The organism is Micromonospora humi, assembly GCF_900090105.1.
GTDB classification, from domain to species: domain Bacteria; phylum Actinomycetota; class Actinomycetes; order Mycobacteriales; family Micromonosporaceae; genus Micromonospora; species Micromonospora humi.
In genome coordinates this window covers 55,616-261,367 of sequence record NZ_FMDM01000010.1, presented here as the reverse complement: position 1 = coordinate 261,367, position 205,752 = coordinate 55,616, and the positions used below count along the sequence as shown (strand labels likewise).

The following is a 205,752-nucleotide window of genomic DNA, read 5'->3' as shown; positions in this document are numbered from 1 at the left end:
TCAGTTGAAGCAGTCCTCGACGGTGTTGGCGCAGTTGGTGGGGTCGTTGTCGCTGATGAGGGAGTCGTCGTCGAGTTTGACGTGGCCCTCGTTGTTGAGGACGCCGCCGGCGACGCGGTGGAGTTTGGCGGCGTCGGTGGCGGTGTTCTTGGTGACGTGGGTCTTGGTCAGGGTGATCTTTGCCTTGTTGTTGAAGATGCCGCCGCCGTTGAGGGCGGTGTTGCCCTTGATCAGGGTGTCGCGCAGGGTGAGGGCGGCGTTGTCGTCCTCGTCGTGGTCGCGGGTGAGGAAGCCGTCTTCGATCTTGACGAGCCACTCGCCGTTGTAGATGCCGCCGCCGAAGCGGTTGGCGGTGTTGTCGACGATGACGCTGTCGGAGATGGTGGCGCTGGCGTCGTCCTTGGTGTTGGGGTAGCCCCAGTGCTTGCCGCCGGTGGTGACGACGCCGCCGCCGTCGCCGTCGGCGTGGTTGCCGGCGACGACGACCTTGTCGAGGTCGAGGTCGGTGTTCTCGGCGTAGATGCCGCCGCCGTTCTCGCAGGCGGTGTTGCCGGTGATGTGGGTGAAGGAGACGGTGACGTAGCCGCCGCTGCTGAACAGGCCGCCGCCGTTCTTCCCGGCCCGGTTGTCCGACAGCGTGCTCCATGAGGCGTCCTTGCCGTCCCAGCCGCCGGTGATCTCCACGGTGCCGGCGTCGTGCCTGCCGTGGTCGCCCTTGCCGGCGTCGGCGGTGGTGAGATCGACCGGACCGCCCTCGCCGCGCCGCTCGTCGCTGCCGTTGGCGATGCCGCCGCCGCTGCCCGCGGCCGTGTTGTCGTCGACGTGGGACTCCTCGATCTTGAGGATGCCGCGGTTGAAGATGCCGCCGCCGTCGCCCCGCGCGTGGTTGTCGACGACAGTGCTCTCCTCCAGCCACACGCGGCCGAAGTTGGCCACCGCCCCGCCGTCGTGCTCGGCGTTGTTGCCGGCGAGCGTGACCTTCGAGAGGTGGGCCTTGCCGCCGCGCTCGACCAGCAGCGCGCCGCCGTCGCCCGCGCCGCGGTCGCCGTCCCGGAGCGCCCGGCCCGACGCCGCCGGGCCAGGGTGCCGCACCTCGGCGGCGTTCCCGCCGGTGACCGTGAGGTCGTCGAGGGTGAGGTGGCCGCCGCCGGCCACGCGGAAGATGCGGAAGGTGTCTTCGGCGTCGCGCTTGATGGTGGAGCCGTTGCCCTTGATGGTGACGTCCTGCTTGATCCCGGGCAGGGCGCCGCCGACCTTGCGGTCCTTGACGCCGAGTTCGTAGGTGCAGTTCTCGGCGAGCTTCAGGGTGCCGCCGTGGTCGCGGGTGGCCAGTTCGAGCGCGTCGACGAGGGCGTCGTCGTCGCAGGGGATCTCGCGGGCCTTGCCGTGGTCCTCCTCGCCACCCCACTCGCCCCGGTCACGGCCCTTCCCGCCGTCCTGGTGGGTGTCGCCACCGGCGTTCTGCGGCGCGACGGCTCGATTGTCCGCCACCCGCTCCGGACCCCCGGCCCGGTCGTCGCGGGCGGCGAGACCGCCCAGCGCCGCCAGGCCGACGACGCCGGTCAGCCCGGCCACGCCGGTGGCGACCCAGAGCGTCCGCCGCCTGCTCGTCGGCGGGGGTGCCGTCGGCGCACCGCCGTCGGGTGTCGTTGCCTCGTCGGCCATGAGAGCCTTCCCGCCCTTTCGGTTCTCCCCAAACGGATCGCATCGCCCCAGGCGGGGCGAGCAGCTACAAACGGGTTGTAGCCCCTGATCGACACCGTAGGAGAAGGATCCTCGCGAGAAGGTCTTATACGAATAAAGCGCGCATAAGTGGACGTAAGGCAGCGGGCCCTCACCGGCGTCGGTGCGGGCCCGCTGTCGTGGACCGGGCGGGTCGGGAGGCTCAGCCGGGCAGGCGCGGGCCCGCCTCGCGCTGCTCGGCCAGCCAGGTCTCCACCTCGTCGGAGCCCCGCGGCAGCCCGGCCGAGAGGTTCACCGGGCCGTCGACGGTGACCAGGATGTCGTCCTCGATCCGGACGCCGATGCCGCGCAGCTCCTCGGGGACCAACTCGTCCTCCGGCTGGAAGTAGAGGCCCGGCTCGACGGTCAGCACGTAGCCCGCACCGAGCGGCCCGTCCCGGTAGGTCTCCTTGCGGGCGTTCGCGCAGTCGTGCACGTCGATGCCGAGCATGTGGCTGGTGCCGTGCAGCGTCCATCGGCGGTAGACCGTGGAGGCCGGGTCCATCGCCTCGTCCACGCTCACCGGCAGCAGCCCGAGATCCTTCAGCGCCTCGGCCAGCACCCGCATCGAGGCCAGGTGGACGTCGCGGAAGCCCACCCCCGGCCGGCACATGTCGATGCCGGCCTGCTGCGCGGCGTGGACCGCGTCGTAGACCTGCCGCTGAAGCGGCGTGAACCGGCCGTCGACCGGCAGCACCCGGGTGACGTCGGCGGTGTAGAGGTTGCGGTTCTCCACGCCCATGTCCATCAGCAGCAGGTCGCCCGGGCGGGTGGCGCCGTGGTTGTGCACCCAGTGCAGGATCGTGGCGTGCTCGCCGGACCCGACGATCGAGCCGTAGCCGACGTCGTTGCCGTCGTGCCGGGCCCGCAGCGCGAACAGCCCCTCCAGCAGGCGCTCGGAGATCGCCCGGTCGGCCGGCAGCGCCCGGGCCACGTCCTCGAAGCCGCGCACCGTGGCGTCGCACGCCTCCTGGAGCTGCGCGATCTCCCACTCGTCCTTGACCAGCTTCAGCTCGGAGATCGCGATGGCCAGCTCCCGGTCCCGACCCGGCTGGCCCTCCGCTCGCGGCCCGTCGTAGCGGCGCACCGCGGCGTCCACCCGGGCGTCGAAGCCGCGCAGCACCCGGGTCCGCCCCGGGGCCAGGTCGGCCAGCGCCGCGTCCAGCTCGCTCAGGTCGGCCGTCGGCAGGCCGAGCTCGGTCGACTTCTCGCGCAACGTGGGCCGGCGGCCCACCCACAGTTCGCCGTGGCGACTGCGGAAGAACTCGTCGGTCGCCCGCGACGACCGGGGGCGCATGTAGAGCGTCGCCTCGCCGCCCGGGCGCAGCACGAGGACGCTGTCGGGCTCCAGGTCGCCGGTCAGGTACGCGAAGTCGCTGCCCGGCCGGAACCGGTGCTCGGTGTCGTTGGCGCGGACCTTCTCGGTGCCGGTGGGGATGACGAGCGTCTCGCCCGGGAAGGCCTCGGTCAGCGCGGCCCGCCGCTTCGCGTGGTTGGGCACCTCCGGGCGCGGCGTGACCGGCAGCTCGGTGTCCCGCCAGCCCTGCCGCATGAACGACAGGAACGCCTCCGGGAAGTCCGGGTCGTGTGATTCCGTGCCGTCCGCCGGCTTGCCCTGCTGCGTCCGCTCCTCGGCCATGATCCGCCCCTCCCTGAGCCTCGTCGCTGGTCCCGACGGTACCGCGCGCACGACAGCGGGGAGTGCCTGCGGTGCCGCGACGGCGGCTTCCGGCGCGTGGAAAGATGGCCGTCATGTGCGGACTCCTGGCCTTCTTCAGCGCGCGCGGCGACGCCGCCGCCCACCGCGACCACATCGCCGGCGCACTGGAGTGCCTGCACCACCGGGGCCCGGACGAGACCGGGGTCGAGGTGGTCGGCGACGCCTCCGGCCGGTACGCGGACGGCGTGTTCGCGCACAAGCGGCTGGCGATCATCGACGTGGCGCTCAGCCACGAGCCCCTGCCCTACGCGGGCGGGCGCTACCTGCTCACCTTCAACGGCGAGATCTACAACTACATCGAGTTGCGCGACGAGCTGATCCGCGACTACGGCGCCCAGTTCGCCACGAACGGTGACGGCGAGGTGATCGTCGCCGGCTACCACTACTGGGGTGAGCAGGTGCTCACCAAGCTGCGCGGCATGTTCGCGTTCGTGATCTGGGACCGGCAGGAGCGGCGGGCGTTCGGCGCCCGCGACTACTTCGGCATCAAGCCGTTGCACTACCTGCAGACCCAGGACGGGCTCTACCTCGCCTCGGAGAAGAAGGCGCTGCTGCCGTTCGCGCACTCCGCCTACCAGGGCGACGCGGGGATCGACACCGCGAACCTGAGCCACTACCTGACCCTGCAGTACGTCCCGGAGCCGGGCACCCTGCACAAGGGGATCAGCCGGATCGGCTCGGGGGAGTACCTGACCTGGAGCCCGGACGGCCGGATCGACGTGCGCCGCTGGTACCGGCCGGTGTTCCGGCCCGCCCCGGTCCCCGACGAGCAGCGGCTCTACCACGACATCCGGGAGACGCTGCGGGAGAGCGTCCGGATGCACATGCGCTCGGACGTGCCGGTCGGCTCGTTCCTGTCCAGCGGCATCGACTCGACCGCCGTGGTGGCGCTGGCCCGCGAGTTCAACCCGAACATCCTCACCTTCACCGTCGGCTACGACGTGCCCGGCTACTCCGAGATCGACGTGGCCCAGGAGTCGGCCCGGCACCTCGACGTGACCACGATCCCGACCAAGATCGGGCCGCAGGACATGATCGACGCGCTGCCGAAGATCGTCTGGCACCTGGACGACCCGGTGGCCGACCCGGCCCTGGTGCCGCTCTACTTCGTGGCGAAAAAGGCCGCCGAGCACGTCACCGTGGTGCTCTCCGGCGAGGGCGCGGACGAGTTCTTCGGCGGCTACACGATCTATCGCGAGCCGCTGTCGCTGAGCGGCGTCAACGGCCTGCCGGACGGCGTGCAGAAGGGCCTGCGGGCGGTCTCCAAGGCGATCCCGCAGGGGGTCAAGGGCAAGAGCTTCCTGGAGCGCGGCACCACCCCGATCGAGCAGCGCTACTACGGCAACGCCCGGATGTTCACCGAGGAGGAGAAGCAGCACCTGCTGCGCCGCTACGACCCCTCGGTGCGCTACACCGACGTCACCGCGCCGATCTACGCCGAGTGCACCGAGCTGGACGACGTCACCAAGATGCAGTACGTCGACCTCTACACCTGGCTGCGCGGCGACATCCTGGTCAAGGCGGACCGGATCTCGATGGCGCACTCGCTGGAGGTCCGGGTGCCGTTCCTGGACCGCGAGGTGTTCAACGTCGCCGCCGGCATCCCGGTCGACCTGAAGCTGCCGCCGCGCTCCGAGGCCACCAAGTACGCCATGCGCCAGGCGTTGCAGGGCGTGGTGCCGCCGGCCATCGTCAACCGCAAGAAGCTGGGCTTCCCGACCCCGACCCGGGTCTGGCTGCGCGGCGAGATGTACGAGTGGGCCCGGCACGTGCTGTCCACCTCGGGTGCGGGCGACCTGATCGACCTGTCGTACGCGATGCGGCTGCTGGAGGAGCACAAGCGGGAGGAGGCCGACCATTCCCGCAAGGTGTGGACCGTGCTGATCTTCTGCATCTGGCACGCCATCTTCGTGGCGAAGACGCTCGACCCGGGTATCCAGCGCAACCAGTCCGCGCTGCTCACCAAGCCGGTCGTGGGCAGCATGGTCCGCTGACCCGAGCGTGACGATGGGCCCCCGGGTACGCCCCGGGGGCCCATTCTCAGGTCGGGGTCACCTGCCGGTGCAGGTGACCGTGGGTAGCGTGTTCTGGCCGGAGACGTTCGCGGTGAAGCCGAACGTGGTGGTGCCCTCCGGTGCGACGCTGCCGTTGTAGGCGGCGTTGGTGACCGTCACCGACGATCCGCTGCCGCTCAACGTGCCGTTCCACACCTGGTTGATGGTCTGGCCGCTCGGCCAGGTCCAGCTCGCGGTCCACCCGGAGTACGTCCGGGTGCTGTGGTTCATGATCATGACCTCGCCCTGGAAGCCACCGCCCCAGGCGCTGACCACCTTGTAGACCGCCATGCAGTTGCCGCCGGCCGGCGGCGGCGTGGTCGGCGACGAGGTGGGCGTGGGCGTCGGGGTGGTGGGCGTCGGCGTGGGGTTGGTCGGCGTGGGACCCGGGTTCGTCGGCGTCGGCGTGGGGTTGCCACCCGAGCCGATGCCGGTCACCTCACCGTTGCCGCCGTCGAACGTCACGTCGGAGCAGCCGAAGAAGTTCTCCTGGCTGTCCGAGCGCACCCAGCGCGAGTAGATGATGTGCCGGCCGCTCTTGTTGCTCGGCAGGTTGCCGGTGAAGTAGTAGTGGCCGTCGTTGGTGCCCACCGCGCCGCTCTGCGGCGGGTTGGTCACCTGCAGGAACGGCTGCGTCTCCAGGTCGCTCCAGGCCAGCGGCCGGGTCGGGCTCCAGCTGTCCTTGGTCACGTAGAAGTAGAACGTGCCCGGGTGGTGGGCCCAGTTGCTGTAGCGGAACTCCATCGACCGCCCGGCGGTCAGGTGCGTGACCGGCCAGTCGTTGCGGGCCGCGTCGTAGCCGCTGAAGCCGGGGTTGCCGCCGCTGCACAGCTTGCCGTCGGGGATGAAGCCGGTGGTCCGGCCGCCCGCGTCGGAACGCAGCACGCTGAACCAGTTGTAGAGCGAGTTCGCTCCGTTCTCCGCGACCGCCGACGCGCAGGCGGGGTTGTTGGGCCGGATCTCACCGGTGCCGGAGAGGCCGTCCTTCCAACACAGGTAGGTGCGGGCGCCCGGCGTCATGGCCGCGCCGTGCGCGGCGGCCGGGTCGGGCCCGGAGGCCAGGGCGAACGCGCCCACGGCCAGGGTGAGGGCCGCGGTGACGAGCGCGGCCGTACGGGATCGGTGCACGGGAATCTCCTGACTCGCGGAGCGTGGCCCGCTTCGGCCCGCCCCGCTGCGACGAGCGGATGCGATCATCGCGGTGCCCGCGCCCGGCGGTCGGCCGGGGCCTTCGGGGACGCGCACCGCCTGCGGTCCGTGCCACGGACCGTGGATGCCCTCGCGTCGGCTCGACCCGGCGACGCGGCAGCCCCCCGCGCCCTCCCGGTAGCGCCATCCCATCACGTCCGGCCACCGCACGCAATAGCCGCCTGTCGATGCCATGGGTCCCGTCGCGTCGCCGGTCGCCATGCGCCAGGATCGGAGGAGGACAACGAGGGGAGCCAGGATGGGGTACGCGGTGGTGCTCGGCGAGGCGCTGGTCGACCTGCTCGACGCCGAGCACGACGGAGAACCCGTCTACCGGCAGGCGGTCGGCGGCGGGCCGCTCAACGTGTCGGTGGCGATCGCCCGCCTCGGCAGTGCCGTGCAGTTCGTCGGCTCGCTCGGCGACGACGCGCTCGCCGGCCGGATCCGCGCCTTCCTCACCGCCGCCGGGGTGGGCGTGGCCGGGGCGGTGACCGTGCCGGCCCCGACCGCGTTGGCCGTGGCCACCTTCGCCGGCCCGGAGCCGGAGTTCCGCTTCTACGGCGAGCCGCGCTCGTACGCCCTGCTCGGGCCGGACGACCTGGACGTGGCGCTGGTCGAGGGCGCGGACGTGCTCTACTGCGGCTCGATCGTGCTGCTCGACCCGCCGGTGCTGGCCGCCGCGCGCCGGGCCTGGTCGATCGCGGGCGGGCTGCGGGTGTTCGACCCGAACGTGCGGCCCAGCCTGCTCACCGCGCCCGGCGCGCTCGACGCGCTGCGGGGCGTGGTCGCCGAGTTCGCCGCCGCCGCGCACCTGGTGAAGCTGAGCGCCGCGGACGCCCGGGTGCTCTACCCCGACGAGCCGGTCGAGGGCGTCGCCGCGTACCTGCGGGAACTGGGCGCCACCACGGTGGTGGTCACGCTCGGCGCGGACGGCGCGCTGGTCGCGGCCGGCGACGACGTGGTGCGGGTGCCGGCGCCGACTGTCGACGCGGTGGACGCCACCGGTGCGGGCGACTCGGTGATGGGCGCGTTGGTGGCCGAACTGCTCGTCGCCGGCGAGCCGGCCGACGCGGCCGGCTGGCGGGAACGGGTGGCGTTCGCGCTGCGGGTGGCCGGGCTGGTCTGCGAGTCACCGGGCGGGGCCACCGCGATGCCCACCCGCGCCGCCGTCACCGCCCGCTTCGCGTGAAAGGCCGGGCCCCCTTTTAACGCTTTCGGTAGAGGCGGGGGCCCCTTTTAACACCGCGCGCACCGCGCGGGGCGCCCGGCGGTCAGCGCCGGCGGGCGAGGGTGAGGACGGCGGTCAGGGAGAGCGCGGCGGCGCCGGCCAGGACGGCGGCCATCGGCAGCGCGCTCCCCTCGCCGCCCAGCCCGACCAGCGGCGCGGCCAGCGCGCCGACCACCGACTGGATGCCGCCCATCAGCGCGGCGGCGGTGCCGGCGTGCCGGGCGTGCGCGTCCAGCGCCAGCGCGGTGCTGTTCGGCATCACCATGCCCAGCGAGCCGACGAACGCGAACAGCGCCACCGCCGTGACGGCGAGGCTGCCGGCGAGCGCGCCGGTCAGCACGCCGCCGGCGGTGACCAGGCCGACCACCAGCGTGGTGACGAGCAGCCGGCGCGGGCTGAACCGGTCGAGCAGCCGGGCGTTGAGCTGCCCGGTGGCGACCAGCGCGAGCGCGTTCACCCCGAAGAGCACGCTGAACACGGCCGCCGAGACGCCGAAGACGTCCTGGAACACGAACGACGACCCCGAGATGTACGCGAACAGCCCGGCGAACGCGAAGCCCTGCGTCAGCGCGTACCCGAGGTAGACCCGGTCGGCGGCCAGCGACCGCATGGTCCGGGCGGTGCTGGCCAGCCCGCCGGTGCTGCGCCGTTCCGCCGGCAGCGTCTCCGGCAGGCGCAGCGCGACCGCGACGGCGAGCGCCACCCCGATGACGGCCAGGGTGACGAAGACCGCCCGCCAGGAGCCGAACCGGAGCACCAGGCTGCCGACGCTCGGCGCGGCCACCGGCGCGACCCCGAACACCAGGGTGAGCCGGGAGAAGTACTTCGCCGCGTCCCGGCCGGAGTAGAGGTCGCGGACCACCGCGCGGGCGACCACCACGCCCATGCCGCCGGCCAGGCCCTGGGCGAATCGCGCGGCGGCCAGCAGCGGGGCGGTGGGCGCCGCGGCGCAGGCCAGCGCGAGGACGGCGTACGCGACGACGCCGACCAGCACCGGACGGCGACGCCCGAAGCGGTCGCTGAGCGGGCCGGTGACCAGTTGGCCCAGCGCCAGGCCGATCAGGCAGGTGGTCAGCGAGAGCTGGATGCCGGCCTGGTCGGCGCCGAGTTCGCGGGCCATCGCCGGGAACGCCGGCAGGTACATGTCCAGCGAGAGCGGACCGATCGCGGTGAGCGTGCCGAGCAGTACCAGCAGGGTCACGCCGCCGCCGGGCGTGCCTGGTCGGTCGACGTGCGGGCGCGCGGCGGTCCGCACGGTCTGGCTCACGACGGCTACCTTATCTCTGTAGTCAGAACTATTGCGATGTGAAGTAGGTGACCCGGTGGCGACCGACGAGGAGATCGCCCGGTTCGGCGCGAGCCTGGGGGAGCTGCACCGGCTGCTGCGCCGACGGACCCACGCCCGCGCCGACCGGGAGCCGCTGCCCGAGGCGCAGGTGGAGGTGCTGCTGCTGGTCCGGGCCGCACCGGAGATCAGCGGCAAGGAGGTGGCCGCGCGGCTCGGCACCGCCGCCAACACGGTGAGCACGCTGGTGCGCGACCTCACCGACGCCGGGCTGCTGGTGCGCGACCGCGACCCGGCCGACCGGCGGGTGGTCCGGCTGCGCCTGACCGAGGCCGCCCACCGGCGGATGGCCGACTACGAGGTGCACCGCGCCGCGCTGCTCACCGAGGCCCTCGCCGCCCTCGACCCGCCGGCCCGCGCGGCCGTGCTCGCCGCCGCCCCGCACCTGGACGCGCTGCTCACCGCGCTGCGCGCCCGACCCTGACCGGTGCGGTCGCGGAAATCGGTGGCCGCGGCCCGTCCCGGGCACCATGATCCCTGCGTGACGTTGCACCAGGACGAGGTGCCGGTGGACGAGTCGGTGGTCCGCTCGCTCCTGACCGAGCAGTGCCCCCGATGGGCCGCGCTGCCGATCCGGCCCGCCGGGGCCGGCACCGACAACACCATGTACCGGCTCGGCGACGACCTGCTCGTCCGCCTGCCCCGCACCGCCGAGAAGGCCGACTCGCTGCGCAAGGAGCAGCGGTGGCTGCCGCGCCTGGCGGCGCGACTGTCGTACCCGGTGCCGGAGCCGCTGCACGCCGGCGTGCCGTCCACCGTGTTCGGGCTGCCCTGGTCGGTCTACCGCTGGATCGACGGCGCCGAGGTCCGGCCGGACACCGTCTCCGACTGGGCCGCGTTCGGCGCCGACCTGGCCACCGCGGTCCGGGAGCTGCACGCGCTCGACCTGGCCGGCGCGACCCGCGACGGGGAGCTGAGCGGATATCGCGGCGGCAGCCTGCACCCCTGCGACGAGTGGATCAGTGGGGCGCTCGACGACTGCCGGCGCACCATCGGCGCGGAGATCGACGTCGACCTGCTGGAACGGCGGTGGCGGGACGGCCTCGCCCGGCCCGAGCCCTCCGGGCCGCACGTCTGGCTGCACAGCGACCTGAAGCCCACCAACCTGCTGGTCCGCGACGGCCGGCTGCACGCGGTCATCGACTTCGGGGGCCTGACCGTCGGGCACCCCGACGCGGAACACGCCCCCACCTGGGACCTGCCGCCCGAGGCGCGGCACGCCTACCGGGAGACACTCGGCGTGGACGACGGGACGTGGACGCGGGCCCGTGCCTGGGCGATCGCCGCGGCGGCCGGCGGCGTCGCGTACTACTGGCACACCTTCCCGGCGTTCGTCGCCGAGTGCCGTGACCGGCTGCGGGCGATCGTGGCCGACGTCGACTGAACCGGCCGACCGCTCACGCCGTGCCGTCGAGTTCGGCGTAGCCCCGACGCGCCGCGATCAGGCCGGGCCGGGCCCCGAACGGCGACTCGGCGGCCACCCGCTCCGGCGGGGCGCTGCCGGTGTGGCCGGCGCGGATCAGCCAGGCCTGGCGCGCGAGAAGCTCGTGCTGCGCGCGGACGAACGCCGGGTCGACGGGTTCGCCGTGGCCCGGCACCACCACCGTGGCCGGCGTGGTCAACCGCAGCAGGTCGGCCACCGCGTCCGGCCACTGCAACGGGTACGACTCCTCGAACGCCGGCGGCCCGCTCTGCTCCACCAGGTCGCCCGCCACCAGCACGTCCGCATCCGGCACGTGCACCACCAGGTCGGCGTCGGTGTGCCCGTGCCCGGGATGGCGCAGCACCACCCGCCGGCCGCCGACGTCGAGCACCGTCTCGGAGTGCACCTCGTGCGTCGGCGCCCGCAGCTCGGTCCGCGCCAGCTCCTCGGCCAGCGCCGGCTGCTCGGCGCGCATCTCCTCGTACGCCGCCCGGCGCAGCTCGTCGGCGCGGTCGCGCAGCACGGCCACGGCCTGGGCCTGGGCGTACACCGCCGTGTCCGGCCCGGCCAGCGTGGCGTTGCCGAAGCAGTGGTCGAAGTGGTGGTGGGTGTTGACGATCGCCCACGGGTGCGGCGTGACCGCCCGGGCCGCCGCCGCCAGCTCCCGGGCCTGCCCGGCGGTGGAGAGCGTGTCGACCAGCAGGGCCGCGCCGTCGCCCACCACCAGCACCACGTTGACGTGCAGCAGCGGCTCGCGCAGCAGGTGCACGCCGGCGGCGATCTCGGAGAAGCCGGCGGTCGTCACGCGCGTGCGGCCCGCTCGACGAAGCGCTGCCGGTCGACGAGCGCCCGCTCGACGCGCCCCTGCGCGGCCACCGCGCCGCCGTCGGTGACGGTCACCTCGAAGACCAGCCGGCGACCGTCGACCTTCACCAGCTCGGCGTGCGCGGACACCGTCCGCCCGACCGGGGTGGCCGTTCGGTGCTCCAGCTCGACCCGCACGCCGACGCTGGTCGACCCGGCCGGCATCCCGGGGGCGACGGCCGCCACGGTCGCCGCCTCGGCCAACGCCACCACCCGGGGGGTGCCGAGCACCGGCACGTCGCCCGAGCCCAGCGCCAGGGCGGTGTCCGCGTCGGTCACGGTCAGCTCGACCCGGGCGGTCAGGCCCGGCGCGAGGGGCGACTCCGGCTGCTCCTGCATGCGGCCGAGCCTAGTGCAGCGACCGCCGGGCCGTCCGGTGTCCGGGTCCGCCCCACAGGCCGCGGCGCGCCCGCCTCCCGACGGTCGGCGTCGGCCCTCCCGTAGCGCGCCGTTAACCTTGTCCGCGATGGCCGTGCTGACAGATCCCCCGCCCCCCGCCCCCGCCGGACCGACCGCGTCCCCCGACGGCGGGCGTCGCCGTGTGATCGCGATGACCGTCTGGGGCGTCGCGTTCGTGGCCGCCTGGTTCGCCATCGGCCTGCCCACCGACCCGGCGTACGCGTTCCTGTGGATCTGGGCCGGCACCGTCGCCTGGAACTCGAACCGGCCGTGGCGCAGCCACCTGCGCTTCGCCCGGGACTGGATCCCGGTCGTGCTGCTCCTCGCCGCGTACAACCTCTCCCGCGGGTTCGCCGACAACGGCGCCACCCCGCACGCGATGGAGCTGATCGTCGCCGACCGGTTCCTCACCGGGTGGGCCACCGGTGGCGAGGTGCCGACCGTCTGGCTCCAGCAGCACCTCTACGACCCCGACCAGGTGCGCTGGTGGGACGTGCTGGTGAGCTGGATCTACTTCTCGCACTTCGTGGCGACGCTGGCCGCCGCCGCGGTGCTCTGGATGCGCAACCGGGAGCGCTGGATCGGCTACATGGCCCGGTGGGGTTTCCTCTGCGCGGCCGGGCTGGTCACCTACTTCGCCTACCCGGCCGCCCCGCCGTGGTGGGCGGCGCAGAACGGCCTGCTCACCGAGGTGGCCCGCATCTCCACCCGGGGATGGAAGGAGATCGGCATGCACGGCGCGGGCAACCTGCTCAACGCCGGGCAGATCGCCTCCAACCCGGTGGCCGCCATGCCGTCGCTGCACACCGCCTTCGCGTTGTTCGTGGTGCTGTTCTTCCTGCGCTCGGTGCGCAAGCGGTGGTGGCCGCTGCTGCTGGCCTACCCGCTGGCCATGACGTTCACGCTGATGTACAGCGGCGAGCACTACCTGATCGACGTGCTGGTCGGCTGGGCGTACGTGGGGATGACGTTCCTGGTGGTCGGCCTGGCCGAGCGCTGGTGGCGGGCCCGCCGCGCCCGCCGGGACGGGACGCCGGCCGCCGTGACCGGCGTCACCGCGCCGGCCGCCGGCCCGGACACCGCGCTCGACTCCGACCGCGACGCGGTCCCCGCCGACCGCCGCTGACCGGCCCGGCCGGCGCGCGGCGGTGGTTAAGAAGGGGCCCCGCCTCTACCGGATGCGTTAAGAGGGGGCCCCTCCTTACGCGGGACGGTCGGCGCGCCGGGCGGCCCGTGCGCGGGCGGTCAGCTCCGCGGCCAGCGCCCACGCGTCGCCCAGGTCCCGGTCGACCGCCGCCGCGCCGGCGCCACCGGCGGTGTCCGCGTGCACGGTGGCCAGCCGCAGCCGCCGCTGGGCCGGCCCCTGGGTGACCCGCACGCTCTGGATCCGGGCGTACGGCACCAGCGTCAACCGGCGGGTCAGCAACCCGGAGCGGGCCACGAAGACCCGCTCGTCGAGGCCGGCGCCGACCGCCGCCCGGCTCAGCGGGCGCAGCCAGCGGGCCCGCGCCGGCGGTGGCGTGCCGGGCAGCGCGTCCAGCCGGACGCCGGGCAGCACCTCCGCCACCACCAGCTCACCGGTGCCGGCGTCGCCGACCGGCAGCAGCCGGTCCGGGCGGTTCCGGTCGTCCGGCTCGCCCGCCGAGTAGCCGGCCACCTCCAACCGCAGGCGCAGCCAGCCCTTCATCCGCCAGAGCAGCGGCCAGGTCACCCCGACCGTCTGCACCCGGTGCAGCGGAACCGTCTGCACCCGCGTCTCCAGCAGGCCGTTGTGCACCCGCAGCGTGTCGCCCTCGGCGTCGAGCCGGAAGCTCCAGTCGTCGAGTACCCGGCGGATCGGTTGCAACAGCACACCGGCCATCGCGGTGAGCGTGCTGGCCACCGCGATGAACGACCACGAGCCCTCGGACAGGAACTGCGCCACCACGAAGGCCAGGCCGAGCGGCAGCAGGAACGCCTGCGGCGTGAGCAACTGGCTGACCAGCAGGTCCTGGTTGCGGACGGCGTGCAGCCGGCGCCCGGCCGCGGCCGGCGGGGCCGGCACGCCGGGGGCGGCCGTGGGCGCGGGCGCCGGGGCGCGACCGGCGACGGCGAGCAGGCGCTGCCGCAGCGCGGAGGCCTCGGCCACACCGAGGTACGCCAGCGGCGCCTCGGTCTTACCCCCGCCGACCACCTCCAGCCGCAGCTCGGCCAGGCCGGTGAGCTGGGCCAACAGCGGCCGGACCACCTCCACCGCCTGCAACCGCTCCAGCGGGATGGCCCGGGTACGCCGCCACAGCAGCCCCTCGTGCACCCGCAGTTCGCGCCCGACCACGTGGTAGCCGGTGTTCCACCAACTGATCACCGACAGCACGGTGGCGCCGAGGACGAAGACCGCGACCAGCACGGCGAACCAGCCGAACCCGACCCGGGACAGCGTCGACCAGGACAGGCCGGCGATCACCACGACCAGCGACTTCGCGCCGTGCAGCGCGGGGCTCAGCGGGTGCAGCCGCTGCCGGGGCTCCTCGCCGCCCGGCGGCCCCCACGGTGCCGGATTCCACGCGCCGGGCGGCACCGGCCCGGGCGGCACCGGCCCGGGCCACGGCTGAGCCTGCGGGCCGGCCGGCGTGCCGTAGCCGGGCGGCGGCGTCTGGTCGGGCGGAGGGCCGTAGCCCGGCGGCGCGGCATGGTCGGGTGAGACGTCGCCGGGCGTGGGCGGGGCGTACCCCGGCGGCGGCCACGGCTGCCCGTTCGTCACCGGCCCCGGGGCGGCCGCCGGGCCGGGCCGTTCGTCCGGCGGAGGCGTGCTCACCGGATCGCCGTCGTTCGCGACTGCGGGGCTCGCAACCCCGGCTCACTCCTCGCGCTCACAGGCCTTCCGCCCGGTCCTCGCCCAGGGCGGTGAGCCGGTCGCGCAGGCGGGACGCCTCGGCCGGCCGCAGGCCCGGCACCCGGGCGTCGCTGGCCGCGGCGGCCGTGTGCAACTGCACGGTGGCCAGGTCGAAGGCGCGCTCCAACGGGCCGGCGCTCACGTCCACGAACTGCATCCGCGAGTACGGGACGATGGAGAGCCGCCGCACCAGCAGCCCGTGACGCACCAGCAGGTCGTCGTCGCGCTCGGCGTACCCCCAGGCGCGGACCGCGCGCACGATGGTGACCGTCCGCCAGGCGGACAGCAGCAGGCTCACGCCGATCGCGGCGCCCAGCAGCCAGTGCCCGGAGAACGCCCACGCGGCGCCGAGCACCACCAGCGCCACCGCGAGGCCGATGCCGAGCCGGATCAGTTCCACCCAGATCAGGTCACGGGAGATCGGCTGCCAGCGGACCGTCTCCGGCCAGGGCTCCAACGGGCCGGGCGGGGTGGTCGGCGGGCCGGCGAGGTCGTCAGCGTTCACCGGGTGGGACCGCCGCGTCCGCCGGCGGGGTGGGGCCTGATCGTCTGCTCGCTCACGATTCGAGCGTAGGCGATCCGGGCAGCGGCACCACCTCGCGCAGGAAGCCGCGCGCGTCGAGGAAGTCCCCCAGCGACGTGCGGTGCGCCGGGCAGGCCAGCCACGTCTTGCGCCGGTCCGGCGTGTGGAGGCGGGGGTTCTGCCAGCGCAACTGGTAGGTCGCGGGGGCACGGCACCCCCGCGCCGAGCAGATCAGCGCGTCGTCCGGGGTGGGAGTGGTCACCGGGGCGAGTCTAGGGCCGCACGCCGGGAGTTTTAGCGCCGGGCGGCCACGGGGGGAGCCGCCCGGCGACGGGGTGAATCGTACACGCGCCGGACCCCCAGTTGTCCACCCGTGTTCAGCGTTTTCCGTGCGGCCGGTCACGGCGCGGCGAAAATCGTGCCTCTCCCACCTCCGGCTCTCAGCAAGGCATGACAGTCTTGACACGCATCACGCCGCGACGACGACCCAGCTGTGGAGGACCGGTGGCCCAGCCGACCACGCCCGACGTGCCGAACCCGACCGAGGCGCCGCCGGACGCGCCGCCACCGGCCACCACCACCCCGGCGCAGGACGCCACGCTGCTGGAGCGGGCGCTGTTCGAGATCAAGCGGGTGATCGTCGGTCAGGACCGGATGGTCGAGCGGATGTTCGTCGCGTTGCTGGCGAGGGGACACTGCCTGCTGGAGGGGGTGCCCGGGGTCGCCAAGACGCTCGCCGTGGAGACGCTCGCCCAGGTCGTCGGTGGTTCCTTCGCCCGCGTGCAGTTCACCCCGGACCTGGTGCCCGCCGACATCATGGGCACCCGCATCTACCGGCAGTCCAGCGAGAAGTTCGACGTCGAGCTGGGCCCGGTGTTCGTCAACTTCCTGCTCGCCGACGAGATCAACCGCGCGCCGGCCAAGGTGCAGTCGGCGCTGCTCGAGGTGATGAGCGAGCGGCAGGTCTCCATCGGCGGCGAGTCCCACCGGGTGCCGGACCCGTTCCTGGTGATGGCCACCCAGAACCCGATCGAGCAGGAGGGCGTCTATCCGCTGCCCGAGGCGCAGCGCGACCGGTTCCTGATGAAGATCGTGGTGGGCTATCCGACCGACGCCGAGGAGCGCGAGATCGTCTACCGGATGGGTGTGGCGCCGCCCGAGCCGGCCCCGGTGTTCGACACCCCCGACCTGATCGCCCTCCAGCGCAAGGCCGACCAGGTCTTCGTGCACAACGCGTTGGTCGACTACGCGGTCCGGCTGGTGCTCGCCACCCGCGCCCCCGCCGAGCACGGCATGCCCGACGTGGCCCAGCTCATCCAGTACGGCGCCAGTCCGCGCGCCTCGCTCGGCCTGGTCCGGGCCACCCGCGCGCTGGCGCTGCTGCGGGGCCGGGACTACGCGCTGCCGCAGGACGTGCAGGACATCGCGCCGGACATCCTGCGCCACCGGCTGGTGCTCAGCTACGACGCGCTCGCCGACGACGTGCCGGCCGACCACATCGTGCACCGGGTGATGTCGACCATCCCGTTGCCCGCGGTGGCACCCCGCCAGCAGGCCACGCCACCGCCGCCGGCCGTCGGCCCCAACGGGTGGCCCGGGCAGCGACCGTGACCCCGCCCACCCGGCTGCCGACCACCGGCGACCGCTCGGGCGCCGTGCTGGCCCGGTTGCAGCTGATGGTCACCCGGAAGCTGGACGGGTTGCTCCAGGGCGACTACGCCGGCCTGCTGCCCGGCCCGGGCAGCGAGGCGGGGGAGTCCCGCGAATACCGCCCCGGTGACGACGTACGCCGGATGGACTGGCCGGTCACCGCCCGCACCACCATGCCGCACGTACGGCGGACGGTGGCCGACCGCGAGCTGGAGACGTGGTTGGCGGTCGACCTGTCGGCCAGCCTGGACTTCGGCACCGGGCGGTGGCTCAAGCGTGACGTGGCGGTCGCCGCCGTGGCCGCGCTGGCCCACCTCACCGTGCGCGGCGGTAACCGGATCGGCGCGGTCGTCGGCGCCGGCGCGACGGCCGGCGGGCCGGGGACGCTGCTGCGGCTGCCCGCCCGGGCCGGCCGCAAGGAGGCGCAGGGGCTGCTGCGTGCCGTCGCCGGCACCGAGGTACGGCCCGGGCGCGGCGATCTCGGCGCGCTGGTCGAGATGCTCAACCGGCCGCCGCGACGGCGCGGGGTGGCGGTGGTGATCTCCGACTTCCTCTCGCCACCGCAGCAGTGGGGCCGGCCGCTGCGTAAGCTGCGGGTCCGTCACGACGTGTTGGCCGTCGAGGTGGTCGACCCGCGTGAACTGGAACTGCCCGACGTGGGGGTGCTGCCGGTGGTCGATCCGGAGAGCGGCGAGCTGCACGAGGTGCAGACCGCCGACCCCGGCCTGCGCCGCCGGTACGCCGAGGCGGCGGCCGCCCAACGCGGGGCCATCGCCGCCGAGCTGCGCGCCGCCGGCGCGGCTCACCTGCGCCTGCGTACCGACCGAGACTGGCTGCTGGACATGGTGCGTTTCGTCGCCGCGCAACGGCACGCCCGTACCCGAGGGACGACCCGATGATCCGTTTTCTGCAACCGTGGTGGCTGCTGGCCGTGCTGCCGGTGCTCGCCCTCGCCGCCGCGTACGTCTGGCGGCAGTTGCACCGCCGGCAGTACGCCCTGCGGTTCACCAACGTCGACCTGCTGCGCACCGTCGCGCCGAAGGGGCTGGGCTGGCGCCGGCACGCGGCGGCGACGGTGTTCCTGCTCTGCCTGCTGGTGCTGGCCACCGGGCTGGCCCGGCCGGCGATCGACACCCGGGAGCCGCTGGAGCGGGCCACCGTGATGCTCGCCATCGACGTGTCGCTGTCCATGCAGGCCGACGACGTGGCGCCGAACCGGTTGGAGGCGGCGCAGGAGGCGGCGAAGCAGTTCGTCGGCGAGCTGCCGGAGAGCTACAACCTGGGGCTGGTCTCGTTCGCCAAGTCGGCGAACGTGCTGGTGGCGCCGACCAAGGACCGGGGCGCGGTGACCACCGCCATCGACGGGCTGGTGCTGGCCGAGGCGACCGCCACCGGCGAGGCGGTGTTCACCTGCCTGGAGGCGATCCGGTCGGTGCCGGCCGACGGCGCCGCCGGCATCCCGCCGGCCCGGATCGTGCTGCTCTCCGACGGCTACCGCACGTCGGGGCGTTCGGTGGAGGAGGCGGCAGCGGCGGCGCAGGCGGCGAACGTGCCGGTCTCCACCATCGCGTTCGGCACCGACTCGGGCCAGGTGGACATCGGCGGCCAGCTCCAGCGGGTGCCGGTGGACCGCACCGCGTTGTCCCAGCTCGCGGAGACCACCCAGGGCTTCTTCTACGAGGCCGCGTCGGTGAGCGAGCTGAAGCAGGTCTACCAGGACATGGGCAGTTCGATCGGCTACCGCACGGAGCCACGCGAGATCACCCAGTGGTACGCGGGCGTCGCGTTGCTCCTGGCGCTCTGCGCCGGCGGGTTGAGTCTGCTCTGGACGTCCCGCCTGGTCTGAGCCGGGCCGGGCCGGCGGCGGTCAGTGACCGCCGCCGGCCAGGACGAACAGGACCGCCACCCAGACGGCGGCGAGGGTGAAGCCCAGCGGTGCGGCGTAACGGCTCATGGTTGTGCTCCGTGGCGACGGTCGGCCCGGTGACGCGGGCCGCGAGGGGGACCAGGAAAGACGCACACGAAGTCGTGACCGGGTGCTCCGCCGCGCGGCAGGGCCACCCCCGGCGACGCGGGCCGGGGAGTGGATGCGGTGCGGAGGGCGGGAAGCGGGTCAGCCGCGTCGACCGAGCCGTGGCTCAGCGGGGCTGACGGTGGGCCCGGCCACGACTGGGAGGATCGCTATCTCGCACAGCGATCACCTCCTGCGGTCGGCGGGGCCCGGAACGCGGGCGCACATCGGCCCGCAGACAGCGATCAGCGTACACCGGGAGCGCTCGTGCCGCGCGTCCGGGCGGGCCGTCCGGCGCGGTCCGCGCACCGGTCACCAACGCCAGGACCGCGGCCAGCACCGGCAGCCAGCACAGCCGGGCGAACAGCCAGCCCGGCCCGGTCGGCGCGGTGTGCAGCCCGGGCAGGAGCGCCAGGTGGGCGAGCAGGGCGGTCACGCCGACCAGTACCGGCTGGTGCCACAGGTAGATCCGCACCGCGCGCCGGTTGACCGCGGTCACCGCGCCGGCCACCGCCGGCCGGCTCAGCAGTCCGGCCAGCGCCGGGCGCAGCAGCACCGCGAACCCGACCTGCGCCACCGCCAGGGCCACCGCGAACAGCGACGGCGGGTGCAGGTTGGACGTCGCCGCGCCGGGTACCCCCACCGCGCTCACCGGGTAGCCGGCCGCGATCGCCGCGGCGATCCCCACCGCGCCGGTCACCGCCAGCGCCGCGCCGGCCCGGCGGCCGGTCAGCCGCCCGTCGGCGTGCGCGACGCCGAGCAGCCACGGCACCGACCAGGCCGCCAGCACCGCGGCCGGGAGCCGACCGGGCAGCGCGCCGCCGGCGAGATCCAGGGCAGCCACCACGGCCGCCGCCGTGCCGGCGCAGCGCAGCGGACCCCAGCGGCGTACGGCGGAGCGCAGCGGGCCGGCCGAGACGGAGAACGCCAGCAGCGGCAGCAGGAACCACAGCGGACTGACCGCGAGCGTCAGCGCCACCGACAGGGTCGCGTCCGGCACGCCGAGGACGATCGCGCTGAGCAGCAGAGTGGCGCCCACCCCGAGCAGCGCCAGCGTCGGCCGCAGCAGCCGGCCCAGTCGTCGGGCCGTGCCGTGCCGGTCCGACGAGCGGGTGGACGCGTAACCGGCGGCGAAGAAGAACAGGCCGAGCGTCTGCAACACCCAGCTCGCCGGCGCCAGCGCCGGCATGGTGGCCAGTGGGCTGGCCGTGGCGAGCGTGCCGTCCTGGCCGACCACGAGCGCGGTGACCAGCCAGTGCCCGAGCACGACCCCGCCGATCGCGACGGCGCGCAGCGCGTCGACGACCGGGTCGCGGCTCACCGGGTCACCTCCGGGTCGCCGCCGAGCACCACGGACGCCACCGCCGCCGTGGTGCCGCCGCCCTCGGACAGGTAGCCGTCGTGCCCGGCCACCCCGCCGGTGGGCAGTCGCCGGGCGCCGAACGCCGGGTCACCGGGGCGGATCCCGTGCCCCAGCCCGGGCAGGCGCACCGCGGGCACGCGGTGGATCCAGTCGGTGGTGGCCTCCGCCGCCCACACCCGCACCGGAACCAGGTCGGTGGCCCGGTCCACGCCGAGCCCCACCCCGCCGAGCGTCACCACGTCCGTGACGGTGGGCGGCGCCGCGCGGGCGGCGAGACCGACCACTACCGCGCCGTAGCTGTGCCCGACGAGGGTGACCCGGGCGGTCGGCCGGCGGTCGGCCAACGTCCGCAGGTGGGCCGCGAGGGCGCGGGCGCCCCGGCGCGCGGGGGCCGTGCCGGCCGCTGCCGCCACCGAGTCGGGCGGGGGGTAGCCGAGCCAGACCAGCACGGCGACCCGCGCCGTGGGGGCGGTGGTCCGCAACGCGTGGTACAGGGCGCGTCCCTGCCGGGCCGGCGCGCGCCCGGCCACCCCGCCCAGCCCCCTGTCGAAGTCGGACAGCCGGGTGCGCGCGCCGGGCACCAGCACCACGATCCGCTCCGCGCCGGCCAGGTCGCCGAGCACCTCCACGGCGAGGCCGCCGCCCCGGTCGAAGGCCAGGAACCGCCGGCCGGCGGCGGCCCACCCGGCGTACGGGGCCCCGGCCGCCCGCATCCGCGCCGCCGTCACCGGGTACGCCTCGACGTAACTCGGCGCGGCGACGGCCACCTGTCGGTCCGGCACCAGCAGCCCGAGGCCGAGCAGCACGGCCGCGGCCGTCCGGCCGATGCGAATCCACCTCATCGTCGTCTCCCCTCGAAGCGGTCACGAGGGAGAGTGCGCGGGCGGCCACCGCGCCGTCGTCACTCCGGGGAGCCGTTCCCGGCGTCCCACCGGGGAGCTACTCGCCGGCCGCCACCAACCCCGTCTCGTACGCGACCACGACGGCCTGCGCCCGGTCGCGCAGCCGCAGCTTGGCCAGGATCCGCCCGACGTGGGTCTTGACGGTCTGCTCGGCGACCACCAGGTCGGCGGCGATCTCCGCGTTCGAGCGACCGCGGGCGATGAGGCGGAGCACGTCGACCTCCCGGGGCGTCAACCCGGCCAGGTCGGTGGGGCGGGGCCGGCGGTGGTCGGGGCGGGCGGCGAAGTCGGCGATGAGCCGTCGGGTGACCGCCGGGGCGAGGAGCGCGTCGCCGGCCGCCACGACCCGCACGGCGTGCACGAGATCCGCGGCGGGCGCGTCCTTGAGCAGGAAGCCGCTCGCCCCGGCGCGCAGCGCCTCGTAGACGTAGTCGTCGAGGTCGAAGGTGGTCAGGACGAGTACCCGGGGCCGCTCGGCCCGGGCGTCGCCGAGCAGCCGGCGGGTCGCCGCGAGCCCGTCGAGCACGGGCATCCGCACGTCCATCAGCACCACGTCCGGGTCCAGCCGGCGGGCCTCGGTCACCGCCTCCGCGCCGTCGGCGGCGTCGCCGACCACGAGGAGGTCCGGCTGGGCGCTCAGCAGCGCGCCGAACCCCTGCCGCACCATCGCCTGGTCGTCGGCGATCAGCACCCGGATCATCGCGTCGCACCCTCTTCCTCGTACGGCAGCCGCGCGTCGACGGCGTACCCCCCGTCGTCGAGCGGCCCGGCGGTGAAGGCGCCACCGAGCGCCCGCGCCCGCTCGCGCATGCCGGTGACGCCGTGGCCGCTGCCCCGCTCGCCGGCCGGCGAACCCGGCGAACCGGCGGTGTTGACGATCCGTACCGTCAGCGCGCCGGCGGTCGCGCGGACGACGACCCGGACCTCCCCGCCGGGGGCGTGCCGGGCCGCGTTCGCCAGCCCCTCCTGCACGATCCGGTACGCCGCCAGCCCGACCGGCCCGGGAACCGCCGCGAGCGGCTCGTCCACCTCCAGCCGGACCGGCAGGCCGGCGCGGCGGGCCCCGTCCACCATGCCGTCGAGGTCGGCGAGCCCGGGCTGCGGGGCGGTCTGCGGGCCGGTGGGCTCGCTGCGCAGCACCCCCAGCAGCCGTCGCATGTCGGTCAGGGCCTCGCGGGCGGCGTCGGCGATGGCGACGAACTCCTGCCGGGCCGGTTCCCGCACGTCGGCGAGGCGGTAGGGCGCGGTCTCGGCCTGCACGGCGATCATCGACATGTGGTGGGCGACCACGTCGTGCATCTCCCGGGCGATCCGAGCGCGCTCCTCCAGCACGGCCCGGCGCTCGGCCTCCCGTTCGCTGAGCGCGGTCTGCGCGGCCAGCGCGCGTCGCGACGTCCGGTTGCCCCGGACCAGGTCGCCGAGGACCAGCAGGGTCAAAAGCAGGGCGAGGACGCCGACCTGGTTGTTGCGGTCGACCAGCGTGAGGACCGGTACCGAGGTGATCAGGCCCACCCACACCAGCACCGGTCGGTCGACGCGCGCGGCCACCACCGCGACCACCAGCAGCGAGCCGAGCACCAGCACCGGGTTCCACGGCCAGGGCGCGCCGGCCGGCGGGTTGAAGGTGCAGACGCTGAGCGCCACCACGGTGAGCCGCCAGGCCAGCAGCGGACGGCGCGGCAGGGCGAGCAGCGGCGCCACGGTCAACGCCGCGAAGACGATGGTGACGAGCCCGGGCAGATGTCTCTCGTTCTCGCTGGCCAGGGTCGCGGCGAACAACCCGACCACGGCGAGGAGGCCGATCGGCCCGAGGTACGGCGCCAGCGCCGGCCAGCGTGTCGACGCCGGCCGGGCGGGCGGCGGGTCCGCGGCCCAGACGGCGCGACGCAGCGCCCGCCACGCGACACGGGCCGGGTGTTCCTCCATCATCGGCAGCGTACGGACCGGTGGCGTCGACGTCGTCGGTCCACGGGACCACGTTCCTCGTCATACCCGGGGGTGAGCTGGGCGGGTTAGCGCTTACCTGCCGGTAACCCCTAGGCTCCGACCGACCGGGAGATCAGTTGAGCAGAGGGGGACCCGTGGCCCGTACCGTGCTGGTGACCGGCGGAAACCGGGGAATCGGGCTGGCCATCGCGCAGGCCTTCGCCAAGCAGGGCGACCGGGTGGCGGTGACCCATCGCAGCGGCGAGGCACCCGAGGGCTTCTTCGGGGTGCGGTGCGACGTGACCGACGCCGAGTCGGTGGACGCCGCGTTCGCCGCCGTCGAGGCCGAGCTGGGCCCGGTCGAGGTGCTGGTGGCCAACGCCGGCATCACCGACGACACGCTGATCATGCGGATGTCCGACGAGCAGTTCACCCGGGTGGTCGACACCAACCTGGCCGGCTCGTTCCGGGTCGCCAAGCGTGCCTCGACCAAGATGCTCCGGGCCAGGTGGGGCCGGATGATCTTCATCTCCTCGGTGGTCGGCCTCTACGGCGGCCCCGGCCAGGTCAACTACGCCGCGAGCAAGGCCGGCCTGGTCGGCGTGGCCCGTTCGATCACCCGCGAGCTGGGCGGCCGCAACATCACCGCGAACGTGGTGGCCCCCGGCTTCATCGACACCGACATGACCGCGGCGCTGCCCGAGGAGCGCCGCACCGAATACCGCAAGGCCATCCCGGCCGGCCGCTTCGCCGAGCCGGAGGAGGTGGCCGCCGTGGTCACCTGGCTCGCCTCGGACGCGGCCGGCTACATCTCCGGCGCCGTCATCCCGGTCGACGGCGGCCTCGGCATGGGTCACTGAGAGAGAGCACGGAGGAACTGCGCAATGTCCGGACTCCTGGCCGGTAAGCGGCTGCTGGTCACCGGTGTCATCACCGAGGCCTCCATCGCGTTCTCCGTGGCGAAACTCGCCCAGGAGAACGGCGCCCAGGTCGTGCTCACCGGCTACGGCCGACTCTCCCTGGTGGAGCGGATCGCCAAGCGGCTGCCCGAGCCGGCGCCGGTGATCGAGGTGGACGTCACCAACGACGAGCACCTGGCCGGCCTGGCCGACCGGGTACGCGAGCACGTCGACGGCCTGGACGGGGTGGTGCACTCGATCGGGTTCGCCCCGCAGAGCTGCCTCGGCGGCGGCTTCCTCGACGCGCCCTGGGCGGACGTGGCGACCGCGCTCCAGGTCTCCACGTTCTCCTACAAGTCGCTCGCCATGGCGGCGCTGCCGTTGATGTCGCCGGGCGGCGCGGTGGTGGGCCTCACCTTCGACGCCACCAAGGCGTGGCCGGTCTACGACTGGATGGGCGTGGCGAAGGCCGGGCTGGAGTCCGCCTCCCGCTACCTGGCGCTGCACCTGGGCAAGCAGGGCATCCGCAGCAACCTGGTCGCGGCCGGCCCGCTGCGCACCATCGCGGCCAAGTCCATCCCCGGCTTCGACCAGTTCGAGGACGCCTGGACCGAGCGGGCCCCGCTGGGCTGGAACCTCACCGACTCCGAGCCGGCCGCGCGGGCCTGCCTGGCGCTGCTGTCCGACTGGTTCCCGGCCACCACCGGCGAGATCGTCCACGTCGACGGCGGCTACCACGCCATCGGCGCCTGAGCTGAACGGCGCCCCCACCGCCAGCGGTTAGGAGGGGCCCCTTCTTATGCAGAATGCGATAAGAAGGGGCCCCTCCTAACCGGCCGGCGCCGAGGCGTAACCGCGCTGAGCAGGGGGCGTCGCACGAACGTCACGGCGGTCGAGGAAGAATGGGGCCATGGCGTACGACGCGTTGGTGCTGGTCTCCTTCGGTGGCCCGGAACGGCCCGAGGACGTTCTTCCCTTCCTCCAGAACGTGACCCGGGGGCGCGGGGTGCCGCCGGAGCGGCTGGCCGAGGTCGCGGAGCACTACCTGCACTTCGGCGGCGTGTCCCCGATCAACCAGCAGTGTCGCGACCTGCTCGCGGCGATCCGGGCGGACTTCGCCGCCAACGGCGTCGACCTGCCGGTCTACTGGGGCAACCGCAACTGGGACCCGATGCTCGCCGACACGGTGGCGCAGATGCGCGACGACGGGATCACCCGGGCGCTGGCGTTCGTCACCAGCGCCTACGGCGGCTACTCGTCCTGCCGGCAGTACCAGGAGGACATCGCGACGGCCCGGGCCGCGGTCGGCCCGGACGCCCCGCTGATCGAGAAGCTCCGCCAGTTCTGGGACCACCCCGGTTTCGTCGAGCCGCACGCCGACGCGGTGCGCTCCGCGTTGGCCCAGCTCGACCCGGCCAGGCGGGACAGCACCCGGCTGGTCTTCACCGCCCACTCGATCCCGGTCTCGGCGGCGGCCACGGCCGGCCCGCACGGCGGCCGCTACACCGCGCAGCTCGAGGAGACCGCCCGCCTGGTGCACGCCGCGGCCGCGCCCGACCTGCCGTACGAGCTGGTGTGGCAGAGCCGGTCCGGCCCGCCGCAGGTGCCGTGGCTGGAACCGGACATCAACGACCACCTGACCGGCCTCGCCGAGCAGGGGGTGACGAGCGTGGTGGTCAGCCCGATCGGCTTCGTCTCCGATCACCTGGAGGTGGTCTGGGACCTGGACACCGAGGCCCTGGAGACGGCGAAGCAGCTCGGCCTGGACTTCGTCCGTGCCGGCACCCCGGGCACCGATCCGCGGTTCGTGGCGATGGTCCGGGAGCTGGTGCGGGAGCGCACCGCGGCGGACGAGGAGCGCCGCCGCCTCGGCGAGCTGCCGGCCTGGGACACCTGCCCGGCGCTGTGCTGCGTACCCCCGGCCCGCCGGCCCTGATCCCGACCGACAACCGACACCCTGGGGACGACACGATGCATGACCGCAAGCCGGTGCAGAGCTGGCTCACCGACATGGACGGCGTGCTGGTGCACGAGGGCCAGCCGGTGCCCGGCGCCCCGGAGTTCGTCAAGAAGCTGCGCGCCTCCGGCAAGCCGTTCCTGGTGCTGACCAACAACTCCATCTACACCCCGCGCGACCTGCAGGCCCGCCTGGCCCGGATGGGGCTGGACGTGCCGGAGGAGGCGATCTGGTCGTCCGCGCTGGCCACCGCCCAGTTCCTGGCCGACCAGCGGCCGGGCGGGACCGCGTACGTCATCGGTGAGGCCGGTCTGACCACGGCCCTGCACGCGGTGGGGTACGTGCTCAGCGACTTCGCCCCGGACTACGTGGTGCTGGGGGAGACCCGCACCTACAGCTTCGAGGCGATCACCAAGGCGATCCGGCTGATCGACGACGGCGCCCGGTTCATCTGCACCAACCCGGACGCCACCGGCCCGTCGGTCGAGGGCGCGCTGCCGGCGGCCGGCTCGGTGGCCGCGATGATCTCCAAGGCGACCGGGGTGGAGCCCTATTTCGTCGGCAAGCCCAACCCGATGATGATGCGGTCGGCGTTGAACACCATCGACGCGCACTCGGAGTCCACCGCCATGATCGGCGACCGGATGGACACCGACATCCTGTGCGGTCTGGAGGCCGGGCTGGAGACGATCCTGGTGCTCACCGGCATCAGCAGTCGGGCCGAGGCCGAGCGGTACCCGTACCGGCCGTCCCGGATCGTCGACTCGGTGGCCGACCTGATCGACGAGGTCTGAGTCGACGGGCTACAGGCGCAGCGGGGCGTTGCAGGCGGCGACCAGGGCCTGCCGGCAGGCGGTGGTCAGCGGTCGCAGCGCCGCGTCCCGCTGCTGCGCCTCGTGGTTGTTCACCGCGCCGCCCGGGGCGCTCTCCCCGGCCAGGGCGAGCACCCGGTCGAGCACGGCCGCGCGGGCGAACAGCCGGCGGGACCGTGGGTCGAAGCCGGGCGGCAGGTCGGTGCCGCCGTCGGGGCGGCGCAGCGCGGCGAGCGCGCCGGCCAGCTCGGGCCGCCACTGGGCGACGTCCAGCCGGGTCAGCGCCGCGGTCGTCTCGGCGAGCGCGGCGGCCAACTCGGCCTCGGCCTCCGCCGCGCCGGGTGTGATCAGGGACGCCTTCGGCGCGTCCGCGGGCAGCGGGTGGACCCGCCAGAGCACTGTCTCCCAGGTCATCCCGGAGCCGGAGGTGTGCGTGCGGACCTCGGGCACCAGCCCGAGCCCGCTGGCCACCACCGCCTCGCCGGCCAGCAGCGCGGCCCCGGCGAACGCGCCGGGGCCGGGCAGCCCGCGCGGGTCGCCGGGTGCGGGCAGCACCAGGCGGATCTCGTCCGGGGAGTGCTTGGCCAGGCTGGGCAGCGCCTCGCGCAGGGACACGTCGGTCCAGGTGCCGGGGGCGTCGGCGACGAGGTGCTCCTCGTCGCCGGCGATGGCGTCGGCGACCTCGTCGAACGGCACGAGCCCGGCGCGCCAGGCGCGCACCCAGGCGACGAACCGGCTCGACCGGCGCGGGGCCAGCGTGGCCGCGCCCGTTGCGGGGGAGGACATGCGGAAAGGGTACGTGGTAGCCGCCGCCGCTGTCTCGGCTGCCGCTCCGCTGGCGTGGCCTGCCCCCAACTACCCCCTTCGCACCGGTTCGTGCCGCAGGACGGGGGCCCGCCCGGCGCGTCGGCGGGCGACACGCCGGCCGCGGTGGTTAGCGTGATCCGCATGGCAGGGCGATACGACGGGGACGTGCTGGCGGGTGACTGGCGACGGCGGAAGGTGACTCCCGAGGTCGACGCCGAGCCCGACCTGGTGGTGGAGGACGCCGACTCCGGGTTCTGCGGCGCGGTGGTCGGCTTCGACTCCGGCGCCGTGGTGCTGGAGGACCGGCACGGGCGCCGGCGCAACTTCCCGCTGCTGCCGGCCGCGTTCCTGCTCGACGGTCGCCCGGTCACCCTGCGCCGTCCGGTCCGCGCCCCGGTCCCCGCCGCCCGGCGGCGCACCGCGTCCGGCTCGATCGCCGTGGACGACGTGCGGGCGCAGGTCGCCAAGGCCAGCCGGATCTGGGTGGAGGGCGTGCACGACGCCGCGCTGGTCGAGCGGATCTGGGGCGACGACCTGCGGATCGAGGGCGTGGTGGTGGAGCCGCTCGACGGCATCGACGACTTGGCGGCCGAGGTGCGCGCGTTCGCGCCCGGCCCGGACCGGCGGCTCGGCGTGCTGGTCGACCACCTCGTCCCCGGCTCCAAGGAGAGCCGGATCGTGGCCCGGGTGACGTCGCCGCACGTGCTGGTCACCGGGCACCCCTATGTGGACGTGTGGCAGGCGGTGCGACCGGCGGCGCTGGGCATCGCGGCCTGGCCGGTGGTGCCGCCCGGCCGTCCCTGGAAGGAGGGCGTCTGCGCGGCGCTCGGGGTGGCCGAGCCGGCGGACATGTGGCGGCACATCCTGTCCCGGGTGGACAGTTTCGCGGACGTCGAGACGCCGTTGATCAACGCGATGGAGCGGTTGATCGATTTCGTCACCTCGCCTTAGTGGTTGCGGTTGGGGGCCGGGGGCGACCGTGCCCGGCTCCGGGCGGTCAGGCTTGATCCCTGCGCCGGGCACGGTCGCCCCCGGCCCCGTCGGGTGCCGGGTTCGCGGCTCGGTGCCGGCGGCGGTGGGGTGGAGCTGTCGGGGTGCCACGAGTTCGCTGGTGTGGGCCGGTCAGCGGGGTGAGTCATCGGTGTCATCACGTCTGTAGGCGCCTGAGGGGGTTCCCGGTGCCGGCGCGGCACGTGGTGCCGATCCGTGGCCCGGCGGATGTTCCGGCGGGTGGGCGGCGCTTGGTGGCGGGTCGGCGCGTGGGGCTCAGGGGGCCTGGTCGGGGGATCGGGTGAGGACGAAGGTGGCGATGTCCAGCGCGACCGCGGCGCCGGTCTGGTCGCGGACGACGGTGAGGATCTCGCCGTCCTGCGGGCCGGAACGGCCCCGCCAGCGGTCCGGGCCCTCCGGGGTGAACCGGAGCAGCGGTTTGCCGACCAGGCCGCCCACCAGGTCACCGGCCGGGTCGACGCGGAACTCGTACTCGACGCCCATCCACCACCAGCGGCCGGTCAGCTCGACCAGCTCCGCGGCGGGCGGCGTGGCGGCCGGGCGCCACGGGTCGGGCGCGGTCGGCTCGGTGTCCAGCACCCGGGTGAGCACGTCGCGGGCGAGCCCGGAGATGTGGTGGCCGCGACGCATCCCGTACGAGTTGGCGAAGTCCACCACGGCGGTCCGGGTGGGGCGGTGCACGACCAGGCCGGCGACGTACCCGGGCATGGAACCGCCGTGGCCGACGTAGACCCGTTCGCCGACCCGGTAGAACTCCACGCCGAGGCCGTGGCCGCCGGTCCACGAGTCGGGGTCGCTGATCGCCACCGGAACGCACATCTCGGCCAGCGTCGCCGGGTCGAGCAGCGCCGGGTCCGGGTCGGCGAGGAACGCCGCCCAGCGGGCCAGGTCCTCGACGGTCGACCAGAGCTGCCCGGCCGGCGCCATCGCTCCGCTGTCGGTCAGCGGCTCCTCCCGCAGCGTCTCGTGCCAGGGGTGGACGACGAACCCCCGGGCGTACGGCTCGGTCGGGGGCACGGTGGTGCGGCGCATGCCCAGCGGCGCGAGCAGCCGGTCGGTCAGCAGCTCGGCCCACGGTGCGCCGGCGATCCGCTCCAGCGCGGCGCCGAGCAGCCCGTACGCCAGGTTGGAGTAGTGGTAGGTGAGGTGCGGCGGGTGGGCGATCTTGCCCGGGGTCAGCCCGGCGAGCAGCGTGTCCAGGTCCCGGCCCGGCGCGCGTTCCCACCACTCGCCGCCGTCCGGTTCGCGTTGCAGGCCGCTGGCGTGCCCGAGCAGTTGGCGGACGGTGAGCGCGCCGACCGGGGTGCCGGGCAGGTGCGTGTCGAGCGGGTCGTCCAGGGCGAGGCGCCCGGCGTCACGCTGCTGCATCACCAGCACCGCGGTCATGGTCTTGGTGATCGAGCCGATCCGGTACTGCAGGTCCGCGTCGGGGCGGGGGTGCTCGCCGGCGACCGCCAGGTGCGCCAGCTCACCGTCGCGGACCACGCCCAGCGCGAGCGACGGGGCGTGTCCCTCGGCCTGGGCGCGGGCCACCAGCAGGTCCACCTGGCGTGCGGTCTCGGGCAGCAGTGCCATCTCGTCCTCCTCGTCGCCGTGCGGTGGACCGAGCCTAGCGATCATGACAGTTCGATGACACGTGCGTTCACGTGTCACGATTGGTCTCGTGGACGCCGTGTTCTGGATCGTTCTGGGTGTGGTATTGGCGGTCGCCGAGATCTTCACGACGACGCTGTTCCTGATCATGTTCGGCGTCGGGGCGTTCGCCGCCGCCGGTGCGGCGGCCCTCGGTGCGCCGGTGGCGCTCCAGGCGGTGATCTTCGCGGTGGTGTCGGCGCTGTCCCTGGCGCTGGCCCGGCCGGTGATCCGCCGCAACGCCCGTTCGGCGCTGGAAACCGGCGACCAGCCGTTCGGCGTGGAGGCGATCGAGGGAGCCACCGCGGTGGTGCTGGAGGCGGTGGACGCCGACCGCGGCATGGTGAAGATCGATGGTGAGCTGTGGACGGCCCGGTCGTTCGACGCGACGCAGCGCTACGCGGCGGGCGAGCGGGTGCAGGTGATAAAGGTCCGGGGCGCTACCGCTCTGGTCTGGCAGGACGACATTTCCGCCCCGGGTGAGCTGCCCGAAGCGAGAGGGTGAACCATATGGAGTTTGCAGCGTACCTGTTGATCGCCGTGGCGGTGATCGTCGTGGTGACACTGGCCAAGGCGGTGCGGATCGTGCCGCAGCAGCGCCAGGACGTGGTGGAGCGGCTCGGCAAGTACAAGCGCACGCTGAACCCGGGTCTCAACCTGCTGGTGCCGTTCGTGGACGCAGTGCGCACCAAGGTCGACCTGCGCGAGCAGGTGGTCAGCTTCCCGCCGCAGCCGGTGATCACCTCCGACAACCTGGTCGTGTCGATCGACACCGTCCTCTACTTCAAGGTCGTCGACTCGGTCCGCGCCACCTACGAGATCTCGAACTTCCTCCAGGCGATCGAGCAGCTCACCGTCACCACGCTGCGGAACGTGATCGGCTCGCTGGACCTGGAGCGCGCGCTGACCAGCCGCGAGGAGATCAACAGGCACCTCTCCGGCGTGCTGGACGAGACCACCGGCCGGTGGGGCATCAAGGTCACCCGGGTCGAGATCAAGGCGATCGAGCCGCCGCCGAGCATCCGCGACTCGATGGAGAAGCAGATGCGCGCCGAGCGGGACCGCCGCGCCGCGATCCTCAACGCCGAGGGGCACAAGCAGTCGCAGATCCTCACCGCCGAGGGTGAGAAGCAGGCCGCGGTGCTGCGCGCCGACGGTGACCGGCAGGCCCGGATCCTCCAGGCCGAGGGTCAGGCCAAGGCCATCCGCACCGTCTTCGACGCGATCCACACCGCCAACCCGAGCCAGAAGGTGCTGGCCTACCAATACCTCCAGGCGCTCCCGCAGATCGCCAACGGCACCGCCAACAAGGTCTGGATCGTGCCGACCGAGCTGACCAAGGCCCTGGAGGGCATGGGCGGCGCGCTGGGCGGCCTGGCCAACATGGCGGGCGACGCCCCGGCGCCGGGGGCCAGCCAGACCGCCGGCGAGGTCGAGCGGGAGGCCGCCGAGGCGGCCCAGGCCGCGGCCGTCGCGGCCCAGGAGATCCACGACGAGGTACGCGTGGCGGAGGCGCAGGCCACCGGTGGCAACACGGCGAAGGGCCTGCCGGCGCCGGAGCCGGTGTCCCCGGAGACGCTGCTCACCGACCCGGCCGACCAGCGCGAGCGGGGCTGACCGGCAAATCCGAGAATCGCTCATCCGGCGCCCCGGCGGCTGCCACCATCGGTCTTGAGGACGGGTGGTGAGCAGGGCCGGGGCGCCGTCGTGCGTCCCAGGCCACCCCTGACGCGAGCGAGGTGGCGCATGACGGAACCGGCGAACCGGCTCTTCTCCCGTACCCCGGTCCCCGGCGCGCACGACCCCGGCGGACCGCTCGGCTCCCGGCGGACCGGGGGCGGGTTCGGGGTGCTGCCGTTCGTCTCCGAGCCCGGGCCCGGCGCGCCGGCCACGGACGCGACCTGGGCCTGGTCGGTCCGCCGGTTCGCCCGGGCGGCGGTCTGGCTGCTGCCGGCCTACGCGGTCCTCTACGGCGTGGTGGCGATGGCCAGCGACGGCGGCGTCGGCAACGACCCCTACCCGGCCGACGGCCAGCCGCTCTACCTGGTCGGCTGGGTGGCGTCGGTCTGGCTCGGCCTGCTCGCCCTGCTCGCGCTCACCGGGCTGCTCGCGGCCACCCGCTGTCGTCGGATCGCGCTGGCCGGGCTGCTCGCCAGCATCGGCGGGATGGTGCTGATGCTGCCGTTCGCCGGGCTCGCCGAGCAGACGCCGGTGTTCGGGCTGACCGCGCGCGGCATCGTGCTGTTCGGTGCGACCTGCTACAGCGTGGGGTGGTTCCTCACCGGTTGGTCGGTGGCCCGGTCCGGGATGTTCTCCTACGGCGACGGGACGATGCTGATGATCGCCGCCCCGCTGCTCGGCCTCGGCGGCGCGTTGATCGGCTCGTTGCAGACCTTCGGCGCGATCTTCGTGCTGGTCGCCGGCATCGGCATCGGCTACCGCAGCGGTCGCCTGGTGCCCGAGACGATCGCCCGCGACGCGGCCAGCGCCAGCGTCGCCGCCGCCCCCGCCCCACCCGCGTCACCGGACGGCCCACTTGCCGCCGGTTGACCGGTTTCCCGGCGGGCGCCGAGGCTGGACAGTTGCCGTGAGGTAACTGACAGTTGCCTGGCGAACTGGCCGGTAGGTGGCTTTCGCGGCAATCCTGGAGTCCATGCCGTCTCCCCGGTCGCCGTTGTCGCGCCTGTTCACCGTGCTGCTCGCGGGCCTGCTCGCCGGGCTCGTCCTCGCGCTCGCCGCGCTCCCGACCGGCCTGCTCGGCGGGTTCGTCGCCAAGGCGAGCCTCGGGGCCTACGAGGAACTGCCCGACGCGCTGCGCACCCCCGTGCAGCCGCAGCGCTCCTACCTCTACGCCAACGACGGCAAGACGCTGATCACCACGTTCTACGACGTGAACCGCACCGACGTGCCGCTTGCCGAGATCGCCCCGGTGATGCGCCAGGCGATCATCTCGGCCGAGGACCGGCGGTTCTACTCGCACGGCGGCGCCGACCTGCGGGGCATCGCCCGCGCGCTGGTCGCCAACGTCAAGGGCGGCGGCACCGAGCAGGGCGGCTCCACGCTCACCATGCAGTACGTCCGCAACGTGCTCAAGACCGACCCGAACCGCACCGCCGAGGAGCGGCAGGCCGCCACCGAGCAGACCGTCGGGCGCAAGCTCCAGGAGATCCGGTACGCGAACGCGCTGGAGCGGTCGCTGTCCAAGGACGAGATCCTCAACCGCTACCTGAACATCGCGTACTTCGGCTCCGGCGCGTACGGGGTCGCCGCCGCCGCCCAGCGCTACTTCGGCAAGGCGCCGGCCGACCTGACCCTCGGCGAGGCGGCGCTGCTCGCCGGCCTGGTCCAGTCGCCCGACGAGTACAGCCCGATCGACGGCGACAAGAACCAGGCGCTCGACCGCCGTGGGTACGTGCTCGACTCGATGGTCGAGACCGGCGCGATCACCGCCGCGCAGGCCGCGGCGGCCAAGGCCGCGCCGCTCACGCTGCGCCCGACCGCCCAGCCCAACGGCTGCACCGCGACCGCGCAGGGCCACGACGACTGGGGCTTCTTCTGCGACTACCTGCGCCAGTGGTGGCTCACCCAGCCGGCCTTCGGCGACACCGCCGAGGAGCGCGAGCAGGCGCTGCGCCGGGGCGGCTACCGGGTGGTCACCACGCTCGACGCGAAGATCCAGCAGACCGCGCAGACGCAGGCCACCAAGGTCTACGGTTACGACGACAAGCGCGCGCTGCCGATCGCGGCGGTCGAGCCCGGCACCGGCCGGGTGCTCGCCATGGCGGTCAACCGGCACTACAGCCTGGCCGACAACCCGGACGGGCAGGCCAACCACCCGAACACGGTGAACCCGTTGATCTCCGGCGGCGCCAGCGTCGACGGCTACCAGGCCGGCTCCACCTTCAAGATGTTCACCATGCTGGCCGCGCTGGAGGCCGGCAAGCCGCTCGCCACAGGCTTCGACGCGCCGGCCAAGCTGCCCACCCGCTACGCCTCGGACGCCGAGGGCAACTGCGACGGCACGTGGTGCCCGGGCAACGCCAACCCGGAGTGGATGGACGGCTACCGGATGATGTGGGACGGCTTCGGCCGCTCCGTGAACACCTACTTCGTCTGGCTGGCCGAGCAGGTCGGCGAGGACAAGGTGGTCGAGATGGCGCAGCGCCTCGGCATCACCTTCCGGGCCGACTCGGACGCCGCCTTCGCCCGCGACAACGCCGCGAACTGGGGCGCGTTCACGCTCGGCGTGGCCGCCACCACCCCGCTCGACCTGGCCAACGCGTACGCGACGGTGGCCGCCGAGGGCACCTACTGCTCGCCGCTGCCGGTGGTCTCGGTCACCGCGCCGGACGGCGGCAGGGTCGACGTGGGGCAGCCGAACTGCAAGCGGGTGCTGGAACCCGACGTGGCCCGGGCGGCCACCGACGCGGCCCGCTGCCCGGTGGGTCAGCAGTCCGCGTACGGGCAGTGCAACGGCGGCACCGCCACCGGCGTCGACGGGATCGTCGACCGGCCGGTGGCGGGCAAGACGGGCAGCTCGGAGAAGAACGCCACCGAGACGTTCGTCGGGTACACCCCGCAGGTGGCCGTCGCCGGCATCGCCGCCAACCCGGACGACTCGACCGACCTGGTCGGCTCCGCCGTGCAGGCCAAGGTGATCGACGCGGTGGCCCGGACGATCCGGACGGCGGTCGCCGGCAAGCCGGTGCGCGACTTCACCGCGCCCAGCCGCGAGCTGGCCGGCAACCCGCAGCGCCCGCAGCCCCGCCCGCAGCCCCAACCTCAGCCGCGTGAGGACAACCGCAACCTCCCGTCGGACCTGCTCCGCTGGCTCCAGGGCCGGGGTTAGTGCAAGGAGGGGCCCCTTCTTAACGCATTCTGCATAAGAAGGGGCCCCTCCAAACACCCCACCGGAGACCCGGCGCGCGATGTCGGATCCGGCGCGGCGGCTCCGACCCACTGGCGAGCGCGCCCGACGATGGGCGCGCCGGTGAGCGGAGGAACGTGCCATGAGCGAGGTCATCTACTGGGTGCACCAGTCGGTCGACGGCTTCATCGAGGGGCCGAACGGTGAGTTCGACTGGCCGGCCATGGGCGACGAGCTGTCCGCGTACTCCATCGGGTTGACCGAGCGGGCCGGCGCGTTCGTCTACGGGCGGCGGGTGTGGGAGATGATGTCCTCCTACTGGCCGCAGGTCGAGTCGATCTCCGACCACCCGCACGACCTGGCGTTCGCGCCGATCTGGCGGCGTACCCCGAAGGTGGTCGTCTCCCGCACGCTCGCCGCGGCCGACCACGGTGCCCGGGTGATCGGTGGCGGCGACCTGGCGGCGGAGCTGACCGAGCTGCGCGAGCGGTTCGACGGGGATCTGCTGGTCACCGGCGGGACGGGCGCGGCGACGGCACTGGCCGCGCGCGGGCTGGTCGACGAGTACCAGGTGGTCGTGCACCCGGTGCTGCTCGGCGGCGGCCGGCAGGTGCTGCCCCACCTCGCCCGCCAGGACCTGCGGCTGGTCTCCACGCGCGGCTTCGACGGCCGTTCGGTGCTGCTGCGCTACCGGCGCGCGTGACCGGCGACGCCCCGCGCGGCCCCACACGCGGGGCCCGGCGGGGCGTGCGGGGCCGGCCGGGCCGCGCACGGCCGCGCGGCGGCCCGGTCGGTCAGCGACCGCGGCGGCGGGGCCGGTAGGTGGCGAGCGCGGCGGGCACGCCGCGGCGGAGGATGCCGGCCCGGTCGCTGTCCCCGCGCAGCACCGCGGCGGCCGTCTTGCGGGCCTGCTCGGCGGTGAAGTGCGGCGGCAGCATCAGCTCCGCCGGGTCGACCACGGCGTTGACCACGGTCGGCCGGTCGGCGTCGAGCACCCGCCGCCACAGGTCGGGCACCTGCCCGGGGGCGTCGACCAGTTCGCCGCGCAGCCCCAGCACCTCCGCCCACCTGTGGTACGCCACGTCCGGCAGGTCCTGGCTGTCCGGGAACATCGGCGCCCCCTCGCCGGAGCGCTGTTCCCAGCTGACGAACGCCAGCTCCCGGTTGTTGAGCACCAGCACGGCGAACCGGGGGTCGGCCCACTCCCGCCAGTACTTCGCCACCGTGATCAGCTCGTTGACGCCGTTCATCTGCATCGCCCCGTCGCCGAGCAGCGCGATCACCGGGCGGTCCGGGTGGGCGAACTTCGCCGCCAGCGCGTACGGCATGCCGCCGCCCATGGACAGCAGCGTGCCCGACAGGCTGGCCAGCATGCCGGGGCGGACCCGCAGGTGCCGGGCGTACCAGGCGGTGGCGGTGCCGCAGTCCACGGCGAGCATGGCGTCGTCGGGCAGCGCGTCGTCGAGCGCGGCGAACAGCGACTGCGGGTTGACCGGATCGGCCGGCTGCCCGGCCAGCTCGCGCTGGGCGGCCCGCCACTTGCCGGTGGCGTCGGCGATGGTGGCCCGCCAGGCGGTCGGGGCCGGGCCGGGGCCCAGCTCGTCGAGGAGGGCCCGCAGCGTGGGTCCGGCGTCGCCGGTCAGGTTGACCTCGGTGGGGTAGCGCAACCCCATCCGGCTGCCGTCCACGTCGATCTGCACCGCGCGGGCCTGACCCTCCGGCGGGTAGAACTCCGAGTACGGCATCTGGCTGCCGACGATGAGCAGCCGGTCGCACCCGCGCATGAGTTCCGAGCTGGGACGGGTGCCGAGCAGGCCGATCGCGCCGGTCACCCAGGGCTGCCGGTGGTCGACGGCGGCGAAACCGAGCAGGGCGGTGGCCACCCCGGCGCCGAGCCGGTCGGCGATCCGGCGTACCTCGTCCTCGGCGCCGAGCGCGCCCTGCCCGACCAGCATCGCCACCCGCTCGCCGCCGCGCAGCACCTCGGCGGCCCGGCGGACGTCCGCCGCCGGCGGCGCGGCCGGCGGGCTGCTCGGCACCGCGCTGGTGTGGTAGTAGCCGTGCGCGTGCGGCGGGTCCGGCACCGCCGGTTCGTCCTGCACGTCTGCGGGGAGGACCAGGGCGGTCACGGTACGCCGGGCCAGTGCGGTGCGGCAGGCCCGGTCCACCAGGTGCCGGGTCTGCGACGGGTCGTCGAGCTGGGCCAGGAAGTCGCCGGCCACGTCCTTGTAGAGCGCGAGCAGGTCCACCTCCTGGTAGTAGCCGCCGCCCTCGGCGGGCAGCGCGGTGTGCCCGAGCAGGGCGACCACCGGCTGGTGGTCGAGCTTGGCGTCGTAGAGGCCGTTGAGCGCGTGGATGGCGCCCGGGCCGCTGGTCACCACCACGCAGCCGAGCGGGCCGCCGCCGTACTTGACGTGCGCGCCGGCCGCGAAGCCGGCGGTCTCCTCGTGGCGGACCTGGATGAACCGGGCGTGCTCCTTCGCCCGTTGCAGCGCCGAGGTCATCCCGTTGATCCCGTCGCCGGGGTAGCCGTAGTAGCGGTGCACGCCCCACTCGGCGAGCCGGGCCACGATCTGGTCGGCGACGGTGGCGTCGCGGGGCAGCGCGCCGTCGTCGGGGTGGTCCGCGCCCATCGTGGTGGTCCCTTCGTCGGTGTCCGCTTCTCCGCTCCGTTCCCCGCGTCGGGCGGCGGAAACCCGGCCCGCGCCGGGGCGGCCCGGGGCACCGGGGGAGAATCGGCCGGTGCCCGTCCACGAGATCACCGACCCCGACGACGACCGGATCGCCGACTACCGCGCGCTCACCGACGTGGAGCTGCGGACCCGCTGGGAGCCCCCGCACGGCCTGTTCATCGCCGAGGGGGAGCTGGTGCTGCGGCGGGCGCTGCGGGCCGGCTACCCGGCCCGGTCGTACCTGGTCGAGTCGAAGCGGGCGGACCAGCTCGCCGACCTCGACGCCGGTGACGTCCCGGTGTACGCGGCCACCGCCGAGGTGCTCCAGCGGACCACCGGTTTCCACGTGCACCGGGGCGTGCTCGCGTCGTTCCACCGCCGGCCGTTGCCGCCGGCCGCCGAGGTGCTGGCCGCCGCCCGGCGGGTGGTGATCCTGGAGGACGTCAACAACCACACCAACCTGGGCGCGATCTTCCGGGCCGTGGCGGCGCTCGGGGTGGACGCCGTGCTGCTGTCGCCGACCTGCGCCGACCCGCTCTACCGGCGCAGCGTCCGGGTCAGCATGGGCGAGGTGTTCGCGGTGCCGTACGCGAAGCTGGAGCGCTGGCCGGCCGGCCTGGAGGAGGTGCGGGCGGCGGGTTTCACCGTGCTCGCCCTGACGCCGGCGCCGGACGCCGTGCCGATCCAGCGGCTCACCGACGGCCAGCGGGCCCGGGCGGCGCTGCTGCTGGGCGCGGAGGGCGCCGGGCTGACCCGGGCGGCGATGGCGGCGAGCGACGTGCGGGTGGTGATCCCGATGCGCCGGGGCGTGGACTCGCTGAACGTCGCCGCGGCCACGGCGGTGGCCTGCTGGGAACTGGGACGCGACGATCCGCTTGCATGATCATGCGCCGTGGTGCATAATCTTCCTGTGTCCAAGGTTCTCACCTCCCTGCCCACCGGCGAACGTGTCGGCATCGCCTTCTCCGGCGGCCTCGACACCTCCGTCGCGGTCGCGTGGATGCGCGACAAGGGCGCCGTGCCCTGCGCCTACACCGCCGACATCGGCCAGTACGACGAGCCCGACATCGGCTCCGTGCCGGGCCGCGCGCTCAGCTACGGCGCCGAGGTGGCCCGGCTGGTCGACTGCCGAGCCGCCCTGGTCGAGGAGGGGCTGGCGGCGCTGACCTGCGGCGCCTTCCACATCCGCTCGGGCGGCCGGGCCTACTTCAACACCACGCCGCTGGGCCGGGCCGTCACCGGCACCCTGCTGGTGCGGGCGATGGTCGCCGACGACGTGCAGATCTGGGGCGACGGCTCGACGTTCAAGGGCAACGACATCGAGCGCTTCTACCGCTACGGCCTGCTGGCCAACCCGCAGCTGCGCATCTACAAGCCGTGGCTGGACACCGCCTTCGTCACCGAGCTGGGCGGGCGCAAGGAGATGTCGGAGTGGCTGCTCGACCGGGGCCTGCCCTATCGCGACAGCACCGAGAAGGCCTACTCCACCGACGCCAACATCTGGGGCGCGACCCACGAGGCGAAGACCCTCGAACACCTCGACACCGGCATCGAGACTGTCGATCCGATCATGGGCGTCCGGTTCTGGGACCCGGCGGTGGAGATCCCCACCGAGGACGTCACGATCGGCTTCGACCAGGGTCGCCCGGTCACGATCAACGGCAAGGAGTTCGGCAGCGCGGTCGACCTGGTGCTGGAGGCCAACGCCATCGGCGGCCGGCACGGCCTGGGCATGTCCGACCAGATCGAGAACCGGATCATCGAGGCCAAGAGCCGGGGCATCTACGAGGCGCCGGGCATGGCGCTGCTGCACGCCGCGTACGAGCGGCTGGTCAACGCCATCCACAACGAGGACACCCTGGCGAACTACCACACCGAGGGCCGCCGCCTCGGCCGGCTGATGTACGAGGGCCGCTGGCTCGACCCGCAGGCGCTGATGCTGCGCGAGTCGTTGCAGCGCTGGGTCGGCACCGCGGTCACCGGTGAGGTGACGCTGCGGCTGCGCCGGGGCGAGGACTACTCGATCCTGGACACCACCGGGCCGGCGTTCAGCTACCACCCGGACAAGCTGTCCATGGAGCGCACCGAGGACTCGGCGTTCGGCCCGTCCGACCGGATCGGCCAGCTCACCATGCGCAACCTGGACATCGCCGACTCGCGGGCCAAGCTGGAGCAGTACGCGTCGCTCGGCATGGTCGGCGGCACCGCGCCGCAGCGGATGGTTGGCGCGGCGCAGGCCGCCTCGACCGGTCTGATCGGCGCGATGCCGCAGGGCGGCGCGGAGGCCATCGCCTCCCGCGGCGTGCCCTCGGCCGAGGACGAGTGGCTCGACCGGGCCGCGATGGAGTTCGGCGTCGACTGAGCGGAACCTCCGCCCGGGGCGGGCCTTCGGCAGCGGCGGTGACGCAGGGTAGCGTGTCGCCCGTGTTCCCTACCGTGCGTGAGGTGCTCGCCCTGGTGCCGGTGCGCCACGGCGCGCCCCGCCTGGTCGCCGGCGAGGCCGGTCTGGACCGCCCGGTGCGCTGGGTGCACGTGGCCGAGGTGCCCGACATCGCCACCCTGCTCGGCGGCGGCGAGCTGGTGCTCACCACCGGCATCGGGCTGCCCGCCGACGACGCCGGGCTGCGCGCGTTCATCGGCGACCTGGCCGACGTCGGCGTCTCCGGGCTGGTCGTCGAGCTGGGCCGCCGCTACGTCAGCGGTGTGCCGCGGGTGATGTCGGCCGCCGCCGAACGGCGCGGACTGCCGCTGGTCGAGCTGCGCCGGGCCACCCCGTTCGTCCGCATCACCGAGGCGGTGCACGCGCTGATCGTGGACGCCCAGCTCACCGAGCTGCGCGCCACCGAGGAGATCCACCAGCGGTTCACCGAGCTGTCCGTGGAGGGCGCCGAACCGGCCGAGGTGCTGCGGCAGGCCGCCGAGTTGGCCGGCTGCCCGGTGGTGCTGGAGAACCTGTCCCGGCAGGTGCTCGCGTACGACCCGGCGGGGGAGAGCGCGGAGCTGCTGCTGGACGGCTGGGAACAGCACTCCCGGCGGATCCGCCCGACCGGCCGCACCGCGTACGACCCGGACAGCGGCTGGCTGGTCACCACCGTCGGCGCGCGGGGGCAGGACTGGGGTCGGCTGCTGCTGCGCTGGCCGGCGGCGGAGGCCGCCCCGCCGACCCGGCTGACCATCCTGATCGAGCGGGCCGCGTCCACGCTGGCCCTGGGCCGGCTGATCCGCCGCGACGCGGAGGGCCTGGAACGGCAGATCCACCGCACCCTGCTGACCGCGCTGATCGACCACTCCCGCCCGGTCGACGAGGTGGCGCTGCGCGCCAAGGCGCTCGGCGTCACCCTGGACCGCCGGCACCTGGTGGGCGTGGTGGTCCGGCACCGCAGCGACGATCCCGCCGCGCCCGGGGCCGACACCGGCCCGGAGGCCGGCCCGGCCCGGCTGCGCGACCTCGCCGAGGCGGTCGGCCAGGCGGTCCGCGAGGCCAAGCTCACCGCGTTGACCAGCGCCGTCGACGACCACGCGGTGGGCGCGCTGCTGGCGCTGCCCGACCCGGCCGACGAGGAGAAGGCACTCGCCGCGTTCGCCGCGGCGTTGCATCGGGTACGCCTCGACGCCGCCCCCGTCCGCCCCGCTCGCCCGGTCGACGGCGCCGGCCGTGGTGCGCCGGCCGGTGGCGGGCGTTCGGGTGACGGCGCCGGCCGTGGTGCGCCGGCCGGTGGCGGGCGTTCGGGTGACGGGGCCGGCCGTGGTGGGCCGGCCGGTGGCGGGCGCTCGGGTGACGGGGCCGGCCGTGGTGGGCCGGCCGGTGGCGGGCGCTCGGGTGACGGTCCGACCCGTCCGGCGGTCGTGGTCGCGGCCGGGTCCGGGGTGGGCAGCCTGCGCGAGGCGCGCCGGTCCCTCGTCGAGGCGCGACAGATCGCCGAGGCGGCTCGCCGGGACCCGCGGGACCTGCCCTGCTTCCGGCTGCCGCACGTCGGGCTGGCCGGCCTGCTGCACCTGCTGCGCGACGAGCCCCGGCTGCAGACGTTCGTCGAGCGGGAACTGGGCGCCCTGCTGGCCTACGACGCGCAGCATCCACGGGAGCAGCTGCTCGGCACCCTGCGCGCCTACCTGGAGCAGGGGCGGAACAAGTCGGCGGCGGCGGTGGCCGCGCACCTGTCCCGGCCGGCGTTCTACGAGCGGCTGGCCCGCATCGGCCGTATCCTCGGCGCCGACCTCGACTCGGTCGAGCAGTGCCTCTCCCTGCACGTGGCGCTGCTGGCCCTGGACGCCGTCCGCACCCCCTGACGCCGCCCGCGCGGCTCCGGCGCCGCCCGCGCGGCTCCGGCGCCGCCCGCGCCGCTCCGGCACCGCCCCGGCTTCCCGCCGTCTCCCCGCCGTCCCGCCTCGGGATGCGGGGAGTTGCCGCGAGCGTCTCGCGGGTGCTAGTCACGGAGCGTGACTTCGGCGGGGAGATGGTGCGCTTCTCTGCAGTATACCGCACAGGCATAAATATGACTGTGCGGTATACCGTGCTCGACAGCATCCTCGTGTTCCCGGCGACACGCCGAGGTGACGACACGCCGGGGCGCGGAGGTGCGGTCAGGTCAGAGCGGTGAGCGCCTTGGCATAGGGGGCGGGGACGAAGTTCGGGCCGCCGGGGGTGAACACGTCCGAGGTCGTGGCGGCCTGCCAGGCGCTGTCCGGCAGCGCCGCCACCAGGGCGCGGACCACCGGGGCGTCGCGCCACTGGTCCTGCTGCGCGAGCAGGCTCAGCGCGACCACCGACTCCTCCACCTCACCGACGCACTCGAACGGCTTGTGCCCGTCGACGCCGAGCAGCTCCCGGTAGCCGGCGGTCTGGGTCTCGTCGGCCAGCAGGTCGCCGCCGAAGATGCCGGTGAGCCGCTCGCGGGGCATGAACGGCGCCATGGCCAGGAACACGAAGCGGCACTTCGGGCAGTCGCGGCACCAGCGCTCGCTCGCGTCACGCAGCTTGAACGCGGCGTTGCAGCTGGTCACCACCGCGTCGTAGCGGTCGATCTCGGCGAACAGCCGGGCGATGTGCAGCTCGGACAGCGAGCGCAGGAGTGAGAAGTAGGGCTCGGTGAGCCCGGCGTGCTCGGCCAGCGCCGCGCGCAGCAGCCCCTCCGCCTCGACGCCCTTGGACCACTGGTGGTTGATCTCGTGGCCCTGCCAGACGAGGTTCGGGTCGGACGCGGAGCGCTCGTTGGACATCACCACCGGCCCGAGCCCGTGCAGCACGGCGGTGGCGACCGCGATCAGCGAGTTGATCGCGGTGACCGGGATGTGCCCGTTGCGTGCCCCGGCCGCGTTCAGGTCGAACAGCACCGGGTCGAGCCGACGCCGGGCGGCCAGCGGCACCAGGTCGGACGCCTCGTTGACCGAGACGATCACGTGGTTCGGGTTGACCGAGAACGGCACCGGGTCGAACCCGGCGCGGCGCAGCGCCTCCAGCGTGACGATGGAGTCCTTGCCGCCGCCGACGGCCGACAGCGGTCGGCGGTCGGCGGTGTCCAGCGGCGCGGCCGGGTCGACCGAGCCGGCCGGCACCTCGGGGCGCAGCACCAGCACGTGCGGCAGGTCGTTGCGGTACGCGTACTCGGCGAGGCCCTTGGTGTAGACGGCGGTGACCAGCTCGACGGCGGCGGCGCCCAGCGGCGCCGGCAGCACCAGACGGGGCGGCGCGGCGGCCTTGTAGTAGCTGACGCCGGCGACCACGTGCAGCAGCTCCAGCACCCGGCGGAGGGTGGCCGCGGTGGCGTCGGAGACCGGCTCCGCCGGCAGCGGAAGCGTGATCACCTCGGTGAACCGCTGCTCGCCGTCGGGACCGGTGAGGGCGTAGTCGAACAGGACCTCGCCGGTGGCGAAGTCGATCGAGTAGGACGGGAAGGTGAAGGCGTCCATCCGCCGTAGCTGCTCGTTAGGCACACGCCATACTACAGCGTGTCTCAAAAGTCCGTTGGGTCATGAGACACCGCCCTTCTCGGGCGTCCCTGCCGTCACGGGTGTCCGTAGCGGTGGGTTCCTCCGTCGTCAGGACTGGTTGCACCGGCACTTGGGCGCTGGCCAGAGCCGGTCCTTCGGGAGGCTTTGGTGACCGGGCCTCGTGCTTCGGGGTCCCGGGTCTGGGGCTGGGTATGGATGTGGTGTTGCTCGGCCCAGACGGCGAGGTTGACCGCTGCGTTGACGTCCCGGTCCGCCGTATGCCCGCACCCGTCACAGCGGAAGACGCGTACGGACAGGGGTAGGGCGGGACCGACGATGCGGCAGGCACTGCACATTTTGGTGGACGGGTACCAACGGGGTGCCCGGGTGACCTGCCCGCCCCGCCAATGTTGTTTGTAGCCGATGATGCGGGCCAGTTGACCCCAACCCGCATCGGAGATGGCGGCGGCCAGACGCCGGTTACGCAGCAGACCGGCGGTGTACAGATCTTCCAGAGCCAGCCGGTCGTGGGTCTTGACCAGATGGTTGGCGACCTTGTGCAGAAAGTGACGACGCACATTCGCAACACGATGGTGGGCGCGAGCCAGCCGGGTGACAGCCTCGGCCCGATTGCGGGAGCCTCGCCGTTTGCGGGTGACCTGGCGAGACAGCCGGCGTAGCCGAGGCAGGGCGGTCCGCAGCGGGCGCGGTGGATCAGTGACGCGCAGTCGCTGTCGGCCGGTGGTGTCGGCGGCCACCACGAGGGCAGTGAGGCCGCGGTCGATGCCCACCCAGCCACCGCTGTCGGCGTGGGGGCGTGGCGGGTGCTGGCGGGCCGGATGCAGGTGCGCCGCCTCCACAGTCACGGTGATGGTCCATCGGCCGGCCCGGCAAGAGACGGTGGCATACCGGATGTGCGCCCGGCCTCCGCGAATCATCCGCCGTAGTCGGCGGGTGTCCTCCCGTACCCCCAGGACTCCGATCCTCGGCAGACAGATGCTCCGAGGACCCGCCATCGGATCCCCCACCCGGATGCTCGCCCGACCCGCCTTGGTCTTGCAGCGGATCCGGAACGACGGCTGGGTGCGGCTCTTGCGTTTGAATGTCGGGAACCCCATCCGACCACCTGGCCGCTTTCCCGATCGCGAATCGGCCCAGGCGGTCAGAGCGCGGCCCAGGTCGACAGCGGCTTCCTCACACACCTGCTGACACACCTGTGCGCGCCACGACAATCCCGTCGTCGCGATCGTGGCCGAACCGGCCGAGTCGACTACAAAGCGGCGGCCCGCCTGCGCCGAGACCTTCCACGAGTTGAACGCGTTGATCAGGTCGAAACCCGACCACGGCACCACCACCGACCCACCCCGGTGCTTAACATCCAGTGCGTCCTTCACCAGAGCCAGGCACTGGTTGAACGCGAACCGAGCCGCCCCCGTATGACGGACCAACACCACCACCTGCGACGGTGGCGGGTCAGCCGTGAACCGGAACGCAGTAAACCTCCCCACAGCCCCACAGCATGCCTGCCCCCTACGACACAACAGTCAGCGTCGCGGCAGGATGGGGCGGAATCCCTGCCGCTGGCGAACAGCCGGCGCCGGGAGGGCAACAGTGGCCGCCGGCCGTTCGAACGCCCGTGAACCTCAGCCTGTATAGGCTGCAATCGCCCTCATCCTTCATGAGGGGGAGGATGTCAACGAGGAGAGCCTGTGCGCCTGTCTGATCTGCGCGGACGTCATGTCGCCGTCTGGGGCGCCGGCCGTGAGGGCCGGGCCGCGGTGATCGCGATCGCCGCGCACGGCCCGGCCGGCCTGGTCGCCGTGGACGACAGCGCGAACTTCCTCACCCTGCCCTGGGAGGGCCCGCTCGCCGCCGCGGCTCCGCTGGTCACCGGCGAGGAGGGCTTCGCGCGGCTGGCCGCGGCCGAGGTGGTGGTCCGCTCGCCGGGGGTGCCGAACACCCACCCGTGGATGGTGGAGCTGCGTCGCCGCGGCGTCCCGGTCACCCAGGGCAGCGCGCTCTGGATGGCCGACCACGCGGACCGGACCGTGGGGGTCACCGGCAGCAAGGGCAAGAGCACGACGTCCAGCCTGATCAGCCACCTGCTCACCGCGATGGACCGGCCCAACGTGTTCGGCGGCAACATCGGCGTGCCGCTGCTCGACCTGCCGGAGGCGGAGCGGTACGTGCTGGAGCTGTCCAGCTACCAGTGCGCCGACCTGACCGACTCACCCCGGGTGGCGGTGGTGACCGCGCTCTTCCCCGAGCACCTGGACGCGCACGGCGGCGAGCGGGAGTACTACCGGGACAAGCTCAACCTGATCGCGCACGGGCCGCACACCGTGGTGGTGAACGGCGCCGACCCGCGGTTGGCCGTGGAGCTGGGCGACCGGGCCGCGGTGCGTGCCGGCTCGCCGGACACCACCCACGTGGCCACCGGCCCGGACGGCACGCCGTGGTTCCACCTGCGGGACACGCCGCTCTTCCCGCGCGCGGTGCTGCCGCTGGTCGGTCGGCACAACGAGGGCAACCTCTGCGTCGCGCTGGCCGTGCTGGACGCGCTGGGCGTGGACGTGGTGGCGCGGCGGGACTCGCTCGCCGTGGCGGTCGCCGAGTTCCAGGGCCTGGCCCACCGGCTCACCGAGATCGCCGACCCGTCCGGGCTCACCTTCGTCGACGACACGCTGGCCACCAGCCCGTACGCGGCCATGCACGCGATCGACGCCTACGAGGGGCGGCCGTTGACCGTGATCGTCGGCGGCACCGACCGGGGGCTCGACTACGCGCCGCTGCGCGAGCATCTGGCCGAGCGGGAGATCAGCGTGATCGGCATCCCGGACAGCGGCCCGCGCATCGTCGAGGCGCTCGCCGGGCTGCCGGCGGTGCGCACCGAGTTGGCCGACGACCTGGTCGCCGCCGTCGGTCTGGCCCGCAAGCTCACCCCGGCCGGCGGGGTGGTGCTGCTGTCCCCGGCCGCGCCGAGCTACGGCCGGTTCCGCAACTTCGAGCACCGCTCCGAGGTGTTCGCGCAGGCGGTGGCGGACACCGCCCGCTGAGATTCAGCCCGGATACGGCGGTTCCGCGAGGGCCGGCTCGGTGGGCGCGGGCCGGTGCTTGTCCGGGGTCCAGGCGAACGCGAGCGCGCCGCCGACCAGGGCGAGCAGCATGCCGATGACGAAGCCGCCCAGGTTCGAGGTGAGCCAGGAGACCAGCCCGAGCAGCAGCGACAGCAACGCGTAGAAGACCCGCTGCTGCGGGGTGGCGACCAGCAGCACCCCGCAGAGCACGAGGACGGCCGGGACCAGGTACGCGGCCAGCCCCTGCGGGCCGACGTGCAGCAGCACCCCGAGCGGCGCGCGCAGTGTCACCAGCATCTCGGCGCCGCCGAGCGCGATCAGCAGGCCGGCGGTGAAGGGGCGGGCCCGTCGCCAGCGGCGCCAGCGCCCGCCGGGGCGGGCGACCGGCGCCGCGTGCTGTCCGGTGCTCACCTCAGCACCCGTCGGAGCTGAAGCCCATGTGCAGGTTGGGCAGCGTGAAGACGGCGGCCGTGGTGGCGTAGTTGTTCTGCCGCAGGTTGTTGATGGTCACCGTGTCGGCCTGCTGGGCGAAGACGCCGGGGTTGCCCTTGACGCCGGGGACCTGGTCGACGGTGCTGGCGTCCTGACCGACGTTGATGTTGCGGAACGAGGCGTTGCCGGCGATCTCGTCGCCGTCGACCACGAGCGTGCGGGCGGTCACCGGCTTGCCGGAGCCGCCGGCGGTGATCCGTAGGTTGATCCCGCCCAGGCTGATGCTCTGGCAGAGGTTGGTCAGCTCGGCCTTGTCGATGGCCGACACGATCACCACCACCTGGCCGCCGGTGTCGCCCTGGTTGGGGCTGTCCGGGATCATCTGGTCGAGCGTGGCGAACTGCTCGAAGCCGGTGCCCTCGAGTTTGTCGGCGGTGACGGTGAACGGCATGCCGGAGATGGCGAACTGCGCGCCGAGCACGCCCTGAGCGGTCAGCACGACCATGCCGGCCGCGCCGACCGCGACGGTGCCGAGCGTGACGGCGAATCGGCGCCAGCGCACGCCGCTGCTCGGTTGGCCGGGCTCGATCGGTGCGGTCTGCTCCGACATGGCGGCTCTCCCTTTCGAGATCAATTCATCCACGACGATGTGCAGGCCGAAGTTACCGCTGAGTAAACGGAGGGTCAACAGATCGTTAGTCGGCATCTGCCAATTGCGGCCAAAGTGAAAAACCGCTGCGGTTTTTCACCGGCCTCAGGGCGCGCAGGGGGCGATCGCGCTCGGCCCGTCGTCCGGGCGGGTCGACCGGGTGGCCCGGCGCGCCTCCTCGCGGCCCAGGAACGGTGCGGTGGCCGCGTACGTGAGCACCGGCAGCAGTGGCGGCAGATCCTCCGCCCGCCCCTGGGCGACCCGGGCGCGGATCGTCGCGTAGATGCCGCCGACCACCGTGGACACCAGCACGTCGCGGTCCACCCCGTCGTCCGCCGGCCCCGGGCCGGCGTCGGCGAAGAACCGGCGGAAGCTGTGCAGCAACGCGTCCCGCTCCCGGCGCGCGTCCGGGCCGGCGGCGTCCACCTCGACCAGCGCCATCCGGGCGAAGGCGGGCACGCTGGCCAGCACGTCGAGCAGCGTGCGCAGCGCCGCCCGGGCGGCGTCCGGCCAGGCCGGCCCGGCCTCGGTGTAGGCGGCCTCCATCAGCTGCGAGACCACCGCGATGCCGTGCCGGTACGCGGCGAGGAACGCGTCCTGCTTCCCGTTGAACAGGGCGTAGAAGGCCGGCCGGGTGACTCCGGCGGCGTGGCAGATGTCGCTGACCCGAGCGTTGTCGTAGCCCCGGGTGGCGACCTCCCGCACCAGACCGTCGAAGAGGCGGTCGCGCTGGGTCGCCGCCACCTCCTCGGCCGGCACCCGCCGCGGGCCGCGCTTGATCGCGCGGTCGGGGTCGCGGCCGTGCCGCGCGCCCGGCAGGGGTGCCGTCGGGGGCGGGCTCTGCATGGTCAAGATATCGGCCTTCCTGGATGCGTTGACTTTACGACCCTCCGAGGTTTATAACTTTCGACACGCTCGGTTGACAGCTGGTCACCAAAAGTGATCTCCCTGAAGGGTTCGACGGCTGTCATTATCGCCACCCGCCTCCACCCCACCGCCGGAAGGAACCACCATGCCCAGGTACGGACGTATCGGCGCGGGCCTCGCCGCCCTGGCGCTGCTGACCGGTCTGGTCGGCGCCACCCCCGCCACCGCCGCCCCCACCGCCGCACTGGCCAGCGCCGTGCTGACCTACCCGGCCCCCGCCGGCACCGCGGTCTCGGTGGGCGACGTCATCCAGGCCAGTCTGAAGACCGGCACCAACGCCACCTTCTACTCCTCGGCCAGCGGCACCACCGGCATCAAGTGCGCCGCGTCCAGCTTCAGCGCCAAGGTGCTGAGCAACCCGACCGCCCCCGGCACCGCCACCGAGAGCCTCACCGCGCAGACCTTCACCAGCTGCACCACGAACGTCTTCGGCACCACCGGCGTGCAGAGCGTGACCGTCAACAACCTGCCGTACACCACGTCGGTCACCAGCGCCGGCGTGGTCACCATCGCCGGCACCGCGGCCGCGCCGATCCAAAGCACCGTCGTGCTGAACTCGCTGCTCGGCCCGATCACCTGCGTCTACCGGACCAGCACGAACACGCTGACCGGCGCGGCGGCGAACGCCACCAACTCGATCGCCTTCACCAACCAGACCCTGACCAAGTTCTCCGGCCCGTCGCTCTGCTTCGGCACCGCCTACTTCACCGCGACGTACTCGCCGGTGAAGGACACCAGCAAGACCGGCAGCCCGGGCGTCTACGTCAACTGACCACCCGGCACGAGGGCCGGTGCGCGGCGGTTCGCCGGGCACCGGCCCGTACGTGCTGTCAGGTGTGCGGCGCCCGCGCGCGACACAGTGACAGTTGTCCCTGCCGGCGCGCGGTGGGAGCGTGCGGGGACCAACCGCCGAAGGGGTGCGCCGATGACCACCGACGACCTGCTGGCCCGGCACCGGGCCGTGCTCCCGTCCTGGATGCCGCTCTACTACGCCGAACCGCTCGAACTGGTCGCCGGCTCCGGCCGCCGGGTCACCGACGCGGCCGGACGCAGCTACCTGGACTTCTTCGGCGGCGTGCTGACCAACATGATCGGCTACGACATCCCGGAGATCCGCGAGGCGGTGCAGCGGCAACTGGGCACCGGCCTGGTGCACAGCTCCACGCTCTACCTGATCCGCCAGCAGGTCGAACTGGCCGAGAAGGTCGCCCGGGTCTCCGGCATTCCCGACGCGCGGGTCTTCTTCACCAACTCCGGCACCGAGGCCAACGAGGCCGCGCTGCTCGTCGCCACCAACCACCGGCGGTCGCACCAGATCCTCGCCGTGCGCAACAGTTACCACGGCCGGTCGTACGCGGCGATGGGCGTCACCGGCAACCGGGGCTGGTCGGCCAGCGCGCTGAACCCGCTCCAGGTGGCCTGGCTGCACTCCGGCGAGCGGCTGCGTGGGCTGCTGGCCCGGCTCGACGCCGACGACCGGGTCGAGGCCGCGGTCGAGGACCTGCGCGAGGTGCTCGCCACCCAGACCGCCGGCGACGTGGCCGCCCTGATCGCCGAGCCGATCCAGGGCGTCGGCGGCTTCACCCACGGCCCGGACGGTCTCTTCGCCGCCTGGAAGAAGGTCCTCGACGAACACGGCATCCTGCTGATCAGCGACGAGGTGCAGACCGGCTGGGGGCGCACCGGCGAGCACTTCTGGGGCTACCAGGCGCACGGCGTCACCCCCGACCTGCTCACCTTCGCCAAGGGCATCGGCAACGGCTTCGCCCTGGCCGGCGTGGTCGGCCGGGCCGAGGTGCTGGAGGCGGTGCCGGCGATCAGCTTCTCCACGTTCGGCGGCAACCCGGTCTCCACCGCCGCCGGCAACGCCGTCCTCGACTACCTGCTCGACCACGACCTGCAGGCCAACGCGGCCCGGGTCGGCGCGATCCTCGGCGACGGGCTGCGGGCCGCCACCGCCGGCCTGGACCGGGTCGCCGAGGTGCGCGGCAAGGGCCTCATGCTGGCCGTCGAGTTCGTCCGCCCCGGCACCGTCGAGCCGGACCCGGAGCTGACCACCCGGGTCTTCGAGGCGTGCCGCGCCGGCGGCCTGCTGGTCGGCAAGGGCGGCCTGCACGGCAACGTGGTGCGGATGGGCCCGCCGCTGACGCTGACCGAGGACGAGGCCCGCGAGGGCCTGGCCATCCTGGTCGACGCGATCCGGAGCTGCGTGGAGGAGACGGCATGACAGTCATCGGGCACCACGTCGACGGCAAGCGGACCGCCGGGAACTCCACGCGGCGCGGCGACGTCTTCGACCCGGCCACCGGCCGGCGTAGCGGGCAGGTGGCGCTGGCCGACGCCACCGACGTGGCCGGCGCGGTGGAGGCCGCCGAACGGGCCGCCCGCGACTGGCGGGACGCCTCGCTGGCCCGGCGCACGGCGGTGCTGTTCGCCCTCCGCGAGCTGGTGCACGCCCGCCGGGACCGGCTCGCCGAGGCGATCACCGCCGAGCACGGCAAGGTCCTCGCGGACGCCGCCGGCGAGGTGCAACGCGGCCTCGAGGTCATCGAGTACGCCTGCGGCATCGCCTCGGCGCTGCGCGGCGGGTTCAGCGAGAACGTCTCCACCGAGGTCGACTCGTACAGCCTGCGGCAGCCGCTGGGCGTGGTCGCGGTGATCTCCCCGTTCAACTTCCCGGTGATGGTGCCGCTCTGGTTCGTGCCGGTGGCGATCGCCTGCGGTAACGCGGTGGTGCTCAAGCCGAGCGAGAAGGACCCGAGCGCGGCGCTGCTGTTGGCCGAGTGGTTCACCGAGGCCGGCCTGCCCGACGGGGTGCTCAACGTGGTCAACGGCGACAAGGAGGCGGTCGACGCCCTGCTCGACCACCCCGGCGTGAAGGCGGTGTCGTTCGTCGGCTCCACCCCGGTGGCCCGCTACGTGCACCAGCGCGGCGCGCTGGCCGGCAAGCGGGTGCAGGCGCTGGGCGGGGCGAAGAACCACATGGTGGTGCTGCCCGACGCCGACCTGGACCTGGCCGCCGACGCCGCGGTCAACGCCGGGTTCGGCTCGGCGGGGGAGCGGTGCATGGCGATCTCCGCGCTGGTCGCGGTGGAGCCGGTGGCCGACGCGCTGGTCGAGCGGATCGCCGCGCGGATGGCCGGGCTGCGCACCGGCGACGGCCGCCGTGGATGCGACATGGGACCGCTGGTCACCGCCGCGCACGCCGAGCGGGTCCGGTCGTACGTCGAGGCCGGGGTGGCCGCCGGCGCGGTGCCGGTGGTGGACGGTCGGGACGTCACGCCGGACGGCGAGCCGGCCGGCTTCTGGCTCGGCCCGACCCTCTTCGACCACGTCCGGCCCGAGATGTCGATCTACACCGACGAGATCTTCGGCCCGGTGCTGAGCGTGCTGCGCGTCGGCTCGTACGACGAGGCGGTGGAGCTGGTGAACGCCAGCCCGTACGGCAACGGCACCGCGATCTTCACCAACGACGGCGGCGCCGCCCGGCGCTACCAGCACGAGGTGGAGGTCGGCATGGTCGGGATCAACGTGCCGATCCCGGTGCCGATGGCCTACTACTCGTTCGGCGGCTGGAAGGCGTCGCTCTTCGGCGACCTGCACGCGCACGGCGCCGACGGGGTCGCGTTCTTCACCCGGGGCAAGGTGGTCACCAGCCGCTGGCTCGACCCGCGCCACGGCGGGGTCAACCTCGGCTTCCCCACCCAGACCTGAGCAGACGCAGCACTCCCGCCCCGGCCAGGTACGCCACCAGCGCCGGGGCGGGCAGCCCGAGCGGCTCGTGCGCGGTCTTCGGCGCCAGGCTGTTCAGCAGCAGGCCGCCGACCAGCGCCGCGTAACCGGCGACGGCGAGCGCGGTCCACGGCGCGCCGTGTCCGCCCACGTCCGGGCCGGATCCGACGCGTCGGGCCGCGCCGGCCCCGACGCCGTGCGGCCCGGCTTGGCCGTGCGGCCCGGCTTGGCCGTGCGGCCCGGCTTGGCCGTGCGGCCCGTGCGGGCGGCGGGTGCGGGCCTCGATCGGGCCGAACACGGCGACCAGTGCGGCCAGCACCACGGCCAGGGCCGCCAGCCACGGGATCCGCCAGGCCCACCAGGTCGCCGAGCCGACCGGGGGAGTGGGCAGCACGCCGAGCGCGTCGAGCAGGCCGACCAGCAGGATCGCGGCGGTCAGGTGCCAGAGGAACACGGTGAGCACCACGGCGTTGACCGCGATCACCGTCTGCCACGGGCCGGAGCGGCGCAGCCCGCGCCCGGCCGGACCGCGCAGCAGCAGGATCAGCCCGAGCTGGGTGGTGGCCGCGGCGAGCAGGGCCACGCTCGGCGGCGCGGTGTTGTCCAGCCGCTCGCCGGCCACGTGCAGCATCGCCACCGGGTAGGGCCCGACGGTGGTCAGCAGCACCAGCGCGACCAGCCCGACCGCCAGCAGCGTCACGCCGGCCCGCCGGGACAGCGGCAGGCGTCGACGGTGGGGCAGCTCGGGTGACCGGGCGTCGTACCAGGCGAAGCCGAGCTGGTGCACGGCGAGCCAGGCGAACAGGTAGTTGCCGTCGGCCAGCGCGGCCGGGCCGAGGAGCCGGCCGAGGTCGCCGACCGCGACGAGCCCGGCCAGCACCACCGGCACGGCGAGCCCGAACCGGCGGTGCAGCGCGTACATCGGCGGGGTCAGTGCCACCACCGCGAAGTAGGCGACCAGGAACCACAGCGGGATGGTGGCGAACCAGACCACGGTGCGCACCTGCGCCGGGTCCGCCCCACGCAGGGTGGCGACCGCGGCGCCGGTGGCAAGCACCACCAGCAGCGCGGTGGTCGGGCGGACCAGCCGGGCGCTGCGGTCCACCAGCCAACCGGTCGCGGTTCCGCCCCGGGCCCGGCGGGCGGCCAGCGAGGCGGCGTTGGCATAGCCGCCGACCAGGAAGAACACCGGCATCACCTGGGCCACCCAGGTCAGCGGCCAGGCCCAGGGCAGGTCGGCCAGCGCCGAGTGGCCGGTCGGGCGACCGTGCTGGTAGCCGATGACGGTCACGCCCCAGTGGCCGAGGACGACCATGGCGATGGCCAGCGCCCGGAGCAGGTCGACGTAGCGATCCCGCCCCGGCGGCGTGCGCTCGGCGAGCTGCCGCAGGCGGCGCATGGGCCCAGGCTATGCCAGCCTCCGCCGACCGGTACGGATAACGGTTCGGCCTTGAGGTCTTGTGGTCCGCGTCTCGTCGGCGTAGAAATTCTTCAACGAAAACGTGCTTGGTGAAGAGAAGCGACAGAGCCACCGAGGAGATGCGATGAACAGGCGTGAGATCCTTCGCCGCAGCGCCGCCGCCGGCCTGCTGGCCACCCCCGCCGCCGGGCTGCTCAGCGGCTGTGCCACGTCCGGCGGCGACGACAAGGGCGACGCCGGGGCGTACCAGGGCACCAAGAGCGAGCAGAACCCGCTCGGCGTGAAGGAGGACGCCCCGCTCGAGGTGGTGATCTTCAACGGCGGCTTCGGCGAGGACTACGCCAAGGCCCACGAGGCCATGTACCAGGAGAACCACCCGAAGGCGGAGATCAAGCACTCGGCCACCCAGGAGATCAGCAAGACGCTCCAGCCCCGCTTCGTCGACGGCAGCCCGCCGGACGTGGTGAACAACTCCGGCGCCGGCCAGATCGACTTCAACGGCCTGGTGTCCCAGAACGCGCTGGCCGACCTCGGCGAGCTGCTCGCCGCGCCGAGCCTCGACGTTCCCGGCAAGACGGTCAAGGACACGCTGCTGCCCGGCACCGTCGAGGTCGGCTCGTACGACGGCAGGTTCCTGGTGCTCAACTACACCTACACGGTGTACGGCATCTGGCACTCCACCAAGCTCTTCGCCGACCGCGGCTGGACCTACGCGAAGACCTGGGACGAGCACATCGCGCTCTGCCGGCAGATCAAGGCCGCCGGCATCGCCCCCTGGACGTACGCCGGCCTGCACCCCCGCTACATGAGCTGGCCGCTGATCTCCACCGCGATCAAGCTCGGTGGTCCCTCGGTCGCGCTGGCCATCGACAACCTGGAGCCCAACGCCTGGAAGTCGGACGCCATGAAGACCGCCGCCGACGCCTGGCACCAGATCGTCAAGGACAAGTTCATCCTCGACGGCTCGCCGGGCCTGGACCACAAGCAGTCGCAGACCGCCTGGTGCCAGGGCAAGGCCGCGTTCATCTCGTGCGGCTCCTGGCTGGAGAGCGAGCAGAAGGACGTCACCCCGGCCGGATTCAACATGACCGTGGCGCCCACCCCGAGCCTGGGCAGCGGCGACAAGCTGCCGTTCGAGGCGATCCGGGGCACCGCGGGCGAGCCGTTCATGGTGCCGGCGAAGGCGAAGAACGTGGCCGGCGGCCTCGAATACTTCCGGACCATGCTGTCGCGCAAGGGCGCGCAGGACTTCACGAAGAAGGTCGCGAGCCTGCCCGTGGTCGCCGGTGCCACCGACGGTGTCGAGTTGCCGTTCGGCCTGGCCACCGTGGTCAAGGCGCTCGACGCGTCCGGCTCGAACGGGTTCAACTGGGTCTACAACAACTACTACCGCAAGCTGGAGCGCAACCTGGTCGACGCCGCGTGCGGCGAGTTCTTCAGCGGCCGAACCTCCCCGAGCGAGTTCCTCGACCAGTGCCAGAAGGGCGCCGACTCGATCGCCTCGGACAACTCGGTCAAGAAGTACAAGCGGGCCGCGTGACGATCGGATGCGACACGGCCGACTCCCGCTGATCCTCTGCTTCCTGCTGCCACCACTGGCGATCTACGGCATCTTCGTGCTCTCGCCGTACCTCCAGGCGTTCCAGATCTCGACCACCGACTGGCTGGGCTACTCCGCGCAGGCCGACCAGGTCGGCCTGGCGAACTTCCGCACCCTGCTGCACGACGGGTACGTCTGGAACGCGTTGAAGAACAACGCGATCCTGCTCGTGGTGGTGCCGGTGGTGACCATCGCGCTGGGTCTCTTCTTCGCCAGCATGCTCACCATGGGAGGCCGCAAGGGCCGCGCCGGGGTGACCGGGGTACGCGGCACCGCGGTCTACCGGCTGGTCTACTTCTTCCCGCAGGTGCTCTCCGTGGTGATCATCGCGTTGCTGTGGAAGGAGATCTACAGCCCGACCAGCGGCCTGCTCAACGGCGCGCTGCGGGCGGTCGGGCTGGCCAGCCCGCCGGCCTGGCTCGGCGACCCGCGGTTCGCGTTCTGGTGCGTGCTCGCGGTGATGGTGTGGAGCAACGTCGGGTTCTACGTCGTGCTGTTCGGCGCCGCCATGCAGGCCATCCCGCGCGACATCTACGAGGCGGTGCTGCTCGACGGCGCGTCCCGGGCCACCATGCTGCGGAAGATCACCATCCCGCTGCTCTGGGACACCATCCAGGTGGCCTGGATCTACCTGGCCATCGCGGCGCTGGACGGCTTCATCCTGGTGCAGCTGATGACCAACGGCGGGCCGAACTTCTCCTCCGACGTCATCGGCCTGCGGATGTACGACACCTCGTTCGGCAGCGAGAACAAGTTCGGGTACGCGTCGGCGATCGGCGTGGCCATGTTCTTCCTGACCCTCTCGGTGGCGGTGCTGGCGCTGCGGACCGCCCGGCGTGATCGGATCGAGTACTCGTGACCACAGTGGAAACCGGCACGCCGACCGCCGCCGTGCCGCGCGACGCGGCCCCGGCCGACCGCCCGCCGCGCCGCGAGACGGGCGTGGCGAACGTCTTCTCACACGGCTTCCTGCTGCTCTGGGCGGCGATGACCATCCTGCCGCTGGCCTGGATGCTGCTCAGCTCGCTGAAGAGCAACGGCGAGATCATCGCCGACCCGTGGGGGCTGCCCGAGGCGTTGCGGTTCGACAACTGGGCGCGGGCCTGGACCAACGCCCACATCGGCCGGTTCTTCTTCAACAGCCTGGTGGTGGTGACCGGCTCGCTGACGCTGACCATGCTGCTCGGCGCCACCGCCGCGTACGTCTTCGCCCGTTACGAGTTCCGCGGCCGTCAGGTGGTCTACTACCTGTTCGTCGGCGGCATGATGTTCCCGGTCTTCCTGGCCCTGGTGCCGCTCTTCTTCGTGGTGCGCAGCGTCGGCCTGCTCGGCACCTGGCCGGGGTTGATCCTGGTGTACACCGCGTACTCGCTGCCGTTCACGGTGTTCTTCCTGACCGCCTTCTTCCGGACGCTGCCGACCTCTGTGGCCGAGGCCGCGATGATCGACGGGTGCGGGCACTTCCGGCTCTTCTTCCGGGTGATGCTGCCGATGGCTCGACCGGGACTGATCAGTGTGGGCATCTTCAACTTCCTCAGCCACTGGAACCAGTTCCTGCTGCCCCAGGTGCTCATCCCCGGCGACGGGCCGAACCGGATGCTCGCCCAGGGCCTCAGCTCGCTGGCCGTCAGCCAGGGGTACGCCGGCGACTACGCCCAGCTCTTCGCCGGTCTGACCATCGCGGTGCTGCCGGTGCTGGTGGTCTACGTGGCCTTCCAGCGCCAGATCCAGGCCGGGCTGACCGCCGGGCAGCTCAAGTGAGGTCGTTGCCACAGGCAACGGGGCGGTGGAGATGATCGCGCTCCAATAAGGTGAGCCGGCACACTCAACTTATTGACAGGAAACTCCATGTTTTTTCTCATCTACACGCTGCTGTTGCTGCTCGGCGGCATCGCGATGGTCGCTGTCGGCGTCGCCATCAAGGAGCAGGGGACCGGCTCGCGCATCCTCAACGTGGTCGTCGGCCTGGCCTTCTTCGCCTACGGCTTCTACCTGCTGTTCCTCTTCGACGGCGGTGACTACCGCATCTTCTTCTACGTCTTCATCCTGCCGATCCTGCTGATCGTGCGCGCGGTGAAGGCCCGCAAGGAGGCCCGCGAGCAGGCCGCGGCGCACCAGTTCGCCGGCGCGCCGCAGCAGGGCATGTTCCCGCCGTCCGGGCACGGCCAGCCGGCCCCCGGCTTCCCGCCCGCCCAGGGCCAGCCCGCGTCCTACGGCGGCCCCCAGCAGGGTCAGCCCGGGTCCTACGGCGCCCCTCCGCAGGGCCAGCCCGCGCCCTACGGCGCCCCGCAGCAGGGCCAGCCGGCCCCGTATGGCGCGCCGCAGCAGGGCCAGTCCGCGCCCTACGGTGCGCCGCAGCAGGGCGGGGCGTACCCGCCGCACGCCGGTCAGCCGGGCCAGGTGGCGCCGCAGGGGTGGCACTCCGGGCAGCAGGGCAACCCGAACGCCTGAGTGGACCCCGAGGGCCGGCCGATCCTGTCGGCCGGCCCTCGTTGCGTCTGACCGGAGGCGTCTCCCACCGGTGCCGATCAGGGTGCGAGGTATGCGCTGACCGATTCTGATCGGATCCGCCGGGCAACGCCCGGGTGTAGGCGCGTGTTCCCGGACCGTTCCGCAACCCGATGAACGGCTCGACGGGGCGGTCCCGCCGCACCGCCCGCGCCCTTGCCGCCGACGGCCCGTTCCGGACGCCCGTGGGCCGGCTGGGAACAGGCGGCGGGTCCACGCCTACAGACTTGATGACGCGGATGACTCACGGCGGCCGGCCAGTTGCTGAGTCACCGGCGTCATCAAGTTTGTAGGCGCCACGCGGCCCTTCTGCCGCGACCCGGACGGCGGCTCTCGGACGCCTTTGGAGCTGAGAGCGGGAACGACTCAACCAGCCGCTACCGCCCTTCGACCGGGTGGAGTCGTGCGTGCTCTCAGCTCCAAAGGGAGGTGGAGGGCTACCACCCGTCGGCGCGGGGCGCGGGGCGCGGGTCAGGCGGGCGGCGGGACGAGCCGGGCGTGCAGCGCGGTCGGGTCGGTCACCTCGGGCAGGTCGCGGGCGGCGAGCCAGGCCGCGGCGGCGGCACCGTCGCCGGCACCGTGCAGCGGCGCGGCCGGCCAGCGCCGGGCCAGTTCGGCGCGGACGGCGGCGGCCAGCGGGGTGGCGCCGGTGAGCAGACCGCCGCCGAGCACCACGGGGTCGGCCGCGCCTGCGGGGCGGATCCGGGAGACGCTCTCGGCCAGCAGCGCGGCGGCCTCGGCGATCAGGGCGGCGCCGGTCGGCTCGCCCGCGCGGGCCGCCGCGACGACGAGCGGCGCGAAGCGGGCCAGTTCCACCGGCGGGCGGCGGGTCACCGCCTGCACCACGGCGTCGACTGTCGTCCGAGGGCGGGCGGCCACCTCGCTGGTGCCGGTCAGCTCCGCCAGGACACGGCGACCCAGTTCGCCCGGCGCTTCGGCGCGGTCCAGGTCGGCCAGGAGCCGGCGGACCGCCTCGCGGCCGAGCCAGAACCCGGAGCCGGCGTCGCCGAGCAGCCAGCCGTGGCCGTCGGCGGTGCGGTCCAGGCGCAGCTCGCGGACCTGGGCGGCGATCGCGCCGGTGCCGGCGATGAGGACGGTGCCGTCCGGGGTGGCGGTGCCGGAGGCGTAGGCGACCAGGGCGTCGCCGTGCACCGTGTACGGGCAGCGCAGCCCCGCGTCGGCCCAGGCCCGGTCGAACGCGGCGCGCCCCTGCGGGTCGGCCAGGAGGCGGCCGGCGCCGGCGAGGCCGATCACGCCGGCGCGTACCCGGTTCGGGTCGACGTCGGCGAGCGCCGCGCGCAGGGCGGCGAGCAGTTCGGCGGCGGCCCGCTCGGCGCCGTGGCTGGTCGGATTGCCGCCGCCGGCCCGGCCGGCGCCCAGGCGTGCGCCGTCGAGGCCCAGGGCGGCGGCGCGGGTGGACGTACCCCCGACGTCGAGGCCGACCACGACGGTGTCCGACATGGTCCTCATGCTGTCCGGCCGGGCCCCCGGTGCGCAAGATCGCGGCGGTGCGGCAGGTAACAGTTTGAAAACTTCGCCCACGGTCTTGACACGGAGGGCCCTTCAGTAAGAACTTTTACCACTAACAGTTAACACTCTTTTCCGAAAGGCTTCCGCCGATGGCCGAGCACGACGTCGAGACCTCCGCGGCGACCGCGGTGGTCGAAGCCGCTCCGGCCGACCGGCGGGGCGTCGACGGGGTGCTGGCCAGGGTCCGGGCCGGTGCGGGTGAGCTGACCGGGGCGCTGCGCCGGGTCGCCGAGCACGTGCTCAGCGACCCGGAGGCAGCCGCCCGGGCGACCATCGTCGAACTGGCCGAGCGGAGCGGCACGTCGCCGGCGACCATCACCCGGTTCTGCCGGGCCATGGGCTTCGAGGGCTACGCCGACCTCCGACTCGGCATCGCCGCGGAGACCGGCCGGGCGCGCTCCGCCGGCTGGACCGTCGACATCGGCCGGGAGATCCAACCCGGCGACCCGCTGTCCCGGGTGCTCGACCAGATCATGGCCGCCGACACCCGGGCCATGCACGACACCGCCGCGCTGCTCGACCTGGGCGAGGTGGAGCGGGCGGCGGTGGCCATCGCCGGGGCCAGCCGGGTGAACATCTTCGGCGCCAGCGGCAGCGCGCTGGTCGGCGAGGAGATGCAGTTCAGCCTGCACCGCATCGGGGTGGCGGCCTGGGCCTGGAGCGACGTGCACGAGGGGTTGGCCAGCGCCGCGCTGCTGGGCGTCGGCGACGTCGCGCTCGGGATCTCGCACACCGGTCAGACCCGGGAGACCATCGAGCTGCTCGCCGAGGCGGGCAGCCGCGGGGCCACCACTGTCGCGTTGACCGGCTTCCCGCGCTCGCCGCTGGCCGAACTCGCCGACATCGTCCTGGTCACCGCAAGCCAGGCGACGACCTTCCGGCCGGACGCGCTCTCCGCCCGGCACCCGCAGCTCGTCGTGCTCGACCTGCTCTACATCGCGGTGGCGCAGCGCACCCACGACCGCGCCCACGCGGCCTTCCGGCGTACCGCCCAGGCCGTCGACGGGCACAAGGCCGCGAAGGGGTCCCTCTCATGATCAGTGCCCAGGGGTACGCGGACGCCGTCCGCCCGGTGCTCGACCGGCTGGTGGACAGCCAGGCGGTGGCGGTGGACCGGGCGGCCGGTCTGATCGCCGACGGCCTGCGCGCCGGCGGCGTCCTCCAGGCGTTCGGCGCCGGCCACTCGGAGGCGTTCGCCGCCGAGCTGGTCGCGCGCGCCGGCGGCCTGGTCCCCACCAACCGGCTCTCCCTGCACGACCTCGTGCTGCACGGCGACGCGCCCCGCGACGTGCTCGCCGACCCCAAGCTGGAACGCGACCCGGAGGTGGCGCACCGGCTCTACGCCCTCGCCGCGCCGCAGCCGGAGGACGTGTTCGTGGTCGCCTCGCAGTCCGGCATCAACGGCTCGGTGGTCGAGCTGGCGATGCTGGTCAAGCGCGGCGGCCATCCGTTGATCGCGGTCACCTCGGTCGAGCACACCGCCCGGGTCGCCCCTCGGCACCCCTCCGGGCACCGACTCGCCGACCTCGCCGACGTCGTGCTGGACAACGGCGCGCCGTACGGCGACGCACTGCTGCCGCTCGAGGGCGGCGGCGCGGTCTGTGCGGTCTCCTCGGTCACCGCGGCGCTGCTCGCGCAGTTGCTGACCGCCGAGGTCGTACGACGGTTCCACCAGGCCGGAGAGGTACCCCCTGTCTATCTCTCCGCCAACGTCCCCGGTGGGGACGAGCACAACCTCGCCCTCGAGTCGCGGTACGCCGGGCGCCTCCGGCGGACCGCCTGACCCGACACCACAAGGAGAGACACCATGTCGGTTACCCCCGAGAAGTCCGACCTCAGCCGTCGGACCCTGCTGCAGCGCGCCGGCGCGGCGGGCCTGCTGGCCGTTCCGGCGGCCGGTCTGCTCAGCGCCTGCGCCGGCAGCGAGCCGAGCAAGTCCGACAGCGGCGGCGGCGCGGCCAAGAGCAAGGACAACCCGTTCGGCGTCAAGGACGACAGCGCGGTCAAGGTGGTGGTCTTCAACGGCGGGCTGGGCGACCAGTGGGCCAAGGAGGACACCGTCGTCTTCAACGCCAAGCACCCCAAGGTCACGGTCAACATGTCTTCCACCCAGAAGATCAAGACCGAAGAGCAGCCGAAGATGGCGACCCAGCCGAGCGACCTGGTGATGAACTCGGGCGCCGACATGATGGACCGCAGCACGCTGATCAACGAGGGTGCCATCGAGCCGCTCGACGACCTGCTCACCGCGCCGGCCTGGGACGGCGAGGGGACGGTCGGCGACTCGCTGCTGCCGGGCACGGTCGGCGACGGCACCCAGAACGGCAAGTTCTACGTGGTGAACGTGGCCTACACGGTCTGGGGCAACTGGTACAACGCCGCGCTGTTCAAGAAGGAGGGCTGGACGGCGCCGACGACCTGGGACGAGTTCTTCGCCCTGGCGCCGAAGATCAAGGCCAAGGGCATGGCGCCGTACGTGCACGACGCCATCCACGGCTACTACCCGCGCTGGGGTCTGTTCGCCAGCATCTGGAAGGCGGTCGGCAAGCAGGCCGTCATCGACATCGACAACCTCAAGGACGGCGCCTGGAAGGCCGACGGCATCGTCGCCGCGCTGCAGCCGTGGGAGAAGCTGGTCAAGGACAAGCTGCTGCTGCCGGGCAAGCTCAACCACACCCAGTCGCAGCAGGCCTGGCTGGACGGCAAGGCCGCGTTCATCCAGGTCGGCACGTGGCTGAAGAACGAGATGGCGGCGACCATCCCGCCGGGCTTCGAGCTGACCCTCTCGGACTACTGGAGCAACAGCGGCGACAAGGCCGCCAAGGACGTCTTCGCCGCCTCCGGCGAGGGCTTCGTGGTGCCCAGCAAGGCGCCGAACAAGGCGGCCGCCAAGGAGTTCCTGCGGGCCATCCTGTCCAAGGAGGGCTCGGCGAAGTTCGCCGAGCTGACCAAGTCGCTGGCCTCGACCAAGGGCTCCGGCGACAAGGTCCAGGACAGCGCGCTCGCCTCGGCCAACGCCGTGGTGAAGGGCGGCAGTTCGGACCTGATCTCGGTGAAGTTCCCGGACTTCTACGCCGACCTGGACAAGGAGAGCCAGAACCTCTCCGAGGAGCTCTTCGCCGGCCGGCTCACCGCGCAGCAGTTCGTCGACAAGATGCAGGCGGCCGCCGACAAGGTCGCCAAGGACTCGTCGATCAAGAAGCAGACCCGCACCGCCTGATCTCGTCGAGGAAGTGAGTCCAATGCGGCACGGAGTCGCGCGTTTCGTCACGGGCTTCCTGGCCCTGCCCGTCGCGCTGTACCTGTTCTACGTGGTGTGGCCGTTCGCGCAGGCGGCCGGGTACTCGTTGACCGACTGGGGTGGGTACTCGGACTCCCAGCGCTTCGTCGGGCTGGACAACTACGTCCGGCTGTTCTCCGACGAACTGATCCGGAAGGCGTTCTGGCACAACGTTTTCTTCCTGGTCACCGTGCCGCTGTTCACCATCGGGCTGGCCCTGCTCCTCGCGTTCCTGCTCAACGTGGGTGGGCGCGAGGACAGGGCCGGCATCCGCGGGGTGTTCGGATCCGGCCTCTACAAGGTGATCTTCTTCTTCCCGCAGGTGCTCTCGCTGGTCGTGGTCGCGGTCATGTGGCAGCAGATCTACCGCAGTGACGAGCAGGGTCTGATCAACGGTCTGCTGATCAAGATCGGGCTGGTGGACGCGGACAACCCGATCGCCTTCACCGCCGACCCGGAGCCGTTCCTCGGCATCCCGGCGGTGCTCTGGTGGCTGCTGCTCATCGCGGTCTGGAGCGGGGCCGGCTTCTACATGGTGCTCTTCTCCGCCGCCATGCAGTCGATCCCGAAGGACATCTACGAGGCCGCCATCCTCGACGGCGCGGGCCGGTTCCACACGTTCTTCAAGGTGACCCTGCCACTGCTGCGCGACACCATCTCGGTCGCCTGGGTCTACCTCGGCTTCATCGCGCTGGACATGTACGCGCTGGTCTTCGTCATGACGCCGAGCCAGGGCGGGCCGAACCACGCCAGCGAGATCTTCGCGTCGGTGCTCAACTTCACCGCGTTCCAGAAGGGCCAGTTCGGCTACGCCTGCGCGATGGGTGTCGCGCTGGCCATCTTCACGATCCTGCTCGCCGCGCTGCAGCTGAGGATCACCCGTCGTGACCGTATCGAGTACTGAAGGAGGCGCGGCGATGAGCACGGCGACGCACGGTCTCGACCGGGCCGACAAGGCCGCCACCGGATCCAGCCCCGCCCCCGTACGCCGGGCGGAGCGGCACCACGGCGGTGTCGGCTCCCGGATCTTCAACGGCTTCTCCCACGTGTTCCTCGTGGTGTGGACGCTGATGGTCATCTACCCGCTGCTGTGGGTGGTGATGTCGTCGTTCAAGGACGACTCCGAGGTGATCCGGAAGCCGCTCTCGCTGATCCCGGACAAGCTGCACTGGGAGAACTTCGGCCGGGCCTGGACCGAGGGGCACCTGGGCGCGTTCTTCCTGAACACCGTGCTGGTGCTGGTCGGCAGCGTCACGCTGACCATGCTGCTCGGCTCGATGGCCGCGTACGCGCTCGCACGGTTCGAGTTCCGCGGCAACCGGCTGATCTACTACATGTTCCTGTCCGGGCTGACCCTGCCGATCTACCTGGCGGCGGTGCCGCTGTTCAAGGGCGTCTACAACACCGGGATCAGCTTCCCGCTGCTCGGCCCGAACAAGCACCTGATGCTGATCCTGGTCTACGTGGCCTGGTCACTGTCGTTCACGATCTTCTTCATGCACTCGTTCTTCCGGACGCTGCCCGACTCGATCGCCGAGGCGGCCCAGGTCGACGGGGCCTCGCACACCCGCACGTTCTTCAGCGTGATGCTGCCGATGGCCAAGCCGGGCCTGATCAGCATCGGCATCTTCAACGTGCTCGGCCAGTGGAACCAGTGGTACCTGCCGACGCTGCTCATGCAGTCGGTGGCCGGTGAGCCGAAGCACCAGGTCATCGCGCAGGGGTTGATCGAGCTGTCGGTCAACCAGGGCTACAAGTCCGACTGGTCCGGGTTGTTCGCCGGCGTCACCATGGCGATGCTGCCGGTGCTGATCGTGTACATCGTCTTCCAGCGTCAGGTGCAGTCCGGCCTCACCGCCGGCGTCGGCAAGTAGCCGCCAGACCTCGCCGGGGCGTGCGTTAGGCGGGGCCCCCGCTTAACCGCGTGGTGTTAAGCGGGGGCCCCGCCTATGCGGAAAACGTTAAGCGGGGCCCCCGCCTTACACCTCAGCGTGTCGGTGGGGCGAGGCAGAATCACGTCCGTGCTGGTGGCGGTGGTGGCGGGCGAACGGGGCGGCGGCGTGCTGCAACCGCTGCACGCCCACGGCAGCCCGGCCGGCCCGGCCGAGGAGGTGGCCGACCTGGCCGCCGCGGTCGCCGACCGCGAGGCCGCCGACCGGCCGCGCTGGGTGTGGGCTTCCGGCGCGGGCGTCTATCCCACGCTGCTGCGCGCCGGCGTCCGGCTCGACCGCTGCCACGACGTCGAGCTGACCGAGGCGTTGCTGCTCGGGCACGCCGGCCGCTGGGGTGAGCCGCGCGCGCTGCCCGCCGCCTGGGCCCGGCTGACCGGCGCGCCGGTCCCGCCCGACCCGGCGCCCCGGGCGCCGGAGCCGCCCGGCCACGGCCAGGGCGCGCTGTTCGATCCGCCGTCCGGCCCGCCGGGCCCGGGCATCACGGCGTTGACCCGGGTGTACGCCGATCAGCTCGCCCGGATCGCCGGGACGGAGCACCCGGGCCGGTTCCGGTTGCTGGTGGCCGCCGAGTCGGCCGGCGCGCTGATCGCCGCCGAGATGGGCGCGGTCGGCCTGCCCTGGCGGGTCGACGTGCACGACGCGATCCTGGCCGAGCTGCTCGGCGACGCGTCCCCGGTCGGCGGGCCACCGCGCCGGCTGGCCGATCTCCAGGCCGGGATCGCCGCCGCGTTCGGCGTACGCCGGTTGCACGCCGACTCGCCGGCGGAGCTGTTGCGGGCGTTCGCCCGGGCGGGGGTGGAGCTGCCGAACACCCGGGCCTGGGTGCTGCGCGGGGTGGAGCACCCGGCGGTGCCGCTGGTCCTGGAATACAAGGAGCTCTACCGGATCTGGACGGCGCACGGCTGGGCCTGGCGCGACGCCTGGGTGTCCGGCGGCCGGTTCCACCCGGAGTACGTGCCCGGTGGCGTGGTCTCCGGCCGGTGGGCGACCCGGGGCGGCGGCGCGTTGCAGATCCCGAAGGTGATCCGGCGGGCGGTGGTGGCGGACCCGGGCTGGACGTTCGTGGTGGCCGACGCGGGTCAGCTCGAACCCCGGGTGCTCGCCGCGGTCTCCGGCGACGAGCGGCTGGCCGCCGCCGGTGGTGCCGGCGACCTCTACGCGGCGCTGGCCCGCGACGCCTTCGCCGGTGACCGGGCCCGGGCCAAGGTGGCGCTGCTCGGCGCGATGTACGGGCAGACCGGCGGCGCGGCGGTGCCGGCGCTGGCGGTGCTGCGGAAGAACTATCCGACCGCGTTCGGCTACGTCGAGGCGGCGGCGCGCACCGGCGAGGCGGGCGGCCTGGTCCGGTCGTGGTTGGGCCGCACCTGCCCGCCGGGCGGGGTGGGTTTCGCCGACGGGGACGAGACGGCGCCGGACGGCGAGGTGGATCGGCACAGCCCGTCCGCGCGCGCGGCCCGCTCCCGGGGGCGCTTCACCCGTAACTTCGTCATCCAGGCCACCGCCGCCGAGTGGGCCTCGACGCTGCTCGCCACGCTCCGCACCGAGTTGGTCGGCACCGATGCTGAGCTGGTCTTCTTCCAGCACGACGAGGTGATCGTGCACTGCCCGGTCGAGGCGGCGGGCGCGGTCACCGAGGCGGTCACCGCCGCCGGCGCGCGGGCCACCCGACTGCTGTTCGGCGACACCCCGGTCCGTTTCCCGCTCGACCTGTCCACCGTGGATTGCTACGCCGATGCGGCATAGCCACACAATTTTCCGTTTTGCCCCGCTACCCGCTCCCGAGCGCGCTCGTTGGGCCCGGTGTGCGTACGACGGGACGGACCGGGCGCTGCTGTGCCCGGTCCGTCCCCCTGGTCGAGGGGGCACCGCTGAACCGGATCGCTGCAATGATCATCGCCGCTGGTGGCGGCCGCCGCATCGGCGGACCCGAGGCGCTCCTGCACCAGGGCGACAAGCCGCTGGTCAGCCGGATGATCGACACGATGGTCGACGCCGGCTGCGCGCAGGTCGTGGTCGTGCTCGGCGCGGCGGCCGAGCAGGTGCGGCGGACCACCGACCTAACCAACGCCACGGTCGTGGTCAACCGCGCCTGGGGGACCGGCGTGGGCTCCTCCATCCGGGCCGGGCTCGCCGCGCTGACCGACGACGTCATCGAGGCGGTCGTCGTGGTGCCGGTGGACATGCCCGGGCTGAGCGCCGCCGCGGTCCGCCGGGTGGCCGCCCTGCCCTATCCGGACGCGCTCGTCTGCGCGACCTACGACGGCCTGCGCAACTACCCGATGCTCTTCGGCCGCCGACACTGGCCCGGCATCGCCACGCTGGCCAGCGCCGACGTCGGCGCCCGGCCGTACCTGCTGGCGCACAAGGACCAGATCGTCGACATCGCCTGTGACGCGGTGGCCGACGGCAGTCGGATCGACAGCCCGGAGCTGATGGCGCTCTACGGGCTGTCGGTGCCCGAGCAGCGCATCGGCGCCTGAGGCGGATCACCGCTCCGGGTGTCGGACCCGGGTGCCACGATGTCGACGTGGCGTACGACGAGGACCTGGCGAACCGGGTGCGGGAGTTGGTCGGGCGCGAGCCCGGCCTCGCCGAGCGGCGCATGTTCGGCGGCCTGGCGATGATGCTGCGCGGCAACATGGCGGTGGTGGTCCGCGGCGCGGGCGGCCTGATGGTCCGCGTCGACCCGGCGGAGTCCGAGCGGGCGCTCGCCGAGCCCGGCGCCGAGGCGACGGTGATGCGTGGGCGGCCGATGCGCGGCTGGGTCACCGTGGACCCGTCGGCCTGCGAGCGCGACACCGATCTGGCCCGGTGGGTCGAGCGCGGCGTGCGCTTCGCGGGCGGCCTGCCGGCGAGGTGACCCGCGCTGCCGGTTAATCGGCTGCGCCGCCGGCGGCTGCGCCCTAGGCTCGGCGTCCAGCCGGCCGGGTCGCTGCCCGAGTGGCCGGCCGGGCCGCCCTCGGGGCCGGGCAGCGGATCGGAGACGAACGCCGCGATGACCATCGACCTCTTCGCGATCAGTGTCGACGCGTGGGAGCCGCAGCGGCTCGCGGGCTTCTGGGCGGGCCTGCTCGGCCGGGAGCCGGCCGACGACCCGCGTGACGGGCTCACGCTGCCGCCCGACGGCGAAGCCGGCCTCCGCATCCGGTTCCTGCCGGCGCAGACGCCGAAGGTCGGGCAGAACCGCGTCCACCTCGACCTGACCAGCGCGACATCGCAGGGCCAGCGGGAGACGGTGGCCCGGGCGATCGAGCTGGGCGGGCGGCACGCCGACATCGGCCAGCGGGGCGACGAGGGGCACGTGGTGCTCGCCGACGGCGAGGGCAACGAGTTCTGCGTCCTCGAGGCGGGCAACACCTTCCTCGCCGGCTGCGGGTTCGTCGGCGCGGTCAACTGCGACGGCTCGCAGGCGGTCGGCTACTTCTGGCACGAGGCGCTGGGCTGGCCGCTGGTCTGGGACCAGGACGAGGAGACCGCGATCCAGTCGCCGCGCGGCGGCGCGAAGATCACCTGGAGTGGTCCGCCGTTGCTGCCCCGGCACGGCCGCGACCGCATCCACCTGGACGTCGCGCCCCCGGCCGGCGGCGACCGGGAGGCGGAGGTCGACCGGCTGCTCGCGCTCGGGGCGACCCGGGTCGGCACCGGCCGGCACGCCGCCGACGACGTGGTGGTGGCCGATCCCGACGGCAACGAGTTCTGCGTGCTCACGCCCCGCTGACGCGGGCCGGGCGCGTCAGACCTGGATGTCGAAGCGTTGCAGCACCGAGGGCGCGACCAGGCCCAGCGCGGCGAGCACCGCCAGCACGGTCAGCGCCCCCCGCAGCACCACCGTCTCGGCCTTGCTGCCGGTGCGCAGCGCGATGCTGTTGGGCAACCCGATCATCGTCCACATCCGCCGTTTGATCGGGATGGGCCAGAGGATCGGCACCCCGGCCCGGGTGATCATGTCGCCGAGGATGTGCACGAAGCAGCCCACGCCGACGGCCAGGCCGATCATCGGATAGCCCCGGTCGCCGGGCAGGTTGGCGAAGGTGAACCAGGCCGCGGCGGCCGACACCAGCGTGACCACCACCCAGCCGGCACGCTCGGCCCACTCGTCGAAGAGACCGCGCAGCGCCAGACCGATCATGAAGAACAGGATGCCGACCACAGCCCACTTGCCGTAGTGGGCGCAGAGCGCGGTGGTGCCCCACCCGACCAGCACCGTGAACGGCACGGTGTGGGTCAGCGTGCGGTGCCCGTTGTTGCGGCGTGGGTCCTTGCTCAGCTTCGTCGCGTAGTAGACGCCGAGCGAGATCTTCTCCATCACCTCGGCGACGAAGAGGCTGAACACGCCGAACGTCCGGGCGACGGTGGCGCCGCCCTGGTTGCGGGTGACCTTGCCGGAGAGGTCGAGGTCGGGAAAGAGCGCCCCGCCCGCGCAGACCGCGGTGCCCACCGCCAGCGCCAGCGGCGTCTGGTGATAGTCGGCGAACTGGTCCAGCGCCCAGGAGCCGGTCAACCACACGGCCGCGCCGGACAGCGCGTGGGACGGTCCCATCATCTCGGCTCGCCCTCCCCAGAGATCTTGATCGACAGAAACTACGCCACTGTAGTCAGTCGGTGCGACGGCGGGGCATCAGGAAGTATGTCGGCACAGGTGGGCGCGGTGGTGCCGACTGTCGGCGATGGGACGCGGGCCGGTCAGCCCGCCGTGCGGGTCGGCCGGATCGGCCGGACGCTGTCCCGGATCAGCGCGAACTGCTCGTCGGCGGCGGCCCAGTCGGCCTCCGACGTGGTCAGGCCCAGCGTCCACCCGGCCTCCTCGCCGGGCAGCACCCGCAGCGCGTGCATGCGTTCGCCGTACGGCGCGGTCCAGCGGCACTCCCACTCCGCGCCCTCGCCGTCGGCGGCGAGCCGGACCTTGTCGTACTGGGGGAGCCGACCGGCGGCCTTGAGGTCTCGTTCGGCCGAGCGCAGCCGACCCACCGGATCCCCACCCGGGTAGGGCTCGACGCCCAGGATGCGCCGGGTGGCCGGGTCCTGGAAGCAGGTGGTGTCGCCCGAGCGGAGCTGGAGCCAACCGGCCGGCAGGGCGATGTGGAACCCGCCGGTGTCGGCGGGCCAGACCCAACCGGCGGGCACCGTCACCGCCGGGTCGGCCGGTGGCGGGCCCTTCTGGACCGGTGTGCCCGCCACGTCCGGCCGGATGCAGGGAAACGGCGGTGGCGGCACCCCGGCCTCTCCGCCGGGCGGCCCGGGTGGCCGCTGCCAGGGTTGACCGACGAGCTCGCCGTGCCGGTCGCCGTCCTGCGGGTGGTCGTCGGCGACGGCGAGCGCGGTGCTGACGCCCGCCACCACGGCCAGCACCACGGCACCCGCGGCGAAGCCCCAACGCCGGGTCGTCCTGCGGCCGGTGCCGCCGTCGGCGGGCGGGTCGCCGGCGTCGCCGTCCTCGGGGCCGGCGTCGTCGTGGGGGGCGCGTACGCCCGGGACCGGGCCGCCGTGCGGAGCGCGTACCCTGCCGAGCGCGCCGCTGTCCGTGGCGCCGCGGAGCCGGCCGCTGTCGGGCGAGCCGCCGGTGGCGACCGGCGGCGGGGACGGCGGGGGGATGCCGCCCGGCGTGGGGGTGTGCACCGGGCTGACGGCGTCGGCCCGCGCCGCCGGCCCCTCCGGGCCGGCGGGGTTGCCCGGGTCCACGAAGCTGGTCAGGACCGTGGGCCCCAACGCACCGACCGGCCGGTCGGGAGTGTCCCGCGCCGTCCCGCCGTTCTCCGGCCGGTCCGGCTCGTCGGAGTCGTGATCCTCCGCCGGGTCGGCCGAGGTCGGATCGTCCTCGGCCGGTCGCGCCCACTCGCTGCGCCGGGCCGCCCGGCTCCAGGCCCGGGCGGCGGCGGCCGGCGGCATCAGGTTCGGATAGCCGACGGCCGGTCGGGCTACCGCGTCCTCGTCGTCCCCGCCGGAGTCCCAGCCATCCGTGCCGTCGGTGCCGTCCCAGCCGGTCGTGCGGTCCCAGCCGGCCCAGCCGTCCGGCTCGGACCGGCCCGACCTGTCGGTGCCCGGATGTGCCGGTTGGCCGCCCGCGCCGGCGTGGGCCGGCCCGGAGCTGCCCGCGACCGGACCCGTGGATCCGGCCGTGCCTGCCGGCGGAGCGGGGCGTCCGGCCGTGCCTGCCGGCGGAGCGGGGCGTCCGACCGTGCCTGCCGGCGGAGCGGCGCGCCCGACCGCGCCGCCGACCGGACCGGGGCGCCCCGCTCCGTCCGCCGAGGGAACGGTGGACTCGGACCGGGGAACCGGTGGGACGGCGATGCTGGAGCCGCTCAGCGGCGGAACGGCCGGCCCGGACCGGGGAACCGGCGGGACGCCGATGCGGGAACCGGTCATCGGCGGGACGGCCGGGCCGGTGCCGGCCGTCCGGGGCCCGGACGGCGCCCCCGGCCCGGCCCGACCCGGCTCGGCGGCGGCCGGCCCGTCCGGCACGGCGGCGGGCGGCTCGGCGGCGGCGGCGAGCAGCCGGGCGATGTCGTCGTGGCCGAGCCGGTTGCGCGGGTCGCGGCGCAGCAGCCCGACCAGCACCGGCATCAGCGGGCCGGCGTGCGGCGCCGGATCCGGTGGCTGGCTGGCCAGCGCCGCCAGCGTGGCCATCGCGGTGCTGCGGGCGTAGGGCGAACGGCCCTCCACGGCGGCGTGCAGGGTGGCGCCCAGCGACCACAGGTCGGCCTCCACGCTGGACACGCTCTCGGCGGCGCGCTCCGGGGCGACGTACTGCGGGGAGCCGAGGACCAGGCCCGGACGGGTCATGGCGCCGTCGCCGCCCTCGAACACGGCCAGCCCGAAGTCGGTGAGCAGCACCCGCCCGTCCAGGGCCAGCAGCACGTTCGCGGGTTTCACGTCCCGGTGCAGCACTCCGGCCCGGTGGGCGGCACGCAGCGCGGCGTGCACCGCCACCCCGATCTCGGCGGCCCGCCGCGGCGGCAGCGGGCCGTCGGTCTCGATGATCTCCTGCAGCGAGCGGGACGGGACGTACTCCATGATCAGCCACGGGTCGCCGTTGACCCGGACCACGTCGTAGACCCGGACCACGTTGGGGTGGTTGAGCCGGGCCGCCGTGCGCGCCTCGCGCAGGGTGCGGGCGCGCAGCTCGTCGCGGTCGCTCTCGGCGAGCCAGTTCGGCGGCAGCACCTGCTTCACCGCGACCTCGCGCTGAAGCTCCTCGTCCCGAGCTCGCCAGACCTGGCCCATCCCGCCGCGGCCGACCAGGTCGATCAGGCGGTACCGTCCGGCGATCACCACTTCCCGCACCGCACTCCTCACCGCTGGTTGGTCCACAATAGCCAACGGATCGGGTCGGACCTATCCCATCAGGGCGGCGGACCTCAGCTCGCCGCGCCGGCCAGCAGGTTTCCCTCCGGAATGGCGACGGCCGGACGACCCCCGGCCAGCAGCGCGGCGGCCCGGCGGGCCTGGAACGAGTGGTGTTCCCGGCGGGCGGCGGCGTAGCTGACGGCGGTGCGGGTCGCGATGGCCGACCAGGCGTAGCGGCGGGTCACCATGGCGCGGGCCTTGCGCGCCACCCGGCGGGCGAACACCTCGTCGTCGAGCAGCCGGTCGACGGCGCCCGCCAGCGCGTCCGGATCGCCGTGCGGGAACGTCACCCCGGTCACCCCGGGCTCGACGATCTCGGCCAGCCCGCCGGTGCGCGCCACCGCGAGCGGCGCGCCGGCGGCCGCCGCCTCCAGGGCGATCATGCCGAACGGCTCGTAGAGGCTGGGGATCACGGTGGCGTCGGTGGCGGCGAGCACGGCGGGGAGCTGGGTGGCGTCCATGAAGCCGGCGAAGCGGACCGTGTCGCCCAGGCGCAGCCGCTGCGTCCGGTCGACCAACTCGTCCCGGTACGGCCCGTCCCCGGCGATCACCACCCGCAGCCCCGGGTGCCGGGCGGCCAGGCGCGGCACGGCGTCCACCAGGTGCTGCACGCCCTTCTCGTAGACCAGCCGGCCGGCGTAGCCGACCAGCGGGCCGCGGCCGGCGAAGCGGGCGCGGGCGGAGGCGACCGCGTGCGGGCGGGCCCGCCAGGCCCGGTCGTCCACGCCGTTGGCCACCACGTCGACGCGCCCGGCCGGCACGTCGAACAGCCGGGACACCTGCTCGCGCATGTAGCCGGAGCAGGCGATCACCCGGGCCGAGGCGTTGCTCAGCCAGTGCTCGACGCCGTGGATGGTGCGGCTCATCTCCCCGGGCAGCCAGCCCTGGTGCCGGCCGGCCTCGGTGGCGTGGATGGTGGTGACCAGCGGCACGTCCAGGTGTTCGGCCAGGGTGACGGCGGTGTGCGCGACCAGCCAGTCGTGGGCGTGGATCACGTCGTACGCGCCGGTGGAGGCGGCGCGCAGGGCGGTGCGGGTGAGCGTGTGGTTGAACGCCATGGTCCAGGCCAGCAGCGAGTCGGTGGCGAGCGGGAACCGGACCGGATCCTCGGCGGCCCGCAGCACGCGGACGCCGTCGGCGTACTCCTCCACGGGTGTGCCCTCGGCGTGCCGGGTGACCACGGTGACCTCGTGCCCGGCGGCGGCCAGGGCCACCGAGAGCGCGTGCACGTGCCGGCCGAGGCCACCGACCAGCACGGGAGGGTATTCCCAGGAGAGCAGCAGCACCCGCAGGCGCCGGGCGGGCTGGATGTCGATCACTTCGGCGTCAGCTGACACGCGGCCCCCTTTGAGTTGTGGTCATCCCGCCGGGACGGCACCGCCGAGGGCGTCCGGAGGGGTCGCCACCCATCCTGCCCAGGGGTCGATAACCGGCGGCGACGCGCGGGTTGCCGGTCTGTAACGCGTTACCGGCGGGCGCGCCGCGCGCGCAGCAGCTCCGCCACCGACCAGGCCTGGAACGGGCAGCCGGTGGCGCCGTGCGGGGCCGCGCCCTCGGCGGTCTCGCTGACCGAACCCAGGCCGTCCTCGACCAGGTGGCCCTCCAGGCCGACCAGCAGGTCCGCGGTGGGCAGGCCCGCCTTCCGGTACGCGTCGAGCAGCGGCCCGGTCAGCCACGGCCAGACCGTGCCCTGGTGGTAGGCGGAGTCCCGCTCGGCCGGGCCGCCCCGGTGCCGGCCGGTGAAGCCGGGGGAGCCGGGGGCGAGGCTGCGCGGGCCGAGCGGGGTGAACAGCGCCTCGGTGAGCCGGCCGAGGGCGGCCCGGTCCGCCTCCAGCGGGGCGTAGGGCAGCGACCAGGCGAGCAGTTGGTTGGGGCGCAGCAGGTCGTCGTCGTGGTGCGGGGCGCCGCCGAGCGGGTACGCGGGCGCCGGCGCGTCCACCACGTCGTGCAGCCAGCCGGCCGGCGACGGGAACCGGTCGCGGAACGCGGTGGTGGCCCGGCCGTGCAGGTCCGCCAGGGCGGTGGCGTCGCGGCCGGCCAGCTCGGTCAGCTCGGCGAGCCCGGCCAGCCCGTTGATCCACAGCGCGTTGACCTCGACCGGCTTGCCGGTACGCGGGGTCACCGGCACCCCGTACACCCGGGCGTCCATCCAGGTCAGCGCCGTGTCCGGGGGGCCGCCCTGGGTGAGCAGCCCGTCGGCGGGGTCGACCACGATGCCGTACCGGGTGCCGGCCACGTGCGCCTCGACGATGCCGTGCAGCGCGGGCAGCAGCTCGTCGCCGAGGTCGGTGTCGCCGGTGACCGTGACGTGCCGGCTCACCGCGTGCAGGAACCAGAGCGTGGCGTCGACAGTGTTGTGCTCGACCCGGCCGGTGTCGGCGGTGTTCGCCAGCATGCCCTCCGACAGCGTCCCCGCGTACGCCCGCAGCAGCTCCCGGCCCTCGTCGGCACGGTTCGTGCAGAGGAACAACCCCTCGTAGGAGATCATGGTGTCCCGCGACCAGGCGCCGAACCACGGGTAGCCGGCCACCACGTCCGGGCCGGTCGCGGTGCGGACCACGAACGCGTCGGCGGCCAGCGCCAGCGTCGCCTCGACGGCGTCGTCGGGCTTCGCGGCGGCCACCACCGCCCGGTTGCGTCGCCGGGCCGCCTCGACCACGGCGGTCGCCGACGGCGGCTCCTCGGCCAGGTCGTCCGCCCAGGCCAGCACCGTCACCGTCGCGCCGGGGGCGTCCAGCGCGGCGGAGAACCGGCCCGCGTACCAGAGGTCCTCGTCGGGGTTCAGGCCCCGGGCGGCCTCGGCCCGGTGGCGGACGCCGTGCCACCACTGGCCCTCCGGGGTCCAGTCCGGCCCGGCGAGCCGGAACGCGCCGTCGACGACCGTGCCGCCGGCCACCGGCTCGAGCCGGGGCGCGGGGCCGTCGGCCCGCCGCTCGCCGTGCGCGTCGCGCCAGGTGCAGGCCGCGGCCAGGTCCAGCCGGACCGGGCCGCCGGAGACCAGCCGGTGGACCACGGCCACGCAGGACCGGCCGTACGCCATGGCGATCTCCCGTTCGATCACCACGTCGCCGATCCGCCACCGCCAGCGCGGCACCCCGTCGGTCAGGTCGAAGCGTTCCAGCAGTTCGAAGCCGCGCGGGTCGACCACGCCGGAGGACCACTCGTGCGCGCCGAGGCGGACCTGCCGGCCGGACGGGAGGGTGACCGCCGGGTCGAGGCTCACGAGTCCCACCTTGCGGGACGCCGGTGTCGCACCCGGCACCACCAGCAACCCGTGGTAGCGACGGGTGCGCAGCCCGGCCACGGTGCCCATGGCGTAGCCGCCGCGCCCGTCCGTGACCAGCCATTCCCGCCCGGCGGCGGTGGACAGCTCCCCGCAGGCCTGCGGGCCGAACCGGATGTCGATCAACTTTCCTCCACCGGCAGCGAGGTGTGACATGCCACGACGACAATGGCCGCTGTGGAGAAGTACCCCGGCGGCGTCGAAGATGTGCGGGTGATCACCGACCGCCCGACCTCCGCGACCTCCGACCCCGAGCGGCACCGGCTCGCCCAGGCCGACGCCGGGGAGCAGGACTGGCGCGCATGGGGCCCCTATCTGTCCGAGCGGGCGTGGGGGACGGTACGGGAGGACTACAGCGAGCACGGCACGGCGTGGGACTACTTCCCCCACGATCACGCGCGGTCCCGAGCCTACCGGTGGAACGACGACGGCATGGCGGGCGTCTGCGACGACCGGCAGACGTTCTGCTTCGCGCTGGCGCTGTGGAACGGGCGGGACCCGATCCTCAAGGAGCGGATGTTCGGCCTCGGCGGCGACGGCGGCAACCACGGCGAGGACGCCAAGGAGTACTGGTGGTATCTCGACTCCACGCCCACGCACTCCTGGATGCGCTGGCGCTACCACTACCCGCAGGCCGCGTTCCCGTACGACGAGCTGGTCTCGGTGAACGCGCTGCGCGGCCGCGACGACACCGAGTACGAGCTGGTGGACACCGGCATCTTCGACGACGACAGGTACTGGGCGGTGACCGTCGACTACGCCAAGGCGTCGCCGACCGACATGTGCGTGCTGGTCACGGTCGCGAACCGGGGCGACGAGGACGCCACCCTGCACGTGCTGCCCACGCTCTGGTTCCGCAACACCTGGTCCTGGGGGCTGCCCGGCGCCGACCGGGTGCCGCAGCTGGTCGGCGCCGGTTCCCGACTGGTCGGTGAGCACTGGGTGCTGGGCCAGCTCCTGCTGGAGGGCGACGGCGAGCCCACGCCGCTGCTGTGCGACAACGAGACCAACGCGGAGCGGCTGTGGGGGCTGCCCGGACGGTCGGCGTACCCGAAGGACGGGATCAACGACCACGTGGTGGCCGGCGCGCCCACCGTCAACCCGGACCGTGTCGGCACCAAGGGCGCGCTGCACTACGTGCTCGACGTGCCGGCCGGCGAACAGCGGCAGATCCGGCTGCGGCTGACCCGCACCGCGCCGCCGCCGGCGGCCGGTCCGCCGGCCCCGGCCGACCTCGACGACGGGTTCGACACCGTGCTCTGGGCCCGCCGCGCCGAGGCGAACCGGTTCTTCGACAGCGTGATCCCGGCGGCGGCCACCACCGACGAGGCGCTGGTCGCCCGGCAGGCGATCGCCGGGCTGATGTGGGGCAAGCAGTTCTACCACTTCGACGTCAAGCGCTGGCTGGAGGGTGATCCCGGGTCGGCGCCGCCGCCGGCCGGCCGGCGGCACGGGCGCAACAGCGCCTGGTGGCACATGAACAGCTTCGACGTCTTCTCCATGCCGGACCCGTGGGAATATCCCTGGTACGCGGCGTGGGACCTGGCCTTCCACTGCGTGACCATCGCCCGGGTCGACCCGGGCTTCGCCAAGGAGCAGCTGCTGCTCCTGCTCCGCGAGTGGTACCTGCACCCGAACGGGCAGATCCCGGCGTACGAGTGGGCGTTCGGGGACGTGAACCCGCCGGTGCACGCGTGGGCCGCGTTGAAGGTCTTCGAGATCGACGGCTCCCGCGACCACGAGTTCCTCGCCCGGGTGATGCACAAGCTGCTGCTCAACTTCACCTGGTGGGTCAACCGCAAGGACACCGGCGGCAACAACGTCTTCGAGGGCGGCTTCCTCGGCCTGGACAACGTGGGGCCGTTCGACCGGTCGGCCGCGCTGCCGGTGGCCGGCACGCTGGAGCAGTCCGACGGCACCGGCTGGATGGCCATGTACGCGCTCAACCTGCTCGACATGGCGATCGTGCTGGCCGAGCACGACCACGCGTACGTGGACACCGCGACGAAGTTCTTCGAGCACTTCGCGTACATCGCCGCGGCGGCGTACGAGCAGGGGTTGTGGGACCCCGAGGACGCGTTCTTCTACGACGTGCTGCGGCTGGCCGACGGCACGAAGGTCCCGCTGAAGGTGCGGTCGGTGGTCGGCCTGCTGCCGTTGGCCGCGGTCACCCGGCTGACCACCCGGACCATGCGCCGCCTGCCCGAACTGGGCGCCCGGCTGCGCTGGTTCCTGACCAACCGCCCGGAGTACGCCGACGTGATCGGCGGACGCCGGCTCGGTTCGGACGGCACCCAGCAGCGGCTGCTGTCGATGGTCGGCCCGGAGCAGATGGTCCGGCTGCTGGCCCGGATGCTCGACACCGACGAGTTCCTCTCCGAGTACGGCCTGCGCACGCTCTCCCGCGCCCACCTGGACAAGCCGTTCACGGTGACGCTCGGCGGGCAGGAGTTCAGCGTCGGCTACGAGCCGGCCGAGTCGACGAGCGGCCTGTTCGGGGGCAACTCCAACTGGCGCGGCCCGATCTGGATGCCGACGAACTTCCTGCTGATCACCGCGCTGCGGGACCACGCCGCGTTCTTCGGCGACGACCTCCAGGTCGAGTACCCGACCCGCTCCGGGGTCAAGCGGACCCTCGACGAGATCGCCGACGACCTGTCCGCCCGGCTGATCTCGCTGTTCACCCAGGACGGGTGGGGGCGGCGGCCGATCTACGGGGCGGCGCAACTGTTCCAGACCCACCCGGACTGGCGGGACCTGATCTGCTTCCCGGAGTATTTCCACGGCGACAACGGCGCCGGGTTGGGCGCCTGGCACCAGACCGGCTGGACGGCCCTGGTCGCCGACCTGATCCTCACCCTGCGCCGCTGAGCGCCGCGCTTCCCGCCCCGCGCCGCGCCGCCGTTGCGCCGCCGCTCAGGGCAGCGGCAGGAACGCCACCCGCGCGTGGTACTCGCCGGCCACCGTCACGGTGTCGCTGCCGAGCCACAGGCCGCGGTCGGTGGCGTACAGCTCGGCGGTGCCGACCCCGCGGTCCTTGGTGGGGTTCCACGCCAGCGCCCGGCCGGTGGTGGGGTTGATCGCCCCGATGCCGGGCCGGGACACCGCGCCGGGGCCGGCGGAGTTGCGCCCCGACGGGTTGTCCAGCCAGCGCTGGTGACCGCCGACGTAGACCGCCGCGCCGGTGACGGCCACCGACAGCAGGGTGTCGCCGCCGGTGTGGTTGGCCCAGGTCGGCTGCTTGCCGGTGGTCTCCGTGCCGAACTCGAAGCGGGTCGCGGTGTCGCACAGCGTGCCCGGGAACGCCCCGCCGGTCGTGACCGCCACGAACCAGGCGCCGTCCGCGGAGATGTCCACCCCGCGCAGGTAGGTGGGTATCGACCTGGAGCACTGCGGTTGGTAGCGGGTCGTCGACCAGCCGGACAGCGTGGCGCCCGACGTGGTCAGGTTCGCCACCGCGAGCTGGTGCCGGACCTGCCCCGCGACGGAGCTGAAGTTGCCCGCGAAGACCAGCCGCCGGCCGTCGGCGGAGACGTCCAGCGCCTCGATCTTGACCGGGGCGGTCACCCCGGAGGAGGTGACCCGGGGACCCTCCAGCCGCAGGTTCACCGACGCGTCGGCGGCGCCGGTGGTCGCGTTCAACGCGGCCAGGGCCCGCCGGGTCACCCCGCCCACGGTCTGGAACGCGCCGCCCACGAGCAACCGGGTGCCGACCAGCCGCATGTCGTTGACCTGGTTGTTCAGCGCCGCCGGGGCGAACCCGGCGACCCGGGCGCCGGTGACCGCGTCGACCCGGGCCACCCGGGGCGCGGCCACCCCGCCGACCGTGGTGAACGCGCCGCCGAGATAGATCGAACGGCCGTCCGCCGAGGCGGCGAGCGCCTTCACCGTCCCGTTGACCACCGGCTTGAACGTCGTGTCGATCCGGCCGGTGGTGGCGTCGAACGCCACCAGCCGGGGCATCGCGAGCTGTGCGCTGGTGTTCGCGTTGCGGACCTTGGTGAACGAGCCGGCGAGGTAGACCCGGTTGCCGACCTGGAGGATCCGGTACACGGTGCCGTCGAGCGCGTGCGGCGTCCAGGCCGCCGGCTTCGCGCCGACCACGGTGGAGTGGGTGGCGTTGACGGCGTGGGCCGGGGACGCCGGGAACGCGCCACCGGCGACGGCGAGCGCGGCCGCCCCGGCGAGGACCGCGCGGCGCCCGACCCGGGCCGGAACGGATGAGGTCGTCATCGCTGAAGCATCCCGCCCGACCAGGATTTCCGCAGTCGGGTAGCCGCCTCACCCCAGCCACCGACCGGCCGACCCACCCGGCATGAAAGGAGGGGCCCCCTGTTAACGCCTCGTGTTAAAAAGGGGCCCCGCCTCTACCGCGGGCGTTAAGAAGGGGCCCCTCCTTCGGGCAGGGGCCGCGAGGGGGAGGGGTGCGATGGGACAGCGCCGGGAGGCCGCCGTGCTGGTCTTCGATGCCGACGACACGCTCTGGGAGAACAACGTCCTCTTCGAGCGGGTGATCGAGGACTTCCTCACCTGGCTCGACCATCCCACCCTGGACCGGGCGCAGCTGCGGGCCGTGCTCGACGACGTGGAGCGGGCCAACGCGCTGGCCCACGGATACGGCAGCAAGATCTTCCTGCGCAGCCTCGCCGACTGCCTGGAGAAGCTGCGTGAGCGTCCCGCCACCGAGGCCGAACGCGCCGAGATCGAGCAGCTCGCGGTCGCGCTGGTCGGACACCAGGTCGAGCTGATGCCGGGAGTGGCGGAGACGCTGGACGACCTCGCCACCCGCCACGAGTTGCTGCTGCTCACCAAGGGTGAGCGCGAGGAGCAGCAGCGCAAGCTCGACGCGTGCGGGCTGCTGCACCACTTCCGGGCGGCGCACATCGTGCCGGAGAAGGACGCCGACACCTACCGCCGGCTGGCCCGCGAGCACGCCTTCGACCCGGCACGGGCGTGGATGATCGGCAACTCGCCGCGCTCCGACATCCTGCCCGCCCGGGCCGCGGGCATGAACGCGGTGTTCATCCCGAACGAGAACACCTGGGTGCTGGAGCACGAGGAGCTGGATCCGTCCGACCCGGGGGTGATCCGGCTGGCCGCGTTTCCCGACCTGGTCCGCCACTTCTGAGCGGGCCGGTAACGTCCGGGACGTGCCACTGACGTTCCCTTCGCACCTGGCGCCGGTGCTGCCGCTGAAATGGTGGCGCCCGCACTGGTTCGACGGGGTGGCGCTGGCCACCGGCGCGGTCGCGCCGGACGTCGGCTACCTTGTCGCCGGCACCCGCTTCGACCTCGGGATGCGCACGCACACGCTCGGCGGACTGCTCTGGTGGAGCCTGCCGGTCGCCCTCGCGTACGCCTGGATCGTCCGCCGGGCGGTCGCCGGCATCGCCGCGCACCTGCCCGCACCGCGCCTGTTCGGCTGGCCGCAGTACGCCGCGCTGGCCGGCGTCCGCCATCCCTGGCAGGTCACCGTCTGCTCGGCGTTGATCGGCGCGTTCAGCCACGTCGCCTGGGACCGGATCACCCACACCGAGCGCCTGCCGCGGCTGCTCGGCATCGCCGACTTCCACGCCCGGACCGGGCTGTACTGGTGGCAGTTCGCGGACGTGATCGCCAGCCTCGGCGGTGGCCTGCTGGTGGTCGTCGTGGCGGTGTACGCGGCCCGCCGCGGCGAGATCTTCGACGGCGTGATCCCGCCGGCCGTGCCGGCGAACCCGCTGGTGTTCTGGCGGGTCACCCTCGCGGTCACCGCACTGGGGGCGCTGCTGCTGCCCGGCTTGCCGGCGGCCACCGCCGCCGCGCCGGCCGGCGTGCGCGTGCTGCACCTCGGCGCGCTGGCGCTGGTGGCCGGCGCCGCGGCGGCCCGCTCCGCGCCACCCCGGCAGGCCGGTCGCCACCAGCGTCTCGAAGACGAACAGCGCCCGATCGGCTGACCCTGTTACGTCGACATGCCGCTTTTCGGCATTGACATCAATCACAGCCCGTCGGCCCCGTCCGCCGCTTGTCCGACCTGGGCGAACCTGCCTAACCTGAGCCGGCGTTCACGCCTCGTCGGGGTGAGGTGGGAGCGCACCGGAGTCCGGTGGTAAGAGCACCGTGGAGCTGAGTGCGGGCGAACCGGCTCGCCGTGTGGAGCCCGGCGTGGGCGTCGTGCCACGCCCGCCGGGTTCCGACGGCGTAGACCGACACCATGCCGGACGGCCGGGGTCAGGGCCGGGGAGTTGCGGACCCGGTCCTGACCCGTCCGGCCCGGACGCCGGGTGGGATGCCTCTGGCGCGCCGGGGCGTCACGGAGCGACACTGAGCCATGACTCTTCGGCGCGTACCGTTGCTCGCCGGTCTGGTCGTGTTGCTCGCGGCGGCCTGCACGGCGACCGGCCGCGACGGCGCGGCCCCGGCGCCCCCGCCGACCACCACGCCGGCCACGACGGCCGCCCCGCCGGCGCCCGCCGCCACCCCGCCCGCGCCCGCCGACGCGACGACCGCCGGATCCTGGCGGCGGACCTGGGGCTGGGCGGTGCCCGGCGCGCCCGCCCGGGTGACGCACCCGGTGCGGGTGCCGGTCGCCCCGACCCCCGGGGAACCCCTGCCCGTCCTGGTGGCGGTGCAGGTCGGGGACCATCCGGAGGAGGGTTTCAGCCGGATCAGCTTCGCCTTCCGGGGACCCACCCCGTCCTACCGGGTCGGCTACGTGCCGCAGGTCGTCACCGAGGGGCGCGGTGCGCCCGTCGAACTGCCCGGCACGACCTACCTGTCGGTGCGGTTCTCCCCGGCGCAGGCGCACGACGCGCGCGGTGGTGGCACGGCCGACATGCCGCCGGCGGCGATCGGCTTCCCGACGCTGCTGGGCTGGGCCGCGGCCGGCGACTTCGAGGGGCACCTGAGCTTCGGGCTGGGTCTCCAGCCGCCGGACGGCGGGCGGGTGCCGGTGCGGCTGGGCGAGGCCACCCGCGCGGACGGCACCCACGTCGTCTCCGTCGACGTCCGGCGGGGCTGACCTCCGGCCGGCCCGGGAACGCTCAGTTGATCTCGCCTCGGACGATCGCCACCGCGACCCGGCAGAACTCGTCCATGTCGGGCTGGAAGCCGGCGGCGATGTCCGGATGCAGGCCGGAGCGGGTCTCGTCGAGCAGCCGACGGCAGACGGCCTCGACCGGTTCGCCCGCGTAACTGGCGCGAACCCGGTCGGTGGCCGCCTGCAGGGCCGAGGTCAGCTGATCCTCGAGCGGGCCGCGCAGCTTCTGCTGCACAGGGTCGAGCCCGCTCGGGTCGAGCGTGACATGTGGCTCCGACATCGGGGCTCCCTTCGTCGGCGTCCGCGGTACCCCACCGCGGACGTCGGTCAAACCATCGTCGGTACGGCCGCGACCCGGACCAGGTACGAGAATTCCTCCGCCGGCTCCTCGGCGTACGACAGCCGGCGGATCTGCCGGTCGTCGGTCCAGAGCGCGACGTCGACCAGCACCCCGAGGTGGGCGAGGCCGATGGTGGACACCCGCTTCTTGTCCTGCAGCACCGCACATACGCCGCCCAGCAGGGTGCTGGCGTCGGAGGTGCGGTGCCCGGGCGGGCAACGCAGGGTCAGGTCCACCTCCACCGGCCCGGCGAGCGGGGTCCACCCGGTGCGCTGGGCCGCCGTGCAGGCGGCCTGGAGCAGGGCACGGACCCTCGTCGCCTGGCGGTGGCCGGCGGCGAAGATGGACAGGGCCTCGGTCTTGACCGGGGGCAGGCCGCTCACCTCGAACGACAGGGCGAGAGCGCGGGTGTCCTGCACGACGGCACCTCCTCGGGGGAATCCTGCCCAACCGGTACGCGCGCAGGCGGCGGTTCCGGGGAGAACCAACCGATCGAGCGGGCTGTGGGGGACAGCCGGCGGCGGGTCGACAGCGGCGGCGACGCGCGGGCCACGGAGCTAGGGAAACGCTAGCCGAGCCGGCTGACGCTGGGTAGTCTTCCCGTTCACCTGGTGAGACGGCACCGCGTCCGGTCAGCGGCGGGCGCGCTTGAGTTCGTGGAACGTGTCCAGGCGGATCAGCGGCAGCATCGAGTCCCAGATCGTCAGCGCGTCCTCGGTGCCCGGGACCTCGGTGATGATCGGGCCGTGGATGCCCCGGGCGGCGTCCGGCACCATCAGCACCGGCGAGCCGATGTCCGGCCCGGCTGAGCCGTACGCCAGCGCGTGCGACTCGTGCACCGCGGCGTCCCAGCGGTCGTCGTCCAGCGCCGCCGCCGCGTCGGTCAGCCCGGCCGCGTCCACCGCCGCCGCGACGACCTTGTCGCCGAGCGGGTCGCCGGCGTCGTGGCTGCGCGCGCCCACCTCGGTGTAGAGGCGGCCCGCGTCGTCGTGCCGGCCCTGCGCGCGCAGCGCCTCCACCAGGCGCAGCACCCGGCCGGAGGCCGCCATCGCCTCGGCGAACTCGGGCGGGACCTGCCCGTCGTTGAGGATGGCCAGGCTGAACGCCCGCCACTCGACGCTCAGCCCGCGTGCCTGGGCGACCGCGACGAGCCAGCGGGAGGTGCGCCAGGTCCAGGGGCAGACCGGGTCGAAGAAGAAGGTGGCGTCCATCCCACCAACCTAGGCGCGGGGGCGTGGGCGCGCAGCGCGGGGTGACCGTCACGTGACCGTGATGTTTCGCTTCGTCGCAGGTCGGGCACGTTCAGCCGCACGAAACGCCCGGGGCGTCGGGCGCACGGGCCGGTGCCTCGACCGTCTCGCCGTGCGCCGGGGCACGGGTGACCTCCCCGGCTCTCGCCGAAGAGAGGGGGAGGGTGATGACGACAGTCCCCGACACGGCCGCACGGCGGCCGGCCGGACGCGCGGTGGCGGCAGCCGCCGCGCTCGCGCTGGTGGCCCCGCTGGCCGCCTGCGGGTCCGGCGGCGACGGTGGCACGCCGACGATCAACCTGTACTACCCGCCCGAGCAGAACCTGCAGAAGGTGGTCGACGACTGCAACGCGCAGGCGCAGGGGCGCTACCGGATCACCTACCGGGTGCTGCCGCGGGAGGCCGACGAGCAGCGGGTGCAGATGGTGCGGCGGCTGGCGGCGCAGGACAGCGGCATGGACGTGCTCGGCCTGGACGTCACCTGGACGCAGGAGTTCGCCAGCGCGGACTGGATCCGGGAGTGGACCGGGCAGGACAAGGCCGAGGTGGAGCAGGGCACGCTCGCCGGCCCGCTGGACACCGCCCGGTACGAGGACAAGCTCTACGCCGCGCCGAAGAACACCAACGTGCAGCTGCTCTGGTACCGCAGCGACCTGGTGTCGGAGCCGCCGAAGACCTGGGACCAGATGATCTCGGCGGCCCAGCAGCTCAAGGAGCAGAACAAGCCCTACCGGGTGCTCACCATGGGCGCCCAGTACGAGGGCCTGGTGGTGCTCTACAACACGCTGGCCGAGAGCGCCGGCGGCAAGATCCTCAGCGACGACGGCAAGAAGGCGGTGATGGACGCCGGCACCGTGCGCGCGCTGGAGCAGCTCAAGACGTTCGCCACGTCGGGGGTGACCTCGCCGTCGTTCAGCAACGCGGTCGAGGACCCGGTGCGGTTGGAGTTCCAGTCCGGCGGCGGCGCGTTCCAGGTGAACTGGCCGTTCGTCTATCCGGCGATGCAGGAGGCCAATCCGGAGCTGGCCAAGGACGTGAAGTGGGCGCGGGTGCCCGGCATCGACGCGAACACCCCGAGCAAGGTCACCATCGGCGGGGTCAACCTGGCGGTGAGCAAGTACTCGAAGCACTCGACCGAGGCGTTCGAGGTGGCCCGGTGCCTGCGTGACGCGGAGCACCAGAAGTTCTCCGCGATCAACGACGGCGTGCCGCCGACCATCGAGTCGGTCTACGACGAGCCGGAGATGGCCAAGGCGTACCCGATGAAGGAGACCATCCTGGAGGAGCTGAAGGAGCCGGCGGTGCGTCCGCTGACCCCCGCCTACCAGAGCATCTCCACCGTGATGTCGGCGATCCTGTCGCCGCCGTCGGGCATCGACCCCGAGAAGACCGCGGACGAGCTGCGCAAGGCCATCGCCGACGCGCTGGAGTCGAAGGGGGTCCTGCCGTGAGCGTGAACGCCACTCCGGCCGGCGCGGAGGCCGCCGCCGAGGCGGAGCAGCCGACCGGCAAGCACGCCGCGGTGCCCGCCCAGCGGGCCCGCCGGGGCGCCGGCGCCCCGCTGAGCGACAACAAGCGCGCCGAGCGGCGTCTGGGCTGGCTGCTCTGCGCGCCGGCCGCGCTGGTCATGGTGCTGGTCACCGCATACCCGATCCTGTACTCGGTCTGGCTCTCGCTGCAGCGCTTCGACCTGCGGTTCCCCGACGAGCGGCAGTTCGTCGGCCTGGAGAACTACGTCACCGTGCTGACGAACGACTTCTGGTGGACCGCGTTCGGGGTGACCATGCTGATCACGGTGGTCACCGTCGCGGTCGAGCTGGTGCTCGGCATGGGCCTGGCGCTGATCATGCACCGGACGCTCGTCGGCCGGGGCATCGTGCGCACCGCGGCGCTGATCCCGTACGGCATCGTCACCGTGGTCGCGGCGTTCTCCTGGCGGTACGCCTGGACGCCCGGCACCGGCTACCTGGCGAACCTGTTCGACGGCAGCGCGCCGTTGACCGAACGGGCCAGCTCGCTGGCGATCATCATGCTGGCGGAGATCTGGAAGACCACGCCGTTCATGGCGCTGCTGCTGATGGCCGGGCTGGCGCTGGTGCCGGAGGACCTGCTCAAGGCGGCCTCCACCGACGGCGCGACGGCGTGGCAGCGGTTCACCAAGGTGATGCTGCCGGTGATGAAGCCGGCGATCCTGGTCGCGCTGCTGTTCCGCACGCTCGACGCGTTCCGGGTCTTCGACAACATCTTCGTGCTCACCAACGGCGGCAACGAGACCTCGTCGGTGTCGATGCTGGCCTACAACAACCTGATCCGGGGCCTGAACCTCGGCATCGGCTCCACGATGTCGGTGCTGATCTTCATCACCGTGGCGATCATCGCCTTCGTCTTCGTGAAGCTGTTCGGCACCGCTGCCCCCGGCAGCGACGATGGGGAGAGGCGCTGACATGGCCGTGGAAACCACCACACGGGCGAAGCTGCGCTGGGGCGTGCTGGACGTCGTGGTCGTCGTCTTCGCGCTCGTGCCGGTGCTCTGGATCGCCTCGCTGTCGTTCAAGACGCCGGCCACGCTCACCGACGGCAAGTTCTGGCCACGGGAGTGGACGCTGGAGAACTACCGGACGATCTTCGACACCGACCAGTTCGTCCGGGCGTTGATCAACTCGATCGGCATCGCGCTGATCGCCACCGCGATCGCGGTGGTGCTCGGCACGATGGCCGCGTACGCGATCTCCCGGCTGGACTTCCCCGGCAAGAAGCTGTTGGTCGGGGTCTCCCTGCTGATCGCGATGTTCCCGCAGGTGTCGCTGGTGTCGCCGCTGTTCGAGATCGAGCGGCAGCTCGGCCTCTTCGACACCTGGCCCGGCCTGATCCTGCCGTACATCACGTTCGCGTTGCCGCTGGCGATCTACACGCTGTCGGCGTTCTTCAAGCAGATCCCGTGGGACCTGGAGAAGGCGGCGAAGATGGACGGCGCCACCCAGGGCCAGGCGTTCCGGCGGGTGATCGCGCCGCTGGCGGCGCCGGGCGTGTTCACCACGGCCATCCTGGTCTTCATCTTCTGCTGGAACGACTTCCTGTTCGCGATCACGCTCACCTCGACCGAGCGGTCCCGCACGGTCCCGGTGGCCCTGCAGTTCTTCACCGGCGAGTCGCAGTTCGAGGACCCCACCGGGGCGATCTGCGCCGCCGCCGTGGTGATCACCGTGCCGATCATCCTGTTCGTGCTCTTCTTCCAGCGCCGCATCGTCTCCGGCCTGACCTCCGGCGCAGTCAAGGGATAGGTGGTAACAGTGGCTGACATCGTGCTGGACAAGGTGAGCAAGCGGTTCCCGGACGGGACCACCGCCGTGCAGGACGTCGACCTGGAGATCGCCGACGGCGAGTTCGTCATCCTGGTCGGCCCCTCGGGCTGCGGGAAGTCCACCACCCTCAACATGATCGCCGGGCTGGAGGACATCAGCTCCGGTGAGCTGCGCATCGCGGGGGAACGGGTCAACGACAAGGCGCCCCGGGACCGGGACATCGCCATGGTCTTCCAGTCGTACGCGCTCTACCCGAACATGACGGTGCGGGAGAACATGGCCTTCCCGTTGCGCCTGGCGAAGATGGACAAGGAGACCATCAACCAGAAGGTGGAGGAGGCCGCCAAGGTGTTGGAGCTGACCGCGCTGCTGGACCGCAAGCCGGCCAACCTCTCCGGCGGCCAGCGGCAGCGGGTGGCGATGGGGCGGGCGATCGTCCGCCAGCCCAAGGCGTTCCTGATGGACGAGCCGTTGTCCAACCTGGACGCGAAGCTGCGGGTGCAGATGCGCACGGTGGTGTCCCGGCTGCAGAAGCAGCTCGGCACCACCACCGTCTACGTCACCCACGACCAGACCGAGGCGATGACGCTCGGCGACCGGGTGGTCATCATGCGCGGCGGCGCGGTGCAGCAGGTCGGCCCGCCGCAGGAGCTGTACGACCACCCGCGCAACCTCTTCGTCGCCGGGTTCATCGGCTCTCCGTCGATGAACTTCCTGCACGCGAAGGTGGAGGAGGGGCGGCTGCGGACCGCACTGGGCGACGTGCCGATCGGCGAACGGGTCCGGCGTGAGCTGGAGGCCGGTGACGCGCCTCGCGAGCTGATCCTCGGCGTCCGCCCGGAGCACTTCGAGGACGCGGCGCTGATCGACGACGAGACCCGCGCCCGGGGCGTGGAGTTCGAGGCGCCGGTCGACATCGTCGAGTCGATGGGCTCGGACAAGTACGTCTACTTCACCGTCGAGGGGGAGCGGGCCACCGCCGCGGAGCTGGAGGAACTGGCCGCCGACGCGGGGGCCGCCGACTTCGCCGGAGCGGGCTCCAACCTGGTGACCCGGCTGTCGGCGGAGTCGCCGGTCCGCGAGGGCGAGAACCGGCGGGTGTGGTTCAACCTGGAGAAGATCCACCTGTTCGACCCGGGCAGTGGCCGCAACCTGACCCTGCACGAGGGACGGTCGGCCGGCGCGCTCGCCGACTGAGCGTCCGTGCGCGGAAGGGTCGGCGGCTTCGGCCGCCGGCCCTTCCGCCGTCCTCGTGGCACCTGTGGATTCGACACGGTGTGTGAGGTGCCCGGTGGGCGGACGGATGGCGCGCGGCCGCGAACCGGGTCGACGCACCGAGGTGGTCACTGCGGAGCGTGACCAGCCCCAGCAGCGTCGGTGGGGCGGGGCGCCATCACCAGGAGTTGCGCAGCTCCCGCCCGACGAAGGCGGCGTAGCCGGCCAGAGCCGCGTCGACCCGGGCGCGCAGCGGCGCGTCGAACGGCACGAGCTGCCGCACGGTCACGGTCACCGCCCTCGCCCCGAGCGTCCGCTTCCAGGTGCCGACCACCCGGCCACCGCGGACCACGGTGGCCTGGAACATCCCGTTGTTGCCGGGCACCACGGCGTCGGCGTGCGCCGGGTCGAGCATCAGTGCGCGGTCCTTGAAGCCGAGCAGGTATTCGTCGAAGCCGGGCAGCGTGTGCAGGTCGTCGACCGCCGCGCGGGGCGCGTCGAGCAGCGCGGCGTCGACCACGGCCGGCTCGCCGTCCACCTCGACCGGGGCGAGCAGGTCGCCGGCCAGCGTGAGCGCCCGGGTCGCGTCGGTGACGGTCAGGCCGCTCCAACGGGCCAGCTCGTGCCGGGTGACCGGGCCGTGGGAGCGCACGTAGCGCTGGGCCAGCACCGCCAGCGCCTCGTCGCGCTCCGGGCGGTGCGGCTCGGGCGCCCACTCGTCGAGCAGGGCGAACGACTGCTCGTTGCCGACGTGCGGGGCGATGCAGGTGATGCCGCGTTGGGCGGCGTACCAGAGCAGGTGGTAGCCGCGTTGACCGGCGGTGTCCAGCCCGGCGGCGCGCAGCGCGGTCAGGCACTCGGCGCGGGTGAGCCGGCCGCCGCCGCTCAGCGCCGCGCCGAGCACGTCGCCGGCGCGGTCGCCGTCGGTGAGGGTGAGCCCGAGCTGCCGCCACCGGGCCGCCAGCCCGCCGAGCGTGCGGACGCCGGTCAGGGCCAGCATCCAGTGCGCGTCGCGTGACGGCACCAGGTGCACCGTGCCCCGCATCGGCCAGGTGCGCAGCGCCTCCCGCCGCTCCAGCGCCGCGTCGACGTCCGCCCGGGTCGCGCCGGGCAGGCGTACGCCGAGCGACCACGAGCCACTCGCCGCGTCCTGCGCCTGCATGGCGCCGAACCACTCGACCACGTCGGACACGCTCCGCGGCCGGACGGTCGGGTGCGGGCGCAGCAGCAGGCCGGTCATCCGCAGCGCGAGTGCCTCTTCGCGGCTGAGGCGTACGGACACGGCGGCCTCCCGTCGGCAGGTGGACGGCCAGCATAGGTCGGGGCGCCGACACCGCCGGGCGAGCCGGGAACGGGCCCCTGATCGCGCTACGCCGGCGTCGCTGCCGACGGAGCGCGATCCCCCGTTCAGGTTCCCGGCGCGGGGGCGGCGTACGGCCGGCGCCGGTGGAAACAGGATCCCCGGTGCGCGCGGCCGGGCGCGGGGTTCCCCGGCGAACTTGCGCAAATCTTGAGCGGCGTTTGACGCGGCAAGTAACGGGTAGTCGCCGGAGCTCACCCCGAATGAAGGAGGCGAACGTCTGATGGATGGCCAGGTCAAGGTCGCGGTGATCTATTACAGCGCGACCGGAATCACCTACCAGATGGCGCGGTCGGCGGTCGAGGCGGCGGAGGAGGCCGGTGCCGAGGTCCGCCTGCGCAAGGTACGTGAGCTGGCGCCCGACGAGGCGATCCGTTCCAACTCGGGCTGGCAGGCGCACCGGCTGGAGACCCAGGACGTGATGGAGGCCGAGCCGGACGACCTGTCCTGGGCGGACGTGGTGATCATGGGGTCGCCCACCCGGTACGGCATGATCGCCGCGCAGCTCAAGCAGTTCATCGACACCACCGGCCCGCTCTGGGCCAACGGCGCGCTGGCCGACAAGGTCTACACCGGCTTCACCTCGACCGCTACCTCGCACGGCGGCCAGGAGGCGACGCTGCTGTCGTTGTACACGGTCTTCTACCACTGGGGTGGTGTCGTGGTGACGCCCGGCTACACCGACCCCAGCCAGTTCGTCGCCGGCAACCCGTACGGCGCGTCGCACACCAGCAACAACGGGGAGGTCGCCCCGGACCACGTGGCGTTGGCGGCCACCGCGCTGACCGCCAAGCGGGCCGTGCTGATGGGGGCCGCGCTCAAGCGGGGCATGGCCGGCTGAACCGGGCCGAACGGGCGACCGGTGGTCCGGACGGGGGCTCTCGAACCCGTCCGGACCACCGGTCGCCGTGTCCCTACCCCCGATCGCCCGCGCCATGCGCGCTCAACGCCGGCCGGTCGAGCAGATGCCCCAGCAGATCGGCCAGGACCACCGTGCCGTCCCGGCTGAGCACCGACTCCGGGTGGAACTGCACCCCGGCGAAGCCCGGGCCGCGCAGCGCGTGCACCGCGCCGTCCACCGCGTCCCGGGACACCTCGACCGGGCCGTACGCGCCGGTGAACCGGTCGGCGTCGGCCCGAGCGGTGAAGCTGGCGTAGAAGCCCACCCGGCGGGTCACCCCGAACAGGTCCACGTCCCGCGGCAGGCCCTGGTAGGGCGCGTCGCGCCGGTGCAGCGGCAGGCCGAGCAGCCCGGCCAGCAGCTGGTGGCCGAGGCACACCGCCAGGGTCGGTCGGCCGGACGCGAGCAGCTCGGCCAGCACCGCCCGCAGCGCCGCCATCTTCGGCGCGGTCGCGTCGCGCGGGTCGCCCGGTCCGGGGCCGACCACCACCAGGTCGTACCCGTCCAGCGGGCCGGGCCGCGACCAGTCCCGCCGGTCGACCGTCAGCCCCAGCGCGCCGAGCTGGTGGGCGAGCATGCCGGTGAACGTGTCCTCGCCGTCGACGACGAGCGCCCGCCGCCCGGCGAGCCCGCGCGGCGCGATCGCCCCGGCTTCCCGCTGTCGTAGCCAGAACCGGGCCAGCGGGGTGTTGCGGGCGGCCAGCGCGGCGCGTACCTCGGGGTCGTCGGCGTATCCGACGGCGGCCCCGTCGTCGTCTCGTGGGGCGTCCGGGCCGAGGCCCAGGGCGGCCAGCACCCCGGCGGCCTTGGCGTGCGTCTCGGCCACCTCGCCGGCGGCCGTGGAGTGCCGGACCAGGGTGGCGCCGACCGGCACCCGCAGCTCACCGTCGCCGGTGATCTCCGCGGTGCGGATCAGGATCGGCGCGTCCAGCGTCTGCCGGCCCGCCTCGTCGCGGCCGAGCAGGGCGAGCACGCCGGCGTAGTAGCGCCGGCCGGTCCGCTCGTGCCGGGCGATCACCCGGCAGGCGTTCTCCATCGGGCTGCCGGTCACGGTGGGCGCGAACATGGTCTCCCGCAGCACGTCGCGCACGTCCCGGGAGCACCGCCCGGCCAGCAGGTACTCGGTGTGCGCCAGGTGCGCCATCTCCTTCAGGTACGGCCCGACCACCTGGCCGCCGTGCTCGGCGACCACGGCCATCATCTTCAGCTCCTCGTCGAGCACCATGTAGAGCTCCTCCACCTCCTTCTCGTCGCGCAGGAAGCGCAGCAGCGCGGCCCGGTCGGCCGCCGCGCCCCGGTGCCGGAAGGTGCCGCTGATCGGGTTCATCTCGACCAGCCCGTCGGTCACGCTGACGTGCCGCTCCGGGCTGGCGCCGACCAGGATCCGGGCGCCGGTGTGCACCAGGAAGGTCCAGTACGCGCCGCGCTCGCGGACCAGCAGCCGGCGCAGCGCGGCCAGCGCCGCGGTCAGCGGATCGCCCTGCACCCGGGCCCGAAGGGTGCGGTGGATGACGAAGTTCGCGCCCTCGCCCCGGCCGATCTCGTCGGTCAGCACCCGCTCGACGACCGCCGCGTACTCGTCGTCGGAGATGTCGAAGCCGGCGTCGCGGGTGCGCACCGGCGCGTCCGGCAGCGCGTCGAGCACCCGCGCCAGCGGGATCCGCAGGTGTTGCCGGACCTCCAGGAACTCCAGCGGCAGGCCGTCGTCCACGCAGGCGAAGCCGCGCTCGGTGATCTGCCGGAACGGCACCAGCGCCAGCGTGCGGGGACCGGGCGGGCCGTCGGGCAGCGGCAGGTCGGCGAGGTGCTCGGCGCGGTGGACCGGGCCGGCGTACAGGTCGACGTGGTCGGCGCCCTCGCGGCGGACGAGCGCGAACGGGCCGGGGTCGCGGCCGGCGGCGAGAGCGGCCAGCGGGTCGGACGGGACGGACATCGGGTCTCCTCGGTGGGCCGGCGGCCACCGGCGAGGGCGACCCGGGATGCCGGGGAGAGACCGGCGGCCGCCTCGTCGGGCGGCCGCGTGGGAAAAGCTACGCGCGGGGGTGGGCCGCCGGGTCGGCGGGCCACCAGCAGGACAGGTGCGCGGGCATGACGATCACTGTACGCGACCGCGCGGTGCCGGGGAACCCGATCAGCGTCGCGGCCGGCGCCGGGTAGGTTGACCGGCGATGGACATTCTCGCTCTGGACCTGGGCACCTCCTCGGTGCGCGGACTCGTGCTGGACGCGGACGCCGTGCCGCGCCCGGGTGCGCTGGCCCGCCGCAAGGTGCACCTGGCCACCGGCGACGACGGCACCGGGACGCTGGACGGCGCCGGCTACCTGGCGTGCCTGGTCGAGTGCCTGGACGAGCTGGCCGCGGGCGGGCACCTGGGGCAGGTCGGTCTGGTGGCGACGTCGGCGCAGTGGCACTCGGTGCTGCCGCTGGCCGCCGACGGCACCCCGTCGGGTCCGGTGCTCACCTGGCTGGACACCCGCCCGGCGCCGCCGGCCGGCGCGGTCGGCCCGGCCGATCCGGACGACTATCACCTGCGCACCGGCACCTGGTGGCACCGCTGCTACTGGTCGGTGCGGCTGCCCTGGCTGGCCGAGCGCGGCGGCGACTCCGCGACCGGGTTCGCGGGCCTGGCCGAGTACGTGCTCGGCGCGCTGCTCGACGAGGCCCCGATGTCCGTCTCGCTGGCCTCCGGCACCGGGCTGCTCGACCTGCGCCGGCTCGACTGGGACCCGGAGGCGTGCGTGCTGGCCGGGGTGCGCCCGGAACGGCTGCCGGCGCTGGCCCCGCCGGGGTGGCGCGGCCGGTTGAACCCGGAGCACGCGAAGCGCTGGCCGCAGCTGGCCGGGGCACGCTGGGCCGCGCCGGTCGGCGACGGCGCGGCGTCCAACGTGGGCTCCGGCTGCGTCGACGGGTCCCGGGCCGCGGTCACCGTCGGCACCTCCGCCGCGGTCCGCATGATCCAGGCGGTGCCGGCCGGCGCGGAGCTGCCGCCGCTGCCGGACCAGCTCTGGCGCTACCGGGTCGACCACGACCACGTGGTGACCGGGGCGGCGTACTCCAGCGGCGGGAACCTGTTCGCCTGGGCGAACCGGGAGCTGCGGCTGCCGGAGGGCGCGGAGCTGGAGGCGGCGCTGCACCGTGCCGGGGCCGACGCGCGGGTGCGGGCCAATCCCCGTCTCGGCGGGGACCGGCCCCCGGGCACGGCCCCGGCCGGCTCGGGCGAGCTGCGCGGGTTGAGTTTCGGCACCACCGCGGTCGACATGCTCGCCGGGCTGATGGGCGGGCTGTGCCGGCTCGTCGCCGACGACCTGGCGCTGCTCGAGGCCGGCGTCGGCGACCCGATGGAGGTGGTGCTCGGCGGTGGGGCGCTGACCGCCTCACCGTGGTGGCGCGCGGCCTTCGCCGACGTGCTCGTCCCGCGTACGGTCTGGTGGCAGCGCAACCCGGAGATCGGGGCGACCGGCGCCGCGTTGGTGGCTCTGGGCCGGGTCGCGCGGGCGGCCGACATCGGCGGTGTCGGCCCTCCGGACGCCGACGCCGCGCCGGACGCGTAACCGCTGACCGTCCTGCTCATGCCGTCCGGGCGGGCGTTGACAGCGCCCGCCGGCCTGGTTGGATGGATCCCGCTCCCCGCCGTGGTGGAGCGGACCGAGGAGGCAAGTGTGCGCGCAGGTCCCGACCCGGCCCGCGGCGCGGCCCCGCCGCCGCACCGCCGGCGCTCCGGGTTCCGGCTGCGGGACTGGCGGATGGGCACCAAGCTCGCCACCGTGCTGGTGATCCCCTCGCTGGCGTTCCTGCTCCTGGCCGGCGTGCAGACCCGGGGCCTGGTGGGGCAGACCACCACCCTGAGCGACTTCGCCGAGCAGGTCGGCATCGGCCGGCAGATCACCGCCGTGGTCGACCGGCTCCAGCAGGAGCGGGACCGTTCCGCCGGTGAGCTGGCCGCGCTGCGCCGCGGCGGCACCGGCGCCGACCGGGATGCCGCGGTCGCCGAGCTGCGGCCGTTGCAGGAGGCCACCGACCGGGCGGTGGCCGAGCTGCGCGCCGCGGCCGAGCCGCTGGCCGACGCCGATGCCGCCTGGCGGGTCTCCTACGCCGAGGCGCTGGAGGCGTACGACCAGGTGGTGAACATCCGCGCCGCGGTGCCGCCCGCGGTGCTCTCCGCCGACACCGTGCTCAGCAACTACCACCGTGCCGTCGCGGCGCTGCTCAACCTGCTGGCCGAACCGTCGCCCGGAGGCGGCCAGCGGGCGCTGACCGACGCGGTGCTGCGCTACGTGCAGCTGGCCCGGGTCAAGGAGCTGTCCTCCCGGATCCGCGCCGAGCTGTACGCGGCCGCCCGTGCCGGCCGGTACGAGCCGGACGACCAGGTGACGCTGACCGACCTGCGGGCCCAGCAGCTCACCGCCCTGGGCGCGTTCCGGGTGGCGGCGACCGCCGAGCAGGTGCGCCGCTACGACCGCACCTCGGTGGACCCGGCCTTCGTCACGGCGACCCGGCTGGAGGAGCGGACCCTGCCCACCGGCGGGGCGGAGCCGGCGTTGCCGTCCGCGCCGCAGTGGTGGGCGGCCACGGAGCAGCGGCAGGAGCTGTTCCGCCAGCTCGAGGGCGAGATCCTCGACGACGCGGTGCGCCGCTCCGACGACGCGAGCGCCCAACAGCTGCGCGAGACGTTGCTGGTGGCCGGCGGGATCGTCGCGGTGCTCCTGGTGGCCGTGCTCATCTCGCTGCTGGTCGGCCGGTCGGTGGCCCGGGCGATGCGCCAGCTCCGCGGCCAGGCGCTGCGCATCGCGCAGGTGGAGCTGCCGATGACCCTTCAGCGGCTGCGGGCGGTGGACCGCCCGGTGGGCGCCATCGACGTGCCGCCGGCGGTGGTCGACTCGCAGGACGAGATCGGCGAGCTGGCCGAGGCGTTCGTGGCGGTGCACCGCAGCGCCGTGGACGTCGCGGTCGAGCAGGCGATGATGCGCCGCAACGTCAACGCCATGTTCGTCAACCTGGCCCGGCGCAGCCAGGTGCTGGTCGAGCGGCAGCTGGAGCTGCTCGACGACCTGGAGCGTGAGGAGAGCGACCCGGAGCAGTTGGAGAACCTGTTCAAGCTGGACCACCTCGCCGCCCGCATGCGCCGCAACGACGAGAGCCTGCTGGTGCTCGCCGGCACGGAGTCCACCCGGCGGTGGAACCGCCCGGTGGGGCTGGGGGCGGTGCTGCTCGCGGCGAGCGCGGAGATCGAGCAGTACCAGCGGGTGCGCCACGAGAACCGCACCGACCTGCACGTGGTCGGGCACGCCGTCGGTGACCTGGTGCACCTGTTCGCGGAGCTGCTGGAGAACGCCACCACGTTCTCCCGGCCGGACACGGTGGTGCGGGTCGTGGTCGAGGCGGACGGTCCGGGTGCGCTGGTGGAGATCGTCGACCGGGGGTTGGGCATGAGCCCGGCCGCGCTGGCCGAGGCGAACGCGGTGCTGGCCGAGCCGCCGGCGCCCGACGTGGGCGCGTCCGAGCGGATGGGCCTGTTCGTGGTGAGCCACCTGGGCTCCCGCCACGGCCTCCGGGTGCAGTTGCGCCCCGGTCGGGAGGGCCTGGTCACCCGGGTCCGGATCCCGGCCGATCTGCTGGCCGAGACGCCTCCGCCGGGGCTGGACCCGCCGGTGCCGGCGCGGATGCTGACCGGTCAGCTCGCCGCGGCGTCGCGGGCGCTCGGCGGCGCGACCGCCGAGCTGCCGGTGGCCGGCCGTCATCCGGTGCTGCCGCGGCCGGGCGCACCGGTGCCGTCGGGGCCGCCGGCGCTGCCGGTCTCGCCGCTGACCGGCCGGCCGCTCGGCGACGCGGCGGAGCCGCCACCCGGGTCACCGGCCGGCCCGCCCGACGCGGTGCCGCGTCCCCGGCCGGTGCCCGGCCGGGCCGAGGACGTGCTCGCTCCGGCCGCGGCCGCGGGCGGCGGCTGGTTCTCCCGGCAGGGACCGACGTCGTCGGTGCTGGGTGTGACGCCGGCGCCGGCGCGGACGCCGGTGACCGGGGGGACCAACGAGCGGGGCCTGCCGGTACGCGTGCCGATGGCCCAGCTCGCCGCGGTCTCGTCGGCCGACCGGCCGGACCGCGCGGCGGTGCGGCACGAGCCGGACCCGGAGGCGGTCGGCGGTATGCTTTCCCGCTTCTACGGCGGGGTACGACGGGCCGAGGCCGAGGAGACCACCGAGATGTACCTGCCGCGCGACGAAGGGGGACGACGACAGTGACGACGTTGAGCCAGGAGGCACGCGACCTGAGCTGGCTGGTGAACGCGTTCGCCGAGCGGGTTCCCGGGGTGGCGCACGCCGTGGTGGTGTCCTCCGACGGGCTGCTGGTGGCGATCTCCGCGCATCTGCCGCGCGACCACGCGGACAAGCTCGCCGCGGTCACCTCGGGCCTGATGAGCATCACCGCGGGCGCGGCGCAGATGTTCGACGGCGACGTCGTCAAGCAGACCGTGGTCGAGATGGGCCGGGGCTACTTCCTGGTCATGCAGATCCGGGACGGCTCGATCCTGGCCACGCTGGCCGGCGGGGACGCCGACATCGGCGTGGTCGGCTACGAGATGGCCCGGCTGGCCAAGCAGGCCGGCGAGATGCTCACCCCGGCGCTGCGGGCGGAGTTGCAGCAGGCGCTGCCGCGCTGAGCGGCGGGGTCGCCGCGTCGACGGGCACCCGGCCGGCGGCGCCGCCGGCCGGGCCACGCCCACCGGGCCTAGAGTCCGTTGCGGCGGATCACGTCGCGGTACCAGTGGGCGCTGCGCTTGAAGATCCGGCGCTGGGTCGGGTAGTCCACGTAGATCAGGCCCCAGCGCTGCTCGTACCCCTCGTTCCACTCGAAGTTGTCCAGCAGCGACCAGACGTGGTAGCTCTCCAGCGGCACGCCGTCGGTGATGGCCTTGTGGGCGACGGTGAAGTGGTCGCGCAGGAAGGTGACCCGGCCGGCGTCGTCGACCGTGCCGTCCGGGCCGGGGGCGTCGGGGCAGGGCAGGCCGTTCTCGGTGATGGTGATGGGCACCCGGCCGTAGTCACGGGTGACCCGGGTCAGGATGTCGTACATGCCCTGGGGGTAGATCTGCTGCCAGTCGGCCTGGGAGGTGGGCCACCTGCGGACCGTGTCACCGCTGCCGGTGACGTAGAGCGGGGTGTAGTACTGCACCGCGAGCAGGTCCACCGGGCTGGAAATGATCTTCAGGTCGCCGTCGCGGACGGCCCGGGCCATCCGGCTGTCCGGGCCGAGGTCGGCGAGCACGTCGCGCGGGTACGCGCCCTTGAAGATCGAGTCGAGGTAGAGGCGGTTCTCGTAGCCGTCGTAGAGCGTGGTCGCGGCGGCGGCCTCGGTGCTGTCGTCCGCCGGGTAGCAGGGGTGCAGGTTGAGCGCCGGGCCGATGCGGCCGGGCACGCCGGAGGCGCGCAGCGCCTGCACGGCGAGGCCGTGGGCGAGCTGGAGGTGGTGGGCCACCAGATAGGCGGCGGCCTCGTCCTGGTGACCGGGGGCGTGGTGGCCGGTGAGGTAACCGTTCTGTACCACGGTCTTCGGCTCGTTGATGGTCAGCCAGACCGGCACCTGCTCGCCGAGGGCGCGGAACACGGCGTCGGCGTAGTCGGCGAAGCGCTCGGCGGTGTCCCGGTTCTCCCAGCCGCCGTCGTCCTGCAGCGCCTGGGGGAGGTCCCAGTGGAACAGGGTGGCCATCGGCGCGATCTCGCGCTCGTGCAGGCCGTCCAGCAGGCGGCGGTAGAAGTCCAGGCCACGCTGGTTGGGGCGGCCGGAGCCGTCGGCCTGGATCCGCGGCCAGGAAATGGAGAACCGGTAGCTGCGCAACCCCAGCTCGCGCATCAGGTCGAGGTCCTGGGCGTACCGGTGGTAGTGGTCGGCCGCGACGTCGCCGGTGTCGCCGTTGGCGGTGCGGCCCGGGGTGCGGCTGAAGGTGTCCCAGACGGACTCACCCCGCCCGTCCTCCTTGGCGGCCCCTTCGATCTGGTACGCCGAGGTGGCCGCCCCCCAGCCGAATCCGGGCGGGAAGCGCAGCGTGCCGTTGCGCTCCGCGTCGCTTTCGCGCTCGGGCGGTGAGTCACAGGCGCCGAGGGCGGAGGCGGAGGCGGCGAGCCCCGCCGCGGTGGCGCCGGCGAGCCCGGTCCGGGCCGCGCCCGCGGCGGTCGCGGACAGGGCGGCGCGGCGGAGCAGGCGCCGTCGGGTGAGTAACGACATGGAGGTTCTCCTCGAAGTGACGGGCCGCCCGGGGGCCGGGAGCGCTCCCAGCATAGGCCGGAGGCGGCCGGCCTCGATTCCGGCGGTCGCGGCGCGGTCGCGGCGCGGCCGGCGGGCGGCCGGAGTGGGGTGGGCGGGTGTCGCTCGGGGGCGGGGGGCGAGCGGCGAGGATGGGGCAGATAGCGCGAAAGGCCGTCCGGGTGGCGTGTCACGCCTGTCCCGTCGGCCTCTTTTGCCGTCGACAACGGGGGTTTAGTGTGGGGACGGGGGAGGGCAACCCCCGTCCCCACCGAGATGCACACACACACGACTTGGAATTGGCGTCCGTCGTGCGTGTCGCGCGGGAGCCGGGCCACGCGAGTGGCTCTGGTTCCACCTCCCTCCGTCTGGCGGGTGATGGCCGGCGGCGGCGTCCGGGCTGGTATCGCCGTCGGCCACTGGGCCGATACGCCGGGCACGGGTGTCCCCGGCGATTCAGTACTTACATCTCCGTCGATGGAAGCGCTCCCATCGGCGATGCTGCGACTGTAACCCGCGTCACGGCTTTGTGAAAGCCCCTAAACGAGATCGAAACATGGACGTGGGTGTCTGCCCTGGCCATTGTGGTGGGAGCGCTTCCATGGCAGACTCTCGACACGCGATGCGGAGCCAGCTCGCGCGAGCACGGGCCGCCGAGGGCACCCGGTGAACAACCGGTGCGGCGCCCCGATCCCCGGCACGGCCGGGACGACCCCCTTTCCGGACGCCTCCGTCCCCCCGCGTACGCCCGTCGGCCGCGTGGAGGCGCCCCGCCGGGACCCTGGGTCCCGGCCCGGTCCGAGGAGACACCGCCCACATGAGACTCTTGGCCAGACGTCGCCGCACGGCGATGCTCGCCGCCACCGCCCTCGCCATCGGCGGGGTGGCCCTGCCGGCGACCGCCGCGCAGGCCGCACCCGCCTGCGACGTCACCTACGCGACAAACGACTGGAGCGGCGGTTTCACCGCCAACGTCACCATCAAGAACCTGGGTGACGCGCTGAACAACTGGTCGCTGAAGTTCTCCTTCCCCAACAGCAGCCAGCGGGTGACCCAGGGCTGGTCGGCGAAGTGGAGCCAGTCCGGCAGCGAGGTGACCGCGACCAACGAGTCGTACAACGGCAGCCTGCCCACCGGCGCGTCCACGAACATCGGCTTCAACGGCTCGTTCAGCGGCAGCAACCCGAAGCCGAGCGCGTTCACGCTCAACGGGGTCGCCTGCAACGGCGCCTCCACCAACCAGCCGCCGACGGTCTCGCTCGGCGTGCCGGCCGGCCCGTTCACCGCCCCGGCCGACGTCCCGCTGACCGCGACCGCCAGCGACCCCGACGGGACCATCAGCAAGGTCGAGTTCTACCGCAACGGCCTGCTGGTCAACACCGACACCACCGCCCCGTACGGCTACGACCTGCTGGGCCTGCCGGCGGGCAGCTACACCGTGCAGGCCAAGGCGTACGACAACGCCGGCGGCACCGCCACGGCGGAGAAGTCGTTCACGGTGACCGCGGCCACCGGGCCGAAGCTGGTCGCCACCCCGTCGGCGGTGAGCGTCGACGAGGGCGGCAGCACCACGGTCCGCTACACGCTCAGCGCGGCGCCCAGCGCCAACGTCCCGGTGACCCTCGCCGTCACCGGTGACAGCGACATCACCGTCTCGCCGTCGACGCTGACGCTCACCCCGAGCAACTGGAGCACCGGCGTCACCGCCACCGTCTCCGCGGCCGAGGACGCCGACACCGTCGGCGGCACCGCCACCATCACCGCGTCGGCGACCGGGTACGCCCCGGTCTCGGTGGTCGCCACCGAGATCGACAACGACACCCCGGGCGGCGACAACGCCTACATCAAGAAGTTCCTCGACCAGTACGGCAAGATCAAGAACTCGGGCTACTTCAGCCCCGAGGGCGTGCCGTACCACTCGATCGAGACGCTGATCGTCGAGGCGCCCGACCACGGGCACGAGACCACCTCGGAGGCGTTCAGCTTCTGGATCTGGCTGGAGGCCCAGTACGGCCGGGTCACCCAGAACTGGGGACCGTTCAACAACGCCTGGACCGTGACCGAGAAGTACATCATCCCGAGCCACGCCGACCAGGCCACCGCCGGCTCGCCGGGCACCCCGCAGTACGCGGCCGAGCACAACCTGCCCAGCCAGTACCCCTCGGCACTGGAGGCCAGCGTCCCGGTCGGCCAGGACCCGCTGCGCTCGGAGCTGCAGTCCACCTACGGCACCGGCGACATCTACGGCATGCACTGGCTGCTGGACGTCGACAACACCTACGGCTTCGGCCGCTGCGGCGACGGCACCACCAAGCCCGCCTACATCAACACGTTCCAGCGGGGCACCCAGGAGTCGGTGTGGGAGACCGTGCCGCAGCCGTCCTGCGACACGTTCAAGCACGGCGGCCCGAACGGCTACCTCGACCTGTTCGTCAAGGAGTCCAGCGCCCCCGCCAAGCAGTGGAAGTACACCAACGCGCCGGACGCCGACGCGCGTGCCGTGCAGGCCGCCTACTGGGCGCTGACCTGGGCCAAGGCGCAGGGCAAGGAGGCCGACGTGGCGGCCACCGTGGCGAAGGCCGCCAAGATGGGCGACTACCTGCGCTACGCGCTGTTCGACAAGTACTTCAAGAAGATCGGCAACTGTGTCGGCGCGTCCGCCTGCCCGGCCGGCAGCGGCCGTGACTCGGCGCACTACCTGCTCTCCTGGTACTACGCCTGGGGTGGCGCCTACGACGCCGGCCAGAACTGGTCGTGGCGGATCGGCTCCAGCCACAGCCACTTCGGCTACCAGAACCCGTTCGCGGCCTGGGCGATGACCAACGTCGCGGAGCTGAAGCCGAAGTCGCCGACCGCGGTCTCCGACTGGCAGAAGAGCATGGACCGGCAGCTGGAGTTCTACACCTGGCTGCAGTCCGCCGAGGGCGGCATCGCCGGCGGCGCCACCAACAGCTGGGACGGCAGCTACGCCCAGCCGCCGGCCGGCACCGCCACCTTCTACGGCATGTTCTACGACGTCGACCCGGTCTACAACGACCCGCCGTCGAACCAGTGGTTCGGCATGCAGGCCTGGTCGATGCAGCGCATCGCCGAGCTCTACCTGCAGACCGGCAACGCGAAGGCGAAGGCGCTGCTGGACAAGTGGGTGCCGTGGGCGATCGCCAACACCACCACCGGCACCAACTGGTCGATCCCGTCGGACATGAAGTGGACCGGCCAGCCGGCCAACTGGAACCCGAGCAGCCCGCAGCCGAACACCAACCTGCACGTCGAGGTGACGGTCAAGGGCCAGGACGTCGGTGTCGCCGCCGCCTACGCCCGCACCCTCATCGCGTACGCGGCCAAGTCCGGCAACGTCGCGGCGAAGAACACCGCCAAGGGCCTGCTGGACGCGCTCTCGGCGGCCTCCGACAGCAAGGGCGTGTCGATGCCGGAGAAGCGCGGTGACTACAAGCGCTTCGACGACGTCTACAACGCCGCCGACGGTCAGGGCCTCTACGTGCCGCCGGGCTGGACCGGGAAGATGCCCAACGGCGACGCCATCGCCGCCGGCAAGAGCTTCCTGGACATCCGGTCCTTCTACAAGAAGGACCCGGACTGGCCGAAGGTGCAGGCGTACCTGGACGGCGGCGCCGAGCCGGTCTTCAACTACCACCGGTTCTGGGCGCAGGCGGACGTCGCCATGGCGTACGCCGACTACGGCACCTACTTCCCGCAGGGGTGAGGTGACGACTCCTCCGTGGGCGGGAGATGCCCCGCCCACGGAGGACGCCCACCCGGCCGATGGGGGAACGGAGCGGCCGGGTCGGCGGACGGCCTGACGCCCACGGTCAGGCCGGGTGGGCCGGCCGTCCGGCCGACGCAGCGGACGGACCGGCCCACCACTCCGCCCGGGGGCGACCCATGGCGCGAAAAGGCACGCAAAATTCAGCGCCCCACGGGATCACATCTGTGGCGTTGACGGAGTAACGTATTTGACGGAGAGGCCGCTCCCCCCGTGGCGGCCTCTCCACTATTTTTCCGGCCCCGCCACCGGCCCGCGGTCCGCGTCGGACGCGCCCACCGGGTGCCGCAGCCCCGGGTGCCCCGGCGGCAGCGACCGGCGGATCACCACCCAGCTCAGCGCCAGCGCCGCCGCGATCAGCGGCCAGGTCAGCGCCGCCCGCGTCACCGCCAGCGCGACCACCTGCCGGTCGAGCCAGAGCGGGACGAACACCGCCATCCGCAGCACGTAGGTGGCGGTCCACACCCAGCTCGCCCGGCCGTACGCCCGCAGCAGCGCCGGGTCGCGCCGCCACCGCCCCCGCTGCCCGAGCGCCAGCCCGACCACCACGCCGAGCAGCGGCCAGCGCACCACCACGCTGACCGCCCACGCCAGCGCGCTGGCCGCGTTGGACGCGATCTGCAGCAGGAAGAAATCGCTCGCTCGGCCGGTGCGCACCGCGATCAACGCGGCCAGGCAGACCGCGAGCAACCCGATCAGCACCGAGCGGGGACGGTCGCCGCGCCGCCAGCGCCAGGCGGCCACCGCCGCTCCGGTCGCCACCGCGGCGAGCACCCCGCCGCCGAGCCCGCCGAGCACCCAGCCGAGCCCGAACGCCAGCGGGGGCAGCGTCGCGTCGACCGCCCCCCGTCGACCCCCGAGCAGGTCGGCCAGCGACTCCGGCCGCGCCCCGGCCGACCGCTGCCGATCCGGCGTACCGGTCACCTGCCACCTCCTCGAGAAAGCCCGACTCAACCTACGCCGGAATCCGGGGCGCTCCGCCGCGCGCCGCAGCGGGCCGACCGCTAAGTTGTCCGGGTGCGGGAGACGGCGAGGGGTTGGACGGCGGTCTGGTTGGTCGTACTGGCCTTGGCCCAGACGGCAGCGTTCCTGGTGTTGTGGCGGCTCGCCGTGCACACCCGACTGGGTCAGTGGCTGGACACGGTCGCGTTGACCGGCAACCAGATCGGGCAGGACCGGGTCGACGGGCCGGTGGACACCATCCTCAACGCCATGTCCGCGGTGTCGCTGCTGGCCGCCACCGCCGTGATCGGCTTCATCGCGCTGATCCGGGGCCGCAAGGCGCTCGCCGTCACCGCGACGCTGCTGATCGCCGGCGCGAACGTGAGCACCCAGGCACTCAAGTACTTCCTGGCCCGGCCGGACTTCGGCATCGACCCGGAACGGGCCGCCGCCGGCAACAGCCTGCCCAGCGGCCACACCACGGTGGCGGCCTCGGTGGCGGTCGCGCTGATCCTGGTGCTGCCCCGGCAGTTGCGGGTGGCCGGCGCGTTCATCGGCGCCGGCTACGCGGCCGCCGCCGGCGTCGCCACGCTCTCCGCCGGCTGGCACCGGCCCAGCGACGCGGTCGCCGCGTACCTGCTGGTCGGCGCGTGGGCCGCGGTCGCCGGGCTGGTGCTGCTCGTCTTCCAGCGGGAACGGGCCGTGGTGGAGCCGGGCGACGCGCACCGGTTGGCCGCCGCCGTGCTCGGCGTCGGCGGCGCGCTGGCCCTGCTGGTCTCCGCGCTGGCGCTGTCCTGGCTGGTCGACCGATCCACGATCGCCGTCGGGGAGCTCGGCCGCCGTCCGCTCTTCGTCGGGTACGCGGGCAGCGCGGCCGGCATCGTCGGCACGATCGCCGTGTTGGCCGCGCTGGTCCTCGCCACGGTGCACCGGCTGGTGCCCCGCTGGAAGGGCTGAGGCCACCGGGGTGGCGTCGGTCCGGGCGGCGTTCCGCGACGAGTGCGAGCGGCTGGAGCGGGTGCTGCGCGGGCTCGACGACCCAGCCCTGGACCGCCCGACGCCGTGCCCGCCATGGCAGGTGCGGGACCTGCTGGCGCACGTACGCACCGGGGCCGGCCGGCTGGTCGCGATGCTCGCCGGGCCCGCGCCCCCGCGACCCGAGGTGACCGCGTCCGACTACTTCGGCGCGGCCAAGTTCGCGCCCGAGGTCGACCGGGAGCGCATCGACGGGGCCCGGGCGGCGGCGCGGGAGCATCCGGGCGCGGTCGAGGTGGCACGCGAGTTCGGGCGGGCCTGGCGGGCCACGGACGCGGCGGTGGCCGCCGCGCCGCCCGGACGGGTGGTGCGCACCCGGCACGGCGACGCGATGGCGGTGACCGAGTTCCTGCGTACCCGGGTGGTGGAGGTCGCGGTGCACGGCCTGGACCTGGCCGACGCGCTGGACCGGCGGCCCTGGACGACGCCGGCCGCGGCGGCCGTGGTGCTCGACGTGCTCACCGCCGGGCGGCCCGTGCCCGGCGCGCTCGGCTGGGACGCGTCCACCGCGCTGCGCAAGGCCACCGGCCGGCTGCCGCTGACCGGCGCGGAGCGGGCGGCGCTGGCGGCCGCCGGCATCCGCCGGCTCGCGTTCGGCGGCTGAGGCGGCTCAGCCGACCGGTCCGGTGGATCCGGCCGGGGACGGCCGGCCCGCCGCGCCGCGGCGCAGGTGGTCCAGCACGATCGGGTCGATCCGGCCGGGCACGAAGCGTTCCTCCAGGTTCTCCAGGCCGGACCAGGCGGCGAGCGCGTCGTCCAGGCCGGCCGGCCCGACCGGGTGCCCGGCGGCGGCGAGCAGCTCCGCCACCTCGACGGCGAGCGGGCCGGTGAGGTCGCGCAGGGTGGCCGGGTCCGGGCGGCCGAAGATCATGGTGTGCAGGCCGAGCAGGCGGCGCAGCTCGGCCACCGGGTCCGGATGGTCGTCCACGCGCAGGTCGACCAGTTCGTCGCCGGTGCCGGCGTAGCCGCCGTGGCGCTGCACCACCAGCAGTGCGGCGCTCTGCCGGCCGCGCCGGTCGCCGCCGGCCCGGTCGCCGGCGGCCAGCGCGGCCAGCATCCGCTGCGGGAACGGCAGGTCGGTGCCGGTCAGCCAGGCGTCGCGCAGCGCGTCGATCACCTGTGGGCCGTCCAGGATGTTGCCCTGCGCGGCCCATCCGTCGCCGGCCTGCCCGCCGGCCCAGGGATGGCAGCGCGGGCCGGTCCAGGTGGCCCCGGCGCCGGCGGCCCCGACCACCGCGAGTTGCCGGTCGTCACGCCCGGGGTCGGCGGCGACCAGGCCGGCCACCGCGTCGGCGGCGGTGACGCCGGTGCGCAGCATGGCCAGGGCCTGCGCGCGGTAGGCGAGGTTGGCGTGGGCCTGGGTGGCGACCGCGCCGACCCGCGCCTCGGCGGCCGGCACCAGCGCCCCGGCGGCGAGGAATCGGCTGGCCACGGCCACGCCGTGCAGGTGCCCGTCGGCGGAGCGGGCGACGAGCGAGAAGGTCACGCGCGGATCGTAGCCCGGTGGCGGGCGTGGCGTCCCCGCACCGGTCGGAGGTGACCGGCGGTCAGAACGGCGGTGCGGGATCCTCCGGCGGGCGTCCCCACGCCCGGCGTACGTCGGCCACCGCCACCGCCGTCAGCACCACGACCGCCCACACCGCCCCGAACAGCGGCGCGACGTGCACCAGCAGCGGCGCCGGCAGCGCCAGCGCGGCGATCGCCACCAGCCGGGACGGGGAGACCCGGCCGAACACCTCGTACTCGAAGCGGGCCCGCCCGGCCAGGAACAGCGCCGGTCCGCCCAGGACCATGGCCAGCCACGGCAGCTCGTTGTGCCCGGTGGGGTGCTCGATGGCCAACTCGTAGCCGATCGCGGTGGCGACCACGCCGATCACCATGACCAGGTGGGTGTCGGCCGCGGAGCGGCCGATGGTGGCCGGGTGCTCGGCCCCGGTCACCGCCTCGCCGAGGATCTGCCCGGCCCGCTGCACGTAGATCCGCCACAGCAGCACGGAGGTGGCCAGCGCGGCGGCGAACGCGAGGATGCTGGGCCATCCGCCCGGTGACCGGGTGAAGGTCAGGCCGGCGATCAGGATCGTCTCGCCGATCGCCACCAGATAGATCTGCTGGTACCGCTCGGCGAGGTGCTTGCCGTGGATGTCCCAGCGGGAGATGGTCGAGCGGCCGAGCCCCGGCACCGGCCAGCCGAACCGGTTGCCGAGATACTCCACCAGCAGCGCGGTGCTCCAGAGCACCACCCGGGCGTTGGTGGGCAGCACCCCGCCGACCAGCCAGAGCACCCCGGCCACGCAGTAGGTGATGAGCATCCGCAGCTTCAGCCGGCGGTACTGCAGGCGGCGCAGCACCAGCAACAGGATCGCCGAGCGGCCCACCTGTGCCACCACGTACGCGGCGGCGAACGCCAGACCGGCCCCGCTGAACGCCCGCGGGATGGCCACCCCCATCACCATGGCGGACACCAGCGCGGTGATCACGATGACCTGCAGCCAGAGGTGGTACGGGTCGTAGCGGCTGGTGGTCCATGCGGTGCCCTGCCAGAGCATCCAGAGCGCGAGCAGCAGCAGCAGCGTCTTGCCGCCGCCGGTCACCGCCGACCAGTAGGTCTGGCCGCCCTCCAGCGCCAGGTCCTCGAACGCGCGCGCGGAGATCCGGGTCAGCGCGAACACGTAGACCAGGTCGAAGAAGAGCTCCAGGAAGGTGGCCCGCTCGCTGTCGTCGTCGTCCGGGCGCAGCGCGGCCGGCTCGGCGATCCTCACCGCCGTTCCCCGCCCGCGCCGACGTCCACCGGGAAGTCGTAACACTCTTTCCGGCCAGCGCGGTGCGGATCGCGCGTTATCGCCTCCGATCTTGCTCCGGGCCGTGCCGGCGGGCACCATCGACCGGGTGACGAACCGATGGGGCATGACCGTTCCGCTGGGCGGCATCAGGCTCGCCGACCACGCCGCCGTCTACGCCGCCGTGGAGGAAGCGGGCTTCACCGACGTGTGGTCCTCGGAGGTGGCCGGGACCGACGCGTTCACCCCGCTGGCGCTCGCCGCCGCCTGGTCGCCCGGGCTGCGGCTCGGCACCGCGATCACCCCGGTCTTCACCCGAGGGCCGGGGCTGCTGGCGATGAGCGCCGCCGCGTTGGCCGAGGCCGCGCCGGGTCGCTTCGCGCTGGGCGTCGGCGCGTCCTCGCCGGTGCTGGTACGTGACTGGAACGCGGTGCCGTTCGACGAGCCGTACCGGCGGACCCGCGACGTGCTGCGCTTCCTGCGCGCCGCCCTGGACGGCGAGACCGTCGACGGGGCGTTCGACACGTTCGAGGTCCGGCGGTTCACGCTGGAGCGCCCACCGACCGTGCCGCCACCGGTGCTACTCGCCGCGCTGCGTCCCGGCATGCTGCGGCTCGCCGCCGCCGAGGCCGACGGCGTGATCCTCAACTGGCTGGCCGCCACCGACGTGCCGACCGCGCTCGCCGAGCTGGGCGAGCGCCGCCCCGGCTTCGAGGTCGCCGCCCGGATCTTCGTCTGCCCCACCGAGGACACCGCGTACGCCCGAGCCCTGGGCCGGCGCATGATCACCGGCTATCTCACCGTGCCCGCGTACGCCGCCTTCCACCGCTGGCTGGGCCGGCAGGACAGCCTGGGGGCGATGTGGCGGGCGTGGGAGGCGGGGGACCGGCGCGGCGCCGCCGCCGCGGTGCCCGACGAGGTGGTCGACGCGCTGGTCCTGCACGGCTCGCCCGAGCGGTGCGCGGCCGAGGCCCGCCGGTACGCCGCGCACGGCGTCGACGTACCGGTGCTGGCGGTGCTGCCCACCCCGGAACTCACCGAGGGCGGCGCGGCGGCCTGGCTCGACCTGGTGCCCCGGCTCGGGGCCGGCGCCGGAGAGGTGGCCTGAGATGAACCTGACCGACCGGGTGGTGGTGATCACCGGTGGAGCCGGCGGCATCGGCGCGGCGCTGGGCCGGCGATTCGTCGCCGAGGGCGCCGCCGCCGTGGTGTTGGCCGACCTGGCCGCCGACGCGGCCCGCGCGGCGGCCGACGCGATCGGCCCGGTCGCCACCGGCGTTGGGCTCGACGTCACCGACGAGGCGGCGGTGCGCGCGCTCGTCGACGAGACCGAGCGGCAGCACGGCCGGATCGACCTGTTCTGCGCCAACGCCGGGGTGGCCACCGGCGGCGGCCTGGACGCGCCCGACGCCGACTGGGACCGGGCCTGGCGGGTCAACGTGCTCGGGCACCTGCACAGCGTCCGGGCGGTGCTGCCGGGGATGCTGCGCCGGGGGCAGGGGCACCTGCTGCTCACCTGCTCGGCGGCGGGCCTGCTGACCGCGGTCGGCGACGCCCCGTACACCGCCACCAAGCACGCGGCGGTCGGCCTCGCCGAGTGGGTGGCGATCACCTACCGGGACGCCGGCATCCGGGTCAGCGCGCTCTGCCCGCAGGGCGTGGACACCCCGATGCTCGCCGAGGGCCTCGCCGAGGGGCACCTGGGCGCCCGGGTGATCGCCGCGTCGGGCGCGGTCATCGCCCCGGACCAGGTCGCCGACGCGGTGGTGGCCGGGCTGGCCGAGGAGCGGTTCCTCATCCTGCCGCACCCGGAGGTGGCCGACTACGCCCGCCGCCGCGCCGAGGACCCCGACGGCTGGCAGGCCGGCCTGCGCAAGTTGGTCCGCAAGCTGCGCGCCGCCGACCGCTGACCGGCCGCCACCCTCGGGCGCCGCCGTGCTCGCGCCGCTCGGCGTCGGACCCCCCCGGCGCGGGTCTCCTTCCTGTCAGCGCCGCCACCGCAGCGGGCCCGGGTGCACCCGCCACCACAGCCGCCGCCACCGCGGCCGGGCGTCGCGCAGGGCGTCACCGTACGAGGCGACCAGGATCGCCGCCCGTTCCGCCTGGTCCGGGGAGGTGCCCGGGCCGAAGGTGGCCCGGTTGACCAGTCCGGCCAGCTCTCCGACGCCACTGGAGTCCACGTCGCCGACCGATGGACCGCCGGCCCCCGCGCGGGCCTCGGCGAGCGCGCGCCGGGCCCGCTCGGCCACCTCCGCCGCTGACAGATCCTCACCCACCGGCCGGCCGGCCAGCCGCAGCGCGTCGGTCAGCTCCCGCCAGGCGCCCGCGATCCGCGCACCGGGGTCGCCCCGCTCCAGCCGGGACCGGCTCAACCGGCGGCGCATCGCCGCCAGGGCCGCCAACACCGCCCCGACCACCAGCAACAGGCCACCGACGCCGCCGCCGACCAGCACCGGCGTACCCGGGCCGCCCTGAGCCCGACCCGGCGCGGGCGCGGCGGCCGGCGGCGTGGGAGTGGGCTGCTCGGTCGGCGCCGGCACCTCCGACGGCGGCGGCTCCTCCGGTTGCGGCCGGAAGTCCTCCTCCACCGGGCGGGGCTCCTCGTCCGGGCGCGGCATCGGATCGAACGGGACCCAGCCCACGCCCTCGAACAGCACCTCCGGCCAGGCGTACGCGTCGGCGGCCCGCACCGGCCCGTCCGCCTTCGGCTGGAACCCGACCACCACCCGGGTGGGCAGCCCGGCGAGCCGGCCGAGCACCGCGAACGCGGCCGCGAACTGCTCCGACGTGCCGCGCTGCCCGCCGCCGTTGCGCGGGCCGAACAGGAAGAACGTCAGGTTCGGGTAGGCGTGCCCGCTCGGCGCGTCGGCGGTCACCCGGTAGTGCTCGGCGAGGAACGTGGCGATCGCGTCCGCCCGCGCGTACGGTGCGCCGTTGGACTCGGCCAGCTGGGTGGCCAGCCGGCGCAACTGTTCCGGCGCGCCGTCGGGCACCCGCAGCACCCGCGACACCGCGTCCCCGGCCGGCACGTTCGCCGTGGTGACCAGGTTCGGGTCCGGCCTCTCCCGGACCGAGGACACGTCGTACCGCAGCCCCGAAGCGAGCCCTTCCGGCCGGATCAGCGTCCCGCTCGCCGGGTCGTACGCCACCCGCGCGCCGCCCACCTCGCGCGGCGTCGGCACGGCCGGCAGCAGCCGCCCGGTCAGGTCCGCCACCGTGATCTCCTGGCGCACCGTGTCGGTCGTCGCGCCCGGCGCCGGATCGACAGCGGGCAGGATCCGCCCCGCGTTGCGGTACGTGGCGCCCACCCGCCAGGTCACCCCGTCGTAGTCGCTGAGCACCGCCAGCCGGATCCGTGGCGGCCCGCCCTCGGTCGAGCCGGTGACCGTGCGCACGTCGAGCAGCCGCTGGTCCGGGTTCAACGCCCAACCGGAGACCCGGATCAGCGGGTTCTCGTCCAGCGACTCCACCTGCGGCGGCTCCACGTAGCGGCGCGGGTCGACCGGCCGCTCGTCGACCTGCCCGGCGACCACCGGGGCCAGCAGCGCGGCGAGCGCCACCACCACGGCCAGCCCGGCCGCGCTCGCCGCCGCCAGCCGCAGCCGCACCGCCGCCCGTACCGCCGGGGCGAGCCCGGCCACCGGGTCGCCCGCCGCCGGATCGCCGCGGCGTCCGGGCGCCGCCAGGCCGACGGCCGCGACCGCCGCGAACAACACGGTGGGGCCGACCGCCGGCGCCGCGTTCGGCCCCACCACGTAGAGCGCGCCGGCGTAGAGCAGCGCCGGTGGCAGGTAGCCCAGCAGCACCCGGCCGGCCCGCAGCGCCACCTCGGTGGCGGTCAGCCCGGCCAACCAGGCCGCCACCACCGGGACCAGCACGGTGTCCGGTGCCGGCTGCACCGGGATCATCGCGGTGAGCAGCCGGGGAATCGCGTTGCGGGCGGCGTCGCCGGCCACCTCGCCGAGCCCGCCGGGCAGCGCGGCGTGGCTCGCCGCCAACCGCAGCGACAGCAGCGTCCAGCCGGCCAGGGCGGCCACCGACACCGGCGCCACCAGCCACGACGGCAGCCGCCGGGCGGCCACGCCGACCAGCACCGAACCGACCGCCGCGCCGACCATCAGCCGGGTCAGCAGCGGGTCCGCGTACACCCGGCCCAGCACCACGCCGGAGAGCGCCACCAGCACGACCAGCGCCACCGGCAGCAGCGCCGCCCGCAGCACGGCGGCCACCCGCCCGCGCGCCGGCGCGGCCGGCGGCGTCGGCGCGGCGGCCGGGCGTGGCGGCGTCACGGTCACCACCGGCGGATCCCGTCCCACTCGGCGGCGAACGCCGCGCCGTCGGCCGCGTCCAGCACCACCAGGCCCGTCGCGGCGGCCGCCGTCGGCGCGCTCGCGCCGAACATCCCCACCACCACCGACGGGTACGCGCCGCGCAGCGCCCCGACGTGCCCCAACTCGTCGCCGGCGCCCGGCCCGGTGAGGAAGACCAGCGTGTCGCCGAGTCGCTCCTGACGCAGCCGGCTCGTCGCCGTCGACAACACCTCCGCCCCGCCGCCGGTCAGCTCCACCGCGGCGAGCCGGTCCAGCGGCCCGGCCGCGCCCGCGGGCTCCACCTCGGCCGGCGCGACCAGCAGCAGGTGCACCGGCAGGTCCTCGCGCACCGCGGCGGCCACCACCGACGCCGCCGCCTCGCACGCCGACTCGAACGACTCCGCCACCCCGGCCGAGCGCACCGGATGCGCGGCGGCCCTGTTGTCCAGCACCACCACCAGGCGCGGCAGGCTGGTGTCCACGTTCTCCCGCACCATCAGCTCACCCACCCGCGCGCTGGTCCGCCAGTGCACCCGGCGCAGCTCGTCGCCGACCACGTACTCCCGCAGCGAGTCGAACGTGATCGACCCGTGCGGCACGCTGTCGACGCGCCCGTCCAGGCTGCGCCCGGCGCCGGTGGGCACCGCGGACAACGGGTGGATGCGCGGGTGCACCCACACCGGGACCGTGCCGCCGTAGCCGCGGGCCAACGCCATCAACCCGAGCGGGTCGCGGCGGACCACCCGCAGCGGGCCGACCGGCACCACCCCGCGCCGCTGCGTCGGCACCGGGTAGCGCACCCGGGTCTCCCGCCCCGGACGCAGCCGCAGCAGCGGCACCGGCACCAGCTCACCCGCGCAGCGGTCCTCGGCCACCAGGTTCGCCGCCCGCAACCGGCCGGTGTTGCGCACCGCCAACTCCATCGCCGCCGGCTCGCCGCGCGCCACCCGGTCCGGGTCGGCGCGACGCTCCACGGTCAACCGGGGCCGCCAGGCGGCGGTCACCACGGCGTAGCCGACCGCGACGCCGGCCGCCGCGCCGAGCACGGTCAGCTCCGGGTACGCGTACCGGAAGCCGACCCCCAGCAGCACCACTGCGGCGACGAGCAACCCGACCCCACGGGCGGTGATCCCCACGCTCAGCCGTGCACCGGAGCGGGCTGGCCCGACGGCAGCGGCACCGGCACCGAGGCGACCGCCTGGCGCAGCACCTCGGCCGGCGTGACGCCGCGCACCTGCGCGTCCGGGGTGAGCAGCAGCCGGTGCGCGAAGACCGGCTCGACGAGCGCCTTCAGGTCCTCCGGCATGATCCAGCCCCGCCCGTCGATCAGCGCGTACGCGCACGCCGCCCGGGTCAACGCGATCACCCCGCGCGGGCTCACCCCGACCCGCACCTGCGGGTGCGTACGGGTGGCCGCGGCCAGCCGCACCGCGTACGCGTACAGCGGCTCGGCGATGTGCACCCGCCGGGCCATCTTCACCATCTCACCCACCGTGGCGGTGTCGGTGACCGCGGTCAGCGAGTCGGGGGAGCGGACCGTTGCGCCGCGCAGCACCTCCACCTCGACCGCCTCGTCGGGGTAGCCGACGGAGAGCTTCACCAGGAACCGGTCGAGCTGCGCCTCCGGCAACCGGTAGGTGCCGTCCATCTCCACCGGGTTCTGCGTGGCCACCACCAGGAACGGCTGCGGCACCGGGTGGCGGACGCCGTCCACGGTGACCGTCCGCTCCTCCATCACCTCCAGCAGCGCCGACTGGGTCTTCGGCGACGCCCGGTTGATCTCGTCGGCGATCACGATGTTCGCGAACACCGGCCCCGGGTGGAACTCGAAACCGCGGGTGGCCTGGTTGAAGATGGTCACCCCGGACACGTCCGAGGGCAGCAGGTCCGGGGTGAACTGGATCCGCCGCCACTCACCCTTGACGGTGGCCGCCACCGCGCGGGCGAGCGTGGTCTTCCCGACGCCGGGCACGTCCTCCAACAGCACGTGGCCCTGGGCGAAGAGCGCGGTCAACGCCAGCCGCACCACCTGCGGCTTGCCGAGCACGACCGCGTTGACGTTGTCGGCGAGCCGGGCGGCCAGGGCGGCGAAGCCCTGCACCTCCGGCTGGCTCAGCGGTTCGTGCGTGTTCACACCGGTGCCCTTCGAGATGTCGCGGTCAGCAGGTGGGCAGCAGGTTGATGTTGTCGCCGCCCTCCAGGTTGAGCCAGGCCCACGGGATGTAGTTCTTGCCCTTGTAGTCGACCTGTACCCACCAGGTGCTCTGCTTGTTGTCGTTGTAGATCCAGGAGTCCACGTTCTTGCCCGACTTCTTGCAGTACGCGCGCAGCCGGGTGCCGTCCGCCACCCACCCGGCCTGCCGGCTGTCGTCCTGCTGGGTGATCTCGAAGATCTCATTGCCGTTGCGCTCGCCGGGAATCTCCCGGTCGCAGTAGGTCCGCTGGTCGCCCGAGGGGCCGTTCTTGCAGGTGGCGACGCCGTAAATCGGGTCGGTGGTCTGCGCGCGGCTCGCGGTGTTCTTGCCGGCCGCGTTGCTCGCGGTCAGCGTCACCGTGTAGCCGGTGCCCGGCGTCAGCCCGGTCACCCGCAGACTGGCACAGCTCCCGGTGGCCGTCTTGCCGCCGGTGGCGGCCGTGCAGGTGGCGCGCCCGCCGCCGGCGTCCACGGTGAACGTCACCGTCACCGAGGTGGCGTCCGCCGACGAGCCGGTCACCGTGATCCGCGGCGCGGCCACGGTGCGGGCGGTGGTGCTGGCCTCCGCGCCCGCGCCGGCCTCGTTGACCGCCTTGACCGTCACCGTGACGTTCTGACCGTCGCCGAGCCCGCCCACTGTCGCCCGCACGTCGGTCACCTCGACCGTCTTCCCGCCGGCCTCCACCACGTACTTCGTCACCGGGCGGCCGTTCTCCACCGCCGGCGACCACTGCACCGCGACGGTGCCGGGCTGGTCGGCCACGGTGGACGCGCGCAACTCGCCCGGCGCGTTCGGCGCCGCGAACGGCACCACCGTGTTGCTCACCGGCGACGCCTTCGACCCGGCGCCCTTCTCGCTGACCGCGGTCACCGTGAACGCGTACTGCGTGCCGTACTCCAACTGGCCGGCCGGCACGACCAGCTCGGTCTTCGGTGACTCGCCGGCCGGGGCGCTCGCGCCGGCCGAGGTCGCGGTCACCGCGTACCGGGCGACCTTGTTGCCCTGGCCGTTCGCCGCGGGCCAGCTCACCCGGACCGTGCCGTCCGGCCGCGCCTCGGCGGTCACCTCGGCCGGTGGGTCCGGCACCTCGGCGGTCGGCACGACCGGGTTGCTGCGGCGCGCCGGACCGTCGCCCTTGGCGTTCACCGCGTGCACCTCGAACGTGTAGGTCTCACCGTTGGTCAGGCCGGTGATCTCCAGCGCCCGCTGGTTGGCGCCCACCTGATGGGTCTGGCCGCCGCCGGCCACCACGTACCGGGTGATCTCGGCGCCGTTCGACGGGGCCGGCTGCCAGCTCACCCGCGCCGAGGCGTTGCCGGCGGCGGCGCGGACCGACTTCGGCGCGCCCGGCTTGCCCACCTTCGGCTTCTTCGGCGGGGGCGGCGGCGGGGGAGCCGGCGGCGGGTCGCCGCCGAGCACGTCGTTGGCGTACTTGTTGACCTCACGGACCCGGTTGCGGTCGTCCACCACCTGCGCGGTGGACGAGTCCGGCGGGTTGATGAACAGGTGGTTCTCGCGAACCTCCAGCTCGACCGGCCCGGGTCGGCCGGAACCCTTGATCGTCTCCACCAGATGCCCGGCGGCGTCGAACGAGTAGACCGTGCCGGTGTCCTCGTCGGCGCAGTAGAACCGCCCCGCCCAGGCCACCGCCGGGCTGAGCCGGGCGCCGTCGCCGGGCACCGTGAACCGCTTCACCTCGGCGCCGTCGCGGACCACGTGCACCGACCGGTCGCCCGGCACGGTGACCGGCACCTGCGGACCGCTGGTGCGCGTCGGCAGGTTGCCGGGGGCGGTCATGGTGCTCAGGTCGGCCCGCCGCGTCTCGCCGCCGGTGACCGTCACCAGCGACGCCGACGTGCGGTCCAGCACCGCCACGCCCTCGTCCAGGGTGGACACCACCAGCTCGTGCGCCGGCTCCGCCACGTCGTACGTCTCGACCCGCTTCGGGCTGAGCCCGGCGGGCGGTGCCTCACCCGGCGTGGCCGGCAGGTCGGCGGCGGTGACCGCCGAGACGGTGCCCTCGCTCGGCACCGCGACCCACAGCTTGCCCGCGCCGTCGAACGTGCCGCCGGTGATGCCCGGCGGGTAGCGCACCGGCTCGCCCACCGGCGTCAACGCCCGCGGGTCGAGCTGCCGCACGATGCCCTGCACGGCGTCGACCACGAACGCGGCGCCGTCGTGCAGCGCGACGCTGACCCCCAGCCCCGGCGCGGTCGGTGTGGTCGCGGTGATCTGCAACGTCGCCAGGTCGAGGGAGCTGACCTGGCCGGTGTTGAGGTCGCGCAGGATCAGCAGCCGGTCGGTCTGGGCCACCTGCATCTGGTGGCGTCGCCCGCCGGGCACCTCCATCCGGGTGTCCACCCGGGCGGTGATGCCGTTGACCCGGGCCAGCTCGCTGCGGGTGGTGCTCCACAGCCAGGACGACGAGTCGAAGTTGGCCACCGCGTTGTCGGCGGCGCCCAACCCGAGCACCGTCAACCCCATCGCGGCCAGCAGCGCCGCCACGGTGCCGATGGTCACCAGCCCGCCGCGTAACCGCTTCCGGGGGCGGGCCGTCTCCGGCCCGGCGGTGCTCGTGACGTCCTCGATGGTGGTCACAGCCGGCTGCCTTCCCGCGTCGGTGGAGGAGGCGCCACACCTGGCCGACCCTCCCCAGAGCCGGGAGCCATCATAGGTGCCGGCCGGGGCCGGTGAAACCCGCACCGTCCCGCTGTGGACACCGAGCGTGTCCCCGGTGACCGGTCAGTTCGGTGTGCCGCCGCCCTCCCGGTCCGTGCACACCTGACCCGAGGTGGCGTACGTGTCGGTCGAGTAGACCGCCAGCACCGTGAAGCAGTAGTCCAGCTTCGCGCTCAACCCGTTCACCGTGTAGCGGGTCTGCCCGGCGTCCACGGTGGCCATCACCCCGAGCTTCTGCCCGGCGCGGCCCCCGGCCACCACGAACGGCACCCCGCCATCGGTCGGGTCGGTCCAGGTCACCGTGATCGTGGTGGTGTCGTCGCGCAACCGCAGGTCACCCGGGGGTGGCCCGGTCACCTTCGGCTTCACCGCGGTCGGCGCCGGGGCCGGCGGCGCGGCGTCCCGGTTCAGCCACACCGCGCCCCCGGCGACCGCGGCCACCACCGCCAGCACCGCGCCGCCGACCACCAGGGCCAGCACCGTCCGGTTGCGGCCGCGCGGCTCCGGCTCCTCCGCCACCGGGTACGCGGCGGGTTGGTGGAACGCCGCCGGCACCGCCGGCCAGGACCCCTGCTCCGGGTACGGCACCGGTTCCGGCCGCGTCGTCTCGGGAAAGTCCAGCAACCCGTCGTACACCGGCAGCGGCCGCTCGTCGAGGGGCGCGTCCGCTCGGTTGCTCCGGTCGTCCCGGTCGGCTCCGTGGCCGTCCTCGGCGGTCCAGGGCTCCCCACCCGCGCCGGGGGCGGCGTGGGTGGCTCCCGCCGGCTCGGCCCCGGCCGGTCCCGCGACCGGCTGCGACGGCGCCGCGCTGCTCCACGGTGGTGCGGTCAACCCCCACGGCGGCACGGGCGTGCCGCTGACCGGCGCGACCGGCGGCCCGCTCACCGGCGGTGGCGGATAGCCGCTGACCGGCGCACCGCTGACCGGATACGCGCCGGGCCCACTCACCGGATACCCCGGAGGTCCGCTCACCGGATACGCGGGCGCGGCGTTCGCTGACCGGGTCGGCGGTCTGGTCACGGGGTGTGTGGGCGGTGCGCTCACCGGATGCCCCGGCGGACCGCTGACCGGGTGTGGGGGCGGTGCGGTCAGCGAGTGCCCGATCGACGGGGTTGCGCTGACCGGCGGCCCGCTGCTCGGCGGCCCGCTGACCGGCGGCCCGCTTGCCGGCGGTGCGTTCCTTGCCGGCGGTGCGCTGACCGGCGGTGCGCTGACGGGCGGTGCGCTGACGGGCGGTGCGCTGACGGGTGGTGCGCTGACCGGTGGTGCGCTGACGGGTGGTGCGCTGACCGGCGGTCCGCCGACCGGCGGCGCGGTTGCCGGTGGTGCGCTGACGGGTGGCGCGCCGGCGTCGTGCGGATCCGTGGGCGGTTCGTCGACCGGGGCGGGCGCGGCGGCGGCCTGCCGCTCCGCCTCCTCGCGCAGCAACGGGCCGATCTGCTGCACCTGGATGGTCGGGTTGTCCCAGCCCGGTCCGGACGTCGCCGCGCCGGGGACGCGGTCACCCACCGGCTTGTCCGGCGTACGCGTGGACGGGGCGACCGCCGGCGCGGGCCCCGGCCCCGGAACCGTGGTCCGTGGCTGCGCTGCCATCGGGTCCGCCACCGGCGGGCCCGACACGGGCGCCGGGACGGGCGGCGCGGAGACCGGCGGGGGGACCGGAACGCTCGGCGGTGGCGGCAGGACGCCGCTCGGCGGCGGGCCCGAGACCGGGGCCGGGTGGCGAGGCGTGGGCGGTGCGGTGGACGGAGGCGGTGGCACCGGCGCGGTGGAGGCCGGCATCGCGCGGGCCGGCGCAGCCGGATCTGCCCCGACGTCGGGCGACGGCCGGCGAGACGGCGGGATCACCGGTGCCGGAGGCAGGGGAGCGGCCGTGGGGGTCGGCGCCGGCTGCCCGGGGGTGGGCGCCGGCCGCCCGGGGCTCGGCGCCTGAGGCCCGGGAATCGGCGGCGGGACGACCGGCGGCCGGGACGGGACCGGCGTCACGCCGTGGCCCGGCGGGACCGGCGTCACTCCCTGCGGCGTCGAAGGCGGTGCCCAGGGACTCGACTGCCGCTCCGGCGCGGCGGGTGGGGCCGGGGGTGCCGAGGAAGGGATGTCCGGTGGAGGCGGCAGCGGCGTCCGCGCGCTCCGGGGCGACGTCGACCCCGGCCAGGGCGTCCGGGACGCCGACCTCGGTGGTGGCGCCCACTCGGCGCCGGGCACCGGGGGCGCGGGAGGCGGCGGCGGGACCGGTCGGGGAGGGTACGAGGGCGCGACCGCCGGCAGCGACACGGTGGGCCCGGACAATGCCGGATCGGGGGAGCCACCGGCAGCGGCGGCGGAGCCGCCGGGAGGCGGGCCGTAACCGCCGGGAGCGGCGGCGGAGCCGCCGAGATAGTGGCGGGCTGCGCGTACCGCGGGGTGGTCCGGACCGAGCACGGCGGGCCCGGCGGTGGCCACCCGGCCGTAGTTGCGGCGGGCCTCGTGCCGGTTGCCCAGCTCCTCCGCCACGCCGGCGAGGTCGAAGCTGAGGGCGAGCATCAGCGGGTCGGCGTCGCCGCGACGGCGCTCACCCGCCGCGTAGGCCTCCTCGAGGACCCGGCGGGCGGCGGCCGGGTCGTCGGCCTCCCGGTGCAGCCGGGCGAGCAGGTGACCGGTGGCCAGGACGTCCTGGTGGTCCTCGCCGTACGCCGGTCGGGCCGCGGTGATCGCGTCGGCGAGCAGGCGGCGGGCGCCGGTGAGGTCGCCCGCGGCGCGAAGCGCCAGGGCCTGGTGTTGCGCGGCGGTCAGCGGGGAGGGGTGGGACACGAGAGCAATGCTGCCCGGACTCGTCGGTCCCGCGCTACCCGCCCGGATTGCACTGGGTCTGAGCTGCTCATACCTGGTGCGCCGGTGGTGATGTGCATGATCGTTCCGGGCCGTGTACAGTAATCCCCCGTGCGGCCCGCCGGGCCGGCCGATGCGGTGACGCGATCACCTCGGTCGATTGGGTAGGCTGGACGGGCAGGTCCGGGTGGCGGAATGGCAGACGCGCTAGCTTGAGGTGCTAGTGCCCGTATAGGGCGTGGGGGTTCAAGTCCCCCCTCGGACACCAACTGAATCCCAACGGTGCGCGGCAAGGTCAACGCTTGCCCGCACCGTTTGTGTTTCCGGGACGAAGACGACAGGTGCAGCCCGAGGCTGCGGTAGACCTCTATCCTGTGTTCGCCGTGCGTCTCGTGAGGCGGCCACCAGGTCTCCAAGTTCCTCGACGACGGCGACGATCTGCACCTCGGTGCATCGTGGATCCGACTCGCCACGTGCGGTGACCGAGAAGGTCGCCGAGTTCGCCCGACCGCCCACCAGCCTCCGGTGGTGCCCGCGCCCCACGCGCCGGTCGGATTCTCCTGACTGATCGGTCGGCTCCGACCGGAGGGCCACAGCGACGGCCCGAGCATCAGTGCCCCCATCCGCCCTCCGGGGCAGGGTGGACCGCCGGCTCCGCGGGGCCCGCCACCGCGTCCGGGACCGCCCGGTCCCCGACGGCCGAATCGGGCCGGGCCGCCGGGCCGGTGAGCGCGCCGACCCACTGGCCGAGCAGGTACGCCGCGCCGGTGTTGCGGCGCAGCCCCAGCGGCTGGTCGCCGGCCGAACCGTCGAAGCGCAGCGTGGTGACGATCAGCCGGCCGCTGCCGTACGGCAACTCCACGGCGTAGTCGTGCACCGCGCTGGTGCGGGCGTCCACCCGGCGCAGCAGCGGCCGGGCGCCGGCGTGCCGGTCGGCGTCGGCCAGCGCGAGGTCCGGAGCCATGCCCGCGAACTGGAGGTCGGTCCACCCGTCGTGCGGGAAGTCGCCCCACGCCTCATGCGGCTCGACGACCTTCACCGCCTCCCGCCAGAACGGCATGGCGGCCACCGGCAGCGGCGGGTCGGCGGTGGCGGCGTCGACGAGCAGGACGGCGCCGCCGCCGGCCGCGACGTGCCGGCGGGCCGCGGCGGTCCAGGCCGTGGCCAGCAGCACCGCACCGGGGGTGTCCAGCGGCACCACCCGGGGTGCCACCTTCGCCAGGTCGGGCAGGCGTCCGGCCGGATCGATCACGGCCACCGGCCCGGCGTCGGCCCAGCCGTCGCCGGGCAGGACCCAGAACGGCCACGCGTTGCTGGTGGTCTCGCCCGCACAGTCCACATCCACCCGCAGTACGGCCCGGCGCGGCCGGTCCACCGCCGGTGCCACGAACTCCGCGACGCCCAGTCCGCTCACGGTGCCGCGCGGCGCGTCGGCGTCGAGCCGGCCGGTGGCGAACGGGTCCGCGTCGGGGAATCCGACGTGCCACCGCGCCCGTGCCGGCCCGCCGGTGCGGCCGTGGTGGGCCAGCACCACGTGTGCACGGACCCGCGCCCCGACCGGATGGCACCAGGTGTCGAACGGCGCCGGCCGGTCACCACCGGCGACCCAGGCGCGCCGGCGGTCCCAGTCCAGGGCCAGCACCAGGTCACCGTTGAACTGTGCGAACTCCTCCGGGTCCACCTTCAGCCGGCCCAGGTCGTCCCAGACGCCGGCGGTGCTGATCGGGGTGTCCCGCTCGCCGGTGACCACGTACCCGCTGGTGTCGGTCCGGGTCCGGACCGCCTCCAGGGTCACCTTGCGGTGCAGCACGGCCTGCCGGGCGGAGATCCGTTCCAGCTCGGCGCCGGCGTCCCAGAGGCCGTTGCGGCGCAGCGTCTCCTCCTGCGCGGGCACGTCGTACTGCCAGCGCGCGCCCTGCGGGTTCACCGCCGGGTCGGCGCTCACCCACCATGGACGGCCGGTGTCCGGGGACGTGTCGAGTCGGCGCAGGTCACGGAAGGTGTCCAGGTCGCAGAACTCGCCGAACAACCAGGGTCGGGGTTGCCGCCAGCGGGGCGCGAAATGCTCGAGAGTGGCCCGGAAGTATGCCGGCTCACAATAGAAGTGGTGATCGTCGAAGTCCGCGTACTCGTCGAGCAGCCCGCCGTACGCCTCGCCCGAGCCGCTGTTGTCCCGCACCAGCACCCCCGGGGCGAGTCGCTTGACCAGGTCGTACAGCGGGCCCAGCACGTCGGCCCCGACCGCGGCGGACAGCTCGCAGCCGAGCGTGACCAGGATGACCGACGGGTGGTTCGCGGCGGCCCGGACCAGCCGTTCCGCCTCGGTGAACAGCTGCCCCCGGAAGTGTGCGGTGGGATGCGGCAGCCACATGGGCAGCTCGACCCAGAGCAGCATGCCCAGCTCGTCAGCCAGCTCGAAGTAGTACTCGGGCGGGAACCACAGGCAGAGCTTGACGCCGTTGAACCCCAACCGCCGCAGCTCGACCAGATCGGCGCGGACCCGCTCGGGTCCCGGGTCGGGATGCAGCCGGTCGGGGTACCAGCCCCAGGACAGAATCATCCGGGGGTACAGGGGCTCGCCGTTCAGCCGCAGCAACGCCCCGTCGGCGGTCAGCCGGCGCAGCCCGGCCAGCACGGTGCGCTCGTCACCGTCGCAGGTCCGCAGGGTCACCGCGTACCGTGCCGGGTCGTGCGGGGACCAGGCCCGGGGTTCCGGCACGGTCAGCTCGAACGCCACCTCGGCGTCCCCGGTCCGCTGCTGGCGGTCGACGAGCCGGCCGTCCGGATCGTGGACCTCGACGGTCACCTCGCCGGGGCCGAGCAGGGTGGCGGCCACCGAGAGCCGCCCGGCCTCGGTGCCCGGCCCGACGTCACCGGACACGGCCACGTCCCGCACCGCGCAGTCGCCGCTGACCAGCAGCTCGACCGGCTGCCACACGCCGCCGTGGGAGTGGCCCCAGACGTACGGCAGGAAGCCGGCCAGCGTCTCCCGGGCCGGATACCGGCCCGGCACCGGGGCCGAGTCCGGGCCGCCGGTGAGGCTTGCCGGTTTCTCGACCCGGACCAGCAGCTCGGCGGGCCGGCCCGGCTCGACCAGCCCGGTCACGTCCACCTCGAACGCGTCCCACATCCCGACGTGCCGGCCGGCCTCCCGGCCGTCCACCAGCACCTCGCAGGCGTAGCTGACCGCGCCGAACCGCAACCGCAGCCGTCGACCGGCGGCGTCGGCCGGCGGTCGCAGGGTGGCGCGGTACTCCACCGGCCCGGACCGGTCCATCGGGATGCCGGCCTGCTCCCAGGACCCGGGGACCGGCACCACCCGCCACTCGCCCGCGCCGGCCAGGCGGCACTCCCACGGCCCGACCACGCTCATGAGGCCAGCTCCCAGCCGTGCTCCTCGGCCCAGCCCAGAGCGGCGGTCCGGCCGTCGACCGTCACGTCGACCCCGTCGGCCCGCGGTCGCAGGGTGAGTTCGACCGGCCGACCCCGGTGGGCCAGCCGGACCCGGTAGGTGCGTCCGGGCACCCGCAGGTCGGCCGGCAGGTTGGGCCGGACCAGCAGCCGGTCGCCGACGGACCGGGCGCCGACCAGCACCCCCAGCAACAGGTGTACGCCGAAGGCGCCCCAGCCGTAGCCCTCGCCGCCGCACCGTCCCGACGGGGGCCAGTACTCGCAGGCGATCCCCGGCAGGGTGCGCTCGTCGTCGGCCTCGCGGGCGTCCCAGAACCGGTAGGCCCGGTCCACCACCGCTCCCGCCACGGCCGCCGCCACCTCGTGCTCGCCGGCACCCAGGGCCGCGTCCACCACGGTCCACACGAACATCGGCCAGACCAGGTCGGCCGGGTCGACCGCGCGGATCGCCTCCCGCAGCGCGTCGGTCTGTTCCGCGCCGGCCAGGCCCAGGGCGAGCGGTGACCAGAGCATCACGTCCTCGACCTCGGTGGGCTCGCCGGTCCGGCCGTCCGTGTCGGCGTACCGGGCGCCGGTGAACAGCCGCGCGGTCCGCTCGCCGTAGTCCCGTGCCAGCGTCACCCAGCCCGGCACGTCGCGCTCCCGGCCGAGGACCCGGGCGAAGTCCGCCATGACACCGGCCGCATGCGCCACCGCGGCGTGCAGGTCGACCGGCCGGATGTGGTACGTCGGGTGGCCGCCGCCGAGCGGTTGCGCGCCGAACCGCGGCGACAGGTCCTGGCCGGACTCCCAACTGCACGCGTGCCCCAACCAGCCCTCGGGGTCGCGTCGGTGCTCCAGCCACCAGTCCAGGTAGCCGGCCAGGAGCGGATAGATCCGCTCCAGCCAGTCGCGGTCGGGGTGGGCGTCCCACAGGCGCCGCAGCACCAGCCACGGCCAGCCCCACTGCGGACCGGTGCCGCAGGCGCTGCCGTCGGCCGAGACCATGTTGTGGCTGCCGTCCTCGCGCGAGCACGGGACGTGGGGTTCGGAGGCGTCGGCGAACGTGCCCAGCAGCAGCCGCTGGGCCAGCGCCGGGTCGGCGTACCCGAGCAGCAGCGCGTCGATGGCGGCCTCGCCGAGCACGACCCGCGGGGCCTGGATCTGCATGGCGTCCCACGCCATGGTGTACACGCCGACCGGCGGTTTGACCATCATCCGCAGCGTCTCCAGGTCGTACACCAGGCCGCGTCGCCAGTGCGCCGGCCAGTCCCCGGACAGCAGCGGCGCACCGGACCAGAAGGCACGGTCGGCGAGGGTGAGGGCGGCGTGGACGGCGGGCCGCCGGTCGCGGGCCTCGGCGAGCCGGGACCGGGCCTCGTTCTCGGTGCGGCCGCGTGCCAGCAGCACGGTCAGGTCGTGCTCCCCGGCGCCCAGTTGCACCACGGCGGCCAGGTCGACCCGCTGGCCCTGCTCGCCCAGTGCGGTGACCGGGCCGGCTCCGTGGGCCTCGGGCAGGCCGTCCCGGGTCCAGCCGTCGGCCGTCGCGGCGTCGGTGGTCAGCGCGGCGACGGCGTCGGGCTCGGACACCCACAGCACGAACGCCTCACCGTCCTCGAAGCCCTGCAGCAGGACGGTGTCGCCGGTGCGCCGCCCCACCAGGCCGGATTCGCCCCAGCTGCGGTCGGCGCCGATCTGGCGGGTGTAGTCGGCCCGTACGCTGAGCCGGTCGGCGACGCGGGCGCGTACCCGGGCCGCGAGCACGTCGGGACCGACCAGGTGAAACTCCGCCGCGATCGGCCCGGCCGGCCGCTCGGCCCGGAACGCCACCAGGTTCTTCGAGTGGTACGGCGCGCCGAGCCCGTCGAGGTCGGCGCCGTGCAGCGCCCCGTCGGCGGCGATCCGCAGCCCCGCGCGGTAGACCTCGCTCCGGCCGCCGTAGGCCCGGGCGTACGCCGGGAAGTGCCAGCGGAAGCCCAGGTCGTGCGAGCGGACGACGCCGTACGGGGTGAGTCGGCGGGTGTGCTCGGGCACGTCGAGGTAGCCATGCGGGGTGTAGTCGTCGACCGGGAAGCCGGTGTCGGGGGTCATGCTCAGCCCTTCACGCCGGACAGCGAGATGCCGGCCACGAAGTACCGCTGGGCGCAGATGTAGACCAGCACCACCGGCAGCAGCGAGACGACCGAGGCGGCCATCATCAGTGGCCAGTTGGGCTGCTGGTAGGCCGAGGAGGTGACGTTGAAGTACGCGAGGCCGAGCTCCACGGTGCGCATGTTCTCGTCCCGGGCGATGAGCAACGGCCACAGCAGATCGTTCCAGGTGCCCATGAAGGCGAACACCGCCACCGTGGCCAGCGCGGGCTTGACCAGGGGCAGGAAGATCCGGAAGAACACCGTCCACTCGCTGGCCCCGTCGATGCGCGCGGCGTCCTGGTAGTCGCGGGGGATGGTGAGGAACGCCTGCCGGAGCAGGAAGATGGCGAAGGCGCTGGAGATGCCCGGGACGATCAGGCCCTGGTACGTGTTGACCCAGTTGAACCGGAACACGATGAGGAACAGCGGGATCATCGTGACCTGGAACGGGATCATCATGGTGGCCAGGAAGAGCACGAACACCGACTTCGAGCCGGCGAAGCTCAGCCGGGCGAAGCCGTACGCGGCGCTCGCGCAGAAGGCAACCTGACCCAGCACGGTGACGGCGGTGACCACCACGCTGTTGAGCAGGTACTTACCGAACGGCGCGAGGGTGAACAGGTTGACGTAGTTGCCGAAGTCCCAGGTGGTGGGGAAGATGTCCGGCGGGTAGGAGAACGTGGTGCCGGACGGCTTCAGCGACGTGGTCACCATCCACAGGAACGGCACCAGCATGAAGGCGCCCAGCAGCGCCAGGATCGCGTACGTGGGCGCGGTGCGCAGCGCACCGAGCAGGGCCTTTCGGGACATCGGGACTCTCTCCGTCGCGGGAAGGGGTCAGACGAGATTCGACTCGCCACGTCGGCGGATGAACCACAGTTGCAGCAGCGTCACCAGGAAGATCACCGCGAACAGCACCCAGGCCTGCGCCGAGGCGTAGCCCATCGAGAACTCCTGGAAGGCCCGCTGGTAGATGTGGTAGACGGCCACGTCGGTGGCGCCCAGTGGCCCGCCCTCGGTGATGACGTACATGGGGGTGAACACCTGGAAACCGCCGATGACGCCGGTGATGACCAGGAAGATCGTGGTGGGTGCCAGCAGCGGCAGGGTGACGTGCCAGAACTGCCGCCATTTTCCGGCCCCGTCGATGGACGCCGCTTCCATCAGCTCCGGGGGCACCGCCTGCAGCCCGGCCAGCCAGATCACCATGCTGAACCCGGCGGTCTTCCAGGTGTTGATCAGCACGATGGCGAACATCGCGGCGTTCGGGTCGTCCAGCCAGCTCTGCTTGGGCAGGTGCAGCAGCTCGAACAGGTAGTTGACCAGCCCGGCGTCCGGCGAGAGCAGGGTGATCCAGATGACCGACACGGCCACCCAGGAGGTGATCACCGGCATGAAGAAGATGGCGCGGAACACGTTCATCCCGCGCAGCTTCTGGTTGACCAGCACGGCCAGGGCGAGGCTGACCGCCATGCCGATCGGCACCGAGAGGAGGGTGTAGTACGCCGTGTTCCACATGGCGTGCCAGAACGGGTCGTCGCCCAGGAGGGACCGGTAGTTGTCCAGGCCGACGAAGGGCGCGCTGAGGAAGCTCGGCGAACTCCACTCGTGGAACGACAGGTAGAGGCTGAAGATGATCGGCACCAGCGCGAACAGCGCCAGATGGGCGGTGGCCGGCAGGATGAACAGCCAGCCCACCCGCTCCGAGCGCCGGCGGCGCCGCGCCGGTCGGTCCCCGCGGGGTGCGGGTACGTCCAGCACGGCGCCGGCGGGTGACACGCTCATCGCTTGGCCAGCTCGCGGTTGATCGCCGTGATGGTCTTGGACACCTGGTCCCGGACGGGCGCCCCGCGCAGGATCTGCTCCATCATCCCGTCCAGCGCCTTCTCGATGGTCGGGTAGGCCCCGATCTTCGAGCCGTACGGGGGCCGGCCGCTGGCGGTGGCGTCGACGAAGACCTTGTCGAGCTCGGCGAACTTCGCCTGGTCGCTGCCGAGGCTCGCCTTCGCCGACTCGGAGTTCGCGGCGAGGGCGATCCCGGTGATGGCCTTGGTGTCCTGGTAGCCGCGGCTGGTGGCCGCCTCGATGAACTGCGCGGCGGCCTTGTACTTCGCCGCCGGCAGGTCGTGCCGGAGCACGAAGCTCGACTCGTACAGCGCGGTGGCCTCGGTGGCCCGCTTGGGCTGCGGCACCACGGCCACCTTCTCCGGCGAGTAGCCCTTGGCGCCGGTGAGCCCGACCAGCGACCAGTGGCCGCTGTCGAACATGGCGAACTTGCCCTGCACGAACAGCGCGCTGGCGTCGGAGGCGTTGGTCAGCTTCTCCAGCGTCGACGGCGACGGCGCCACCTTGTGCTTGAGCACCAGGTCGGCGTACCACTGGATGGCGTCGATGGCGGCCGGGGCGTCCAGGAAGCCGTTGGCGGTCTTCTTGTCCGGCGAGATCACGTCGCCGCCGTTCTGCCAGATCCGGTAGACCCACTGGTAGGCGTACTGGCTGAGCCGGTAGCCCCACTGCACGACGTTGCCCTCGTCGAAGGCGGGGTCGAGCCGGTTGCGGCCCTTGTTGTCCAGGGTGAGTTTCTGCGCGGCCGCCAGCTGGTCGTCCCAGCTCCAACCGGCCTGGGGCACCGGTACGCCCGCCTTGGTGAACAGCGTGGGGTTGTAGTAGACCACCATCGGGGTGAAGTCGTTGGGCAGGCCGTAGATCCCGCCGTCCTCGCCCTTGTGGATCTCCAGCACCTGCGGGAAGAACCGGTCGGTGCTCAGGCTCGGCAGCTTCGCGGTGACCTTGCGCATGTCCAGCAGCAGCTTGCGCTGGATCAGCGGGGCCAGGCTGGAGGCGTCCTGCGACCACAGGTCCGGGGCGCTGCCCGAGGCGAGGTCGACGATGATCTGGGTGTCGAAGTTGGGCGGCGCCTGGATCGGCTGGATCTTGATCTTCGGGTTCTGGGCCTGGAAATCGGCGAGGAACTTCTGGTACGCCTTGTCCAGCTCGGAGCCCTTCTCCTCGGGTGGCACCTGGAAGCCCACCACCTTGAGGGTCACCTCGCCGTCGGCGGCGGCCTCGTCGTCGGAGCCGCACGCGGCCAGCAGCGGGGCGGCGGTCACCGCGGCGGCGGCGCCGAAGCCCCACCGCAACAGCGTCCGGCGGTTCACCGAGGCGCCGCGGGCGGCCGCGGCGGGAAAGCCGGACGGCATCTGGTTCTCGTTCATCTCGCTCCTGCCGTGGGGGACGGGTGGGCCCGGCCGGGGGCGCCGGGAGACAGCACGGGTCACGGATGGGGGTCGACACCTCACCCGCCGGAAGCGTTCCGCCGGAAAACTTGGCAGGGACCGTAACCAGCCAGGTGAAACGTCGTCAACGGTCAGAGCAAGGGAAACCAGTTTCCCAACGTGAACCGACCGGTTTCTCACCGAGAGCCACTGGTCGATGACGATCGCCGGCGTTCGATCGCAAATTTCTTCCGGCTAGCCCTGGATTTCCCATGTCAATGCCCTTAGCTTCGATAGCCATCCGCTGCCGAACCCGGCAAGCCGTGGGCCTCAGAAGCCCACCGAGGTTTCTCAACAGCCTGCGCAATCGGTTTTTCAACTCGCTCGAAGGGGTGGTAGTGGCCGCCACGATCCGCGACATCGCCCGCGTCGCCGGCGTCTCCGTCGCCACCGCCTCCAAGGGGCTCAACGGCAAGGGCCGGATGCGTCCCGAGACCCGGCAACGCATCCTCGACGTCGCCCGGCAGTTGGACTTCCGGCCCAACCGCAACGCCAGCTCCCTCACCACCGGCCGCACGTACACGGTCGGCCTGCTGACCCGGGACGGCTACGGCCGGTTCACCCCACCGCTGCTGGGTGGCGTCGAGGACGCCCTGACGGTGGACACCGCGAGCCTGCTGCTCTGCGACGCCCGCCGCGACGCCGTGCGGGAACGGCACTACCTGGACGTGCTCGCGGCGCGCCGGGTGGACGGGCTGATCGTGACCGGCCGGGCCACCGACCCCGCACCGCCGCTGCCGCGCAGCCTTCCGTTCCCGGTGCTGCACGCCTACACGACGTCCAGCGACCCGGAGGACAGCAGTCTCACCGTGGACGACGAGCACGGCGGCTGGCTCGCCGCCCGGCAACTGCTGCGGCAGGGCTGCCGGCGCATCGTCCACATCACCGGGCCGGCCTCCGTGCTGGCCGTGCGGGAACGCATCGCCGGCGCGCGCCGGGCGCTCGCCGAGGAGGGCCTCGAACTGCCCGACCACCTCATCACCTACGGCGCCTTCACCGAACGCGCCGGCTTCGCCGCGGCGCAGCGGTTGCTGACCGACCGCACCGTCGACGGCATCTTCTGCGGCAGCGACCAGATCGGCCGGGGGGTGGCCGACGCCCTCGGCGCGCTCGGGATCCGCATCCCGCAGGACGTGGCGCTGGTCGGCTTCGACAACTGGACACTGCTGGCCGCCGCCACCCGCCCGCCCCTGTGCTCGGTGGACATGAACCTCTACCGCCTGGGCCGGCTGGCCGCCGAGAGCCTGCTGCGGGCCATCGACGGCCACCCCGAGCCGGGGGTACGTCGGCTGCCCTGTTCCCTGGCGGTCCGCGCCTCCTGCCCGGCCCCGGTCACCGACAGCACCGCATGGCAGGACGACAACCCGCTGGTGCCCGACGCCTGACCCGACCGGCACCCGTCAACCCTCGCCGCGCCCGGCCGCCGGGCCCGGTGCCGCATCGAGCCGCCCTGGAGCACGCATGGCAGACAAGCATCCCGGACCCGTCGTCGACACCTCGGCCAGCCGCCACGCCCGGCTGCGTCCGGTCTCGGCACCGGACGTCCGGATCACCGACGACTTCTGGGCACCCCGGCTGCGGCGCAACCGGGAGGTGACCATCCCCGCCCAACACGCTCAGTGCGAGAGCACCGGCGCGCTGCGCAACTTCGCACGCGCGGCCGGCAGCGCGGACGGCGACTTCAGCGGCCGGTACTACTCCGACTCGGACGTCTACAAGTGGATCGAAGCCGCCTCCTGGAGCATGGCCACGCACCCCTCCGAAGAGCTCGCCGACCGGCTCGACTCGGTCATCGAACTGGTGGCCGGGGCCCAGGATCCGGACGGCTACCTCAACACCTACTTCTCCGTCGACCGGGTGCACGAGCGCTGGACCGACCTGGTGGTGCGGCACGAGATGTACTGCGTCGGGCACCTGGTGGCGGCGGCCGTGGCACACGCGCGGGCCACCGGCCGGAGCACGCTGCTGGACGTCGCGCTGCGGGCCTGCGCCCACATCGCCGATCGGTTCACCCCCGGGCGGGTGACCGGTGCCTGCGGGCACCCCGGGTTGGAGATGGCCCTGGTCGAGTTGTACCGCACCACCGGCGACGAGCGTTGGCTGACGCTGGCCACGTGGCAGCTCGACTCGCGTGGCCGGGGAGTGCTGGACGGCAGCGAGTATCTCGTCGACCACCAGCCGGTGCGCCAGCAGGACCGGGTCACCGGTCACGCCGTACGGGCGCTGTACCTGTACTCCGGGATGGCCGACGTGGTCCTGGAAACCGGCGACCCCGAGCTGCGGGCCGCGCTGGAACGGCTCTGGGCCGACCTGTCCGGCGCCAAGACCGCGGTGACCGGCGGGGTGGGGGCACGCTGGGACGGTGAGGCGTTCGGCGACGCGTACGAACTGCCCGACCGGTCGTACAACGAGACCTGCGCCGCCATCGCGCACATCTTCCTGGCCTGGCGGCTGCTGCTACTCACCGGGGAGCCGCAGTATCGCGACGTGGTGGAAACCGCGCTGCACAACGGCGTGCTGCCCGGGCTGTCGCTGTCGGGCACCGAGTTCTTCTACCAGAATCCGCTCGCGGACGCCGGGCGGCACCGGCGGGCGGAGTGGTTCAGCTGTGCCTGCTGCCCGCCGAACATCGCCCGCCTGCTCGCCTCGCTGCCCGGTTACCTCTACACCACCGACGACGACGGCATCCAGGTGCAGCTCTACATCGGCAACCAGGCCGAGCTGCGCCTGGCCGACGGCATTCCGGTACGCCTCGACCTGGCGACCGAACTGCCGTGGCGCGGCGAGGTGCGGCTCACCGTCGACCCGGCCGAGCCCCGGGAGTTCACAGTGACCCTGCCGGTACCCGGCTGGGCCGGAGCGGACGTGACGGTCCGGGTCAACGGCGACCCCGTCGCGCTCGACACCGGCCGGCGGCGGATCGCCCTGCGCCGAACCTGGTCGGCCGGCGACACCGTCGAGGTGACCCTCCCGACCGAGGTCCGGACCCTCGTCGGCCATCCCCGGGTGACCGCCGTCCACCGCCGGGCCGCGCTGGCCATGGGCCCGCTGGTCTACTGCCTCGAACAGGCCGATCATCACGGCACGGCCGTGGCCGACATCCGGCTCACCGGCGTCGAGCGGTGGACCGTGGCACACGAACCGGAGTTGCTGGGCGGCGTCTGCACGCTGAGCGCCCAAGCCGGCGCCGCCCCGGTCGACGACGGGCCCCTGTACCGCCCGTACCGCGAGCCGGCCGCCCCGACCTCGGGCGTGAGCGTCACGGCGGTCCCCTACTTCGCGTGGGCCAACCGGACGCCCGGTGAAATGCGGGTTTTCGTGCCACTCGCCTAGGCGGCACCTGCCGCCGTTGCCGTCAACGCCGCACCCCCGAGGGAGCCCACCCATGCCTGACGTCGTCGTGTTCGGCAGCCTCAACACGGACCTGGTGCTGGACGTGCCGGTGCTGCCCGCCGCCGGGCAGACCGTCCTCGGCGGGCGGCTGCGCGTGCACAGCGGCGGGAAGGGCGCCAACCAGGCGGTCGCCGCGGCCGACGCCGCAGGACCCACCGGGCCGGCCGTGCGCATGGTCGGCCGAGTCGGAGACGACGGGTACGGCCGCCGGATGCGGGCGGACCTGACGGCAGCCGGCGTGGACACCGGCGGCGTGACGGTCGACAGCAACGAGCCCAGCGGCACCGCGCTGATCCTGGTCGACGCCGCGGGGGAGAACGTCATCGCCGTGGCGGCCGGTGCCAACAGCGCCGTCGACGTCGACGACGCACGCCGCGCCGCCGCCGGCCTCGGTCCCGGCGACGTGGCGGTCTGCCAGCTCGAAGTGCCGCAGCCGGCGGTCCGGGCACTGGTCGTCGCGGCCCGCGCCGCCGGTGCGCGATCGGTGTGCAACGCCGCTCCCGCCGCAGCACTGGCTCCCGACCTGCTGGCCGCGCTCGACGTACTCGTGGTCAACGAGAGCGAGGCCGGCGCCGTGTTCGGCACCCAGATCCGGACGCCGGAGGCCGCCGGCACCGCCGCCGGGCGGGCCGGGTGCGCCGTGGTGGTCACTCTCGGCCCGGCGGGCGCGGTGTTCGCCGGGCCGCACGGACGCCCGGGACGCTGTCCCGCCCCCACGGTGCCGGTCATCGACACGGTGGGGGCGGGCGACGCGTTCGTCGGCGCGCTGGCGGTGGCCCTGGCCGGCGGAACCGACCTGGCGACCGCGGTCGGCGCCGGCGTGGCCGCCGGCTCCCGCGCGGTCACCCGGTCGGGCGCCCGCCCGCACGCGGTCGACCGGGGACGGAAGCCCGTCGATGCCGACCTCACCGAGGGAGCGGGAAAGTGACAGTGGACGGATCCGGGAGCGAGAGCGCCGGCGGTGACCGACCGGTCTGGTACACCTTCGGCAACCACTTCCACTGGGTCGACATGCAGTGGCTGTGGGGATACGGCGTACTCGGCGCGTCCGTCCGCGACATGCTCGCCTTCACCGCCGCCACCGGCGCCCGGGGCAATCTCAACTTCGACGCCGTCGGCTACGAACGCATGGCCGCCGAGGAACCGGAGGCGCTCGCGCAGCTGCGAGCCGCCGTTGCGGCGGGCACGATCGAGGTCGTCGGGGCCAGCTACGGCCAGCCGTACCCGCTGTTCCACCACGGCGAGTCGGCGGTCCGCCAGCTGACCTACGGGGTCCGAGCGGTTCGCCGGCTACTGGGGGTCCGGCCGGTCAGCTACTGGGAGGAGGAATTCTCCTTCTACCCGCAGCTGCCGCAGCTGCTGGCCGACACCGGCCACCGGTACGCCTCGCTGTTCTTCCAGTGGACCTGGCACACCCCGCACGTGCCGGCGGAGGACGCTCCGGCGATCTGGTGGGAGGGCGTGGACGGGACCCGGATCCTCGCCACCCCGCGCGGCCCGTTGAATCTGCACCAGTGGCCGGAGGACTTCACCGCGCTCAAGGAGCATCCCCTGCTGACGGAGTCGCCGGCGCCGGTGATCCAGCAATGGCTGGAGCTGCTTCCGTCGCCGGACTGGATGTGCCGCTCCGAGCTGCTGCTCGACGGCATGAGGGAGCTGCTGTCCACGCCGGGGCTGGACATCCGGTTCGGTACCCTCGCCGAGGTGCTGGCGGCCGTCGGCCCGCACGCCCCGGTGCGCAGGTACACGATGGATGACGTCTTCCACGGGATGAGCCTGGGCAAGAACGGCGACCTCGGGCACCGGCGCAGCCGCGAGACCGAGCAGACGCTGCTGGCCGCCGAGGCGCTGTCGGTGCTGGCCGGCCGGCTCGGTCGGCCGTACCCGCACTGGGACGTCTACCCGGTGTGGGAGCTGGAGGAGGGCTGGCGGGAACTGCTGGCCTTCCAGCATCACGACAACGACGAGTGTGAGGGGCTCTGCGGGCACGTGGGCCGCGCCGGCCTGGACCGGGGGCAGGCGCTGGCCCGCGCGGTGCTGGACCGCAGCGTCGCCGGCATCGCGGGCCGGACGCCCGGTCCCGCCGGCCGGACCGTGCTGGTCAACCCGCTCGGCTGGGCCCGGTCGGTGGTGCGCGACGGCCGCCGCGTCGAGGTGCCGGCGGTCGGCTGGACCGTTCTCGACGACGACGCGGCCGACGGTCACCGCGCCGTCGCGGCCGTGACGGTTGTCGACGACGGCGACGCCGTCACGCTGCGCCGGGGCGACTTCCAGGTGGTGGTGGACCGACGCCGCGGGGTCGTCACCCACGTCGGCGGCCTGGGCTGCGGCCCGGCCGGGCTGGGCGGCCTGCGCTGCGAACGTGGCGGCGTCGAGCACCGGTACGTCCCGACCGCGGTACGCGTCGAATCGGACCGGGTGGTGCTGGCGCTCGGGTCGCCGGCCGGCGACGAGATCCGGCTGACCGTGACGCTCGCGCCGGAGCTGGACGCGGTGGACCTGTCGTTCGACTCGGCCGCGGTGGCACCGCCGGACGGCCGCCACCATGCCAGCCTGATGACGCTGGTGGAACCGGACCTGCGGGTGCGGACGGTCTGGCACGACACCCCGTACGCGCTCGGCCCGGTGAACGGCCGCGGCCGGTATCAACGCAAGTATCCGATCGGCGACTGGATGACCTCGCCGCAGGTGTTCGAGGAGGTCGTCGACCCGTTCACCGGCCTGCAACTGATCGACCTGCTCGACGCCGACGGCGCCGGGCTGCTCTGGCTGCACGACGGCAGCCAGGGCTTCCTGCGCGCCGAGCGGGGCGCCTGGAACGTGCTGTCCATGCGTGACCCCTGGGACGAGCAGCACTTCACCGCCGAGCTGCACGCCCGGGCCCGGGTGCTGGCGCACGACGGTCTCACCCCGGCCGTCCGGTGGCGGCTGGCACAGGAGTTCACCCGGCCGGTCGTGACGGTCCGGCCGGCTGTCGACGGCGGTGAGCTGCCGCCGGCGCTGTCCCTGGTCCGGCTCGACGGCCGGCCCGGGGCCGCGGTCACCGCGGTCTACCGGGAGACCGGGTACGCCGGAGCCGGGCTGCCGGAGCATGCCACCGCGACGCTGGACCGGCCGGTGCTGGTCCGGCTGGTCGAGTTCGACGGGGACGACGGCGACGCCGCCCTCGTGGTGACCGGCACTGTCGCACGGGCCTGGCGGGCCAGCGTCCTCGGTGAACTGCGCGAACCGCTGTCGGTACGAGCGGCCGACGGCGCCTCGCGGATCACGGTCGGCCTGCGCGCCCACCAGATCACCACCGTCGTCCTGGACCTCGTCGAGGCCGGCAAGCAGTCCCGGGACCTGGACGCGCACCGCGAGGTGTGGGCGACGGTCCACCGCACCGAGGAGGACCGATGAGCCACTTTCCCCGGGTCGCCCGTGGCACCCACTCGTACCCCCGGGACGAGTCCGTGCCGCCGGAGCAGCGGCTCGGCCTGGGGGTGGTCGGCCTGCACGAGGGGCGGACCGCCCTGCTGGCCGCGTACCGGACCCGCAGCGTGCGGCCGGTTGCCGGGTGCGACCTCGACCCGGACACCCTGGCCGAGGTCGGCGCCGACGTGCCCGAGGTGGCCATGACGACCTCCTACCCCGAGTTGCTGGCTCGGGACGACGTGCGGATCGTCGGCGTCTACACGCCGGACCACCTGCACGCCGAGCACATCGTGGCGGCGTTCGAGGCCGGCAAGGACGTGGTGTGCACCAAGCCGCTCGTGAACGACTTCGCGGCGGCTCGAGAGGTGCTCGCGGCGGCCCGGCGCACCGGGCGGCGGTTGCTGGTCGGCCAGTCGACCCGGTTCTTCGAGTCGTTCCGGCGGCAGCGCACGGCGTACGAGCGCGGCGAGGTGGGCGACGTCGAGGTGGTCGAGGCGCACTACACGCACCGGATGGACTGGTATTACGACCGGGCGCCATGGATCGTCGGCGACACCGACTGGGTGTACCTGGGCCTGAGCCACCCGCTGGACCTGCTGCGCTGGTATCTCGGACCGATCGCGTCCGTGGCGGCCGTGGGCACCCACTCGGCGCTGGCCCGCGCGCGCGGCTGCGCGTCGTACGACATCTACTCGGTCAACGCGATGACCGCGGACGGGCGGCTCGGCCGGGTGTTCGGCCACTACGGCATGCACGAACTGCCGCGGGCCCGCAACTCGATCGAGTGCCTGCTGTACGGCTCGACCGGCACGTCCATGGCGCAGTACCACGACATGCGCTACCTGCACACCGCGCCGGACGGCACCGAGGTGGTGGAGGACATGCTCTACGAGTACCGCCACTACCACTTCAACAACGAGGTGCACGGCATGCACTACGGGGAGTTCGCCAACTACCTGCAGTACTTCGCCGACGCGCTCACCTCGGGCGCCGACCACTCGCCGGACCTGGTCGAAGGCATCGAGACGTTCTGTCTGATGGAGGCGGTCCGCCGATCGGCGCTGGAGGGCGGCCGCCCGGTCGAGCCGGCCGAACTCTCCGCCCAGCTCGACCTCTGAATCGTGGCCGGCGTCGCGGGACGCACGGCCGGACAAGCGGGCAGCCGCCCTCCGGCCCGCATCACCCGTTCACCGCGGCACGGGCGACTCGGGCCGGCGGAGGCAGGGCGGTTCCCGCGGGTGAGGCTCGAAAGGCTTCGAGGGTCAGCGCTGCGAATCGCCGTGCTGCCGCCACCCGTACGTCGGGTGGCGTCGCCCACAACCCACGGCCGGCCATGAACACCAGGATCAGGTCGTCCAGCACGAAGTCCGCCCGCAACGAGCCCGCCTCCTGGGCCCGCCGGCACAGCAGCGCGAGCGACCGCAGCATGCCCGCGCGATGCGCCGCGAAGTCGACCGCCCCCGGATACGACGACAGGAAGGCGTCGACGAACCCCTGATTGTGCGCGTTGAGCTCGGTGATCCGGGTGACGACCGCGCACAGCCCGCGCCAGGGGTCCGCGTCGGCGCATCCTGCGCGTACGATGCCGCTGCAGGCCCGCAGCTCGTCGGTGAACGCCTCCTCGACAAGTGCCTGCTTCGTAGGGAAATGCCGGTAGAGCGTCGCCGGCCCGACCTCGGCGCGGCGGGCGATCTCGCGCATCGGCACGTCCAGCCCGTGCTCGGAGAAGACGGCCCGGGCGGCCTCCAGCAGGCGGTTCCGGTTGTCGCGGGCATCCGAGCGGAGCATGTGAGGCAGACGGTCGGCCATGGATCTCATTTTAGCCAAGTGGACGGGGGCGTCCGATACGTTGGCGGCATGCGAGCGATCAGCATCCAGAGGTTCGGCGATCCCAGCGGCCTGACCGTGGTCGACGTGCCGTCCCCCGAACCCGCCGCCGGTGAGGTGCTCATCGCGACGGAGGCGATCGGCGTCGGGGGTGTCGACGCCGTCATCCGGCGCGGCACTCTGAGCGGTTACGGATTCCGCGAAGGCATGATCCCCGGCAGCGAGGTGGCCGGGCGTGTGATCGCCGTGGGCGACGGCGTCGACCCGGGCTGGACCGGCAGCAGCGTGTGGGCGTTCACCGGTTCCGGCGGCGCCTACGCCGAACAGGCGGTCGCCCGCGTCGAAGACGTCACGGCTCTGCCCGACGGCCTGTCCCCGACCGACGCGGTGACGCTGGGCAGCTCCGGCCCGGTGGCCCACTTCGCACTGGCCCACGCCCACTTCGCCGAGGGCGAGTCGCTGCTGGTGCGAGGCGCCGCCGGAAGCATCGGCATCATGGCCGTCCAACTGGCCGCGGCCGGTTCCCCCGGCCCGATCGCGGTGACAACGTCATCCCCCGTACGGGGTGACCGGCTGCGCGCCCTGGGTGCCACCCAGGTGCTGGACCGATCCGGCGTCGGCGCCGGCTCGCCCGCCGAGTTCGACGTCGTCCTCGACGTCGTCGGCGGCCCCGACATGCCCTCGTTCCTCGACCGTCTCGCCGACAACGGCCGCCTGGTCTCGGTGGGCGTGGTCGCTGGCTATCCTCCCGAGAATTTCGGCGCGAAACTGATCACGTCGTTCCAGCGATCCCGCTCGTTCGCGACGTTCAGCCTCAACACCGTGCCCAACCCCGGCCGCAACGCCATCCGGCAGGCCCAGTTCTCCGCGGCCGCCCGCGGAGAACTCACCTCCGTGGTGCACGAGACCTTGCCGCTGACCGAGGCGGCCGAGGCTCACCGGCAGATGGACGCGGGCAAGGTGTTCGGCCGCGTCGTGCTGACGCCCTGAGTCGAGCCGATTGCCGCCCACGCCGTGGTCGAGGGCGCGCTGATCACCAGGCGCAGGGCGCGTAGTCCTTCAGGAAGCAGCCGTACAGGTCTTCGCCCTGTTCGCCGCGAACGATCGGGTCGTAGACCCGGGCCGCACCGTCGACCAGGTCCAGCGGGGCGTGGAAGCCGGCGTCCGCCAGGCGCATCTTCGTCGGGTGGGGCCGCTCGTCGGTGATCCAGCCGGTGTCGACGCTGGTCATGAGGATGCCGTCGGCCAGCATCTCCTGGGCGCTGGTCCGGGTGAGCATGTTCAGCGCGGCCTTGGCCATGTTGGTGTGCGGGTGCCCCGGCCCCTTGTAGCCGCGGGCGAACTGGCCCTCCATCGCCGACACGTTCACCACGTACTTCCGCCGGGCTGGCGCTGCGGCCATCACCGGTCGCAGTCGGCTGACCAGCACGAACGGCGCGGTCACGTTGCACAGCTGCACTTCGAGCAGCTCGACCGGATCCACCTCGTGCACCCGCTGCACCCAGCTGTTGACCGGATCGAGGTCCGGCACCAGACCGCCGGCGTCGATGGCGGTGGCTGCCGCGATCCGATCCGGCGAGGCAGAGCCACTGGTCAGCGCCAGCGCGGTGAGCGCCTGCGGGGTGACCGTGGCCGACTGCGGCGCGGCGATCATTCCCGCCGGGTCGCCCTGGCCGGCAGGTTTGGCGAACGTGATCAGCTCCGGCAAGGGGCCGTCCGGCAGGGCCGCCGCCTCCGCGGCGACGAGCTGCGCGTACGCCCCGGGCGTGCGGCGGACGGTCTGCGCCGCATTGTTGATCAGGATGTCGAGTGGTCCCTGGGCGCTGACCGAGTCGGCGAGGGCGATCACCTGCGCGGGGTCGCGCAGGTCGATCCCGACGACCCGCAGGCGGTGCAGCCAGTCCCCGCTGTCCGGCATCGCGGCGAATCGGCGGACCGCGTCGTGCGGGAAGCGCGTGGTTACCGTGGTGTGCGCGCCGTCGCGCAGCAGCCGCAGCGCGATGTACATGCCGATCTTGGCTCGGCCGCCGGTGAGTAGCGCGCGCCGGCCGGTCAGGTCGGTGCGGGCGTCACGGCGCTCCCGGTTGAGCGTGGCGCAGGGCGGGCAGAGCTGATGGTAGAAGGCGTCCACCTCGTGGTAGCGCTGCTTGCAGACGTAGCAGCCGCGCGGATTGTGCAGGAAGCCGGCCGTGGTACCGGCGGTGGGGGAGGCGAGCGGGATGCCCTGGGTCTCGTCGTCGATCCGGCCCGGGGCGCCGGTGGCGGTGGCCGCCGTCACCGCGCGGTCGGCCGCCGCGATGGCATCCCGCCGTTCCTCGCGTCGCCGCTGCTTGATCACCTTGTAGAGCTTCGCGGTGGCCCGTTGCACCCGCACCACGTCGGGGTGATCGGGAGGCAGGGACTCCAACGCCTCGAAGACGCTGAGACAGGTCTCCAGCCGTCTGCGGTCAATGCCGTCTTGACCGGTTTCGGTAATGTTGTCCGCCGTCATGCGTCGCTGTCTCGTCCCGTTCCCTGCGCCGGATCTACCCGGCCACCCCAAGTCCGACCCGGAACTGTACGCACCGCATGGCCTCCGCCGCATCCCGCCTCTGCTCAGCAGCCCGAAGATCGTGGAGGCCGACCTCGCCCGTGGTACGGAAACCGTGCACGTCCAGCCGCACGAAGCTCGGTGCAGCCCGCTCGGAGGGTGCCCGCACGACACGGGCACCCTCCGAGGGCTGGCGGCGCCGGATTCCCGGCTCGCCGTCAGCTCGTGGAACCGGACGCCGCCGCACCGAGGGTCACCTTGAGGATCTTCTCGTTGCTGTTGTTCGGGATGCTGTCCTTGTCCCCGCCGGTGCTCGTGGTCAGCCACAGGTTGCCGTCGAGGGTCGGTTCGACGGTGCGCAGCCGGAAGTACGTGCCGACGAAGTACTGCTGGACGTTGGTCAGCGTGTTGCCGCTGATCTCCGCACGGTACATCCGGTTGCCGCGCAGGCAGGCGATGTAGAGCACGTCCCGGATGATCGCGAGGCCGCTGCACGAGGCGTCGGCCACCGGGTACGTCCGGATCGGGGCCCTGAAGGTCGGGTTGGCGCAGTCGCCGGAGGTGCCCTCGCAGGCGGGCCAGCCGTAGTTGCCGCCCTTGACGACGAGGTTGGTCTCGTCCATGACGTTGTTGCCGAACTCCTGCTCGAAGAGCCGGCCCTGGGAGTCGAAGGCGAGTCCCTGCGGGTTGCGGTGGCCGTAGCTCCACACGTAGTTGCCGAAGGGGTTGTCCGCCGGCACGGTGCCGTCCGGGTTGAGCCGCAGCACCTTGCCGCCCAGGTTGGTGGTGTCCTGGGCCACGTCCGGGTCCTGTCCGTCGCCGGCGGAGGCGTAGAGCTTGCCGTCCGGGCCGAAGCGCAGCCGGCCGCCGTTGTGGTACTTGTTGCGCGGGATTCCCGTGACGAGTACCTGCTCGGTGCCGGTTTGCAGCGTGCCGTCGTAGCGGATGCGCACGATCCGGTTGTCGGTCGTGGTGGTGTGGTAGATGTACAGCCAGTGGTCGGTGGTGAAGGTGGCCGAGACGGCCAGCCCGAGCACGCCGCCCTCGCCGTTGGTGCCGGCCACGTTCGGCACGGTGCCGATGCTGTGCTTGTCGGTGCCGTCCGGGTTCATGGCGACGATGTCGAACAGGTCGCGCCGGCCGTAGAGGACCGTGCCGTCGGGCAGTTGCACCAGGCCCCAGGGCAGGTCCTTCTCGGTGGTGATCGCCGTGGCGCCGCAGATCGGGCTCGTGCAGCCCGAGCCGGTGTGCGCGGTGACCGCGGCGCTCGTGCCCGAGACGTTGCCCTGGGCGTCCCGGGCGGTCACGGTGTACCGGTAGTCGGTGTCGGGCGTCAGCCCGGTGTCGGTGAACGTGGTCGCCGGCGGGCTGCCGGCGGTGCCGGTGGTGGAGCCGACCGCCGTACCGTTGCGCAGGATGGTGTAGCCGGTGACCGCGACGTTGTCGGTGGCGGCCGACCAGGTGAGGGTCACGTCCGTGCCGTTGACCGTCGCGGCCAGGTTGGTCGGCGTGCTGGGCGCAGACGTGTCCTGCTGGCAGAACGGCGGGGTGACCGGGAGCGTGGAGCTGGCCTGCGAGACGTTGCCGGCGGCGTCGCGGGCGTTGACGTACCAGCCCCAGGTGACCCCCTGCACGACGCTGAGCGTGGCGGTCAGCGTCCGTCCCGGGACCGAGGTGACGAGCTGGCCGTCGTGGTAGATGTCGTAGAAGGCGATGCCGACGTTGTCCCGGGAGGCGTACCAGGCGAGCGTGACGGACTGGCAGGTCAGCCGGGTGCTGCGCAGGCCGGTCGGCCGGGTGGGCGGGCTGGTGTCGGCGGCGAGCCGGGCCGCCGGCCGGCTCCCGGCCGCCGGTGCGGCGCTGGCGGGTACGCCGGTCAGGACGGTGCCGGCGCAGACCAGCAGGGCGAGCGGGACGCGGTGTCGGGATTGGTGAGGACGAATCCGCACGGGTGTTCTTCCTTCCGGGGTTCTTGGTCAGTACGGGTAGCCGGGGACGTTGAGTCGCACGCTGTACAGGCCGGAGTCGTTGGTTCGGCCGGAGGTGATGTAGAGCGTCTGCCGGTCGGGTCCGCCGAACGCCACGTTGGTGGTGCCGGCGCCGCCGGAGCGGATCGTGCCGAGCTGCGCGCCGGCGGGCGAGTAGACGTGGATCAGCCCGTCCGAGCCGGAGGCCCAGTACACGTTGCCGGCGCAGTCGACGGTGGCCCCGTCGGGACCGCCGAGGTAGTTCACGAAGACGCTGCGGGCGCCGGTGCTGCCGTCGGGCTGGACGACGTACCTGTAGATCTTGTTCTCGGCGTAGGCGCCCACGTAGAGCGTGCTGCCGTCGGGGGAGAGTGCGATGCCGTTGGGTTGCCGCAGCCGGTCGTCCACCAGCGACACCTGGCCGCCGGAGACGCGGAAGACGCTGGTACGTCCGCTCATCTGGTCCGGTCGGCTGCCGCGCTGGAAGGTGGGGTCGGTGAAGTAGACGACGCCGTCGGATCGGACCGTGACGTCGTTGGGTGAGTTGAACGCCCGGCCCTGGTGGTCGGCGGCGACGGTGCTGCGGGTCCGGTCGCTCAGTCGGTATGCGGAGACGTTCCGCTGGTCGTGGGTGGCGGCGATGATCTGCTGGGCGTCGGTGCTGAGCGCCAGGCCGTTGCTGCCGGCGTCGGCGATGAAGGTGTCGAAGGTCGCCGGCGGGGTGAACCGGCGGATCGTGGCGGGCTGCACGTTGTTCGGCCCGGTGCCCGCGGCCATGTCGGACATCAGCAGGTAGCCGCCGTCGGCGATCCAGACCGGTCCTTCGAGGAACGAGAACCCGCTCCGGATCTTCGTCGCGGCCACGGAACCGGCCGGCAGGGGTGGGCCGTACCCGGTGCCACCGGGGCAGACCCCTGGGGGTGCGCCGGGCGGGCCCGCGAGCGGGTTGGTGTTAGCGTTCACATGAGCGGCGTCCGGAGGTGTCGGGGGTGTGGCGCCGGCGGGGCCTGGTGCGGTGGTGAGTGCGAGGCACAGGCCGGCGAGTGCGGCCGTGGTTGGACGCCGGTTCATCGGAGCACTCCAATTGAGATCGGTAGATGCGGCGGCGGTGGTTGCCAGTGGGCAGGCCTCGGCCACGAACACCTCGTATCGAAAAACATCGATGCGTGTGGTCGCAGCTTAGGCGAGGATGCGGGGCCCCGCATCATCTGGGCCAGTTTGAAGTCCTGGACGGTGACGAGCGGTCGGTGGGCGATCGTGTCGGACCGGCCGGCGCCAGGAGGTACGCGACCATCCTTTGCGCACCTGCGGCCACGACAGCACGCCGTTCCCGCAAGCCGGAGTCGACGGCACCGCGTGGGCCGGCCGAGGCAACTGTGTGCCTCGTCCCGATCGGCGGGTGCGGGCAGGGGTACGGCTGGCGGCGGCGAACCGGCGATCGTCCGACAGGACAAGGAGTTTCCTCGTGGTGAGCGATGGCCGGAATGGTGAACGTACAGAGGGGCGGGAAGTCGCTGGCGATCGTGGTTGGCGTCGTCCTGCTGGGCATCGGTTCGTGAGAGCTGTGGCGATGAGGGCCGCTCGGTGACGACCCAGGTCGTTCCCTCCTGTGGAGACGCGGCCAAGGCGCTGCCGAGCGCCGTGGACGGGCCCTGGACGCTGACGCGCACCGAGCCGAACCGCGAGGTGACCCGGGCCCTCGTCGGCTGCGAGTTCGACTTCCGATCCGCCGGCCAGTCGTACACCGGCAAGGTCGTCCTCGACGTCAGCGAAGGTGAAGACAGCCCCTCTCACTCTCCTCAACTGAGGGGCAGGTGGTACCGCTGCAGCGCGTCGGCCACCGTCGGGAGCGCGTTCATGACCTCCACCAGGCCACTGACCTCGAGTAGGCGGAGTACTCCGCGCGGCGGACACGCTACGGATATCTCACCGCCGATCTCGTCCAGTCTGTTCTTGACCTGGGTCAGGACACTCAGCGCCGCCGAGTCCATAAAGGTGACCTGTTCCAGGTTGATGACCAGGCGAGTCAGCCCTGCCTCGATCGCCTCCTCGAACTGCTCCCACCACTGGGGAACCGTTGCCATGTCCAGCTCACCCACTGCGGACAGCACCGCGATACCCATTCCGAACGGCTCTACCGACGTCGAGAAGCGTCCGGAGGGCTCCGTGCCACGGATCAGCGCCTGTGCCATTTCCCGTACGGCCGGGCTGTTGTCCGTGGTGACGCAGCGATGCAGCAGGTCGTGAGTTCGGGGATGGTCGGGGTACCGGGTTGCCATCGTCCGCGCCGCAAGGACCCGGATTTCGTCGTCGGGATCGTTGCTGAGCCGCTCATGCACTACCGCCAGCGTGGCCGGTTCCAGCGGGGACCGGGCCACGCTGACCGCGAGAGCGGCGACCCGTACCTCCGTGTTCGGATCAAGCACGGCTCGGCGCCTGATCAAGTCCGGCACGGTGGCCGCTTCCCACAACTCGGCCGCCAACAGGTAGACAGCTGTTCGCCGCACTTCGGGACTGCGGTCCTCGACGGCGCCGGCGATCATCAGTGCGAGGGTGTCCGGGTGGGTCTTCTCCTGCGTGACCAGCAGCTGAAGTGCGACCACTCGACAGCTCGGTGCGGTGTCGGCGGTCGCGGCTCGGACCGCGGCAGAGGTCGCGTCGTCGCCGGGCCAGGTGCCGAACAGGGTCTGCAGGGCTGTCCGGCGCACCGAGGCGTCGGGATCTTGGGTAGCGAGCCGATGGACGGTGATCCGGGCAGGTGAACCGAACGTGGCCAGAGCGCCGGCCGCGGCGGCGCGAACCGCCGATTCGGGATCATTCGCTGCGGCGTCCAACGCCTCGCGCGCCACGTCCGGCGGGGCGTCGCCGAGCGAACGCGCCGCCAGCGCCCGTAACTCGGGGTCGGAGTCCGTGGCCACCATGGTGGACAGGATCGGCACCAGCAGTGGGCGGCTCCGGTATCGGCTCACGAGGCAGACGAGCGCGGTGCGGCGTACCGACGGATGGCGGTCGAGATGGAGGCGTTCCCGGAGGACATCGGCCGGTAGCAGGTCGACAGCGACGGCGGCGCATCGGACGCGATGGTCGTCGTCATGCACCGCGCGATCAAGCAGAGCGTCGCGGACGGCCGGGTCGTCGACCCATGCCGTGCCCAGCGCCTGTACTGCCGCGCCGCGTACCTGTGGATCAGGATCCCGAGCAGCGTCGATGACCGCGTCCCGCGCTTGCGGGTGTTCCGGACGGACCTTGGCGGCCAAGGCGACGGCCATCGCACGGAGTGCCGGTACGGGGTCGCCGGCGAGAGTCTCACGAAGGCCGGCCCAGGCCCGGGTATCGCCCGGGCACACGGTCGCCACCGCCTCCCAGGCGGCGCTCCGGACGGTCCAGTCGTCGTCCTCCCGGACACGGCGGAACAGCAACTCGCGCACGCTCGCATGGGTCGGCCACCGGGTAGCGAGAGTTCGTAGCGCGACGGCCCTGACGAGGGCGACCGGGTCACGGGTCGCACAGGCGCGAATCGCAGCGAGGCTTCTCTCGTCCTCGGGCCAGCCGGAGGCGAGCGCCTGTAAGGCGCTGCGGCGCACGCTCCAGTGCGGGTCACGGGCGGCGTGCCGCTGCACCATGGACCGCGCGCTCGGATACTCGGGCCAGTACGTCGCGACCGCGTTGAGGGCAGCGCTGCGTACCTGGGGGTCGGGGTCATCGGTGATGCGACGGCGGACCAGTCGCATGGTGTCGGGGAGGGTGTGCCAGCGCTCGGCGAGAGCCCGTACTGCCGTGCGCCGCACCATGGGCTCGGGGTCGTCGGCGGCAAGGTCCCGGGTGAGCACGGCCGTTGACGGCTCGGCGGTGTCGTAGCGGACCAGAGTCGACAGAGCAGCCTCACGGACAGCCGGATCGGCGTCGGTAACCATCGATCGTAGGAACTCGAGGCGATATGAGCTGTTGGACCACATGGCCGTGGCGCCGCCTATTGCGGCACGGCGAACGGCGCGGTTCGGGTCGGTGCGTGCTTGCCAGAGCGACTTGTCGGTCTTGTAGTCGTGCGGCCATCGGCTCACGAGCGTCCGCAGTGCCTCTCGGCGTACATCTTTGTCGGTGTCGACAGTCGCGCACCGCCGGATGATACGTGCGGTAGCCGGATGCTCCGGCCAGCCCGCCGCGAGCGCGGCAACGGCCGCGACGCGGGCCAGTGGATCAAGATTGATCTCTGCCTCCACGGCGAGAATCTGGCGGACCTCGTCGACCCCGGTCGACAATGCGGCACACAGCCGCGTCGCAGCCGCGAATACCGGAGCCGATACGGCTGGAGAGACCGGTAGGAAGCGGCCGCGTGTCCGATACCACCAGTCGAACAAAGGATGACCCGCCCAAGCCGACCCGAGGGCCTCCAGGATGGGAGGACCGACGGCAAGGAGTGCGCGAGCCAACGCGTCATCGTGCTCCAGCGTTTCCCGCCGGTGTGCCGTCTCCAGCATGGCCAGGAGCGCCTGACTCATGCGAATCCCCTGGTCAGGAAGCCGGCGTGGCTGCCGTACCTCGCCGAGGCAGCGTAACGCCAACAACAGGTGCTGGGGATCGGCGTCGTCGCGCCAGTACCACAGCGGGTCGGCCGCCAGGAGCTGATCGATCGCCTGAGCGGCATCCTTGTCCGGAATCATGCCGGTGACCAGGACCAGGACCTCATGCCACTCCGGGCTCGACCAGTTCCGGCCGAAAAGGTCCGGCACCAGCTGGTCGCGATCCACCGTCAGCCTGTGGGCGAGGTCCGCCGCGGCGAAGTACTCAAGGAAGCAGCGGTGTACGAAGCCGTACACATCGGCGCCGAATCGGCTGATGACGAATGTGCGCTCCCGGAACTCCGCGACGATGGCCTGTGCCGCGGGTCGTGCCTGGTACGCCGGCAGCTCGTAGCGGGTGCGAAGGTAGATCTCCAGCTCGCCGAGCAGCGTCTCACCCTGGATGTAGTTGCCCGCCAGGCCGCCACCGCGCAGAGTCGCCCGGGCCACCCATCGCAACATGTCCATCTTGCCGGCCCGGTCGAGCTGCAGCACGGCGTCGTGGCGAAGATGCTTGTTGACGTCCCACTGATCAACAAGGATGCCGAGGGCGTGCTCGTAAGCGTCGCGACGATGCAGAGGTATGGAGTGCCGCTCGTTCACGACGGCCAGGATGGTCAGAAGCAACGGGTTGCCGGACAGCTCGCGCACCGGCGTGGAGTTGTCGTAGGCCCACATGAACCTTGTGCTGAGCATCTTGGCGGACACATCGCCACCCGGCCGGTGGGCCGTGTACCACCGGTCGACGAACTGTTCGACCTCGTGCCGGTCGAAGTCCTGCAGCATGAAGTGGGTGAAGCCGACCCCTTCCAGGGGCCCTCGCCGATAACCCGTCGGCCGCGACGTCACTACGATGCGGACACGCGGGTAGTGGAACGCGAACCCGGCGATCTGGTGACTCACACGTTGCCGCAGTTCCGCGTCGAAGATCTCGTCGAGGCCGTCGAACACGACGACGGCGCGGCCGTCGTCGCGGAAGAGCGCCTCAAGCGTCTCGGCCGGAAACCCCAGTCCTTCGCTGCGGTAGAGGTGATCCAGGAGCTCGATGAAGGTGCCGTCACGCCATCGAGGTGCGGCGAACACGCGTAGCTCGACGAGAAGCGGTAGCGCTCCGTCCAGCGGAGCCGCCCGCGACGCGGCCCCTTGGTGACTCAGCAGCGATGCCAGGTGGCGAATCATCACGGATTTGCCGGACCCGGGGTCACCGAGCAGGACCAGGTGTTGCAGGCTCGGATCAGTCAGCACCTCCAGCGCAGGGCGGACCGGGTGCGCCTCGTGCGCCTGGCGGGTTTGAACGACGAGATCAGCGTCGATGCCGTCCGGCAGAGCGAGCGACATCAGCTCCCTGACCGGCCGGAGTCTGGCCTCGCGAGGCAGTTCCACGGTCGGGACGTCTCGTCGTACCCGCGGCTGAACCAGGATTCCAGCCAATGCCGGTGTCGCCGAGCCGGTGATACCCGATGCCAAAAGGGTTTGGAGCTCGACGTGGTGGTACCGCTTCGACAAGCGGGATAGATAGCTCTGGCGCAGATCCTGCGGGAACGTCTCGCGCGGGCCGTCGTGCTCGGGGTAGGTATCCGCATAGAGCTTCTGCCATGCCTTGAGATCGACTAGCTCTGGCGGCACCTGCCGCCGGGCCTTTCGCGCTATGGCATAGGCCATGCATCCGACGACGAAGGCCTCGACCGTCTCGAGGCGTGGTTTGCTAGCCGCCTTCAGGAGATTGGTGATCGACGACGTGGAGAGGCGGTAGCCATGCCTCTCAGCGTGGTTGACGATCGTCGAGTAGGAGGGCGCACCGACGCGGCGCCGTAGGTCCTGTAGGCGCTCCTGCATGGCCCTCCTGGGTGTCGCGACGGGTGCTCCTCTCCCGGTCCGTCCAGTTTCCACTCCTGTCTAGCCTCGACGAATTGGACGTTCGGTCGGCGCATCGTGATCGCACGTCACGCGACAGGAGATATCCGATGATCAACGAAGAACTGATCGACCAGCTCTCGGCGGCGGCGGCCGCACTTCGGCTCGGGGTCGCGCTCATCGACCTGGACAAGGCTCTGAGGCAGTGGTTGGTGTCGCGCCGCAACACCTCGCGGAAGGCTCCCGATCAGCCCAGAGACGTGCGTGGCTAGCCGGTACGACACGCAGATTCCGGCAGGTGGAGCTGGCGATCGTTCAGCAGCCACCAGCTCTGTGACACGTAGCTCAGGAACACCGCGACCCGAATGTCTCGACACGGCCGGTGGAGCTGGTGTGTTGCCGCTGCTCAAACTGCGCCTGGTCGCGATCCTGCTTCGCTCTCCAGCTCGACTGAGCATCGGTGTTCCCGCCGCGCCGGTCGGTCATGTCGAGGGACGATGGTCGTTGTCACCTACCAACCGGATCATTTGGTTGCTGTCGGGTGAACTGTACGCCCGGTTACGGCTGCCGGTCATGGAGCGGTCTCGCAGGTAGTGTGCGCCCGGTCCGTATCCGACGTCCTGCCGGCTCGCGATGACACAGGTGCCGGTGGCAGCGACCTCCGGTACCTGCTGACCCGGTCATGCCGCTTGCGGCCGGCCGACCGCCGATGGGCCGGGAGTCCACCGCCGGCGGTGTGCCGGAGTGTCAACAGGTGACGATACCGGCACACCGCAGGTGGTGCTACGACTGGCCGGTCACCCGGCGGTGCACGGTGCGCCGTTGAGCGTGAACGAGGCCGGGCGCGGGTTGGTGCCGCTGAAGGTGCCGTTGAAGCCGATCCCGGTGGACGCGCCGGCCGGCAGCGAGCCGTTCCACGCGGCGTTGCTCGCCGTCACCGCCGTGCCGCTCTGCGACCAGGTGGCCGACCAGCCCTGGGTGACCCGCTGGCCGGCGTCGGGGAACGCGAAGCGCAGCGTCCAACCGGACAGGGCGACGGTGCCGGTGTTGCGCACGGTGACGGTGGCGCTGAAGCCGCCGCCCCAGTCGTTGGTCGCGTAGGTGACCTGGCAGGCGGCCGCGCCGGACGTGGGCGTCGGCGTCGGCGTCGGTGTGGGCGTGGGGTCCACCCCCGCCGCCTGCACCACGACCGGCGGCGAGGCCGGCGAGGTGTTACCGGCCGCATCGGTCGCGACCACGGAGAACTGCCGCGACGTGCCGGGGACCAGCCCGCTGATCGTGATGGAGGGAGTGGCTGTCCGGCCGTACACCGTGTCGGACGCGCCGGCCAGCTCGTGGACGACGTACTCCCGCACGCCCACGTCGTCGGTGGACGGCGACCAGGTCAGCGTGGCGGACGTGCCGCTGACGGTGGCGCGCAGGTTGGTCGGCGCGGTCGGCGGGGTGGTGTCCGGCGCCGGGTTGCCGTAGCTCAGCCCGTAGCCGTACGGGAACAGCGGGGCCTTGCCGTCTCCGTCGTTGATCGGCTGCTGGCCGGCCGACTGCATCCAGGTGACCGGCAGCTTGCCGGTGGGCTGGCGCACCGCGAACAGCACGTCCGCCACACCCTGGCCCTCGGTGCCGGGCAGCCAGGCGGCCACCAGAGAGTTCCAGTTCGGCACCTGGGCCGCGACGTCCAGCGGGCGGCCGGAGACCAGCACGACCACCACCGGCACGCCGGCCGCGCGCAGCGTGTTGACGGTGTTCAGGTCGGTGGTGTCCAGACCCATGCCGGCGGGCCGGTCGCCCTGGCCCTCGGCGTACGGCGTCTCGCCGACCACCGCGACCGCGACGTCGTAGGAGGAGTCGATGCCGCTGCCGTTGAGGCTGTAGGTCACGGTGCCGGCCGAGCCGACGGTGTTCCGGATGCCCTGCAGGATCGTCGTGCCCGGGGTGGTGTTGCCGCTGCCGCCCTGCCAGCTGACGGTCCACCCACCGCTCTGGTTGCCGATGTTGTCGGCGTTCCTGCCGGCGACGAAGATCCGGCTGTTGGTGCGCAGCGGCAGCGCGCCACCGTTCTTCAGCAGCACCTGCGACTTGGCCACCGCCTCGCGGGCCAACTCGCGGTGGGCCGCGCTGCCCACGGTGCTCGCGTACGAGCGGTCCGCGAGGGGGCGCTCGAAGAGGCCCAGCTCGACCTTCTTGGTCAGGATCCGCCGGTTGGCGTCGTCGATGCGTGACATGGGCACCCGGCCCGCCTGCACCTCGCCGCGCAGCAGCGTGATGAAGGACCGCCAGCCGTCGGGCGCCATCACCATGTCGATGCCGGCGTTGACCGCCTGCGCCACCTCGGCCCCGGTGAAGCCGGGAGCGCCGTCGATCTGGTCGATGCCGTTCCAGTCGGAGACCACGAAGCCGGTGAAGCCCAGCTCGTTCTTCAGCAGGTCGGTGATCAGGTAGCGGTTGCCGTGCAGCTTCTGCCCGTTCCAACTGCTGTACGAGATCATGACCGAGCCCACGCCCCTGCGGATGGCCTCGACGAACGGCGGCAGGTGGATGGCTCGCAGCTCCGCCTCGGAGATCTGGGCGTTGCCCTGGTCGGTGCCGTTCGTGGTCCCCCCGTCGCCGACGTAGTGCTTGGCGGTGGCCAGCACGCTGGCCGGTCCGCCGAGCGTGGTGCCCTGGTAGCCGGTGACGATGCTGCTCATCTGCGTCGCCAACTCGGGCTTCTCGCCGAACGACTCGTAGGTGCGGCCCCAGCGGTCGTTGCGGGCCACGCAGAGGCAGGGCGAGAAGGTCCAGTCCACGCCGGTGCCGGTGACCTCCTCGGCGGTCGCCCGACCGATCCGCTCGGCCAGGCCCGGGTCGCGGGTGGCGCCCAGGCCGATGTTGTGCGGGAAGATCGTCGCGCCGACCACGTTGTTGTGCCCGTGCACGGCATCCGAGCCGTAGAGCATCGGGATGCCGAGCGGCGTGGCCAGCGCGCCCCGCTGGAAGGCGTCGTACATGTCGGCCCAGCCGGCCGGGGTGTTCGGCGACGGCGCCGAGCCGCCGCCGGACAGGATGGAGCCGAGCCGGTAGGTGGTCACGTCGGCCGGACTGACCTCGGCGCGCTCGGCCTGGGTCATCTGGCCGATCTTCTCGTCCAGCGACATTCGCGACAGCAGGTCCACCACCCGCTGCGCCACGGGTAGGGACGGATCCTGGTAGGGCAGCGTCTGAGCCGCCGCGACCGGGGCCGTGGTCAGGCCGGTCGCGGCGAGCGCGACCGCCGTGGCCACGCCGGCGACGGCTGTCCGGGTACGAGAGGGGCGCGTGGATCCGCGGAGCCGGATGCGCATGAGCATTCCCTTCGGGAATCGATGGCGGTGCCCTGTGGTTGCCCGGTGCCCGGAACTCGGCTCTGCCTCATGATGCCACGTCCCGCGTCCTCCTTCGTGGACGGCCGCACGGTCCGGTCCACGCCTCGCCGACAGGTTCGGTGCGGGCGACGGTCCCGCCCGGCCCGCTGCGGTATTGACAGACGCTGTTCCGTCCGTCGAGGCTTATCGAGCGACTTTCATCGATGTATGCGGGGGCATGATGCGACGCAGGATCTTCGCGCTGGCTACGGCCGTTGCCGTCGTCGTCGGCGGGGCCATGGCGACGGTGCTGCCGCCGGCCTACGCCGCGGCCGTGTGCACCGTGGACTACAAGATCACCCGTGAGTGGTCCAACGGCTTCTGGGCCGAGCTCACCGTCACCAACCTGGGCTCTCCCGTCACCGACTGGTGGCTGCGGTTCCGACAGGCCAGGGACCAGACGATCACCATGGGCCTCGACCGGCTGCCGGACGGATACACGCTCGGCAGCGGTGAGTTGTACCCGATCACCACACTCCGCCCACCGCCGGGGTCCACGCTGCCGACCGGCGCCTCGGTGACGGTGCGGTTCGGCGGCAACCACCGGGTCGCGGACCCCGAGCCGACCGACTGGGTGTTGAGCGGCCAGCCGTGCGACGGGGACGTCGCCGGCCCGACCCACTCGCCGCCGGCCTCGGGCAGCCCGCAGCCCAGCCCCAGCCCACTGCCGGGCGGGCCGTCGGTGGCGCTCACCTCGCCCCTGCCGAACGACTTCTTCGCCGCGCCGGGCGTCGTCCCGATCCGGGCGCGGGCCACGGCGGCGGTCGGCCGGCGGATCGAGCGGGTCGAGTTCCGGGAGCGCGGCACCCTGCTCGCCGTGGACACCACCGAGCCGTACGCGTTCGACTGGCGCGGCGTGCCGCCGAACAGCGGTACCCGCGTCACCGCCACCGCCTACGACAGCAGCGGCGCCCAGGCCACCGCCGAGGTCCGCGGCGTCCGGGTGCTCCCACCGCCGGCACCCGGTGCCGCGCCCGCGCTGAAGGCGTTCGGCAACCGCATCCGCACGGTCACCCCGGACCCGAGGCCCTACCGGCCACGCGGAATCATCCGGTCGAGCGTGCCCGGCGAGTGCGCGTGGGGACCGATCCGCTGGGACGGCCCGGTCGACGACGCGTCCGTGGGCGCGCTGCGGGCCCGCGGGGTCGACGCGGTGCGGGTCGTGCTGAGCGACGCCTGCTACGTCCACACCGGAAGCCCTGCCGACAGAACGAACCGCGTCGGTTACCTCGACGAGGCGGCCCGGTACGTCGATCGGCTCGTCCGGGCCGGCATCACCCCCATCGTGTCGCTGCGCCAGAGTGACGATCTCGCCACCCGCTCCTTCTGGAGCGCTGCGGCGGAGGTGTTCGGGGACGACAACGCGGTGGTCCTCGACATCTCGCCCGACACCTTCCCGGCGGCCGGCGGCACCGATCCCGCGGTGGTCTGGACCTGCTGGCGCGACGGCGGTCCCGCGTGCCTGGGCACCGGCCTGCCGAACGTCGGCGTGCAGGAGCAGATCCGCCTGCTTCGCGTCCGCGGCTCGTTCAACCTGGTCCTCGCCGCCGGGACCGACGGCGGCAACGACCTGCGCCGGTGGCTCGAATACCGCCCGGCCGACCCGGACGGCCGCAGCGTGGCTGCCGCCTGGCGCGTCGACGACCGTTCGGCCTGCGCCACGCCGGCCTGCTGGCGGGCCACCCTGCTCCCGGTCGCCGCCCAGGTGCCGCTGGTCGCCACCGACGTCGGCGCCGGCTCGTCGAGCCGGACGTTCGTGCTGCGCACTGTCGTCTGGCTCGACCAGCACGGCATCGGCCACCTGAGCCGGCGACCGGGGGAGAGGTAGGCCCGAGGTTCTCCACGCGTCACCGGCCGGTGGCGCTCGTCGCGAGCACACCGTTGCCCCCGCCGGTGGCGATCCTCTACGGTCTGCTGAAGCGGTGGGCGGTGCGGTCCGCATCCGACCGACGCCGCCGGGCGCCCGTCACGCGGGCCGGGATGGTGGAGTCCCGGGCCACCCCGCCGGCGGTCGTCGCGGCGGTCGTGTGATCCCAGCTCGTCCTCCGGGTGGTGCTGCCCGGCGCGGCTCCACGCGGAGCCGACGGCGAGCGGGCCACGCCGATCCCCACCGGAGAATCCCGTGTTCCTCAGCCCGCACGAGCAGGACCGCCTGCTCGTCCACGTCGCGGCCGACGTCGCTCGCCGCCGCCGCGAGCGCGGCCTGCGACTCAACTATCCCGAAGCCGTCGCGATCGTCACCGCCTTCCTGCTCGAAGGGGCCCGCGACGGGCGGTCGGTGGACGACCTCATGTCCGCCGGCCGGACGGTGCTCGGCCGCGAGGACGTCCAGGACGGCATCCCCGAGATGCTGAGGGAGGTGCAGGTGGAGGCGACGTTCCCGGACGGCACCAAGCTCGTGACGGTGCACCACCCGATCCCGTGATCCCCGGGGAGATCCTGCCGGCGGCCGGTCCGGTCGAGATCAACGTGGGTCGTCCGGTGACCGCAGTGGTCGTGGTCAACACCGCCGACCGTCCGGTGCAGGTCGGCTCGCACTACCACTTCGCCGAGGCCAACCCGGCCCTGATGTTCGACCGGGCGGTCGCCTGGGGCCAGCGTCTCGCGGTGCCGGCGGGTACCTCGGTCCGGTTCGAGCCGGGCGTGAGCCGCGAGGTCGAACTGGTGCCGCTCGGCGGCGCACGCGTCGTGCCCGGTCTGCGCGGCGAGTGCGCCGGGCCGCTGGACGACGCGTCACCGACCGCGCCCGGAACCGACGCGCCGGCGGGCGGGGCGCCGACGACCGACGGGCCGGCGCGGTGAGCGCCGTGCGGCGGGACCGCTACCTCGACCTGTACGGGCCGACCACCGGCGACCGCGTCCGGCTGGCCGACACGAGCCTGCTGATCGAGGTGGAGACCGACCACTGCGTGGGCGGCGACGAGGCGGTCTTCGGCGGCGGGAAGGTGATCCGTGAGTCGATGGGCCAGTCGCGGGCGACCCGCGCCGAGGGCGCCCTCGACACCGTCGTCACCGGCGCGGTGGTGCTCGACCACTGGGGCGTGGTCAAGGCCGACGTGGGTCTGCGCGACGGGCGGATCGTCGCCCTCGGCCGGGCCGGCAACCCGGACACCATGCCGGGCGTCCACCCCGAGCTGGTCATCGGCCCGGCCACCGAGGTCATCGCCGGGAACGGTCGGATCCTCACGGCCGGCGCCGTCGACACCCACGTGCACTTCATCTGCCCGCAGATCGTCACCGAGGCGCTGGCCAGCGGCATCACCACACTCGTCGGCGGCGGCACCGGCCCCGCCGAGGGCACCCGGGCCACGACGGTCACCCCGAACGCCTGGCACCTGGCCCGCATGCACGAGGCGCTGGACACGCTGCCGGTCAACGTGCTGCTGCTCGGCAAGGGCAACACCGTCTCGCCGGAGGCGCTGTGGGAGCAGTTACGCGCCGGCGCGGGCGGTTTCAAGCTGCACGAGGACTGGGGCACCACACCGGCGGCGATCGACGCCTGCCTGCGGGTGGCGGACGCCTCGGGGGTGCAGGTGTCCATCCACACCGACACCCTCAACGAGGCCGGTTTCGTGGCCGACACGCTGCGGGCGATCGCCGGCCGGGCCATCCACTCGTACCACACCGAGGGCGCGGGAGGTGGGCACGCGCCGGACATCATCACGGTGGCCGGCGAGCCCAACGTGCTGCCGTCGTCGACCAACCCGACCCGGCCGTACACCGTCAACACTCTCGCCGAGCATCTGGACATGCTGATGGTCTGCCACCATCTCCACCCGTCCGTGCCGGAGGACCTGGCGTTCGCCGAGAGTCGCATCCGACCGTCCACCATGGCCGCCGAGGACCTGCTGCACGACCTCGGCGCGATCTCCATCATCGGCTCCGACGCCCAGGCGATGGGCCGGGTGGGCGAGGTGATCCTGCGAACCTGGCAGAGCGCGCACGTCATGAAGGAGCGGGTCGGCGCGCTGCCCGGCGACGGCGCGGCCGACAACCACCGGGCCCGCCGGTACGTGGCGAAGTACACCATCTGCGCGGCGATGGCGAACGGGCTGGACGCCGAGATCGGCTCGGTCGAACCGGGCAAGCTGGCCGACCTGGTGCTGTGGGATCCGGCGTTCTTCGGCGTACGACCGCATCTGGTGCTCAAGGGCGGGATGATCGCGTACGCCCAGATGGGTGACGCGAACGCGTCCATCCCGACGCCGCAGCCGATGCTGCCGCGCCCGATGTTCGGGGCGTACGGCGCCGCGGCGTCTGCCACCAGCCTGGCGTTCGTCGCGCCGGCCGCCCTCGACGCCGGGCTGCGCCTCGACGTGCGGCGACGGGTGGTGCCCGTCGCGGACGTGCGCTCGCGGGGCAAGGCCGACCTGCCGGAGAACGACGCGATGCCCCGGATCGAGGTGGAACCGGACACCTTCACCGTGCGGATCGACGGTCAGGTGGTGGAGCCGGACCCGGTGCCACGCCTGCCGATGGCCCAGCGGTACTTCCTGTTCTGATGGCGACGTCGAGCCTGCTCCTGCTGCTGGCCGACGGCCGCTTCCCGGCCGGCGCGCACGCCCACTCCAACGGACTCGAGGCCGCCGTCGCCGCCGGCCGGGTCACCGATCTGGCCTCGTTGGAGGCGTTCCTGGCCGGCCGGCTGGCCACCGCCGGGCTGGTCGGCGCGGCGTTCGCGGCGGCGGCGCACCGGGCGGTGACCTCGGCCGGCTCCGCCGTACGCGGATCCACGCTGGCGTTGCTCGACGCGGAGCTGGACGCCCGGACGGCGGCGCCGGCGCTGCGCACGGTGTCCCGCCGCCAGGGACGGGCTCTGCTGCGCGCCGGCCGGGCCATCTGGCCGGAGGCGTCCTTCGACGACCTGCCCGCCACATCCGGCGGAGCGCACCAGCCGTTGGTGCTCGGCCTGCTCTGCGCCGCCGCCGGCCTGAGCCGCGCCGAGACCGCCACGGTCGCCGTCCACGGGACGGTGACCGGTGCGGCCAGTGCGGCCGTACGCCTGCTCGGCCTCGACCCGTACCAGGTCCAGGCCCTGCTGGTCGGTCTCGCCGGCCGGTGTGACGGCACCGCCGCCGAGGCGGCCCGGGCCGCCGACGACCCACCCGAGCGGCTGCCCGCGGCAGCCGCTCCCCTTGCCGACATCCACGCCGAAGCTCATGCCACCTGGGAGGTGCGTCTCTTTGCGTCCTGACACCGTTGCGCCCGATGCCGACCCGAATCCCGCCCCGCACGACGAGACCGTTCCGCACACCCACCCCGAACCGGGGGTGGACCCGCATCCGCCGCTGGCACTCCCCGGCCGGGCGCTGCGCGTCGGCATCGGCGGACCGGTCGGTTCCGGCAAGACCGCGCTGGTGGCGGCCCTGTGCCGGGCGTTCGCCGGCGAGCTGCGACTCGGCGTGGTCACCAACGACATCTACACGACCGAGGACGCCGACTTCCTCAAGCGGGCCGGTGTGCTGGACCCGAGCCGGATCCGCGCCGTGGAGACCGGCTGCTGCCCGCACACCGCCATCCGGGACGACATCGGGGCCAACCTCGACGCCGTGGACGAGTTGGCCGAGGCGGTCGGCCCGCTGGACCTGGTGCTGGTCGAGAGCGGCGGGGACAATCTGACCGCCACGTTCAGCCGGGGCCTGGTGGACCGGCAGATATTCGTGGTCGACGTGGCCGGCGGGGACAAGGTGCCGCGCAAGGGCGGACCCGGGGTGACGTCCGCCGACCTGCTCGTGATCAACAAAACCGACCTGGCCCCGATGGTGGGCGCGGACCTGGCCGTCATGGACCGGGACGCGCGGGCCCGGCGCGGCGACCTGCCGACCGTGTTCCTGTCGATCGTCGGCGACCCGACGGCGGGGCGGGTCGCCGCCTGGATCCGCCACGAACTGGCCCACCACGCGGCCCGGCACCCGGCCGCCGCGCGGGTCGGCCCGGCCTGATGCGCGCGTACGCCCGGCTGGTGGCCCGGGTCGACGGCCGGGGCGGCACGGTCCTCACCGAATTGCGCGGTGAGACGCCGCTGCTGCTGCGCCAGACGCCCGGCGGCGGTCGGGTCGCGACCGTGTACGTCGTCGGCGGGGCGGCCGGCCCGCTCGCCGGCGACGACCTGCGGCTGGAGATCGACGTGGAACCGGGCGCGGCGGTGCGGGTACACGCCGTCGCCGCCTCGGTCGCCCTGCCCGGCCGGCCGGACGCGCTGTCGCGGATGGCGGTCCACGCCGTGGTGCACGACGGCGGCGCACTGCACTGGTTGCCCGAGCAACTGGTCGCGGCGGCCGGCTGCGCCCACCTCGCCGAGTCCCGGGTCGAGCTGGCCGCCGGGGCGAGGCTGACCTGGCGCGACGAGGTGATCTGCGGCCGGTACGGCGAGGCGCCGGGCAGCGCCGTCGTGCACACCCGGGTCGACTACGGCGGCCGGCCGTTGCTGCGCCAGTCGCTGGCCGTGGGACCGGGCGCGCCCGGCTGGGCCGGCCCCGCGGTGCTCGGCGGCGCGCCGGCCACCGGATCGCTGCTGGTGGTGGACCCGTCGCTGCCCGCCGAGCCGGCCTCCGTCGAGGGCACCCGCGCCCGGCTGCCGCTGGCCGGTGGTCCGGCGACACTGTGGACTGCCACCGCGCCGGACGCCCACACGCTGCGCGCCCATCTCGACGTGGCGTGAGGCGGGGGTCAGCGGCGTACGCCGGCCGCCTCGGCGTGGGCGCGGCGACCCGCCGGGTCGAGTCGGGCGATCAGGTCGGCGAGGTGGTCGAGCAGGGCGGCGTCGGCCGGCACGCCCGCCTCGGCGAGGCTGGCCCGGACCCGCTCGTCGAGGCGGGCGTGCTCGCGGCGGCCCCGGGCGGTCAGACAGGCCCGGATACGTCGGCGGTCCAGCGGGTCGATCCGCCGGAACACCAGGTTGCGGTCGACGAGTTGGTCGACCAGTTTGGTGAGGGTTCCCGGCGGCAACGACGCCTCGGCGGACACCTCGCTCATCGGACGGCCCTGACCGTCGGCGAGCAGGCAGAGCACCCGCCACGCCTCGGTGGTCAGGTCGTCGTCGGCCAGGACGGCGGCCAACCGGCGGGAGAGCAGCCGCTCGGCGCGGGTGAGCGAGCGCAGCAGATCGGCTGGCGCCCCGGGCACGTCTGACATGGAACCCCCTGGGCCGGTGGCGCTGTCATGGTACCGACTCGTCCCGGTCCGTGGTGAGCGATGGTATTCCCCCGTCGGGCGGGCAATCATGGGCTCATGTCCGCGCCGGCACCGCCGTGGCTCACCGTCGATCGGGCCGTGGTCAGCATCGCGCTGGTGTACCCGATGCGCGGGCCGGCGGGGATGTTCGGCCCGACCTGTGAACTCTGCGCCCAGCTCGCGGTCGAGGAGATCAACGCCGGCGGCGGGGTGCTCGGCCGCGAGGTGCGGCTGGTGCCGGTCGACGGTGGCGCCCCGCCGGCTGAGGTGGCCGCCCAGGTGGAGGCACTGGTGTCGGTGGGGGCTGTGCAGGGCGTGACCGGTTGGCACATCTCCTCGGTGCGGCAGGCGCTCGCACCCCGGGTCGCGCACCGCGTGCCGTACGTCTACACCGCCCTGTACGAGGGCGGTGAGCGTACCGAGGGGGTCTATCTGACCAGCGAGACGCCGGACGCCCAGCTGTGGCCGGCGATGCGGCTGCTCGCGGGGGAGCAGGGCGTGCGCCGCTGGTTCGTGGTCGGCAACGACTACGTGTGGCCCCGGCGCACCGCGCGGGCCGCCCAGCGGTACGCGCTGCGCGGCGGTGGTCGCGTGGTGGGGCAGGCGTTCCTGCCGTTGGAGACGCACGAGTTCGACGACGTGTTGCGCCGGATCGAGCGCAGCGAGGCCGACGCCGTGGTGATGCTGCTCGTCGGCGCGGACGCGGTGCGGTTCAACCGGGCGTTCGCGCGTGCCGCGATGGACCAGCGGTGCCTGCGGCTGAGCACCCTGATGGACGAGAACATGCTGTTGGCCAGCGGGGCGGGCGCGACGCGGCGGCTCTACAGCACGGCGGGCTTCTTCGCCGGTCTCGTGACGCAGGAGAACCTCGACTTCCACGGCGAGTTCGCCCGCCGGTTCGGGGTGGAGGCGCCGCCGCTGGGCAGCCTGGGGGAGTCCTGCTACGAGGGGGTGATGCTGCTCGCCGCCCTGATCGGGCAGGCCCGCGCCCTCGACGTGCGGGCGATCGAGACGGCTGCCGACACGGTGGCGTACCACGGGCCGCGTGGTCGGCTGCGGCTGCGTGGGCGGCACGTGCGCCAGCGGATCTACCTCGCCGAGGCCGACGGTCTCGACTTCACCGTGGTCGCCCAGCTCTGACCGTCCGGTGCGGACCCTTGACACGTCCACCCGGCCCGGCCCTAAGATGCTTCCTGCGTGAAGTATCTCCCCGTGGGGCGGATACCACGAATGCCTGTCCACCGTCGGCGAAATCTGTCCGTCGACCATTGTGGTGGCAATTCTCCGCAGGATCGATCACGGCTGACACCGTCTCGCGCGAGGCGGTGTCAGCCGTCATGGCATGCGCCGTACCCACGTGCGTGGGAAACAGTCAATTAAGGGCTGGGAAACACTCAGGCAATCATGTCGGTCGACGCTTTGCGTGCCCGTATTCGTTGCGATGACCGCAGGCGACGTCCACCCGTCGACCGCGGTGTCGCCAATGTCAGCTCCACCGGACCGCACCGACCCGCCCTTTCGTTACCTGAGTGCACCGCAGGGAGATTAGATGTCACTTCTTCGGAGCCGCCGAATCCTGGCGGGTGCCATGACCCTCGTCGCCGCGGTGGCCATGACCGCGTGCGGCAGCAGGACCAGTGCCGAGGGCGGCGCGGCCGGCGTCACCGCCGACGTCTCCGGCGACACCGTCAAGGTGGGCCTGCTCAACTCGCTCTCCGGCACCATGGCGATCAGCGAGGTCACCGTCCGCGACGCCATCATGCTCGCCGTCGAGGAGATCAACGCGGCCGGCGGCGTCCTCGGCAAGAAGATCCAGCCGGTCGGGGAGGACGGCGCCTCGGACTGGCCCACCTTCGCGGAGAAGGCCGAGAAGCTGATCTCCGAGGACCGGGTCGCCGCCGTCTTCGGCTGCTGGACGTCGGCCAGCCGCAAGGCGGTCAAACCGGTGTTCGAGAAGAACAAGGCGCTGCTCTTCTACCCGGTGCAGTACGAGGGTCTGGAACAGTCGCCCTACATCTTCTACACGGGCGCGACGACCAACCAGCAGATCGTCCCGGGGCTCGACTACCTCAAGGCCCAGGGAACGACATCGGTCTACCTGGTCGGCAGCGACTACGTTTTCCCACGGACGGCCAACAAAATCATCAAGGCGTACGCGGCGGCGAATGGGATGACCGTGGTCGGCGAGGATTACGCGCCGCTCGGGTCCACCGAATTCGGCACGATCGTCAACAAGGTCAAGTCGTCCGGCGCGAAGGCGGTCTTCAACACCCTGAACGGCGACAGCAACGTGGCGTTCTTCAAGGAGTACAAGTCGGCCGGGCTGACCGCCGCCGCCATGCCGGTGGTGTCGGTGTCCATCGCCGAGGAGGAGGTCAAGGGCATCGGCACCCAGTACCTGGAGGGTCAGCTGACCGCCTGGAACTACTACCAGACCACGCCCGGCGCGGCGAACAACCGGTTCGTGGCCGCCTACAAGGCGAAGTACGGCGCGGACAAGCCGACGAGCGACCCGATGGAGGCCGCCTACGTCAGCGTCCACCTGTGGAAGGCGATGGTCGAGAAGGCCGGCGCGTTCGACGTCGAGCGGGTCCGCGGCGCATCCGACGGCATCACCTTCGACGCGCCGGAGGGACTGGTCACTGTCGACGGCAGGACCCAGCACATCGCCAAGACCGCCCGCATCGGCAGGATCGGCGCGGACGGCCTGATCACCGAGGTGTGGAACTCCGGCAAGCCGGTCGCGCCGGACCCGTACCTCAAGACCTATCCGTGGGCGAGCGGCCTGAGCTGACGACGCCGGCCCGCAGTACGGGAGCACCCACCGTGACAGTCCTCTTCGGTCAACTCTTCACCGGCATCAGCATCGGCGCGGTGCTGCTGCTCGTCGCGCTCGGGCTGGCGCTGACCTTCGGCCAGATGAACGTCATCAACATGGCGCACGGCGAGTTCATCATGGCCGGCGCCTACACCACGTACGTGCTGCAACAGAGCATCACCGGCGCCGGGCTGTCGCTGCTGGTGGCGCTGCCGGTGGCGTTCGTGGTCGCCGGCACGACGGGGATGCTGCTGGAGATCCTGCTGATCCGCCGGCTCTACGCCCGTCCCCTGGACACCCTGCTGGTCACCTGGGGCGTGTCCCTGATGCTGCAACAGCTCGCCCGGGACATCTTCGGCAGTCCGAACGTGCAGACCCGCGCGCCGGACCTGCTCACCGGCAACGTGGCGGTGCCCGGCGGCCTGACGGTCGCCAACAACCGGCTGTTCATCCTGGCCCTGGCCCTGGCCGCCGTCACCGCGCTCACCCTGGCGCTGCGGCTCACCCCGTTGGGGCGTCGGATCCGCGCGGTCGTGCAGAACCGCGACCTCGCCGCGGTGTCCGGCATCCCCACCGCCCGGGTGGACCGGACGACCTTCTTCCTCGGCTCGGGCCTGGCCGGGCTCGCCGGGGTGGCGCTCACCCTCCTCGGCCCGATCGGCCCGACCATGGGCACCAATCTGATCATCGACGCCTTCCTGGTGGTCGTGGTCGGCGGGATCGGTCAGCTCAAGGGCAGCGTGATCGTCGCCTTCGCCCTCGGGGTCCTGCAGGCCACCGGGGAATACCTCACGACCCTCAGCGTCGCCAAGGTGATCGTCTTCGTGGCGATCGTCGCGTTCCTCCAGTGGCGGCCACAGGGCCTGTTCACCCTGCGGACCAGGAGCCTCGCATGACCGCCGTGACACCCGCGCCGCCGAGCGCCGCCGGCGCACCGGCCCCGACCGACGCCGCACCACCGAACCGGCCCGGGGGTCGCTCACGGCTACCCGCGGCGGCGGGGTTCGCGTGCGGCGCGGCGCTGCTGTTCGCCGTCGCGCCGCTGGCGCTCTCGGACTTCCGGCTGGCCCTGCTCGCCAAGTACCTGTGCGTCGCCATGGTGGCCGTCGGCATCGGCATCGCCTGGGGGCGCGGCGGGCTGCTCACCCTCGGCCAGGGCGTCTTCTTCGGCCTGGGCGGCTACGCGATGGCCATGCACCTCAAGCTCGCCGACGCGGGTCCCGGTGGAATGCCGGACTTCATGCAGCTGTACGGGCAGCTCGACGAGCTGCCCGTCTGGTGGCGCCCGTTCGCCAGCCCGTGGTTCGCGCTGCCGGCCACGGTGCTGCTGCCGATGGCCGTCGCCTTCGGGCTCGGCTCACTGGTGTTCCGCCGCCGGGTGCGGGGCGCGTACTTCGCCATCCTCAGCCAGGCTCTCGCCGCCGCCATGGTGATCCTGTTGATCGGCCAGCAGGGGACCACAGGCGGCACCAACGGGCTCACCGACATCCAGGGCTTCTTCGGTTACGACCTGGACGACCCGGTCAACCAGCGGATGGTCTACTTCATCATCGCCGGCGTCCTGCTCGCGCTGCTCGCGCTGGCCCGCCAGCTCGTTCACAGCCGCTACGGGGAACTGCTGGTGGCGGTGCGGGACAGCGAGGAGCGGGTCCGTTTCCTCGGCTACGACCCGGCGTCGGTCAAGCTCGTCGCCTACGTGGTGGCGGCGGGTATGGCGGGCCTCGCGGGCGCGCTGTTCGTGCCGGCGGTGGGCATCATCTCGCCGGCCCTCATCGGCATCGTCCCGTCGATCGAGTTCGTCATCGGGGTGGCGGTGGGCGGCCGGGCCACGCTGCTCGGGCCGGTGCTCGGCGCGGTGGCGGTCGCCTGGGCGCGTACCGCCCTCTCCGAACGTTTCCCGGGCACCTGGACGTACCTGCAGGGTCTGCTCTTCGTGGTGGTGGTGGCGTTCCTTCCCGGCGGCCTGGCGTCGCTGTGGGCGCTGGCCCGCCGCCGCGGCGCCGAGCGGGCGGAGGTGTCGACCTCATGAACGACGACCGCCCGGACGGGTTGTCCGTCCGTGACGTGCGGGTCAGCTTCGACGGCTTCACCGCCGTCGACGGCGTCTCGCTGGAGGTGCCCGCCGGTGACATCCGGTTCCTGATCGGGCCGAACGGCGCCGGCAAGACCACAGTGGTCGACGCGATCACCGGTCTGGTACGGGCCACCGGCTCGGTGTGCTTCGGCGACCAGGAGCTGCTGGGCCGCCCGGTGCACCGGATCAGCCGGCTCGGCGTCGGCCGGACGTTCCAGACGTCGACGATCTTCGAGGAGCTGTCGGTCCTGCAGAACCTCGACATCGCCGCTGGTGCCCGCCGCGGCTGGGCCAGCCTGGCCCGGCGTCGGCGGGGGATCCCCGACGACGTGGCCGCCGCGCTGGAGACCATCGGGCTGACCGGCCGGGCCGACCAGCTCGCCGGCACGCTCGCGCACGGCCAGAAGCAGTGGTTGGAGATCGGCATGCTGCTGGTGCAGGACGCGCGGCTGCTGCTGCTCGACGAGCCGGTCGCCGGGATGAGCCACGAGGAGCGCGACGCCACGGGTGCCCTGCTGGAGACGGTGAGCCGGGACCGCACGGTGGTGGTGATCGAGCACGACATGGACTTCCTGCGCCGGTTCGCGCGCAGCGTCACCGTGCTGCACGCGGGGAGGGTTCTCAGCGAGGGCACGGTGGCGCAGGTCCAGGCGGACCCGCGCGTGCAGGAGGTCTACCTCGGCCACCCGGTCGAAACCGGGTCGGTCCCCAGCGGTCTGGAGGCATGATGCTGACCCTGCGTGGGGTGCGTGCCGGATACGGGCGTTCCCGGGTGCTGCACGGCGTGGACCTCGCCGTCCCACCCGACGGGGTGGCCGTGGTGCTCGGGCACAACGGCGCCGGTAAGAGCACCCTGCTGCGGGTCGCGGCGGGCCTGCTGCGCCCGACCGCCGGAGCCGTCGAGCTGGACGGCGAGGACGTCACCCGTCTCGCGCCGCACGAGCGGGTGGCGCGCGGCATGGCGTACGTCCCGCAGGGCCAGCAGTGCTTCCCGCACCTGACGGCGGCGGAGAACCTGCGCCTCGTCGCCGACGGCCGGCGCGACGGAGCGGTGGCGACGGCGGAGGTGCTGGACCTGTTCCCGGCGCTGCGTCCGCTGCTGCGGCGGCGGGCCGGGCTGCTCTCCGGTGGTCAGCGTCAGCAACTCGCCATCGCCCGCGCGTTGATCACCCGGCCGCGGCTGCTCATGCTCGACGAGCCGACCGAGGGCATCCAGCCGTCGGTGGTCGCGGAGATCCAGGAGCGGATCGTCGAGCTGATCCGGCAGTCCGGCTTCAGCGTGCTGCTCGTCGAGCAGCACCTCGGGTTCGCGTTGCGGGTGGCGGACCGCTACCACGTCCTCGAATCCGGCCGGGTCACCTCGCACGGCGACGGGGGAGTCACGGCCGAGCGGGAGGTGCGTGCGGCCCTCGCGGTCTGACCCGAGCCGGGTCGCGCCCTTCGGCCGAGCGTGGCCCGGCGAGACTCGTAAAAATTCAGGTCGGTCTAACTCTGGACCTTTACTGTTAACAGTCCTAATAATAGGGCCCCGGTCTCGACCCGATCCGGAAGGCCCACTCCATGCGCCGCCCCGCCATCCTCACCCTGGCCGCCGTGCTGGCCGCCGGTGTCACCACCGTCCACCTGGCGACATCCGCCTCCGCGGCCGCCGCCTGCTACCCCACCTGGTCGTCGTCCGCCGTCTACGTCGGCGGCGGCCAGGCCTCCTACCAGGGCGTCAACTACCAGGCCAAGTGGTGGACCCAGAACGAGAACCCGGCCACGCACAGCGGCCAGTGGGACGTCTGGGCGAACCAGGGCGCCTGCGGCGGCACCACCCCGCCGACCACGCCACCCCCGACCACGACGCCGCCGCCCACCACACGACCCCCGACCACCCCGCCGCCCACCACACCCCCGCCGACCGGCACCGGTCAGCTGCCGAAGCACTTCCTCACCGGTTACTGGCAGAACTTCGACAACCCGGCCCGGGAGATCCGGCTCCGTGACGTACCGGCCCGCTACGACCTGGTCGCGGTCGCGTTCGCCGATGCGACGAGCACACCCGGCGCGGTGTCCTTCAGCATCGACGCGGGCCTGAGCGCCTCGCTCGGCGGCTACACCGACACCGACTTCAAGAACGACATCGCCACCCTGCACTCGCGGGGCAAGAAGGTCGTCATCTCGGTCGGCGGCGAGCGCGGCACCATCTCGGTCGCCAGCTCCAGCGCCGCCACCAACTTCGCCAACTCGATCGTCGACCTCATCGGGACCTACGGGTTCGACGGCGTCGACATCGACCTGGAGAACGGCGTCAACGCGACCTACATGGGTCAGGCGCTGCGCGACATCCGCAGCCGGACGAGCGCCAACCTGATCATCACGATGGCACCGCAGACCATCGACATGCAGAGCACCGGCGCCCAGTACTTCCAACTCGCCCTCGCCATCAAGGACATCCTGACCGTCGTCCACACGCAGTTCTACAACTCCGGCGCGATGCTCGGCTGCGACAACAACGCCGCGTACAGCCAGGGATCGGTCAACTTCATCGTGGCGGTCGCCTGCATCCAGCTCGAGAACGGGCTCCGGCCGGACCAGGTCTCCCTGGGACTGCCGGCCGCGCCGAGCGCCGCCGGTGGCGGCTACGTCAACCCGACGGTGGTCAACCAGGCCCTCGACTGCCTCGCCACCGGCACCAACTGCGGCTCCGTCAGGCCGCCGCGCACCTATCCCGGCATCCGTGGCGCCATGACCTGGTCGATCAACTGGGACGTCACCAACGGCAACGGCTTCGCCGACACCATCCGCCCCCACCTCGACACCCTGCCCTGAACCCCCACAGGAGAGTGCCATGAAGCTCAGGCAGAAGATCCTCGCCGCGACCGCGGTAGCGGTCACCTCCATCGCGATCGCCATCGCCCCGATGTCCACGTCGAGCGCCGCCGCGGCCTGCTACCCGGCCTGGTCCGCGTCCCAGGTCTACGTCGGCGGAGGCCAATCGTCCTACCAGGGCGTCAACTACCAGGCCAAGTGGTGGACCCAGAACGAGAACCCGGCCACCCACAGCGGCCAGTGGGACGTCTGGGCCAACCAGGGCACCTGCGGCGGCACCACCCCGACCACCCCGCCGCCCACCGGACCCACCAACCCGCCGCCGGCCGGCAGGATGGCGGCGGCGCCGTACGTCTACCCCGGTTGGGGCAACCCGCCGGCGCCCTCGACGATCACCGGTCAGGGCGTGCGCGCGTTCACCGTCGCGTTCGTGCTGGCCAACGGCTGCAATCCGGTCTGGGACGGGGAGGGCGGCCTGACCGGCGGCGTCCACGAGTCCTGGATCAACCAGGCCAAGGCGGCCGGCGCGACCATCGTCCCGTCGATCGGCGGCTGGCAGGGCAACAAGCTCGGCCCGAACTGCGCCACCCCGGAGGCCCTCGCCGGCGCGTACCAGAAGGTCATCAACACCTTCGGTCTGAAGGCCATCGACATCGACATCGAGAACTACGACGAATTCGAGAACTACCCGGTCGCCGACCGCATCGTCAGCGCCCTGGGCATCATCAAGCGCAACAACCCGGGCGTCACCACGATCCTTACCTTCGGTACCACCACGACCGGCCCCAACGTGCACGGCGTCCGGCTGATCAACCAGGCCCGGGCGCTGAACGCCAACGTGGACGTCTTCACCATCATGCCGTTCGACTTCGGCGGCGGCAGTGACATGTACACCAGCACCCGCAACGCCGCGGAGGGCCTGAAGAACCAGTTGAAGTCGACGTTCGGCTGGAACGACCAGACGGCGTACGCCCACATGGGCATCTCCGGGATGAACGGCCTGTCCGACCAGCAGGAGGTCACCACGCCGGACACCTGGACGCGGATCCGCGACTACGCCAGGAGCAGCGGGCTCGCCCGATTCACCTTCTGGGCGGTGAACCGGGATCGCGGCTGCGCCGGCGGCGGCGTGGTCTCCACCTGTAGCGGCATCGCCCAGAGCGACTGGGAGTTCAGCCGGATCTCCGCCGGCTTCTAGCGTCCGTCGAGGGCCGGACCGGTCGGACCGGTGCCCGCGGCCGCGGTGGCGTCCTCGCCGTCGCCGCCGCGGGCACCGGCCGCGACGTGACGGCTCCGGACCATGCGGCACCCGCTGTCCCCCGAGCGTGGTCGACCGGTTCCACCCCGAGGAACCGGGTGTGTCGGCCCGGGAACAAGCCCGGGTCCGGCGATGCTGGAGCTGTGGTGATGGACAACGGCGTGCGCCTGTCACTGCTGGACCGGTCCCGGACCCGCGTCGGCGAGGCCGACTCCGAGGCGCTGCGGGGCACGGTGGCGCGGGCGGCGCGTGCCGAGCGGCTGGGGTACGACCGCTTCTGGGTCGCGGAGCATCACGGCGTCCCCGGTGTCGCGGGCGCGGCCCCGGCGGTGCTGCTGGCCGCCGTCGCCGGTGCGACGGCCGCCATCCGGATCGGCTCGGCCGGGGTGATGCTGCCGCACCACCAACCGCTCGTGGTCGCCGAGCAGTTCGCGACGCTGTCCGCCTTCGCCGCGGGCCGGGTCGACCTGGGGCTGGGCCGCTCGCCGGGGTTCACCGGGCCCGTACGCCGCGCGCTGCGGCAGACCGACGGCGACTTCGCCGCGGACCTCGCCGAGCTGCGCCGGTTCCTCACCGCGACGGCGGAGATCAGCCTGCATCCGCAGCCGCAGGGTGCGTTGCCGCTGTACGTGCTGGCCACCGGGAGCGGTCTGTCGATCGCGGCCGAGCTGGGCCTGCCGGTGATCGTGGGTGGTCCGCTGCTGGGAGTCGGCGGCGATCCGTCTCCCGGGTTGGCGGCGCTGGCCGAGTACCGGCGCGCCTTCCGGCCGTCGCCACAGCAGTCACAGCCGTGGGTGGCGGTCAGCCTGGACGTGCTGATCGCCGACACCGCCGCGGAGGCCGCCGACCTGCTGTTGCCGGAGGCCTGGGCGATGGCGCAGAGCCGGGCCACCGGGATCTTCCCGCCGCTGGAGCCGGTGGAGGCAGGCCGGTCCGCGCACCGCACCGCACGCCAGCAACAGCACCTCGAGCAGGCCGCCGCGCGGGTGATCGCCGGCCCGCCGGCGCAGGTGGAGCGGGAGCTCGCCGAGCTGCTCGACCGCACCGGGGCCGCGGAACTCGTCGCGGCCGGCAGCACCTTCGACCGGGCCGCCCTGGCCACGTCGGACGCCGAGCTGGCCGCCCTGTTCGGCCGGCCGCACTAGCGTGGCGCGAGCACGGTGACGGCCACGACGGCGCTGTTGACGACCGTGGCCGTCACGGTGCGGGTCACCGCCTGCGCCGTGGCGTCAGCGCCCCAGTCGCCGCGTTCGAGTTCCTTGGCCCGCGTGATCACCGGCGAGGTCCAGGGGATCTCGCGGTGGAACTGCGGGAGTGTTCCGCTCGCCGAGAGCAGGGCCGCGAGCGCGGCGACCCGGGCCGTCGGCTGCACGCCGTCGACGAGCGCCTGCCGGACGTCGGCGAGAAGACGGGTCCGGCGTTCGGTCCGTCCCTCCCGGAGGGCGGTGGACGTGAACAGGCCGAGAACCCGGCGCGCCTCCTGGTCGATGTCCCCCCGTGCGACGAGCCGCTGCAACACCGGCTCACGCAGCGCCGGGCCGATCGCCGCGAGTGCCGTCTGCACCCCTCTCGGCTTCTCGGCGAGATAGTCCCACGCCGGGCGCAGGAGGCGATTCGACGGTGGGTGATCCGGCACGCTCCGGATCCGGCCTCGCTCCACCGTGGTCAGGTGGTCGCCGAGGGCGAGGTCGGCGAGGACGGCTCCGCCGAGGACGTAGAACAGGGTGTTCTCACCCGCGATGGTGCCGGAGCCGGGCTGGAACAGCATGAGCAGGAGATCTTCGGCCAGGGTCGGGGGAGTCGAATGCGTCCGGTCGTCGGTGGTCATCGGCGGGGCTCCCAGCGGAAGAGTCGGGTGGCCAGGGCGACGGCGACCGCCACCCAGCCCAGGGTCGGTGCGAGCAGGAGCAGGGAGTCGGTCACGGCGACGCCGCCGTTCCAGGCGTTCCCGGCCAGTTCGGTGGCCGCGCCGCCGGGCAGCAGCCGCTTGAGCCAGGCGAGGTTCTCGGTGCCGGCGATGCCCACCCAGGTGGCCACGGCGATCACGCCGAGGGTGACGGGCAGGGTGGTGACCTGGGCGTGCTCGGGGGAGTTGGTCAGTCCGGCGGTGGCCAGGGCCAGGGCGATCATCATGGCCAGGGTCGCGATGACCGCCAGCACGAGCAGGGCGACGTTGGCCGGGCCGCCGGCGACGACGGCCAGCGCGGTGAGGATCGCGGCCACCTGCACCACCGCGATCGTGGTCGGTGGCAGCAGCAGGCCGGCGAGAATGGTGGAGTCGGCGACAGCGGTGGAGCGCAGTCGTTTCAGGAAGAGATTCTGGCGTCGTGAGGCCAGGGTGGTGACGGCGGTGGCGTAGAGCCCGAACGCGGCCACGGTGAACATCACGATCGCCGCGATGTAGCCGAGGCTGCCGATGTCGGCGAAGACCTCGTGCTGGCGGACGAAGAGGGCGGAGACGGCGAACGGAATGATGAGGCTGGTGACCAGCACCAGCCGGTTGCGGAGGATCTGGATCAGCTCACTGGACGCGATGGGCAACATGTGACACTCCTGTGCGGGCGGGGTTCAGCGGGTGATGGCGCGGAAGACGTCGTCGAGGCGGGTCGGCCCGGCCTGCAGGTCCCGCAGCTCCACCGCGTGGTCCTGCGCCCAGCCGAGCAGGGCGTGCAGGTCCTTCTGCAGGGCGAAGGTCTCGATCACGACCTTCCCGTCGGCGTCGACCACCAGGTGCCGGGGCAGGACCGGCACCGGTTCCGCGAGGGAGAACTGGATGACGGCCGGCAGGCTGCGGGTCAGCTCGGAGACGGTGCCCTCGCGGTCCAGGGTGCCCTGGTGCATGAGCCCGATCCGGTCGGCGCGCTGCTGCGCCTCCTCCAGGTAGTGGGTGGTGAGCACGATGGTGGCGCCGTTCTCGCGTAGCCGGTCCACCGTCGCCCAGACCGCGTCGCGGGTCTGGATGTCCAGGCCGGTGGTCGGCTCGTCCAGGACGATCAGTTCCGGGGTGCCGTAGACGGCGGTGGCGAAGTCCAACCGCCGCTTCTCCCCGCCGGACAGTTGGGACACCCTTCGGCCGGCCCGGTCGGTGAGGTCGACCAGGTCGATCACCCGGTCGACGTCGTCGCTGCGCCCGCTGAGCCGGCCGATCAGCCCGACGGACTCGCGGACCGTGAGGTCCGGGGAGAAACCACTCTCCTGGAGCATGACGCCCATTCGGGGACGGACCGAGCGCCGGTCGCGCGGGCCGTGGCCGAAGACGCGTACCGTGCCGGAGGTCGGCGCGCGGTGTCCCTCGACGACCTCGAGGGTCGAGGTCTTCCCGGCCCCGTTGGTGCCCAGCAGGGCGTAGAGCTCCCCGGGACGTACCTCGAAGGAGAGGTCCCTGACGGCGGGGAAGTCGCCGTAGGTCAGGTTCAGCCGGTCGACTTCGATGACGGGTGTGGTGGACATGCACCCATGACAGCGCGGATGCGGCCGGGGCGTCAGTGGCGCGGTGTCACGACCGGATGTGACGTGGTGTCACTGGTCGGGGCCGGTGCCCGCCGGATACTGGGAGGGTGACCGCCCCAGCGCCGCGTTTCACCGCTTCGACGCAGAGAAGGCTGCGCCGGCTCAACCTCGTCACCTCACTGCCGCCGGTGGTGATCGCCGCCGCGGTCCTGGTCTACCTGGACGCGCGTACCTGGTGGCACGTCGTCGTCCTGGTGCCGGGGGCCGTGGCGGCCCTGGTGGCCTTCGAGCGGTGGGCGGCCAACGACCTCGACCGGTTCGTGCTGCCCTGCGCGGTCGTCGCCGGAGCGGTGTGGCCACTGGGAGTGCTGGTCACCGGGAGTCCCAACGCGTACTGGGGCATCTGCGCGGTCGGTTCGCTCGCCCTGCGCCAGGTGCGGCGGCACCGGGCCCGGGTGATGGTCGGCCTGTTCGCCTACGTCGCCGGCGTCGGGGCGGGGCGGCTGCTGGTGCAGCGCGACGACGTCGGTGAGGTGCTGGTCCGTTTCGTGCTCGTGCCGACCGTCCTCACCGTCGTGGTGGCCCTCCTGACGGTCCTCGGGGAGCGGTTCTACGACCTGATCCGGGAGCTGGAACAGACCCGCGAGCGCGAGGCGGAACTGGCCGTGGTCCGGGAACGCGTCCGGTTCGCCAGCGACCTGCACGACATCCAGGGCCACACCCTGCACGTGGTCAAACTGAAGATCGCCCTGGCCCAGAAGCTGCTCGACCGCGACACCGCCCGGGTGGCCAAGGAGCTGACAGAGACGTACGCCCTGGTCAGTGACACCATCGCGCAGACCAAGGAACTCGCCAACGGCCAACGGCGGCTCAACCTCACCGCCGAGATCGAGAACGCCAAGAACCTGTTCGAGGCCGCCGGCATCCGGGTCCGGGTGACCCGGGAGGCCGCCGCCGACGCTCGCACCAGCGAGCTGCTCGGCCAGGTGCTGCGCGAGACGACCACGAACATCCTGCGGCACGCGCAGGCCACCCAGGTGCAGATCACCCTCACCGACTCGGGCATCACCATCGTCAACGACGGGGTGAGCGGCGACGCCCCGCCGAAGCTCAGAGGGCTCTCCGCGCTGCGGCAACGGGTGGCGGACGACGGAGGCGAGCTGACCGTGCACCAGACCGACGAGCGGTTCCTGACCGTCGCCGTCTTCCCGCCCGGGCGGGAAGACGCGGCCCCGTCGGCATCGGAGGAGGACGACCGGTGATCACCATCGTCCTTGCCGACGACGAACTCCTGCTGCGTTCGGCCCTGGCCGCGCTGCTGCCGATGGAGGGTGAGATCACCGTCCTCGCCGAGGCGCCCGACGGCGAGACGGCGATCGCCGCCACCCTGCGGCACCGGCCCGACGTGCTGGTCATCGATTTGGAGATGCCGGGCGTGGACGGGCTCGGCGCGGTCGCCGAGATCCGTCGCGTGCACCCGGAGCAGGTGATCCTCATGCTGACCCGGCACGCCCGCCCCGGCGTGTTGCGCAAGGCCCTGCGGCTCGGGGTCCAGGGCTTCGTCAGCAAGTCCGCCGAGCCGGCCCACATCACCTCGGTCATCGCCACCCTGCACGCGGGGAAACGCTGGATCGACCCGGACGTGTCCGTGCTCGCCGTGACCGAGGACTGCCCGCTGACCGACCGCGAGGTCGACGTGCTGCGGGTGACGGGTGAGGGCTACTCGGTCGCCGACATCGCCGCCCGGCTGCACCTCGCGCCGGGCACGGTACGCAACTACCTGTCCAACGCCATGCGCAAGACCCAGACCCGGACCCGCCACGAAGCGGCCCGGTACGCGCGCGAACACGACTGGCTGTGACCAGCGCTCGGGTCGATTGTCGTTCCCGCGGCGCGACGCCCGGCCACGAGACCTGCTCACCCACCTGACCGGCCGGACCAGGGGAGATCACCATGCCGCATGCGAACTCGACCGACGTGACCCGGGTGCTGGTGACCGGGGTCCGCGGCAAGACCGGACTACCGCTGGCGAAGTTGCTCGTGGCGCGGCGCGGCGTCGAGGTGCGCGGCGGCAGCGGTGATCCATCCACCGTGGGTGTGAGCGGCGTCCGTCCCACCGCCTTCTCCTGGGACGAGCCCGCCGGGTGGGCGGCGGCGACCGACGGCGTCGACGCCGTGTACGTGGTTCGGCCGGATCGCGCGGACGCACCGGACCTCGTCCGGGCACTTCTGGCCGGGACCGCGCCGGGGACCCGGGTGGTCCTGCTGTCCGACTCCGACGGCGGCCACCCGGGCTCCGACCACCCCGCCGGCTGGGCGCCGAGCGTCGAGCGCGTGGTCCACGGGAGCGGGCGCCCCTGGACGATCCTGCGACCGGGCTGGTTCATGCAGGTCTTCACCGACCCGCGCTTCTACCGGCACCAGATCGCCGAGGCGGGTGAGTTGCCGTTCCCCAGCGGCGACGCCGGCGTGGCCTGGATCGATGCCCGCGACATCGCCGCGGTCGCCGAGCGAGCGCTGATCGAGGACGGGCACGTCGGTCGGACGTACCGGCTCTCCGGTCCGGAGAGCCTGTCGTTGCCACGCACGGCGCAGTTGCTCTCCGCCGCGGCGGGGCACCCCGTGATCCATCGGGACGTGACAGTCGACGAGGCCGTGGCCGGGAGCGAGGGCTTCGAACGAGACCTCAGCAGGCTGACGTTCGAGCGGGTACGCGCCGGCGGCTTCGCGGAGGTGACCGACACCGTCGCCCGCGTCACCGGCAGGGCGCCGAGGACGCTGGTGGATTTCCTCTCCGCCGACGGCGCGGCGTTGCGGCGCGCGAGCCGGTGACGTGACCGGGAGTCGCGCCACTTGCTCCGAAACTTTCGGCGCTGCGCGGGTCGGCAGCCGCGCTGCCGACCGGCGCTCTCGCTGGCAGCGAGGTCGTTGACGGATGGTGGGCCCAGTGAGTAGCCTCAGCGCACGAATCATCACATGTAAATTTCTCGATAAGTTTCGGAGGAGACGATCTCCGACCACCGCCGCTCGCGATCACCGATGGAGGGCCGTTGAAACGCGTCCGGACCACCGCAGCCGTCTTCGCCACCGCCGCGCTCCTCCTTGCCGGCTGTGGGGGATCGGACGGCACGTCCGACTCGAAGACCTTCGAGTTCTGGTCGTTTGCCAACATCAACCAGAAGGCCGACGTCGACGTCTACACGAAGGCGCACCCCGACGTGCGCGTCAAGCTCACCGAGGTGGGCAGCACGACCGAGACCGCGCAGGCGCTCACCGCCGCGCTGGCCGGCGGCAAGGTGCCCGACCTGGTGCTGATCCAGGCCGACGACCTGCCGAAGTTCATGCAGTCCCCGGACAACTTCGTCGACCTCACCACGCTGGGCGCGAACGACATCAAGGGCAACTACCTCGACTGGGTGATGGCGCAGTCGACGACCGAGGACGGCAAGATCATCGGTGTGCCGACCGACGTCGGCGGCTTGGCGGTCGCGTACCGTACCGATCTGTTCAAGGCGGCCGGCCTGCCCACCGACCGGGACGAGGTGGCCAAGCTCTGGCCGACGTGGGACGAGTTCATCGACGTCGGCCGGAAGTACGTCCAGCAGACCGGGAAACCGTTCGTGGACAACACGCCGACAAGCGTCTTCTTCCAGGCGGTCAACCAGGGCAGCCAGCGCTACTACAGCGCCGATCGCAAGCTGGACTACGACAACGAACAGGTCAAGGCGGCCTTCGACGTGACGCTGAAGGCCTTCGACGCGGGCATCTCCGCCAAGCAGGGTTCGTTCTCGTCCGGCTGGACCGCGGCCATGAAGAAGGGCGACTACGCGGTGGTGTGCTCACCGTCCTGGATGCTCAGCCAGATGAAGACGAACGCTCCCGAGACGAACGGCAAGTGGGACATCGCCACCATTCCCGGGGGCTCGGGTAACTGGGGTGGCAGCTTCCTCGCCATCCCCAAGCGCGCCAAGAACGCGAAGGCGGCGTGGAACTACATCTCCGAGATGCAGTCGCCGAAGGGCCAGCTGGACCACTTCCTCATGCAGGGATCGCTGCCCACCACGCCGTCGGTCTACACCGACCCGCAGCTGGTCGGAAAGACCGACCCGTTCTTCAGCAACGCGCCGATCGGCAAGATCTACACCCAGTCGGTGGTGGGGATCAAACCCTTCTACTTCGGTCCGCAGGACGGCCCCGTCGGCACCGAGTTCCTCAACACGCTCACCAGCGTCGAGCAGGGCAAGGTGAACCCGGCCAACGCCTGGAACACGGCGCTGACAAATGTCAAGAACGCCGTACGCGAATGACGGAGGGCTGAGGTGCGGCAGCCGGATCCGGTCCGGCTGCCGCGAATCGGGAAGGTGACGCCTTGACCACCATGCTCACCCCGGCCACGGCCGTACCGGAGTCCCCGGGGCCCGGTCGCAAGCGGCGGATCCGGCAGGGCGTGCGGGAGTTCCTGGCGCCGTACGCGTACATCTCGCCGTTCTTCGTGCTCTTCCTGATCTTCGGCCTCTTCCCGTTGCTGTTCACCTTCTACATCTCCCTGTTCGACTGGGATCCGATCGGCGAGCACCGCTTCGTGGGGCTGGACAACTTCTCCGAGCTCCTGCACGACCCGCGCTTCTGGGGGGCGCTGCGGAACACGTTCAGCATCTGGGTGCTGTCCACGGTGCCGCAGTTGCTCCTGGCGCTCGGCCTGGCACACCTGCTCAACCACGCGCGGCTGCGGCTGGCCGCGTTGTTCCGGATGTCGGTGCTCGTTCCCTACGTCACCTCGGTGGCGGCCACGACCATCGTCTTCGCCCAGATGTTCGACCGTGACTACGGCATGATCAACTGGTTCCTCGGCCTGCTGGGCTTCGACCACATCGACTTCACGGCGTCGCTGTGGGGCAGCCACATCATGATCGCCACGATGATCGCCTGGCGCTGGACCGGATACAACACACTGCTGTACCTCGCCGCGCTGCAGGCGGTTCCCCGGGAACTGTACGAGGCCGCCGCAGCCGACGGCGCGAACGGCTGGAGACAGTTCCTGCACATCAGCATCCCCTCGTTACGGCCGATCATCGCGTTCACCGTCGTGACGTCGACCATCGGCGGGCTGCAGGTCTTCACCGAGCCGCTGCTCGCCAACCCGGTGGGCGGCCTCACGTGCGGTGCGGCACGGCAGTGCCAGACCGTCACCCTCTACCTCTACGAGCAGTCCTTCGGCCAGTTCCACTTCGGCTACGGCGCGGCGGTCGGCGTCGCGCTCTTCGTCATCGTGGTGGCCTTCTCCGGACTCAACTACCTGCTGACCACCCGAATCCGTTCGGAGCGCCCATGAAGCCCGTACCCCCGATCGCCGCGCCCGGGCGGGCCAGGCGGCGCCAGGCCAACCGCGTCCCGGTCCCGGTGTACGCGGTGCTCACCCTCATGGCGCTCGTCAGCGTCTTTCCGCTCTACTGGATGTTCGTGGTGGCGACGACGGACTCCGCCACCGCGACGACCCTCCCCCCGACGATCACCCCCGGCGGCAACTTCCTGCACCTGGCGGAACTGGTCTTCACCATCGTGCCGTTCGTGCAGTCCCTGCTGAACAGCCTCGTCGTCGCCACCACGATCGCCGTGGGCCAGGCGGTGCTCTGCGCGTTGGCCGGCTTCGCCTTCGCCAAGCTGTCCTTCCCCGGCCGCAACACGCTGTTCCTCGTCGTCGTGCTGACCATGACGGTGCCGGCGCAGTTGGCCGTGGTGCCGCAGTATCTGATCATCTCGCAACTGAACTGGGTCGACAGCCTGCCGGCGGTGATCGTTCCCGGGCTGGTCAGCGCGTTCGGCATCTTCTGGATGCGCCAGCACATCGGCAGCACCATCAGCGACGAGCTGATGCAGGCGGCGCGAGTGGACGGCGCGACCACCTGGCAGATCTTCTGGCGGATCGCCTTCCCGATCGTCCGCCCGGCGGCATACGTCCTGGGGCTGTTCACGTTCGTCTACGCGTGGAACGACTTCCTCTGGCCGTTCATCGTCCTGAAGTCGCCGGAGAACTACACCGTCCAGATCGCCATCAAGGCGCTGCAACAGAACCGGGACATCGACCTGGGACTGGCCATGTCCGGCTCCTTCCTGGCCACCATTCCGCTGCTGGTGCTGTTCGTCTTCGTCGGGCGCCGGCTGGTGCAGGGAATCATGGAAGGCGCGTTCAAGGGGTGAGATCCGCTGCCGGTGATGACGAGCCTCCGCCACCGACTGTCCGGCCGGCTCCGGCGCGCCCGTCGCCACGCGTCCCCCGAGCCCTCGTACGCGTTCTCGGTACGGCGCGGGCTGCGCGTGCCGATGGACGACGGCGTCGACCTGATCGCCGACCTCTACCTGCCGGTCGGCCCGGTGGAACCGCCGTTGCCCACTGTCGTCGTCCGCTCGCCGTACGGCCGGCACGGCTCACTCACCCACGCGCCGGCGCTGGCCGGCGAGGGATTCCCGGTTCTGGTGCAGAGCTGCCGCGGTACGGGCGGCTCCGGTGGCACCTTCCGACCACAGCTCGACGAGCAGCGGGACGGCATGGCCACCCACCGGTGGGTACGCCGGCAGCCCTGGTTCACCGGCGCGGTCGCGACGCACGGGGAGAGCTACCTCGGCTACGCCCAGTGGGCCGTGGCGGGACGGATGTGCCGTGACGATCCCGGGAACGCCCCGGACGCCCTGTGCCTGAACGTCACGATGGCCGACTTCGGCGCGGTCACCTGGCACAACGGCGCGTTCGCGCTGGGTGGCTCACTCGGCTGGTCGCGCCGGATGGTCCTGCGGGGCGTGCGCGGCGCCCTGGTCAGGGCGCGGCTCGCGCGTCGGCCGGACCGGAAGCTGGCCGAAGCCTACGACGTGCTGCCCCTGTCCCGCGGCGACACCGCGGTGGCGGGCCACCCGATCGGCTGGTACCAGGACTGGCTGGCCCACGAGAAGCTCTCCGACGACTACTGGACCCGGCAGTCGCACACCGCGTCGGTGCCCGACGTCACCGTGCCCGTCTACATGGCCACCGGCTGGTACGACATCTTCCTTCCCTGGCAGTTGCGCAACTACGCCCAACTCGCCGCGGCCGGTCGCCCGCCGCGGCTCACCATCGGCCCGTGGGGCCACGGCAGCGAGCAGAGCCCGTTCCTCGCCGAGTCGATCGCGTTCCTCAAGGAGCACTTCGCCGGCGCGCCCGCGGCCCGGCCGGCGCCCGTGCGCGCCTTCCTCACCGGCGCGCAACAGTGGCACGACCTACCCGCGTGGCCGCCGCCGGGCACCGCCGCGCAGCGGTGGTACCTGCATCCGCACGGGCTGCTCGACGCGGCCGTTCCCGACGGGGGCAGCACCCGCTACACCTACGATCCCGACCGCCCGACACCCGCACTCGATGGTCCCGGCCCGGGCCCGGTCGACAACGGCGCCCACGAACGCCGGGCGGACGTGGTCGTCTTCCGCGGTCCACCGCTGGACCACGCTGTCGTCCTCGCCGGGGAGGCGGTCGCCCGGGTCCGGTTCCGCTCGACCGCGGCCAGCGCGGACGTGTTCGTCCGGATCTGCGACGTGCACCCCGACGGCCGCTCCATGGGCGTGTGCGACGGCATCCGCCGCATCGGCGGCGTCGGCACCGCGGCTACCGACCCGCTGCCCGACGAGGACGGTTTCGTCGAGCTGGAGGTGCCGCTGTGGCCGGCGTTCCACCGCTTCGCCGCCGGCCACCGCGTCGCCGTGCAGGTCAGCTCCGGAGCGCATCCGCGCTACGCCCGCAATCCGGGTGGCGGCGAACCGGCCGCCACGGCGACCGCCACGGTACGGGCGCGGCAGGAGATCTCCCACGCCGGCGCCCACCCGTCCCGCCTCGACCTGCCGGTGTGGACGGGACCGGCCGCGAACGTGTCGACAGCTAGGTGAACCACTCGACCAGGAGGCTTCCCGGATGACATCCGTATTCCATGTCGCGACCACCGGTTCGGATCGCGCCGACGGCAGTGCGGAGCGACCGTTCCGGACGATCAACCGGGCGGCCGGCGTCGCGCAGCCCGGTGACACGGTGGTGGTGCACGCGGGGGAGTACCGCGAGTGGGTGAGGCCACGCCGTGGCGGTCTCAGCGACTCCCGCCGCATCACCTACGAGCCGGCGCCCGGCGAGCACGTGGTGATCAAGGGGTCGGAACGCGTCACGGGCTGGGAGCCGCTCGGTGGGACGGTGTGGCGGGCGGTCGTCGACAACGCGCTGTTCGGCTCGTTCAACCCGTTCGCCGAGGAGGTGACCGGCGACTGGATCGTGTACGGCAAGGGTGCGCCGCGTCGGCACCTCGGCGACGTCTACCTGAACGGCGTGAGCTTCTTCGAGGTGGCGAGCCGGGCGGAGGTCGACGATCCGCCCCGCCGCACCGCTGTCGTCGACGACTGGACCCGGGTGACCCATCCGGTCGGCGATCCGGACCGCACCCAGCTCGTCTGGTACGCCGAGGTCGGAGCGCGGACGACGATCTGGGCCAACTTCCGGGGCGCCGACCCGAACACCGAGCTGGTGGAGGTCAACGTGCGCCGCAGCGTCTTCTACCCGGACCAGCCGCACCTGGACTACATCACCGTCCGTGGCTTCGAGCTGGCGCACGCGGCGAGTCCGTGGGCGCCGCCGACCGCCGACCAGCCGGGCCTGATCGGGCCCAACTGGGCGAAGGGCTGGGTCATCGAGGACAACGTGATCCACGACGCCAAGTGCGCGGCGATCTCGATCGGGAAGGAGGGGTCGACCGGGCAGAACCACTCGGCTCTCCGCGGTGACAAGCCGGGCTACCAGTACCAGCTGGAGTCGGTCTTCGCGGCCCGCCAGATCGGGTGGGACCGGGAGCACGTCGGCTCGCACGTGATCCGACGCAACACGATCCACGACTGCGGCCAGAACGCGATAGTGGGCCACCTCGGGTGCGCGTTCTCCACCATCGAGGACAACCACATCCACCGCATCGGCGTGAAACGCGAGTTCTACGGGTACGAGATCGCCGGCATCAAGCTGCACGCGGCCATCGACGTGCTGATCCGGCGCAACCGGATCCACTCCTGTTCGCTCGGCACCTGGCTGGACTGGCAGGCACAGGGCACCCGGCTCTCCCGCAACGTCTACCACGACAACTGCCGGGACCTCTTCGTCGAGGTCAGCCACGGTCCCTACCTGGTCGAGCACAACATCTTCGGCTCACCCGCCGCGCTGGAGCTGTTCAGCCAGGGCGGCGCCTTCGTCTACAACCTGATCTGTGGCACGCTGCGGCTGGAGCCGGTGCTGGACCGCGCCACGCCGTACCACCGGCCGCACAGCACCCAGGTCGCCGGCTACGCGGTGATCTACGGCGGCGACGACAGGTGGGTGGGCAACCTCTTCCTGGGCGGCGACCCGGGCGCGGCCTACGGGACGGGCGCGGAGGGCGAGGGGCCACCGCTGGCCGGCACCGCCGGATACGACGGCCATCCCGCGTCGTTCGAGGAGTACCTGGCCCGCCTCGACGACCAGCCGCCCAGCGACCAGCAGAAGTTCCTGGAGGTGAAACAACCGGTGTACGCCCGCGCGAACGCCTACGCCGCGGGCGCCCGGCCGTTCGAGGGTGAGCGTGAGGCGCGGATGCTGGGCGCCGCGACGGCGACGGTCGTCGACGAGGGCGACGCGGTCTGGCTCGTCACCGATCTCCCCGCCGCGTTCGACGAGGCCCGGGTGGGAGTCGTCACCGGTCGGGACCTGGGCCGGGTCCGCTGCGCCGACGCGGAGTTCGAGGAGGTGGACGGCAGCCCCGCCGTCCTGGACGTCGACCTGTCGGGGGCACCCCGGCAACCTGGGCGAGACGGCGCGGTCGGCCCGGTCGCGGACCTTCGGTCCGGGGCGCGCCGAACGCGCGTCCGCTGACGACGGCCGCCCCCCGGGGGCGCGCGGTCACCGTGGCGCCGTGCCCACCCGACCAGCGGATTCCGTGCCGGCAGTCGGCAACCGGACTGTGCCGGGCGCAGGCCGGGCGCATCGTGGGAGTGGGACATCCCGGCTGGGGCCGATCGGAGGGGAGGCCGTCATGGTGCTGGACCGGCGGTTGGCGCAGGACCCACCGGAGCGCAGCGCAAGCGAGGTCGTCGGTCCCCGGCTGCTGGGTCGGGTGTACCGGCCGGACCCGCGGGACTGGTCGCTACCTCGGCTCATGGAGATCGCCGAGCCGCCAGCGGGGATCCGGCAGCGGACCATCGAGCAGGTGCTCGCCGAGACCACGTACTTCACCGACTGGCGGGCGTACCTGGTCTTCTGGCGCTGGCTGAAGAAGCAGGCCGGCGGGACCCCGCCCGCGCCGGGCCCGACGCCGGCCGGTGACGCGACCCCGGCCTGGCAGCTGCCGGTCCAGCTGGACCAGGGTGCCACCGGGCACTGTGTGGGCTTCGGCTGGTCGGGCTGGGTGGACGCCACGCCGGTACCGGGGGAGTACCAGAACGCCGACGCGCACGCGCTGTACTACGAGTGCAAGGTGATCGACGGCGAGCCGCGGGCGGAGAACGGCTCGACCGTCCGGTCCGGGGCGCTGGCGCTGCGCAACCGGGGCCGGCTCGCGGCGTTCGCGTTCGCCGGCTCGCTGGCCGAGATCGACCAGTGGATCGACAGCCAGGGGTCGGTGGTGGTCGGCACCAACTGGACCGACGACATGTTCCACCCGGACGCCGACGGCTACGTCAAGCCGACCGGCCGGGTGGCCGGCGGGCACTGCTACGTGATGCTGGACCGGCTGGATTCCGAACAGGCGTACCTTTTTCAGAACTCGTGGGGGGTCGGCTGGGGCCAGCGCGGCCGCTTCAAGATCAAGCGGGCGGATTTCGAGGGCCTGCTCTCCGCCGACGGCGAGGCCTGCTGCGCCGCCGAACTCCCGCACTGACCCGCCACCCGGGTTCACCGTCACGTCAACCGACCGTGACGCGGAGACCGCGCACCGGCGAGGCGAGCACCAGGGCGAGGCTGAGCACGACGGGAAGCGCCAGCACCAGGTACGCGACCCGGGCACCGGAGGTGTCCGCGACCAGCCCGCCGAGCAACGCGCCGAACGGCGTACCGCCCCAGGCCAGCATGCGCCCGGTGGTGTTGACGCGGCCCTGCAGCCCAGAGCGACGCGCCGGCCCCGAGCCGGGTCGGTTCGCCGCCGGCCGCCGGGCTGAGCGCCAGGTACACCGGCACCTCCAGGTCGGTCGTGACGTCGAGCAGATGTACGGGTGCGCCGGCTGCCCGTACGGCCTGCGCGTGCAGCGCCCGCAGCCCGTCCGGCAGGCCCTCGACCGGCACGAGGTCGACGTCCGGCACTCCGGCGACGTACCAACGGAGCAGAGCCTGTCCGAGCCCGTCGTGTTCGATCAGCTCGCAGAGGCCGTGATAGACGGCCTCCGCCAGGTCGACGCCGGCCGCGGTGCCCAGACTCGACGAGTACCGCAGCAGACCGCGGTACGGCCGGACGTCGTCACCCGGCACCGGCCACCGGTGGTAGCGCGGGTCGGTGAGGAAGGTGGGATAACGGACCTCGCCGTACGCGGCGCACGCCGCGACGGAGTCCGGAAACTCCGTCGCCCACCGCCGCACGACCAGGTCGGGCTCCAGGGCGGACTGACCGGCCACGACGCTCGCCGGCAGGAGTCCGGTGGCGTCCGTACTCCATCGGCGGTTGTCCCGAGCCGACATGAGATGGCGCTCCAGGGCCTCGAAGTACGCGCTCGCCGCGCCCTGCGGGCCCGCTCCCTTCCCCGCGCCCACGGCGACCCGTGCCCCGTCCCGGAACAACGCGACGCGCATGGTCGGCGAGGCGGCCGGGCCGAGGGCCACCGCTCGTGCCGTGAGGCCGAGCCGGTCGATCTCGGCCGAGGCGGTCGCGAGGGCGTACTCCGGGGGCACGGATCGGAACGGCACCGCGACCTCCCCCGGTGTAGTCACCGGCCCGGACTGTGTCAGCGGACCGCATCGATGTCAACGGTCGGTGGGCCCGGGTTCGCGGTGGCTGATCGCCCGGTCGGCGGGTTCGCCCCCGGGCCGGTTCTACCGGGCGCCGCCGCTCGCCCCGGCCCTCGGCACAGACCGCCGGGCTGACGGTGGCCGACACGCCGTCACCGCCATTCGGCGTGCTTCCTGGTCGCGGGGCCGATCCGCTGGGAGCGGTACCAACGGGGCGACCGTCCACACCGTCCGGTCGCTACACTCCGGGACGGAGTCCGGAACCGCCCACCGGCCCCGGTGCGCTGATCAGAATCGGATGGAGATGCCAGTGACCCGCGACAAGGCCGCACCCCCCGGAATCGACCTCACCGTTCCCAGCGTGGCCCGGGTCTACGACTACTTCCTGGGCGGCAAGGACAACTTCGAGGTCGACCGGAAGGTCGCCGAGCACGCCCTGCGGATCACCCCGGACGGGCCGGCGGCCGGCCAGGCGAATCGGGCCTTCCTGCGCCGGGTGATCCGCTTCCTCGTCACCGAGGCCGGCATCGACCAGTTCCTCGACATCGGGTCCGGGCTGCCCACGCAGGGCAACGTGCACGAGGTCGCCACGGAGCACAACCCGAGCGCCCGGGTGGTGTACGTGGACAACGACCCGATCGTCCTGACGCACGGGCGGGCCCTGCTCGCCGCGGAGGGCACCGCGACGGTGATCCAGGCCGACATCCGGCGGCCCCAGGAGATCCTCGACGATCCGGACGTCCGCCGGTTCCTCGACTTCGACCGGCCGATCGGGTTGTTGCTCTTCGCGATCCTGCACCACCTCGGCGACGACGAGGAGCCGCGAGCGGTGTCGGCGGAGTTGATCGACGCGCTGCCGTCGGGCAGCTACGTGGCGATCTCGCACTTCCGCGATCCGGGCGAGCGGGACCCGGAAGGTTCCCGCAAGGCACGCGAGGTCGAGCGGGTCTTCAACGAGTCGCTGGGCACCGGCCGCTGGCGTACCGACGAGGAGATCATCGCCTTCGCCGACGGGCTGACGCTGCTGGAGCCGGGGCTGGTGCCGCTGGCCGAGTGGCGTCCGGATCCGGGCACGTCCGCGCCGCAGCAGACCGACACCTACCACACCTTCGTCGGACTCCTCGCCCGCAAACCGTAGGCCGCCGGAGGTGAGCTCGCCGCGAACGGCCGGGTCCAGCAGGGCGCCGGGAAACCACGACAGCGCCTGTGCGCGGGGCGCGTCGACGCCGAGCCAGACCCCGGCGTCACGCCCGGCTCAACCCGAGTGCCTCGTCCACCCGGTCCAGCACCGTCACGTCGTCGTGGCCGACGCCGCGCAGCAGGTCGATCGCGGTGGCCCGGATCTGCCCGACGATCATGGTGACCGGGAGCGGCGGATCGGTCCGCAGCAGGCCCGCGGCGATCCGGACCGCCTCCAGGGCCGCCGCGTCGGCCTGCTGGGCGTGCCGGTCGGCGTCGGCGCCGCCGAGGTCGCTGGCCAGAGCCTCCCCGGCCGAGCGTACGGCGGTGGTCAGCGCACCGATCGCGGCGGCCAGCTCGGGCGGCGTGGCGGTGTGCCGACGGGTCAGCGTCACACCGGCGCGGGCCAGCACCCGGATGTTGCGGGCGGCGTAGTCGAGCTGCCGCAGCGTCGCCTCCACCTCGACGAGCTTGCCCAAGTGCCGGCGGCGCAGCCCCAGCCGCAGCGTCTCACCGGTGGCGAGCACGGCGGCCTGCATCTCGGCGACGCAGTTGTCCACCTGCCGGGCCTGCTCCAGCGCGGTGCGGGCGGCGTCCTCGTCACAGCCCCGCAGGGCCGCGCTCACCTCCTCGAGCAGGTCGGCCAGGTCGGTGTAGCTGCGTCGGGCCTGCGCCACCAGCGGCGCCAGCGGGTCCCGGGCGGCCATCAGTTGGCTGGCGGCCAGCGCCACCGCGCCGCCGATGAGCGCGTCGACGAAGCGGAACGGCATCAGCGTCCCGTGCGGCGCGGCGACCACGACCAGGTACATGGCCGAGACGGTGGCCTGCACGACCAGGGCGCGGCGGGCGCCGATCACCACGAGGGTCGTGGTGGTCAGCACCAGCACCAGCAGGACCGTGCCGGTGCCCGGGCCCAGCGCGTACACCAGCAGCTCCGCGACGAGCACGGCGGCGGCCACGGCGAGCAGGATCTCGACGGTCTGCCGCAGTCGCCGCCCGCGGGACTCGCCGAGCACGACGAGCGCGGCGGTCGGCGCGTAGAACGGGTCCGGGTGACGGATGACCACCGCCGCCACGATCCAGGCGACCGCGGCCGCGGCGGTCAGCTCGACCACGGTCATCCCGTCGCCCCGCAACCGCGCGACGGCGTCGCGCCCCCAGTTTCGCACCGGTGGTACCCCTCTTGCCGGGCGGGCCGGGACCGGCCGCCGATTGATCTTCCGCGAGAAGGGCCACTACCCCGCCCGTGACCTGCTCAATCGCCGGGTGGTGTGGCACGCACCGGGCGGGTGGGGCCCGGCGACGGAGCGCATGGGGCCGCCGCCGAGCCGCCCATCCGTCGGGCCGGCGTGCGACGCTCGAGCTCCGGGACCGAGCGGCCAGTAGCGTGGTTCCGGACACGACCGCAACAGCCGCACGAGTCCCGGCACGACAGCCCCGCGCCACCCGACCCGACACCCCTGATGCCCGGAGGAACGCAGACCATGGACCACGCGACTCAGCTCATCCAGGAGCGGAGTGCCCCGCCTGCCACGCTGGTGATCTTCGGCGCCTCCGGTGACCTGACCCGGCGAAAGCTGCTGCCGGCGGTCGAGAGCCTCGCGCGGCACGAGCGGCTGCCGGACCAGTTCGCGCTGGTCGGCGTGGCGCGTACCCCGATGACGGACGAGCAGTTCGCCGAGAGCGCGCTCGGTGGGCGCACGCTCGCCAGCAAGCGCCAGCTCCGGGGCGGCGTGCGGTACGTGGCCGGCGGCTACGACGACCCGGAGACCTACAAGCGGCTCGTGGCGACGCTCGACGAGTTGGACGCGCAGCGGGGCACGTCCGGCAACCGGCTCTTCTACCTGTCGACCCCGGCCGGGGCGTTCGAGCCGGTGATCAACGGGTTGGCCGGGGTCGGGCTGAACCAGCCGCGCGAGGGGTCCTTCTCCCGTCTGGTCATCGAGAAGCCGTACGGTCGCGACCTGGTCACGGCCCGCGAGCTCGACGGTGTCGTGCACGGCGCGTTCGACGAGCGCCAGGTCTTTCGCATCGACCATTATCTGGGCAAGGACACCGTCCAGAACGTGCTGGCGCTGCGCTTCGCGAACTCGATCTTCCAGCCCATCTGGGATCGCTCCTGGGTCGACCACGTGCAGATCACCGTCGCGGAGACCCTGGGCGTCGGTTCGCGCGGCGGCTTCTACGAGGACGCCGGCGCGATGCGGGACATCGTGCAGAACCATGTGCTGCAGGTCCTCGCGCTGGCACTGATGGAGCCGCCGGCGTCGTTCGAGGCCGAGGGCCTGCGCAACGAGAAGGTGAAGCTGCTGCAGGCGATCCGGCTCCCCACCGACCGGGACATCGCCGAGGCCGCGGTCCGTGGGCAGTACACCCGCGGCGGCACCCGCGAGGAGCTGATGGCCGGCTACCGGGAGGAGGCCGGCGTCGACCCGCTGTCACGGACCGAGACCTACGCCGCGATGCGGCTCAACGTGGACAACTGGCGGTGGGCCGGGGTGCCGTTCTACGTGCGCACCGGCAAGCGCCTGCCGGCCCGGCTCACCGAGGTGGCGCTGCAGTTCCAGCGGCCACCGCACCTGCCGATCCCGACCGACCAGCTCACCGGCCTGGAAGCCGACGCGCTGATCCTGCGGATCCAGCCGAACGAGGGCATCTCGCTGCGCTTCGGTGCCAAGGTGCCGGGTCACTCCTTCCGGGTCCGCACGGCCACCATGGAGTTCTCCTACGACCAGACGTTCGTCGAGGAGTCCCCGGAGGCGTACGAGCGTCTGCTCCTGGACGCGCTGATCGGTGACGCGTCACTCTTCATTCGCAGCGACGAGGTGCAGCAGTGCTGGCGGATCGTCGACCCGATCATCGAGTACTGGGAGAAGGACAACTCGCCGATCCCCACCTACGAGGCCGCCTCCTGGGGCCCGACCGACGCCGACCGGCTCATCGGCCGGCACGGCCGCAAGTGGCGCAATTCCGCGTGACCCTGCCGTGACGAGCTCGGCCGGCGCCGCCGGGTGTCAGCTTCCGACGCAGGTGGCGGTGGTCCCGTTGCCGGTTCCGGTGCCCTGGAACCCGAAGCTTGTGGACTGGCCGGCGGCCAGTCGTCCGTTGTAGCTCTGATTCGTGACGGTGACCGTCCCGCTGGTGCCGCCGGCGACGCCGTTCCACACCGAGGTGATCGATGCTCCGCCGGCCAGGTTGAGCGTGACCCGCCAACCGGTGAGCGCGGCGGCGCCGGCGGTGACGGTGACGTTGGCGACGAATCCGCCGTTCCACTGGTCCTGGACGGCGTAGACCGCGGTGCAGCTCCCGCCGCTGGGCGGAGGAGTGGTCGGCGGGGGAGTGGTCGGCGGGGGAGTGGTCGGCGGGGGAGTGGTGGGCGGCGGGGTGGTGGGTGTCGGGCCGTCGTCGAGCGTCAGGTTCTTCTGTTGGACGGTCCACTGGCTGTGGCACAGGCCGCAGTCGGCGCCGACGAAGGTGCGCCCGGCGGTGGTGTCGCCCTTGAGGCGCCACGTGAGGTAGAGCACGGCCACCCGGCCGAACTCGCCGCCGTTGGGCTGGTCGTACGTGCCGCCGTGCCCGACGTTGAGGTTGCCCATGAACGCGGGCAGCCCGGCCGGCAGCTTGCCCCAGTCGTCCATGCCGTTCGGGTAGGCGATGTCGCTGGGCCCGCCCATGAAGTAGGCGATCGGCTTGGTCAACCGCCGGAGCTGGTAGTCGTCGGCGTCGTTCAACAGGCCGCTGCTGAAGATGCCGGTCGTGGTGACCCGTGGGTCGGCGGAGACGGCGTACGCCTCCAGCCCGCCACAGGAGAAGCCCGCGACCGCGATCCTGGACGTATCGAGCCGGTTGTAGTACTTGCTGCCGGCCCGGGAGTTCTCCGCGACGGCCCAGTCGATGGACTGGGTGAGCATCTGCGAGGTGGTGGAGCCGGACCCGTTCGGCGCGCCGCTGGCGATGGCGAGGAAGCCGTGGGACGCGATCTCGCGGAGGAAGTTGCCCTGGGAGAGCCCGTTGGCCGAACAGCCGCCGTTGCCCCACACGAAGACGGGGAGGCGCTCGGACGGGAGTGTCTGGGGTCGGAAGATGGTGTGGTTGGCCAGGGTGGCCGAGGTCTCGTAGTCGGCGGGATAGGGGCCGGAGCCGCCGACCGCGGCGTCGGCCGGTGTCCCGCCGAGCGCCATCACCACGGAGGTGACCGGAAGGACGAGGGCCGCCAGCCCCGCCCAGATCGTCGACGTCCGTCTCATGCGTCCTCCCGTGGATGTACGCCACGGCGCTGCCGGTGGTGGCCGGTGGCGGTTGGCCGCTCGCGCATCGACCGACGTGGTTCTCTCACGCGCGCCGGCGGAACGGGATGCGACCACTATCATCGTGGCAGCGACGTCCGTCAATGTGACGCCCGACTGTCGGGAACCGCTTATCGCGGATCGAACCGGTTCGATATAACATCACGTCAGGGCAGCTTCATCCCGCGCCGGCGTACGGCGCGGAGCGCACGCCATCCACCGGCGGACCGGGCCGCCGGTCGGTGATCACCCATTCGGGCGCGGCCGGCTCGACGCCGGCTCGGCGCCGTCTGCGCGTGCTGGTCCACCGAGCGCGGTGCTCCGGTCGTCGACCGTACGGCGATCGGCCGGTTCCGTGCCTCGCGCGGCAACGGGCCAGACCGAAACACCGAGGAGAAGGCAGAGATGAACGACGTACCCGCTCGACCGAGGCGTCGCAGCAGGAGTGCCGCCCGGCTGTTGTTCGGCGGTGCCTGCGCCCTGGCGGTGGCGGTGTCCTCGATGGCCGTGGCGACCCTCGCGCGTGCCGACCTCAGTGGACCACCCGGGACCACGCTGAAGGCGGCCGCCGAGCGCAGCGGCCGATACTTCGGCGCCGCGATGGGGGGCGACCGTCTCAGCGACTCGGGCTTCCTGACCATCGCGAACCGTGAGTTCGACATGATGACTGCCGTCAACGAGATGAAGCCCGACGCGACCGAGCCCAACCGGGGTCAGTTCGACTTCCGCGCCGGCGACGCGATCTACAACTGGGCCACCCAGCACGGCATGCGGGTCCGTGGGCACACCCTGGCCTGGCACGCTCAGCAGCCGAGGTTCTGGGGGAGCCTCAGCGGCAGTGCCCTGCGCACCGCCATGATCGACCACATCAACGGTGTGATGGCCCACTACAAGGGCAAACTCGCCTACTGGGACGTGGTGAACGAGGCCTTCGCCGAGAACGGCAGCCGGCGGTCGTCGAACCTGCAGTCGACCGGCAACGACTGGATCGAGGTGGCGTTCCGGACCGCGCGCGCCGCGGACCCGAGCGTGAAGCTGTGCTACAACGACTACAACATCGAGAACTGGACGTACGCCAAGACGCAGGGCGTCTACAACATGATCAAGGACTTCAAGTCCCGCGGCGTCCCGGTCGACTGCGTCGGTCTGCAGACCCACTTCACCGGCGGCAGTTCGCTGCCGGGCAACTTCCAGACCACGCTGTCCAGCTTCGCCGCCCTCGACGTGGACGTGGCACTGACCGAGGTCGACGTCACCAACGCCTCGACCAGCCAGTACCAGGGCCTGACCCAGGCCTGCGTGAGCGTCCCGCGCTGCGTGGGCATCACGACGTGGGGCATCCGCGACAGTGACTCGTGGCGCGGCAACGAGAATCCCCTGCTGTTCGACCGCAACAGCAGCCCCAAGGCGGCGTACACCGCCGTGCTCAACGCGCTCAACGCCGCGTCCACCACGGTGCCGGGCACGAGCACCCCGCCGACGACAGTGCCGCCGACCACCACCGCGCCGACGACCGTCCCGCCGACCACCACTCCACCGACCACGCCGCCGAGCACCGGGCAGCCGGGTGGCTGCACCGCGACGTACCGCATGGTCAACAGCTGGGGCGGCGGCTTCCAGGGCGAGGTCACCGTGGCCAACAACGGCTCCACCGCGCTGAGCGGCTGGACCGTACGGCTGACGCTGGCCGGCGGGCAGACCATCGCCAACGTCTGGAACGGCATCAACACGGGCACCAGCGGGACGGTCAGCGTGCGCAACGCCGACTACAACGGGTCCCTCGGCGCGAACGCCTCGACCACCTTCGGCTTCCTGGTCAACGGCAGCAGCAACGCGGCACCCGGCAGCCTCTCCTGCACCAGCCCCTGACCGGGGGCCATACCAGCGGTGTCCGGACGCCGGCGGGTCCGCGGCCGGCGGCTGCGGACCCGGTCTGGCCGTGGTCGCCATATGTAATGATGAACATCAATATCTAGAGATCGAGGCGGCCGCGCGGCTGGTCGGCCCTCGTGGAGGATGACCATGCGTAGTTTCCTCGCGGTGATCACCACCGCCCTGCTCCTCGGCACCGCGGCCGGTAGCGTGCCGGCCGGCGCGGCGGGTGCCTCCCCGCGCTCGTGCACCCGTGGCCTGCTCTTCTGTGAGGACTTCGAGCGCTTGCCGGCCGGTGGGGCCAGCACGGTGAACTGGGGCGTCGATACCCGCCACGGCACGCTGACCGTCGAGCGTGCCCGTCGTGGCAACCAGGTGCTGCACGTGCACACGGTCGACAACGGACGCGCGTTCCTGCGTGTCGACGACTTCGCCGCGCCGGGCAACCGCTTCTACGGCCGGATGCGTCTGCGCGTCGACGCCTTCCCCACCGCACCGGACTGGGCGCACTTCACCCTGGTGGAGGCGACCGGCTCCGGCAGCGCGGAGGTCGTGCGTCCGGTCGGCGGCCAGTACGCGCCCACGGTCCCCGGAACCTTCTGGGGTGTCGGCGCCGACGGCGGCCCGACCGGCGACTGGACCAACTGGCGGGAGTCCGCCCCGGTCACCGAGGACACCTGGCAGTGCGTCGAGTGGAAGATCGACGCGACGGACAACCGCGTCGCCGTGTGGTTCGACGGCGTGGCGAACCCGGAGCTGACCGCCTCCACGGCCGAGCACGGGGGCAACGATGTTCCGTTCGTCCTGCCGACGGTGGACACGGTGAAGATCGGTTGGCAGCTCTACCAGGGCGGCACGACGCCGGGCGAGTTCGACCTCTGGATCGACGACATCGCTCTCTCGCGCACACGGCTCGGCTGCTGACCGGGGGTTCCCCGGGGTGGCTCGGAGGCGTCCGGGCCACCCGTGGCCCGGACGCCGTCGACGGGCCGCCTCACGGCTGGGATCGCAGCACGGCGACCTCGGGGAACCCATCCGGCGAGCCGTAGCCGTGTTCGGCGAGCCAGCGGACGTTGGTCAGGCACCGCAACGACCACCAGGCGCGGACGAGGTCGTGGTCGACGTCGGCGCCATAGCCGGCGACGACGTCGCCGAGGTGCTCCGGGTGTCCCAGGGTGAGGACGGCGAGGTCGAAGTGCGCGTCGCCCCGGGACGCCTCGGACCAGTCGACGATGCCGGTGACCTCGTCGCCGGCGACGAAGACGTGGTCGACCTGCAGGTCGCCGTGGATGAACACCGGTGTCCACGGCCGCAGCGCGGTCTCGGCGAGCCGGCGGTTGCGGGTGACCACCTCGGCGGGAAGGACGTCGTGGGCGACGAGCCACTCGCACTCGTCCGCCAGGCGGGATGCGAACTCGTCGCGACTGCGCCCGGGCCACGGCGGCAGCGGCGCGTCGTGCAGCGTACGGACGGCGGCGCCCGCCGCGGCCCACGCGGCCGGCGACGCGGCGGACGGCTCGCCGAGGCGGCCGAGCGCCGAGCCCGGCAGGGCGGCGAGCGCGAGCGCGGGCGGCTTGCGCCACAGGATCCGCGGCGTCGGGACCGGTGCCGTCGTCATCGCCTCGACCTCGACGTCGATGCGGTTCTGATCGGCGTCGACCTTCACGAACACGTCACCGACGCGCAGGGTCGCGCGCTCGCTGTGGGCGACGACGACCTCGACCTCATTCACGTCCATGTCGGCCATCATCACGGACGCGACCGTCGATGTCGCCGGTGAGGCGTGTGTCGGACGCCCGGCCACGGTGGGGAACGCCGGCGCGAGGCCGCCGGTTGCGGCGACGCCGTGACGCCAGGTCCACCGCCGCGGCCCGCCAGTGGGGATGGGTGAACGTGAATCCGGCGTCGGTGAGCCGCCCAGGGACGACTCGTCGGCTCTTCAGCAGCAGTTCGGTGTCGGACCGGATCGCGAAGGCACCGACCTCCGCCATCCATCTGGTGGCCGGCAGGCCGACCGGCACCCGCCAGGCCGACCGCAACTCGCGCATGAATTCCCGCTGTGGCAGCGGGCCCGGCGCGGCGAGGTTCACCGGCCCGGTGAGGTCGTCACGGTCGATCAGGAACCGGACCGCGCGGACGAAGTCCTGGTCGTGGATCCACGAGACGTACTGCCGGCCACCGGCGACCGGCCCGCCGAGCCCGAGCCGCGCGAGCCGGCTCAGCACGTCGAACACGCCGCCGTGGTCGGGGCTCATCACCATCGCCGCGCGTAGGGCGACCTTACGCGTGTGCGGAGTCGCCGCCTGCTGCTGTGCGGCCTCCCAGTTCCGGGCGATCTCGACGCTGTAGGCCCAGTATCCGGGCACGCCCGGCTCGTCGCCGCCGGTCAGGCCGTCGTGCTCGTCGTTGGCCTCGTCGAAGCGGTGCGCGTAGATCGTCGCGGTGCTCATCTGCATCCACACCTTGGGCGGCCGGGCCGCCCGGGCGATGGCCTCGCCGACGACCCGCGTCGACTCCACCCGCGAGTTCATCATGGCTTCGAGGTTCGACGCGGTGTACCGACAGCTCACACTGCGCCCGGCCAGATTGACAACCACGTCGCTACCGCTGATCTGCTCGGCCCAGGAGTCGAGCGTGCGGCCGTCCCAACGAACCTGACGCCCGCCCTCCGGCGAGCGCGTCAGCAGCACGACGTCGTGGCCCGCCGAGGTGAACGCCCGGTCCAGGATCGTGCCGACCTGCCCGGTGCCACCGGGAATGACGATCTTCATGATCCTCCGCCTCGTGGGCTAATTTGAACACGTTCAACTCGACCGTACACGGGGGAGGCGGGCCGGTCCATCGCCTTCCGGGCGCGGAGCTGCTAGGAACGGGGTGTGCCTGTCCCGACCACCCCCGACGACGCCACGTCCCTGCACACCCCCCGGCTGCTGTTGCGGCGCTGGCACCGCGCGGATCTGGACGCGCTCGCCGCGGTCAACGCGCAGCCCGAGGTGATGCGCTACATCCATGACGGCCGCACTCTCAACCGGGCCGAGACCGCGGAGCGCCTGGCCACCTATCAGCGGCACTGGGACGAGCACGGCTTCGGCCTCTACGCGGTGGAACTCAAGGAGACCGGCGAGGTGGCCGGTTTCACCGGACTGGCGGTGCCGGCCTTCCTACCCGAGATCATGCCGGCGGTGGAGATCGGCTGGCGGCTCGGCCGTGCCCACTGGGGCCGAGGGCTGGCCACCGAGGCGGCCCGGGCCGTGGTCGCCCACACCCGTGCCCGACTCGGCCTGCGGCGACTGGTCAGCATCCACGTCGTCGGCAACGAGGCATCCGCGCGGGTGATGGTCAAGCTGGGCATGTCGCTGGAGCGCGAGACCGTGCAGCCGGACACCGGCCGTCAGGTCCGGGTCTACGCGATGGACCTGTAGGACGGCGCGAGCGCCGGCCGACGTTGATAACGCCAGGCCGGCACCGCTCGACGGAGAGCAGGGATACGCGCGGGCCGGAGCCCGTGCCGCGCGGGTCAGTCGGCGGGGAGTGCCGGCCGTCGGCGCCGACGCGGTTCGCCGTCGGACTCGGCCGCGATGCCGAGCCGGCGCTCGGTGATCCGGCGGCGGACCGCCCCGGCGGACCGTTCCACCTCACCCGCCAGCGCACCCGACCGGAAGCGGCTGTGCCGGTAGAGCACGACCAACTGGCCGCCGGCGAGCGCCGGGATCACCAGCGCGGCCCCGCCGAGCACCGCCCACGCGCCCGGTCGCCCGCCGGCCAGGTGCGGGACCGCCACGGCCGCCACGGCGCCCAGCGTCAGCGCCGCCCAGCCGAGCACGAGAGCGGTGACCGCCCGGTGGTCGCGGAGCCACCGGCGCGGGCCACGGTCCCGGCGGGCCCGCAGCGCGGGCAGGACCTCGTCCAGCAGCAGCCGCAGGGCCCGGTCCAGCGCGGCCGGATCGGCCGGCGCCGGCTCGGCGCCCTCGCGTACGACGCGGCGAAGGGTGCCGCGGACCTCGACCGGATCGTCGGCGGGCACCTCGTCCGGCGGCCACTGCTCGTCGAACCGGCGTCGCCGCACGCCGCGGACGGCGGCCCAGGTGACCATGGCGACCGGGACCGGCATGCCGAGCAGCCATCCCAGGTAGCCCGGCCATCCGGCGCCCTGCGTCGCGACGTTGATGCCGTAGCCGCCCACCGCGCCGACCAACACACCGGCGACCGGCTGTTGCACGCTCCTGACGTACTCGTGCTCGCGGATGCCCTGGATCGCGGCGTTGGCGCGTTCGAGCCGGTGCCGTAGCAGGTAGGACAGCAGGGTGCCGACGAAGACCGTGGCCATCACCAGCGTGGACCACACGCCGAGCGTCAGCAGCGCCGGTGGGTCGCCGGCGGGCTGCGTGGTCACCAACGCGAACCGGGTCACGCAGGTCGATGCTAGGTGACCGGGCCAACCGGCGTCGTTCGCCCGGCCTCATTCCAGCGTCCCGAGGAGTTCGGCGCGGGACGGGCCCGGCAGCGGATACCGGTCGGCGTCGCCGCCGAGCGCCAGGGCCCGGTCGAGCACGCCGGGCACGGCGAACACCTCGTCGGGTGTGGCGATGAACGAGGCGAGGGCGGTGTGCGCCCGGGTCAGCTCCGGGTCGGCGAGACTCGCCGCGAAGAGCGCCGCACCGGCCCGCCAGCGGGGGTCGGCCGGGCGGTACGGCCGTCCCGCCGCGTCGGCGTCCAGCTCGGCCAGGCGGTGCCGGTCGTACCACAGCGTCGCCCGGTAGAGCGGCTCGATCGTCTGTGTGGTGGCCTCGTCGAACCGGCGGGCGAACGTGTGGTGGTCCCGCGGATCCGTCTCGCGCAGGAGGTCCCGCAGCAGGACCGCCTGGATGAGCGCCATCGACGCCCCGCGTCCCAGCGACGGGTTGGTGCAGGCGCAGGCGTCCCCGACCGGCACTACGCCGGTGGCCACCGGCCGGCCGTCGACGACGAGCCGGCGGTACCGGTCCTCGATGCCGGCCATGACGTCGACGCCGGAGATCGGCTCGCCATCCGCCCAGTGCGCCGCGAGCGGGTAACGGGCGAGCGCGGCGTACCAACGGTCCGGATCCCGGAGCGGGCGCAACGCCCGGTCCCGGCCGCTGGTGGTCAGCACCACGCTCCAGGTGTCGTTGTCACCGGGCAGTGTCAGGACCGACAGCGAGTCGTAGTGGTGCAGGAGGCTCGTCAGCACGGCGGGCAGTAAGCCGGAACGCGACCGGAAGTGCCGGGCGTAGTACCGGAAGCCGGAGTCCTCGCGCTGCTCGATCGGCGGGTGCGCGCCGGCCGCGGAGAGCCACGCCCCGAGCGCCGAGCGCCGCCCGCCGCAGTCCACGACGAGGTCGGCGGGGGCGGTCCCGCCGCCGGTGGTCCGCACGCCGGTGACGTGCGGAGCGCACGGTTGCCGGTCGATGGCGAGGCCGGTGACGGCGACGCCGCGCCGGAGCGTCACGCCGACCGCCTCGGCCGCACCGGCGAGCACCGCCTCCAGCACGGGACGCCGGGCGGTGACCGTGTCGAAGCGCGAGTCGTCGGCGCGCAGCGCGCCGCGGCGCGCCTCGGGCAGCGCGCCCAGGAGATTGACCGGCAGTGCCCCGGCGCTCAGCAGAGGGCCGGCGACGTCGGGCAGGTGCGTGCGGATCAGCGACCACCAGCGCGGGAGCATGAAGTGCGGCAGGCGGAACTGGCTGACGCCGTGCCGCCGCCAGTCGTCCCACGCGACAGCGGCGTGTGCGACCGGCGGCGGCTGCGCCGGATCACGTTCGAGCACCGTCACCCGGTGCCCGTCGTCGGCGAGCAGCATCGCCGTGGTGAGGCCGGCGAGGCCGGCGCCGAGTACGAGAATGTGGGCCATGCCGGGAAGGATCGGCGCAGGTGGTGCTCACTCTCCAGGCCACTCTCTGCTCAATCCGCGCCCGTCCGCGGGTCGCGGATCGTCCCGATCTCCACCGCCCACAGCAGCTCCGTCACCGCGTCGATGCCCCGGGCCAGGTGGCGGCGGTACGTGCTGAACGGCAGCCCGAGCAGATCGGCCGCGGCCTCCTGGCTCGGTGCGGGGCGGACGAAGGTGCGGATGAGCACCGCGCGCAGCCGCTCGCCCCGGGGCTCGGCTCCCAGCCGGTCCACCGCCGCCAGCAGACTCGCCCGCAACGCCGCCGGTTCCCGGCCCAGCACGGTGCCGAGCAGCGGATTGCCGACCAGCCGTTCCGGGCGGCCCAGTCGCGCGAGGGCGGCACGCACCGCCGCGGCGAACGCGTCCCGATCCAGCGGCGGCGGCAGCAGCGCCGAGTCCGGTGGCGGACCGGTCCCGCCCGAGTGCCCCCGCTCGGCCATCAGCTCCCACCACCGGTCGGGCGGGAAGCGCCGCCAGTCATGCCCGTACCCGACGTGCCGCTGCCCGTCGACCTCCACCGTGACCAGCGGCCGGAACCCGAGGTAGTCGAAGAACGGCGCCCAGTATCCGGTGTCGCTGACGGTCAGGAACGACCAGGCCGGCGCCCCGGTGGACCAGTTGATGATCGAGGTGACCGAGCCGGCGAGCACGGCGTGCGGGTCGCGCTGCCGCTCGTGGAGCCCGGCCAGGAAGCGGGCGATCTCCACGCGTTCGCCGGGCCGCGTCGGTGCGGTGCGCGCCACGTGGTCGAGCATCGCGCGCACCACCGGGTCCTGCTGCTCCAGCGCCGAACCGCTCGGGCAGAACACGTGGTAGACGAGGGCGACGGCGCCGTCCTCCGTGCGGGTCACGTGGAGGTGCTCGGGCACCTCGGCGAACCACCGGGCGGCGAGCGCGGCGCTGGTGGCGCCGAAGGCGCGCTCCGCCATGGCCACGAGTTGGCCGTGCTCCTCGGGGCGGGCCGGCGTGACCGCGGCCGACCCCGACGCGCGCAGGAGGTGGTACGCGGCCGTCAACGGGCTGCGCCGGTGCAGGTAAGCCAGGTGCTGGGCGAGCAGTTGGCGGTCCATGCCGCCGGTCGCCCGGATACCGGCGAGGACGTGATCGTGGATGGTCCGGTGCAGTGACCGGTAGCGGGCCGGGAAACGCCGTTCGAACTCCGCGTCGAGCACGTCCCGGGTGAGGTCGTGCGGACTCAGCCCGGTCGGCCGGCTGACGACGAAGGGCCGCCGGCACAGCCACTCCCAGACGTCCGGCGCCGCGTCGCCGACCGTCTCCCGCAGCAGGTCCTCCGTGGTCAGCCACGCCATCGCGCACGTGGCCAGGCCGACCGTGTGCGCGTCCGACGGCGCGTCCCGCGACAGCGACTCCAGCAGCACGTTGATCAGATCCGGCACCTCGGCCAGGGTCTCCGGCACCGTACCGGTCCGGGCCACGTCGGCGAGCAGCGCCAGGGCGAGGGGGTGGCCCCGCCCGAGCCGTGCCAACCGCTCCCGGTCGGCCGGCGCCACCCCGGCGCGAGCCAGCAACTCGGCGCTGTCGGCGTCGTCGAGGTGGCCCAGCGGGTGCACGGCCACGACCGGTCGCCAACCCGGGTCGGTACGCCAGGCCGGCGCGGGCGGGTCACGCCCGGCGAGCACCACCACGGCCCGGGCCGGCAGGGACGGCACGAACTCCCGGCGCAGCCAACCGTCGATCGGCGCGAGCTGCTCGTACCCGTCGATCAGCAGGACGGCTCCGTCGCGGGCGTCCCCGGTCGTCAGCGCCGCTGTCAGCGCCTCGGGCGACGGTTCCAGCTCCCGCCCGTCGAGCAGCAGGGTGACCCGGCCGGCGTTCCTGGCCCGGGCGCGCATCTCCAGCAGCAGCGTGGACTTGCCGATGCCGCCCGGTCCGTGCACGAACAGCACCCGGCGTGCCGAGCGCCCGGCGAGGGCGGCCAGGTAACCGGCGATCTCGGCCCGGCGACCGACGAAGGCCTGCCGTCGGGCACTGTCCACGGCGTCGGCAAAGCTGTTCGCCTCCACCGGTCAAGTGTCGGGCAGAGCACGGCACGACCGCCAGCAACCGGTCGGCCTCCGTGCGCCCGGCGGGATGTGGGCGCCGCTCACGCGCCGCACCCACACCCACCGGCGGTCAGGTGATCGTGCAGCTGATCACCGGTGCCGCCGGTCGAGGACACTCTTCGGTCGGCCGAGCGAACCGTGCAGGGATCCCGATGCGACGGGGTCGGTGGCGGGCTGGGCGATGTCCCGTTCAGTGGTCCGTGACGGGCAGCGCGCGGGCGCCGGCCCGGCCGGTAGGTGCGTCGACGGCCAGGGCCAGGGCGGCCGTGACCGGATAGACCGGGCAGTACACGACGGCCGGCGTCTCGGTGGCGCCCGCGTCCCTCGCCTCGAACTCCGCCCGTGCCCGGCCGAGCCCGGCGAGCAGGTCCGAGACGGAGGACTCCCCGGCGGGCGTGGACGCCGGCACGGCCTCGACGAGCGGCACGTCCGGACCGGGCAGGTGCGAGACACCGAGGCCGGCCGCGGCGGCGCGCAGCAGCTCGGTCGGCAGGGCGGCCGGCAGCAGGGCCAGGCGGTCCACGGCCGTCCGGGCGAACGTCTCGTCGACCGGCAGGGCCGGAAGGTCGGCCCGATTGCCGTCGAGCGATCCGAACGGGGCGTCGAGGACCGCGCGCTCCCACCCGGCGGGGTCGATCAGGACGTTTCGTGAGTCGAAGACGTCGGCGTACCGGTTGGCGGCGACGACGTTGCCGTCGAGCCGGAGGTTCTGGCCCGCGAGAGCGACCCGGACGCCGACCCCGTCGGCGAAGCCGAGCACGTTGGACTCGACCCGCACCAGGGCGCGGCCGCCGACCTCGAGCAGGCAGCCGCTCGTCGACTGCCCGGTCGACGCCCGGCCGGTCGGGTCGGCGGCGAAGAGGATCGTGTTGTCCCGGACGACCCAGGGACCGGCGCCGGGCGTCTGCACACGTACGGCCGTGCCGCTCGTGTTGACCACCACGTTGTTGCGGAACACGCCGGAGCCACCGCTGATCTGCACCGCCGCGTACGCCGCGTTGGTGAACACGCAGTTGCGCACCTCGAGCGTGCCGCTGCCGGCGCGCAGGTCCAGCATGGCCACCGACTGGGAGTTGCCGACGTCGAGCGCGCCGCCGTCGGTGTACGCGTTGTAGGTCGACCCGTCGAAGACGAACCCGTCCAGCACCAGGCCGTCGCAGGAGCCCTCGACGGTCAGGACGGGATCACCCGGGACGCCTTTGGCTCGCGTCTCCGGGTTCAGCACGAACCGGACCGGATGACGCCAGGGGTCTCGGGTCGCGAAGTCGGCGGTGTAGCCACCCAGCATCGTCAGGTGCGTGACCGGAATGCGCCAGGCGCCCGAGCGCAGCCGGCCGGCGTACTCGCCCTCGGCGACGTGGATGCGGTCGCCCGCCGCGGCCTTCTCCAGCGCCTGGAACGGATCGCGGAAGGGTGCCTCCCTGCGCCCGTCGCCGCCGGACGAGCCGGCGCGCACGTACCAGTCACTCCCGGCCGGTCGGGGAGCGGCGGTGATCTCCGCGGCGGGCGCCGGCGTGATCGCGTCGAGGACGAGGGTGGCCCCCTGTCGGGCGCCGGCGACCAGATCGGCGCGATAGGTGCCGCGTAGCAGGTAGGTGAGTTCGACATCCAGCCCACGCGAGTAGCGGGCCGCCTCCTCGACCTGGCGGTGTGCGAGCGAATACCGCCCGCAGAGCACGTGGAGCGGGCGGTCGTCGCAGCCCGGCTCGTAGACGGCGACCCCGACGTGCGTGGCCGAGCCGACATCGGACAGCAGGTCGACGTTCTGGTCGAACCCGAGGCCCGCCCGGATCTCGACCGGGGTCCCCGACAGCCCCTCGTCGGGCCCGGTGAGCCGGGCCCAGTCGACGGGCCGGTAGGCGGGCACGCTCGGCCGCGGCCGGAACGCCTCCGGCGCCGGCAGCTCGACCGGGTGGTGGCCCGGAGCCGCGTCACTGCCGATGGCGAGCACCTCGGACGGGGTGAGTCGGCGCATCACGGGCGCCTGCGCGTCCCCGCCGGTGGGCAGCTCGCCCAGCCCGACCGCGGCGCGCAGCGTGTTCAGGGCGGCGACCGGCGGGCGGGCGTAGGTCGCGGCGGTGTCCGTGGTGTACGCGTCGACCCATCGGGCGGGCAACCCCGACAGGTGCGGGTCGGCGACGACGTTGCCGACCGCCGACGCCAGACCGACGTCCGCGAGTTCCTCGGCGTACTCCTCGGTGATCTCCGCCTCGGCCGACGCGACGCGGCTGCGCACGACGTCGCGAAGGGTGCAGAAGAACTGGTTGCGATCGACAGTGATCCGGTCGATGTCGTGGTAGCAGGCGATGGCCGCGTTGCCGCAGCCGACGAAGAGGTTGTCCGTGATCGTTGCGGCGCACCGGATCCGGAGCCCGATCGCCCGGTCGGCGCCCGCGCCGCGCGGCGGGTCCGTGTCGTCGTGGGCGAAGCAGAACGAGTTCCCGGCGACGACGATCGGGGCGTCGGGGTCGCTGTCGCGCAGCGTGAGCAGCCCCGAGCCGAGGAAGTTGACGACCAGGTTGTTCTCGAACCGGCCACCGTTCCCGGCGATCTCGGCGGCGCCGGCGCCGCCGTTGGCGAACACGCAATTGCGCACGGTGACCTGCTCGCCGCGCAGACTGATGAGCGGGCCCTCGCCGTGGTGCGACGAGCGGAAGGCGCCCGCCTCGTCGTACTCGTTGCGGCCGGCGGCGTCGAGGAAGAGCCCGTCCAGGACGACCCGGTCGTGCTCGCCGACGCCCTGGATCATGTTCGGCTCGCACGGCACCCGAAGCCCTGCCCGGGCACCCAGGATCGTCGGCGTGCGCCACGGGGTACGGGTGGCGAAGTCCGGACCGTAGCCACCGAGAACGGTCAGGTCGGGGCAGTCGAGCACCCAGGACGAGCGCGCGAGGCGGCCGGTGTAGGCGCCCGCCGCCACGTGGATGCGGTCACCGGGTTCGGCGTATCTCAGGGCGACCCACGGGTCGTGGAAGGGGCGCTCGCGTGAGCCGTCCCCGGTGCGCGGGCCGGCGGCCACGAAGAGGTCGTTCATCGGCCCTACCGCTTCACTTCGTCGTTGGCGTCCCTGGTGCGCGACGACACCAACTCCCAGCTCGCCTTGACCGAGGTCCACACGGTCGCGAGCGTCTCCCCGGCCGCCTGTTTGCCGGCGCCGTCGACCAGCTCCTGCTGGTATTCCTTCTCCCGTTCGAGCAGGTCGTCGAGGGATTCGAAGCTCGCCTTCAGCTCGCTGGTGAAGCGCTCCAGGGTGGCCGGGTCGTCGGTCAACGCCGCGAACGCCTTCGTGCTCTCCTCGACGAACGTGGGCAGGAGTTCGCCGTAGATCTTCCGGGACTGCTCCTTCGCGGCCTCGGACCGTGTGTCGAGCGCCTCGACGCAGGCGTTCTTGAACCCGTCCCAGTCGGTGGCCTCGTAGGAGCCGTTCCGGCCGATGCCGCGCCAGCCGGATGCGGCCTCCTCGCCCCGGTCGAAGAGCTTGTCGATCCATGCCTCGTCGAGCTGCTCCCGGGCGTCGGTGAGCAGCTTGATGTTGTCGAGCAGGACCTGCTTCGCGACACGCTTCTGCTTGGCGGCCTGGTAGTTCTCCTCGGCCAGCTTCTCGATCGTCCTGATCAGCTCGGTGGCGGCCTCCTTGGCGGACGGGTCCTTCATGAGCAGCACCATCAGCCGGGGCAGGGCGGTGACGCTGTACTTGGCCACGAGGTCCTTGACCGATGCGGTGATCGAGCCGAAGTTCCTCACGATGAGGGCCTCGACGACCTTGTCGTCTTCACGCACCTTCTTGAGGTCCTCCTCGCACTTCTTGATCACCGCGAGGTCCGCCTCCAACACCTTGGCCATCAGCGTGGCCGCGTCGGGGACGTCGCCCTTGGCGACCTGCGCCCAGATCCTGCGCTCACCGGCGAGGAAGTCGACCGGCCCCACCGCGGCCATCCGCTCCGTCGCCGACCTGGCGTCGGCCTGGCTGTCCTCCAGGACGTCGACCATGTTCTCCTCGAGGTCTTCCAGCAGCGACCGGGCCCGCTCGCAGTTTGTCGACCACCGGTCGCGAAGCCCGTCGTAGCCGGATGCCTCGAGCTTGTCGAGCATCTCCTCGAACAGCTTCTCCCGGTCGGTGTCGAACCGCTCGAGCAGATCGATGATCCGATCGAAGATCGACTCCTCCATGCCCGCGGCACGCATCCGCTGCTCGACCAGCTCACGGGCGTCATCGACGTCTTCCACCGGAGCGCCTCCTGCTCTGTGCCCGGTGCCCGACGCGACCGGGCGCCCACAGCCGCCGACCGGATCGTATGGGCCGCCCGGCCCCTCGCGCGGTCGCGAATCGGCGCGAGGAGCGTCGCGAAGCCGACGCGGCGGCGCGCCACGGCAGTTCGGGGTCTCCGGTGGCCGCACCGAACGGGGGCGGCTCAGCCCGGGTCACACCTTGCGGTAGCGCGCCTCGGCCACCGCGAACAGCCCGTACGCCGCGAAACCGGCCGCGACCACGAGCAGCAACCCGGTGCCGTAGGTCTCACCCGCCAGCGTGCGCAGCGCCGCGTCGAGCCCGCGCGCCTTGTCCGGGTCGTACCGCCACGCCGCCACCACGAACAGCACGCCGGCGATCCCGTACGCCAGGCCCTTGGCGACGAATCCCGCCACGCCGAGCCGGCGCACGAGCCGGCGCGTCGCCGCGGCCATGTCACCGATCCGTAGGTGCTTCTCGAAACGCCCGGTGGATCCGACGAACGCCAGCCATCCGCCGAGACCGGCCAGGACCAGGCCGGCCACCATGACGGCGACCCGCCCACCGCTCGACGCGAGCAGACCCTCGGCGGTGTCCTGCTGGGTGTCGGCGCTGGACGACTTCTTGCCGCGCAGCACCTTCACCCCGCTGAACGCGAGGTAGAGGTAGAACGCGGCCCGGCCGGCGGACGCGATCCGTTCGCCCGGCCGGCGCTCCCGGAGCATCTCCAGCACCTGCCAGACCGCCATGGCCACCAGCCCGACGACGATCGCCACGACGAGCACCAGGCCGAACGGCTCGCCGGCGATCTGCTGCATGGCGCCCGACTGGTCCCCGTCGGCCGCCGGCCCGCCCGAGGCCACCCGGACGATCACCCAGGCGAAGAGCAGGTGCAGGATCCCGTAGCCGATGAAGCCGGCGCGGGTGAGGCGCTCCAGGCCCGGATTGTCGGCGGCGCGGGAGACCACGCCGCGGGCCCGCGAGGACAGTGATGACATGCGCCGACAGTCACCCGTCGCGACTGCGCCGAAACCTGCGTCGCGGTGGTGGGTCGAGCGGACGCCGCGGCCAGGGCCGGCCGCGGCGTCCACGCTTCGTCAGGCCGGGGCCCCGGTGATCGAGGTGCCGGCCCGGGTGATGCGGTACGTGATCTTCGTGCCGCTCCAGAAGTGGAAGGTGAGGGTGACGGTGCCGTCCTTCACCTCGGCGAAGAACTCCGGTTTCAGGATGACGGTGCCGGCGGTGTAGTCGGGTTGGAAGTGTCCCCAGAACTCCTTGTACGGCGTCCAGTTGGCCGGGCCCGCCGGGCTGCCGTCGGCGTAGGTGGCCTCCATGGTGGCGAGCTGGTCGCCGCGGAACTGGGTGGGGATGGCGAAGCTGCTCGTCGTGCCGGACGCGGCCGACTGGATGGGCGGTTCGGAGCTGATGACGTCGATCCGCCAGGGCACGCCCTGGGAGAAGCGGGCCTCGATGGTGGAGTTGACGCCGTAGGCCCGGTTGCCGACCAGGCGGGTCAGCGCCGCCGGGGTGAGCGTGAGCGTGGTGCCGGCGACGGTGTAGTCGGTGCCGCTGGTGAGCTGGGTGCCGCCCTGCCAGAGGCCGCGGAACGTCAGGCCGTTGAGGTTGAGCGTGAGCGCCTTGGCGGTGATCGTGGCGGTGCGTGGCACGTACACCTGGTCGGTGGAGCCGGTGCCGGATCGGGTGGTCCAACTCGCCTTGAGCATGTCGTACACGCCCTGGTCGCGCCAGCGCAGCTCGGTGCGGTTCAGGAACTGGCCGGCGTCCCAGAGCATGGTGGTGAGGTTGCGGGTGCGGGCGTGGTAGCCGACCGCTTCGAGGAACTTCAGGAACTCGCCTCGTTCGATGATGCCGGGCCGGGTGTGGTCCCAGGAGAGGAGCGCCCACTCGCCGATGACGACGGGAATGCCGCGGGCGACCAGGGTGTCGCGCAGGCGGTCGAACGTGCCGACCAGGTCCTGCTCCACGTTGGTGTCGTAGCGGGTGCCGCCGGCGATGTTCACGCTGAACGGCCACCACCCGTAGAAGTGCACTGTCGCGGCGAGGTTGGGGTCGTGCAGCTGCTCGAACCCGGCGGCCAGCGCGTCGAGGCGGACCTGTTCTCCGCTGGTGTGCAGGGTGGGCAGGACCAGCAGGCGGGTGGTGTTGCTCCCGCCGGTCGCGCGCACGAGGCGGACGAACTCGGCGTTGAGTTCCCGCGTCGCGGTGTCGCCCTGCTCGTCGGTGGTGTCGGCGAACTGCGGCTCGTTGATGCTCTCGAAGACCAGCTTCGGGGAATGGCCCCGGAACGTGGTGGCGATCTGCGTCCACAGGGCCCGGTACCGGTTCGTGACACCGGCCCGGTCGGTGGGGTAGGTGTTGAGCCACTGCCAGGAGTCGTGATGCAGGTTGATCATCACGTAGAGGTCCTCGGCGAGCGCCCAGTCGACGATCTGGCGCACGCGGTTCAGCCACGCCGCGTCGATGGTGTAGTCGGGTGCCGGGCCGTGGTGGTTGCTCCACGTGATCGGGAGCCGGATGCTCCGGTAGCCCTGTGACCGGACGTGCCGCAGCAGGGCCTGGGTGGTGAGCGGGTTGCCCCAGGCCGTCTCGTCCGGGATGGCGTCGAGCGTGTTGCCGAGGTTCCAGCCGGGTTGCATGGCGGCCACCGTGGCCGTCGGGTTGCCGGCCGGCGGTGGGGTGGTGGGTGGGGTCGACGGTGACGAGGTGGGCGTCGCCGTGGGGGAGGGCGTCGACGTCGGGCTCGTCGTCGGCGACGGGGTGCCACCGGGGCCGCCGGTGCAGGCGACTCCGTTGAGGGTGAAGCCGGCCGGCGCGGTGTTGGCGCCCGACCACGACCCGTTGAACCCGAACGACACGGTGGCGTTCGTGCCGATGGCGGCGTTGTAGCTGACGTTCGTCGCGGTGACCTGGCTGCCTGACGAGGTGACCGTGGCGTTCCACGCCTGGGTCACCCGCTGGCCGGACGGAAACGTCCACGCCAGCCGCCAGCCGTCGACCGGGTCGCCGAGGTTGGTCACGTCCACCGCGGCGGTGAACCCACCCGGCCACTGCGACGGCACCGTGTACGCCACGCGGCAGCCGGCGGCGGCCTGGGCGCCCACGGCCACCGTCATGGACGCCACCAGCAGCGCCGCCACGCTGCCGGCGAGCATGCCGAGACGTAGGCGGGTTCTTCGCGTGTTCTGCAGACTCATCACGCTCTCCTGTGGTCGGGGATCGGTCGTGCGGGGCAGTGGGCCGCCGGCGTCCGCAGTCGACGCAGCCTGACGAG

At 73.1% G+C, this 205,752-nt stretch carries 161 protein-coding genes, 1 tRNA gene and 1 pseudogene; 93 read left to right on the top strand and 70 right to left on the bottom strand.

Annotation, left to right across the window (positions count from 1 at the left end; translation table 11 throughout):
• Together GA0070213_RS20290 and GA0070213_RS20285 are read right to left on the bottom strand one after the other, a co-directional pair.
• Positions 1-1,665, bottom strand: coding sequence for a hypothetical protein (locus tag GA0070213_RS20290; protein ID WP_091066814.1), 1,665 nt, complete (start codon positions 1,663-1,665; stop codon positions 1-3).
• A 220-nt stretch (positions 1,666-1,885) separates the two neighbouring features.
• Positions 1,886-3,361, bottom strand: a complete 1,476-nt coding sequence (locus GA0070213_RS20285; RefSeq protein ID WP_091066811.1) for an aminopeptidase P family protein — start codon at positions 3,359-3,361, stop codon at positions 1,886-1,888.
• Positions 3,362-3,474: 113 nt separating this feature from the next.
• On the opposite strand from GA0070213_RS20285, the gene asnB reads away from it, so the two are divergent.
• The gene (asnB, locus tag GA0070213_RS20280) at positions 3,475-5,436 is read left to right on the top strand and encodes an asparagine synthase (glutamine-hydrolyzing) (RefSeq protein ID WP_091066924.1); all 1,962 of its coding nucleotides are present in this window, start codon (positions 3,475-3,477) and stop codon (positions 5,434-5,436) included.
• 57 nt (positions 5,437-5,493) lie between these two features.
• On the opposite strand, the gene GA0070213_RS20275 is transcribed toward asnB, so the two are convergent.
• Positions 5,494-6,624 (bottom strand): lytic polysaccharide monooxygenase auxiliary activity family 9 protein, encoded by a 1,131-nt coding sequence (locus GA0070213_RS20275; RefSeq protein ID WP_091066807.1) that lies wholly within the window; start codon positions 6,622-6,624, stop codon positions 5,494-5,496.
• Between the two features lie 319 nt (positions 6,625-6,943).
• On the opposite strand from GA0070213_RS20275, the gene GA0070213_RS20270 reads away from it, so the two are divergent.
• Positions 6,944-7,873, top strand: coding sequence for a carbohydrate kinase family protein (locus GA0070213_RS20270; protein ID WP_091066804.1), 930 nt, complete (start codon positions 6,944-6,946; stop codon positions 7,871-7,873).
• 82 nt (positions 7,874-7,955) lie between these two features.
• On the opposite strand, the gene GA0070213_RS20265 is transcribed toward GA0070213_RS20270, so the two are convergent.
• Positions 7,956-9,179, bottom strand: coding sequence for a multidrug effflux MFS transporter (locus GA0070213_RS20265; RefSeq protein WP_091066800.1), 1,224 nt, complete (start codon positions 9,177-9,179; stop codon positions 7,956-7,958).
• Positions 9,180-9,234: 55 nt separating this feature from the next.
• Between GA0070213_RS20265 and GA0070213_RS20260 the strand changes: the two genes are divergently transcribed.
• Positions 9,235-9,681: a MarR family winged helix-turn-helix transcriptional regulator gene (locus tag GA0070213_RS20260; protein WP_091066798.1), complete on the top strand. Its 447-nt coding sequence runs from the start codon at positions 9,235-9,237 to the stop codon at positions 9,679-9,681.
• Positions 9,682-9,738: 57 nt separating this feature from the next.
• Positions 9,739-10,641 (top strand): aminoglycoside phosphotransferase family protein, encoded by a 903-nt coding sequence (locus GA0070213_RS20255; protein WP_091066794.1) that lies wholly within the window; start codon positions 9,739-9,741, stop codon positions 10,639-10,641.
• A gap of 13 nt (positions 10,642-10,654) precedes the next feature.
• Here the strand turns inward: GA0070213_RS20255 and GA0070213_RS20250 are convergent, their stop codons facing one another.
• Together GA0070213_RS20250 and GA0070213_RS20245 are read right to left on the bottom strand one after the other, a co-directional pair.
• Positions 10,655-11,485 carry an MBL fold metallo-hydrolase gene (locus GA0070213_RS20250; protein WP_091066791.1) on the bottom strand — a complete coding sequence of 277 codons (831 nt, stop codon included), beginning with the start codon at positions 11,483-11,485 and terminating at the stop codon, positions 10,655-10,657.
• Positions 11,482-11,883 carry a thioesterase family protein gene (locus GA0070213_RS20245; protein WP_091066787.1) on the bottom strand — a complete coding sequence of 134 codons (402 nt, stop codon included), beginning with the start codon at positions 11,881-11,883 and terminating at the stop codon, positions 11,482-11,484. Before GA0070213_RS20245 ends, GA0070213_RS20250 begins: the two co-directional genes overlap by 4 nt.
• A gap of 127 nt (positions 11,884-12,010) precedes the next feature.
• Here GA0070213_RS20245 and GA0070213_RS20240 point away from each other — a divergent pair, with 127 nt between their 5' ends.
• A complete protein-coding gene (locus GA0070213_RS20240) occupies positions 12,011-13,069 on the top strand; it encodes a phosphatase PAP2 family protein (protein WP_091066784.1) in 1,059 nt (352 codons plus the stop codon).
• Positions 13,070-13,144: 75 nt separating this feature from the next.
• Here the strand turns inward: GA0070213_RS20240 and GA0070213_RS20235 are convergent, their stop codons facing one another.
• The 3 genes from GA0070213_RS20235 to GA0070213_RS20225 all read right to left on the bottom strand — a co-directional run bounded on the left by GA0070213_RS20235 (position 13,145) and on the right by GA0070213_RS20225 (position 15,600).
• Complete coding sequence (locus GA0070213_RS20235; protein ID WP_091066920.1) at positions 13,145-14,515, bottom strand: PH domain-containing protein; 1,371 nt, start codon at positions 14,513-14,515, stop codon at positions 13,145-13,147.
• 277 nt (positions 14,516-14,792) lie between these two features.
• Positions 14,793-15,320 carry a PH domain-containing protein gene (locus GA0070213_RS20230; protein ID WP_091066780.1) on the bottom strand — a complete coding sequence of 176 codons (528 nt, stop codon included), beginning with the start codon at positions 15,318-15,320 and terminating at the stop codon, positions 14,793-14,795.
• A gap of 52 nt (positions 15,321-15,372) precedes the next feature.
• The gene (locus GA0070213_RS20225; RefSeq protein WP_091066776.1) at positions 15,373-15,600 is read right to left on the bottom strand and encodes a hypothetical protein; all 228 of its coding nucleotides are present in this window, start codon (positions 15,598-15,600) and stop codon (positions 15,373-15,375) included.
• Between the two features lie 242 nt (positions 15,601-15,842).
• On the opposite strand from GA0070213_RS20225, the gene GA0070213_RS20220 reads away from it, so the two are divergent.
• The 3 genes from GA0070213_RS20220 to GA0070213_RS20210 are packed head-to-tail and all read left to right on the top strand — an operon-like array spanning position 15,843 to position 18,834.
• Positions 15,843-16,949 (top strand): AAA family ATPase, encoded by a 1,107-nt coding sequence (locus GA0070213_RS20220; protein WP_091066773.1) that lies wholly within the window; start codon positions 15,843-15,845, stop codon positions 16,947-16,949.
• Positions 16,928-17,887 (top strand): DUF58 domain-containing protein, encoded by a 960-nt coding sequence (locus tag GA0070213_RS20215; protein WP_175441414.1) that lies wholly within the window; start codon positions 16,928-16,930, stop codon positions 17,885-17,887. The genes GA0070213_RS20220 and GA0070213_RS20215 overlap by 22 nt, the downstream gene beginning before the upstream one ends.
• Positions 17,884-18,834 carry a VWA domain-containing protein gene (locus GA0070213_RS20210; RefSeq protein ID WP_091066768.1) on the top strand — a complete coding sequence of 317 codons (951 nt, stop codon included), beginning with the start codon at positions 17,884-17,886 and terminating at the stop codon, positions 18,832-18,834. Before GA0070213_RS20215 ends, GA0070213_RS20210 begins: the two co-directional genes overlap by 4 nt.
• 292 nt (positions 18,835-19,126) lie before the next feature.
• Here GA0070213_RS20210 and GA0070213_RS20205 read toward each other — a convergent pair whose 3' ends face one another.
• From GA0070213_RS20205 to GA0070213_RS20190, 4 genes are all read right to left on the bottom strand, one after another.
• Entirely contained in the window at positions 19,127-20,320 is a 1,194-nt protein-coding gene (locus tag GA0070213_RS20205; RefSeq protein WP_091066764.1) for an acyltransferase family protein, read from the bottom strand.
• Positions 20,317-21,204: an alpha/beta hydrolase gene (locus GA0070213_RS20200; RefSeq protein ID WP_091066761.1), complete on the bottom strand. Its 888-nt coding sequence runs from the start codon at positions 21,202-21,204 to the stop codon at positions 20,317-20,319. The genes GA0070213_RS20205 and GA0070213_RS20200 overlap by 4 nt, the downstream gene beginning before the upstream one ends.
• Positions 21,205-21,301: 97 nt before the next feature.
• A complete protein-coding gene (locus GA0070213_RS20195; protein WP_091066758.1) occupies positions 21,302-21,964 on the bottom strand; it encodes a response regulator in 663 nt (220 codons plus the stop codon).
• Positions 21,961-23,190 (bottom strand): sensor histidine kinase, encoded by a 1,230-nt coding sequence (locus tag GA0070213_RS20190; RefSeq protein ID WP_091066908.1) that lies wholly within the window; start codon positions 23,188-23,190, stop codon positions 21,961-21,963. The genes GA0070213_RS20195 and GA0070213_RS20190 overlap by 4 nt, the downstream gene beginning before the upstream one ends.
• Before the next feature lie 155 nt (positions 23,191-23,345).
• On the opposite strand from GA0070213_RS20190, the gene fabG reads away from it, so the two are divergent.
• The 4 genes from fabG (at position 23,346) to GA0070213_RS20170 (ending at position 26,840) form a co-directional block, all read left to right on the top strand.
• Positions 23,346-24,050, top strand: a complete 705-nt coding sequence (gene fabG, locus GA0070213_RS20185; RefSeq protein WP_091066754.1) for a beta-ketoacyl-ACP reductase — start codon at positions 23,346-23,348, stop codon at positions 24,048-24,050.
• A 24-nt stretch (positions 24,051-24,074) separates the two neighbouring features.
• The gene (gene fabI, locus GA0070213_RS20180) at positions 24,075-24,842 is read left to right on the top strand and encodes an enoyl-ACP reductase FabI (RefSeq protein ID WP_091066749.1); all 768 of its coding nucleotides are present in this window, start codon (positions 24,075-24,077) and stop codon (positions 24,840-24,842) included.
• 157 nt (positions 24,843-24,999) lie between these two features.
• On the top strand, positions 25,000-26,025 hold the full coding sequence (locus GA0070213_RS20175; protein ID WP_091066746.1) for a ferrochelatase: 1,026 nt from the start codon (positions 25,000-25,002) through the stop codon (positions 26,023-26,025).
• Positions 25,974-26,840, top strand: a complete 867-nt coding sequence (locus GA0070213_RS20170; protein WP_175441419.1) for an HAD-IIA family hydrolase — start codon at positions 25,974-25,976, stop codon at positions 26,838-26,840. The genes GA0070213_RS20175 and GA0070213_RS20170 overlap by 52 nt, the downstream gene beginning before the upstream one ends.
• 9 nt (positions 26,841-26,849) lie before the next feature.
• On the opposite strand, the gene GA0070213_RS20165 is transcribed toward GA0070213_RS20170, so the two are convergent.
• A complete protein-coding gene (locus GA0070213_RS20165) occupies positions 26,850-27,644 on the bottom strand; it encodes a hypothetical protein (protein ID WP_091066742.1) in 795 nt (264 codons plus the stop codon).
• 162 nt (positions 27,645-27,806) lie between these two features.
• On the opposite strand from GA0070213_RS20165, the gene GA0070213_RS20160 reads away from it, so the two are divergent.
• The gene (locus GA0070213_RS20160; RefSeq protein WP_091066901.1) at positions 27,807-28,616 is read left to right on the top strand and encodes a DUF3097 domain-containing protein; all 810 of its coding nucleotides are present in this window, start codon (positions 27,807-27,809) and stop codon (positions 28,614-28,616) included.
• 315 nt (positions 28,617-28,931) lie between these two features.
• Here the strand turns inward: GA0070213_RS20160 and GA0070213_RS20155 are convergent, their stop codons facing one another.
• Entirely contained in the window at positions 28,932-30,251 is a 1,320-nt protein-coding gene (locus GA0070213_RS20155) for a serine hydrolase domain-containing protein (RefSeq protein ID WP_091066897.1), read from the bottom strand.
• A gap of 88 nt (positions 30,252-30,339) precedes the next feature.
• On the opposite strand from GA0070213_RS20155, the gene GA0070213_RS20150 reads away from it, so the two are divergent.
• The 5 genes from GA0070213_RS20150 to GA0070213_RS20130 all read left to right on the top strand — a co-directional run bounded on the left by GA0070213_RS20150 (position 30,340) and on the right by GA0070213_RS20130 (position 35,878).
• Positions 30,340-30,813, top strand: coding sequence for an NfeD family protein (locus tag GA0070213_RS20150; RefSeq protein WP_091066739.1), 474 nt, complete (start codon positions 30,340-30,342; stop codon positions 30,811-30,813).
• A gap of 5 nt (positions 30,814-30,818) precedes the next feature.
• A complete protein-coding gene (locus tag GA0070213_RS20145) occupies positions 30,819-31,925 on the top strand; it encodes an SPFH domain-containing protein (protein WP_091066735.1) in 1,107 nt (368 codons plus the stop codon).
• 129 nt (positions 31,926-32,054) lie between these two features.
• Positions 32,055-32,858 carry a hypothetical protein gene (locus GA0070213_RS20140; protein ID WP_091066730.1) on the top strand — a complete coding sequence of 268 codons (804 nt, stop codon included), beginning with the start codon at positions 32,055-32,057 and terminating at the stop codon, positions 32,856-32,858.
• Positions 32,859-32,961: 103 nt separating this feature from the next.
• Positions 32,962-35,157, top strand: a complete 2,196-nt coding sequence (locus GA0070213_RS20135; protein ID WP_091066728.1) for a transglycosylase domain-containing protein — start codon at positions 32,962-32,964, stop codon at positions 35,155-35,157.
• Between the two features lie 160 nt (positions 35,158-35,317).
• Positions 35,318-35,878, top strand: a complete 561-nt coding sequence (locus GA0070213_RS20130; protein WP_091066725.1) for a dihydrofolate reductase family protein — start codon at positions 35,318-35,320, stop codon at positions 35,876-35,878.
• Between the two features lie 91 nt (positions 35,879-35,969).
• On the opposite strand, the gene GA0070213_RS20125 is transcribed toward GA0070213_RS20130, so the two are convergent.
• Entirely contained in the window at positions 35,970-37,808 is a 1,839-nt protein-coding gene (locus tag GA0070213_RS20125; protein WP_091066722.1) for a thiamine pyrophosphate-requiring protein, read from the bottom strand.
• Positions 37,809-37,917: 109 nt separating this feature from the next.
• On the opposite strand from GA0070213_RS20125, the gene GA0070213_RS20120 reads away from it, so the two are divergent.
• The 3 genes from GA0070213_RS20120 to GA0070213_RS32780 all read left to right on the top strand — a co-directional run bounded on the left by GA0070213_RS20120 (position 37,918) and on the right by GA0070213_RS32780 (position 42,134).
• Entirely contained in the window at positions 37,918-38,730 is an 813-nt protein-coding gene (locus GA0070213_RS20120) for a TrmH family RNA methyltransferase (RefSeq protein WP_091066719.1), read from the top strand.
• 27 nt (positions 38,731-38,757) lie between these two features.
• The gene (gene argG, locus GA0070213_RS20115; RefSeq protein WP_091066716.1) at positions 38,758-40,209 is read left to right on the top strand and encodes an argininosuccinate synthase; all 1,452 of its coding nucleotides are present in this window, start codon (positions 38,758-38,760) and stop codon (positions 40,207-40,209) included.
• Positions 40,210-40,271: 62 nt separating this feature from the next.
• Positions 40,272-42,134: a PucR family transcriptional regulator gene (locus tag GA0070213_RS32780; protein ID WP_483819063.1), complete on the top strand. Its 1,863-nt coding sequence runs from the start codon at positions 40,272-40,274 to the stop codon at positions 42,132-42,134.
• Positions 42,135-42,428: 294 nt separating this feature from the next.
• On the opposite strand, the gene GA0070213_RS20105 is transcribed toward GA0070213_RS32780, so the two are convergent.
• Together GA0070213_RS20105 and GA0070213_RS31900 are read right to left on the bottom strand one after the other, a co-directional pair.
• Complete coding sequence (locus GA0070213_RS20105; protein ID WP_091066709.1) at positions 42,429-43,778, bottom strand: MurL-like N-terminal domain-containing; 1,350 nt, start codon at positions 43,776-43,778, stop codon at positions 42,429-42,431.
• 71 nt (positions 43,779-43,849) lie between these two features.
• Positions 43,850-45,283 (bottom strand): RNA-guided endonuclease InsQ/TnpB family protein, encoded by a 1,434-nt coding sequence (locus GA0070213_RS31900; RefSeq protein ID WP_281182309.1) that lies wholly within the window; start codon positions 45,281-45,283, stop codon positions 43,850-43,852.
• Positions 45,284-45,484: 201 nt separating this feature from the next.
• Here GA0070213_RS31900 and murD point away from each other — a divergent pair, with 201 nt between their 5' ends.
• Positions 45,485-46,831 carry a UDP-N-acetylmuramoyl-L-alanine--D-glutamate ligase gene (gene murD, locus GA0070213_RS20095; RefSeq protein ID WP_091066702.1) on the top strand — a complete coding sequence of 449 codons (1,347 nt, stop codon included), beginning with the start codon at positions 45,485-45,487 and terminating at the stop codon, positions 46,829-46,831.
• Positions 46,832-46,834: 3 nt separating this feature from the next.
• On the opposite strand, the gene GA0070213_RS20090 is transcribed toward murD, so the two are convergent.
• From GA0070213_RS20090 to GA0070213_RS20080, 3 genes are all read right to left on the bottom strand, one after another.
• Positions 46,835-47,263: a DUF6114 domain-containing protein gene (locus GA0070213_RS20090; RefSeq protein WP_091066698.1), complete on the bottom strand. Its 429-nt coding sequence runs from the start codon at positions 47,261-47,263 to the stop codon at positions 46,835-46,837.
• 1 nt (position 47,264) lies between these two features.
• Positions 47,265-47,894: a DUF6230 family protein gene (locus GA0070213_RS20085; RefSeq protein WP_091066694.1), complete on the bottom strand. Its 630-nt coding sequence runs from the start codon at positions 47,892-47,894 to the stop codon at positions 47,265-47,267.
• 144 nt (positions 47,895-48,038) lie between these two features.
• Positions 48,039-48,779 (bottom strand): TetR/AcrR family transcriptional regulator, encoded by a 741-nt coding sequence (locus GA0070213_RS20080; RefSeq protein WP_245716484.1) that lies wholly within the window; start codon positions 48,777-48,779, stop codon positions 48,039-48,041.
• 166 nt (positions 48,780-48,945) lie between these two features.
• Between GA0070213_RS20080 and GA0070213_RS20075 the strand changes: the two genes are divergently transcribed.
• From GA0070213_RS20075 to GA0070213_RS20065, 3 genes are all read left to right on the top strand, one after another.
• Positions 48,946-49,632, top strand: a complete 687-nt coding sequence (locus GA0070213_RS20075) for a Tat pathway signal sequence domain protein (RefSeq protein ID WP_091066688.1) — start codon at positions 48,946-48,948, stop codon at positions 49,630-49,632.
• Positions 49,633-49,785: 153 nt separating this feature from the next.
• Positions 49,786-51,087 (top strand): aspartate aminotransferase family protein, encoded by a 1,302-nt coding sequence (locus GA0070213_RS20070; RefSeq protein WP_091066683.1) that lies wholly within the window; start codon positions 49,786-49,788, stop codon positions 51,085-51,087.
• Complete coding sequence (locus GA0070213_RS20065) at positions 51,084-52,574, top strand: CoA-acylating methylmalonate-semialdehyde dehydrogenase (RefSeq protein WP_091066680.1); 1,491 nt, start codon at positions 51,084-51,086, stop codon at positions 52,572-52,574. The genes GA0070213_RS20070 and GA0070213_RS20065 overlap by 4 nt, the downstream gene beginning before the upstream one ends.
• Here GA0070213_RS20065 and GA0070213_RS20060 read toward each other — a convergent pair.
• A complete protein-coding gene (locus tag GA0070213_RS20060; RefSeq protein WP_091066677.1) occupies positions 52,546-53,991 on the bottom strand; it encodes an acyltransferase family protein in 1,446 nt (481 codons plus the stop codon). The two genes, GA0070213_RS20065 and GA0070213_RS20060, sit on opposite strands and share 29 nt — an antisense overlap.
• 145 nt (positions 53,992-54,136) lie before the next feature.
• Between GA0070213_RS20060 and ngcE (GA0070213_RS20055) the strand changes: the two genes are divergently transcribed.
• The 4 genes from ngcE (GA0070213_RS20055) (at position 54,137) to GA0070213_RS20040 (ending at position 58,063) form a co-directional block, all read left to right on the top strand.
• On the top strand, positions 54,137-55,552 hold the full coding sequence (gene ngcE / locus GA0070213_RS20055; protein ID WP_091066673.1) for an N-acetylglucosamine/diacetylchitobiose ABC transporter substrate-binding protein: 1,416 nt from the start codon (positions 54,137-54,139) through the stop codon (positions 55,550-55,552).
• A gap of 7 nt (positions 55,553-55,559) precedes the next feature.
• Positions 55,560-56,471: a carbohydrate ABC transporter permease gene (locus tag GA0070213_RS20050; RefSeq protein ID WP_091066670.1), complete on the top strand. Its 912-nt coding sequence runs from the start codon at positions 55,560-55,562 to the stop codon at positions 56,469-56,471.
• Positions 56,468-57,373, top strand: a complete 906-nt coding sequence (locus tag GA0070213_RS20045; RefSeq protein ID WP_425412848.1) for a carbohydrate ABC transporter permease — start codon at positions 56,468-56,470, stop codon at positions 57,371-57,373. The genes GA0070213_RS20050 and GA0070213_RS20045 overlap by 4 nt, the downstream gene beginning before the upstream one ends.
• A gap of 87 nt (positions 57,374-57,460) precedes the next feature.
• The gene (locus tag GA0070213_RS20040) at positions 57,461-58,063 is read left to right on the top strand and encodes a hypothetical protein (protein ID WP_091066666.1); all 603 of its coding nucleotides are present in this window, start codon (positions 57,461-57,463) and stop codon (positions 58,061-58,063) included.
• A gap of 528 nt (positions 58,064-58,591) precedes the next feature.
• Here the strand turns inward: GA0070213_RS20040 and GA0070213_RS20035 are convergent.
• On the bottom strand, positions 58,592-59,581 hold the full coding sequence (locus GA0070213_RS20035) for an N-acetylglucosamine kinase (RefSeq protein WP_091066663.1): 990 nt from the start codon (positions 59,579-59,581) through the stop codon (positions 58,592-58,594).
• A 158-nt stretch (positions 59,582-59,739) separates the two neighbouring features.
• Here GA0070213_RS20035 and GA0070213_RS20030 point away from each other — a divergent pair, with 158 nt between their 5' ends.
• The 9 genes from GA0070213_RS20030 to GA0070213_RS19990 all read left to right on the top strand — a co-directional run bounded on the left by GA0070213_RS20030 (position 59,740) and on the right by GA0070213_RS19990 (position 68,600).
• A complete protein-coding gene (locus GA0070213_RS20030; protein ID WP_091066660.1) occupies positions 59,740-60,687 on the top strand; it encodes a MurR/RpiR family transcriptional regulator in 948 nt (315 codons plus the stop codon).
• The gene (locus tag GA0070213_RS20025) at positions 60,684-61,433 is read left to right on the top strand and encodes a sugar isomerase domain-containing protein (RefSeq protein WP_091066656.1); all 750 of its coding nucleotides are present in this window, start codon (positions 60,684-60,686) and stop codon (positions 61,431-61,433) included. The genes GA0070213_RS20030 and GA0070213_RS20025 overlap by 4 nt, the downstream gene beginning before the upstream one ends.
• Positions 61,434-61,457: 24 nt before the next feature.
• Positions 61,458-62,870, top strand: coding sequence for an N-acetylglucosamine/diacetylchitobiose ABC transporter substrate-binding protein (gene ngcE, locus GA0070213_RS20020; protein ID WP_091066653.1), 1,413 nt, complete (start codon positions 61,458-61,460; stop codon positions 62,868-62,870).
• A 22-nt stretch (positions 62,871-62,892) separates the two neighbouring features.
• Positions 62,893-63,834: a carbohydrate ABC transporter permease gene (locus tag GA0070213_RS20015; RefSeq protein ID WP_091066649.1), complete on the top strand. Its 942-nt coding sequence runs from the start codon at positions 62,893-62,895 to the stop codon at positions 63,832-63,834.
• Positions 63,835-63,847: 13 nt separating this feature from the next.
• Positions 63,848-64,804, top strand: coding sequence for a carbohydrate ABC transporter permease (locus tag GA0070213_RS20010; protein WP_091066647.1), 957 nt, complete (start codon positions 63,848-63,850; stop codon positions 64,802-64,804).
• A gap of 75 nt (positions 64,805-64,879) precedes the next feature.
• The gene (locus tag GA0070213_RS20005; protein WP_175441413.1) at positions 64,880-66,625 is read left to right on the top strand and encodes a bifunctional 3'-5' exonuclease/DNA polymerase; all 1,746 of its coding nucleotides are present in this window, start codon (positions 64,880-64,882) and stop codon (positions 66,623-66,625) included.
• Between the two features lie 143 nt (positions 66,626-66,768).
• Positions 66,769-67,362 (top strand): nucleotidyltransferase family protein, encoded by a 594-nt coding sequence (locus GA0070213_RS20000; protein ID WP_091066644.1) that lies wholly within the window; start codon positions 66,769-66,771, stop codon positions 67,360-67,362.
• A gap of 47 nt (positions 67,363-67,409) precedes the next feature.
• Positions 67,410-67,742: a TfoX/Sxy family protein gene (locus GA0070213_RS19995; RefSeq protein ID WP_091066640.1), complete on the top strand. Its 333-nt coding sequence runs from the start codon at positions 67,410-67,412 to the stop codon at positions 67,740-67,742.
• Positions 67,743-67,877: 135 nt separating this feature from the next.
• Entirely contained in the window at positions 67,878-68,600 is a 723-nt protein-coding gene (locus GA0070213_RS19990; protein WP_091066636.1) for a VOC family protein, read from the top strand.
• A gap of 15 nt (positions 68,601-68,615) precedes the next feature.
• On the opposite strand, the gene GA0070213_RS19985 is transcribed toward GA0070213_RS19990, so the two are convergent.
• The 4 genes from GA0070213_RS19985 to GA0070213_RS19970 all read right to left on the bottom strand — a co-directional run bounded on the left by GA0070213_RS19985 (position 68,616) and on the right by GA0070213_RS19970 (position 75,635).
• Positions 68,616-69,425 (bottom strand): metal-dependent hydrolase, encoded by an 810-nt coding sequence (locus GA0070213_RS19985; protein WP_091066633.1) that lies wholly within the window; start codon positions 69,423-69,425, stop codon positions 68,616-68,618.
• A 140-nt stretch (positions 69,426-69,565) separates the two neighbouring features.
• Positions 69,566-72,163 (bottom strand): serine/threonine-protein kinase, encoded by a 2,598-nt coding sequence (locus GA0070213_RS19980; RefSeq protein WP_091066630.1) that lies wholly within the window; start codon positions 72,161-72,163, stop codon positions 69,566-69,568.
• Positions 72,164-72,237: 74 nt separating this feature from the next.
• Positions 72,238-73,563 (bottom strand): glycosyltransferase family 4 protein, encoded by a 1,326-nt coding sequence (locus GA0070213_RS19975; protein WP_091066627.1) that lies wholly within the window; start codon positions 73,561-73,563, stop codon positions 72,238-72,240.
• 128 nt (positions 73,564-73,691) lie between these two features.
• On the bottom strand, positions 73,692-75,635 hold the full coding sequence (locus GA0070213_RS19970; RefSeq protein WP_091066623.1) for an amylo-alpha-1,6-glucosidase: 1,944 nt from the start codon (positions 75,633-75,635) through the stop codon (positions 73,692-73,694).
• Positions 75,636-75,677: 42 nt separating this feature from the next.
• Between GA0070213_RS19970 and GA0070213_RS19965 the strand changes: the two genes are divergently transcribed.
• Positions 75,678-78,380, top strand: a complete 2,703-nt coding sequence (locus GA0070213_RS19965; RefSeq protein ID WP_091066620.1) for an MGH1-like glycoside hydrolase domain-containing protein — start codon at positions 75,678-75,680, stop codon at positions 78,378-78,380.
• Between the two features lie 45 nt (positions 78,381-78,425).
• Here GA0070213_RS19965 and GA0070213_RS19960 read toward each other — a convergent pair whose 3' ends face one another.
• Positions 78,426-79,742: a hypothetical protein gene (locus GA0070213_RS19960; RefSeq protein WP_091066618.1), complete on the bottom strand. Its 1,317-nt coding sequence runs from the start codon at positions 79,740-79,742 to the stop codon at positions 78,426-78,428.
• 196 nt (positions 79,743-79,938) lie between these two features.
• Here GA0070213_RS19960 and GA0070213_RS19955 point away from each other — a divergent pair, with 196 nt between their 5' ends.
• The 3 genes from GA0070213_RS19955 (at position 79,939) to GA0070213_RS19945 (ending at position 82,509) form a co-directional block, all read left to right on the top strand.
• Positions 79,939-80,637 (top strand): HAD family hydrolase, encoded by a 699-nt coding sequence (locus GA0070213_RS19955; protein WP_091066614.1) that lies wholly within the window; start codon positions 79,939-79,941, stop codon positions 80,635-80,637.
• Between the two features lie 22 nt (positions 80,638-80,659).
• A complete protein-coding gene (locus tag GA0070213_RS19950; protein WP_091066611.1) occupies positions 80,660-81,445 on the top strand; it encodes a DUF4184 family protein in 786 nt (261 codons plus the stop codon).
• A gap of 374 nt (positions 81,446-81,819) precedes the next feature.
• Entirely contained in the window at positions 81,820-82,509 is a 690-nt protein-coding gene (locus GA0070213_RS19945) for an AMIN-like domain-containing (lipo)protein (RefSeq protein WP_091066607.1), read from the top strand.
• 22 nt (positions 82,510-82,531) lie between these two features.
• Here the strand turns inward: GA0070213_RS19945 and GA0070213_RS19940 are convergent, their stop codons facing one another.
• The 3 genes from GA0070213_RS19940 to GA0070213_RS19930 all read right to left on the bottom strand — a co-directional run bounded on the left by GA0070213_RS19940 (position 82,532) and on the right by GA0070213_RS19930 (position 84,078).
• Positions 82,532-82,807: a hypothetical protein gene (locus GA0070213_RS19940; RefSeq protein WP_091066604.1), complete on the bottom strand. Its 276-nt coding sequence runs from the start codon at positions 82,805-82,807 to the stop codon at positions 82,532-82,534.
• A 47-nt stretch (positions 82,808-82,854) separates the two neighbouring features.
• Positions 82,855-83,286, bottom strand: a complete 432-nt coding sequence (locus GA0070213_RS19935; protein ID WP_091066599.1) for a RusA family crossover junction endodeoxyribonuclease — start codon at positions 83,284-83,286, stop codon at positions 82,855-82,857.
• A 213-nt stretch (positions 83,287-83,499) separates the two neighbouring features.
• Positions 83,500-84,078: a DsbA family protein gene (locus tag GA0070213_RS19930; protein ID WP_091066595.1), complete on the bottom strand. Its 579-nt coding sequence runs from the start codon at positions 84,076-84,078 to the stop codon at positions 83,500-83,502.
• 206 nt (positions 84,079-84,284) lie between these two features.
• Here GA0070213_RS19930 and GA0070213_RS19925 point away from each other — a divergent pair, with 206 nt between their 5' ends.
• The 4 genes from GA0070213_RS19925 to GA0070213_RS19910 are packed head-to-tail and all read left to right on the top strand — an operon-like array spanning position 84,285 to position 88,616.
• Positions 84,285-85,568, top strand: coding sequence for an ABC transporter substrate-binding protein (locus tag GA0070213_RS19925; protein ID WP_091066591.1), 1,284 nt, complete (start codon positions 84,285-84,287; stop codon positions 85,566-85,568).
• Positions 85,565-86,560, top strand: coding sequence for a carbohydrate ABC transporter permease (locus GA0070213_RS19920; protein WP_091066586.1), 996 nt, complete (start codon positions 85,565-85,567; stop codon positions 86,558-86,560). Before GA0070213_RS19925 ends, GA0070213_RS19920 begins: the two co-directional genes overlap by 4 nt.
• 1 nt (position 86,561) lies before the next feature.
• The gene (locus tag GA0070213_RS19915) at positions 86,562-87,398 is read left to right on the top strand and encodes a carbohydrate ABC transporter permease (RefSeq protein ID WP_091066581.1); all 837 of its coding nucleotides are present in this window, start codon (positions 86,562-86,564) and stop codon (positions 87,396-87,398) included.
• 9 nt (positions 87,399-87,407) lie between these two features.
• The gene (locus GA0070213_RS19910; RefSeq protein ID WP_091066577.1) at positions 87,408-88,616 is read left to right on the top strand and encodes an ABC transporter ATP-binding protein; all 1,209 of its coding nucleotides are present in this window, start codon (positions 87,408-87,410) and stop codon (positions 88,614-88,616) included.
• Positions 88,617-88,812: 196 nt separating this feature from the next.
• Here the strand turns inward: GA0070213_RS19910 and GA0070213_RS19905 are convergent, their stop codons facing one another.
• A complete protein-coding gene (locus tag GA0070213_RS19905; protein ID WP_091066572.1) occupies positions 88,813-89,916 on the bottom strand; it encodes a winged helix DNA-binding domain-containing protein in 1,104 nt (367 codons plus the stop codon).
• 301 nt (positions 89,917-90,217) lie between these two features.
• On the opposite strand from GA0070213_RS19905, the gene wrbA reads away from it, so the two are divergent.
• Positions 90,218-90,835 (top strand): NAD(P)H:quinone oxidoreductase, encoded by a 618-nt coding sequence (gene wrbA, locus GA0070213_RS19900; RefSeq protein WP_091066568.1) that lies wholly within the window; start codon positions 90,218-90,220, stop codon positions 90,833-90,835.
• A gap of 73 nt (positions 90,836-90,908) precedes the next feature.
• Here wrbA and GA0070213_RS19895 read toward each other — a convergent pair whose 3' ends face one another.
• Complete coding sequence (locus GA0070213_RS19895; protein WP_091066565.1) at positions 90,909-92,828, bottom strand: chorismate-binding protein; 1,920 nt, start codon at positions 92,826-92,828, stop codon at positions 90,909-90,911.
• Positions 92,829-93,063: 235 nt separating this feature from the next.
• Between GA0070213_RS19895 and GA0070213_RS19890 the strand changes: the two genes are divergently transcribed.
• From GA0070213_RS19890 to GA0070213_RS19880, 3 genes are all read left to right on the top strand, one after another.
• Positions 93,064-94,446, top strand: coding sequence for an FGGY family carbohydrate kinase (locus GA0070213_RS19890; protein WP_091066562.1), 1,383 nt, complete (start codon positions 93,064-93,066; stop codon positions 94,444-94,446).
• 108 nt (positions 94,447-94,554) lie between these two features.
• Positions 94,555-97,131, top strand: coding sequence for a sensor histidine kinase (locus GA0070213_RS19885; protein ID WP_245716478.1), 2,577 nt, complete (start codon positions 94,555-94,557; stop codon positions 97,129-97,131).
• A complete protein-coding gene (locus GA0070213_RS19880; RefSeq protein WP_091066554.1) occupies positions 97,128-97,550 on the top strand; it encodes a roadblock/LC7 domain-containing protein in 423 nt (140 codons plus the stop codon). Before GA0070213_RS19885 ends, GA0070213_RS19880 begins: the two co-directional genes overlap by 4 nt.
• A 68-nt stretch (positions 97,551-97,618) precedes the next feature.
• On the opposite strand, the gene GA0070213_RS19875 is transcribed toward GA0070213_RS19880, so the two are convergent.
• A complete protein-coding gene (locus GA0070213_RS19875; RefSeq protein ID WP_091066550.1) occupies positions 97,619-99,112 on the bottom strand; it encodes a GH1 family beta-glucosidase in 1,494 nt (497 codons plus the stop codon).
• 844 nt (positions 99,113-99,956) lie between these two features.
• Here GA0070213_RS19875 and GA0070213_RS19870 point away from each other — a divergent pair.
• Positions 99,957-102,854 (top strand): glycoside hydrolase family 48 protein, encoded by a 2,898-nt coding sequence (locus GA0070213_RS19870; protein ID WP_175441416.1) that lies wholly within the window; start codon positions 99,957-99,959, stop codon positions 102,852-102,854.
• Between the two features lie 288 nt (positions 102,855-103,142).
• On the opposite strand, the gene GA0070213_RS19865 is transcribed toward GA0070213_RS19870, so the two are convergent.
• A complete protein-coding gene (locus tag GA0070213_RS19865) occupies positions 103,143-103,838 on the bottom strand; it encodes a DUF3159 domain-containing protein (RefSeq protein ID WP_091066544.1) in 696 nt (231 codons plus the stop codon).
• Between the two features lie 93 nt (positions 103,839-103,931).
• Here GA0070213_RS19865 and GA0070213_RS19860 point away from each other — a divergent pair, with 93 nt between their 5' ends.
• Together GA0070213_RS19860 and GA0070213_RS19855 are read left to right on the top strand one after the other, a co-directional pair.
• Positions 103,932-104,813, top strand: coding sequence for a phosphatase PAP2 family protein (locus GA0070213_RS19860; RefSeq protein ID WP_091066541.1), 882 nt, complete (start codon positions 103,932-103,934; stop codon positions 104,811-104,813).
• A gap of 10 nt (positions 104,814-104,823) precedes the next feature.
• Positions 104,824-105,495 (top strand): maleylpyruvate isomerase N-terminal domain-containing protein, encoded by a 672-nt coding sequence (locus tag GA0070213_RS19855; protein WP_091066538.1) that lies wholly within the window; start codon positions 104,824-104,826, stop codon positions 105,493-105,495.
• 6 nt (positions 105,496-105,501) lie between these two features.
• Here the strand turns inward: GA0070213_RS19855 and GA0070213_RS19850 are convergent, their stop codons facing one another.
• Positions 105,502-106,377, bottom strand: a complete 876-nt coding sequence (locus GA0070213_RS19850) for a DUF1028 domain-containing protein (RefSeq protein WP_091066534.1) — start codon at positions 106,375-106,377, stop codon at positions 105,502-105,504.
• Positions 106,378-106,438: 61 nt separating this feature from the next.
• Positions 106,439-107,650 (bottom strand): low temperature requirement protein A, encoded by a 1,212-nt coding sequence (locus tag GA0070213_RS19845; protein ID WP_091066530.1) that lies wholly within the window; start codon positions 107,648-107,650, stop codon positions 106,439-106,441.
• Between the two features lie 145 nt (positions 107,651-107,795).
• On the opposite strand from GA0070213_RS19845, the gene GA0070213_RS19840 reads away from it, so the two are divergent.
• Positions 107,796-108,776 carry an LLM class F420-dependent oxidoreductase gene (locus tag GA0070213_RS19840; protein ID WP_091066886.1) on the top strand — a complete coding sequence of 327 codons (981 nt, stop codon included), beginning with the start codon at positions 107,796-107,798 and terminating at the stop codon, positions 108,774-108,776.
• Position 108,777: 1 nt separating this feature from the next.
• On the top strand, positions 108,778-109,578 hold the full coding sequence (locus GA0070213_RS19835; RefSeq protein ID WP_091066528.1) for an SDR family oxidoreductase: 801 nt from the start codon (positions 108,778-108,780) through the stop codon (positions 109,576-109,578).
• Positions 109,579-109,653: 75 nt separating this feature from the next.
• Here the strand turns inward: GA0070213_RS19835 and GA0070213_RS19830 are convergent, their stop codons facing one another.
• From GA0070213_RS19830 to GA0070213_RS32265, 5 genes are all read right to left on the bottom strand, one after another.
• Positions 109,654-111,957 (bottom strand): transglutaminase TgpA family protein, encoded by a 2,304-nt coding sequence (locus GA0070213_RS19830; RefSeq protein ID WP_091066882.1) that lies wholly within the window; start codon positions 111,955-111,957, stop codon positions 109,654-109,656.
• 2 nt (positions 111,958-111,959) lie between these two features.
• Entirely contained in the window at positions 111,960-113,114 is a 1,155-nt protein-coding gene (locus tag GA0070213_RS19825) for a DUF58 domain-containing protein (protein ID WP_091066525.1), read from the bottom strand.
• A 2-nt stretch (positions 113,115-113,116) separates the two neighbouring features.
• Positions 113,117-114,112 (bottom strand): AAA family ATPase, encoded by a 996-nt coding sequence (locus GA0070213_RS19820; protein WP_091066521.1) that lies wholly within the window; start codon positions 114,110-114,112, stop codon positions 113,117-113,119.
• Positions 114,113-114,137: 25 nt separating this feature from the next.
• Positions 114,138-116,771, bottom strand: coding sequence for a fibronectin type III domain-containing protein (locus GA0070213_RS19815; RefSeq protein WP_091066517.1), 2,634 nt, complete (start codon positions 116,769-116,771; stop codon positions 114,138-114,140).
• Between the two features lie 144 nt (positions 116,772-116,915).
• The gene (locus GA0070213_RS32265) at positions 116,916-119,642 is read right to left on the bottom strand and encodes a tetratricopeptide repeat protein (protein WP_245716477.1); all 2,727 of its coding nucleotides are present in this window, start codon (positions 119,640-119,642) and stop codon (positions 116,916-116,918) included.
• Between the two features lie 199 nt (positions 119,643-119,841).
• Here GA0070213_RS32265 and GA0070213_RS19800 point away from each other — a divergent pair.
• Positions 119,842-119,928, top strand: a tRNA-Leu gene (locus GA0070213_RS19800).
• Between the two features lie 342 nt (positions 119,929-120,270).
• Here GA0070213_RS19800 and GA0070213_RS19795 read toward each other — a convergent pair.
• From GA0070213_RS19795 to GA0070213_RS19775, 5 genes are read right to left on the bottom strand one after another with little or no spacing between them, the layout of a single operon-like run.
• Complete coding sequence (locus GA0070213_RS19795) at positions 120,271-123,033, bottom strand: glycoside hydrolase family 2 protein (RefSeq protein ID WP_175441411.1); 2,763 nt, start codon at positions 123,031-123,033, stop codon at positions 120,271-120,273.
• The gene (locus GA0070213_RS19790) at positions 123,030-125,141 is read right to left on the bottom strand and encodes an MGH1-like glycoside hydrolase domain-containing protein (RefSeq protein WP_091066513.1); all 2,112 of its coding nucleotides are present in this window, start codon (positions 125,139-125,141) and stop codon (positions 123,030-123,032) included. The genes GA0070213_RS19795 and GA0070213_RS19790 overlap by 4 nt, the downstream gene beginning before the upstream one ends.
• Before the next feature lie 2 nt (positions 125,142-125,143).
• Positions 125,144-125,992: a carbohydrate ABC transporter permease gene (locus GA0070213_RS19785; RefSeq protein ID WP_091066510.1), complete on the bottom strand. Its 849-nt coding sequence runs from the start codon at positions 125,990-125,992 to the stop codon at positions 125,144-125,146.
• 27 nt (positions 125,993-126,019) lie between these two features.
• A complete protein-coding gene (locus tag GA0070213_RS19780; RefSeq protein WP_091066507.1) occupies positions 126,020-126,967 on the bottom strand; it encodes a carbohydrate ABC transporter permease in 948 nt (315 codons plus the stop codon).
• A complete protein-coding gene (locus GA0070213_RS19775) occupies positions 126,964-128,397 on the bottom strand; it encodes an ABC transporter substrate-binding protein (protein ID WP_091066505.1) in 1,434 nt (477 codons plus the stop codon). Before GA0070213_RS19775 ends, GA0070213_RS19780 begins: the two co-directional genes overlap by 4 nt.
• A gap of 398 nt (positions 128,398-128,795) precedes the next feature.
• On the opposite strand from GA0070213_RS19775, the gene GA0070213_RS19770 reads away from it, so the two are divergent.
• The 5 genes from GA0070213_RS19770 (at position 128,796) to GA0070213_RS19750 (ending at position 136,382) form a co-directional block, all read left to right on the top strand.
• Positions 128,796-129,842 (top strand): LacI family DNA-binding transcriptional regulator, encoded by a 1,047-nt coding sequence (locus GA0070213_RS19770; protein WP_245716476.1) that lies wholly within the window; start codon positions 128,796-128,798, stop codon positions 129,840-129,842.
• Between the two features lie 76 nt (positions 129,843-129,918).
• On the top strand, positions 129,919-131,790 hold the full coding sequence (locus tag GA0070213_RS19765; protein WP_091066497.1) for a glycoside hydrolase family 127 protein: 1,872 nt from the start codon (positions 129,919-129,921) through the stop codon (positions 131,788-131,790).
• Between the two features lie 52 nt (positions 131,791-131,842).
• A complete protein-coding gene (locus GA0070213_RS19760; protein ID WP_091066492.1) occupies positions 131,843-132,778 on the top strand; it encodes a PfkB family carbohydrate kinase in 936 nt (311 codons plus the stop codon).
• Complete coding sequence (locus GA0070213_RS32550; RefSeq protein ID WP_139128702.1) at positions 132,775-135,249, top strand: glycoside hydrolase family 38 N-terminal domain-containing protein; 2,475 nt, start codon at positions 132,775-132,777, stop codon at positions 135,247-135,249. Before GA0070213_RS19760 ends, GA0070213_RS32550 begins: the two co-directional genes overlap by 4 nt.
• Positions 135,246-136,382: a Gfo/Idh/MocA family protein gene (locus GA0070213_RS19750; RefSeq protein ID WP_091066486.1), complete on the top strand. Its 1,137-nt coding sequence runs from the start codon at positions 135,246-135,248 to the stop codon at positions 136,380-136,382. The genes GA0070213_RS32550 and GA0070213_RS19750 overlap by 4 nt, the downstream gene beginning before the upstream one ends.
• A 61-nt stretch (positions 136,383-136,443) precedes the next feature.
• On the opposite strand, the gene GA0070213_RS19745 is transcribed toward GA0070213_RS19750, so the two are convergent.
• Complete coding sequence (locus tag GA0070213_RS19745) at positions 136,444-137,073, bottom strand: TetR/AcrR family transcriptional regulator (RefSeq protein ID WP_091066876.1); 630 nt, start codon at positions 137,071-137,073, stop codon at positions 136,444-136,446.
• 18 nt (positions 137,074-137,091) lie between these two features.
• Between GA0070213_RS19745 and GA0070213_RS19740 the strand changes: the two genes are divergently transcribed.
• Complete coding sequence (locus tag GA0070213_RS19740) at positions 137,092-138,081, top strand: zinc-binding dehydrogenase (RefSeq protein ID WP_245716475.1); 990 nt, start codon at positions 137,092-137,094, stop codon at positions 138,079-138,081.
• A 43-nt stretch (positions 138,082-138,124) separates the two neighbouring features.
• On the opposite strand, the gene GA0070213_RS19735 is transcribed toward GA0070213_RS19740, so the two are convergent.
• From GA0070213_RS19735 to GA0070213_RS19720, 4 genes are all read right to left on the bottom strand, one after another.
• Positions 138,125-139,582, bottom strand: coding sequence for an SDR family oxidoreductase (locus GA0070213_RS19735; RefSeq protein ID WP_091066479.1), 1,458 nt, complete (start codon positions 139,580-139,582; stop codon positions 138,125-138,127).
• A gap of 257 nt (positions 139,583-139,839) precedes the next feature.
• Positions 139,840-141,570 (bottom strand): PQQ-dependent sugar dehydrogenase, encoded by a 1,731-nt coding sequence (locus GA0070213_RS19730; RefSeq protein ID WP_091066473.1) that lies wholly within the window; start codon positions 141,568-141,570, stop codon positions 139,840-139,842.
• A gap of 27 nt (positions 141,571-141,597) precedes the next feature.
• Positions 141,598-142,452, bottom strand: a complete 855-nt coding sequence (locus GA0070213_RS19725; protein WP_245716474.1) for an SMP-30/gluconolactonase/LRE family protein — start codon at positions 142,450-142,452, stop codon at positions 141,598-141,600.
• Between the two features lie 935 nt (positions 142,453-143,387).
• On the bottom strand, positions 143,388-147,983 hold the full coding sequence (locus GA0070213_RS19720) for an anti-sigma factor antagonist (protein ID WP_091066465.1): 4,596 nt from the start codon (positions 147,981-147,983) through the stop codon (positions 143,388-143,390).
• Positions 147,984-148,111: 128 nt separating this feature from the next.
• Here GA0070213_RS19720 and GA0070213_RS31625 point away from each other — a divergent pair, with 128 nt between their 5' ends.
• Complete coding sequence (locus GA0070213_RS31625; protein ID WP_175441410.1) at positions 148,112-148,273, top strand: hypothetical protein; 162 nt, start codon at positions 148,112-148,114, stop codon at positions 148,271-148,273.
• Between the two features lie 525 nt (positions 148,274-148,798).
• Here GA0070213_RS31625 and GA0070213_RS19715 read toward each other — a convergent pair.
• Positions 148,799-151,261, bottom strand: coding sequence for a glycoside hydrolase family 3 N-terminal domain-containing protein (locus GA0070213_RS19715; RefSeq protein ID WP_245716473.1), 2,463 nt, complete (start codon positions 151,259-151,261; stop codon positions 148,799-148,801).
• 301 nt (positions 151,262-151,562) lie between these two features.
• On the opposite strand from GA0070213_RS19715, the gene GA0070213_RS19710 reads away from it, so the two are divergent.
• The 7 genes from GA0070213_RS19710 to GA0070213_RS19680 all read left to right on the top strand — a co-directional run bounded on the left by GA0070213_RS19710 (position 151,563) and on the right by GA0070213_RS19680 (position 158,042).
• Complete coding sequence (locus GA0070213_RS19710) at positions 151,563-153,209, top strand: Ig-like domain-containing protein (RefSeq protein ID WP_175441409.1); 1,647 nt, start codon at positions 151,563-151,565, stop codon at positions 153,207-153,209.
• Positions 153,210-153,503: 294 nt separating this feature from the next.
• The gene (locus GA0070213_RS19705; RefSeq protein ID WP_091066458.1) at positions 153,504-153,806 is read left to right on the top strand and encodes an urease subunit gamma; all 303 of its coding nucleotides are present in this window, start codon (positions 153,504-153,506) and stop codon (positions 153,804-153,806) included.
• Positions 153,803-154,183 (top strand): urease subunit beta, encoded by a 381-nt coding sequence (locus GA0070213_RS19700; protein ID WP_091066454.1) that lies wholly within the window; start codon positions 153,803-153,805, stop codon positions 154,181-154,183. Before GA0070213_RS19705 ends, GA0070213_RS19700 begins: the two co-directional genes overlap by 4 nt.
• Positions 154,180-155,883 carry an urease subunit alpha gene (locus GA0070213_RS19695; protein WP_091066869.1) on the top strand — a complete coding sequence of 568 codons (1,704 nt, stop codon included), beginning with the start codon at positions 154,180-154,182 and terminating at the stop codon, positions 155,881-155,883. The genes GA0070213_RS19700 and GA0070213_RS19695 overlap by 4 nt, the downstream gene beginning before the upstream one ends.
• Positions 155,883-156,575 (top strand): urease accessory protein UreF, encoded by a 693-nt coding sequence (locus tag GA0070213_RS19690; protein WP_091066450.1) that lies wholly within the window; start codon positions 155,883-155,885, stop codon positions 156,573-156,575. Before GA0070213_RS19695 ends, GA0070213_RS19690 begins: the two co-directional genes overlap by 1 nt.
• Entirely contained in the window at positions 156,565-157,323 is a 759-nt protein-coding gene (gene ureG, locus GA0070213_RS19685) for an urease accessory protein UreG (RefSeq protein ID WP_091066448.1), read from the top strand. Before GA0070213_RS19690 ends, ureG begins: the two co-directional genes overlap by 11 nt.
• Positions 157,323-158,042: an urease accessory protein UreD gene (locus GA0070213_RS19680; protein ID WP_091066445.1), complete on the top strand. Its 720-nt coding sequence runs from the start codon at positions 157,323-157,325 to the stop codon at positions 158,040-158,042. Before ureG ends, GA0070213_RS19680 begins: the two co-directional genes overlap by 1 nt.
• Positions 158,043-158,050: 8 nt before the next feature.
• Here GA0070213_RS19680 and GA0070213_RS19675 read toward each other — a convergent pair whose 3' ends face one another.
• Positions 158,051-158,515 (bottom strand): MarR family winged helix-turn-helix transcriptional regulator, encoded by a 465-nt coding sequence (locus GA0070213_RS19675; RefSeq protein ID WP_091066442.1) that lies wholly within the window; start codon positions 158,513-158,515, stop codon positions 158,051-158,053.
• Positions 158,516-158,611: 96 nt separating this feature from the next.
• Between GA0070213_RS19675 and GA0070213_RS19670 the strand changes: the two genes are divergently transcribed.
• From GA0070213_RS19670 to GA0070213_RS19630, 9 genes are all read left to right on the top strand, one after another.
• Positions 158,612-159,694 carry a substrate-binding domain-containing protein gene (locus GA0070213_RS19670; protein WP_091066440.1) on the top strand — a complete coding sequence of 361 codons (1,083 nt, stop codon included), beginning with the start codon at positions 158,612-158,614 and terminating at the stop codon, positions 159,692-159,694.
• A 409-nt stretch (positions 159,695-160,103) separates the two neighbouring features.
• Positions 160,104-161,348 (top strand): urea ABC transporter substrate-binding protein, encoded by a 1,245-nt coding sequence (gene urtA, locus GA0070213_RS19665; protein ID WP_091066436.1) that lies wholly within the window; start codon positions 160,104-160,106, stop codon positions 161,346-161,348.
• A gap of 32 nt (positions 161,349-161,380) precedes the next feature.
• Positions 161,381-162,268: an urea ABC transporter permease subunit UrtB gene (urtB, locus tag GA0070213_RS19660; RefSeq protein WP_091066433.1), complete on the top strand. Its 888-nt coding sequence runs from the start codon at positions 161,381-161,383 to the stop codon at positions 162,266-162,268.
• Positions 162,265-163,401, top strand: a complete 1,137-nt coding sequence (gene urtC, locus GA0070213_RS19655; RefSeq protein ID WP_091066430.1) for an urea ABC transporter permease subunit UrtC — start codon at positions 162,265-162,267, stop codon at positions 163,399-163,401. Before urtB ends, urtC begins: the two co-directional genes overlap by 4 nt.
• Positions 163,398-164,174, top strand: coding sequence for an urea ABC transporter ATP-binding protein UrtD (gene urtD / locus GA0070213_RS19650; protein ID WP_091066426.1), 777 nt, complete (start codon positions 163,398-163,400; stop codon positions 164,172-164,174). Before urtC ends, urtD begins: the two co-directional genes overlap by 4 nt.
• Positions 164,174-164,866, top strand: a complete 693-nt coding sequence (gene urtE / locus GA0070213_RS19645; RefSeq protein WP_091066864.1) for an urea ABC transporter ATP-binding subunit UrtE — start codon at positions 164,174-164,176, stop codon at positions 164,864-164,866. The genes urtD and urtE overlap by 1 nt, the downstream gene beginning before the upstream one ends.
• 140 nt (positions 164,867-165,006) lie before the next feature.
• Entirely contained in the window at positions 165,007-166,260 is a 1,254-nt protein-coding gene (locus GA0070213_RS19640; protein ID WP_091066422.1) for a chitinase, read from the top strand.
• A 19-nt stretch (positions 166,261-166,279) separates the two neighbouring features.
• Positions 166,280-167,458 carry a carbohydrate-binding protein gene (locus GA0070213_RS19635; RefSeq protein ID WP_091066419.1) on the top strand — a complete coding sequence of 393 codons (1,179 nt, stop codon included), beginning with the start codon at positions 166,280-166,282 and terminating at the stop codon, positions 167,456-167,458.
• 209 nt (positions 167,459-167,667) lie between these two features.
• On the top strand, positions 167,668-168,663 hold the full coding sequence (locus tag GA0070213_RS19630; protein ID WP_091066859.1) for an MsnO8 family LLM class oxidoreductase: 996 nt from the start codon (positions 167,668-167,670) through the stop codon (positions 168,661-168,663).
• On the opposite strand, the gene GA0070213_RS19625 is transcribed toward GA0070213_RS19630, so the two are convergent.
• The 3 genes from GA0070213_RS19625 to GA0070213_RS19615 are packed head-to-tail and all read right to left on the bottom strand — an operon-like array spanning position 168,660 to position 170,968.
• Entirely contained in the window at positions 168,660-169,346 is a 687-nt protein-coding gene (locus GA0070213_RS19625; protein WP_091066415.1) for a GOLPH3/VPS74 family protein, read from the bottom strand. The two genes, GA0070213_RS19630 and GA0070213_RS19625, sit on opposite strands and share 4 nt — an antisense overlap.
• Positions 169,343-170,062: an ABC transporter permease gene (locus GA0070213_RS19620; protein ID WP_091066411.1), complete on the bottom strand. Its 720-nt coding sequence runs from the start codon at positions 170,060-170,062 to the stop codon at positions 169,343-169,345. Before GA0070213_RS19620 ends, GA0070213_RS19625 begins: the two co-directional genes overlap by 4 nt.
• 24 nt (positions 170,063-170,086) lie before the next feature.
• On the bottom strand, positions 170,087-170,968 hold the full coding sequence (locus tag GA0070213_RS19615) for an ABC transporter ATP-binding protein (protein WP_091066408.1): 882 nt from the start codon (positions 170,966-170,968) through the stop codon (positions 170,087-170,089).
• A 107-nt stretch (positions 170,969-171,075) separates the two neighbouring features.
• On the opposite strand from GA0070213_RS19615, the gene GA0070213_RS19610 reads away from it, so the two are divergent.
• From GA0070213_RS19610 to GA0070213_RS19570, 9 genes are all read left to right on the top strand, one after another.
• Entirely contained in the window at positions 171,076-172,230 is a 1,155-nt protein-coding gene (locus GA0070213_RS19610; RefSeq protein ID WP_091066405.1) for a sensor histidine kinase, read from the top strand.
• A complete protein-coding gene (locus tag GA0070213_RS19605; RefSeq protein WP_091066401.1) occupies positions 172,227-172,829 on the top strand; it encodes a response regulator transcription factor in 603 nt (200 codons plus the stop codon). The genes GA0070213_RS19610 and GA0070213_RS19605 overlap by 4 nt, the downstream gene beginning before the upstream one ends.
• Before the next feature lie 92 nt (positions 172,830-172,921).
• Complete coding sequence (locus GA0070213_RS19600; RefSeq protein ID WP_217628636.1) at positions 172,922-173,800, top strand: NAD(P)H-binding protein; 879 nt, start codon at positions 172,922-172,924, stop codon at positions 173,798-173,800.
• A gap of 218 nt (positions 173,801-174,018) precedes the next feature.
• Complete coding sequence (locus GA0070213_RS19595) at positions 174,019-175,275, top strand: ABC transporter substrate-binding protein (protein ID WP_091066397.1); 1,257 nt, start codon at positions 174,019-174,021, stop codon at positions 175,273-175,275.
• Between the two features lie 71 nt (positions 175,276-175,346).
• Complete coding sequence (locus GA0070213_RS19590; RefSeq protein ID WP_091066394.1) at positions 175,347-176,300, top strand: carbohydrate ABC transporter permease; 954 nt, start codon at positions 175,347-175,349, stop codon at positions 176,298-176,300.
• A complete protein-coding gene (locus GA0070213_RS19585; RefSeq protein ID WP_091066390.1) occupies positions 176,297-177,166 on the top strand; it encodes a carbohydrate ABC transporter permease in 870 nt (289 codons plus the stop codon). Before GA0070213_RS19590 ends, GA0070213_RS19585 begins: the two co-directional genes overlap by 4 nt.
• Before the next feature lie 15 nt (positions 177,167-177,181).
• A complete protein-coding gene (locus GA0070213_RS19580; RefSeq protein WP_091066388.1) occupies positions 177,182-178,873 on the top strand; it encodes a CocE/NonD family hydrolase in 1,692 nt (563 codons plus the stop codon).
• A 25-nt stretch (positions 178,874-178,898) separates the two neighbouring features.
• Positions 178,899-180,863: a right-handed parallel beta-helix repeat-containing protein gene (locus GA0070213_RS19575; RefSeq protein WP_091066383.1), complete on the top strand. Its 1,965-nt coding sequence runs from the start codon at positions 178,899-178,901 to the stop codon at positions 180,861-180,863.
• 160 nt (positions 180,864-181,023) lie between these two features.
• Entirely contained in the window at positions 181,024-181,866 is an 843-nt protein-coding gene (locus tag GA0070213_RS19570) for a C1 family peptidase (protein ID WP_091066380.1), read from the top strand.
• A gap of 25 nt (positions 181,867-181,891) precedes the next feature.
• Here GA0070213_RS19570 and GA0070213_RS32255 read toward each other — a convergent pair whose 3' ends face one another.
• Positions 181,892-182,056: a hypothetical protein gene (locus GA0070213_RS32255; protein ID WP_245716472.1), complete on the bottom strand. Its 165-nt coding sequence runs from the start codon at positions 182,054-182,056 to the stop codon at positions 181,892-181,894.
• 46 nt (positions 182,057-182,102) lie between these two features.
• A pseudogene (locus tag GA0070213_RS32770) lies at positions 182,103-182,768 on the bottom strand (YcaO-like family protein); the annotation flags it as partial.
• 460 nt (positions 182,769-183,228) lie between these two features.
• On the opposite strand from GA0070213_RS32770, the gene GA0070213_RS19560 reads away from it, so the two are divergent.
• Positions 183,229-184,062 (top strand): SAM-dependent methyltransferase, encoded by an 834-nt coding sequence (locus GA0070213_RS19560; RefSeq protein ID WP_245716471.1) that lies wholly within the window; start codon positions 183,229-183,231, stop codon positions 184,060-184,062.
• 106 nt (positions 184,063-184,168) lie between these two features.
• Here GA0070213_RS19560 and GA0070213_RS19555 read toward each other — a convergent pair whose 3' ends face one another.
• Positions 184,169-185,272, bottom strand: coding sequence for an FUSC family protein (locus GA0070213_RS19555; RefSeq protein WP_091066372.1), 1,104 nt, complete (start codon positions 185,270-185,272; stop codon positions 184,169-184,171).
• A gap of 315 nt (positions 185,273-185,587) precedes the next feature.
• On the opposite strand from GA0070213_RS19555, the gene zwf reads away from it, so the two are divergent.
• Positions 185,588-187,081 carry a glucose-6-phosphate dehydrogenase gene (zwf, locus tag GA0070213_RS19550; protein ID WP_091066368.1) on the top strand — a complete coding sequence of 498 codons (1,494 nt, stop codon included), beginning with the start codon at positions 185,588-185,590 and terminating at the stop codon, positions 187,079-187,081.
• Between the two features lie 36 nt (positions 187,082-187,117).
• On the opposite strand, the gene GA0070213_RS19545 is transcribed toward zwf, so the two are convergent.
• Entirely contained in the window at positions 187,118-188,350 is a 1,233-nt protein-coding gene (locus tag GA0070213_RS19545; RefSeq protein ID WP_091066365.1) for a cellulose binding domain-containing protein, read from the bottom strand.
• A 444-nt stretch (positions 188,351-188,794) separates the two neighbouring features.
• On the opposite strand from GA0070213_RS19545, the gene GA0070213_RS19540 reads away from it, so the two are divergent.
• Together GA0070213_RS19540 and GA0070213_RS19535 are read left to right on the top strand one after the other, a co-directional pair.
• The gene (locus GA0070213_RS19540) at positions 188,795-190,258 is read left to right on the top strand and encodes an endo-1,4-beta-xylanase (protein ID WP_091066361.1); all 1,464 of its coding nucleotides are present in this window, start codon (positions 188,795-188,797) and stop codon (positions 190,256-190,258) included.
• A 153-nt stretch (positions 190,259-190,411) separates the two neighbouring features.
• A complete protein-coding gene (locus tag GA0070213_RS19535) occupies positions 190,412-191,185 on the top strand; it encodes a hypothetical protein (protein ID WP_091066358.1) in 774 nt (257 codons plus the stop codon).
• A 70-nt stretch (positions 191,186-191,255) separates the two neighbouring features.
• Here GA0070213_RS19535 and GA0070213_RS19530 read toward each other — a convergent pair whose 3' ends face one another.
• Both GA0070213_RS19530 and GA0070213_RS19525 read right to left on the bottom strand, forming a co-directional pair.
• The gene (locus GA0070213_RS19530; protein ID WP_245716470.1) at positions 191,256-191,999 is read right to left on the bottom strand and encodes an aminoglycoside phosphotransferase family protein; all 744 of its coding nucleotides are present in this window, start codon (positions 191,997-191,999) and stop codon (positions 191,256-191,258) included.
• Positions 191,986-193,032, bottom strand: coding sequence for a TIGR01777 family oxidoreductase (locus tag GA0070213_RS19525; RefSeq protein WP_091066354.1), 1,047 nt, complete (start codon positions 193,030-193,032; stop codon positions 191,986-191,988). The genes GA0070213_RS19530 and GA0070213_RS19525 overlap by 14 nt, the downstream gene beginning before the upstream one ends.
• Positions 193,033-193,137: 105 nt before the next feature.
• Between GA0070213_RS19525 and GA0070213_RS19520 the strand changes: the two genes are divergently transcribed.
• A complete protein-coding gene (locus GA0070213_RS19520) occupies positions 193,138-193,683 on the top strand; it encodes a GNAT family N-acetyltransferase (RefSeq protein ID WP_091066351.1) in 546 nt (181 codons plus the stop codon).
• Positions 193,684-193,778: 95 nt separating this feature from the next.
• Here the strand turns inward: GA0070213_RS19520 and GA0070213_RS19515 are convergent, their stop codons facing one another.
• The 7 genes from GA0070213_RS19515 to GA0070213_RS19485 all read right to left on the bottom strand — a co-directional run bounded on the left by GA0070213_RS19515 (position 193,779) and on the right by GA0070213_RS19485 (position 205,675).
• Entirely contained in the window at positions 193,779-194,672 is an 894-nt protein-coding gene (locus tag GA0070213_RS19515) for a hypothetical protein (protein ID WP_091066349.1), read from the bottom strand.
• Between the two features lie 48 nt (positions 194,673-194,720).
• Positions 194,721-196,130 (bottom strand): FAD-dependent oxidoreductase, encoded by a 1,410-nt coding sequence (locus GA0070213_RS19510; protein ID WP_091066346.1) that lies wholly within the window; start codon positions 196,128-196,130, stop codon positions 194,721-194,723.
• A 50-nt stretch (positions 196,131-196,180) separates the two neighbouring features.
• Complete coding sequence (locus tag GA0070213_RS19505; protein WP_091066342.1) at positions 196,181-198,193, bottom strand: ATP-binding protein; 2,013 nt, start codon at positions 198,191-198,193, stop codon at positions 196,181-196,183.
• A gap of 229 nt (positions 198,194-198,422) precedes the next feature.
• Positions 198,423-201,266: a right-handed parallel beta-helix repeat-containing protein gene (locus GA0070213_RS19500; protein ID WP_091066340.1), complete on the bottom strand. Its 2,844-nt coding sequence runs from the start codon at positions 201,264-201,266 to the stop codon at positions 198,423-198,425.
• Between the two features lie 5 nt (positions 201,267-201,271).
• Positions 201,272-202,459, bottom strand: a complete 1,188-nt coding sequence (locus GA0070213_RS19495; RefSeq protein WP_091066337.1) for a hypothetical protein — start codon at positions 202,457-202,459, stop codon at positions 201,272-201,274.
• A gap of 195 nt (positions 202,460-202,654) precedes the next feature.
• Complete coding sequence (locus tag GA0070213_RS19490) at positions 202,655-203,458, bottom strand: DUF1206 domain-containing protein (protein WP_091066333.1); 804 nt, start codon at positions 203,456-203,458, stop codon at positions 202,655-202,657.
• Between the two features lie 99 nt (positions 203,459-203,557).
• Complete coding sequence (locus tag GA0070213_RS19485; RefSeq protein WP_245716469.1) at positions 203,558-205,675, bottom strand: cellulase family glycosylhydrolase; 2,118 nt, start codon at positions 205,673-205,675, stop codon at positions 203,558-203,560.
• Positions 205,676-205,752 lie beyond the last annotated feature (77 nt).

Bases quoted from the DNA above. Each gene is read 5' to 3' on its own strand.
- GA0070213_RS20290 (WP_091066814.1), bottom strand. From the start codon at position 1,665: ATGGCCGACGAGGCAACGACACCCGACGGCGGTGCGCCGACGGCACCC.
- GA0070213_RS20285 (WP_091066811.1), bottom strand. From the start codon at position 3,361: ATGGCCGAGGAGCGGACGCAGCAGGGCAAGCCGGCGGACGGCACGGAA.
- asnB (WP_091066924.1), top strand. From the start codon at position 3,475: ATGTGCGGACTCCTGGCCTTCTTCAGCGCGCGCGGCGACGCCGCCGCC.
- GA0070213_RS20270 (WP_091066804.1), top strand. From the start codon at position 6,944: ATGGGGTACGCGGTGGTGCTCGGCGAGGCGCTGGTCGACCTGCTCGAC.
- GA0070213_RS20245 (WP_091066787.1), bottom strand. From the start codon at position 11,883: ATGCAGGAGCAGCCGGAGTCGCCCCTCGCGCCGGGCCTGACCGCCCGG.
- GA0070213_RS20240 (WP_091066784.1), top strand. From the start codon at position 12,011: ATGGCCGTGCTGACAGATCCCCCGCCCCCCGCCCCCGCCGGACCGACC.
- GA0070213_RS20210 (WP_091066768.1), top strand. From the start codon at position 17,884: ATGATCCGTTTTCTGCAACCGTGGTGGCTGCTGGCCGTGCTGCCGGTG.
- GA0070213_RS20200 (WP_091066761.1), bottom strand. From the start codon at position 21,204: ATGAGGTGGATTCGCATCGGCCGGACGGCCGCGGCCGTGCTGCTCGGC.
- GA0070213_RS20195 (WP_091066758.1), bottom strand. From the start codon at position 21,964: ATGATCCGGGTGCTGATCGCCGACGACCAGGCGATGGTGCGGCAGGGG.
- GA0070213_RS20190 (WP_091066908.1), bottom strand. From the start codon at position 23,190: ATGGAGGAACACCCGGCCCGTGTCGCGTGGCGGGCGCTGCGTCGCGCC.
- fabI (WP_091066749.1), top strand. From the start codon at position 24,075: ATGTCCGGACTCCTGGCCGGTAAGCGGCTGCTGGTCACCGGTGTCATC.
- GA0070213_RS20175 (WP_091066746.1), top strand. From the start codon at position 25,000: ATGGCGTACGACGCGTTGGTGCTGGTCTCCTTCGGTGGCCCGGAACGG.
- GA0070213_RS20165 (WP_091066742.1), bottom strand. From the start codon at position 27,644: ATGTCCTCCCCCGCAACGGGCGCGGCCACGCTGGCCCCGCGCCGGTCG.
- GA0070213_RS20160 (WP_091066901.1), top strand. From the start codon at position 27,807: ATGGCAGGGCGATACGACGGGGACGTGCTGGCGGGTGACTGGCGACGG.
- GA0070213_RS20155 (WP_091066897.1), bottom strand. From the start codon at position 30,251: ATGGCACTGCTGCCCGAGACCGCACGCCAGGTGGACCTGCTGGTGGCC.
- GA0070213_RS20145 (WP_091066735.1), top strand. From the start codon at position 30,819: ATGGAGTTTGCAGCGTACCTGTTGATCGCCGTGGCGGTGATCGTCGTG.
- GA0070213_RS20140 (WP_091066730.1), top strand. From the start codon at position 32,055: ATGACGGAACCGGCGAACCGGCTCTTCTCCCGTACCCCGGTCCCCGGC.
- GA0070213_RS20135 (WP_091066728.1), top strand. From the start codon at position 32,962: ATGCCGTCTCCCCGGTCGCCGTTGTCGCGCCTGTTCACCGTGCTGCTC.
- GA0070213_RS20130 (WP_091066725.1), top strand. From the start codon at position 35,318: ATGAGCGAGGTCATCTACTGGGTGCACCAGTCGGTCGACGGCTTCATC.
- GA0070213_RS20125 (WP_091066722.1), bottom strand. From the start codon at position 37,808: ATGGGCGCGGACCACCCCGACGACGGCGCGCTGCCCCGCGACGCCACC.
- GA0070213_RS20085 (WP_091066694.1), bottom strand. From the start codon at position 47,894: ATGTCGGAGCAGACCGCACCGATCGAGCCCGGCCAACCGAGCAGCGGC.
- GA0070213_RS20080 (WP_245716484.1), bottom strand. From the start codon at position 48,779: ATGCAGAGCCCGCCCCCGACGGCACCCCTGCCGGGCGCGCGGCACGGC.
- GA0070213_RS20075 (WP_091066688.1), top strand. From the start codon at position 48,946: ATGCCCAGGTACGGACGTATCGGCGCGGGCCTCGCCGCCCTGGCGCTG.
- GA0070213_RS20070 (WP_091066683.1), top strand. From the start codon at position 49,786: ATGACCACCGACGACCTGCTGGCCCGGCACCGGGCCGTGCTCCCGTCC.
- GA0070213_RS20065 (WP_091066680.1), top strand. From the start codon at position 51,084: ATGACAGTCATCGGGCACCACGTCGACGGCAAGCGGACCGCCGGGAAC.
- GA0070213_RS20060 (WP_091066677.1), bottom strand. From the start codon at position 53,991: ATGCGCCGCCTGCGGCAGCTCGCCGAGCGCACGCCGCCGGGGCGGGAT.
- ngcE (WP_091066673.1), top strand. From the start codon at position 54,137: ATGAACAGGCGTGAGATCCTTCGCCGCAGCGCCGCCGCCGGCCTGCTG.
- GA0070213_RS20050 (WP_091066670.1), top strand. From the start codon at position 55,560: ATGCGACACGGCCGACTCCCGCTGATCCTCTGCTTCCTGCTGCCACCA.
- GA0070213_RS20040 (WP_091066666.1), top strand. From the start codon at position 57,461: ATGTTTTTTCTCATCTACACGCTGCTGTTGCTGCTCGGCGGCATCGCG.
- GA0070213_RS20035 (WP_091066663.1), bottom strand. From the start codon at position 59,581: ATGTCGGACACCGTCGTGGTCGGCCTCGACGTCGGGGGTACGTCCACC.
- GA0070213_RS20030 (WP_091066660.1), top strand. From the start codon at position 59,740: ATGGCCGAGCACGACGTCGAGACCTCCGCGGCGACCGCGGTGGTCGAA.
- GA0070213_RS20025 (WP_091066656.1), top strand. From the start codon at position 60,684: ATGATCAGTGCCCAGGGGTACGCGGACGCCGTCCGCCCGGTGCTCGAC.
- ngcE (WP_091066653.1), top strand. From the start codon at position 61,458: ATGTCGGTTACCCCCGAGAAGTCCGACCTCAGCCGTCGGACCCTGCTG.
- GA0070213_RS20015 (WP_091066649.1), top strand. From the start codon at position 62,893: ATGCGGCACGGAGTCGCGCGTTTCGTCACGGGCTTCCTGGCCCTGCCC.
- GA0070213_RS20010 (WP_091066647.1), top strand. From the start codon at position 63,848: ATGAGCACGGCGACGCACGGTCTCGACCGGGCCGACAAGGCCGCCACC.
- GA0070213_RS20005 (WP_175441413.1), top strand. From the start codon at position 64,880: ATGCGGAAAACGTTAAGCGGGGCCCCCGCCTTACACCTCAGCGTGTCG.
- GA0070213_RS20000 (WP_091066644.1), top strand. From the start codon at position 66,769: ATGATCATCGCCGCTGGTGGCGGCCGCCGCATCGGCGGACCCGAGGCG.
- GA0070213_RS19990 (WP_091066636.1), top strand. From the start codon at position 67,878: ATGACCATCGACCTCTTCGCGATCAGTGTCGACGCGTGGGAGCCGCAG.
- GA0070213_RS19985 (WP_091066633.1), bottom strand. From the start codon at position 69,425: ATGATGGGACCGTCCCACGCGCTGTCCGGCGCGGCCGTGTGGTTGACC.
- GA0070213_RS19965 (WP_091066620.1), top strand. From the start codon at position 75,678: ATGGCCGCTGTGGAGAAGTACCCCGGCGGCGTCGAAGATGTGCGGGTG.
- GA0070213_RS19960 (WP_091066618.1), bottom strand. From the start codon at position 79,742: ATGACGACCTCATCCGTTCCGGCCCGGGTCGGGCGCCGCGCGGTCCTC.
- GA0070213_RS19955 (WP_091066614.1), top strand. From the start codon at position 79,939: ATGGGACAGCGCCGGGAGGCCGCCGTGCTGGTCTTCGATGCCGACGAC.
- GA0070213_RS19945 (WP_091066607.1), top strand. From the start codon at position 81,820: ATGACTCTTCGGCGCGTACCGTTGCTCGCCGGTCTGGTCGTGTTGCTC.
- GA0070213_RS19940 (WP_091066604.1), bottom strand. From the start codon at position 82,807: ATGTCGGAGCCACATGTCACGCTCGACCCGAGCGGGCTCGACCCTGTG.
- GA0070213_RS19930 (WP_091066595.1), bottom strand. From the start codon at position 84,078: ATGGACGCCACCTTCTTCTTCGACCCGGTCTGCCCCTGGACCTGGCGC.
- GA0070213_RS19925 (WP_091066591.1), top strand. From the start codon at position 84,285: ATGACGACAGTCCCCGACACGGCCGCACGGCGGCCGGCCGGACGCGCG.
- GA0070213_RS19915 (WP_091066581.1), top strand. From the start codon at position 86,562: ATGGCCGTGGAAACCACCACACGGGCGAAGCTGCGCTGGGGCGTGCTG.
- wrbA (WP_091066568.1), top strand. From the start codon at position 90,218: ATGGATGGCCAGGTCAAGGTCGCGGTGATCTATTACAGCGCGACCGGA.
- GA0070213_RS19895 (WP_091066565.1), bottom strand. From the start codon at position 92,828: ATGTCCGTCCCGTCCGACCCGCTGGCCGCTCTCGCCGCCGGCCGCGAC.
- GA0070213_RS19890 (WP_091066562.1), top strand. From the start codon at position 93,064: ATGGACATTCTCGCTCTGGACCTGGGCACCTCCTCGGTGCGCGGACTC.
- GA0070213_RS19875 (WP_091066550.1), bottom strand. From the start codon at position 99,112: ATGTCGTTACTCACCCGACGGCGCCTGCTCCGCCGCGCCGCCCTGTCC.
- GA0070213_RS19840 (WP_091066886.1), top strand. From the start codon at position 107,796: ATGACCGTTCCGCTGGGCGGCATCAGGCTCGCCGACCACGCCGCCGTC.
- GA0070213_RS19835 (WP_091066528.1), top strand. From the start codon at position 108,778: ATGAACCTGACCGACCGGGTGGTGGTGATCACCGGTGGAGCCGGCGGC.
- GA0070213_RS19795 (WP_175441411.1), bottom strand. From the start codon at position 123,033: ATGAGCGTGGTCGGGCCGTGGGAGTGCCGCCTGGCCGGCGCGGGCGAG.
- GA0070213_RS19790 (WP_091066513.1), bottom strand. From the start codon at position 125,141: ATGACCCCCGACACCGGCTTCCCGGTCGACGACTACACCCCGCATGGC.
- GA0070213_RS19785 (WP_091066510.1), bottom strand. From the start codon at position 125,992: ATGTCCCGAAAGGCCCTGCTCGGTGCGCTGCGCACCGCGCCCACGTAC.
- GA0070213_RS19780 (WP_091066507.1), bottom strand. From the start codon at position 126,967: ATGAGCGTGTCACCCGCCGGCGCCGTGCTGGACGTACCCGCACCCCGC.
- GA0070213_RS19775 (WP_091066505.1), bottom strand. From the start codon at position 128,397: ATGAACGAGAACCAGATGCCGTCCGGCTTTCCCGCCGCGGCCGCCCGC.
- GA0070213_RS19765 (WP_091066497.1), top strand. From the start codon at position 129,919: ATGGCAGACAAGCATCCCGGACCCGTCGTCGACACCTCGGCCAGCCGC.
- GA0070213_RS19760 (WP_091066492.1), top strand. From the start codon at position 131,843: ATGCCTGACGTCGTCGTGTTCGGCAGCCTCAACACGGACCTGGTGCTG.
- GA0070213_RS19750 (WP_091066486.1), top strand. From the start codon at position 135,246: ATGAGCCACTTTCCCCGGGTCGCCCGTGGCACCCACTCGTACCCCCGG.
- GA0070213_RS19745 (WP_091066876.1), bottom strand. From the start codon at position 137,073: ATGGCCGACCGTCTGCCTCACATGCTCCGCTCGGATGCCCGCGACAAC.
- GA0070213_RS19735 (WP_091066479.1), bottom strand. From the start codon at position 139,582: ATGACGGCGGACAACATTACCGAAACCGGTCAAGACGGCATTGACCGC.
- GA0070213_RS19720 (WP_091066465.1), bottom strand. From the start codon at position 147,983: ATGCAGGAGCGCCTACAGGACCTACGGCGCCGCGTCGGTGCGCCCTCC.
- GA0070213_RS31625 (WP_175441410.1), top strand. From the start codon at position 148,112: ATGATCAACGAAGAACTGATCGACCAGCTCTCGGCGGCGGCGGCCGCA.
- GA0070213_RS19710 (WP_175441409.1), top strand. From the start codon at position 151,563: ATGCGACGCAGGATCTTCGCGCTGGCTACGGCCGTTGCCGTCGTCGTC.
- GA0070213_RS19690 (WP_091066450.1), top strand. From the start codon at position 155,883: ATGGCGACGTCGAGCCTGCTCCTGCTGCTGGCCGACGGCCGCTTCCCG.
- GA0070213_RS19680 (WP_091066445.1), top strand. From the start codon at position 157,323: ATGCGCGCGTACGCCCGGCTGGTGGCCCGGGTCGACGGCCGGGGCGGC.
- GA0070213_RS19675 (WP_091066442.1), bottom strand. From the start codon at position 158,515: ATGTCAGACGTGCCCGGGGCGCCAGCCGATCTGCTGCGCTCGCTCACC.
- GA0070213_RS19670 (WP_091066440.1), top strand. From the start codon at position 158,612: ATGTCCGCGCCGGCACCGCCGTGGCTCACCGTCGATCGGGCCGTGGTC.
- urtA (WP_091066436.1), top strand. From the start codon at position 160,104: ATGTCACTTCTTCGGAGCCGCCGAATCCTGGCGGGTGCCATGACCCTC.
- urtC (WP_091066430.1), top strand. From the start codon at position 162,265: ATGACCGCCGTGACACCCGCGCCGCCGAGCGCCGCCGGCGCACCGGCC.
- urtD (WP_091066426.1), top strand. From the start codon at position 163,398: ATGAACGACGACCGCCCGGACGGGTTGTCCGTCCGTGACGTGCGGGTC.
- urtE (WP_091066864.1), top strand. From the start codon at position 164,174: ATGCTGACCCTGCGTGGGGTGCGTGCCGGATACGGGCGTTCCCGGGTG.
- GA0070213_RS19640 (WP_091066422.1), top strand. From the start codon at position 165,007: ATGCGCCGCCCCGCCATCCTCACCCTGGCCGCCGTGCTGGCCGCCGGT.
- GA0070213_RS19635 (WP_091066419.1), top strand. From the start codon at position 166,280: ATGAAGCTCAGGCAGAAGATCCTCGCCGCGACCGCGGTAGCGGTCACC.
- GA0070213_RS19630 (WP_091066859.1), top strand. From the start codon at position 167,668: ATGGACAACGGCGTGCGCCTGTCACTGCTGGACCGGTCCCGGACCCGC.
- GA0070213_RS19625 (WP_091066415.1), bottom strand. From the start codon at position 169,346: ATGACCACCGACGACCGGACGCATTCGACTCCCCCGACCCTGGCCGAA.
- GA0070213_RS19620 (WP_091066411.1), bottom strand. From the start codon at position 170,062: ATGTTGCCCATCGCGTCCAGTGAGCTGATCCAGATCCTCCGCAACCGG.
- GA0070213_RS19615 (WP_091066408.1), bottom strand. From the start codon at position 170,968: ATGTCCACCACACCCGTCATCGAAGTCGACCGGCTGAACCTGACCTAC.
- GA0070213_RS19600 (WP_217628636.1), top strand. From the start codon at position 172,922: ATGCCGCATGCGAACTCGACCGACGTGACCCGGGTGCTGGTGACCGGG.
- GA0070213_RS19590 (WP_091066394.1), top strand. From the start codon at position 175,347: ATGCTCACCCCGGCCACGGCCGTACCGGAGTCCCCGGGGCCCGGTCGC.
- GA0070213_RS19585 (WP_091066390.1), top strand. From the start codon at position 176,297: ATGAAGCCCGTACCCCCGATCGCCGCGCCCGGGCGGGCCAGGCGGCGC.
- GA0070213_RS19580 (WP_091066388.1), top strand. From the start codon at position 177,182: ATGACGAGCCTCCGCCACCGACTGTCCGGCCGGCTCCGGCGCGCCCGT.
- GA0070213_RS19575 (WP_091066383.1), top strand. From the start codon at position 178,899: ATGACATCCGTATTCCATGTCGCGACCACCGGTTCGGATCGCGCCGAC.
- GA0070213_RS19570 (WP_091066380.1), top strand. From the start codon at position 181,024: ATGGTGCTGGACCGGCGGTTGGCGCAGGACCCACCGGAGCGCAGCGCA.
- GA0070213_RS32255 (WP_245716472.1), bottom strand. From the start codon at position 182,056: ATGCTGGCCTGGGGCGGTACGCCGTTCGGCGCGTTGCTCGGCGGGCTG.
- GA0070213_RS19560 (WP_245716471.1), top strand. From the start codon at position 183,229: ATGCCAGTGACCCGCGACAAGGCCGCACCCCCCGGAATCGACCTCACC.
- zwf (WP_091066368.1), top strand. From the start codon at position 185,588: ATGGACCACGCGACTCAGCTCATCCAGGAGCGGAGTGCCCCGCCTGCC.
- GA0070213_RS19545 (WP_091066365.1), bottom strand. From the start codon at position 188,350: ATGAGACGGACGTCGACGATCTGGGCGGGGCTGGCGGCCCTCGTCCTT.
- GA0070213_RS19540 (WP_091066361.1), top strand. From the start codon at position 188,795: ATGAACGACGTACCCGCTCGACCGAGGCGTCGCAGCAGGAGTGCCGCC.
- GA0070213_RS19535 (WP_091066358.1), top strand. From the start codon at position 190,412: ATGCGTAGTTTCCTCGCGGTGATCACCACCGCCCTGCTCCTCGGCACC.
- GA0070213_RS19530 (WP_245716470.1), bottom strand. From the start codon at position 191,999: ATGGACGTGAATGAGGTCGAGGTCGTCGTCGCCCACAGCGAGCGCGCG.
- GA0070213_RS19525 (WP_091066354.1), bottom strand. From the start codon at position 193,032: ATGAAGATCGTCATTCCCGGTGGCACCGGGCAGGTCGGCACGATCCTG.
- GA0070213_RS19510 (WP_091066346.1), bottom strand. From the start codon at position 196,130: ATGGCCCACATTCTCGTACTCGGCGCCGGCCTCGCCGGCCTCACCACG.
- GA0070213_RS19500 (WP_091066340.1), bottom strand. From the start codon at position 201,266: ATGAACGACCTCTTCGTGGCCGCCGGCCCGCGCACCGGGGACGGCTCA.
- GA0070213_RS19490 (WP_091066333.1), bottom strand. From the start codon at position 203,458: ATGTCATCACTGTCCTCGCGGGCCCGCGGCGTGGTCTCCCGCGCCGCC.
- GA0070213_RS19485 (WP_245716469.1), bottom strand. From the start codon at position 205,675: ATGAGTCTGCAGAACACGCGAAGAACCCGCCTACGTCTCGGCATGCTC.